Origin of the sequence: Mesorhizobium sp. M0761 (assembly GCF_040320205.1) — a bacterium.
In the GTDB taxonomy this organism is placed as follows: Bacteria; Pseudomonadota; Alphaproteobacteria; order Rhizobiales; family Rhizobiaceae; genus Mesorhizobium.
Genome location: NZ_JAMYPF010000001.1, coordinates 223235 through 449008 on the forward strand (window position 1 = coordinate 223235; position 225774 = coordinate 449008).

Annotated in this window: 214 protein-coding genes, 1 tRNA gene and 2 pseudogenes (2 of these 217 only partly in view); 102 read left to right on the top strand and 115 right to left on the bottom strand. The window is 62.9% G+C overall.

Annotated features, from left to right (window positions below; translation table 11 throughout):
• The 3 genes in view from NKI32_RS01130 to NKI32_RS01140 are tightly spaced (at most 13 nt apart) and all read left to right on the top strand, a layout consistent with a single transcriptional unit that may run on beyond the window.
• Positions 1-903, top strand: the 3' portion of a protein-coding gene (locus tag NKI32_RS01130) for a flagellar motor switch protein FliG (protein WP_023683476.1). It extends 114 nt beyond the left edge of the window; 903 of the gene's 1017 nt are visible here — the last part of the coding sequence; its start codon lies off the left edge, out of view; the stop codon is at positions 901-903.
• Positions 904-916: 13 nt separating this feature from the next.
• Positions 917-1999 carry a flagellar biosynthesis protein FlhB gene (gene flhB, locus NKI32_RS01135; RefSeq protein ID WP_023683475.1) on the top strand — a complete coding sequence of 361 codons (1083 nt, stop codon included), beginning with the start codon at positions 917-919 and terminating at the stop codon, positions 1997-1999.
• Complete coding sequence (locus NKI32_RS01140) at positions 1996-2433, top strand: BspJ family T4SS effector nucleomodulin (protein WP_023671756.1); 438 nt, start codon at positions 1996-1998, stop codon at positions 2431-2433. The genes flhB and NKI32_RS01140 overlap by 4 nt, the downstream gene beginning before the upstream one ends.
• Before the next feature lie 31 nt (positions 2434-2464).
• On the opposite strand, the gene NKI32_RS01145 is transcribed toward NKI32_RS01140, so the two are convergent.
• On the bottom strand, positions 2465-3235 hold the full coding sequence (locus tag NKI32_RS01145) for a helix-turn-helix transcriptional regulator (protein ID WP_023683474.1): 771 nt from the start codon (positions 3233-3235) through the stop codon (positions 2465-2467).
• Positions 3232-3942: a helix-turn-helix transcriptional regulator gene (locus tag NKI32_RS01150; protein WP_023683473.1), complete on the bottom strand. Its 711-nt coding sequence runs from the start codon at positions 3940-3942 to the stop codon at positions 3232-3234. Before NKI32_RS01150 ends, NKI32_RS01145 begins: the two co-directional genes overlap by 4 nt.
• 507 nt (positions 3943-4449) lie before the next feature.
• Here NKI32_RS01150 and NKI32_RS01155 point away from each other — a divergent pair.
• The gene (locus NKI32_RS01155; protein WP_353001564.1) at positions 4450-7356 is read left to right on the top strand and encodes a M16 family metallopeptidase; all 2907 of its coding nucleotides are present in this window, start codon (positions 4450-4452) and stop codon (positions 7354-7356) included.
• A gap of 385 nt (positions 7357-7741) precedes the next feature.
• Positions 7742-8613, top strand: a pseudogene (locus NKI32_RS01160) (TMEM43 family protein).
• Positions 8614-8700: 87 nt separating this feature from the next.
• Here the strand turns inward: NKI32_RS01160 and NKI32_RS01165 are convergent.
• A complete protein-coding gene (locus tag NKI32_RS01165) occupies positions 8701-9732 on the bottom strand; it encodes a histone deacetylase family protein (RefSeq protein ID WP_023754997.1) in 1032 nt (343 codons plus the stop codon).
• A 24-nt stretch (positions 9733-9756) separates the two neighbouring features.
• Complete coding sequence (locus NKI32_RS01170) at positions 9757-10410, bottom strand: TetR/AcrR family transcriptional regulator (RefSeq protein ID WP_023686329.1); 654 nt, start codon at positions 10408-10410, stop codon at positions 9757-9759.
• A gap of 277 nt (positions 10411-10687) precedes the next feature.
• Here NKI32_RS01170 and NKI32_RS01175 point away from each other — a divergent pair, with 277 nt between their 5' ends.
• The 9 genes from NKI32_RS01175 (at position 10688) to NKI32_RS01215 (ending at position 21556) form a co-directional block, all read left to right on the top strand.
• On the top strand, positions 10688-12367 hold the full coding sequence (locus tag NKI32_RS01175; RefSeq protein ID WP_353001567.1) for an amidohydrolase: 1680 nt from the start codon (positions 10688-10690) through the stop codon (positions 12365-12367).
• 156 nt (positions 12368-12523) lie between these two features.
• Positions 12524-13624, top strand: coding sequence for an ABC transporter ATP-binding protein (locus tag NKI32_RS01180; RefSeq protein WP_031215226.1), 1101 nt, complete (start codon positions 12524-12526; stop codon positions 13622-13624).
• A gap of 2 nt (positions 13625-13626) precedes the next feature.
• Positions 13627-14547: an ABC transporter permease gene (locus tag NKI32_RS01185; protein WP_023691712.1), complete on the top strand. Its 921-nt coding sequence runs from the start codon at positions 13627-13629 to the stop codon at positions 14545-14547.
• Positions 14540-15340: an ABC transporter permease gene (locus tag NKI32_RS01190; protein ID WP_023671766.1), complete on the top strand. Its 801-nt coding sequence runs from the start codon at positions 14540-14542 to the stop codon at positions 15338-15340. The genes NKI32_RS01185 and NKI32_RS01190 overlap by 8 nt, the downstream gene beginning before the upstream one ends.
• Positions 15341-15363: 23 nt before the next feature.
• Positions 15364-16398, top strand: a complete 1035-nt coding sequence (locus tag NKI32_RS01195; RefSeq protein ID WP_023671767.1) for an ABC transporter substrate-binding protein — start codon at positions 15364-15366, stop codon at positions 16396-16398.
• 62 nt (positions 16399-16460) lie between these two features.
• Positions 16461-17657 (top strand): serine hydrolase domain-containing protein, encoded by a 1197-nt coding sequence (locus NKI32_RS01200; protein ID WP_352802893.1) that lies wholly within the window; start codon positions 16461-16463, stop codon positions 17655-17657.
• A 33-nt stretch (positions 17658-17690) separates the two neighbouring features.
• A complete protein-coding gene (locus tag NKI32_RS01205; RefSeq protein ID WP_353001571.1) occupies positions 17691-18872 on the top strand; it encodes a serine hydrolase domain-containing protein in 1182 nt (393 codons plus the stop codon).
• Positions 18873-18986: 114 nt separating this feature from the next.
• Positions 18987-21308, top strand: coding sequence for a Tex family protein (locus tag NKI32_RS01210; RefSeq protein WP_353001573.1), 2322 nt, complete (start codon positions 18987-18989; stop codon positions 21306-21308).
• Positions 21309-21373: 65 nt separating this feature from the next.
• Positions 21374-21556 carry a hypothetical protein gene (locus NKI32_RS01215; protein ID WP_023820690.1) on the top strand — a complete coding sequence of 61 codons (183 nt, stop codon included), beginning with the start codon at positions 21374-21376 and terminating at the stop codon, positions 21554-21556.
• 11 nt (positions 21557-21567) lie between these two features.
• Here NKI32_RS01215 and NKI32_RS01220 read toward each other — a convergent pair whose 3' ends face one another.
• Entirely contained in the window at positions 21568-22479 is a 912-nt protein-coding gene (locus NKI32_RS01220) for a LysR family transcriptional regulator (RefSeq protein WP_023686321.1), read from the bottom strand.
• A gap of 106 nt (positions 22480-22585) precedes the next feature.
• Here NKI32_RS01220 and NKI32_RS01225 point away from each other — a divergent pair, with 106 nt between their 5' ends.
• From NKI32_RS01225 to amaB, 11 genes are all read left to right on the top strand, one after another.
• Positions 22586-23782, top strand: coding sequence for an acyl-CoA dehydrogenase (locus NKI32_RS01225; protein ID WP_353001574.1), 1197 nt, complete (start codon positions 22586-22588; stop codon positions 23780-23782).
• 248 nt (positions 23783-24030) lie between these two features.
• On the top strand, positions 24031-27390 hold the full coding sequence (locus NKI32_RS01230; RefSeq protein ID WP_353001577.1) for a transglutaminase family protein: 3360 nt from the start codon (positions 24031-24033) through the stop codon (positions 27388-27390).
• A gap of 6 nt (positions 27391-27396) precedes the next feature.
• Positions 27397-29808 (top strand): circularly permuted type 2 ATP-grasp protein, encoded by a 2412-nt coding sequence (locus NKI32_RS01235; protein ID WP_353001578.1) that lies wholly within the window; start codon positions 27397-27399, stop codon positions 29806-29808.
• Between the two features lies 1 nt (position 29809).
• Complete coding sequence (locus tag NKI32_RS01240) at positions 29810-30694, top strand: transglutaminase family protein (RefSeq protein ID WP_023683456.1); 885 nt, start codon at positions 29810-29812, stop codon at positions 30692-30694.
• A gap of 101 nt (positions 30695-30795) precedes the next feature.
• Entirely contained in the window at positions 30796-31731 is a 936-nt protein-coding gene (locus tag NKI32_RS01245; RefSeq protein ID WP_023686317.1) for a glycosyltransferase family 2 protein, read from the top strand.
• Entirely contained in the window at positions 31724-32602 is an 879-nt protein-coding gene (locus NKI32_RS01250) for a glycosyltransferase family 2 protein (protein ID WP_023707661.1), read from the top strand. Before NKI32_RS01245 ends, NKI32_RS01250 begins: the two co-directional genes overlap by 8 nt.
• Positions 32599-33360, top strand: coding sequence for a hypothetical protein (locus tag NKI32_RS01255; RefSeq protein WP_023686315.1), 762 nt, complete (start codon positions 32599-32601; stop codon positions 33358-33360). The genes NKI32_RS01250 and NKI32_RS01255 overlap by 4 nt, the downstream gene beginning before the upstream one ends.
• Before the next feature lie 63 nt (positions 33361-33423).
• Positions 33424-34524 carry a DNA topoisomerase IB gene (locus NKI32_RS01260; RefSeq protein WP_023703952.1) on the top strand — a complete coding sequence of 367 codons (1101 nt, stop codon included), beginning with the start codon at positions 33424-33426 and terminating at the stop codon, positions 34522-34524.
• A gap of 82 nt (positions 34525-34606) precedes the next feature.
• Positions 34607-34981, top strand: a complete 375-nt coding sequence (locus NKI32_RS01265) for a YciI family protein (protein ID WP_023671781.1) — start codon at positions 34607-34609, stop codon at positions 34979-34981.
• Entirely contained in the window at positions 34978-36252 is a 1275-nt protein-coding gene (locus NKI32_RS01270) for an RNA polymerase sigma factor (protein ID WP_023683451.1), read from the top strand. Before NKI32_RS01265 ends, NKI32_RS01270 begins: the two co-directional genes overlap by 4 nt.
• A 174-nt stretch (positions 36253-36426) precedes the next feature.
• A complete protein-coding gene (amaB, locus tag NKI32_RS01275) occupies positions 36427-37941 on the top strand; it encodes an L-piperidine-6-carboxylate dehydrogenase (protein ID WP_353001580.1) in 1515 nt (504 codons plus the stop codon).
• A 207-nt stretch (positions 37942-38148) separates the two neighbouring features.
• On the opposite strand, the gene NKI32_RS01280 is transcribed toward amaB, so the two are convergent.
• A complete protein-coding gene (locus tag NKI32_RS01280) occupies positions 38149-39018 on the bottom strand; it encodes a hypothetical protein (protein WP_352650618.1) in 870 nt (289 codons plus the stop codon).
• 584 nt (positions 39019-39602) lie between these two features.
• On the opposite strand from NKI32_RS01280, the gene asnB (NKI32_RS01285) reads away from it, so the two are divergent.
• From asnB (NKI32_RS01285) to nadE, 4 genes are read left to right on the top strand one after another with little or no spacing between them, the layout of a single operon-like run.
• The gene (gene asnB, locus NKI32_RS01285) at positions 39603-41540 is read left to right on the top strand and encodes an asparagine synthase (glutamine-hydrolyzing) (protein WP_353001582.1); all 1938 of its coding nucleotides are present in this window, start codon (positions 39603-39605) and stop codon (positions 41538-41540) included.
• 25 nt (positions 41541-41565) lie between these two features.
• Complete coding sequence (locus NKI32_RS01290) at positions 41566-41826, top strand: acyl carrier protein (RefSeq protein WP_023686311.1); 261 nt, start codon at positions 41566-41568, stop codon at positions 41824-41826.
• A gap of 23 nt (positions 41827-41849) precedes the next feature.
• Positions 41850-43397: a class I adenylate-forming enzyme family protein gene (locus tag NKI32_RS01295; protein WP_023686310.1), complete on the top strand. Its 1548-nt coding sequence runs from the start codon at positions 41850-41852 to the stop codon at positions 43395-43397.
• Complete coding sequence (gene nadE, locus NKI32_RS01300; protein WP_353001584.1) at positions 43394-44398, top strand: NAD(+) synthase; 1005 nt, start codon at positions 43394-43396, stop codon at positions 44396-44398. Before NKI32_RS01295 ends, nadE begins: the two co-directional genes overlap by 4 nt.
• A gap of 175 nt (positions 44399-44573) precedes the next feature.
• On the opposite strand, the gene NKI32_RS01305 is transcribed toward nadE, so the two are convergent.
• The 5 genes from NKI32_RS01305 to NKI32_RS01325 all read right to left on the bottom strand — a co-directional run bounded on the left by NKI32_RS01305 (position 44574) and on the right by NKI32_RS01325 (position 50772).
• Positions 44574-45689 carry a hypothetical protein gene (locus NKI32_RS01305; RefSeq protein WP_353001586.1) on the bottom strand — a complete coding sequence of 372 codons (1116 nt, stop codon included), beginning with the start codon at positions 45687-45689 and terminating at the stop codon, positions 44574-44576.
• Positions 45686-46414, bottom strand: a complete 729-nt coding sequence (locus tag NKI32_RS01310) for a N5-glutamine methyltransferase family protein (protein ID WP_502897892.1) — start codon at positions 46412-46414, stop codon at positions 45686-45688. Before NKI32_RS01310 ends, NKI32_RS01305 begins: the two co-directional genes overlap by 4 nt.
• Positions 46415-46584: 170 nt before the next feature.
• A complete protein-coding gene (locus NKI32_RS01315; protein ID WP_353001591.1) occupies positions 46585-47715 on the bottom strand; it encodes a glycosyltransferase in 1131 nt (376 codons plus the stop codon).
• Positions 47693-49291 (bottom strand): GumC family protein, encoded by a 1599-nt coding sequence (locus NKI32_RS01320; RefSeq protein ID WP_353001593.1) that lies wholly within the window; start codon positions 49289-49291, stop codon positions 47693-47695. Before NKI32_RS01320 ends, NKI32_RS01315 begins: the two co-directional genes overlap by 23 nt.
• A 218-nt stretch (positions 49292-49509) precedes the next feature.
• Complete coding sequence (locus NKI32_RS01325; protein WP_023671794.1) at positions 49510-50772, bottom strand: VpsF family polysaccharide biosynthesis protein; 1263 nt, start codon at positions 50770-50772, stop codon at positions 49510-49512.
• Between the two features lie 378 nt (positions 50773-51150).
• Here NKI32_RS01325 and NKI32_RS01330 point away from each other — a divergent pair, with 378 nt between their 5' ends.
• A complete protein-coding gene (locus tag NKI32_RS01330) occupies positions 51151-52254 on the top strand; it encodes an acyltransferase family protein (RefSeq protein ID WP_196814062.1) in 1104 nt (367 codons plus the stop codon).
• Between the two features lie 42 nt (positions 52255-52296).
• On the opposite strand, the gene NKI32_RS01335 is transcribed toward NKI32_RS01330, so the two are convergent.
• On the bottom strand, positions 52297-53337 hold the full coding sequence (locus tag NKI32_RS01335) for a glucosamine inositolphosphorylceramide transferase family protein (protein ID WP_023691692.1): 1041 nt from the start codon (positions 53335-53337) through the stop codon (positions 52297-52299).
• 607 nt (positions 53338-53944) lie between these two features.
• On the opposite strand from NKI32_RS01335, the gene wecB reads away from it, so the two are divergent.
• The 3 genes from wecB to NKI32_RS01350 are packed head-to-tail and all read left to right on the top strand — an operon-like array spanning position 53945 to position 57229.
• Positions 53945-55099, top strand: coding sequence for a non-hydrolyzing UDP-N-acetylglucosamine 2-epimerase (gene wecB / locus NKI32_RS01340; protein WP_353001596.1), 1155 nt, complete (start codon positions 53945-53947; stop codon positions 55097-55099).
• Positions 55092-56429, top strand: a complete 1338-nt coding sequence (wecC, locus tag NKI32_RS01345) for a UDP-N-acetyl-D-mannosamine dehydrogenase (RefSeq protein ID WP_353001597.1) — start codon at positions 55092-55094, stop codon at positions 56427-56429. Before wecB ends, wecC begins: the two co-directional genes overlap by 8 nt.
• On the top strand, positions 56426-57229 hold the full coding sequence (locus NKI32_RS01350) for a WecB/TagA/CpsF family glycosyltransferase (protein WP_023725122.1): 804 nt from the start codon (positions 56426-56428) through the stop codon (positions 57227-57229). The genes wecC and NKI32_RS01350 overlap by 4 nt, the downstream gene beginning before the upstream one ends.
• A gap of 40 nt (positions 57230-57269) precedes the next feature.
• Here the strand turns inward: NKI32_RS01350 and NKI32_RS01355 are convergent, their stop codons facing one another.
• On the bottom strand, positions 57270-58709 hold the full coding sequence (locus NKI32_RS01355; RefSeq protein ID WP_352536594.1) for a lipopolysaccharide biosynthesis protein: 1440 nt from the start codon (positions 58707-58709) through the stop codon (positions 57270-57272).
• Positions 58710-58877: 168 nt separating this feature from the next.
• On the opposite strand from NKI32_RS01355, the gene NKI32_RS01360 reads away from it, so the two are divergent.
• Complete coding sequence (locus NKI32_RS01360; protein WP_023671802.1) at positions 58878-59996, top strand: glycosyltransferase family 4 protein; 1119 nt, start codon at positions 58878-58880, stop codon at positions 59994-59996.
• An 18-nt stretch (positions 59997-60014) separates the two neighbouring features.
• Here NKI32_RS01360 and asnB (NKI32_RS01365) read toward each other — a convergent pair whose 3' ends face one another.
• Together asnB (NKI32_RS01365) and NKI32_RS01370 are read right to left on the bottom strand one after the other, a co-directional pair.
• The gene (asnB, locus tag NKI32_RS01365) at positions 60015-61904 is read right to left on the bottom strand and encodes an asparagine synthase (glutamine-hydrolyzing) (RefSeq protein WP_353001598.1); all 1890 of its coding nucleotides are present in this window, start codon (positions 61902-61904) and stop codon (positions 60015-60017) included.
• Between the two features lie 222 nt (positions 61905-62126).
• On the bottom strand, positions 62127-63368 hold the full coding sequence (locus tag NKI32_RS01370; protein WP_031195904.1) for a glycoside hydrolase family 5 protein: 1242 nt from the start codon (positions 63366-63368) through the stop codon (positions 62127-62129).
• 16 nt (positions 63369-63384) lie between these two features.
• Between NKI32_RS01370 and NKI32_RS01375 the strand changes: the two genes are divergently transcribed.
• The 3 genes from NKI32_RS01375 to NKI32_RS01385 all read left to right on the top strand — a co-directional run bounded on the left by NKI32_RS01375 (position 63385) and on the right by NKI32_RS01385 (position 67738).
• A complete protein-coding gene (locus tag NKI32_RS01375) occupies positions 63385-65391 on the top strand; it encodes a heparinase II/III family protein (protein WP_353001599.1) in 2007 nt (668 codons plus the stop codon).
• A 203-nt stretch (positions 65392-65594) separates the two neighbouring features.
• Positions 65595-66587 carry a sterol desaturase family protein gene (locus NKI32_RS01380; RefSeq protein WP_023686296.1) on the top strand — a complete coding sequence of 331 codons (993 nt, stop codon included), beginning with the start codon at positions 65595-65597 and terminating at the stop codon, positions 66585-66587.
• The gene (locus NKI32_RS01385; RefSeq protein WP_353001601.1) at positions 66584-67738 is read left to right on the top strand and encodes a GNAT family N-acetyltransferase; all 1155 of its coding nucleotides are present in this window, start codon (positions 66584-66586) and stop codon (positions 67736-67738) included. The genes NKI32_RS01380 and NKI32_RS01385 overlap by 4 nt, the downstream gene beginning before the upstream one ends.
• A gap of 305 nt (positions 67739-68043) precedes the next feature.
• Here NKI32_RS01385 and NKI32_RS01390 read toward each other — a convergent pair.
• Positions 68044-68120, bottom strand: a tRNA-Met gene (locus tag NKI32_RS01390).
• Between the two features lie 236 nt (positions 68121-68356).
• Here NKI32_RS01390 and NKI32_RS01395 point away from each other — a divergent pair.
• Positions 68357-69316 carry a Gfo/Idh/MocA family protein gene (locus NKI32_RS01395; RefSeq protein ID WP_023669941.1) on the top strand — a complete coding sequence of 320 codons (960 nt, stop codon included), beginning with the start codon at positions 68357-68359 and terminating at the stop codon, positions 69314-69316.
• 64 nt (positions 69317-69380) lie between these two features.
• Here the strand turns inward: NKI32_RS01395 and mnmA are convergent, their stop codons facing one another.
• Positions 69381-70571, bottom strand: a complete 1191-nt coding sequence (gene mnmA, locus NKI32_RS01400) for a tRNA 2-thiouridine(34) synthase MnmA (protein ID WP_353001603.1) — start codon at positions 70569-70571, stop codon at positions 69381-69383.
• A gap of 257 nt (positions 70572-70828) precedes the next feature.
• Here mnmA and sciP point away from each other — a divergent pair, with 257 nt between their 5' ends.
• On the top strand, positions 70829-71104 hold the full coding sequence (gene sciP / locus NKI32_RS01405; protein ID WP_013529904.1) for a CtrA inhibitor SciP: 276 nt from the start codon (positions 70829-70831) through the stop codon (positions 71102-71104).
• Positions 71105-71168: 64 nt separating this feature from the next.
• On the opposite strand, the gene NKI32_RS01410 is transcribed toward sciP, so the two are convergent.
• Positions 71169-72098, bottom strand: coding sequence for an NADP-dependent oxidoreductase (locus tag NKI32_RS01410; RefSeq protein ID WP_353001606.1), 930 nt, complete (start codon positions 72096-72098; stop codon positions 71169-71171).
• Between the two features lie 91 nt (positions 72099-72189).
• On the opposite strand from NKI32_RS01410, the gene NKI32_RS01415 reads away from it, so the two are divergent.
• The gene (locus tag NKI32_RS01415; protein ID WP_353001607.1) at positions 72190-72591 is read left to right on the top strand and encodes a winged helix-turn-helix transcriptional regulator; all 402 of its coding nucleotides are present in this window, start codon (positions 72190-72192) and stop codon (positions 72589-72591) included.
• A gap of 109 nt (positions 72592-72700) precedes the next feature.
• Here NKI32_RS01415 and NKI32_RS01420 read toward each other — a convergent pair whose 3' ends face one another.
• Positions 72701-73078 (bottom strand): flagellar export protein FliJ, encoded by a 378-nt coding sequence (locus NKI32_RS01420; protein WP_023669945.1) that lies wholly within the window; start codon positions 73076-73078, stop codon positions 72701-72703.
• Between the two features lie 449 nt (positions 73079-73527).
• On the opposite strand from NKI32_RS01420, the gene ctrA reads away from it, so the two are divergent.
• Complete coding sequence (gene ctrA / locus NKI32_RS01425; RefSeq protein WP_006203583.1) at positions 73528-74223, top strand: response regulator transcription factor CtrA; 696 nt, start codon at positions 73528-73530, stop codon at positions 74221-74223.
• A gap of 85 nt (positions 74224-74308) precedes the next feature.
• On the opposite strand, the gene NKI32_RS01430 is transcribed toward ctrA, so the two are convergent.
• Positions 74309-74677 carry a response regulator transcription factor gene (locus NKI32_RS01430; protein ID WP_023669946.1) on the bottom strand — a complete coding sequence of 123 codons (369 nt, stop codon included), beginning with the start codon at positions 74675-74677 and terminating at the stop codon, positions 74309-74311.
• 243 nt (positions 74678-74920) lie between these two features.
• Positions 74921-75550, bottom strand: a complete 630-nt coding sequence (chpT, locus tag NKI32_RS01435; RefSeq protein ID WP_023669947.1) for a histidine phosphotransferase ChpT — start codon at positions 75548-75550, stop codon at positions 74921-74923.
• 389 nt (positions 75551-75939) lie between these two features.
• On the opposite strand from chpT, the gene NKI32_RS01440 reads away from it, so the two are divergent.
• Positions 75940-76476: a DUF1134 domain-containing protein gene (locus tag NKI32_RS01440; protein WP_245259859.1), complete on the top strand. Its 537-nt coding sequence runs from the start codon at positions 75940-75942 to the stop codon at positions 76474-76476.
• Between the two features lie 155 nt (positions 76477-76631).
• Positions 76632-77792 (top strand): coiled-coil domain-containing protein, encoded by a 1161-nt coding sequence (locus tag NKI32_RS01445; RefSeq protein WP_353001610.1) that lies wholly within the window; start codon positions 76632-76634, stop codon positions 77790-77792.
• A 38-nt stretch (positions 77793-77830) separates the two neighbouring features.
• Here NKI32_RS01445 and NKI32_RS01450 read toward each other — a convergent pair whose 3' ends face one another.
• The 6 genes from NKI32_RS01450 to NKI32_RS01475 form a co-directional block, all read right to left on the bottom strand.
• Complete coding sequence (locus NKI32_RS01450) at positions 77831-78625, bottom strand: TrmH family RNA methyltransferase (RefSeq protein WP_023728294.1); 795 nt, start codon at positions 78623-78625, stop codon at positions 77831-77833.
• Between the two features lie 71 nt (positions 78626-78696).
• Complete coding sequence (locus tag NKI32_RS01455) at positions 78697-79035, bottom strand: ArsR/SmtB family transcription factor (RefSeq protein WP_023669951.1); 339 nt, start codon at positions 79033-79035, stop codon at positions 78697-78699.
• A 153-nt stretch (positions 79036-79188) separates the two neighbouring features.
• Positions 79189-79959, bottom strand: coding sequence for a HugZ family pyridoxamine 5'-phosphate oxidase (locus NKI32_RS01460; protein WP_352789682.1), 771 nt, complete (start codon positions 79957-79959; stop codon positions 79189-79191).
• Between the two features lie 35 nt (positions 79960-79994).
• A complete protein-coding gene (locus NKI32_RS01465) occupies positions 79995-81047 on the bottom strand; it encodes a CaiB/BaiF CoA transferase family protein (protein ID WP_245271336.1) in 1053 nt (350 codons plus the stop codon).
• 121 nt (positions 81048-81168) lie between these two features.
• Positions 81169-81930: a 3-hydroxyacyl-CoA dehydrogenase gene (locus NKI32_RS01470; RefSeq protein ID WP_023683632.1), complete on the bottom strand. Its 762-nt coding sequence runs from the start codon at positions 81928-81930 to the stop codon at positions 81169-81171.
• A 106-nt stretch (positions 81931-82036) separates the two neighbouring features.
• Entirely contained in the window at positions 82037-82573 is a 537-nt protein-coding gene (locus NKI32_RS01475; protein WP_023686191.1) for a GNAT family N-acetyltransferase, read from the bottom strand.
• Between the two features lie 271 nt (positions 82574-82844).
• On the opposite strand from NKI32_RS01475, the gene NKI32_RS01480 reads away from it, so the two are divergent.
• Positions 82845-83831, top strand: a complete 987-nt coding sequence (locus tag NKI32_RS01480; protein WP_023699707.1) for a glutathione S-transferase family protein — start codon at positions 82845-82847, stop codon at positions 83829-83831.
• 16 nt (positions 83832-83847) lie between these two features.
• Here the strand turns inward: NKI32_RS01480 and NKI32_RS01485 are convergent, their stop codons facing one another.
• Entirely contained in the window at positions 83848-84348 is a 501-nt protein-coding gene (locus tag NKI32_RS01485) for an NUDIX domain-containing protein (protein ID WP_352510445.1), read from the bottom strand.
• Between the two features lie 71 nt (positions 84349-84419).
• On the opposite strand from NKI32_RS01485, the gene NKI32_RS01490 reads away from it, so the two are divergent.
• On the top strand, positions 84420-85346 hold the full coding sequence (locus NKI32_RS01490) for a metallophosphoesterase family protein (protein WP_023683636.1): 927 nt from the start codon (positions 84420-84422) through the stop codon (positions 85344-85346).
• Here the strand turns inward: NKI32_RS01490 and NKI32_RS01495 are convergent, their stop codons facing one another.
• The 4 genes from NKI32_RS01495 to leuA form a co-directional block, all read right to left on the bottom strand.
• Complete coding sequence (locus tag NKI32_RS01495) at positions 85347-85964, bottom strand: hypothetical protein (protein WP_023711104.1); 618 nt, start codon at positions 85962-85964, stop codon at positions 85347-85349.
• Between the two features lie 84 nt (positions 85965-86048).
• Positions 86049-86852 (bottom strand): alpha/beta fold hydrolase, encoded by an 804-nt coding sequence (locus NKI32_RS01500; protein WP_023711105.1) that lies wholly within the window; start codon positions 86850-86852, stop codon positions 86049-86051.
• Between the two features lie 121 nt (positions 86853-86973).
• Positions 86974-88743: a tetratricopeptide repeat protein gene (locus NKI32_RS01505; RefSeq protein WP_023711106.1), complete on the bottom strand. Its 1770-nt coding sequence runs from the start codon at positions 88741-88743 to the stop codon at positions 86974-86976.
• A gap of 193 nt (positions 88744-88936) precedes the next feature.
• Entirely contained in the window at positions 88937-90676 is a 1740-nt protein-coding gene (gene leuA / locus NKI32_RS01510) for a 2-isopropylmalate synthase (RefSeq protein ID WP_488377108.1), read from the bottom strand.
• A gap of 419 nt (positions 90677-91095) precedes the next feature.
• On the opposite strand from leuA, the gene NKI32_RS01515 reads away from it, so the two are divergent.
• Genes NKI32_RS01515 through NKI32_RS01525 form a run of 3 tightly spaced genes read left to right on the top strand, consistent with a single transcriptional unit; the run spans position 91096 to position 93358 of the window.
• A complete protein-coding gene (locus tag NKI32_RS01515) occupies positions 91096-92262 on the top strand; it encodes an ATP-grasp domain-containing protein (RefSeq protein ID WP_352510447.1) in 1167 nt (388 codons plus the stop codon).
• Positions 92263-92267: 5 nt separating this feature from the next.
• Complete coding sequence (locus tag NKI32_RS01520) at positions 92268-93044, top strand: esterase family protein (protein ID WP_353001615.1); 777 nt, start codon at positions 92268-92270, stop codon at positions 93042-93044.
• Positions 93044-93358: a nuclear transport factor 2 family protein gene (locus NKI32_RS01525; RefSeq protein ID WP_031192978.1), complete on the top strand. Its 315-nt coding sequence runs from the start codon at positions 93044-93046 to the stop codon at positions 93356-93358. The genes NKI32_RS01520 and NKI32_RS01525 overlap by 1 nt, the downstream gene beginning before the upstream one ends.
• Positions 93359-93368: 10 nt before the next feature.
• Here NKI32_RS01525 and NKI32_RS01530 read toward each other — a convergent pair whose 3' ends face one another.
• The gene (locus NKI32_RS01530) at positions 93369-94904 is read right to left on the bottom strand and encodes an MFS transporter (RefSeq protein ID WP_023737775.1); all 1536 of its coding nucleotides are present in this window, start codon (positions 94902-94904) and stop codon (positions 93369-93371) included.
• Positions 94905-95050: 146 nt separating this feature from the next.
• Here NKI32_RS01530 and NKI32_RS01535 point away from each other — a divergent pair, with 146 nt between their 5' ends.
• A complete protein-coding gene (locus NKI32_RS01535; protein WP_352804028.1) occupies positions 95051-95947 on the top strand; it encodes a LysR family transcriptional regulator in 897 nt (298 codons plus the stop codon).
• A 53-nt stretch (positions 95948-96000) separates the two neighbouring features.
• Here NKI32_RS01535 and NKI32_RS01540 read toward each other — a convergent pair whose 3' ends face one another.
• From NKI32_RS01540 to NKI32_RS01560, 5 genes are all read right to left on the bottom strand, one after another.
• A complete protein-coding gene (locus tag NKI32_RS01540; protein WP_023669968.1) occupies positions 96001-96753 on the bottom strand; it encodes an SDR family NAD(P)-dependent oxidoreductase in 753 nt (250 codons plus the stop codon).
• 45 nt (positions 96754-96798) lie between these two features.
• The gene (locus NKI32_RS01545) at positions 96799-97887 is read right to left on the bottom strand and encodes an AbrB family transcriptional regulator (RefSeq protein ID WP_023669969.1); all 1089 of its coding nucleotides are present in this window, start codon (positions 97885-97887) and stop codon (positions 96799-96801) included.
• Between the two features lie 80 nt (positions 97888-97967).
• Positions 97968-98276: a putative quinol monooxygenase gene (locus NKI32_RS01550; protein ID WP_023669970.1), complete on the bottom strand. Its 309-nt coding sequence runs from the start codon at positions 98274-98276 to the stop codon at positions 97968-97970.
• Positions 98277-98355: 79 nt separating this feature from the next.
• Positions 98356-99135: an SDR family NAD(P)-dependent oxidoreductase gene (locus tag NKI32_RS01555; protein WP_023669971.1), complete on the bottom strand. Its 780-nt coding sequence runs from the start codon at positions 99133-99135 to the stop codon at positions 98356-98358.
• A 73-nt stretch (positions 99136-99208) separates the two neighbouring features.
• On the bottom strand, positions 99209-99637 hold the full coding sequence (locus NKI32_RS01560; RefSeq protein WP_023669972.1) for a DsrE family protein: 429 nt from the start codon (positions 99635-99637) through the stop codon (positions 99209-99211).
• Positions 99638-99735: 98 nt separating this feature from the next.
• Between NKI32_RS01560 and NKI32_RS01565 the strand changes: the two genes are divergently transcribed.
• From NKI32_RS01565 to NKI32_RS01575, 3 genes are all read left to right on the top strand, one after another.
• On the top strand, positions 99736-100824 hold the full coding sequence (locus tag NKI32_RS01565; RefSeq protein WP_023669973.1) for a hypothetical protein: 1089 nt from the start codon (positions 99736-99738) through the stop codon (positions 100822-100824).
• Positions 100825-100889: 65 nt separating this feature from the next.
• Entirely contained in the window at positions 100890-101135 is a 246-nt protein-coding gene (locus tag NKI32_RS01570; RefSeq protein ID WP_023669974.1) for an antitoxin, read from the top strand.
• On the top strand, positions 101132-101518 hold the full coding sequence (locus NKI32_RS01575; protein ID WP_023669975.1) for a type II toxin-antitoxin system VapC family toxin: 387 nt from the start codon (positions 101132-101134) through the stop codon (positions 101516-101518). Before NKI32_RS01570 ends, NKI32_RS01575 begins: the two co-directional genes overlap by 4 nt.
• Positions 101519-101524: 6 nt before the next feature.
• On the opposite strand, the gene NKI32_RS01580 is transcribed toward NKI32_RS01575, so the two are convergent.
• Together NKI32_RS01580 and NKI32_RS01585 are read right to left on the bottom strand one after the other, a co-directional pair.
• A complete protein-coding gene (locus tag NKI32_RS01580; protein ID WP_023683651.1) occupies positions 101525-102472 on the bottom strand; it encodes a cation diffusion facilitator family transporter in 948 nt (315 codons plus the stop codon).
• 5 nt (positions 102473-102477) lie between these two features.
• Positions 102478-104667: an anthranilate synthase gene (locus tag NKI32_RS01585; RefSeq protein WP_023686176.1), complete on the bottom strand. Its 2190-nt coding sequence runs from the start codon at positions 104665-104667 to the stop codon at positions 102478-102480.
• Between the two features lie 321 nt (positions 104668-104988).
• Here NKI32_RS01585 and NKI32_RS01590 point away from each other — a divergent pair, with 321 nt between their 5' ends.
• Positions 104989-105759, top strand: coding sequence for an isocitrate lyase/PEP mutase family protein (locus NKI32_RS01590; RefSeq protein WP_023751268.1), 771 nt, complete (start codon positions 104989-104991; stop codon positions 105757-105759).
• A 1-nt stretch (position 105760) separates the two neighbouring features.
• On the opposite strand, the gene NKI32_RS01595 is transcribed toward NKI32_RS01590, so the two are convergent.
• The 4 genes from NKI32_RS01595 to NKI32_RS01610 all read right to left on the bottom strand — a co-directional run bounded on the left by NKI32_RS01595 (position 105761) and on the right by NKI32_RS01610 (position 110051).
• The gene (locus tag NKI32_RS01595) at positions 105761-106816 is read right to left on the bottom strand and encodes a succinylglutamate desuccinylase/aspartoacylase family protein (protein ID WP_023695830.1); all 1056 of its coding nucleotides are present in this window, start codon (positions 106814-106816) and stop codon (positions 105761-105763) included.
• Between the two features lie 91 nt (positions 106817-106907).
• Positions 106908-108086, bottom strand: a complete 1179-nt coding sequence (locus tag NKI32_RS01600) for an MFS transporter (protein ID WP_353001620.1) — start codon at positions 108084-108086, stop codon at positions 106908-106910.
• Between the two features lie 115 nt (positions 108087-108201).
• Entirely contained in the window at positions 108202-109593 is a 1392-nt protein-coding gene (locus tag NKI32_RS01605) for an FAD-containing oxidoreductase (protein ID WP_353001621.1), read from the bottom strand.
• Entirely contained in the window at positions 109590-110051 is a 462-nt protein-coding gene (locus tag NKI32_RS01610) for a membrane protein (RefSeq protein ID WP_023695827.1), read from the bottom strand. The genes NKI32_RS01605 and NKI32_RS01610 overlap by 4 nt, the downstream gene beginning before the upstream one ends.
• A gap of 154 nt (positions 110052-110205) precedes the next feature.
• Between NKI32_RS01610 and NKI32_RS01615 the strand changes: the two are divergent.
• Positions 110206-110762: pseudogene (locus NKI32_RS01615) on the top strand (sugar O-acetyltransferase).
• 15 nt (positions 110763-110777) lie between these two features.
• On the opposite strand, the gene NKI32_RS01620 reads toward NKI32_RS01615, so the two are convergent.
• Entirely contained in the window at positions 110778-111773 is a 996-nt protein-coding gene (locus NKI32_RS01620; protein WP_023825376.1) for a GlxA family transcriptional regulator, read from the bottom strand.
• Between the two features lie 128 nt (positions 111774-111901).
• Between NKI32_RS01620 and NKI32_RS01625 the strand changes: the two genes are divergently transcribed.
• Entirely contained in the window at positions 111902-112537 is a 636-nt protein-coding gene (locus tag NKI32_RS01625) for an isochorismatase family protein (RefSeq protein ID WP_353001623.1), read from the top strand.
• 73 nt (positions 112538-112610) lie between these two features.
• Here the strand turns inward: NKI32_RS01625 and NKI32_RS01630 are convergent, their stop codons facing one another.
• From NKI32_RS01630 to NKI32_RS01640, 3 genes are all read right to left on the bottom strand, one after another.
• A complete protein-coding gene (locus NKI32_RS01630; protein ID WP_023683662.1) occupies positions 112611-114290 on the bottom strand; it encodes a formate--tetrahydrofolate ligase in 1680 nt (559 codons plus the stop codon).
• 312 nt (positions 114291-114602) lie between these two features.
• A complete protein-coding gene (locus tag NKI32_RS01635) occupies positions 114603-115727 on the bottom strand; it encodes a DUF2333 family protein (protein WP_023686165.1) in 1125 nt (374 codons plus the stop codon).
• 16 nt (positions 115728-115743) lie between these two features.
• Positions 115744-117048 (bottom strand): DUF6638 family protein, encoded by a 1305-nt coding sequence (locus tag NKI32_RS01640; protein ID WP_023825374.1) that lies wholly within the window; start codon positions 117046-117048, stop codon positions 115744-115746.
• Between the two features lie 127 nt (positions 117049-117175).
• On the opposite strand from NKI32_RS01640, the gene NKI32_RS01645 reads away from it, so the two are divergent.
• Positions 117176-117313: a hypothetical protein gene (locus tag NKI32_RS01645; protein WP_023749803.1), complete on the top strand. Its 138-nt coding sequence runs from the start codon at positions 117176-117178 to the stop codon at positions 117311-117313.
• Between the two features lie 68 nt (positions 117314-117381).
• Here the strand turns inward: NKI32_RS01645 and NKI32_RS01650 are convergent, their stop codons facing one another.
• The 7 genes from NKI32_RS01650 to NKI32_RS01680 all read right to left on the bottom strand — a co-directional run bounded on the left by NKI32_RS01650 (position 117382) and on the right by NKI32_RS01680 (position 124978).
• On the bottom strand, positions 117382-119292 hold the full coding sequence (locus NKI32_RS01650) for an AAA family ATPase (protein WP_353001625.1): 1911 nt from the start codon (positions 119290-119292) through the stop codon (positions 117382-117384).
• 2 nt (positions 119293-119294) lie between these two features.
• On the bottom strand, positions 119295-120074 hold the full coding sequence (locus NKI32_RS01655) for a Fic family protein (protein ID WP_352459836.1): 780 nt from the start codon (positions 120072-120074) through the stop codon (positions 119295-119297).
• A 48-nt stretch (positions 120075-120122) separates the two neighbouring features.
• On the bottom strand, positions 120123-121268 hold the full coding sequence (locus NKI32_RS01660) for a hypothetical protein (RefSeq protein ID WP_023669989.1): 1146 nt from the start codon (positions 121266-121268) through the stop codon (positions 120123-120125).
• Positions 121269-121295: 27 nt separating this feature from the next.
• The gene (locus tag NKI32_RS01665) at positions 121296-122384 is read right to left on the bottom strand and encodes a hypothetical protein (protein ID WP_023669990.1); all 1089 of its coding nucleotides are present in this window, start codon (positions 122382-122384) and stop codon (positions 121296-121298) included.
• 321 nt (positions 122385-122705) lie between these two features.
• Positions 122706-123089, bottom strand: coding sequence for a c-type cytochrome (locus tag NKI32_RS01670; protein WP_023737794.1), 384 nt, complete (start codon positions 123087-123089; stop codon positions 122706-122708).
• Between the two features lie 84 nt (positions 123090-123173).
• Entirely contained in the window at positions 123174-124352 is a 1179-nt protein-coding gene (locus tag NKI32_RS01675; RefSeq protein WP_352510461.1) for a glycosyltransferase, read from the bottom strand.
• A gap of 14 nt (positions 124353-124366) precedes the next feature.
• A complete protein-coding gene (locus NKI32_RS01680; protein WP_023683669.1) occupies positions 124367-124978 on the bottom strand; it encodes a thymidine kinase in 612 nt (203 codons plus the stop codon).
• A gap of 237 nt (positions 124979-125215) precedes the next feature.
• Here NKI32_RS01680 and NKI32_RS01685 point away from each other — a divergent pair, with 237 nt between their 5' ends.
• The 3 genes from NKI32_RS01685 to choV all read left to right on the top strand — a co-directional run bounded on the left by NKI32_RS01685 (position 125216) and on the right by choV (position 128321).
• Positions 125216-126151 carry a choline ABC transporter substrate-binding protein gene (locus tag NKI32_RS01685; RefSeq protein WP_023686157.1) on the top strand — a complete coding sequence of 312 codons (936 nt, stop codon included), beginning with the start codon at positions 125216-125218 and terminating at the stop codon, positions 126149-126151.
• 137 nt (positions 126152-126288) lie between these two features.
• A complete protein-coding gene (gene choW / locus NKI32_RS01690; protein WP_353001627.1) occupies positions 126289-127143 on the top strand; it encodes a choline ABC transporter permease subunit in 855 nt (284 codons plus the stop codon).
• On the top strand, positions 127140-128321 hold the full coding sequence (choV, locus tag NKI32_RS01695) for a choline ABC transporter ATP-binding protein (protein WP_023669996.1): 1182 nt from the start codon (positions 127140-127142) through the stop codon (positions 128319-128321). The genes choW and choV overlap by 4 nt, the downstream gene beginning before the upstream one ends.
• A gap of 96 nt (positions 128322-128417) precedes the next feature.
• Here choV and NKI32_RS01700 read toward each other — a convergent pair whose 3' ends face one another.
• Positions 128418-130448: a transcriptional regulator gene (locus tag NKI32_RS01700; RefSeq protein WP_353001629.1), complete on the bottom strand. Its 2031-nt coding sequence runs from the start codon at positions 130446-130448 to the stop codon at positions 128418-128420.
• 202 nt (positions 130449-130650) lie between these two features.
• Between NKI32_RS01700 and NKI32_RS01705 the strand changes: the two genes are divergently transcribed.
• Both NKI32_RS01705 and NKI32_RS01710 read left to right on the top strand, forming a co-directional pair.
• On the top strand, positions 130651-131736 hold the full coding sequence (locus NKI32_RS01705) for a PLP-dependent cysteine synthase family protein (RefSeq protein ID WP_023754941.1): 1086 nt from the start codon (positions 130651-130653) through the stop codon (positions 131734-131736).
• 19 nt (positions 131737-131755) lie between these two features.
• Positions 131756-133231, top strand: coding sequence for a pyridoxal phosphate-dependent decarboxylase family protein (locus tag NKI32_RS01710; protein WP_027049893.1), 1476 nt, complete (start codon positions 131756-131758; stop codon positions 133229-133231).
• A gap of 27 nt (positions 133232-133258) precedes the next feature.
• On the opposite strand, the gene NKI32_RS01715 is transcribed toward NKI32_RS01710, so the two are convergent.
• The 3 genes from NKI32_RS01715 to NKI32_RS01725 all read right to left on the bottom strand — a co-directional run bounded on the left by NKI32_RS01715 (position 133259) and on the right by NKI32_RS01725 (position 135879).
• Positions 133259-133663, bottom strand: a complete 405-nt coding sequence (locus NKI32_RS01715; protein WP_023686152.1) for a YciI family protein — start codon at positions 133661-133663, stop codon at positions 133259-133261.
• Between the two features lie 93 nt (positions 133664-133756).
• Positions 133757-135166, bottom strand: a complete 1410-nt coding sequence (locus NKI32_RS01720; protein ID WP_027049894.1) for an ATP-binding protein — start codon at positions 135164-135166, stop codon at positions 133757-133759.
• A complete protein-coding gene (locus tag NKI32_RS01725) occupies positions 135163-135879 on the bottom strand; it encodes a response regulator (protein ID WP_023670002.1) in 717 nt (238 codons plus the stop codon). Before NKI32_RS01725 ends, NKI32_RS01720 begins: the two co-directional genes overlap by 4 nt.
• 258 nt (positions 135880-136137) lie before the next feature.
• Between NKI32_RS01725 and NKI32_RS01730 the strand changes: the two genes are divergently transcribed.
• From NKI32_RS01730 to clpS, 4 genes are all read left to right on the top strand, one after another.
• The gene (locus tag NKI32_RS01730; RefSeq protein ID WP_353001631.1) at positions 136138-136440 is read left to right on the top strand and encodes a hypothetical protein; all 303 of its coding nucleotides are present in this window, start codon (positions 136138-136140) and stop codon (positions 136438-136440) included.
• A gap of 39 nt (positions 136441-136479) precedes the next feature.
• Positions 136480-136710 carry a hypothetical protein gene (locus tag NKI32_RS01735; protein ID WP_023670004.1) on the top strand — a complete coding sequence of 77 codons (231 nt, stop codon included), beginning with the start codon at positions 136480-136482 and terminating at the stop codon, positions 136708-136710.
• Between the two features lie 155 nt (positions 136711-136865).
• A complete protein-coding gene (locus tag NKI32_RS01740) occupies positions 136866-137213 on the top strand; it encodes a hypothetical protein (protein ID WP_023705924.1) in 348 nt (115 codons plus the stop codon).
• A gap of 133 nt (positions 137214-137346) precedes the next feature.
• A complete protein-coding gene (gene clpS, locus NKI32_RS01745; protein ID WP_023683679.1) occupies positions 137347-137652 on the top strand; it encodes an ATP-dependent Clp protease adapter ClpS in 306 nt (101 codons plus the stop codon).
• A 188-nt stretch (positions 137653-137840) separates the two neighbouring features.
• Here the strand turns inward: clpS and NKI32_RS01750 are convergent, their stop codons facing one another.
• The 4 genes from NKI32_RS01750 to NKI32_RS01765 are packed head-to-tail and all read right to left on the bottom strand — an operon-like array spanning position 137841 to position 144670.
• Positions 137841-139925, bottom strand: coding sequence for a hypothetical protein (locus NKI32_RS01750; protein WP_353001634.1), 2085 nt, complete (start codon positions 139923-139925; stop codon positions 137841-137843).
• 4 nt (positions 139926-139929) lie between these two features.
• Positions 139930-142755 (bottom strand): DUF4159 domain-containing protein, encoded by a 2826-nt coding sequence (locus NKI32_RS01755; RefSeq protein WP_353001636.1) that lies wholly within the window; start codon positions 142753-142755, stop codon positions 139930-139932.
• Positions 142752-143666 carry a DUF58 domain-containing protein gene (locus NKI32_RS01760; protein WP_023701554.1) on the bottom strand — a complete coding sequence of 305 codons (915 nt, stop codon included), beginning with the start codon at positions 143664-143666 and terminating at the stop codon, positions 142752-142754. The genes NKI32_RS01755 and NKI32_RS01760 overlap by 4 nt, the downstream gene beginning before the upstream one ends.
• Entirely contained in the window at positions 143666-144670 is a 1005-nt protein-coding gene (locus NKI32_RS01765; RefSeq protein ID WP_023670009.1) for an AAA family ATPase, read from the bottom strand. The genes NKI32_RS01760 and NKI32_RS01765 overlap by 1 nt, the downstream gene beginning before the upstream one ends.
• A gap of 146 nt (positions 144671-144816) precedes the next feature.
• Here NKI32_RS01765 and NKI32_RS01770 point away from each other — a divergent pair, with 146 nt between their 5' ends.
• From NKI32_RS01770 to NKI32_RS01780, 3 genes are read left to right on the top strand one after another with little or no spacing between them, the layout of a single operon-like run.
• Entirely contained in the window at positions 144817-145446 is a 630-nt protein-coding gene (locus NKI32_RS01770) for a DUF1285 domain-containing protein (protein WP_023670010.1), read from the top strand.
• Positions 145446-146078 carry a CoA pyrophosphatase gene (locus NKI32_RS01775; RefSeq protein WP_023724971.1) on the top strand — a complete coding sequence of 211 codons (633 nt, stop codon included), beginning with the start codon at positions 145446-145448 and terminating at the stop codon, positions 146076-146078. Before NKI32_RS01770 ends, NKI32_RS01775 begins: the two co-directional genes overlap by 1 nt.
• Positions 146075-147346, top strand: a complete 1272-nt coding sequence (locus tag NKI32_RS01780) for a CCA tRNA nucleotidyltransferase (RefSeq protein ID WP_353001637.1) — start codon at positions 146075-146077, stop codon at positions 147344-147346. Before NKI32_RS01775 ends, NKI32_RS01780 begins: the two co-directional genes overlap by 4 nt.
• Positions 147347-147352: 6 nt before the next feature.
• Here NKI32_RS01780 and NKI32_RS01785 read toward each other — a convergent pair whose 3' ends face one another.
• From NKI32_RS01785 to hemF, 3 genes are all read right to left on the bottom strand, one after another.
• Positions 147353-147538, bottom strand: a complete 186-nt coding sequence (locus tag NKI32_RS01785; RefSeq protein WP_023670013.1) for a DUF1059 domain-containing protein — start codon at positions 147536-147538, stop codon at positions 147353-147355.
• A gap of 232 nt (positions 147539-147770) precedes the next feature.
• On the bottom strand, positions 147771-148031 hold the full coding sequence (locus NKI32_RS01790) for a DUF1344 domain-containing protein (RefSeq protein WP_023686144.1): 261 nt from the start codon (positions 148029-148031) through the stop codon (positions 147771-147773).
• Between the two features lie 238 nt (positions 148032-148269).
• Positions 148270-149184 carry an oxygen-dependent coproporphyrinogen oxidase gene (hemF, locus tag NKI32_RS01795; protein ID WP_353001641.1) on the bottom strand — a complete coding sequence of 305 codons (915 nt, stop codon included), beginning with the start codon at positions 149182-149184 and terminating at the stop codon, positions 148270-148272.
• Positions 149185-149459: 275 nt separating this feature from the next.
• Between hemF and NKI32_RS01800 the strand changes: the two genes are divergently transcribed.
• The gene (locus tag NKI32_RS01800) at positions 149460-149717 is read left to right on the top strand and encodes a hypothetical protein (protein WP_023683688.1); all 258 of its coding nucleotides are present in this window, start codon (positions 149460-149462) and stop codon (positions 149715-149717) included.
• Here NKI32_RS01800 and soxR read toward each other — a convergent pair.
• Together soxR and NKI32_RS01810 are read right to left on the bottom strand one after the other, a co-directional pair.
• Positions 149714-150160 (bottom strand): redox-sensitive transcriptional activator SoxR, encoded by a 447-nt coding sequence (soxR, locus tag NKI32_RS01805; RefSeq protein WP_023691595.1) that lies wholly within the window; start codon positions 150158-150160, stop codon positions 149714-149716. The genes NKI32_RS01800 and soxR overlap by 4 nt on opposite strands.
• A gap of 146 nt (positions 150161-150306) precedes the next feature.
• Positions 150307-150765: a tRNA (cytidine(34)-2'-O)-methyltransferase gene (locus NKI32_RS01810; RefSeq protein ID WP_353001644.1), complete on the bottom strand. Its 459-nt coding sequence runs from the start codon at positions 150763-150765 to the stop codon at positions 150307-150309.
• A 445-nt stretch (positions 150766-151210) separates the two neighbouring features.
• Here NKI32_RS01810 and NKI32_RS01815 point away from each other — a divergent pair, with 445 nt between their 5' ends.
• The 5 genes from NKI32_RS01815 to NKI32_RS01835 are packed head-to-tail and all read left to right on the top strand — an operon-like array spanning position 151211 to position 156224.
• Positions 151211-151636, top strand: a complete 426-nt coding sequence (locus tag NKI32_RS01815; protein ID WP_353001646.1) for a hypothetical protein — start codon at positions 151211-151213, stop codon at positions 151634-151636.
• Positions 151637-151644: 8 nt separating this feature from the next.
• On the top strand, positions 151645-153540 hold the full coding sequence (locus NKI32_RS01820) for an ABC transporter ATP-binding protein (RefSeq protein WP_353001648.1): 1896 nt from the start codon (positions 151645-151647) through the stop codon (positions 153538-153540).
• Between the two features lie 10 nt (positions 153541-153550).
• Positions 153551-155434: an ABC transporter ATP-binding protein gene (locus NKI32_RS01825; RefSeq protein ID WP_353001650.1), complete on the top strand. Its 1884-nt coding sequence runs from the start codon at positions 153551-153553 to the stop codon at positions 155432-155434.
• A 3-nt stretch (positions 155435-155437) separates the two neighbouring features.
• Positions 155438-155914: a GNAT family N-acetyltransferase gene (locus NKI32_RS01830; protein ID WP_352594779.1), complete on the top strand. Its 477-nt coding sequence runs from the start codon at positions 155438-155440 to the stop codon at positions 155912-155914.
• A 1-nt stretch (position 155915) separates the two neighbouring features.
• The gene (locus NKI32_RS01835; RefSeq protein WP_023701563.1) at positions 155916-156224 is read left to right on the top strand and encodes a DUF6665 family protein; all 309 of its coding nucleotides are present in this window, start codon (positions 155916-155918) and stop codon (positions 156222-156224) included.
• Positions 156225-156244: 20 nt separating this feature from the next.
• Here NKI32_RS01835 and NKI32_RS01840 read toward each other — a convergent pair whose 3' ends face one another.
• Genes NKI32_RS01840 through NKI32_RS01850 form a run of 3 tightly spaced genes read right to left on the bottom strand, consistent with a single transcriptional unit; the run spans position 156245 to position 157292 of the window.
• Positions 156245-156589 (bottom strand): cupin domain-containing protein, encoded by a 345-nt coding sequence (locus NKI32_RS01840; protein ID WP_023701564.1) that lies wholly within the window; start codon positions 156587-156589, stop codon positions 156245-156247.
• A 5-nt stretch (positions 156590-156594) separates the two neighbouring features.
• The gene (locus NKI32_RS01845) at positions 156595-157017 is read right to left on the bottom strand and encodes a type II toxin-antitoxin system VapC family toxin (RefSeq protein WP_353001651.1); all 423 of its coding nucleotides are present in this window, start codon (positions 157015-157017) and stop codon (positions 156595-156597) included.
• On the bottom strand, positions 157017-157292 hold the full coding sequence (locus NKI32_RS01850) for a type II toxin-antitoxin system Phd/YefM family antitoxin (RefSeq protein WP_023701566.1): 276 nt from the start codon (positions 157290-157292) through the stop codon (positions 157017-157019). Before NKI32_RS01850 ends, NKI32_RS01845 begins: the two co-directional genes overlap by 1 nt.
• A 259-nt stretch (positions 157293-157551) precedes the next feature.
• On the opposite strand from NKI32_RS01850, the gene petA reads away from it, so the two are divergent.
• From petA to NKI32_RS01875, 5 genes are all read left to right on the top strand, one after another.
• Positions 157552-158112: a ubiquinol-cytochrome c reductase iron-sulfur subunit gene (gene petA, locus NKI32_RS01855; protein WP_023670027.1), complete on the top strand. Its 561-nt coding sequence runs from the start codon at positions 157552-157554 to the stop codon at positions 158110-158112.
• A gap of 16 nt (positions 158113-158128) precedes the next feature.
• Positions 158129-159472, top strand: a complete 1344-nt coding sequence (locus tag NKI32_RS01860) for a cytochrome b (protein ID WP_023683697.1) — start codon at positions 158129-158131, stop codon at positions 159470-159472.
• A gap of 23 nt (positions 159473-159495) precedes the next feature.
• Positions 159496-160368, top strand: coding sequence for a cytochrome c1 (locus tag NKI32_RS01865; protein WP_023670029.1), 873 nt, complete (start codon positions 159496-159498; stop codon positions 160366-160368).
• Between the two features lie 196 nt (positions 160369-160564).
• A complete protein-coding gene (locus tag NKI32_RS01870; RefSeq protein WP_353001652.1) occupies positions 160565-161710 on the top strand; it encodes an alpha-hydroxy acid oxidase in 1146 nt (381 codons plus the stop codon).
• A 9-nt stretch (positions 161711-161719) separates the two neighbouring features.
• Positions 161720-162265 carry an adenine phosphoribosyltransferase gene (locus NKI32_RS01875; RefSeq protein ID WP_013529989.1) on the top strand — a complete coding sequence of 182 codons (546 nt, stop codon included), beginning with the start codon at positions 161720-161722 and terminating at the stop codon, positions 162263-162265.
• Between the two features lie 132 nt (positions 162266-162397).
• Here the strand turns inward: NKI32_RS01875 and NKI32_RS01880 are convergent, their stop codons facing one another.
• The 7 genes from NKI32_RS01880 to NKI32_RS01910 all read right to left on the bottom strand — a co-directional run bounded on the left by NKI32_RS01880 (position 162398) and on the right by NKI32_RS01910 (position 168685).
• The gene (locus NKI32_RS01880) at positions 162398-162862 is read right to left on the bottom strand and encodes a MaoC family dehydratase (protein ID WP_023683698.1); all 465 of its coding nucleotides are present in this window, start codon (positions 162860-162862) and stop codon (positions 162398-162400) included.
• The gene (locus NKI32_RS01885; RefSeq protein ID WP_023683699.1) at positions 162859-163320 is read right to left on the bottom strand and encodes a MaoC family dehydratase; all 462 of its coding nucleotides are present in this window, start codon (positions 163318-163320) and stop codon (positions 162859-162861) included. The genes NKI32_RS01880 and NKI32_RS01885 overlap by 4 nt, the downstream gene beginning before the upstream one ends.
• Before the next feature lie 78 nt (positions 163321-163398).
• Positions 163399-164373: a magnesium/cobalt transporter CorA gene (gene corA, locus NKI32_RS01890; protein WP_353001655.1), complete on the bottom strand. Its 975-nt coding sequence runs from the start codon at positions 164371-164373 to the stop codon at positions 163399-163401.
• Between the two features lie 210 nt (positions 164374-164583).
• The gene (gene ychF / locus NKI32_RS01895) at positions 164584-165687 is read right to left on the bottom strand and encodes a redox-regulated ATPase YchF (RefSeq protein ID WP_023754576.1); all 1104 of its coding nucleotides are present in this window, start codon (positions 165685-165687) and stop codon (positions 164584-164586) included.
• A 95-nt stretch (positions 165688-165782) separates the two neighbouring features.
• The gene (gene pth, locus NKI32_RS01900; protein ID WP_023683703.1) at positions 165783-166523 is read right to left on the bottom strand and encodes an aminoacyl-tRNA hydrolase; all 741 of its coding nucleotides are present in this window, start codon (positions 166521-166523) and stop codon (positions 165783-165785) included.
• Positions 166524-166544: 21 nt separating this feature from the next.
• Entirely contained in the window at positions 166545-167189 is a 645-nt protein-coding gene (locus tag NKI32_RS01905) for a 50S ribosomal protein L25/general stress protein Ctc (RefSeq protein WP_023686131.1), read from the bottom strand.
• 263 nt (positions 167190-167452) lie between these two features.
• Entirely contained in the window at positions 167453-168685 is a 1233-nt protein-coding gene (locus NKI32_RS01910) for an ROK family transcriptional regulator (protein ID WP_353001657.1), read from the bottom strand.
• A gap of 240 nt (positions 168686-168925) precedes the next feature.
• On the opposite strand from NKI32_RS01910, the gene NKI32_RS01915 reads away from it, so the two are divergent.
• The 4 genes from NKI32_RS01915 to NKI32_RS01930 all read left to right on the top strand — a co-directional run bounded on the left by NKI32_RS01915 (position 168926) and on the right by NKI32_RS01930 (position 174351).
• A complete protein-coding gene (locus NKI32_RS01915; protein ID WP_353001659.1) occupies positions 168926-171487 on the top strand; it encodes an ATP-binding cassette domain-containing protein in 2562 nt (853 codons plus the stop codon).
• Positions 171484-172473 carry an ABC transporter permease gene (locus tag NKI32_RS01920; protein ID WP_023724955.1) on the top strand — a complete coding sequence of 330 codons (990 nt, stop codon included), beginning with the start codon at positions 171484-171486 and terminating at the stop codon, positions 172471-172473. The genes NKI32_RS01915 and NKI32_RS01920 overlap by 4 nt, the downstream gene beginning before the upstream one ends.
• A gap of 46 nt (positions 172474-172519) precedes the next feature.
• Positions 172520-173521 carry a rhamnose ABC transporter substrate-binding protein gene (locus tag NKI32_RS01925; protein WP_023737811.1) on the top strand — a complete coding sequence of 334 codons (1002 nt, stop codon included), beginning with the start codon at positions 172520-172522 and terminating at the stop codon, positions 173519-173521.
• A gap of 68 nt (positions 173522-173589) precedes the next feature.
• Positions 173590-174351, top strand: a complete 762-nt coding sequence (locus tag NKI32_RS01930; protein ID WP_353001661.1) for a glutamine amidotransferase — start codon at positions 173590-173592, stop codon at positions 174349-174351.
• A gap of 22 nt (positions 174352-174373) precedes the next feature.
• On the opposite strand, the gene NKI32_RS01935 is transcribed toward NKI32_RS01930, so the two are convergent.
• Positions 174374-174805 carry a MarR family winged helix-turn-helix transcriptional regulator gene (locus NKI32_RS01935; protein ID WP_353001662.1) on the bottom strand — a complete coding sequence of 144 codons (432 nt, stop codon included), beginning with the start codon at positions 174803-174805 and terminating at the stop codon, positions 174374-174376.
• A 150-nt stretch (positions 174806-174955) separates the two neighbouring features.
• Here NKI32_RS01935 and NKI32_RS01940 point away from each other — a divergent pair, with 150 nt between their 5' ends.
• On the top strand, positions 174956-175798 hold the full coding sequence (locus NKI32_RS01940; RefSeq protein ID WP_156929740.1) for an alpha/beta fold hydrolase: 843 nt from the start codon (positions 174956-174958) through the stop codon (positions 175796-175798).
• Positions 175799-175897: 99 nt separating this feature from the next.
• On the opposite strand, the gene NKI32_RS01945 is transcribed toward NKI32_RS01940, so the two are convergent.
• Both NKI32_RS01945 and NKI32_RS01950 read right to left on the bottom strand, forming a co-directional pair.
• Positions 175898-176812 carry an alpha/beta fold hydrolase gene (locus NKI32_RS01945; RefSeq protein WP_352510481.1) on the bottom strand — a complete coding sequence of 305 codons (915 nt, stop codon included), beginning with the start codon at positions 176810-176812 and terminating at the stop codon, positions 175898-175900.
• 141 nt (positions 176813-176953) lie between these two features.
• A complete protein-coding gene (locus NKI32_RS01950; protein ID WP_023737816.1) occupies positions 176954-178198 on the bottom strand; it encodes an MFS transporter in 1245 nt (414 codons plus the stop codon).
• A gap of 204 nt (positions 178199-178402) precedes the next feature.
• On the opposite strand from NKI32_RS01950, the gene NKI32_RS01955 reads away from it, so the two are divergent.
• Positions 178403-179275: an AraC family transcriptional regulator gene (locus NKI32_RS01955; protein ID WP_353001665.1), complete on the top strand. Its 873-nt coding sequence runs from the start codon at positions 178403-178405 to the stop codon at positions 179273-179275.
• Between the two features lie 36 nt (positions 179276-179311).
• On the opposite strand, the gene NKI32_RS01960 is transcribed toward NKI32_RS01955, so the two are convergent.
• From NKI32_RS01960 to NKI32_RS02000, 9 genes are all read right to left on the bottom strand, one after another.
• Positions 179312-180283: a Bug family tripartite tricarboxylate transporter substrate binding protein gene (locus NKI32_RS01960; RefSeq protein ID WP_353001667.1), complete on the bottom strand. Its 972-nt coding sequence runs from the start codon at positions 180281-180283 to the stop codon at positions 179312-179314.
• Between the two features lie 146 nt (positions 180284-180429).
• Positions 180430-180945, bottom strand: coding sequence for a hypothetical protein (locus tag NKI32_RS01965; RefSeq protein ID WP_352459853.1), 516 nt, complete (start codon positions 180943-180945; stop codon positions 180430-180432).
• Positions 180946-181037: 92 nt separating this feature from the next.
• The gene (locus tag NKI32_RS01970; protein WP_023686119.1) at positions 181038-181973 is read right to left on the bottom strand and encodes a ribose-phosphate pyrophosphokinase; all 936 of its coding nucleotides are present in this window, start codon (positions 181971-181973) and stop codon (positions 181038-181040) included.
• Positions 181974-182114: 141 nt separating this feature from the next.
• Positions 182115-182702 (bottom strand): hypothetical protein, encoded by a 588-nt coding sequence (locus NKI32_RS01975; protein ID WP_023695795.1) that lies wholly within the window; start codon positions 182700-182702, stop codon positions 182115-182117.
• Between the two features lie 55 nt (positions 182703-182757).
• Positions 182758-183909: a M24 family metallopeptidase gene (locus tag NKI32_RS01980; protein WP_023695794.1), complete on the bottom strand. Its 1152-nt coding sequence runs from the start codon at positions 183907-183909 to the stop codon at positions 182758-182760.
• Complete coding sequence (gene pgeF / locus NKI32_RS01985) at positions 183909-184703, bottom strand: peptidoglycan editing factor PgeF (RefSeq protein WP_023695793.1); 795 nt, start codon at positions 184701-184703, stop codon at positions 183909-183911. Before pgeF ends, NKI32_RS01980 begins: the two co-directional genes overlap by 1 nt.
• A 151-nt stretch (positions 184704-184854) precedes the next feature.
• A complete protein-coding gene (locus NKI32_RS01990; protein ID WP_031201313.1) occupies positions 184855-185919 on the bottom strand; it encodes a class I SAM-dependent methyltransferase in 1065 nt (354 codons plus the stop codon).
• Entirely contained in the window at positions 185916-186800 is an 885-nt protein-coding gene (lgt, locus tag NKI32_RS01995; RefSeq protein WP_353001669.1) for a prolipoprotein diacylglyceryl transferase, read from the bottom strand. Before lgt ends, NKI32_RS01990 begins: the two co-directional genes overlap by 4 nt.
• Positions 186801-186903: 103 nt before the next feature.
• Positions 186904-187143 carry a BrnA antitoxin family protein gene (locus NKI32_RS02000; RefSeq protein ID WP_023821596.1) on the bottom strand — a complete coding sequence of 80 codons (240 nt, stop codon included), beginning with the start codon at positions 187141-187143 and terminating at the stop codon, positions 186904-186906.
• A gap of 397 nt (positions 187144-187540) precedes the next feature.
• Between NKI32_RS02000 and NKI32_RS02005 the strand changes: the two genes are divergently transcribed.
• From NKI32_RS02005 to NKI32_RS02015, 3 genes are all read left to right on the top strand, one after another.
• A complete protein-coding gene (locus NKI32_RS02005) occupies positions 187541-187843 on the top strand; it encodes an accessory factor UbiK family protein (RefSeq protein WP_353001671.1) in 303 nt (100 codons plus the stop codon).
• Positions 187844-188159: 316 nt separating this feature from the next.
• On the top strand, positions 188160-188660 hold the full coding sequence (locus NKI32_RS02010; protein WP_006202532.1) for a type III secretion system chaperone family protein: 501 nt from the start codon (positions 188160-188162) through the stop codon (positions 188658-188660).
• 6 nt (positions 188661-188666) lie between these two features.
• Positions 188667-189026: a tRNA-binding protein gene (locus tag NKI32_RS02015; protein ID WP_023672028.1), complete on the top strand. Its 360-nt coding sequence runs from the start codon at positions 188667-188669 to the stop codon at positions 189024-189026.
• A gap of 10 nt (positions 189027-189036) precedes the next feature.
• On the opposite strand, the gene NKI32_RS02020 is transcribed toward NKI32_RS02015, so the two are convergent.
• The 4 genes from NKI32_RS02020 to NKI32_RS02035 form a co-directional block, all read right to left on the bottom strand.
• Positions 189037-190059, bottom strand: a complete 1023-nt coding sequence (locus tag NKI32_RS02020) for a glycosyltransferase family 4 protein (protein ID WP_023683722.1) — start codon at positions 190057-190059, stop codon at positions 189037-189039.
• A 222-nt stretch (positions 190060-190281) separates the two neighbouring features.
• Positions 190282-191697, bottom strand: coding sequence for an ATP-binding protein (locus NKI32_RS02025; protein WP_023672026.1), 1416 nt, complete (start codon positions 191695-191697; stop codon positions 190282-190284).
• Between the two features lie 76 nt (positions 191698-191773).
• Positions 191774-192493 carry a response regulator gene (locus NKI32_RS02030; RefSeq protein ID WP_023672025.1) on the bottom strand — a complete coding sequence of 240 codons (720 nt, stop codon included), beginning with the start codon at positions 192491-192493 and terminating at the stop codon, positions 191774-191776.
• The gene (locus NKI32_RS02035; RefSeq protein ID WP_023683723.1) at positions 192480-193013 is read right to left on the bottom strand and encodes a MarR family winged helix-turn-helix transcriptional regulator; all 534 of its coding nucleotides are present in this window, start codon (positions 193011-193013) and stop codon (positions 192480-192482) included. Before NKI32_RS02035 ends, NKI32_RS02030 begins: the two co-directional genes overlap by 14 nt.
• A gap of 243 nt (positions 193014-193256) precedes the next feature.
• On the opposite strand from NKI32_RS02035, the gene NKI32_RS02040 reads away from it, so the two are divergent.
• The 3 genes from NKI32_RS02040 (at position 193257) to NKI32_RS02050 (ending at position 195479) form a co-directional block, all read left to right on the top strand.
• The gene (locus NKI32_RS02040; RefSeq protein ID WP_023672023.1) at positions 193257-194150 is read left to right on the top strand and encodes a branched-chain amino acid aminotransferase; all 894 of its coding nucleotides are present in this window, start codon (positions 193257-193259) and stop codon (positions 194148-194150) included.
• A gap of 145 nt (positions 194151-194295) precedes the next feature.
• Complete coding sequence (locus tag NKI32_RS02045; RefSeq protein ID WP_023672022.1) at positions 194296-194610, top strand: hypothetical protein; 315 nt, start codon at positions 194296-194298, stop codon at positions 194608-194610.
• 230 nt (positions 194611-194840) lie between these two features.
• The gene (locus tag NKI32_RS02050) at positions 194841-195479 is read left to right on the top strand and encodes an MBL fold metallo-hydrolase (protein WP_353001672.1); all 639 of its coding nucleotides are present in this window, start codon (positions 194841-194843) and stop codon (positions 195477-195479) included.
• Positions 195480-195546: 67 nt separating this feature from the next.
• Here the strand turns inward: NKI32_RS02050 and NKI32_RS02055 are convergent, their stop codons facing one another.
• The 3 genes from NKI32_RS02055 to NKI32_RS02065 form a co-directional block, all read right to left on the bottom strand.
• A complete protein-coding gene (locus NKI32_RS02055; protein ID WP_023672020.1) occupies positions 195547-195972 on the bottom strand; it encodes a BA14K family protein in 426 nt (141 codons plus the stop codon).
• A gap of 192 nt (positions 195973-196164) precedes the next feature.
• Positions 196165-196377, bottom strand: a complete 213-nt coding sequence (locus NKI32_RS02060) for a cold-shock protein (RefSeq protein WP_023672019.1) — start codon at positions 196375-196377, stop codon at positions 196165-196167.
• Positions 196378-196729: 352 nt separating this feature from the next.
• Positions 196730-196942, bottom strand: a complete 213-nt coding sequence (locus NKI32_RS02065) for a cold-shock protein (RefSeq protein WP_006202520.1) — start codon at positions 196940-196942, stop codon at positions 196730-196732.
• 484 nt (positions 196943-197426) lie between these two features.
• Between NKI32_RS02065 and NKI32_RS02070 the strand changes: the two genes are divergently transcribed.
• Positions 197427-197840: a Kazal-type serine protease inhibitor domain-containing protein gene (locus NKI32_RS02070; RefSeq protein ID WP_023672018.1), complete on the top strand. Its 414-nt coding sequence runs from the start codon at positions 197427-197429 to the stop codon at positions 197838-197840.
• A gap of 363 nt (positions 197841-198203) precedes the next feature.
• On the opposite strand, the gene NKI32_RS02075 is transcribed toward NKI32_RS02070, so the two are convergent.
• Genes NKI32_RS02075 through NKI32_RS02085 form a run of 3 tightly spaced genes read right to left on the bottom strand, consistent with a single transcriptional unit; the run spans position 198204 to position 198911 of the window.
• Positions 198204-198341 (bottom strand): hypothetical protein, encoded by a 138-nt coding sequence (locus tag NKI32_RS02075; RefSeq protein ID WP_023683725.1) that lies wholly within the window; start codon positions 198339-198341, stop codon positions 198204-198206.
• Positions 198342-198378: 37 nt separating this feature from the next.
• Entirely contained in the window at positions 198379-198645 is a 267-nt protein-coding gene (locus NKI32_RS02080) for a hypothetical protein (RefSeq protein ID WP_023683726.1), read from the bottom strand.
• Positions 198642-198911 (bottom strand): hypothetical protein, encoded by a 270-nt coding sequence (locus NKI32_RS02085; RefSeq protein ID WP_023672014.1) that lies wholly within the window; start codon positions 198909-198911, stop codon positions 198642-198644. Before NKI32_RS02085 ends, NKI32_RS02080 begins: the two co-directional genes overlap by 4 nt.
• 322 nt (positions 198912-199233) lie before the next feature.
• Here NKI32_RS02085 and NKI32_RS02090 point away from each other — a divergent pair, with 322 nt between their 5' ends.
• Together NKI32_RS02090 and NKI32_RS02095 are read left to right on the top strand one after the other, a co-directional pair.
• Complete coding sequence (locus NKI32_RS02090) at positions 199234-199416, top strand: hypothetical protein (RefSeq protein WP_023683727.1); 183 nt, start codon at positions 199234-199236, stop codon at positions 199414-199416.
• A 203-nt stretch (positions 199417-199619) separates the two neighbouring features.
• Complete coding sequence (locus NKI32_RS02095) at positions 199620-201254, top strand: tetratricopeptide repeat-containing sulfotransferase family protein (protein WP_353001674.1); 1635 nt, start codon at positions 199620-199622, stop codon at positions 201252-201254.
• Positions 201255-201261: 7 nt separating this feature from the next.
• Here the strand turns inward: NKI32_RS02095 and NKI32_RS02100 are convergent, their stop codons facing one another.
• Together NKI32_RS02100 and NKI32_RS02105 are read right to left on the bottom strand one after the other, a co-directional pair.
• Positions 201262-201615, bottom strand: coding sequence for a DUF1428 domain-containing protein (locus NKI32_RS02100; RefSeq protein ID WP_023734971.1), 354 nt, complete (start codon positions 201613-201615; stop codon positions 201262-201264).
• A 71-nt stretch (positions 201616-201686) separates the two neighbouring features.
• Positions 201687-202115 carry a VOC family protein gene (locus NKI32_RS02105; protein WP_023691563.1) on the bottom strand — a complete coding sequence of 143 codons (429 nt, stop codon included), beginning with the start codon at positions 202113-202115 and terminating at the stop codon, positions 201687-201689.
• A 217-nt stretch (positions 202116-202332) separates the two neighbouring features.
• Here NKI32_RS02105 and NKI32_RS02110 point away from each other — a divergent pair, with 217 nt between their 5' ends.
• Positions 202333-202947 (top strand): glutathione S-transferase, encoded by a 615-nt coding sequence (locus tag NKI32_RS02110; RefSeq protein ID WP_353001676.1) that lies wholly within the window; start codon positions 202333-202335, stop codon positions 202945-202947.
• Between the two features lie 49 nt (positions 202948-202996).
• Here NKI32_RS02110 and NKI32_RS02115 read toward each other — a convergent pair whose 3' ends face one another.
• The 4 genes from NKI32_RS02115 to NKI32_RS02130 form a co-directional block, all read right to left on the bottom strand.
• Entirely contained in the window at positions 202997-203170 is a 174-nt protein-coding gene (locus NKI32_RS02115; protein WP_023672009.1) for a hypothetical protein, read from the bottom strand.
• Positions 203171-203318: 148 nt separating this feature from the next.
• Entirely contained in the window at positions 203319-204845 is a 1527-nt protein-coding gene (locus tag NKI32_RS02120) for an ABC-F family ATP-binding cassette domain-containing protein (RefSeq protein ID WP_353001678.1), read from the bottom strand.
• Between the two features lie 340 nt (positions 204846-205185).
• A complete protein-coding gene (uvrB, locus tag NKI32_RS02125; protein ID WP_353001680.1) occupies positions 205186-208350 on the bottom strand; it encodes an excinuclease ABC subunit UvrB in 3165 nt (1054 codons plus the stop codon).
• A 122-nt stretch (positions 208351-208472) separates the two neighbouring features.
• Positions 208473-209738, bottom strand: coding sequence for a hypothetical protein (locus tag NKI32_RS02130; RefSeq protein ID WP_353001682.1), 1266 nt, complete (start codon positions 209736-209738; stop codon positions 208473-208475).
• A 146-nt stretch (positions 209739-209884) separates the two neighbouring features.
• Between NKI32_RS02130 and NKI32_RS02135 the strand changes: the two genes are divergently transcribed.
• Together NKI32_RS02135 and NKI32_RS02140 are read left to right on the top strand one after the other, a co-directional pair.
• Positions 209885-210931: a CapA family protein gene (locus NKI32_RS02135; RefSeq protein ID WP_353001683.1), complete on the top strand. Its 1047-nt coding sequence runs from the start codon at positions 209885-209887 to the stop codon at positions 210929-210931.
• 46 nt (positions 210932-210977) lie between these two features.
• Positions 210978-211946 carry a hypothetical protein gene (locus tag NKI32_RS02140; protein ID WP_353001684.1) on the top strand — a complete coding sequence of 323 codons (969 nt, stop codon included), beginning with the start codon at positions 210978-210980 and terminating at the stop codon, positions 211944-211946.
• Positions 211947-212062: 116 nt separating this feature from the next.
• Here the strand turns inward: NKI32_RS02140 and NKI32_RS02145 are convergent, their stop codons facing one another.
• Positions 212063-212557 (bottom strand): YegJ family protein, encoded by a 495-nt coding sequence (locus tag NKI32_RS02145; protein ID WP_023748171.1) that lies wholly within the window; start codon positions 212555-212557, stop codon positions 212063-212065.
• Between the two features lie 101 nt (positions 212558-212658).
• The gene (locus tag NKI32_RS02150) at positions 212659-213174 is read right to left on the bottom strand and encodes a hypothetical protein (RefSeq protein ID WP_023672002.1); all 516 of its coding nucleotides are present in this window, start codon (positions 213172-213174) and stop codon (positions 212659-212661) included.
• A gap of 284 nt (positions 213175-213458) precedes the next feature.
• Between NKI32_RS02150 and NKI32_RS02155 the strand changes: the two genes are divergently transcribed.
• Complete coding sequence (locus tag NKI32_RS02155) at positions 213459-214091, top strand: hypothetical protein (protein WP_156941312.1); 633 nt, start codon at positions 213459-213461, stop codon at positions 214089-214091.
• Between the two features lie 38 nt (positions 214092-214129).
• Here the strand turns inward: NKI32_RS02155 and NKI32_RS02160 are convergent, their stop codons facing one another.
• A complete protein-coding gene (locus NKI32_RS02160) occupies positions 214130-214447 on the bottom strand; it encodes a hypothetical protein (protein WP_353001686.1) in 318 nt (105 codons plus the stop codon).
• Positions 214448-215106: 659 nt separating this feature from the next.
• Between NKI32_RS02160 and NKI32_RS02165 the strand changes: the two genes are divergently transcribed.
• Positions 215107-216045, top strand: a complete 939-nt coding sequence (locus tag NKI32_RS02165; protein WP_353001688.1) for a diacylglycerol/lipid kinase family protein — start codon at positions 215107-215109, stop codon at positions 216043-216045.
• A 92-nt stretch (positions 216046-216137) separates the two neighbouring features.
• Here the strand turns inward: NKI32_RS02165 and NKI32_RS02170 are convergent, their stop codons facing one another.
• From NKI32_RS02170 to NKI32_RS02180, 3 genes are read right to left on the bottom strand one after another with little or no spacing between them, the layout of a single operon-like run.
• Entirely contained in the window at positions 216138-217055 is a 918-nt protein-coding gene (locus NKI32_RS02170; RefSeq protein WP_023683741.1) for an NAD(P)-dependent oxidoreductase, read from the bottom strand.
• Positions 217052-218266, bottom strand: coding sequence for a mandelate racemase/muconate lactonizing enzyme family protein (locus NKI32_RS02175; RefSeq protein ID WP_352712033.1), 1215 nt, complete (start codon positions 218264-218266; stop codon positions 217052-217054). The genes NKI32_RS02170 and NKI32_RS02175 overlap by 4 nt, the downstream gene beginning before the upstream one ends.
• Positions 218263-219879, bottom strand: coding sequence for a GMC family oxidoreductase (locus NKI32_RS02180; RefSeq protein WP_352712035.1), 1617 nt, complete (start codon positions 219877-219879; stop codon positions 218263-218265). The genes NKI32_RS02175 and NKI32_RS02180 overlap by 4 nt, the downstream gene beginning before the upstream one ends.
• Before the next feature lie 223 nt (positions 219880-220102).
• Here NKI32_RS02180 and NKI32_RS02185 point away from each other — a divergent pair, with 223 nt between their 5' ends.
• Positions 220103-220498 carry an acyl-CoA thioesterase gene (locus NKI32_RS02185; RefSeq protein WP_353001691.1) on the top strand — a complete coding sequence of 132 codons (396 nt, stop codon included), beginning with the start codon at positions 220103-220105 and terminating at the stop codon, positions 220496-220498.
• A 500-nt stretch (positions 220499-220998) separates the two neighbouring features.
• Here NKI32_RS02185 and NKI32_RS02190 read toward each other — a convergent pair whose 3' ends face one another.
• Positions 220999-221367, bottom strand: coding sequence for a winged helix-turn-helix transcriptional regulator (locus NKI32_RS02190; protein WP_023683744.1), 369 nt, complete (start codon positions 221365-221367; stop codon positions 220999-221001).
• A gap of 89 nt (positions 221368-221456) precedes the next feature.
• Between NKI32_RS02190 and NKI32_RS02195 the strand changes: the two genes are divergently transcribed.
• Positions 221457-222062, top strand: a complete 606-nt coding sequence (locus NKI32_RS02195) for an NADPH-dependent FMN reductase (RefSeq protein WP_023671992.1) — start codon at positions 221457-221459, stop codon at positions 222060-222062.
• A gap of 165 nt (positions 222063-222227) precedes the next feature.
• Here the strand turns inward: NKI32_RS02195 and NKI32_RS02200 are convergent, their stop codons facing one another.
• Complete coding sequence (locus NKI32_RS02200; RefSeq protein WP_023683745.1) at positions 222228-223523, bottom strand: glucoamylase family protein; 1296 nt, start codon at positions 223521-223523, stop codon at positions 222228-222230.
• 258 nt (positions 223524-223781) lie between these two features.
• Here NKI32_RS02200 and NKI32_RS02205 point away from each other — a divergent pair, with 258 nt between their 5' ends.
• Positions 223782-224660 (top strand): DMT family transporter, encoded by an 879-nt coding sequence (locus NKI32_RS02205; protein WP_023701605.1) that lies wholly within the window; start codon positions 223782-223784, stop codon positions 224658-224660.
• A gap of 28 nt (positions 224661-224688) precedes the next feature.
• Here NKI32_RS02205 and NKI32_RS02210 read toward each other — a convergent pair whose 3' ends face one another.
• On the bottom strand, positions 224689-225774 hold the 3' portion of the coding sequence (locus NKI32_RS02210; RefSeq protein WP_353001693.1) for a hemolysin family protein. 225 nt of this gene lie beyond the right edge of the window; the window shows 1086 of its 1311 coding nt (coding positions 226-1311); the start codon falls outside the window, past its right edge — the gene reads right to left on this strand; the stop codon is at positions 224689-224691.

The window sequence follows — 225774 nt, forward strand, 5'->3', positions numbered from 1 at the left end:
GCACTGATCGAAGGGGCGCGGCTGCTGCGCACCATTCCGCAAAGCGACCTCGAACGCATCGTTGCCGAATTCGAGGCCGAGTTCACCGAAGGTGCGGGCCTGCTCGATTCCGCCGACCGGATGGACACGATCCTCAATGAATCGCTGTCGCCCGAAGAGATGAGCGCCATCATGGGCGACAAGCGCTTCGAGGTTGCGCCGGAAGGGCCACCGCCGATCTGGCCGGAGCTGGAAAAGCTCGAACCGACGCGTCTGGGCACATTCCTTGCCGCCGAGCATCCCCAGACCGCGGCCATGGTGCTGTCGAAGCTTGCGCCGCAAGCCGCCGCCAACATTTTGCTGACCATGGAAAAGCCGATGCGCAGCGAGATCATCAAGCGCATGGTGACGATGGCGACCATTCCGGACGCGGCCACCAGGATCATCGAGAACCAGCTGCGCGCCAGCGTGCTGGCGCAGACCGCGACCAAGGATATCTCGGCGGGACAGGCGCGCGTCGCCAGTATGCTCAACGAGATGGACAAGCCTCAGTTGGAAGAGGTCATGCAGGATCTGGAAGAGGCCGGCACGCCGGACCTCGGCGGTGTTCGCTCCAGGTTGTTTGCCTTCGACGATCTGCCGCTTTTGACGCAGAAGGCGCGGGTGCTTCTGTTCGACGGGCTGTCGACCGAACTGATTACGCTGGCGCTGCGCGGTGCGGCGCCCGCATTGACGGAATCGGTGCTGTCGGCGATCGGCGCACGGTCGCGGCGCATGATCGAGTCCGAGCTCGGCCAGGGCTCGGAAGGCATTCAGCTTGCCGACATCATGACGGCGCGCAAGAACATCGCGGTGGCGACAATCCGGCTTTCGCGCGAGGGGGCTTTCGAACTGCCCTCATCGCAGCAGAGCGAAGCGGCTTAACGCCGAGCGCTGAATGGCTGAAGCGGCGGACAAAGACTCCAAAACCGAAGACGCGACCGAAAAGAAGATCCGCGACACCGTCGAACAGGGCAAGCTGCCCCATTCGCGAGAGGCCGCACTTCTGGCGTCCTTCATCGCCATACTGGTGTTCACCGTCTTCTACGCCAAGGACGCGGTCGTTGATCTCGGCATGTTCCTGTCGATGTTCCTGGAAAAGCCCGAGGCGTGGCCGATGGACACCGAGACCGACGTCATCGCGCTCTACAAGACCGTGATGATGGAAATAGGCAACGCCGTCGTCAGCCTGCTGGTGCTGCTGGTGGTGGCCGGCATCGGCGCCTCGGTGCTGCAGAACATGCCGCAAGTCGTCGGCGAGCGGATCCGGCCGCAACTGTCGCGCATCTCGATAGCCAAAGGCTGGACCAGGATGTTCGGCATTCAGGGCTGGGTCGAGTTCCTGAAATCGCTGGGCAAGCTCGGCTTCGCCAGCATCGTGCTCTACTTCACGCTATCGCAGGACTACCGCCAGCTCCTGGCCGGCATGATCACCAACCCCGTCGCTTTCGGCCTCGTCATCAAAAGCATCACCGTCGACATATTGGTGGCGATCGTCTTCGTCATGGGGCTGATCGCGGCGGTCGACGTCGTCTGGTCGCGCTTCCACTGGAAGCAGGATCTGCGGATGACCAAGCAGGAGGTCAAGGACGAGTTCAAGCAGTCCGAGGGCGACCCGATCATCAAGTCGCGGCTGCGCTCGCTGGCGCGCGACCGGGCGCGCAAGCGGATGATGACGGCGGTGCCGCGCGCGACGCTGATCATCGCCAATCCGACGCACTTTTCCATCGCGCTCAGATATGTCCGCGACGAGGATTCAGCACCCATGGTGCTGGCCAAGGGCCAGGACCTTGTGGCGCTCAAGATTCGCGAGATTGCCAAGGAGCACAACATCCCGATCTTCGAGGACGTGGCGCTCGCCCGCTCCATGTACAAGCAAGTTTCGGTTGATAGCGTGATCCCGTCGCAATTCTACCAGGCCGTCGCCGAACTGGTGCGGATCGTCTACTCCAAAAAGGCTGAGCGGAGACAAATTTCATGAACCGCCAACCGCACGCAAAATCCCGCGAACTCATCGTCGCCAAGGCCATCGAGCAGGTGGTCGACGAGTTGCGGCTGATCGACGTCGCCGACTACATCGCCTTCATCCGGCTCGAGCATTTCGCTTGCCTGTCGGATCTGGTGGATTCGGCTGTGGAGCTTTTTTTCCTCCCAGGCACGCTCAGGCTCGGCCATGGCGGAGAGGCACATGTCGACTGGAGCGGCAGCCCGCGCATCGTGCTCGATCTCGAGCTTCGGCCGCCGGGCGTCACCGTCTATTTCCAGCTGACGCTGAGCGAGGAGAGGTCTTCGGTCGCGGTCAACTATGTGTCGTTCGAAAAGCCCGGGGAAGACCCCGAGCACAACACCGCTTTGCTGGAGACGGTGATCGAAGAGGCGCGAATCCGCAGGACCGAGCCGCTCGCCTATCGCTGATCTTTTGTCTTACTCCAACTGCCAGACGCGATCACTCGATCAGCCCCAGCCGCAGCGCCTTGGCCACCGCCTGGTTGCGGTTGACCGCGTTGAGCTTCTGCGTCGACTGGGTGAGATACTGGTTGGCGGTGTGGACCGACAGCTTCAACAGCCTGGCGATCTCTTCGCTGGTGTTGCCGTTGGCGGTCAGCTTCAGGCACTCCAGTTCACGCTTGGAGATCGACCGCATCCGGCCGGCATCGTTCGGACGAATGCGGGCGACGGCGGCGAACAGCGAAAAACAGCGGGCGTGGATTTCGTAGAGCGTGTCCTCCGGCAAAGCGATCGTCGAGCCGAGGAACACCACCAGCCCGCAATGGCCGCGATCGGCATGGACGGGAAAGCCAATGCCGTTGGTGCCCGGCGCCAGCGGCTCCGTCCGCTCCGCCCAGGCGAGGTTCTTGAAGACGGCGTCCGAGCCGGCGATGCCGTCATCGGCCCACCAGCGCGGCGCTGTCGAGGCGCCGCTGTGGCGAACCATCTCCTCACCGTTGGCGCCGGCAATGAATTTGGTTGTCACCGCGGTGGCGGGATAGTCGGAATCGAAGCTCGGCACCAGGCGCGCCCGTTCCGGCGAGGGGCTGACGAAGTAGAGGCCAAACGCCGACGCGTTGATGTCGACGGCGATCCAGCGGCAGCGGCGCACCGCGTCCGGGATGGTAACGGCATGGTGCGTCTCGGAACCGATGGAGAAGGCGCCGAACGGATTGCGCTGCTCGTTGAAAAGGGCTTCGGCCGCCGCCTTGATGTCAGCATGTTTCAAATGATGCCGCTCCTGATCGCCGTGGCGATGGCCATCGCGCGGTTCGACGCCGCGAATTTCTGGATGGCGTGGGTGATGTAGCTGTTGACGGTGTTGGACGAGACCCCGAGGATCACTGCGACCTCATCGGTGGTTTTGCCTTCAGACACCCAGAACAGGCATTCGCGCTCGCGGTCGGACAGCGGGTCCTGCATGGCGACGGCGGCGATCAATTGCGGGATGGCGGACAGCGCGTAACAGCACTTCAACTGAGCCTTCATCAGCGCCGGCTGGTCGATACTGCCGGCCTCGGCCGCCGAGAAAAGCGCAAACAGCCGCTGGCGGCCGACATTGAGCCGCAGTGAATAGACTTCGGCATGTCCAAGCACGTCGAGCAGGCGCGCCTCTTCGCCTGTGAGCAGTCCGCCGGCGTCGGGTGCCGCGGCGGCGACCAGGGGCCTCGGGCGGATGCCAGGTGCAACGGTCAGCGGTCCCTGGGCAAGGCCGGCGATCAGCCGCTTGCCGATCAGTTCAATGGCGTCGAAGATCCAGTTGGATGAGACGATGCGGGCGTCGTTGCGGTCCTGGTCGTGGACGATGGCGACGAGCATGTAGCTGTCGGCGCCGATCTCGGCGGCAAGCTGCATGAAAAAGGAGGTGAGATCGCCGCGCGATTCGAGGCGCGAGCCTAACGTATCGGATTGGAGAAGCGCGGCGGAACTGCTCATTGGATGCTTTGGTTGTATGTCATGGCCGGAGTCTTTTCTTGAGCCCGGACGCTGGGGTTAGCAGCGGCCGAACTTGAAGACGCATCACGTTTACGAAGCACTCACACGGCGCGGCGGTCGCGCTGATCGCCGAATCCATTCAGGGAACGCGAAGCCGTCCGCGTCTGGTGCCGGTCATTGGCCGGAACTTGAGACTTTGGGTGGTCGCCGCGCCCCCCAAGGACCGGCTGATTCGGGTCTAATCTACCCGCAGATGAATCCGACATCAAACGCGATTTGACAAAATCAATATTATTGGACTCAAGCGACTCAGGGGCGGCTTTCGCGGCCTTTTCCGCTGCAAAAGGCCTGAAACGCCGACACGAAAAAGCCAGAGGGTGTTGCGATACTGCCGTATCGAGGGCCGATCGATTCCGATAGGGTCTCGGCAGCCGGCAGGGGTGGGCATCCCTTCGGTCATACGGCGGATTTGGCGGCGCTTGCTCGCGGCCATCAGCATCGGGGGTCATGATGAAGCAGGTTTTCCTGGCGTTCACGGTGGTGCTTGCGGTTCTTGCCGGCATGGCAGCGCCCGCCAAGGCTGAGCCGACCGTTACCTATGCGCTCGACAACGGGCTGCAGGTGGTGCTGGTGCCCGACCATCGCGTGCCGAAGGTGGTGATGAACCTGCGCTACCGCGTCGGGTCGATGAATGAACCCGCGGGACGCTCGGGCTTTGCGCATCTGTTCGAACATCTGATGTTTTCCGGCACGCCGGCCTGGCCGAACGTGTTCGGCGCGCACGCCGCGCTCGGCAACGAGATCAATGCCTGGACCACCGAGGACGGCACGGTTTATTATGTCGACGGGCTGTCGTCGTCACTGCCGATGATCTTGTCGCTTGAGGCAGACCGCATGGCCAATCTCGGCCGCTCGGTGACTCAGGCCAAGCTCGATCTGCAGCGCTCGGTGGTCAAGAACGAGATGCGCCAGAACGTGCTCGACAAGGCCGGCGCATCCGGCTGGGAAGCTTTCTGGTCCGGGCTGTTCCCGAAGCCGCATCCCTATAGCCGCATGGTCATCGGCTCGGTCGCCGATCTCGATGCGGCGACGCTCGACGATGTCAGGGGTTTCTTCAACAGCTACTATCTGCCCAACAATGCGGTGCTGGTGCTGGTCGGCGACTTGGAGATCGACGACACCAAGGCGCTGATTGCCGACACGTTCGGCCGCGTGGCGCGCGGCGCCGATGTGGTGCGGCCCGCCGTGCCGGCACCGACGCAGGCCCGGCTCAAGCTGGTGCTCGAGGATCGTGTGCCAAGCCCCATCGTCGTGGTCGGCTTCAGTGGCCCGGTGGCGCAGTCGCCCGACAATGGTGCGCTCAGCATTGCCGCCGAACTGCTCGGCAACGGCGAATATGGGTTTTTGCGCAACCGGCTGGTTTCGCAGTTGGGCATTGCCACCTATGCCAGCGCGAGCTGGACCGGCGGTCTGCTCGGTGGCCGCTTTACCTTCGAGGCGGGTGCCGCCGAAGGTGTGGCGCCGGAAGCGCTGGAAAGCGCGATGAAAACGGCGTTCGCGAATTTCCTGAAGACCCCGCTCGATCCGGTCGATGTCGAGCGTGCGCGCACCGGCATCTTGCAGGCAGCGCGGCTCGGCAGCGAAGCACTGAAGGATCGCGCCGGCGTCGTCTCCTACAATGCCGACGTGCTCGGCGATGCGCAGAGCGCGCTGGTCGACGCCCCGCGGGTGAAGGACGCCAGCGTGGCGGATGTCGAGGCAACGATGAAGCGGCTGTTGAAACCGGAAGATGCCAGCGTACTGATGCTGAAGCCCGGCCCGCGGGGCAGCTATCCCGATGCACTGATCGGCTCGTCCGGCACACCGCAGCCGTTCACCGCACCGGAGCGAGCGGCGATCGACATTCCGAAGCATGCGGCCGGGCAAGCGCCTTCGGCAACACTGCCCGCCATGGAAACGGCGACGCTCTCGAATGGCATCAAACTCGTCCACTACACAATGCCGGAAGCGCCGATGGTCTATGTCGCGGCCAGTGCCGCCGGCGGCTGGAACAGCGTGCCGGAAGGCAAGGAGGGATTGCTGGAGCTTGCAGCAAGCATGGCGACACGCGGGGCCGCCGATCGCGGCTCGGCTGATTTCGCCAAGGCGGCCAGCGACATCGGCGCCGGCGTCAGCCACCAGGCCGGAACGCTGACCACGATGATGACGCTTGGCGTGCCGCCGGAAAAGCTCGACCAGGGTATTGGCCTGCTCGCCGACGCGGTACTGAAGCCTCGTTTCGACAAGACCGAATGGACGGTGCTGATGGCGCAGACGGTCGACTGGCTAAACGCCCGCGAGGCGGATCTGCCCGGCGTTGCCGGCCGCATGGCAAAGGCGACGCTGATCCCGCAGGTGCCGGGCAAGGCAGCGGTGGACTGGTCGGCAAAGGCGCTGACCTCGATCTCGCTCGACGAGGCGAGGGACGCATTCAAGGCGGAGTTCACGCCGAAGGCGGTGACCTTCTACAGCGTCGGCCCGATGCCGGTCGCGACCGTCGCCGCCAGCCTTGAAAAAGCATTCGGCGCGTGGACAAGCGACACCGCCGGCTATGCCGTCGAGCCGTCGCCGGCGGCGCATTTCAACGGGGGACAGAAAGTGCTGCTGGTGCCCGAACCCGGCGCCAGCCAGTCGGCGCTGTTCGTGGCGCGGCCGGCGCCCGGCACCGACGAGAGCGAGCGCGCTGAATCGACCGCGGTCTCCAACCTGCTTGGCGCCGATTTCTCCAGCCGGCTGAATTCGGTGATCCGCGAGGAGAAGGGCTACTCCTATGGCGTGTCGAGCTATCTGATGAGCCCGATGAAGGTCGGCTCGGGATTGGTCGTGGCAACCACCGTCGAGCGCGCCAACACCGGGCCGGCGATTACCGAAATCCTGAAAGGATTTGCCGGCCTGACCACCTTGCCGGTGGCGCACGACGAAGTCGACCGCACGGTGACTGTCTATCGCCGGGCGCTGGCTGGATCGGCCGAGACGTCGGCTGGTCTGTTCTCCTCGCTGATTGGCGCGGTCGGCAGCGGATCGACGCTGGAGGACCAGCAAACCCGCATGGCGGCGCGCACAAAGCTGACGCTCGATGCGGTTCAGAAACAGGCGCTGGCCCTGGCGTCGCTCGATCCGTCGCTGATCGTGGTGGCGGGCGACCCCGATGTGGTGATGCCGCAGCTTGCCGCGATCGGCCTCAAGGATGTCGAGATCGTCAAGCGTGACGAGGCTGGTGAAGAGACGGCGATGCGGGCGCTCGATCTTCTCGGGGGCAATCGCCAGGCGCCGCTGTCTGCCTCGCCGTGGCGGGTTGGCGATGGCGGCACGACACGGGCGGTGCACGCCTGCGCCGGCGACAGGGATTGCGGCGCGCAGATCCACGCCGATTGACGGGTTAAACACGCGGCCGCCGGCCGCGTTGTAATTTTGGGATAACTTTGTTTCGGGGGAAACGATGAGCGATTCATTTCGGGAAGTCACATCCGTCTCGTGGTTCGGGCGGATCAAGCGCGCGGTCGGCGGGGTCATCTTCGGCCTTATCCTGATCGTGCTGATGGTGATCGGGCTGTTCTGGAACGAAGGCCGCGCCGTGCAGACGGCGCGCTCGCTGGCCGAAGGTTCTGGAGCGGTGGTTTCGGTCGGCGCCGACAGCGTCGATACCGCCAATGACGGCAAGCTGGTTCATGTCAGCGGACTGGTGACGGCGGACAGCGGCCTGGCGGATCCGGATTTCGGCATTGCGGCGCAAGGGCTGCGGCTGTCGCGCAGCGTCGAGATGTATCAGTGGAAGGAAGAGTCCAAGTCGGAGACGACCAAGAAGCTCGGCGGTGGCGAAGAGACGGTGACCACCTACAGCTATTCCAAGGTGTGGGACGACAGCCAGATCGACTCGTCGGACTTCAGAAGCCGGACGGCCACCAGAATCCGCCGATGGAAATCCACGGCCGGACCTTCCAGATTCCCGAGGGCAAGCTTGTCGCCTTCGATCTCGATACGCCGGTGCTGGACCGTATCGAGGGTGACAAGGACTATTCGCTCTCAGCCGACCAGTCGGCGGCGATAAAGGCTGCCTATACCGGAACGAAACCGCTCAGCATCGTCGATGGCAAGATTTTTCTCGGCAATGACAACACGACGCCCGCTTTGGGTGACTATCGCATCGGCTACGAACTGGCGCCGCTGGGCGTGATCAGCATCGTCGCGCGCCAGGCCGGCAGCCGCTTCGAGCCCTACCAGACGCAAGCCGGCGATGCGCTGCTGATGGTCGATACCGGCAACGTCCCGGCCGAAAAGATGTTCGCCGACGCCGTCAGCGCCAACACGCTGATCACCTGGCTGCTGCGCGGCGCCGGCTTGCTGTTGCTGACCATAGGCTTTGCGCTGTTCCTCAGCCCGATCGGGGTGATCCTCGACGTCATACCCTTCCTCGGCAGCATGGCGCGGATGGGCACCGGCATCATCGCCTTCGTTCTGGCGATCCTGGTCGGCACGGTGACGATCGCGATTGCCTGGTTCTGGTACCGGCCGTTGCTGGCGCTCGCCATCCTGGCGGCAGGCGTGATTGCGGCGGTGATTGTCTACCGCATCGGCCGGTCGCGAAGGCCAGCCGTTCCGGTGGTTGCACCCAACCCGGCTGCGGCCGCCTAGATGGTCGGGGCGGCCGGAGCCGCCCCATATCTCCTTGGCGCAATTCCGGCCGGAAAACCGCCTCACACTTATCCTGGAATTGCTTTCCTATTTGTCCTCGAAGCCGGTGAGCACGCCGACGGCGTTGATGCCGATCTCCTCGACGGCGTAGCCGCCTTCCATCACGAACAGCGTCGGCAGGCCGAGCTTGGCGATGCGATGGCCGATCTTCGGATAGTCCGGGCTTTTCAGCTTGAACTGGCTGATCGGGTCCTTCTCGAAGGTGTCGACGCCGAGCGACACGATGACGATATCGGGGGCGTAGGCGGCGAGCTTGGCGCAAGCGTCCTCCAGCGAGGCGTTCCAGGCGTCCCAATTGGTGCCGAAGGGCATGGGATAATTGACGTTGAAACCTTCGCCGGCGCTGGCGCCGCGTTCATCGGCATGGCCGAGGAAGAACGGATACTCCACCATGGGATCGCCATGCAGGTTGAGAACCTGCACGTCGGCGCGTTCATAGAAGATCTCCTGCGTGCCATTGCCGTGGTGATAGTCGACGTCGAGGATCGAGACGCGTTTTGCGCCCTGATCGAGGAACCACTGCGCGGCGACCGCGGCATTGTTGATGTAGCAGTAGCCGCCCATGAACCCGGCACCGGCGTGATGGCCGGGCGGGCGGCAGAGCGCGAAGGCCGACCGCTCGCCACCCTTGACCAAGGCCGCCGCCGTCAGCGCCACGTCATAGGACGATTTGATCGCGGTCCATGTGCCTTCGACGAAGGTGGCGCCGGCGTCGAAGGAATAGTAGCCGAGCAAGGCGTCGACGCGCTTGGGTGGCACGTCGCCGCGCAGGCCGCGCGTCGGCCAGGTGAAGGGCATCGCCGTGCCCTCGAAGCCGGCGGCCTTCCACGCCGGCCAGACGGTGGGCAGGAAGTCGATATAGTCGGCCTTGTGGATGCGCTTGGCCGCGGTGAGATCATGCTCGACCGGTCCGAGGATCGGCCCCAGCTTCTCGCTCTCGACCCGCGCCCTGATGAACTCGGCCCGCGACGGCTTTTCGAAACCCGGCACGATTGCCGACGTGACCAGTTCCATCTGGCCGGCATGGCCGGCATGAAGCGGCGAATAGACAGTCTTCATGAATTTCCTCTCGAAATAGCGAAATCAGTCAAGGTTGAGATAGGGGGTGACCAAAGCGAGCCACATTCTTTCCACATCGTCCTCGATGAGGTCGTATGTCTTGCGATCCCGCTTCAACCCCACAAGCCGGCAGGCGTGCCCGACATCCATCATCAGCACGCCGAGCCGGCTGGCGATCTTGTCTTCAAGGGCCGGGTTCACATGCTGCAGCCACGCGGCGTAAAGCGCGATGATCTGCTCGTCATATTCGTCCTGGATCGGCCTGAGGTCGGCATTGCCGGATATCGCCTCGATCACCGGCATCAGGGTGGCGTTTTCGAGATATATTCTGGAGGTATCGATGAAGAGCTTGCGCACCTCCTGCCGAAACTCGTCGCGGTTGGTGGGTGGGGTGACCTCGATGCGCCTGGCGATCACCTCGGGAAACGACGACAGCCAGCGCCGGGCGAGGTCGAGGAGAATGGCTTCCTTGTTGGGAAAGTACTGGTAGACCGAACCGACCGACAGGCCCGCGCGCCGGGCAATGGCGAGCGTCGTCGGCGTCTTGGTTCCCTGCTCCCGCGTCAGGATCAAAGCCGCATCGAGTATCCGGTCGACCACCTTGCTCGACCGTTCCTGCCGCGGCTGCTTGCGCGGTTCGAGCGCCATCCTGGTTTCGCGGCTGAGACTGCGCTTCACGGATTGATGCCTTCGTTCCCTGCCGGTTTCAACACAGGTCCCGGTCTCAACATTGGCGTGGTGTGTTGTCCACAATACATTCGAAATTCGGCACGTTGACAAACGCGAATAATTAGTCGCATTCTTTTATCCACGCTGTTTTGAGAGATCACAAGGGGAATTTCGAAGCAGCGCACTGGCATCAGTCTTCGTCCGATAACGCCGCTCCAGCGGAGTGGCAGCTTGTCGGACAAGAGGGTTGTCGGTCTCAGCCAGTCGTCAAAAGCGCGGAGTCGCGATGTCTGTCACGGGTGCGGGTCAAAATGCTGATCTGATCGTCATCAATGGTCGCGTGCGGACCATGGACGATGACAATCCCGCCGCCGAGGCGATTGCCGTCAAGGACGGCGCCATCATCGCCATCGGCAACCACGCCGCCATCGAAAAACTCAAGGGAACGACCACAGAGGTGATCGACGCCAAGGGCGGTTCGGTCCTGCCCGGTTTCATCGAAGCCCACATGCATCTGTTCTCGGGAGGGGCCGAGCTCGCGCATCTTCAACTCGGCGGTATCCATGGCTTCGAGGCGCTTCAAAGCGCCATCCGCGACTACGCAACGACGCGGCCCGAGGCGAAAATGCTTGTGGGCCAGGGCGTCGACTACACCGTGCTCGGCGACGAGCGGGTGACACGCCATCATCTCGACGCCATCCTGCCCGACCGCCCCTTCTGCATGGCAGCGCCCGACCACCATACGATGTGGGCCAACACCAAGGCGTTGGAGATAGCCGGCATCCTGAAGGGACGCACGCTCGGTCCGGGCAACGAGATCGTGATGGGTGGCGACGGCCTGGCCGCGGGCGAATTGCGCGAGGGCGAGGCCTTCGGTCCGGTGCTCGACCTTGCCGGCGAAAGCCGGGTGCGGCTGGGGCTGTCGACCGGCGGTGAGCCCGACCCAATGCCGTCGGCCGCCGAGCGGGCCGCTGACCGTGACATCATGCGGCGCGGGCTTGCATGGTGCGCGCGCCACGGCATCACCTCGATCCAGAACATGGACGGCAATCTCTACCAGCTCGAACTGCTTTCCGAGATCGAGGGCGAGGAGGGATTGCCCTGCCGCGTCAAGATCCCGTTCCACTACAAGAATTTCATGACGCTCGACATGCTCGAGAAGGCGTCCGTCATGGCCGAGCGCTACCACAGTGAGTGGCTGTCATCGGGCATGGTCAAGGTGTTCTATGACGGCGTGCTCGATTCCTGGACCGCTGTTATGGTCGAACCCTATGCGGATCGTCCCGACTGGGTGGGCGAGCCGCTGTTCACGCCGCAGCAATTTATCGATCTCGCCGTGGCTATCGACAAACGCGGGCTGCAGATCGCGGTGCACTCGATCGGTGACGGCGCGGTGCGCGCAGTGCTCGACGGTTACGAGGCGGCGCAGAAGCTCAATGGCAAGCGCGACAGCCGGCACAGGGTTGAGCACATCGAGGTCACCACAGCAGCCGACGTGCCGCGTTTTGCCGAACTCGGCGTCATCGCCTCGATGCAGCCGTCGCATCCGCCCGGCGCCATGGATTTTCCACTGGAGCCGACGGTGTCACGCATCGGACCGGCCCGCTGGCCGCTGAGCTATGCCTGGCGCACCCTGAAAAGCGCCGGCGCCCATGTCGTGTTCGCCTCGGACTGGCCGGTGGCAGCGATCGACCCGATCCTGAGCATTCAGGCGGCAGTGCAGCGCAAACCATGGGCAGAAGGCGATCCTGACCAGAGTTTCTCGCTGCAGGAAGCGATTGCCGCCTACACGGTCGAGGGCGCCTATGCCGAATTCGCCGAGCATCGCAAAGGCGTTCTGAAACCCGGCTACATGGCGGATCTGGTGGTTTTGTCGGCCGATATCGAGAAGACGGCGCCGGCCGATCTGCACAAGCTGCGACCGGTGACGACGGTCTGCGGTGGCAAGGTCACCTACCAGGCCTGACAATGGCATGCGGCTTGCACAGCTTGCCGCTTGCAAGACGAAATGACTGACTGAACTGTGATTCAATGCCGGACTTGCCAACCTACCGGCCGTGTGGTCACATCGAACAGGGGAAAAACTCCGCCAGCAAGAGCGGGGTCAACAGTGAGGCGTATCGTGCCGGAAAAACCGGATCGGAATGCAATTGAAGTCGTAAACGTCAGTAAAATTTTCGGATCGGGTGAGGGGCAGGTCGCTGCCCTCGATACGGTCTCGGTATCCATCCGCGAGAATGAGTTTTTTACACTGCTGGGACCATCCGGCTGCGGCAAGACCACGTTGCTGCGGCTGATTGCCGGCTTCGACTTTCCAACCGCCGGCGAAATCCTCCTCTACGGCCAGGACATCGCGCCGTTGCCGCCCTTCAAGCGACCGGTCAACACCGTCTTCCAATCCTACGCGCTGTTCCCGCATATGACGGTCGCCGACAATATCGGCTTTGGCCTGGAAATGCTGGGCAAGCCGAAGGCCGAGACCAAGGCGCGCGTCGCCGAGATGCTGAAACTGGTGAAGATGGAGGCGCTGGCGGGCCGCCGCACCAGCCAGATCTCCGGCGGCCAGCAGCAGCGCGTGGCGCTCGCCCGGGCGCTGGCGCCGCAGCCCAAGGTGCTCCTGCTCGACGAACCGCTCTCGGCCCTGGACTACAAGCTGCGCAAGGAAATGCAGATCGAATTGAAGCGGCTGCAGCACGAGACGGGCATCACCTTCATTTTCGTCACCCACGACCAGGAGGAAGCGCTGACCATGTCGGATCGCATCGCGGTGATGTCGTCGGGCAAAATCCTGCAGGTCGGCTCGCCGCGCGACATCTACGACCGGCCGGCCGAGCGTTTCGTCGCCGACTTCATCGGCGAGTCGAACTTCCTCAAGGCGGATGTGGTTAGCGCGACTGGTGGCCGGGCGACGGTGAAGCTGCCGTCTGGTGTGGAAATCCCAGCCTCGCTGCCGGAAGGCTTCAGCCCCAGCGGCAAGGTCACCATCGTCGTGCGTCCAGAGCATGCGCAGTTGGGCACGGCCAGCCCGAGCGCTTCGCTGTCCGGTACCGTCGAAAACATCGTCTATCTCGGCACCGACACGCACTTCCATCTGCGCCTTGCCGGTGGCGAGCCGTTCATCGTGCGGCGTCAGAACAGCCGCGGCGCCGGTGACGGCTTCGTGCAGGGCGGCCAGATCGGCATCACGATCGGCAACGACGCCGCGCAAGTGCTGAAGGACTGATCATGGCGACCGCGGAACAAGTCGCCAAGGCAGCGGAGCGACGCGATGTGCGCGACCGGTGGCTGCTGTCAGCGCCAGCCTTGCTGGTGATCTTCCTCGCCGCGACCGGCCCCTTGCTGATCGTGCTGATCTACTCGTTCCTGACGCCTGGCCCCTATGGCGATGTGAAGTGGCAGTTTTCGCCCGATGCCTGGCTGTCGGTGTTCATGGAACGCGACATTTTCGACGATACGCTTTCGCTTGCGGCAGCGCATGTCACCATCTTCTGGCGCTCGATCAAGCTGGCGGTGATAACGACGATCGCCACTTTGGCATTGGGGTTTCCAACCGCCTATTTCATGGCGACGCGGAGCGAGAAAACCAGGGATCTCTGGCTGTTCCTGATCACCATTCCGTTCTGGACCAACCTTCTGATCCGCACCTTCGCCGTGCTGCAGATCATCCGCAACGAAGGCATCATCAACACCATCCTTATCAAGCTTGGTATCGTCTCAGCGCCGGTGCAGATCCTCTTCACCGACACGGCGATCCTGATCGGCATGGCGTATGTCTACCTGCCGCTGATGGTGCTGCCGATCTATGCCAGCATGGAGAAGCTTGATTTTCGCCTCGTCGAGGCGGGCTACGACCTCTACGCGACCCGTTTCAAGGTATTGCGGAAGATCATTTTCCCGCTGGTCAAACCCGGCGTCATTGCCGGCTCCATCCTGGTCTTCATTCCAGCCCTTGGCGCCTATGTGACGCCGAGCGTGCTTGGCGGCGGCAAGAATATGATGCTGTCCAACCTGATCGAATTGCAGTTCGGCCAAGGCCGCAACTGGCCGCTCGGCTCGGCGCTGTCGATCACGGTGATGATCATCGTCATGGTGGCGCTGCTTGCCTATGTGCGCAATGCCGGCAAGTCGGGGGCGCGGCATGGCTAAGAACTTTTCCATCAAGCACCAGACCGGCTTCACGGTGATCGCTGCGACTTGTTTTATCGTGCTCTATCTGCCGATCATCGTGCTGGTCGCCTATGCCTTCAACGCGGCGAACTCGACGTCGGAATGGGGCGGCTTTTCGATGCGCTGGTTCCAGTCGGCTTGGCAGAACGTGCAAGTTATCGACGCGACGCTACGCTCGTTCCAGATCGGCGCCGTCGCTGCGGTGCTGTCGACAATCTTTGCCACCATGGCCGCGCTCGCCACCACGCGCACCGCGTCCTATCCGGGCCTCACCTTCAAATATGCGGCGATCAACCAGCCGCTGATGGTGCCCGAGATCGTCACCGGCGTGGCGCTGCTGATCTTCTTCTCGCGCATCAAGATCTTCACCGGCTATTCCGGCATTGGCTATCTGATCGCCGCGCACACGGCGTTCTGCATCCCGTTCGCCTATCTGCCGATCCGGGCGCGGCTGGAAAACATGGACCTGACGCTGGAGCGCGCGGCCGCCGATCTGTACGCGACGCCTTGGAAGACCTTCCGCCGCATCACGCTGCCGCTTTTGTGGCCCGGCATACTGGCCGGACTGATGCTGGCCTTCGTCATCTCGCTCGATGACGTCGTCATCACCGAGTTTGTCAAATCGGGCGGCCAGGATACGCTGCCCACCTACATGCTCGGCCAGATCCGCCGCGGCATCACGCCTGAGATCAACGCGATATCGACCGCCTTCCTGCTGCTTTCGGTCGCGATCGTCACGTTGTTTTTCTTCGTCAGCAGGAAAAGAGACTGAACCGACAAATGGGAGCTAAAACCATGAACTGGAAAACAACGACAGCCGCCATCGGGTTGGCGCTGCTCGCAACGACGAGCCTGGCCCGCGCCGATGGCGAGCTGAACATTTACAATTGGGGCAACTATACCAGCCCCGATGTGATCAAAAAGTTCGAAGCCAAATACAACGTCAAGGTGACGATCACCGATTACGATTCCAACGATACGGCGCTCGCCAAGGTACGCCAGGGCGGCACCGGCTTCGACATCGCCGTTCCGTCGCAAACCTACGTGCCGATCTGGATCAAGGAGGGCCTCGTGCAGGAGACCGATCCGGGCAAGATGGAGAACTTCAAGAACGTGGCGCCGGAATGGGCCAATCCAGACTTCGACCCCGGCCGCAAATATTCCGTGCCGTGGGCGCTGGGCACCGTCGGCGTCGTCGTCAACACCGATGCCTACAAGGGACCAGCCGACAGCTGGGGCATCATCTTCAACACGCCGGACGAGCTGAAGGGCAAGACCAATGTCGTTCCCGAGATGAATGACGTTATCTTCGCGGCGATCAAATATGTCGGCGGCCAGCAGTGCACCGACGACAAGACGGTGCTGAAGAAGGTGCGCGACACGCTTGTCGCGGCCAAGCCAAACTGGATCGCCATGGAATACAACACCATCGAAAAGATGGGCGCCGGCGACTTCAAGGCGACCAGCGACTGGAACGGCTCGGCGCTACGCCAGCGGTTGGCCAATCCGGCCATCCACTACAATTATCCGAAGGAAGGCTACGGCCTGTGGAGCGATAACGTCGTCGTTCTCAAGGAAGCCAAGAATGTCGAGAACGCCAAGCTGTTCCAGAACTTCATCATGGATCCGGAAAACGCGGCCGGCCTCTCGGCCTTCCACCGTTACGCAAACGCCATTACCGGCTCGGACAAATACATGCCGGCCGATATGAAGGATGCGCCGGAAGTCGTCATTCCGGAGGCTGCGAAGGCACAGGGCGAATTCCAGAAGATGTGCGCGCCTGAGATTCAGGACATCTACACCAAGATCTGGACCGAACTGCAGAAATAACCGCAGTCTGACAGACCCGGCGGCATGCGCCGCCGGGTCTTTTCTTTTCCGGAATGGCTTTCATGGACTCCTATCGCAACAGCGATCCTCGGCCGCCGATCATGCAGGGCTCGCCGCCTCAAATGGTGCTGCCGAAGCTCGACTGGGACCGGCCGCCATGGAATCGCTGGGCCTTCCAACACATCCGCGAATTCCTGCCGACCATCGAGGTCTGGCGCGGTAATGGCCATCGCCATCGTCTTGAGCGCGCAGAGACCGATCTCGACGCGCTGCCGGTGGAAGACAGCAAGGGCCGTCCGACGACGCTCGTTGGCCTGCTCGACGAGACCTACACGGACGGCTTCCTGGTGCTCAAAGACGGCAAGGTCGCCTATGAGCGCTATTTCAACGGCATGGCCGAGCGCACGCTGCATCTGTCGCAGTCGATGGCGAAGTCGGTAACAGGCACCGTGTTCGGTATTCTGGTTGGGCGCGGCTTGATCGACCCGGCCAAACCGGTGACCGCCTATCTGCAGGAGCTCGGCGCGACCGGCTGGGACGGCGCCAGCGTGCAGCATGTGCTTGACATGACGACGGGTGTTCGCTTTTCCGAGGAATACACCGATCGCTATTCCGATATCGGCCAGGTCGATGTCGCCACCGGCTGGAAGCCGGTGCCGCCGGACAGCGATCCGGATTTCCAATGGCCGCCGCATCTGTTCGAGTTGATCCTGCAGCTGAAGGACAAGGTGCGGCCGCATGGCGCCGCGTTCGAGTACCGCTCGATCGAGACCGACGTGCTTGCCTTCATCATGGAGCGGGTCACCGGTAAACGGCTGGCGCAGTTGGTGTCCGAGGAGCTGTGGCAAAAGCTCGGCGCCGACGAGAGCGCCTGCTTCACGGTTGACAGCGCCGGCTATGCGCTGGCCGATGGCGGCTTCAACGCGACGCTGCGAGACTACGCCCGCTTCGGCCAGTTGATCCTCGACAATGGCCGCGGCATCGTGCCGGCCGACTGGATCGAGGCGACGCGCAACGGCAGGCATGCGCCGGATTTCAATCCGAGCCTGCCGGAGGGCAGCTACCGCAACCAGTTCTGGATCGAAAACCCGCGCTCACGCGCACTGATGTGCCGGGGCGTGTTCGGGCAGATGATCCATATCGACTGGGACACCGGCATGGTCGTGGTCAAGCTTTCAAGCTATCCGGATTTCAGCAATGTCGCCTATTCGGTGGCAACGCTGAAGGCGGTGCACGCCATCGCCAAGAAGCTTGGTTGACCCACAACAAATCATCCCTCCGAGGAAACGTTCATGACTGGCAAGACTGCGTTCGAGATCCGCTACGGCTTTGCCCGTAATGAGGTGCTGCTCTCCAACTGGCGCGAAAACCCCTTCAACCGCTGGTCATTCCAGAACCTTGGCGAACTGGTGCCGACCGCTCCCGTGGGGGCGACGCCGGGAAGCGTCGAAGCGCCGGTGCGGGACCTGAGCGGCCTGCTCGGCGAAAAGGTTTCGATCGCCAGCGCCCCGGAAACGGTGGCCGAATTCCTCACACGTTCGAGCAGCGACGCGCTGACGGTGCTGAAGGCTGGCAAGGTCATCGGCGACTGGTTTGCGCCCATTATGGATTTCGGCGCCCGTCACATCGTCTTTTCGATCAGCAAATCGGTCACCGCCATCATCGCCGGCATATTGGAAGGCGAGGGCGTGTTCGACCCGGAAGCGCCAGTGACGGCCTACATTCCGGAAGCCGCCGGCTCGGCCTATGCCGATGCAAGCTGCCGGCATGTGCTCGACATGAGCGTCAGCCTCGATTTCGAGGAGGCCTATCTCGATCCCGAAAGCGCCTTTGCCCGTTACCGCCGCGCGACGCTGTGGAATCCGGGCGGCGGCACTGAAAGCTTGCGCGAATTCATTCTGACCTTGCAGCGGCTCGAAGAACCGCATGGCAAAACCTTCCGCTACCGTTCGCCCAATTCCGATCTGCTCGGCCTGCTGCTCGAACGAGCTTCCGGCCAGCGCTTCCCCGACCTGATGCGCGAGAAACTGTGGCTGCCGCTGGGTGCTGTCAGCGAGGCTTCGATCGGCGTCGACATGGAAGGTACGGCGCGCACCGCCGGCGGCATTTCGGTGACGCCGCGCGACCTGGCGCGTATCGGCGAGATGATGCGGCAGGGCGGCACGGCCAATGGCCGGCGCATCGTGCCGGAAGGCTGGGTGCGCGATACGACCGTTGCCGGCGGCAGCGCGGAGGCCTGGCAGCGCGGCACGATGGTGCATCTGTTCCCGAAGGGCCGCTATCGCAACAAGTGGTACCAAACGGGTGCGGCAAACGGTGCTTTCTGCGGCATCGGCATCCATGGCCAATGGCTCTACGTCGATCCGAAGACGGAAGTGGTGATTGCAAAAATGGGGTCGCAGCCGGTGCCTGAAGATTATCCGCTCGAACGCGAGATCGTTGCCTTTTTCGAGGCGCTGAGCGGGATGGTCTGAGGACGAGCCAAGGCAAGGCGCTTTCCTGTGGACCTCTTTGACGCTTGAGAACACTGCGGTTGGCGTGACGGACATCAGCGCCTATGGTCGCCGCTCTTTGCGACAGGGACCAGCATGGCAGCAGACAGCAAACGCATCGCATCCATCATCGCGGCAGAGATCGGGGCGCGGCCGGAGCAAGCATCAGCAGCTATAGGGTTGCTCGATGAGGGCGCGACGGTGCCGTTTGTGGCGCGCTACCGCAAGGAGGTCACCGGCGGGCTCGACGACACCCAATTGCGCGACCTTGCCGAGCGATTGGCCTATCTGCGCGAACTCGATGCGCGCCGCGATACCATTCTCGGTTCGATCCGCGAGCAGGGCAAGCTGACCGAGGAACTTGAGGCCAAAATTGTGGCTGCCGCCACCAAGGCTGAACTGGAAGACATCTACCTGCCCTACAAGCCCAAGCGCCGCACCAAGGCCGAGATCGCCCGGGAGCGCGGGCTGGGGCCATTGGCGGAGGCTATTTTGGCCAACCGGTCGTTGGTGCCCGCCGAGGCGGCGCTGGCTTATGTGACCGAGGATTTGACCGACGCCAAGGCCGCACTGGAAGGCGCACGCGACATCCTGTCGGAACAGTTCGCGGAAAATGCCGATCTGGTCGGCAAGCTTCGCACCTACATGAAGGAGCGCGCTTTCATGCGTGCCCGTGTCGTCGACGGTAAGCAGGAGGCCGGGGCGAAATTCTCCGACTATTTCGAGCATGTCGAGCGCTGGGCCAATGTTCCGAGCCACCGTGCGCAGGCCATGCTGCGCGGCCGCAACGAAGAGGTGTTGTCGCTCGACATAGAGGTCGATGCCGACGATGCCTCGCCGGTGAAGCCGGTCGAGCGGATGATCGCCAATGCCTACGCCATCGGCGGCAGCCTGCCGGGCGACCGCTGGCTGATGGAAGTCGTCGGCTGGACCTGGCGGATCAAGCTTTCGCTGCACCTGACGCTCGATTTGATGCGTGACCTGCGCGAGCGGGCGGAGGAAGAGGCGATCCATGTCTTTGCACGCAACCTCAAGGATTTGCTGCTGGCAGCGCCCGCCGGATCGCGGCCGACCATGGGGCTCGATCCCGGCATCCGCACCGGCGTCAAGGTCGCGGTGGTAGATGGCACCGGCAAGGTGCTGGCGACGACGACGGTCTATCCATTTCCGCCGCGGAACGATGTGCGCGGCACGCAGGCGGAACTCGCCAAGCTCATCCGCCTGCACAAGGTCGAGCTGATCTCGATCGGCAACGGCACCGGCAGCCGCGAGACTGAAAAGCTGGTCGCCCACATGCTGTCCGACATGCCTTCGGATGGTGGGCCAAAGCCGCTCAAGGTGATCGTCAGCGAAGCCGGCGCCTCGGTCTATTCGGCCTCCGCGACAGCGGCGGCTGAGTTTCCCGGGCTCGACGTGTCGCTGCGCGGTGCGGTGTCGATCGCCAGGCGCCTGCAGGACCCGCTCGCCGAACTGGTCAAGATCGAGCCGAAATCGATCGGCGTTGGCCAGTACCAGCATGATGTCGACCAGTACCGGCTTGGCCGCTCGCTGGAGGCGGTGGTGGAGGACGCGGTGAATGCTGTCGGCGTCGATCTCAACACCGCCTCGGCGCCGCTTTTGGCCCGCGTGTCAGGCCTAGGCGCGTCGCTTGCCGATGCCATTGTCGCGCATCGCGATGCGACCGGGCCGTTCGCCAGCCGCAAGGGACTGCTCAAGGTGGCGCGGCTTGGACCGCGCGCGTTCGAACAATCCGCAGGCTTCCTGCGCATTGCCAATGGCAGCGAGCCGCTCGACGCCTCGTCGGTCCATCCGGAAGCCTATGGCGTGGCCAAGAAGATCGTCGCTGCCTGCGGCCGCGATGTGCGCTCGCTGATGGGCGACAGCGCAGCGCTCAAGGCGCTCGATCCGCGCGTCTTCGTTGACGAACGGTTCGGCCTGCCGACGGTGCGCGACATCATTGCCGAGCTGGAAAAGCCCGGCCGCGACCCGCGCCCCGGCTTCAAGACCGCAACCTTTGCCGATGGCATCGACGACATCAAGGATCTGAAGCCCGGCATGCTTCTGGAAGGCACCGTCACCAATGTCGCTGCCTTCGGCGCCTTCGTCGATATCGGCGTGCACCAGGACGGGCTGGTGCATGTCTCGCAACTGGCCGATCGTTTCATCAAGGACGCGCATGAGGTGGTGAAGGCCGGCGACGTGGTGAAGGTGCGGGTCGTCGATGTCGACATCAAGCGCAAGCGCATCGCGCTGTCCATGCGCAAGGACGGCGGCGAGGGCGGGACGCCGAAGGGGCCGCGCGACAATGGCGGCGGCAAGCCGGCGCAACCTTCGCCGATGCCGCGGCGTCAGCCGGAACGACCGGCACAGCAAGGCGCGTTTGGCGCAGCACTGGCCGATGCCTTGAAGCGGAAGTAGCCTCGAATGGTTCCTTGCAATCGCTAGAGCGTTATCTACCATCCTTGTGTGGAGATACGCGCGATATGGCAAGTTTCGAGAAAGTGAGTGTCCAAGAGTTGGGGCGTCTTTGGGACGAGGGCATGGCGAGTGGCAGTTCGGTCGATGGAGACCAGGCTTTCGCCCGGATCAAAAGCAAGCTCGATGCGAAAGTTGCCGAACGCAAGTCGCAAAAACGCTGCGCTTCCAGCCGGAAACCGTGCCGATGAAGCGGAAGTAGCTACCAGGCCAGAACGGCCGGTTCCTTCTCAACCTGGCCCAGCAGCCAGTCGCGAAAGCTGACGACGGGCGGGTGGCCGCGCTTGTCGTTCGGGACGACGAGGTAGTAGGCGCTGCGGCTTTGCATCGGCTGTCCCGGCGCCGGAACGAGCTGACCGCGCTGCAATTCGCCGGCGATAAGAACTTGCGGCAGGAGCGCGACGCCAAGCCCCGCCATGCAGGCTTGGGCAACGGTGCCGAATTGCTCGAACTGCATGCCGGGTCCGATCGGTGCGCTCAAGCCCTGTTCCTCGAACCATTCGCCCCAGGCCCCGGGACGCGTCGCCATGTGCAGCAGCGGCAGGCGGCTGATGTCGGCCGCCGTGGTGATATCGCGGCTGGCAAGGAAGTCGGGCGAAACCACCGGCATCACGGTTTCGCGCATCAACAATGTGGAATCGGCGTCCGGCCAGTCGGGCTGGCCATGATGGATGGCGGCGTCGAGCCGCTCGCGGGCGAAGTCGAAGCGGCCGATGCGGGTGACAAAGTTGATGGTGATGTCAGGGTTTTCTGCGACGAAATCCGGGATCAGAGGCATCAGCCAGCGCGTGCCGAAGGTCGGCAGTATGGCGAGGTTCAGCATGCCGCTATGCCGATTGCTCATCAATCCGAGCGCGGCGTCGCGCAATTGCCCGAGTGCCGCCCGCACGGCTTCGGCATAGATTTCGCCCGCCGTGGACAGCCGAACATTGCGGCTGTCGCGCTCGAACAGCCGGCGGCCGAACTGTTCCTCCAGAAGGGCTATCTGGCGGCTGACGGCCCCTTGGGTCAAATCGAGTTCCTGGGCGGCAGCGGTGAAGGAGCCAAGGCGGGCCACGGCCTCGAAGGCGGCAAGGGCGCTGGTGCTGGGCAAAAGCCGGCGTTGGACGTTCATGATCCATTACTAAACCTCATTGATCGGTGATGCAATTTTGTTTGATTTTTCCGAAGCGAAGGCGGATAAGCCCGAGCACTTCAAGATTTTGGGAGAGAGCGAAGCCATGGCCGCCGACAAGAACGCGTTCGTTTGGGAAGACCCCTTCCTGATCGAGAACCAGCTTTCCGAGGATGAGCGCATGGTGCGCGATGGCGCGGCCGCCTTTGCCGCCGACAAGCTCGCGCCGCGCATCGAGGAGGCCTATCTCGAGGAAAAGACCGATGCCGGCATCTTTCGCGAGATGGGCGAGGCCGGCCTGCTCGGCATCACCATCCCTGAGGAATATGGCGGGCTCGGCGCCAATTACGTCACCTACGGGTTGGTGGCGCGCGAGGTCGAGCGGGTCGATTCCGGCTACCGCTCGATGATGTCGGTGCAATCGTCGCTGGTGATGTACCCCATCCATGCCTATGGCACGGAAGAGCAGCGCAAGAGATACCTGCCGAAGCTGGCTTCGGGCGAATGGATCGGCTGTTTTGGCCTGACCGAGCCGGATGCCGGTTCCGATCCGGGCGGCATGAAGACGCGGGCCGAGAAGACGGCGAACGGCTACAAGATTTCCGGCTCGAAAATGTGGATATCCAACGCGCCGATCGCCGACGTGTTCGTGGTCTGGGCGAAGCTGAAGGGCGACAACGGCAAGGACGAAATCCGCGGTTTCGTGCTGGAGAAGGGCATGAAGGGGCTGTCGGCGCCGAGGATCGGCGGCAAGCTCAGCCTTAGGGCCTCGATCACCGGCGAGGTGGTGATGGAAGGCGTCGAGGTTGGCGAAGACGCGCTGCTGCCCAACGCCAGGGGCCTCGGCGGCCCATTCGGCTGCCTCAACCGGGCCCGCTACGGCATTTCCTGGGGCGCGATGGGCGCCGCCGAGGATTGCTGGCACCGGGCCCGGCAGTATGGACTCGACCGCAAGCAGTTCGGCAAGCCGCTCGCCGGCACGCAGCTGTTCCAGAAAAAGCTCGCCGACATGCAGACCGAGATCGCGCTGGGCCTGCAGGGCTCGCTGCGCGTCGGGCGGCTGATGGATGAAGGCAAGATGGCCCCGGAAATGATCTCGATCGTCAAGCGCAACAATTGCGGCAAGGCGCTCGACATCGCCCGCCAGGCCCGCGACATGCATGGCGGCAACGGCATCCAGATCGGCTACCACGTCATGCGCCACGCGCAGAACCTGGAGACGGTCAACACCTATGAAGGCACGCATGACGTGCATGCGCTGATCCTTGGCAGGGCTCAGACGGGGATACAGGCGTTTTTCTAAGCTGTGCCGAATTCAAGTGAGGCCGGCCTGCAAATGGCCGATACCTGCGCTTCCGGTGCTCGCGTACCAAAAGTACGCTCTGCTCCGGTTCTCGGTATCAGCCATTTTCGACTCGGCCTGACCTGAATCTCGACACAGCGTAGCCGGCTTCGGCTGCTTAATTTAGGTGCAGCGCAACATCTCTGCTTGGAGAATGGCCAATAGATGTGTCAGGGTTCGGCTGAAGAAACGCCGATCTCCGGGGCCCCATGGCAATACTGGCAGCCGTCTACCACCTGACCCATTACAAATATGACCGGCCGGTGGTTCTCGGGCCCCAGGTCATCAGGCTGCAGCCGGCACCGCATTCCCGCACCAAGGTGCTCAGCCATTCGCTGAAGGTCGGGCCGGCGAACCACTTCGTCAATCTGCAGCAGGACCCCTACGGCAATTTCCTGGCCCGCTTCGTCTTCCCGGAACCAGTGACGGAATTGAAGATCGAGGTCGACCTCGTCGCCGACATGACGGTCTACAATCCGTTCGATTTCTTCGTCGAGCCATCGGCCGAGACCTTCCCGTTCGAGTACCCCGAAGACATCAGGGACGATCTCGCCATCTACCGCACGCCGGAGCCGGCGGGGCCGCTGCTGTCTGCTTTCCTCGCAACCATCGACCGTAGCGCCACCAACACCGTCAATTTCGTCGTCGACCTCAATGCGCGGCTGCAGCGGGAGATCGCTTATATCGTGCGGATGGAAACCGGCGTGTTCTCGCCGGAGGAAACGCTGGCCGCGAAAAAGGGATCGTGCCGGGATTCGAGCTGGCTGCTGGTGCAAATCCTCAGGAATCTCGGCCTCGCCGCGCGTTTCGTCTCCGGCTATCTGATCCAGCTGAAGCCCGATCTGGTCGCGCTCGATGGCCCAGCCGGAACCGCTGTCGATTTCACCGACCTGCACGCCTGGTGCGAGGTCTATCTGCCGGGCGCCGGCTGGATCGGCTTCGATCCGACGTCCGGCCTGCTCACCGGCGAAAGCCATGTGCCGCTGGCGGCCACGCCGCATTTCCGCAACGCCGCGCCCATTTCCGGCATGGCGAGCTTTGCCAATGTCGAGTTCGGCTTCGACATGCGTGTCGACCGCATTGCCGAACATCCGCGAATCACCAAGCCATTCTCGGACGAAAGCTGGCAGGCGCTGGATGCGCTGGGCAACAAGGTCGACGCCGCACTTCAAGCGGGTGATGTCAGGCTGACCATGGGCGGCGAGCCGACCTTTGTGTCGATCGACGATTTCGAGTCCGCCGAGTGGAACACCGCCGCCGTCGGCCCGACCAAGCGCGAAAAGGCCGATGCGCTGATCCGTAAATTGCGCGAACGCTTCGCGCCGGGCGGCTTCCTCCATTACGGCCAGGGCAAGTGGTATCCGGGCGAAAGCCTGCCGCGTTGGACCTTTTCGCTCTATTGGCGCACCGATGGCCAGCCGGTATGGAGCGATCCGTCGCTGATCGCGCGCGAAAAGAGCGATGCGAAGGTCGGGCCGCAGCAGGCGGAAAACCTGCTGACGGCAATCGCCGGCGAACTCGGCATCGACAAGGCGATGGTCAGCGAGGCCTATGAGGACCCGGCCGAATGGCTGCTGAAGGAAGGTAAGCTGCCCGACAATGTCGATCCGTCCAACTCCAAACTGGAAGACCCCGAAGAGCGCAGCCGCATGGCGAAAGTGTTCGAGCGCGGGCTGACCAAGCCATCCGGCTATGTGCTGCCGGTCCAGCGCTGGAACAGCCAGGCATCGGACCCGCGCTGGCGCTCGGAGAAATGGAAGACGCGGCGCGGGCGGCTGTTCCTGGTGCCGGGCGATTCCCCCGTCGGCTACCGCCTGCCGCTGGGCACGCTGCCTTATGTGCCGCCGGCACAGTTCCCCTATATCGTGCCGGTCGATCCGTCGCTGCCGCGTGGACCGCTGCCGGCGCGGGAAGCCATACTGCCAGAACCGGCTCCGGCCGAACTGGAAGGCGCCGACGAGATGGCGCGGCGCCAGCAGGCGGTATCGTTCACTGCGACGACCGGCCAGCAAGACCGGGTGGAGCAGGAGATCACCGAGATCGGCGGCGCGGTGCGTACAGCACTTTCGGTCGAGCCGCGCGACGGGCGGCTTTGCGTGTTCATGCCGCCGGTCGAGGCGCTGGAAGATTATCTCGAACTGGTCGCAGCCGCAGAAAACGCGGCCAAGTCGATCCGCCTTCCCGTGCATATCGAAGGCTATGGACCGCCGCACGATCCGCGCCTCAACGTTATCAGGGTGGCACCCGATCCCGGCGTCATCGAGGTCAACATCCATCCGGCTGCCAACTGGCAGGACTGCGTGGCGACGACGACGGCGATCTACGAGGAAGCACGGCAGACGCGGCTTGGCGCCGACAAGTTCATGATCGACGGCCGCCACACCGGTACCGGCGGGGGCAACCATGTCGTCGTCGGCGGCGCGACGCCCAATGACAGCCCGTTCCTGCGCCGGCCTGATCTGTTGAAGAGCCTGGTGCTGCAATGGCAGCGGCGCCCGTCGCTGTCCTATCTATTCTCCGGCCTGTTCATCGGCCCGACCAGCCAGGCGCCGCGCTTCGACGAGGCGCGGCACGATTCGCTTTACGAACTCGAGATCGCGATGGCGCAGGTGCCGCATCCGGGCCAGGGCAACCCACCGCTGCCTTGGCTGGTCGACCGACTGTTCCGAAATCTGTTGACTGACGTCACCGGTAATACGCACCGCTCGGAAATCTGCATCGACAAGCTGTTTTCACCCGATGGCCCAACCGGCCGGCTTGGGCTTGTTGAGTTCCGCGGTTTCGAGATGCCGCCCAATGCGCGCATGTCGCTGGCGCAGCAATTGCTGGTACGCGCCATCATCGCCCGTGCGTGGAACAACCCGCTTGATGGCCGCTTCGTGCGCTGGGGCACCTCCCTCCATGACCGTTTCATGCTGCCGCATTATGTCTGGGCGGATTTCCTCGACATGCTCGACGACCTCAAGCTCAACGGTTTCGAATTCCGGCCGGAATGGTTCGATGCCCAGCTGGAGTTCCGCTTTCCGTTCTGCGGCGAAGTCCAGCATGCCGGCATCAAGCTGGAACTGCGGCAGGCGCTGGAGCCGTGGCATGTGATGGGTGAGCAAGGCGCCATCGGCGGCACCGTGCGCTTCGTCGATTCCTCGGTCGAACGGCTGCAGGTCAGGACCGAAGGCCTCAACCCGGAACGTCATGCCATTGTCTGCAATGGCCGAATCGTGCCGATGAAGGTCACCGACAATCGCGAGGTCGCGGTGGCCGGTGTGCGCTTCAAGGCCTGGCAGCCTTCGTCGGGCCTGCATCCGGCGCTGCCGGTCAACACGCCTTTGGTCTTCGACATTTACGACCGTTGGTCGGGGCGGGCGGTGGGCGGCTGCGTCTACCATGTCGCGCATCCAGGTGGGCGCAGCTACGACACGTTCCCGGTCAACGGCAATGAGGCCGAGGCGAGGCGTCTCGCCCGCTTCGAGCCGCGCGGCCATACGCCGTCGGCCTATGTGCTGCGCAATGAAGAAGCCTCTGAAGACTTCCCCATGACCCTTGACCTCAGGCGGCCAGCAAGACTCTGATCAGCGATGGCAAAGGGGAATCAGAAAAAGATACGCGGCAAGCCGCTGAGGCACAGTCTGCTGGAGCACTACCAGCCGATTGACGGCGTCGTCGACGAGATGGTCGATGCTTCGGGCCGTCCGCGTCCGGCCTGGGCACCCTTCATCGAGGCGTTGGAGGAACTAGGCCCGGAAAAGCTCGGCCAGCGCTTTGCCCGCGCCGACCAGTATCTGCGCGACGCCGGGGTTTATTACCGCGTCTATGACAAGGCCGGCGCCAATGAGCGCGAATGGCCGCTGGCGCATATCCCGCTGCTGATCGAAGACAAGGAATGGGCCGGGATCAGCGCCGGTCTCGTCCAGCGCGCCGACCTTTTCGAGGAGATAGTCGCTGATATCTATGGCCCGAACCGGCTGATCGAGAAGGGAATCCTGCCGGCAGGCCTGATTGCGGCGAGCCCCGAATATTTGCGCCCCGTCGTCGGCACCATGCCGGCCAGCGGTCATTTCCTGCATTTTTGCGCCTTCGAGCTCGGCCGTGGACCGGATGGAAGCTGGTGGGTGCTGGGCGACCGCACGCAGGCACCGTCGGGCGCCGGCTTTGCGCTGGAAAACCGCGTCGCCACGACGCGGGCTTTGTCCGACATCTATGGCGAGATGCATGTGCATCGCCTGGCCGGTTTCTTCCGTCGCTTTCGCGATGCTCTGATCGGCATGGCGAAGGAGAATGACGGCCGCGTCGCCATTCTGACGCCGGGGCCGCTCAACGAGACCTATTATGAGCACGCCTATATCGCCCGCTATCTCGGCATCATGCTGCTCGAGGGCGAGGATCTGACCGTCGCCGGCGGCAAGCTGATGGTGCGCACGGTTTCGGGGCTGATGCCGATCAGCGTGCTGTGGCGGCGGCTCGATGCCGCCTTCGCCGATCCGCTGGAACTGCGGCCAGACTCGCATATCGGCACCCCGGGGCTGGTCGAGGCGATCCGCCGCGGCACGGTTTCGACGGTCAATGCGCTGGGTTCGGGCTTGATGGAAACCCGGGCGCTGCTCGCTTTCCTGCCGAAGATTTCGCGCGCATTGCGCGGCGAAGAACTTCTGTTGCCAAGCGTGGCGACCTGGTGGTGCGGGCAAGCAACCGAACGGGCCCATGTGCTTGCCAATATCGATCGCATGGTGATCGGTCCGGCGCTGTCGACGCGGCTGGCCTTTGAGGATGACGGCCAGACCAGGCTCGGTTCGGCACTGACGCCGGAGGAACGCATCGCGCTGATCGCGCGCATCGAGAGCGATGGCAGCGGTTTCGTCGGCCAGGAAGCGGTGACGCTGTCGACGACGCCGGTCTATGTCGGCGGCTGGCTGGAGCCACGGCCGGCAAGCCTGCGCGTTTATCTCGCGCGCACGCCCGATGGCTGGACGGTAATGCCCGGCGGTTTCGCCCGTGTCGGCCTTTCGCTCGACCCGACGGCCATCGCCATGCAGCGCGGCGGCCAGGCGGCCGACGTCTGGGTGGTCAGCGACCGGTCGGTCGAGCGCGAGACGCTGCTGCCGCAGGAGCATGACAGCTTCGTCCGCACCATGCCGGGCAGCCTGCCCAGCCGCGCGGCGGAAAACCTGACCTGGCTCGGCCGCTATATCGAGCGTTCGGAAGATACGGTGCGTATCCTGCGCGCCTATCATGTGCGGCTGGCCGAGACGTCCGATCCTGACATGCTGCTGCTCGCCGATATCAGGGACTATCTCGAACCCTTCGGCATCGATCTCGAAGCGGCCATTCCGCCCGGATTGATCGGCACGCTGGACAGCGCCGTCTACAGCGCCGGACAGATCCGCGACCGCTTTTCGCCCGATGGCTGGCTGGCGCTGAAGGACCTGTCGAAGACCATTCATCAGTTCGCCACCACGGTGGCGCCGGGTGACGACGCGACACGGGCGATGACGGTCATGCTGCGCAAGCTCGCCGGTTTCTCTGGCCTGTTGCACGAGAATATGTACCGTTTCACCGGCTGGCGTTTCCTCGAGATCGGCCGGCGGATCGAGCGCGGCATCCAGATCGCCCGTACGCTAGCCCGACTGACAAGGTCCGGTGCGCCGGACGGCTCGCTCGACATGATGCTGGAGATCGGCGACAGCGTCATGACCCACCGCCGGCAATATCCGGTGCGGGCCGGACGGCGCACGGTGATCGACCTCTTGGCGCTCGACCCACTCAACCCGCGCTCGATCCTGTTCCAGCTCGAACGGCTGAAGGCGGAGATCGGCCTGTTGCCATCGGTTGGGCCGGAGGGGCATATGTCGGTCGCGGCCAAGGAAATCCTGCAGCTCAACACGGCAATTGCCGTCATGGAGCCATCGGAGATGTCGGCGGAGGTGCTGGACGATCTCGCAACTGAGATCGGCAACCTCTATAGCAGCCTGGCTAAAGCGTATTTCGGTTAACATGCTGTACGATATCAGGCTTCATCTCAGCTACGATTATGACGCCGCGGCCGGTGGCAGCCGGCATCAGGTGCGTGTATTGCCGCCGACCATTGCCGGCGTGCAGCGCGTGATCGCGGCCTCGCTTTCGTTTGTGCCGACCCCATCGGAGCGCACGGATTTTGCCGATTTCTTCGGCAACAATGTCACCGCGATCGCCTTTCGCGACGTCCATGACGGGCTCGACATCAGAATGAGCGCGCGCGTGTCGGTGTCACGGCCGGAGCCTGGGCTCGACGTGTCGCCCGATCTGCAGCGCCTGCGGGAAGAACTCGGCGCCGTACGGTCACTGGCGCCGGATGCACCGCATCACTTTCTCGCCGCCAGCGATCATGCCGGCATCGATGCGGCGATCACCGCCTATGCCCGCGACAGCGCCGGCGGCTCGACGGTCGGCATGGCCATCGATCTGTGCAACCGCATCCACCGCGACTTCACCTATGACGGGGAAGCGACCACGGTGCGTACCGGGGCCAGCGATGCCTTCCGTTTGAAGCGGGGCGTGTGCCAGGACTTCTCCCACATCATGATCGCCGGCCTGCGCGGGCTAGGTATTCCTGCGGGTTATGTCAGCGGCTTCCTGCGCACCATTCCCCCGAAAGGGAAGCCGCGGCTCGAAGGCGCCGATGCCATGCATGCCTGGGTCAAGGTGTGGTGTGGGCGCGATGCCGGCTGGCAGGAATTCGACCCGACCAATGGCATGCGGGCCAGCAACGACCACATCACCGTTGGCTATGGCCGCGACTATTCCGACGTGGCTCCGATCGTCGGCGTGCTGAAAACCACCGGCGGCCAGGTCGGCGACCAGGCCGTCGACGTCATCCCGGTCGCGCTCGAGAAGGCCTGACAGCCTCGAAGCACAGCTTCTCAACAACGGCCATGCCCGTTATGCTCGGTCGAAACTTCGGGGAGGATCGGTCGGCAGGCATGCTGATGCGGAGTTCGGTATTGACGGCAATCAGTGTCATCATCCCGGCGCACAATGCGGCGGCAACCATTGCGGCCACGCTGGCCTCGCTTCGTTCCGAAGCCGAGGTTATCGGCGAGGTGCTGCTGGTCGACGATTCCTCCTCGGACGGGACGGCAGAAGCCGCGCTGAATGCCGCCACGCAATTCTCGTTGCCGTTGCGCGTGCTCAAGAGCAGCTGCCGGGACGCGGGCGGCTCCCGCAATGTGGCGCTGGCGCAGGCGCAATGCTCCTGGATCTACCTGATCGACGCCGACGACTTGCATCTGGAGGGCGGGCTGCGGTCGATGCTGGTCCGGGCGGGGGAGCAACCGGCCGCCGACATGGTGATCGGCGCCTACCGTCGGCGCACCGATGGCGAGAACCGGAACCTCAAGCTTCCAGCCGGCTACATAGAAGACGGTATAGCCAATGCCTCGGCCTATCTGGAAGGTCACATTCGCTCGATCGCCGTGGGCAGTGCGCTGGTTTCCCGGCGGGTCGTCGGCGACACGCGCTTCCCGACCGGGCTTGCCTATGACGAGGACACGCTGTTCTGGTCCAGGCTGATGGGCAGGGCGTCGCTTGCCCTGATCGTGCATCCCGTCATGATCTACCACGTTTCGGCAGTGCGTTCTGATGATCGCTTCATCACCAGGCCGGTGCGCCGCTTTCTCGACTGGCGGCTGGCGCTGCGCGAGCTGACTGACTGTGGCATCCCACTGTCGTCGCTAAAGACCAGGGAGGGGCTGGTCGCCCTCAAGATCGCCCGGGTTCACTATGCGCGCGGTGATCTGGAGACGGCGGCGCGGTTCCTGAGGATCGCGGCGGCGGCGCCGAAGGTGCGGTCGAACACCTGGCGCTGCAGGCGCTACCAGCTGAAGCTGGCGCTGCGGCGCTGGTTTTCCTCTCCGCGCGTCCAGTTGCAACGTGCCTGAATCAGCCCCGCCGCAGCTTGCCGTCATTGTCATCGGCTATCGCGCGCCGGCTCAAATCGTCGAGGCGGTGACATCCCTGCTGGATCAGGATGAGCCGCTCGAGATCATGGTGGTCAACTCGGGCGGAGGCGAGGTCATGGCGCTGCTGACCGGCGCCGGGGTCAAGGTGCCAGTGATCGAGGTCGGTCGAAGGCTGTTTGTAGGCGCAGCCCGCAATCTCGGCATTGCGGCCACCAAAGCGCCTTTCGTTGCCTTTCTTGCCGATGATTGCCTCGCCTGTTCGGGCTGGGCCGAGGCACGGATGCAGCGGCATCTGGCTGGCGACCGCGCCGTGGCGAGCGCGATGGTGAATAGCCATCCGCGCAATCTGATCGCCTGTGCGGCTCATCTGATCATGTTCATGCGACGGCTTCCCGGTCTGCCGTCGGATCGTGCGCTGCGTTACGGCGTGTCGTTCGATCGGCGGCTGTTCGATGAATATGGCTTGTTCGATGAAACCATGCCTGCTGCCGAAGACACCGAATTCCTGGGGCGCCTGCCGCAGGAACTGCAGCCGGTCTGGGAGCCTAAGGTACAAACCGTTCATCGCAACGAAACCCGGCTGTCCAGATTGCTTGCCGATCAGTACAGGCGCGGCTGTCGCCGCGGCGATTACCTCGCAGCGTTCGCCCTGAACACTCCGTTTCGGTGTTTTCGCGACACGTTTCGCGATCGGCGGAATGCCCGCAAGCTGGCGAAGATCGGGCTTTCCGAGCGGGATCGAACTTTCGCGATGATGTCGATGCCAATTGTCTGGCTTGCCCTGCTGGTCAAATCCGTGGGTGTCTATATTGGCGTGCGAAATCGCGTGAAAGCGGCAACAAGAAAATGATAACGAGCCAAATCAAGCCTCGACGCTGGCGACGGAGCCGACTGTTCTGGACGCGCCAGAGAACGGTCGCAGTTTTCAGCTATCGTTATGACGCGCATCTGGTTGCCGATCTGATCACCAATATCGATCCGGTCGTTGACGGCTGGATTGCCTATGACGATCGCGGGGCGACCGGCGTGTTCAGCAGCGAGCCGCAGCGGCGGCGGATCTTGCTCGACGCAGCGCATGAAGCTGCCGCCGACTGGATCCTGGCTATTGATCCCGATGAGCGGCTGGAACGCGGTACCGCGGAGCGGATCGGACAGCTGACGGGGGATTACAGGCGCATGGCCTGGGGGTTCCGGCTCCGCGAATTGTATTCGCCGACCGAGTACCGGGTCGACGGGCTGTGGGCCGAAAAGTTCCAGTATCGTCTGTTCAGAGCCTACGATCCGGCGAAGTACCGACCAGAGGACCTGCACGGGCTCTGGTATCCTCCCGATCTTGGTTTCAAGGCCCGCAACAGCGGGCTCAACCTCTATCATTTAAAGATGATGGAGCCGAAGCGGCGGATCGCCCGCCGCAATCTCTACCACCACCTTGATCCAAAGGGGCTCCTGCAGGATGTGGGCTATGACTACCTTGCCGATGAGGCAGGGGCCGTGTTCGAACAGATTCCGCCCGGGCGCGACTACCATCCGCCTCACGTCGACGATGGCGGCCTCTGGATGGCCGTGCCGGCTGGTGCCACCATTGGTGGACCCGACCACATTCCATAGCAACGGGGTGGAACCAGCAGTCCGCTTGGCGCTTATCTACGAGAAAAATTTCGTGGAGCGGGCATGCTTGACAAATCTGGGACGCCATCCGGCCGGTCGGCTGCCGGACAGGGGGACGATGGAGCGCCGAAGAACGGCGCGCAGACCGCTGCCGAACAGGCCTCGCTCACCTATATCAGCGACAGCGAGCCGGGGATCCGGCGCCTGAAGGCGGGCGAAGGCTTTTCCTACAAGGGCGCGAAAGGACAGGCCGTCGGCGCGGCAGCCATTGCCCGCATCAAGGCGCTGGCCATTCCGCCGGCATGGACGGATGTGTGGATCTCGCCCGATCCCGCCGGCCACATCCAGGCGACCGGCCGCGACCAGCGCGGGCGCAAACAGTACCGCTACCATCCGCTGTGGGCCGCCGAGCGCGACGGCGCCAAATACTCCAGCCTTGTCGCCTTTGCCGAAAGCCTGCCGGAGCTGCGCCGCCGGATCGATGCCGATCTGCGCCGCCGTGGCCTGCCGGCCGAGCGCGTCGTGGCGGCAATTGTCTGGCTGCTCGACAACACGATGATCCGGGTCGGCAATGCCGCCTATGCCCGCGACAACAAGAGCTTTGGGCTGACGACGCTGCGCGACCGCCACGTCGACATCAAGGGATCCAGCCTGCGCTTTGCCTTCAAGGGCAAGTCCGGCAAGGAATGGAAGTTGAAGCTGGTCGACCGCCGCATCGCCCGGGTCGTGCGCGGCGCGCAGGATATTCCGGGGCAGCAACTGTTCCAATATCTCGACGAGGACGGCGAGAGGCATGGAGTGCGTTCCGACGATGTCAACCGCTATATCCGCGACGCGATCGGCGCCAATTTCAGCTCCAAGCATTTCCGCACCTGGGGCGGCACCATCCATGCCGCGTCGCTGTTTGCGCGGACGGAGCTTCCCGAAAGCCAGGCGCAGACCAAGCGTGTGATGAACGCGGTCATCGACAAGGTGGCCGAGCGGCTCGGCAACACACGCGCCGTCTGCCGCAAATGCTACATCCATCCACAGGTTTTCGAAGCCTGGGTGGAAGGGCGGCTGCTTAGCGAAATGACCGAGGCCAACAAGCGCAAGCGATCGATAGACGGTCTCGATGATGAAGAGGCTCTTGTGCTGAGATGGTTGAAGGCAAGCGAAGGCTGACAAAAATGGCGTAACTTTTTTGTCGACGCCATGTCGGCACAGGCCCTACTGTTTCGTCCTTTGAGACAGAAAAGGACGTCCCATGCTCTACGCTATCCTCTGCTATGCCTCCGAAGATGTCGTCTCCTCCTGGAGCAAGGCACAGGATGACGAGGTCATGGCAAAGCTCATGCATGTGCAGGAAAAATACGCTCAAGCCGGCCGGCTTGGGCCGGTGGCGCGGCTTTTGCCCACCACCGCCGCGACGACGCTGCGCAAGGTCAAGGGCGAATCGGTCGTCATCGACGGCCCGTTTGCCGAGACCAAGGAACAGTTCCTCGGCTTCTACACGCTGGAATGCGCCGATCTCGACGAAGCCGTCGACTTCGCGCGCGAGCTTTCCGAGGTCAATCCCAGCGGCGGATCCTATGAGATCCGACCGGTTTCCGTCTTCAACCCAACCAGAGTAGCCACATGACAGACCTCGCCTGGATAAGCTCGGCGATCAGCGCTGCCCGCCCGCAGGCTATGGGTGCGCTGCTGCGCTATTTCCGCAATCTCGATACGGCGGAGGAAGCTTTCCAGGACGCGTGCCTGAGGGCACTCAAGAACTGGCCGCAGAACGGGCCGCCGCGCGATCCTGCGGCCTGGCTGATCTTTGTCGGCCGCAACACCGGCATCGACGCGGTGCGCAAGCGCGCCAAGCAGGCGCCGATGCCGGAAGAGGACCAGATCTCGGACCTGGAAGATGCCGAGAGCGATATCGCCGAACGGCTGGACGGCGCGCACTACCGCGATGACATATTGCGGCTCTTGTTCATCTGCTGCCATCCGGATCTGCCGCCTACGCAGCAGATCGCGGTGGCGCTGCGCATCGTCTCCGGTCTCACCGTCAAGCAGATCGCGCGTGCGTTCCTGGTCGGCGAAAGCGCCATGGAACAGCGCATCACGCGCGCCAAGGCGCGCATTGCCGATGCCGGCGTGCCGTTCGAGACGCCCGGCGCGGTCGAGCGCTCGGAGCGGCTCGGCGCCGTTGCCGCCATGGTCTATCTGATCTTCAACGAAGGTTATTCCACCAACAGCGGCGAGGCGCCGGCGCGTGCGCCGCTTTGCGAGGAGGCGATCCGGCTGGCGCGCCTGTTGCTGCGGCTGTTCCAGACCGAGCCGGAGATCATGGGCCTGACGGCATTGCTTTTGCTGCAGCATGCGCGCGCGCCGGCCCGCTTCGACGAGAATGGCGAGATCGTGCTGCTCGACGACCAGGACCGCTCGCTGTGGAGCCGCAAGATGATCGACGAAGGCCTGGCGCTGGTCGACAAGGCCCTGCGCCACCAGAAGCCCGGACCCTACCAGGTGCAGGCGGCGATCGCCGCCCTTCATGCGCGGGCGGCAACCCCCGAGGAGACCGACTGGACAGAGATCGACCTGCTCTACAGCCTGCTGGAGGCGATGCAACCTTCGCCGGTGGTGACGCTGAACCGTGCGGTTGCGGTCGCCAAGGTGCGCGGGCCGGAAGCTGCCCTTGCCATGATCGAGCCGCTTGGCGAGAGGCTGTCCGGCTATTTCCACTTCTTCGGCCTCAAGGGCGGTCTGTTGATGCAGCTCGGCCGTGGCGAAGAGGCGCGTGTCGCCTTCGATCGCGCCATTGCGTTGGCCAACACGGCAGCGGAAGCCGCCCATATCCGCATGCATATCGACCGGCTGATGCGAGACGGAGCCGTGAAGGCGCCGGCGAAGACAGCGCACTAAGCTGTTCCTCCTGTGGCTCAATCGTGCAATCCCGGCTTGGACCATGCCGGGGTGGCGATTTTCCCCTGAAACGAGTAATGGCACGCCATGACAGCGCCCGCGGCATGCGGGCGATAATGGCGCCAAGGCTCGACCGCCGCCCTATGATGGCGAGCGGATCTGAAAGGGATGAAAATGACGATAGCGAAGGAAACGGCCGAACTTCTGGCGAAACTGGGTGTGGCCAAGGACGCGCTGACCGGCGGCGACCTCGTCGTGCGCAGCCCGGTGACGGGTGAACAGATCGCGGCGCTGAAGACGATTTCGCCGGCCGATGCGGCCAAGACCATCGATGCCGCGCACACGGCGTTCCAGGCCTGGCGGATGGTGCCGGGTCCCCGGCGCGGCGAACTGGTGCGGCTGCTCGGCGAGGAGTTGCGCGCGCACAAAACCGAGCTTGGCCGGCTGGTGTCGATCGAGGTCGGCAAGATCCCGTCGGAAGGCCTCGGCGAAGTCCAGGAAATGATCGACATCTGCGATTTCGCCGTCGGCCTTTCCCGCCAGCTCTACGGTCTGACCATCGCCACCGAGCGTCCGGGACATCGCATGATGGAGACCTGGCATCCGCTCGGCGTCGTCGGCGTCATTTCGGCCTTCAATTTCCCGGTCGCGGTGTGGTCGTGGAACGCGGCGCTGGCGCTGGTCTGCGGCGACGCCGTGGTGTGGAAGCCTTCGGAAAAGACGCCGCTGACGGCGCTCGCCTGCGAGGCGATTTTTGCCGGCGCGGTCAAGCGCTTCGGCGCGGATGCGCCGCAGGGCCTGGCACCGGTGCTGATTGGCGACCGCTCCGTCGGCGAGATCCTGGTCGACCACCCGAAGGTGGCGCTGGTTTCGGCCACCGGCTCGACCCGCATGGGCCGGGATGTCGGCCCGCGTCTGGCCAAGCGCTTTGCCCGCGCCGTGCTCGAACTCGGCGGCAACAATGCCGGCATCGTCTGCCCGACCGCCGATCTCGACATGGCGCTGCGCGCCATCGCCTTTGGCGCCATGGGCACCGCCGGCCAGCGCTGCACGACGCTGCGGCGCCTGTTCGTGCATGACAGAGTCTATGACGCGCTGCTGCCGCGGCTGAAGAAGGCCTATGAGAGCGTCTCGGTCGGCAATCCGCTGGAGACGTCTTCGCTCGTCGGGCCGCTGATCGACAAGGCGGCCTTCGACGCCATGCAGAAGGCGCTCAAGGAAGCCACCGCTCACGGCGGCAAGCTGACCGGCGGTTCGCGGGTCGAGAATGGCCATCCCGATGCCTATTACGTGCATCCGGCGCTGGTCGAAATGCCGAAGCAGGTGGCTCCCGTCACCGAAGAAACCTTCGCGCCGATCCTCTACGTGATGAAATATTCCGATTTCGATGCCGTGCTCGACGAGCACAATGCGGTCGGCGCCGGACTGTCGTCGTCGATCTTCACCCGCGACCTGCAGGAATCCGAGCGCTTCCTCGGCGTCGATGGTTCGGATTGCGGCATCGCCAACGTCAACATCGGCACGTCGGGCGCCGAGATCGGCGGCGCCTTCGGCGGCGAGAAGGAAACCGGCGGCGGCCGCGAGAGCGGCTCCGATGCCTGGAAGGCCTATATGCGCCGCGCCACCAACACGGTGAACTATTCCAAGGCGCTGCCGCTGGCGCAGGGCGTGTCATTCGACATCGATTGAGATGCTGCGCCCGGCTTTTGACCAGTTGATCCACCCGAACCCGTCGGGCGGATCGCTGCCGCTCGCGCGGATCGTTCCGCTTTCAGGCTTCGCCCCCGCTGTCCAGATGTCCGTATCCCGACGGCGGAAAGGCCACCTCGGCCATGCGCCCGGACGGGTCCTCGCGGTCGGCACGATCGGCTGCGCAACAGCGTCTGCGCCGAACGTTCAGCCAGCGTGCGGCGACGCCGGTCGGCAGGCTTCGAACGCGGCATCGATAACGGCAAGCTTGGCGGCCTGGACGGTCATGTATTCCTGGTAGAAGCTGTTCGACACCCACATCACCGAATGCCCGCGCCGGCCCAGCCAGCCGACGCTGCCGAGCTTTTCGGCGTCGCGCAATTTGCGCGCAAGATGGGTGCGCGAGAGTTTTAGCCAACTGGCGAATTCGCCGATCGAAACCACGCTGGTCGGGATCCGGTCGAGGCCGGCATTGTCGGGATCGATGCCAGACATCAGCCAATCCATGACGATGCCGCCATTGTTGAGCCAGATGAACAGCGAAAACGTCTGCTTGGGCTCACGCACAGGGTTGGAGGAGAGCAGGCCCTCCGCCACCAGCGGCTGCAGCCTGGCAATCATGCCGTGCTGCTTGAGAAACGCGGCGAGGCGGTCGCCGCCGTCGAGACCGTCGAGCGTGCGCAGATGCGCAACCACCCAGCCATCGAATTCCTTCAGCGTCGCTGCCGTCACCTGAAAGGGATGGGCTCGTCCATCACCGGTGTGCGGCAGGTATTCGATGATGTGATAGTACAGCATCTCCTTGATGAAGGCTTCGGCCGTGTTGCGGCTGGCGACGGAATAGTGAAGCACGGCATCGATGAAGCGGGCCAGTGTCAGTTCCGTGCGGGGATCGCGCGGGTCGCGGGCGAAATGCAGGGCTAGGCCGGTGTGAGCCAGCAGCCAGCGCTGTTGCGTGGCGAACACGGCAGCCAGGCGTGGGCTCGTTTCATAGATATGCAGCAGCGCCTTCGACTGCGCCTCGACATGACGGTGCAGCGCCGGATGGCCGGCAATATATTCGAAATTCAGCGCCATCCTCCTCGTCCTCCGGCCAGCCCCCCGGCAGCGAAGACGTGCAATCACATTTCCAGCCTTAGCCGCCCGTGTCCAGCCATGCCAACCCGGACAAAAGGCCTAGAGCGATCAACCGTTCCACAGACAGGTTGAAACCCCCGTCATCTCTTGATTTCGAGGCAAATTGCTGCAGAAGCGCCGCGCGCTTCTGCAGAGAAAACCGTGTCACACTTTTTTGGAAATGCTCTGGTCCGTTCGCGCCCGGCGCGTGTCGGAAAACACTAAGCCGTTGCAAGCGTTGAAAAAACCTACCCCGATAATAGTCAGCCCAGCAGCCTGCGGTTGAATTTGCCTCAAGGTCGCCAGCACGTTGCGCGCGGCCCGTTTGTATCCAGGCGGTTCGCCACGTCGGAGCGCCTGGGCTATCGTTCCGGCTATTACGGCCGCAACCGCGAGGTGATGGAGAGCCATCGCGTCCTAGCCACGAAGACCACATCGTGGCAAACTCCTTGTTAACCACATGCTCGGTGAAAATATCGGATTAACCTCAGATGCCACTATCGAGGTTATGTTCCGTACCTTAGCGTTCAATATGAGTTCAAGGGATGTGTGGATTCGGGGGTTATTTCGGGTCAATCCGGGATGCGGAAGCTTTGCTCACGCACATGGTAGCCGCAATTGCCCATCGTGGGCCGGATGAGCAAGGGAAATTCGTAGCACCCGATGCCGGGCTCGGGCATGCGCGGCTGTCGGTGATCGGCATCGGCGATGGCCAGCAACCGATGTCCGACGAGGCCGGCAATTTGACGATTGCGTTCAACGGCGAGATTTTCAACTACATAGAACTGCGCGAAGGGCTGATCGCCAAGGGCCGGCACTTTCGGACCTCGAGCGACACAGAGGTCATCCTTCAGCTCTATGAGGAGATGGGCGAAGACTGCTTGTCTCTCCTGAACGGTGATTTCGCCTTGGCGATATGGGACAATCGGCAGCGACGAATGGTGCTTGCACGAGACCGGATGGGTGTCCGGCCGCTGTTCTACACAAGTAAGGACGGGGTGCTTTACTTTGCCTCGGAGATCAAAGCCCTGCTAAAGGTCCCGGGCGTCTCCGCTGAAATTGATCCGATTGCGCTGGATCAGATCTTTACGCTGTGGGCGCCGATCGCTCCGCGCACGGCGTTCCGCAATATCCACGAGTTGGAACCGGCAAGTGTGATGATCGCGACGCAGGGGCAGGTCACGGTCAAACGGTACTGGCACTTGGACTATCCGCATCGTGATGAGCCGTCGAAGATCACGAACGAGGACCACGCGGCAGAGGAATTGCAAGCCCTTCTGACCGATGCGGTGAGGCTTCGCATGCGGGCCGACGTGCCGGTCGGCTCCTATCTTTCCGGAGGGCTCGATTCCTCGCTTGTTTCGGCGCTTGCCGCCGGCATGACTCCTCGGAGACTGGAGACATTTTCCGTAACCTTCGACAGCGCCGAGCATGACGAAAGCGCCTTTCAGATCGAAATGGCCTCGGCGCTCGGCACGCGCCACCACGCCATAGAATGCGGCGCCCGCGATATCGCCAGCGTCTTTCCTGAGGTCATCCGCTTTGCCGAGCGGCCGATCATCCGCACGGCGCCAGCGCCACTCTACAAATTGTCCGCCCTGGTTCGCCAGGCCGGCCTGAAGGTGGTGCTGACGGGTGAAGGCGCCGACGAGGTCTTCGCCGGTTACGACGTCTTCAAGGAGGCGCGTGTCCGCCGGTTTTGCGGGCGGCAGCCCACATCGCGCATAAGGCCGCAGCTGTTCCGCCGGCTTTACCCGTATCTGCCGGGCCTGCAACAGCAATCGGTGGAGTATCTGGCTGCCTTCTTCGGCACCAGCAACGCTGCCCTCGACGATCCGCTGTTCTCGCATCGGCCACGCTTCAAGACCACGGCGGCGGCGAAAATCTTCTTTTCCGGCGACCTGCGCGCGACGTTGAAGGGTTATGACGCAGCTGAAGAGCTGACCAGCCGCCTACCCGAGGCGTTTTCCCTATGGCATCCGCTGCATCAGGCGCAATATCTCGAAACCCGCTTCCTCCTGCCCGGCTACATCCTCTCCAGCCAAGGCGATCGGATGGCCATGGCGCACGGCATCGAAGGGCGGTTTCCTTTCCTGGATCATCGCGTGGTAGAGTTCGCGGCAAGACTTCCGCCGGAGATGAAACTGAAAGGCTTGATGGAGAAGCACATATTGCGCAAGGTGGCCAGGCACCACCTTCCGGCGGCGATCGGTAAACGCACCAAGCAACCTTACCGCGCCCCGGAGGCCCGCTCCTTCGTCGGGGCGGAGGAACAAGACTATGTTCGTGACTGCCTGGGCGAGGCGAGCATTACCGCCGGCGGCCTGTTCAACGCCAAGGCGGTGGCCAAGCTCCACGAGAAATGCCGCATGGAGACCGCGACCGGATTTCGCGACAACGCCGCCTTCGTCGGCATTCTGTCGACGCAGCTGTGGCAGAAGAATTTCGCCGGCCAAGCGGTCGGCGCGGCAAGAGCGGCCTGAGACGGCGAGGAAAAGGAAAGACACGATGACGGCAATCAAGGACAGGGTCAGAAGCTTTATCGTCGACAACTTCCTGTTCGGCGACACCTCCTACAAACTGTCGGATTCAGCCTCGCTGATCGAGAACGACATTATCGACTCGACTGCGGTGCTTGAGCTGGTGGCCTTCATCGAGGACAATTTCGGCATCGCGATGGTGGATGCCGACATCGTTCCGACCAACCTGGACTCGCTTGACCGCATCTCGTCCTTCATCGAGGCGAGAGCACAAACGCTGGCAGCGTAAGCGCCAACGGCGAGGAACGTCCCGTGCGGATCGAGCATTTTCTGGTGGCGAAGGCTGCTGCCCACCCGGCCAAGACGGCATTGGTCACCAGGGGCAAAAGGCTGAGCTACGAAGAACTCGACGACCTTTCGAGCCGGCTGGCCACCGCTCTCTTCATGAATGGGATCAGGCGCGACGACCGCGTTCTGATCTTCATGGACAATTGCTGGGAGGCCGCCGTATCGATCTTTGCCGCACTCAAGGCAGGTGCGACCTTCAGTCCGATCAACCCCTCCACAAAGGCCGACAAGCTCGGTTACGTCATCGCCGATTGCGACGCCAGGGCGGTCCTGACGCAGGCGAAGCTGGTGCCCGTGGTCACCGAAGCCTGCGCATCGCAAGGCAAGACCGGCATCTTCGTGGCTTCCACCCCTGGGGCCGATGGGCAATGCCCGGCAGGGGCCGCGTCCCTGACTGACTGCCTGACGTTCGATGGCGCGGAGGTGAACCATCGCGGCATCGACGTCGACCTTGCGATGCTGATCTACACGTCAGGTTCGACCGGCCGGCCCAAGGGTGTGATGATGACGCATCGCAATTGCGACGCTGCCGCGGGGTCGATCGCCACCTATCTGCGCAACGCGCCGGACGACATCATCCTGAACGTCCTCCCGCTTGCCTTCGACTATGGCCTCTATCAGTTGCTGATGGCAGTCAGGCTCGGGGCCACGCTGGTGCTCGAGAAGTCCTTCGCCTTCCCGCACGAGATCTTCGAACGCATCCGCAAAGAGGGCGTCACCGGCCTTCCGCTGGTGCCTACCATGGCGGCGATGATCCTGCAGATGCGTGATCTGGCGCCGGGTTTCCTGCCCAGCCTCCGCTATATTTCCAACACCGCGGCCGCCTTGCCGCCAGCCCACATAGAACGCCTGCGCTCGCTGCTGCCCGGCGTCCGGATCTATTCGATGTATGGGCTGACCGAATGCAAGCGCTGCACCTATTTGCCACCCGAGGAACTTGACCGCCGGCCAGGGTCGGTCGGCATAGCCATCCCCAACACGGAAGCCTTTGTCGTCGACGACCTTGGACAACGCGTGCCGGCGGGCGTGGCAGGTGAGCTCGTTATCCGCGGTCCGCACGTCATGCAGGGCTATTGGCGCAACCAGGCCGCGACGGAACGAGCGCTCCGGCCGGGGCCTAACCCTTGGGAAAAGGTGCTCTATACGGGCGACCTGTTCCAGACCGACGAGGACGGCTTTCTCTATTTTGTCGGGCGTAAGGACGATATCATCAAGACGCGTGGCGAGAAGGTCGCCCCCAAGGAAGTGGAGGCAGTGCTCCACGCCCATCCAGGTATCGCGGAAGCGGTGGTCGTCGGCGTGCCGGATCCGGTGCTGGGGCATGCGATTGGCGCGCTCGTCGTGCGGTCCGATCCGGCGCTTGGCGGAAAGGACATCATTCGTCACTGCGCGCGGCACCTGGAGGATTTCATGGTCCCCAAAATCATAGAGTTCCGCAGCGAATTACCGAAGACGGAGTCGGGCAAGGTCAGCCGCCGGCTCGCGGCTGAGATGATGGAGGCCGAGCAATGAACATCGGCTCAACCCAGGATGCGCCGGCCTTCACGCAAGCCCTGGTCATCGATCCCGCCGCCGAAACGGACAGGATCGTGGCGGCCCTGCGCGAGCAGTTGCGCGGCATTCGCAAGCGCGGCCTCGTGCTCGGTCTTTCGGGCGGTATAGATTCCAGCGTTTCGGCTGCATTGGCCGCGCGGGCCGTCGGCCACCAGAATGTGCTGTGCGTCCTCATGCCGGAAAGCGATTCCGACCCCGAAAGCCTGCGGCTCGGCCATCTGGTCGCCGACACTTTCGGCGTCGAGGCCGTTGTGGAGGATATCGGGCCGACCCTGCGGGCAATGGGCTGCTATGAACGCCGCGACGCCTTCATCCGCGAATTGGTCCCGGACTATGGCAAGGGCTGGGCCTCGAAGATCGTGATCGCGAACGTGCTCGAAGGCGAGGGCTACAACATCTCGTCGCTGGTGGTGCAGGACCCGCAAGGCAAGCAGACGAAACTGCGGATGCCGGTGGCGGTCTATCTCGGCATCGTTGCCGCCACCAACATGAAGCAGCGCACCCGCAAGCAGCTCGAATATTATCATGCCGACCGGCTGAACTTCGCCGTGCTCGGCACACCGAACCGGCTGGAATACGACCAGGGGTTCTTCGTCAAGAACGGCGACGGCGCCGCCGACGTCAAGCCGATCGCGCATCTCTACAAGACGCAGGTCTATGCGCTAGCCGCCTATCTCGGCATTCCGGAAGAGGTCCGCAACCGGCCGCCGACCACCGACACCTACTCGCTGGCGCAGACGCAGGAAGAATTCTACTTCTCCCTGCCTTACGATCGGATGGATCTGTGTCTCTACGGCCTCAACAACGGCGTGTCCGCCGAGGTGGTAGGGCAAGCGGCGGGATTGACCGCCTCACAGATCGAACGCGTCTGGGCCGACATCGCCGCCAAGCGAAAGGCAACGCGCTATCTGCACCTGCGCCCGCAGCTCGTTGACGGCGTGGACGAAGTCGGCTCCTGACCTGATGCATATCGAGCAAAAGTGATCCGGTTTTGCGATACGACATGCATCAAAGAAAACCTTAGAGCGCCTCGCATGAACCCGATTTCATGCGAGGCGCTCTAAGCTCTTGTTTTTACGCGATTCGGGCGGAAAACCGCGCACCCTTTCCTGGAATTGCTCTGGGCGGAACGCTTCAGGTGAAGCGGCCGCCGATCAACTGGCTCCACTGCTCGCCCGCAAGCCCGTTCAGAAAGACCTGCGCGTTCTTCATGGCATCCAGAAGCTCGGGATCGCGTGAATGCACGACGGTCGAGGCGACCGGTATGAAGGCTATGCGTCTTACAAGCATGGCCTCCAGAAGTGCGGGCTGGACGCGGCCGCGCAAGCCGGAGACACCGCGCCGGGCGGCATGCTCGACCAGGCAATCGATCACCGGCCCGGCCTGGCCGGGAAGAGCGAGGACCTGCAGCACGCGGCCGATCCCGTCCGGTCGCGCGTAATAGGCGAAAGCGCCGACATTGGCGCCGTTCGGCGATGCCACCGACACGTAGACAAGCTCTCCGAAATCCGGCTTTTGCGCCGCATCGCCCAGAATATGGTCGAGCTGACCTTCCGCCCACTGCGGACGTAGCGGAGATTGGGCGCAAAGCGGCTCCAGCAGCCCCGCAAAGCTGCCGCTGTCGATCTCGGAGGTCCGAAATGCCCCCCGGCTCGATGCGTTGGCGACGACGCCGGTCCAGCGTCGTTGACTGCCCTTCATTTTGCGAAGGTAGAGCCTGTCGACGATCCGGGCGAGCGGGTTGAACATCCAGGCGAGCTTCATGTGATTGCCAAAAAGGCTGAGCATGAAGGTCGCCGGCCGCATCACGCGAACCCAGTCAAGGCTGTATTGCGGCAGCACCACGCCGCGAAGCCGCGTCCACAGTTTCACGGACGTATCATTGGCGGTTTCGCTGAAGGAGATGTCCTGCGGACCATCGAGGAAGGCCTTCAACAGGCGGGCACCGGCCATCGGATCGGTCTCGTGATCCTCGACCATCAGCGAGCTGCAGATGGCAGCGTAGAGCTGCCGGCCGTTGAATTTCATCGGCAGCGCATGAACGCCGACGAACCCGGAAACCTGGCCGGCGTCATTGACATGGACAAGCGAACGGAGCCCGCTGCCCCAGTCGGGTGCGTCCAGATAAAACCGCCTCATGTAATCGACGAGGGAGGCCGGCGCTGGCCCCCGCTTCTTGCGCAGCATGCGTTGAAACATGCCCGCGACGGCCGCAAGGTCGGCCTGATCGAGGGCGCGGACGACGCTCACGCCGGGCTCCCGGTTCCGGGAACCCGGCCACCATGTTTGCGCGCCATGGCGACACGGGGCTGGCCGTCGGCCTTCACGGCAAAGGTTGGGGTTTCGTAGGATTTCGTTCTCGATAAAAGGGTTGCTATCTGCCGATCTTGACCTTCGCCGAACTCAAACAGCAGCCATCCGCCTGGCATGAGGAAAGCTGCGGCATCCCGGACCAGCCTTTGGAGGATCGAAATACCGTAAGGGCCGCCGTCGAAAGCTTCCCGAGGTTCGTTCTCCAACAGATGCGCGCTTTGGCTATCGAGACGGGACGACGAAATATAGGGCGGGTTGCACACGACCATGTCGGCAGCGCCGTGGAGGCCGTCACCCTCGATCGCGGCAAATAGGTCGCCTTGCCGGACCTTGATCCTGTCCTGCAGGGCGAGGCGCACAACATTGCGGCGGGCAAGCGAAACCGTGCTGTCGGTCAGGTCCGCCGCCCATGCCCGAGCCCGAGGACATTCGCTGACGATGCCCACGGCAAGATTGCCGCTGCCGCAGCACATGTCGATCAGGATGGTTTCGTGCGCCTGTTCGCCAAGAATGGCCGCGGCCGTCCGGCCAAGCAGTTCCGTTTCGGCTCGCGGCACCAGAACGTCAGGCGCGAGTTCCAGCTCAACCCGCATGAAGCGGTGCAATCGCGGCCAATTGCGATCGTTTGCACGGCCGGCAGGAGGGCTGTGATGCTGCGGCAACGAAATTCCCTATGCTGAGGGGATGACACGCGGGTTCCCTGTTGTTACCAACTCTGGGTAAACTGATATTAAATATCATGATTGGATTGGGAGTAACCGGCCTATGTTGGCGGCGTCCTGTCCATCAATGGCGAATTCCTGTGCCGCCGCAAGCCGATCCATGCGCTAATTCAGAGCAACGCCTCGTACCGGTCTCCGATCTTTTCAATTTCGAAATCCGCCGCCCTGCTTTTCAGGATCGCGGCGGTTGTCGGCTGGTCGAGCATTCCGGCCATCGCCACTGCCAGGGCCGCGGCATCGCCGACCGGCACCAGGGCGCCGAAGCGGCCGTCATCAAGTATTTCGCGCGGGCCGTGCGGCGCGTCCGTGGAGACCACCGGAATCCCCGCTGCCATGGCCTCGACGAGAACATTGCCGAAGCCCTCGCTGGTCGATGATAGGACGAACAAGTCAGCTACGGCGTAGCAGGCCGCCGGATCATTGACATAGCCCGCAAACAGAACGTCTGCGCCGATACCGGATTCTTCGGCATAGGCGCGCAACTCGTCGCCCAGCGGACCCTCGCCGAAGATGACAAGCCGGGCCCGGCGGCCGGCGCGCAGCACAGCGAAGGCCCGCAGCAACGTCCAATGATCCTTAACGGGCACTAGGCGTCCGGCGGTGATGATGATGGGGCCGTCGCCCATCGCCGCGAGCTCTGCCTGCCAGGCGTAGGAGCGTTGCTGGGATGCCGCAGCCGGCGGCAGCGGGTTGTTGATGACCACGACCTTGGATTTCGGGAAGCCTCGGGCCACAAGATCGCCGCCGACACCCTCAGAAACCGCGATGGCCCTGGTGGCGCGGGCTGCAACCAGGGCCGAAAGCCAGACCGCCATTTTCGCGCCAAGGCTGCCGGAAGGCAGTGAGGCGGCGGCGTGGAAACTCGGGAAGAACCGCGCCCTGCTTCGCGCGAGGGAAAGCGCCAGCGCCACGACCAGATTGGCGAATTCCGGGGCGCTGTAGATCGCGTCGGGAGAAAGGCGGCCAAGCAGGCCCGCGCTTCGCACGATGCCTTTCAATGTCGCCCACTTGCCATAACCCTCGCCGCGAATGGGAAGGCCGAAATCGACCAGATGCACGGCAGGCGAAAGCAGGGCGGCATTGGGCCCCTGCGCGTTCCAGGTAAAAAGCGTGACGTTGTGGCCGCGCGATGCCAGCTCGTTCGCTATCAGGACGAACACACGCTCGGCGCCGCCGCCCCTGAGGCTGGCAATGTGAAAGACAATCCGCTTCGCCATTTCAGGCGCGGCTGGCAACGACATCCGGGCGGTTCGGCGGAAGCCGCATGTCGCGCACGATACCCAGGGTAATGGCGAGCAACATGCCGAGGATGATGCCGCCAATGGCCCCCAGGCCGATCATCACGACGGTGCGCGGGGGCCATGAACGGCCCTTTGGCGGCACTGCGGTGGAAATCACCTGCACATTGGTGCTGTCGATCTGTTCGCGCTCGGTTATCTGGCGTGCCCGCGACAGGAAGCTCTCATAGATAGCCGTCTTCGATGCGGCGTCACGTTCAAGCTCACGCAAGGCGACCTCGGAATCGCTATCCGAGAACACGTTGCCCTTCAAGTCATTCATCTTGGCATTGAGGGAGGCCGACGAGGTTTTGGCGGCATCGAGATTGACCTTCGCCAGGCGCAGGGTGCGCGCGTATTCGGCGCTGAGTTGCGCGCTGACCGTGTTGTACTCCGTCTTAAGCCTGACGATCGACGGATGACGGGGGCCAAAGGTCATCGACTGCGAATCGATCTGCTGGCGCAGGCCGTTGGCCGTTGCGCGCAGCGCCACAAGCGCCTCCGACGTGGCGGGACCGGAATTGGTGCCGCTTGCGCCGGCGGCAAGCAGGGCGTCGTAACTTGCCTGCGCGGCGATAACGCGCGATTGCGTCTCCACGATCTGGCCGTTGAGCTGGGTCATGGTTTGCGAGGAAACAAGCTGCCCATTGCTGGTGGCCAGATTGTGGCTGCGCCTATAGGCCTCGACCTTCTCTTCGGCCGCCTGCACATCGCTCTTGAGCTGGCCCAGCCGCCCGTCCAGCGCGGCCGCGGCACGGCTGGCGCCGGAAGCCTCGGCGCTGGCCAGCTCTTCCTGGAAAGTCTTGACGATATCCTGCGAAATCAGGATCGCCTTAGCGGGGGTTTCCGCCGATACCATCAAGGTCGTGACAAACGACTTTTCATCCGCGATGCTGCTAACCCGTTCCGCCAGGTTCTTCAGGGCGGTAAGCTTTGGATCGGGTTTGGCGCCGTCCGTCCCTGTGCGGCTACGGTCCGCGTCGAAGAACTCCGGGTCACTGGCCAGGGCAAGATCGTCTACAACACGTGAAAGCACGCTGCCCGAGGTCAAGATGCGCTCTTTGCTGCGCGCGCTGAGCAGCTGTCCATCGACCTGGGCCGATTGCGGGTAAAGATCATTCGGAACAACCTGAAGATTGGCGGGATTGATGAGGATGTCCGTGGTCACGGTGTAGCGCTGCTTGCTCAGCAGAGCGTAGGCACCGCCGATGATCCCGCCGACGATTGCCAGCAGGCATACCAGAGCGAGGCCGGCGCGCAGCCAGACAAACAGACGCCCGAAATCGAGTTCGAGAAAGGTTCCGATCTTGTTGAGCGTCACCGTCGTGACGGGCTCGGCTACAGGCGGCGCCACGGGTGCAGGCGACACAGGGGCCGACGTTACAGGGGCCGACGTTACAGCGGGTGCCGCCGCATGTGCCATGATCGGCGCGGTTTGTTGCGGCTTTGGCCTGCTGGCGCGCCGCGCATTTTCGATCCGTTCATAGGGGCTAATGCCGGCGGCGGCCGCGGTTGGAGGAGGACCGGAAGCGGCGGACATCATGCTAACCCTTTAATATTCAATACGCACAGCCTGCTTTACGGAAACATCGTTAATATTTCATTTTCCAGGCGTGTCAGGCGCGTTCTGGAACAGCGATCTATCCACCCTTGGTCGGTATTCTGCCACGCCCGTCGTAGCCTGGCAAAGCGTGCAGGCGTTTCAAATGGAAATGCAAGAGGTCGTCGCGAGGGCACCCACAAGGACGGGCTTTGGCGTCATGTCGCTGTTGATGCTGGTTGGCCTTGAAGGGGCGTGCCGGTTTGGCGCCCATCCGGCTTTCGATAAGCGAGCAACAAGATGACGAGCAGCATGATATCCGGCGCCTTCGAAGAGAGGGCATTGTTTGACAATGCCGCGAGAATGGACGCGGCCGCTGCGATATGGGCGGCCCGAGGCGTATTGCGCAGGAGCTTGAAAAGGAACCGGAAGAAAGCAAACGCGAAGAGCAAGGCGATCGGCAGGCCAAACAAAAGCGTAAGAACGACCGGCGTGCTTTCGATGAAGGGGAGGTTGAGCTTTTCGTTGACGATCTTCAACAACTCGTTGGGATTCATGCCAAGCAGGATGTCCCTCCATTCAACGAACTTGAATACATCGTAGATCTTGACGCGCGCGTCGTAATTTTGATCAAAGAGCGTGTTGCTGAAGCGGTTCAGCAGCCCCGCCGAAAAGAGTATCGCAATCAGTATGGCGCCACCGGCCAGCGTCAGCATCAGCACCAGGAGTTTGGCCTGGCGTTGATGTCTGGGTGACAAGTCCGGCCAAGGCAGGAACACGAGCAGGAACAGGATCTCGCCGCAAGCGAGCAGCAGGGCGGTGCGCGCGCCCGAAGCGGCCGTGCCGATGAAGAGAATGAAGATGCAAAGCGCGCACACCCAGATACGCCACCGCGTCAATGCAACGAAACCTATGGCGGTGGTGCAAAGCGCGCCCAGCGCCAGCGGATGGGCCGACAGTCCGATCGGCCGAAAGTCCAGCTCAACGAGGGGATAGGGCAGGAATCGATGCTGGGTGACGGCCTCGATCGTTCCGATGATGGCGCTGAGGACGATCATGCCGACGATGACATTGCCAAGCGCCCTGCGCACATGGTCACCCAAGGCAAGCATGATCATCGCCGCGGCACAAGAGACCAGATAGGAATCGATTATGAAGCCGGCCGAGCCGGCACGGCCTATCACGAAGAGATAAGGCACCAGCCACAACAGCAGCAGCGAATATAACAATGTCGCCTTGAACAGCCTGACTTCATCGCCTTCGAGCCGAATTGGCCGGGTCGTGGCGATGACGACAAGCAGCAGAAAGATGGCATAGGTCCCGATATGCAGCTTTTCGGGAAACGACCCCCCCTCCGTCGAATAGGACATCACCATATTCATCAACTGCGGAGAGATGGTCGAGCGGAGCAGGAAAGCGAAGGCCGCGAGGAGAAAGAACAGGAGTGTGAGGGCGTCTTGGCGGCTGGCCTGCGCGGTCACGAACTGTTGCTCTGTGGGGGTGACACTCACGATTATCCGACCAGCGTTGCGGCTTGCGATTGAGATGGCAGGGGACGAACGCGCCCCCGGGTACATTTTCCTGCACGAACGTAAAGGAATATGGATAACCCGATCTTAACAGTGGCGATGCCGGGCATGGGCCGCCACATGTCAGCTTTGCCGAAAAGCCGGACACCGCTCATTGAAATCTCACCAAAGTGCGCCGCGTGGGAACGAATGCACGCAATGCACTTGCGCGACATGCATCGGCAGCCGGATTTACGCTATTCGTGAACTCGGTAACCCACACTTAATTGGCCGGTCGTATTGATGGCGATGCATTGCACGGCGCCCGACGCGCTGCCTGTGGACGGCACAATGGCATCAGGCACCGGCAAAGCGCAGGAGATCAAGGTGAAGAAGTTCTATTCGATTCAGTATCTTCGCGCCTGCGCCGCCTTGCTGGTTCTGTTCGCACACGCCTTTTCCTATCAGATTGGCGTGGACAATCTGATTATTGTGACGGCGGGCCGCCTGGGCGTCGTTCTGTTCTTTGTCATCAGCGGTTTCATAATGGTCCATATTACGGGAGATGGTCCGTTTTCCGCTGCCACCTTCCTGAAACGCCGAGCAATCCGGATCATCCCCCTTTACTGGCTTTTCACCAGCCTCGCCGCGGTTCTGGCGGCGCTCGCGCCAAGTCTCTTCCAGAAGACCGTCTTTACGTGGCCCCACTATCTTCAGTCGCTCCTCTTCATTGTTCACGAAGCGCCTGGACGGGATAGCGCCAGTCCAATCCTCTCACTCGGCTGGACGCTCAATTACGAGGTATTTTTCTATATCGCTTTTGCGGTGTTCGCATTCCTGTCCGTGACCTCGCGCGTATTTGTGCTGACGGTCTTTTTCATTGCGATGTGGATAGCCGGGCTGTGGCTGGCTCCCACCAACCCTGTTATCCAGTTCTATCTCAACCCTTCTCCGGTGGCATTCGTCATCGGTATGTGGATAGGGCGGCGCTATTTGGACGGTGATTTCACTTCCGACATACGCCATGCTTGGATATTCGGCGTAATGACCGCTGCGGGCGGGGTGCTTTCATTCGTCGATGACGGTACGCCGCTCTTGGGTCAGATCAGCTTCGCGGGACAAGCAATGTGGGCGGCGGGCCTACTTCATCTCAGCCTCATTCTGGAGCCGAAACTCAAGCACTGGAGCCTTCTCGAGCAGTTGGGCGACGCTTCCTACGCGCTTTATCTGTCGCATATCTTCGTGATCGGCGCTGTGGCGTACCTGGCCAGACGCACCGTCGGATACGAGCATCCGACAACGGTATTGTTGGTGTCGGTGGTCAGCATCGTGGCAGCCTGCCTCGTCAGTCTGGTGATTTACCAGATGATCGAGAAGCCGATTCTTCAGACCCTGAACGGCAAAAGGAAGACGAGAAACACACCGCTTCCTCATATTGCCACGGAGAACAAATAAGCAGGCCAAGCAACGGGACGGTCACGGCTTTCAGCGCTTCAGTCAGCCCGCGCTGTCCACGACCTCGACATTGCCGGCGCGGTTAAGCGTATGAATGCCCGTGCGTGCCCATGCCGGACCCGCGCCGATCGGCCGGGGCGAGGCGAAGCGGACATCGGACGCGTCGAGTCGCTCAAGCTGCATCAGCCCCAGACCACCGCCATAGGCCCTCGATCCGTTCTGCACCGGCAGCACCAGGGCATCGTCCTGGCGGATAAAGGCGCCGCCCGGCCGGGTGGCCGAATGATCGACGGCAATGGGATTGAGCGGATGGGCGACCCATGGCCCGCGCAGCGAGGGCGCGCAATAGACCGCCATCGTGTCCGACGCGCTGCCGTAGCCGAACCGCTCCGTTCCAACCAGCCAGAAGCGACCGTCGGATTCGAGCAGCGTCGCGTCGTTGAAATCCCTGTCCGCCATCAGCACCGTGTCGCGGACCCAGCGGTCGGGAAACTGCGCGGCGCGATAGAGCACAAGTTCGCGAGCCGAACCACTTTCGGGGATCATGAAAATCTCGCCATCGTGTGCGAACACCTGCGGATACGACAGGTGGTGCGCTTCCTCCAATACAACCCTTGGAACACCGAAAGTGCCATCGTCACCGAGCTCGGCGACGGAAATCACGCCGCGACTCGTCGCGTAGGGGAATTCCTCGACAAACAGATGATGGCGGCGGTCGGCCTCGAAGACGAACGGGTCGGCATAGAAGCGTTGGCCATCGTCCGGCAGGACTGTGAACGGTTTGCCGTCGAGTTGCCCGGTTTCGGCGATGCCTGGTCCGTCGATCACCCGATAGGCAACCTGCCAATAGAAGGGGCGTCGTCCCCGCCTGATTTTTTGCACGGCGCGATCGATCAAAGCCCTGCCAAAAAAGGGCACATAGTGTCGAACAAAACTGTCGTTCTTCAGGATCGGCACCGGGTTGTCGCTTACCGGCACAAGCTTGCCCGCAAAGAAGCGGGCGACGGTTTGCATGATCAGCGACATGGCGCCGGCGAGCAGGTCGTTGCAGCTTCGGGATAGCCAGAGCCTGTCTGCCAGCATCGGTCTAGCCTGGGCCACGACAACGCCATCGAGGCGAGCGCCAAGTTCAGGCAATTGTCCGCTCGCCAACATTGCGGCAACGCCGGCTGGAAAGCTGTTGCGACCGCAAAATTCGAGCCTCAGGACTGGCGCGTCTTGCCCCGTTGCGCTGGCAGTGAGATCTATGACGAGGTCCGGAGGGCCGCGATCGATGGGCGGCAACGGCTCGGACCGGCCCGCCAGCGAGGGACCGAAACGCCGGCTCTCGATCGCCAAGACAGTGTCCAGCCCCCGAGCGGTTGGCGCCGGCGCCGGCGCGTGGCAACTCGAGACCACGTAACCTGCCGCATCCAACCGCATAAAAAGCTCATTTTCCCAGCGCCGGGATCCGACGGCGTGGCCGATGATTAAAATATTAGTCAACCCAAGTTATTCTCGTTAAAGCAAAAATGGCTTGCTCTGGTATCTTTCCCCACAGTTCCTGGCAAGGGTTGCCCAAGGGGGGCTGCGGACTCTAGCGTTAATCATACGTTAATTTTTTTGAACACGAAGGCGGTTCAGGGCGCTATTGTTAGGCTGAAAGCACATGTCAGCCGGGCGCCCACGCTTTCGGTGACCAGGGTCAACCATGAACGCCGTTTCACATCCGAGATTGCCCTCAAGGCGAAAACTGCTGATCGTGTTCGGCACGAGGCCGGAGGCGCTCAAATGTTTTCCGGTGGCGCGCGCCGCGCTCGCCCATCCAGGCTTTACCACGGAAATATGTGTGACGGGCCAGCATCGCGAGATGGTCGATCAGGTCATTGAATTGACGGGCCTGCCGGTGCACTACGATCTCAACATCATGCAGCCAGGTCAGACGTTGTTCGACGTGACCTCGCGCGTGCTCCTCGGAATGGCGGGGGTGCTGGAGAAGGCGAAGCCGGACATCGTCATCGTCCAGGGCGACACAACCACCGCGATGACCGCGGCTCTAGCTGCCTTCTACAAGCGGATTCCGGTTGCCCATATCGAGGCGGGATTGCGCAGCCACAACATCAACTCTCCCTTTCCGGAGGAACTGAACCGCAAGATTGCCGGCAACATCGCCACTTGGCATTTTGCGCCGACCACCGTGGCGCGCGACAATCTCATCGCCGAAGGAAAGGCTGCGAACACCATCTTCGTAACCGGCAATACCGTGATCGACACGCTGCTGCATTTCTCCAGCGAGATCGATGCCGACAAGCTGATGAACGCCAAGCTCGCCGCTCGTTTCCCCTTCATCGATCCGACCAAGAAAATGATCCTCGTCACCGGTCATCGCCGTGAGAATTTCGATGGCGGCATCCAGAGGATCTGCACCGCGCTGAAGGCATTGTCGGCGCGCAGGGATGTGCAGATCATCTACCCGGTCCATCCCAACCCGAATGTGCGCTCCGTGGTCGACGCCGAAATCGGGACGGTGCCGAACATCCACCTGATCGACCCGCAGGACTATTTGCCGTTCCTGTACCTGCAGAAACAGAGCTACCTGGTGTTGACCGACAGCGGCGGCGTGCAGGAAGAGGCGCCTTCACTCGGCAAGCCGGTGCTGGTGATGCGGGAAAACACGGAGCGACCCGAAGGGATCGCCGCTGGTACTGCCCGGCTGGTCGGTACCGATATCGAAAAAATTCTGGCCAATGCCAATAGCCTGCTCGATGATGAGAGCGTCTATCGCGGCATGGCGGAGAGGCACAACCCATACGGCGATGGCCAAGCTGCGACCCGGATCGTTGAGGAATTGCTGAATCATGGCTGAAATCAAAACCGTTTCCGTTATCGGCATGGGCTATATCGGCCTGCCGACCTGCGCCATTTTTGCCAGCCGCGGACTCGAAGTCATCGGTGTCGATATCAATGCGGCGGTGGTCGCGAAGGTCAACCGCGGCGAAATCCACATCATCGAACCGGACCTGGATGGTTTGATCCAGAAAGTCGTCGCCAATGGCAAGCTCAAGGCATTCAGCACGCCTCAGCCGGCCGATGCCTATATTATTGCCGTTCCAACTCCGATCACCCCGGACCGCAAGCCGGATGTCAGCTACGTGCTTGCGGCAGCGCGAAGCATCGCTCCGGTGCTAAAACGGGACGACCTGGTGGTGCTGGAATCAACATCGCCGGTCGGCACGACGCGCGTCATGACAGCGCTGCTCGCGGAACTGCGACCCGATCTCAAATTTCCCGTTGCGCATGGCGAGGAAGCTGACGTCCTGGTCGCCTACTCTCCCGAGCGCGTGCTGCCGGGAAAGGTGCTGACCGAGCTGATCAACAATGATCGCTCGATCGGCGGACTGTCCCGAAAGTCTTCGGAGCGGACAGCGGCACTCTATTCAAGCTTCGTCGCCGGCGACCTGTTCATAACCCAGGCCGAAAGCGCGGAACTGGTTAAGCTGACTGAAAATGCGTTCCGCGATGTCAATATCGCCTTCGCCAATGAGCTTGCGGCGGTGTGCCAGGATCTGTCGCTCAACGTCTGGGAGGTAATCGATCTCGCCAACCGGCATCCTCGCGTGAACATCCTGCAGCCGAGCCCGGGCGTGGGCGGCCACTGCATTGCGATCGATCCGTATTTTATCATCGACGCCGCACCGAACAATACGCGGCTGATCAGTTCGGCACGGCGCATCAATTCCGAGCGACCCTTGTCGGTGGTCAGGGACATCGAGGCATTGCTCGACCCGACCCGCAAGCAGACGATCGCCTGTCTTGGCCTCAGCTTCAAACCCAATATCGACGATATGCGCGAGAGCCCGGCTGTCGAGGTTGTTAAGCTTCTGTCCAAGATTCCCAATATCAAGATCGTCGCTGCCGAGCCCAATGCGCGTCAGTTGCCACACGAGCTCGAGGGCAGCGGCGTCATGTTCACCGATGCACTTTCCGCTATTGACCAATCCGATATCGTCGTCCTGCTGGTCGACCATCGACAATTCAATCTGATCGATCCCGAAGCGCTCAAGGACAAGAAGCTCGTCGACACACGGGGCCTGTGGACCTGGCGCAAGGCGCGCAAGCCCGACGCCCGCATCGAAGGCAAGAAATCCGAAATGGAACGCTCGCAGTCTCTCGCTCGCACCGGAGAAGCGGCATGAACTCGCATGACCCGGCATGGGCGCAACACTCTCTATTGGCATCACGCCGCCGCGAGTTTCTCGGTGCGACCATCCATGCGCTGACCATGGCCGAGACGCTGGCCATCGCAGACGAGGCGATGGCGACGCGGCGACCGCTTCATCATGTTGTCGTGAACGTCGCCAAGCTTGTGAACATGCGCAAGAATGCCGAACTGCGCGAGGATGTCGTCGGGGCGGATATGGTCAATGTCGACGGCAAAGGCGTGCTTTGGGGCGCGCGGCTCTGCGGCGTCGAGTTGCCGGAGCGTGTGACCGGCGTCGACGTCATGATCAACCTGCTTGCGCTGTGCGCCAAGCGTGGCTATCGCCCCTACCTTTTGGGCGCTGAACAGCACATTCTCGACGCTGTTGAAAGCCGACTTGCCAGAGATCATCCGAGCCTGGCCATTGCCGGCCGGCGCAATGGGTATTTCAAGGCGGAGGAAGAGGCCGCGATCGTCGAGGCCATCAACGCTTCAGGTGCCGACTGCCTGTTTGTGGCGATGCCGACGCCGAGCAAGGAGCGCTTTCTCAAGCGCTATCGCGACGTACTCGCTCCGAGTTTCGTCATGGGCGTGGGCGGCAGCTTCGACGTCTATGGTGGAAAGGTCGCCCGGGCACCGAAACTGGTTCAGGCGGCCGGCCTGGAGTGGCTGTTCCGCGTGGCGCAGGAGCCGCGACGCTTGTGGCGCCGCTACTACGATACCAACACCGCCTATGCACTGCTGCTGTGGCGTGAGTTCTGGTCTCGCCGGGGACGCCGAAACGTCAATCCGTAAGCTCGCGACTTTCAGACAAGCATGCCTCATAGCGCGGGATTTATGCGATCCGGAGCCGTGCCCTTAGCTTGCCGATGAACTGCGTCACGGCCGCGGGGTGAAACAACCAGGTCAGTCCCAGGAAAGCCGCAGCGCCGGCGACGCCGCCCGCCGCGAGCGGAAAGATCGCCGGCATATAGCCCAGCGCAGTGCTGGCGAGGCTGGCGGCCAATCCGGTGCAGATAGAAATTATGATTGAGACAGCGATGTCGCGCCAGGGCACCGGCACCGGCGTGAGCCTCTCGGCGATGACGATGCAGGCTGCAAGACCTGCCAGCGATCCGCCCGCCAACGCCAACGCCGCGCCAACCTCCGCCATGGTGGGAATCAATAGAAAAGACAGTGAAATCGTTGCCACCGAGCCGAAGGAATTGGCGATGATCAGCAACCACGGCCGCTTATGTGCGTGCACCACGACGCCATAAACGAAGCTTGTGAGATTGGCACAAAGAACGCTGAAGGCGATGATCGGGAACAGCAGGCCGAAGCGACCATGATATTCCGCGGGCAGCAGGAGTCGCGTGATGTCGCCGCTGAGCGCGATAAGCATTGCTGCGACCGGCAGGCAAAGGCGTATCATCAAGGCCATGAGTTGCGACAACAACCGCCCGGACGCCTCGGATCCCTCTTCGTCGAAGCGGCTGACCACTTCTGGAAATGCGCCCATGTTGATTGCGTTGGCGACCATATCGATCGGCTGCCGAGCCAATGCGTAGGCGGCTGCGAAGACGGCCACCGCGCCGGCATCGTAGTAGAGCTTGAGGAAGACGCGTTCAGCGCTGTTGAGACCGAAACCGACCAGCGCCATGATGACCAGGGGCACGCCGAGGGCAAAAAACTCCTTGTGGGTGAAGCGCGGCGGGCCGCCAATAACGCGCCCGGATGCCACCACGCACGCCACGATGCCGGCAATCAGCACGGCGAGGCTCGAGCCGAGCGATACCGTCAGAAACGAGCGTTGGAAGATAAGGATGGCGGCGATCGGCAAGGCGAGTTGCAGCAGGCCGCGCAGATATTCAAGCATCGAATAGAGGGAATGACGCTGCTGCATTTGCAGCACCGTCAACGCGAACCGGCTGATGGAGCCGGCAATCAGATAGCTGCAGACGGCGATTGCAAATTCGATCCAGCGCTCCGGCACGATCACCGCCGAGGCGATCACGGATATGATCAGGGCCAGCACCGTGGTGACAAGCAATACCTGTCCGGCAAGCATCAGGCTGCCACGGCTGACGTCGCCTTTTCCGCCAAGCCGCAACAAGGCAATGCGCAGCCAGTTGGTAACGGCAACATCCGTCATTTCGCCCACGGTGACCACCAGGGTCAGCAGGCCATACTCCGTCTGGTCGATCAGCCGCGTCATGACGACCAGCAGGAGCAGAGCGGAAACCCGCGTCAGCAGAATAGCTGGGCCATAGATGAGTGTGGAACGGAGCAGCAAAGGGTTGTTCCCGGAAAATTTGCCGTCGATTAATCGTTGACCGACGGGAATTCCAGCATGATGACGGCAAAGGGTGAACGGATACAGTTTGAACCAAAAGATTTGTCGTAAACCTTTTTTGGAACGTTTGCTTTAGGGTCACCCGGCATCCGCAATCCAAATGGTGTCATGTTGCAGCGTCTCGCCCACAATAGAAAAATACATGTCTTGGTCGCAACGCCCTCGGGCGTTTCGGGACAAGGCGGCATCGACCGGATCATGGGGGCGCTGAAGCAGGAGTTCGAACGGCAAGAGATCGCCGACATCGATCTGCGCTTTCTTTCCAGCCGTGGCCCGGGACATGTCGGGCTTTCGATCTTCTACATGCTTGGTTTTTGCGCGCGGATGCTTGCGGCCCGCCTCGACAGACGCGCCGACGTCATTCACATCAATATATCGGTCTCCGGCAGCACCTATCGCAAGATGATGATCGCCGCCTGCGCCAGGCTGTTGTCGATACCATATGTCCTTCATCTGCATGGGGCGCAGTATCAGACATTCTGGAAAGATGATCATAGTTTCATGAGCCGCCGTATCAGGGCTCTGTTCGAGCATGCCGGCCGGGTGATTGTCCTGGGGGGGCTTTGGCGCGATTTCGTCGCCAGCCGGGCACCGGCGAACGGCGGCAATATTGTCATCGTTCCCAACGCCACGGCAGTTCCTTCCCTGGCGCATGTCGGCGGAGGCGATCACGTGCACATCCTGTTCCTCGGCCGCATCGGCGAGCGAAAGGGCGTGCCGCAGTTGGGCGAGGCGCTGGAGCGGATGAAACATCTCAGGGGTTGGCGTGCCACGATCGCCGGCGATGGTGAGGTCGAGCCGGCACGAGCGAGGTCGGTCGCTCTAGGGATTGCCGACCGTATTGCTTTTCCGGGCTGGGTGGGACCTGACGAGGTCGCATCACTGATCGCTTCGGCCGATATTCTGGTGCTCCCCTCGTTCGCCGAAAATCTGCCAATGTCGGTGATCGAAGGCATGGCGGCCGGCCTGGCTGTCGTGGCCACCCCGGTTGGCGCGGTCGAGGACATCATCACCCACGAACAATCCGGTCTGTTGGTGCCGCCCGGCGATGTGGCGGCGTTGACCGAGGCGTTAACTCGGCTGGTCGAGGATACGGCGCTGCGCGCGCGGCTTGGCGCCGCCGCCATGGCGGTGCACCGGGAAAGGCTTGAGCTTGCACCGTTTGTCGACGCGATCTGCGATGTCTGGAGATCGGTCGCGTCCGAGGCGCGATCGGTCAAGCGCTGACGCTGTCCTTCATTGTCGTCACTGCGGCGGGCCAAGCGCGAATTCGCGGTGGAATATCTCCAGGTTCAAAAGCGCCCATATCAGTTTTTCGTGGTCCGCGGCGCGCTCGGCGTGCTCCGTGACAATCTGGTCCAGCTTCTTGGCGCCCAAATAGCTACGGATGACCGAATGGGACGAACACAGATGGTCTCGTACATAATCGCTCATCGACCCGCGGAACCATTCGGCGACGGGCACCTTGAAGCCGATCTTTGGCCGGTTGAGGGCCTCGTCGGGAACCATGCCGGCCATGCAGTCGCGCAGGATCTGTTTGCTGCCCAGGAGACCGAGCCTGTAACGATCGGGCAGCTGGCTGACGAAGGAAACCAGATCGCGATCAAGGAATGGCATTCGCCCCTCGATTGAACCGGCCATCATCATCCGGTCGCCCCGTTCCAAGAGGTTGTCGGGCAACCACGATGTCTGATCAAAAAACAACACACGGCGCAGATGGGATTCCGTCACACTCGAAGAGAACGGGAAATCGTTGCGGTCATGGCCGCAAGTGGCCAACCCACCGAGGAGCGAATCGCGTTCCCGCGCCGTCATGGCTCCAAACCAGGAGATCATCCGGGTTGCAAAGTCCCGTTCACCCGCGCTTCGGGCAAATATGTCGAACTTGGCCGATGCGCCGGGCAATGCGCGCATCAAAGGGGCGAGGAGATTGTTGTGAAGCGACGCTGGAACAAGTGACCGGTAGACACCCGCCAGAGACTCTGCGCGATGTTTGGGGTAGCCGCCGAGAATCTCGTCCGCCCCTTCGCCCGTAAGCACCATCTTGACGTCCCGCGAGGCTCGAACCGACATCAGGTAAATTGGAATGTCCGTACTTTGTGAAACAGGTGCCCCCCGATGGCGGACCATCTTGGGCAGATGATTCATCAGGTCATCCGCCTGGATGACGATTTCGCAATGATCGGTCTTGAAATGATCGGCGACGCGCCGGGCGAATGGAAGCTCGCTGTAAGCCTGTTCGCTGAAACCGACCGAAAACGTACGAATCGGGTTGTCGCTGTGCCTGGTCATCAGGGCAACGATTGCCGACGAGTCGAGCCCCCCGGACAGAAAGGCGCCAAACGGCGCATCACTGCGCATCCTGATCTCGACAGAACGGTCGAGCAATTCCAGAAATCGTCGCTCGGCGGTTCCTGGATCGATATCCGCTGTCAGATCGGTCTGATCCGGGGGCGCATAATAGCGCGTTTCCGTTACTTCCCCTTGCGACCACACAGCGTAGCTTCCCGGGTTGAGCTTGCGGATCTGTTTAAAAAGCGTCCGCGGTCCAGGCACGTAACGCCAGGTCAGATACTCGCGCACTCCATCCAGATCGAGCTGCTGGCCATCTGGCTGCGCAGACAACAACGCGCTGATCTCCGAGGCAAACGACAGCAAATTTCTGCCTTGCATGAGGTAAAGGGGTTTTTTTCCAAAGGGGTCGCGAGCGAGGATCAATTCGCGCCGTTGAGCGTCCCACAGCGCAAAAGCGAACATCCCGCTCAATCGGTCGAACATGGCCAGGCGCCACTGGTCATAAGCCCTGAGCAGCACTTCCGTGTCGGAGCGTGTGCGAAAACGGTGACCGAGACCGATCAACTCCTCACGCAGCTCGATGTAGTTGTATATTTCGCCGTTGAAAATAATCCGGAGCCGTCCGTCCTCGGTCTGCATCGGCTGATTTGAATCGGCGTTTAAGTCAATAATCGCCAGGCGGCGATGCACCAATGCCAACTGGTCCTCGCCTGTATTCAGGTCCAGGAGTTCGATGCCTTCGGCATCGGGACCACGATGCTGCAAGGCATTCGACATCCCGGCGACCCGATCTTGTGGCTTCTCGACCCTGCGCCCAATCCAGCCGGCAATTCCGCACATTCTTTCCCTTGGCCCTCTTTCCCTTGTTTGCGTATGATTGAGGACACCAATCTACAGCGAATATATTAAATAGCTGCTCGGTGGAGTGATTTTAAAACTGAGCCTGATTTGGTTCGATCAGGCTCTCTCGGCTGCAACTGGAGACGACAGTCCTTGGGTTTCACGCGATTGATCGCCAGCAACCACGCAGACCGCTCGAGCCGATCCTGACGCGATGACGAGTTATGGCAGGCCCAGTGCCCGCAACATCTCCCGGTCCGGGATCGCAGGCCCCTTGGGTTGGATAACACTCATTCCGTAAGGATTGGAGAATTCCCAGGCCGACCACGGCATCGCGAAGCGTTCCGCCTCTCTGCGCACTGCCATGAGATAGCGCAGGCGATCAGCATCGAAAGCTCCCATGCGGCCATCCGCAGACATCAAGATAACGCCGAATTCGCCCACGAACAGGCGTCGGCTCGCTATGCCATGGGCTTCAGCCCAGTCGACCGCCTGACGGAAACCCGCTTCGAGCTGGCTCTGCCCCCAATTCTGCTCAAAGTATCGGGCGATCGTTTCACGCGCCGAGGCCATGTTCATCACCTCTTCGATCTGGCTCAAGCCGGCGGCGTCCATCTGCGCCTTGAGGGTTTCGGCGACCACTTCGGGCGTGCTGGCGTCGGCAGGCCAGGGAAGGCCGGAGGAGAAAGCGTTCTTGTCATCGGCCCGCTGGTGCGTGAAGCTGTGCGGATCATACATGTGGAAGCTGTAATAGACGTTGGGGTCGTCGAAGTTGGGGTCCAGGTTGACCAGTCCCGCGATGCTCCCGCCGCAGGCGCCGGTCGCGACGATGGTGAGTTCGCTGCTGACGGCGCGAATATCGCGAACCGTGCCTGCCATGATCCGCTGCCAGTCATCGCTGCCGCTTGAATCGCACGGGTAGTAGGCGGGCTCGTTATAGGGCTCGAGGGCGACCTTGTCGGCGCCAATTTTGATCAGCATGGCAGCCACCGCCACTACCATTTTGCGATAGCGGGCAACACCCTCGCTGTCGGCCCCGCCATAGATCATTTCCATGCTGTAGGCCGGAACCTGGCTGACGCCATGCAGATCGAAAACCACCTTGAGCCCGCTTGAAACGACCCGCTGCACCGCAGCGGCAAGCATGTCCAGCGCCTGTTGTCGTTTGGCGCCCTCGCTGGCAAGCAGAGGGCCAGGGTCGACACTCAGCCGGACAAAGTCGAAGCCCATGGATCGAATGCGATCAAACTGGTCGCCGTCCGGCCAATCGGTGAGCGGCCTGCCGCCCGCAAGCCATTCCTTCTCGCTGCGATAGGGCGGCCATTTGTAGGAACCATCTTTCTCCACCGGCGACCAGTTGAGCCATTCATGGACGCCGACGCCGCGCTCAAGCGGGATCGGCGCCGCCTCGGCTGACATAGCCATGCCAAGCGCGCACGCTATGACGTAGACAACTTTTCTCATCGCAAAACTCCGCGTCATGGCCGAAGATATTAACCGCGGGAACGGAAAAGAGGATGCCGCCACACGCTTTTTCGACGGGATGGTGTATGAGGATCAAAATCTTGGCGGAGCGCGGATGAGGGTCGGGTGGTATTTCAACCGATTGCGCAGCATGGAGTTGGCCGAGATATTGCATCGGTTGGACGAGCAGCGCCGGAGGACCGTTTCGCGCCGCCGCGACAACGGCTGGCAGCGCTATGCGTCGCCGCAGTTGCACCCGGTGCTGCACGGATTGCGGAATGCTGTGCCGGCCGCTGCGACACCAGCCCAGCGGCAAGCTATCGAGGCGGCTGCGCAAAACACTCTTCGAGGCCAGTTTTCAGCACTTGGGCAGACCTGGCCACAGCGAGACCCCTATACTCTCTTTCCACCCGAGCTCTGGCGCCTTGATCCGGTGACCGGCCGGCTTTGGCCAGGCCCCAAGACCCATACTTTCGATATCGATTTTCGCCATGCCACCGGCCGTGGCGATGTAAAATATGTTTGGGAAATCAACCGGCTGCAGCAACTGCCGCCACTGGCTGCCCATCTGCTTCTCACCGGCGATGATCAATCCCGTGCGGCCATCGAGGCGGCGATCGAGAGCTGGCATTTCGCCAACCCACCATTTCGGGGCGTTGGCTGGGCCTCGGGCATCGAGGTCGCGCTACGAGCCATCAGCCTGATTGTCACGCTCGACCTCGTCGGCGAGCGGCTTGGCGCGGCGACGCGAGAAAAAGTCGGTGAAATACTGGCGGCAAGCGCCTATTGGCTGCCGCGGTTTCCCTCCCGTTTTTCGTCCGCCAACAACCATCTCGTCGCGGAACTGGCTGGCGAATATCTGATCGGTCTGGCTTTCGGGGCCGAGGTGGCTCGCGAGTCGCTCCTGGCTGAGGTGCTCAAACAGATCCTGGCCGATGGCGCCGGGGCCGAGCAGACCCCGACCTACGCCGCCTTCAGTGCCGAACTTTTCCTGCTGTGCGCTGCGGCGGCGCGCCAGGCCGGACTGCCTTTTCCCCAGCCCGTCGAAGCGCGTTTGGCCGCTTTCGCCAATTTCGCAGGCTGGCTCCCGCCGAAAGCCAGCGGCTTCGGCGACAATGATGAAGGCTGCGTGATCACGCTGGGGGGCGAAACCGATTATGTCGGATCGGTCGCGGCCGCCATCCATGGTTTTCTACGGATGCCGGGCAGGGCACCGGAGCCCGGCGATTTTCGCGCGCTTTTCTTCGGCGCGCCACCGCGGCCGGCGCCGGTGCCGGATGGATTGCATACGTTCACGCAAGGCGGGCTCTCCGTCTGGCGCGGCGAGATGAATGGTCGCAACGTCCATCTGACATACGACCACGGCCCGCTGGGCTACCTTTCGATAGCGGCGCACGGTCATGCCGACGCGCTGTCGCTCACCCTGTGCATTGACGGCGATCCGGTGCTGGTCGACCCCGGCACATGGCTCTATGGTTCGGGGGGAGGCTGGCGCGACTGGTTCCGCTCGACGCCGGCGCACAACACGCTGAACCTAGAGGGTAAAAGCCAAAGCATCATCTCCGGGGCGTTCAACTGGTCGCACAAGGCGGTTGCGACATTGGTGGAGAGCGAGCCGGGGCCGCACTGGAGGCTGTGTGCCCGACATGACGGGTACAAAGGCCGCTTCGGCGTTGTGCATCAACGCGCCGTGACACGCGATGGCGACGGCATCCTCGTGACCGACCAACTGCTCGGCGGCAGCCGCGTCGCTGAGATCGTCTTCCAACTCGCCGCCGACCTCCACGCCAACAGGGATGGAAACATTGTCACGATATTGCGCGGCGCTGAACCTTTGATGACTATCCACTTTCCAGACGCAGCGATCCACATCCGTTCCGGCGGCGACACACCGGGCCAGGGCGGCTGGGTTTCGCCGCGTTTTGGTGCAAGGCAGCCAGCCGAACGCCTCGCATGGCGTGGCCAAGTAGGCGAAAAGGGAGTAGTCATCCGGCTCGCGCCAAGTCCGCCGCAGACCCGATAACGGGCAGGTTGCAGGCGCAGCGTTCGACATTAATTACGTTCAGATATTTAGCGGTTTTGACACCGTTGATCTGCTAATTTGGCCATGATTGTTCTGCCAGTCGCATCCCGATACACAGTTGCGGGCAGCATATGATGGGCCTGGCAATATGTGCTTCGCGACGAGCCGGATCACCATTTCACCACCTAGGAGCCACTGCATCGATGTTTTCGGAATTCGCCAGAGTGATCGTGGAAAAACTCTCACACATCGATCTGCTGACACTCGGTCTCCTGTTGCTCACGGCGCTGGGGAGCGCGGTGGTCGCCTACTGGCGAACGGTCGAACAGAAATCCTTCCGGGACTTTTTCGACTTCGCCTTTCCCGCGGAAGTCATCATGCACCCATCGGCGCGAGCGGACGCATTGTTCTGGATCACGAAAAGGCTTGTGATGCCCTTCCTGCTCATTCCCGCCGGTGTCACCTTCGTTGCCGCCACGGGATATGCAACAAACCAGGCAGTCGGCTGGCTCTTCAGCATCTCGCAACCGCTGATACCCGGCCCCGCCGGCCCAGTGACGATCATCCTCTTCACCGCAACCATGCTCGTTGCTTACGATATCTCCTACTACCTATATCACGTTGCCCAGCACCGTTTCCCGTTCCTGTGGGAATTGCACAAGGTGCATCATTCGGCCGAAGTGATGGTTGGGATCACCAAGGACCGGGTTCACCCCCTGGACGATCTGATGAACCGGATCTGGGACGGCGTCATACCGGGGATCAGTTTCGGCTTGTGGAGCCTGATTGCGCTTGATCCGGTCGAGATCGCCATATTTGGCATCAACGTCTATGTCATTCGCAACATTCTCATGATGGACTTTGTTCGCCACACGCATCTGAAGATTTCCTTCGGCCGGTTGAACGGCGTCATCTTGTGTCCGCACTGGCACCAGGTGCATCACAGTGTCGACCCTCGCCACTACGACAAGAATTTCGGGCTGCTTTTTTCATTCTGGGATCGCATATTCGGAACGCAGTTCATCCCGGATCCGGACGAAGACCTCAAGTTTGGACTGATAGATCGCGACGTACGCGACTATCAGTCGCTTTTTGGACTTTACGTGCTGCCGCTCAAGAAAATGGCAAACCATATCATGCGACTTTTTCAAAAGCGCATCGATGTCGCGCAGCCGCAGGACCGTCTCCAACCATGAACAAAATGGCTTCGATTGACGCTGTTGGTGCGGAGCGACTGGAAATCGTCAGTTCGACGGATCGCCTGGCCGCCATCGAAGCCGAATGGGTAGACCTATGGCATCGTACCCATGCACTGATCTTTCAGAGCCATGCCTGGGTTTCGGCATGGTGGAGCACCGTGCGTGACCGCGACCGGCGCTCGCTGCGGATCGGCCTGGTATGGAGCGATGACAGGCTGGTCGCTGTCATTCCCCTGGCGATCGGCAGACGAAAAGGACTTCGGCTCCTCGAATGGGCCGCCAATAGCTATACGGACTATGGTGATATTCTTGTCGCGCCGGAATGCTCCCTATCGGCCCTCCAGAACCTCTGGAACCGGATCTGTTCGGCGGGTGGCTTCGATCTTGCTTTTATCAATCGTCTGTCGCCGGATGCGGCAGCCCGCAGGATTTTTACACCGGGCTCTTCCAGCGGCGTCAAGCTTCGCGCCAATCACCGGGAGGAAGTCAGTTATCGCGTCGCCGGACAGTGGGCCAGCGGAGCAGCGTGGCTGGCGGACCAGCCGAAAAAGATGCGCCAGAACTATCGGCGCGGCATCAAGATACTGGATGAAACAGGCGAAGTGAAATTCCGCCTCCTGTCGGCTGACGAGCCGCTGCAGCCATTGCTGGAGCGACTGTCGGCGCTGAAGCGCAGATGGCTGGAAAAGCACACGCGTGAATCCGACCTTTTCGAAGAGGGCGAGCCGGTTCTTGCCGCCCTGGTGGACGCGCTGTCACGCGCCGGTGTGCTGCGCATTTTCGTACTTGAATGCAATGGTGCGATGGTCGCGGTTTCCATCAACATCGTCCAGCACAACGTCATGATGGCATTCGTTACCACCTACGACCCTGATTTTAGCCGAGCGTCGCCGGGTGCGGTCCTGATTACGGAGTATATACAGTGGTCGTTTGATCACGGCTTGGGACTGGTCGATTTCCTCTGTGGCGGAGAGGCCTTCAAACATAGGTTTGCAACACAGGCCGTTACCCTCCAATCCGTTCTTGGGGCACGCACTGTGCAGGGCGCGCTCGCTTCTCTCGCTGATCGTATCTGTCAGACGATCCGCGTACGCTCACGCGGATTGGCGTCGGCGAATCCAGAGCGCCCGCCCGATGAGACTGCTTAATTTAGCTGGATAACTTGGGCATAAGCCGCCGAGCGTTGAGGGCTGGCGTGCGACATGGGCGCGCCATTCGAAAATCCGCGTCGATTGCGCCTCGGAATCGGGACCGAATGGGTCCGCAGGTGCAGACTTCAATTCCCGCAAATCACGTCTCTCGAGGCGCAGTTTGTCGTCTGCGAAGCGTTGCAACACGTTCGTTGGCGTCACAACGGTAGCAGGCTAGGTCCTGAGAATCATTGAAGATTTTTTCGGACAGGGCGCTACCATAGGTCGGCGTTTTTACTATGATTTCAGTAGCTTAGGTAGGCTGGTAGCGGGAGAGGGACTTGAACCCCCGACCCCAGGATTATGATTCCCGTGCTCTAACCAACTGAGCTACCCCGCCAGGGCGGCGAAAGGCCCGAAATCCGCCTTAAATCGAAAGGCATTTCGAGGCGTTCGCCAAGGTCGCGCGGATATAAGGTTGGGAGGGCGAGCCTGTCAAGCATCGATGCGCGAGGGGCGCCGGCATATTGTCGCCGGTAAAAGCTTTGCCGGGCTGGCATCTCCGGTAAGCCACCGGGGTTGAGTTCGACGGGGCACGCCGCTATGTCTCGGCCAAGAAATTAGAGTTTGAAGCTGATGAAGCCGCGCATTGCAGTCCTCGGTTGCGGATACTGGGGCAGCAACCACATCCGCACCCTCAAGGCGCTCGGCGCGCTGCATGCGGTTTCCGATGCCAATCGGGCGCGGGCCGAAGGCTTTGCCAGCGAGCAGGACTGCCTGGCGATCGAGCCCGACCAGCTGTTCGTGCGTGATGATATCGACGCCATCGTCATGGCGCTGCCGCCGCAGTTCCATGCCGATCTTGCCGTGCGCGCCGCTGAGGCCGGCAAGGACGTGCTGGTGGAAAAGCCGATTGCGTTGACCGTGCCCGACGCCGAGCGCGCCGTGCAGGCGGCCAGGGACAATGGCCGCGTGTTCATGGTCGGCCATGTCTTGCGCTTCCATCCCGCCTTCGAGACGCTGAAGGCGCTGATCGACAATGGCGAGCTCGGCGAGGTCCGCTACATCCACTCGCACCGGCTCGGCCTCGGCAAATTCCACACCGAGAACGACGCACTGTGGGATCTGGCGCCGCACGATCTGTCGATGATCCTGGCCATCACCGGCACCGAGCCGATCGAGGTCAGGGGCGAGGGGGCGGCACTCCTCGACAATCTCAGCGATTTCGCGCATCTGCACATGCGTTTTCCCAACGGGCTGCGCAGCCATCTCTTCACCTCGCGGCTCAATCCCTATCGCGAGCGGCGGCTGACCGTGGTCGGCACCAAGGCAATGGCGGTGTTCGACGATGTCGAGCCCTGGGAGCGCAAGCTGGCCGTCTACCGCCACGCGGTGTGGCAGGACAGCGGCCAGTGGGCCTTCACCACCAACGAGCCATCCTATGTCGCGGTCGGCCAGGGCATGCCGCTGACGCGCGAGCTCGAGCACTTTATCCAGTGTATCGAGACGCGGGCCGAGCCGCGCACCAGCGGCGAGGAAGCCATCAGGGTGCTGCGCATCCTGACGGCGGGTACAGTCACGCACACTAAGTCCTGAGACCGTTTCGAAACTCTGCTCTTAAGGCAGATCGAAACTAAAACTGTCTCCGAGAGGGTAGTGTTTACTCTGCGGGAATCTGCGCCGGCCTGGCTGCGAGCCGGCTGAGCATGGCTTCGGCCTCGGCGCCGCGCTCGGAGCGCTCGATGAAGCCGCCGCCGAGAACGCGGGCTTCGTTGCCGTCGTCAGAATAGAGCACGCAGGCCTGTCCCGGCGCGATGCCGGACTCGCCGTCGACCAGTTCGACAAAGGTGCTGCCGGCGCGGTGATGCAGCACGGCCGGGCGCGGCGGCCGCGTCGAGCGGACCTTGGCGAACAGCTCCATGCCGGCGGCCGGAATGTCGGACAGCGCGCGATCGCCCAGCCAGTTCATGTTGCGCAGATAGATCTTGTGGGTCTCCAGCGCCTCGCGCGGGCCGACGATGACACGGGCCCGGTCGGCGTCGAGATGGACGACGTAAAGCGGCTCGCCCGAGGCGATGCCGATGCCGCGGCGCTGGCCGATCGTATAGCGCAGGATGCCGTCATGGCGACCGAGCACGCGGCCGTCGATATGGACGATGTCGCCTGGGTTGGCGGCAGCTGGCTTCAGCTTGGCGATGATGTCGGAATATTTGCCCTGCGGCACGAAGCAGATGTCCTGACTGTCCTGCTTGGCGGCAACGGTCAGCCCCATTTCTTCGGCGATGGCCCGCACCGCAGGCTTGGACAGCCCACCCAGCGGAAAGCGCAGATAGTCGATCTGCGCCTGCGTGGTGGCAAACAGGAAATAGCTCTGGTCGCGGTCGGCATCGACGGGCCGGAATAGCGCGCGGTGGGCGCCATTGGCCCCGGAGCGGATATAATGGCCGGTGGCGAGCGCATCGGCGCCAAGGTCCTTGGCGGTGGCCAAAAGGTCGGCGAACTTCACCGTCTGATTGCAAGAGACGCACGGAATGGGCGTTTCGCCGGCAACGTAGCTCTCGGCAAACGGGTCGATGACCGCCTTGCGGAAGCGCTCCTCATAGTCGAGCACGTAATGCGGAATGCCCAATGTCTCGGAAACGCGGCGGGCATCGTCAATGTCCTGGCCGGCGCAGCACGACCCGGCCCGGTGCGTTGCGGCGCCATGATCGTAGAGCTGCAGCGTGACGCCGACGACATCGTAGCCTTCGCGCTTCAGCAGACCGGCGACGACGGACGAGTCGACACCGCCCGACATGGCGACGACGACGCGGGTGTTTTGCGGGCTGGAGGGAAGGTCGAGGCTGTTCATGGTTCTTTCGTTCTGCGCGGCGCTTCAATGGCAGTGGCGCGAATATAGGTCAACCACACCAGCGGCGCCAGCTTTGCGGCGGTGCCGATTTTGCGGGAAAATTGCGCGCCTGCCCGCCGTTGCCTCAAATGCCGATAAAAAGACTAACGCGGCGTTCATGATCCTTACCTACTCATTAGGGTTCGCTTAGGCAATTTTTAAAGCTGTGGCGGTAATGTGGTGGGGATTGGGTCTTTGAGTTTTTAGTAGAGAGTACGATGACCGATCTTGTTAGACCGCGAGTCAAATATGTTATTGGGCCTGACGGCAGCCCTCTTACGATTGCCGATCTTCCGCCGACGAATACACGTCGCTGGGTTATCCGGCGCAAGGCGGAAGTGGTTGCTGCGGTCCGCGGCGGGCTTTTGAGCCTCGACGAGGCATGCCAGCGCTACAAGCTGACCACCGAGGAATTCCTGTCCTGGCAAGCGTCGATCGACGAATACGGCCTTGCCGGGCTGCGCACGACGCGCATCCAGCAATACCGGCACTAGAGCCAGGACCACAACAGAAAAGGGCGCGGTAACCGCGCCCTTTTGCCTGTCGGTAATGCCTGCTTCAGACCGTCAGCACCACCTTGCCGATCGGCCTAGTGGCGAGAAAAGCGTGCGCGGCGCCCGCCTGTTCGAGCGGAAACGCCTTTGCCACATGGACCGCAAGCTTTCCCGCATCGACCAGTTTGCCAAGTTCGACGAGGCCTTCACGGTCGGGCACGACGGACATGCGCTCGACGCGGATCCCACGCGCAGCAGCCTTGGCTCGGGTGGTGTCGTGGACATTGAGCAGCGACACCAGGACCCCACCGTCCTTCAGGACTGTCAGCGATTGGTCGGCATGGTCGCCGCCCACCGGCTCCAGCACCAGGTCGACGTCGCTGACCTCGGCGGTGAAATCTCCCTTGGTGTAGTCGATCACTTCATCGGCGCCGAGCGAGCGGACGAAATCGAGTTTCTTCGGGCTGGCGGTGGCGATGACATAAGCGCCGCGCGCCTTGGCTATCTGCACCGCCAGATGCCCGACGCCGCCGGCCGCGGCATGGATCAGCACGCGCTGGCCGCGCTTCAGGCCGCCATGGCGGACAAGGCCTTGCCAGGCGGTCAGGCCGGCCAGCGGCAGCGCGCCTGCATGAAAGTGATCGATGCCTTGCGGCTTCGGTGCGATTTCATCGGCCGGGGCCACAGCGAGCTCCGCATAGGCCGCGGCCTGCTTGGGAAAACGCGGCATGCCGAACACGGCGTCACCGACCCTGAGGCCGCCATCGACGCCTGGGCCTACCGCCTCGACCGTACCTGAAATATCCCAGCCCAAAGTGAAGGGCGGTTCGCCCAGCAATGGATAGTAGCCGGCGCGCACCGAGCCATCGACCGGATTGATGCCGGCAGCATGCACGCGCACGAGCACTTCGCCGGACTTGGGCGAGGGCGCGGGGCGATCGGCGATGACGAGGACGTCGGGTCCGCCGACTGAATTCTGGACAACGGCACGCATGGGAGGCTCCTGCTGGGGTTTCTGTGCCACTATCATTTGGATAGTAATATTCCCTTGTCCAGTATGTACCTTTTCCATATATAGGCACCTCATGGATAGTGATAATGATTGCGGCTCCGGCTATGACGCCTTCCAGCGGACGTGTCCTTCGCAAGCCGTGCTCGAGATGCTGGCCAGCAAATGGGTCTATCTGACGGTTTGTGCGCTGCGCCGTGGCCAGATGCGCAACGGCGAACTGGCGCGTAAGCTCGAAGGCATCACGCCTAAAATGCTGACGCAGACGCTGCGCGTCCTCGAGCGCGACGGGCTTGTGCGGCGCGAAATCTTTCCGGTGATCCCGCCGCGGGTCGAATATGAATTGACCGAACTTGGCCAGAACCTGGCGGGGCTGCTCACCCAGATACGCTCCTGGTCGGAAGAGCATGTGCCTGACATCAAGCAAGCGCGGGCGAGGGCGGCGGCGAACCTGGAAAGGGATTTGGCACGGGCCTGAAGCTGCGGCCGCCTTACGGGCCGGATCAGCAGCGCCGGAGCCTTTTGGCGCGCTACACGCAAAGCAAAGCGCGGCGTCAGGCGGCGCCGGTCGGGTTAAAACCCTGCCGTCAGCCGATCATGGCGCTGCGACCGCCGAGTTCCGCGTCGCGGATCTTGGTGTCGCGCGATTCCAGCATCTCGGCCTTGGAAAGCTCCGCTTCAGCTTCGCCGAGTAATGATTCGGCAGCACTTCGCTGCTGGGCGAGGTCGCTTTGAGAGTTTCTGAGGTTATCACGGCGCAGACGCGCCGCCTTGGCGAAGGTCGGATAGGCAAAATGATTGATGTCGGTGATGCCGGCCTTCTTCTCCTCGGCGGTGATCTGAAGCTCCAGTTCAACGGCCATGCGCTCGAACTCGGCGATCATCATGTCGAGCTGCAGCAGCTGCCGCCGCTTCTCATTCACCTGAAATTGCTTCAGCCGAACGAGGTTTTCACGTGACTTCATGATTCGGTACTCCCGGAAACGCACACCTGCACATATCGTCCAATCCGTCCGCAAGGGCCTGGCGTCGCCCGTATCCACCGGCATTCCCCGAACTATGGGAAACAAATCCCTAAAGTTTTTTGCCGGCGGTAACCATTCGTTTACGCGCATTGTTAATCATAAGGGCGAGGACTTAAGGCCGGGTAAAAATTCCGGCTCCCGATACGGAAGCCGGCCAGCGAGTCCCTTGAGTCACTTAGTCCGACTTATTAATGTGTTGCATTAGCGATTTGGTTCTGTGATTCATCATTAGATTCAAGAGGGTGTAGAAAGGGGTTAAAAAATCTGGTACCGTCCTTGGTGCGGAATTAGGTTTTGTTAACCATTCGATGGCAGCCTCTGTTCAGGCAATCACTGCTCCGGTCCCGGATGGGTCGTGACATGGTCCGGCGGCAGAAAAGGGGAATGAAATGCGCGTTCTGCTGATAGAAGACGACAGTGCAACCGCTCAGAGCATCGAGCTGATGCTCAAATCTGAAAGTTTTAATGTTTACACGACCGACCTCGGCGAAGAAGGTGTCGATCTCGGTAAACTTTATGATTACGATATCATTCTTCTCGACCTCAACCTTCCCGATATGTCCGGCTACGAAGTCTTGCGGACACTTCGCCTGTCCAAGGTGAAGACGCCGATCCTGATCCTGTCCGGCATGGCCGGTATAGAGGACAAGGTGCGCGGCCTGGGCTTCGGCGCCGACGACTATATGACCAAGCCGTTCCACAAGGACGAACTGGTCGCCCGCATTCATGCCATCGTGCGCCGTTCCAAGGGCCATGCCCAGTCGGTCATCACCACCGGCGACCTGGTGGTCAATCTCGACGCCAAGACCGTCGAAGTCGGCGGCCAGCGCGTGCATCTGACCGGCAAGGAATACCAGATGCTGGAGTTGCTCTCGCTGCGCAAGGGCACCACGCTGACCAAGGAAATGTTCCTCAACCACCTTTATGGTGGCATGGACGAACCGGAACTGAAGATCATCGACGTCTTCATTTGCAAGCTGCGCAAGAAGCTCGACGCAGCATCCGGTGGCCAGAACTACATCGAGACGGTCTGGGGTCGCGGCTATGTGCTGCGCGAGCCGGAAGACATCCGCGTCAGCGCCTGAGCGAACACCATCCGATTGAACCAATGCAAAAAACCCGGCTCAGGCCGGGTTTTTTGCTGTCCTTTTTGGCCGAAAACGAGCCGAATCAGGCGGCAACCTTCAAGGTACGAAAACGTTCGAGCAGTTGCGGCCGGTTGAACGGCTTCAACAGATAACCCTGGGCGCCGGCGCGCTTTGCCTTCATGATCGAGGCAACGTCGACCTCGACCAGTGAGATCAGAATCTGTGGTTTGATCGTGCTCTCCATGGCGCGAACCTGGCGAATGACGTCGACCGCTTGCATGTCCGGCAGGGCGCCGTCGACGACAATCACATCAGGCATCTCGGCAGCGCACATCTCGACAGCATCAAGTCCAGTTGCCGCTTCGATCACCACCATGTCGGAGCCGCCAAGAATCCGTTTTGCAACTTTTCTGATGACGCTCGAATCGTCGACAAACATGCAGCGCTTCATTTCCGGGTCCTCTTTGCCATGGGGCGAACCGGCGGCATCCGGGTATCGGGATGCACACTAGGCCGATCTGGTAAAGAAGCAGAAAAGCCGTTAGGTAAAGTTTTTACAAACATGTCGTTTGCAGCCCCATTCTGCAGGGGCGTTGCCGGCAATGAAACTTGCCTGTTCTGAATTGCCGCAAATACCAGCGGGAAAAGATACTTGATTGTTCTTAATGCTCGGCGTCCTGCCGAACGGCTTCGCTCAAGCCGCGGACAGCACGATCTCTTCGGCGGTCGCGTGAATCGAGATCGTCATGTTGGCCTCACGCGCCAGCAGCAGCGTGTAGTAGGGCTGGACGGTATGGGCGTCGATAGGCTCCTCGGGCTTGTTGCCGGAATGGAGCTCGAGGAATTTCGGCGGCACGCGCAGCATCGGGCCGCTTGCGGCAAGCGCAAAGCGCGGCTCGGTGTCGAGGTTTTCCAGCGTGACCACCAATCTGCCACCGCGCGGGATGGCGGCATTGGCGACGAGCAGCAAATTGAGCAGCAGCTTGACCTTGTTCTTGGGCAGCAGGGCGCGAACCCCGTTCCAGATCAATTCCGGCTTCTCGTTCTTCAGGAAGGCGATGGCGACGGACTCGGCATCGCCGGTGTCGATCATCATGCCCGCCGAACCGGCGGCGCCGAAGGCGATGCGGGCGAATTGCAGGCGGGCCGAAGCGTTTCTGGCGCTCTGCCGGATCAGTTTCATGGCGTCTTCGTCGGCGCCGCCCTCGTCCAGGAGTTCAAGGCCGTTGTTGATGGCGCCGACCGGCGAAATGATGTCGTGGCAGACTCGGCTGCACAACAAGGCTGCGAGATCGGGTGCGGAGAGAGAGAAAAGCTCAGCCATCGGCGAAAAATCCCTGCTAAAATTCACATCCTGGTGGCCGCGCGGCCGACAGCCACGCTCACCACCCGAATCACGCTCTCTCCCCAGGCATTCTGAATACACAGCGCCCGAGCGTGCAGCAACAATCCACAATTCTTGTGAGAAAAACGGCATCTTTGCACAGGATGGGAGCCCGTGCAGACAGTCAGAAACAGCCTTCGAACCGCCATGTTCATGTGGGAGGTTAATGGTTGAAAAAGGATTACGGCATAGTTTGCCCGTAACAGCCATCCTTAACGGCCGCCTAAAGAGCCGGACGGGGTGCGAGGCGTCGGCGAAAGTGCTCCCTGACGGAGATTGGAAGCATGGTTTCCCGATTCTACGACCGGACGTTTGTCCGCGTCTTCTTCATGGCGATTGCCCTCATGGGCGCTCTCGCTTTCTCAACCTCTGCGTCGCGGGCACAGGAATACACCGCTCAGGAGATCGTCGATTCCGGTCACAAGTTCTTCGGCGCGACGTCGGGCGGTCTCGCCACCGTCGTCGAGAAGATTTTTGCCTCCTACGGCCTGCCCAATGGCTATCTGCTCGGCGAAGAGGGCTCCGGCGCGCTGATCGGCGGCCTGACCTATGGCGAAGGCACGCTCTACACCAAGAATGCCGGCGACCATAAGGTGTTCTGGCAAGGGCCTTCGCTCGGCTGGGATTTCGGCGGCGAGGGATCGCGGGTGATGATGCTCGTCTATAACCTCGACGACGTCAGCAATCTCTACAATCGGTTCGGCGGCGTTGCCGGTTCGGCCTATGTCGTGGCCGGCGTCGGCTTCAACGTGCTGCAGAACAACAGGGTGCTGCTGGTGCCGATCCGCACCGGCGTTGGCGCGCGGCTTGGCGTCAATCTCGGCTATCTGAAGCTGACGCAGAGGCCGACCTGGAATCCCTTCTGAGCGATTCCGACCACACTTCGACCCGATCAACAGATTCTGACCCGCTGCAGCTGCGGCAAACCCTTGCCGCAGCGCTGGATTTGCGTCATGCGAACATGGCAAAGTCCAGACTTGGCGGTTGCCGGATAGCGGCCCGCCCGTAACGGGTAGTCACCTTGGTTCAGTCGATCCTGTTCTTCGCCCTCGGCTTTCTGTGCGCAGGCTTTCTGGCGCTGCTGGTCGCGCCGGCCATCTGGCGGCGGGCGGTCGCGCTGACACGCAAGCGTGTCGAGGCGTCGGTGCCGCGAACGCTGGCCGAGATCCAGGCCGACAAGGACAGCTTGCGGGCCGAGTTCGCCATGACGACGCGCCGGCTCGAAATCAGCATCAAGACGCTGCGTGAGCAGGCGAATGAGCAACTCGTCGAAATCAATCGCGGCCGCGAGGCGCTGAAGGGCCTGGCGGTCGTGCGCAAGGACAAGAAGCAGGCGCTTTCGGAGCTCGGGGAAAAAAACGAATTGCTGCTGCATCGCGAGCAGCAGATACAACAGCTGTCGGACAGGCTTGCACAAACAGAGCGCATGATGGAAAAGCGCGCGCTCGAGCTGGAAAAGCTCGAACATATGTACGACGACGCGTCCTTCTCCTCCAGCAATCGTCAGATCGAACTGGTGGCTCGCGAATCCGAGCTGGAAAAACTTGCCAACGACATTTCAGTGCTGCGCGGCCAGCGGAAGGAGGCCGACAAGCGCCATCAGGAAGTCGTCGCCGAAGGCAAGGCCACGCGCGATGCCTTGAAGGCCGAAAAGAAAAGAACCGCCGACCTCGACAGAAAGCTCGAGCGCCTGCTCGCCACGCTTGCCGATCGCGAGGACAAGCTCGATCGCCGCGAAAAGGAACTGGCCCGGCTTCGCGAGCGGGTGAAGGGCGAGGCTACAGGAGGCGCCGTGGCTGCTGGCCTGGTTGGTGCGCAAGACAGTGCCCGCGCCAGGAACGAGGACATCGACAAGACGCTCGCCAAGCTCGAAGGCGACCGAGAGCGGCTCGAAGCCAGGCTGACGACGCTGGCCCGCGAAAACAAGCGGATGAAGGCGGAGCTTGGCGGTTCTGGATCCGCGAAGCCCGGGAATGGCCCCGGCAATGGCAATGATGCCGGTTCTGCCTTGCGCGAACAGATGAACAATCTGGCGGCTGAGGTCGTCCATTTGACGGCCAAGCTCGAAGGACCTGATTCACCGATCGCCAAGGCGCTGGCGGCGCCGCAGGAAACGCGGTCAGGAACCACCAGCCTGGCCGATCGCGTGCGGGCGTTGCAGAAGGCAGATTTGCCGAGCTGAGTTTCAAGCCCCGGCTTGGAATTGCCTGACTACGCCTATCAGGGCGAAAAATGGTGCAGCGCAATGGCTGACGCGGCAGCAACATTCAGGCTGTCGAACCCTCCCGACATCGCGATCCGCACCGTCCGCAGGCGGGCAAGCAGCCTCTCCGGGAGGCCCTCGCCTTCGGTGCCGAGATAGAGCGCCAGTCGTTTCGGTCGCGTGGCATCGCGAATGTCAGCCTCACCACGCGGCGACAAAGCGACCTGGCCGAAGCCCAACTCGCCGAGCTTCGCGATGAAAGCTTCAGTGTCGCCGAAGGACGCAAAGGGCACCTTCAACGCGGCGCCGACGGAGACGCGGATCGCCTTGCGATACAGTGGGTCGCAACAGGTGGCGTCGACGAAGACGGCATCGGCGCCGAAGGCGGCGGCATTGCGGAAGATCGATCCGATATTGTCATGGTTGGCGATGCCGATGAGAACGACGATCAACGCTTCGGCAGGCAAGGTGTCGAGCAAGGCCTCGGCGGGCTGTGGCGTGCCCTTGCTGCCGATCGCCAATATACCGCGATGCATGTGGAAGCCGGCGATCCTGTCCATGACGGCGCTTGCCGCAACGTAGACCGGCAGGTCGGCAGGGGCCTTGCGCAGGATGTCGTCGAGCCCGGCCAGCCGGTTTTCGAGGACCAGGACCGACTCCGCAGCAAAGCGTCCGGCTGACAGCAGGACGTCCAGCACCACCTTGCCTTCGGCAACGAACCGGCCATGGCGGCCGGTGAGATCGCGCTCGCGGATGTCGAGATAGGCGGCGACCCGCGGATCGCGCGCGTCGTCGATCTGGATCGGATCCATCAATACCTCGGCCGGCGAAAAATCGTCACCGACGTAAGGAGCGATCGGAGCCGCCAGTCAAGCCCTGCAGGTCAAGTCCCGGCGCGGCGCAGACGCGTTGCCATTTGGGACAAGTCGCCTATCCCGAAAATGCCGTCCAGCATGCGCAACAGTTCGCGCACGGCTTCGGACTTGCAGGAATAGTAGATCATCTGCCGGTCGCGGCGGGTCTCGACAAGATCGAGCGCCCTGAGCTTGGCCAGATGTTGCGACAAAGCAGACTGGCTGAGCATCACCTTTTCGGCGATGGCGCCGACCGACATTTCACCGTCGGCCAGATAGCTCATGATCAAGAGCCGCTTTTCGTTGCCCATAAGGGTCAGAAATGTCGCCGCCGATTCGGCATTGGCGATTAGTTTGGTCGAGACCATCGATGCCCCATGTTTTCCTGCTCATCCAAACGCTATGGGGGCAAATAGCGTTGGCTGCTATAATTCAGCTATGGATCACGCTGCTGATTCAGCGTCACCTGAATCGTAGATCATTTCGCCCAAATCTCAAGACGTGCTTTTGATTCATGACGATTATCCTTGCGTAGCTGGCGCACGACCGGCTTTGGCCATGTCGACCAGAACCGGCCGCAGGTCGCGCGCGGTCTTCAATGGCTGCGGAAAATAGACCCTGCAAACGGTGTCGCCCGATGCCAGGTCCATGCCATCGGCATCGAAGCCGGTCATGGTCCAACCATCACCTTCAACCCTGGCGAAATGATGGGCATAGACGGCGATGGCGTCGAGATGGTCGGCATTCATGTGGTCGAGAGCGGATTGTTCGCTGGCGGCCAGCTCGTCGACGATCAACCCCTCGGTGATGAGATCGGCACGGTCGAGCAGGTAGGCCTTGCCGAAGCCGCCATTCAGGCTGGCGCGCTCCGGCTCGAGGCGAAAGATCGAGAAATCGCCGAGCTCGGCATAGAGCTTTGCCTTGGGATTGCGGTTGAGATAGCGCCGCTCGGCGCGGGCATGCGCGCTCGACCCGCGTTCCAGCGGCTGCGCCCGGCAGACCAGCGTTATCCTGGGATGCGCCAGCGGATCGCCCTTGCCGGGTTCGCCGACAAGCAGCGAGCAGCGCGGCTCGGCAAGGATGGCGCCGGTATGGGCTGACAGCGCCGAGACAAGGATCAGAGGCGTGCCATCGATGTCGGTGGCGACTCCGACCCTGGAGGCCAGCGGTGCGCCGGTCGACGGCTCGATCACCGCGAGGGCGCCGAAACGGGCGCTGCGGATCAGCGTTGCGGCCAGCCTGATCGCCTCGGCGTCCGTCGCGCGAATGACGTCCTTCTTCGGCTGGTCCAAAATGCCCACCAGGTAAGTTGATTTTCTAAATCCAGTTATTGGCCAATCATGCCGGCTTTGACAAGCGCTTTGATCTCGGCTGTCGAAAAGCCGAAGCGCGCCAGCACAGTCTGGGGCAGCTGATCGTCATCTTCAGACATGCCGGCAAGCGCCGGCTGCGAGGCCGAGAAGCGTGGCGCGGGCGCGGGGCGCTCGAGCGCACCGGCCTTCACAAATGCGTGACGCGCCCGGTTGTGCGGATGATCCCTGGCTTCGGCCAGCGACAGAACCGGCGCCACGCAGGCATCGCTTGCGGCAAACAGCGCGTCCCAGTCGTCGCGTGTCTTCTGCCGGAACCGGTCGGCAATGGCCGCGCGCATGTCCGGCCACAACGCCTTGTCGTATTGGCCGCGGACAAAATCCTCGCCGAGCGGCAGCAGCTTTGCGAATGCGGCGAAGAAGCACGGCTCAAGGCAGCCGACCGCAACGTGGCGTGCGTCCGCCGTCTCATAGGTGTCGTAGAAGGGCGCACCGGAATCGAGCAGGTTGGCGCCGCGCCGGTCGCTCCACAGACCTGCCGACATGAAGGCGTGTATGGGGGCCGCCAGCATCGAAGCGCCCTCGACCATCGCCGCGTCGATCACCTGGCCTTTGCCGGAGCGCGAGCGCTCGAACAGCGCTGCAAGCACCCCGGCGATCAGCATCATGGCGCCGCCGCCATTGTCGGCGATCAGATTCAGCGGCGGCACCGGCCGACCTTCCTCCCGGCCGATGGCATGCAACACACCCGAATAGGCGAGGTAGGTGATGTCGTGGCCGGCACGACCTGCGAGCGGCCCGTCCTGGCCGAAGCCGGTCATGCGGCCGTAAATCAGCGCCGGATTGCGCGCCAATGCAGCATCCGGGCCGAGACCAAGCCGCTCCATCACACCGGGGCGAAAGCCTTCGACAAACAGATCGGCCTTTTCGGCAAGGCGCAGCAGCAGTTCCGTTCCTTTGGCCTGCTTGAGGTCGACGCGCAGGATGGAGCGGCCGTGACGGTCGAGATTGTACGCATCGGAGAGCGGCAGCAGGGGTTGGTCCGAACCGGTGCGCTCGATGCGCAGCACCTCGGCGCCCCATCTCCGACAGCATCAGCCCGGCCAGAGGCACCGGGCCGAGCCCAGCCATCTCGATGACTTTCAGGCCGGCCAGCGGACCGGTCTTCACTGCGCCGGCCGCCATGGCCGTCTATTTCGGCGCCATGCGGATTGCCCCATCGAGGCGGATGGTTTCGCCGTTCAGCATCTGGTTTTCGACGATATGCAGGGCGAGCGCGGCATATTCGGACGGCTCGCCGAGGCGGGACGGGAAGGGCACGGCCGCGCCGAGCGAATCCTGCACCTCCTGCGGCATGCCGGCCATCATTGGCGTCTTGAAGATGCCGGGCGCGATGGTGCAGACGCGAATGCCGGAGCGCGCCAGGTCGCGGGCAACCGGCAGCGTCATGCCGACGACGCCGCCCTTGGATGCGGCATAGGCGGCCTGGCCGATCTGGCCATCATAGGCGGCCACCGACGCGGTGTTGACGATGACGCCGCGCTCGCCGCCCTGCAGCGGTTCGAGTTTGGCGGCACGGTCGGCGACGAGGCGGATCATGTTGAAGGTGCCGATCAAATTGATCTCGATCACCTTGCGGTACTGGTCGAGCGGATGTGGACCATCCTTGCCGATCGTCTTCACGCCGATGGCAATGCCCGCGCAATTGACCAGGATGCGCGCTGGCCCAAGTCTCTTTTCCACCTCGGCGACCGCGGCCGCACCGCTGTCGGCGCTGCTCACATCGCACTGGATGGCGGCGCCGCCAATGTCGCCCGCCACCTTCGATGCCCGGTCGATGCCGATATCGAAAATGGCGACGCGCGCGCCCTTGTCGGCCAGCGCGCGGGCGGTTGCCTCGCCGAGGCCGGAGCCGCCGCCGGTTACGATCGCAATCTGGCCGTTCGGGTTCATGCTGCATGCTCCGTGCTGTTCCAGGTCATGCTACGGAGGTCGCCGCCATGGTGCAACCTGACCAATGGGGATCCATCGCGACCGGTGCCGCGACCGATCCTGGAGCTCAGGCCATCACTGGTGCCTGCTCCGCGATCCTGGCAAGGCTGGCATGGCCGACCTCGCCGGAGAGCCGCGCCACGGCACCGGGCACGATCTCGTGCGACAGCAGCCGGTCGAGGTCGACCGGGCGCGGCATGGAGATCTGGCCGCGGGGGATCTTTCTGAAGCCGAGCGGGCCGTAATAAGGCTCGTCGCCGACAAGGATCACCGCCGGCGCGCCGGCCTTGGCGGCCGCCTCCAGCGCGATCGCCACGAGCCGGCGGCCGATACCGAGATTCTTGAAGGCGGGCCGCACGGCGAGCGGCCCGAGCATCAGCGCGCGTCCGGCGCCGGCGGCGATGCGGGTCATGCGCACCGAAGCAACGACGATGTCGCCATCCATGGCGACAAAGGATAGCGAGCGCTCGTGGCCGCCGGTCTCGCGAATCTTGTAGGCGGCCAGCACGAAACGGCCGGGGCCAAAGGCTTCGTCGTTGATGGCTTCGATTTCGGGATCATGCGCCGGAGTTTCCGGCAGGTATTTCACGTCGGCAAGGCTCATGGTCTTCGCGGTCCGATAAAGAGGAAAGGTTGCTGCAAGCGGCAGCGTTCGCCAGTCAGCGCTTTCTAAGCGCGGGCGCCCTTTCGTCGTCGGTCAAACCGGATCAAGCCAAGATCGAACATGCGGAGTGTCCGCTAGCATCAATTTCCGGCGGCTGCAATCGGCTGTTTTCATCCGGCGTTTCATACGAGTGACGCTCTGTTCAGCAGATGACGGCTTCGGCATTGCCGCCTTGCGACTACATTGGCCAAGGCACGCAAGGAGATTTCGTATGGGATTGCTGGTCGAAGGCAAATGGCAGGACCGTCCGGCCAATGTCGATAGCAGCGGCAGGTTCATCCGCGCCGAGACGCAGTGGCGTGACTGGATCACGCGCGACGGCGCGCCGGCGCAAGGTCGTACGCGCGGCTTCAAGGCCGAGCCCGGACGCTACCATCTTTATGTCTCGCTCGCCTGTCCGTGGGCGCACCGCACGCTGATCTTTCGCGCGCTGAAGAAGCTAGAAGACATCATCCCGGTTTCAGTCGTGCATCATTTCCTCGGTGCTGAGGGCTGGACGTTTTTGGCCGAGGATGGCGCCACCGGCGACACGCTCTACGGCCTCGACTTCCTGCACCAAATCTACACCAAGGCCGATCCAGCCTATTCGGGCCGGGTTTCGGTGCCGGTGCTGTGGGACAAGAAGGAAGAGACCATCGTCTCCAACGAATCCGCCGAAATCATCCGCATGCTCAATTCGGCCTTCGACGAGTGGGGCGATGCCGCTCTCGATTCCTATCCGCCAGGCCTGCGCGGCGAGATCGACAAGGTCAATGCGCTGGTCTTTCCCGCCGTAAACAACGGCGTCTACCGCGCCGGCTTTGCCACCACGCAAGCGGCCTATGAAGAGGCGTTCGGCGAGCTGTTCGCGGCGCTCGACACGCTGGAGGGCCGACTGTCAAAACAGCGCTATCTCACTGGCGAGCGTGTCACCGAGGCCGATTGGCGGCTGTTCACCACGCTGGTGCGTTTCGACCCGGTCTATGTCGGCCATTTCAAATGCAATCTGCGCCGCATCGCCGACTATCCGAACCTTTCGAACTATCTGCGCGACCTCTACCAGGTGCCCGGTATCGCCGGCACGGTGAACCTGCACCACATCAAAATGCACTATTACGGCAGCCACGAGAGCATCAACCCGACGCGCATCGTGCCGGTCGGGCCTGGGCTCGACTATGGCGCGCCGCACGACCGGGCGCGGTTCAGGCAGGCGGCGTGAGCATCGGATTGACAGCCTACCAGTACGGCGATACCGGCTCGCCTTCAAAAACCTCGGCAAGCCGCCGCAGCGTCGCCGGCGTCGTGCCATGCGGCAAGCGGTCGAGCGGAAAGAAGCCTGCTTCGGCGATCTCGTGGTCCGGCAGTTTCGGCGCGGTCTGGTTGAAGGTTTCGATGAGATAGAGGCCGACATGGTCGCGGCGGCTGGAGCGGCGGTTGAAATGCATCGACTTCAGCACCGGCGGGGCGGTGAGCGCGATATTGCCTTCCTCGGCCAGTTCCCGCGCCAGCGCTTCGCCAAGCGTTTCGCCGACCTCGACGCCGCCGCCCGGCAATTGCCAGCCGGGGACATAGGTGTGGCGGATGAGGAAGACGGTGTTCGAGGCGCGATCGTGGATCAGGCCGCGCACGCCCAGCGTCATCGGCCGCCGCAGCAGGAAATAGAGATGGAACAGCCTTGCCCTGAGGCCTGCCCAGCCGGTCTGGCGAAACGCCTGCTCCGGGTCCGATATAGCCATGACTAGCGAAACCGTGGATGGGCAGGAAACAGTGAGTGGAAAGCGGGGAGCGCGTCGCCTATGAAGGAAGGATGTTCAGGCTCGCGCATATTTCCGATGTCCATCTGGGGCCGCTTCCCGGTGTAACCTATCGCGAACTCGCGTCCAAGCGCGTCGTCGGCTACGTCAACTGGCAGCGCAACCGCCGCCGCCATATGCACGATGCCGTCATCGACACCATCGTCGCCGACATGAAGGCGAGCACACCCGACCACCTCACCGTTACCGGCGATCTGGTCAATCTGGCGCTCGACGGCGAGATCGAGATGGCCAAGCACTGGCTTGAGACGCTGGGTTCGCCGGAGGATGTCTCGGTGGTGCCGGGCAACCACGACGCCTATGTGCCGGGCGCCTTCGACAAGGTCTGCCGCTCCTGGGCGGCGTGGATGAGCGGCGACGGCGTGACTGCGCCGATCGACCGCAACGCTTTTCCCTATCTGCGCGTACGCGGCAATGTCGCGCTGATCGGCGTTTCGACGGCGCGCGCCACGGCGCCGTTCATGGCCAACGGCTTCTTCCTCGAAGGTCAGGCGCAAAGGCTGGCGACAGTGCTCGACGCAACGAACAAACGCGGCCTGTTGCGGGTGATCATGATCCATCATCCGCCGGTGCGCGGCGCCGTCGCCCAGCAAAAGCGCCTGTTCGGCATCTCCCGCTTCCACAAGACCGTTCATAGGCATGGCGCCGAACTCGTGCTGCACGGCCATTCGCATCTGCCGTCGCTGTTCTTCATTGGCGGGCGCGGCGCCAGGATTCCGGTCGTCGGCGTCGCCGCCGCCGGGCAGTCGCCAGGCAGCAAGAACCCGGCGGCACAGTACAATCTGCTCGATATTGACGGGGAGAAGGGCAATTGGCTGATTCGCCTGACGCGGCGCGGCCTGACCGGGCCGGCCTTGCCGCCATCGGACCTGCAGGTCATTGAACTCGGCGCGCAGACACCGAGGCCTCCAGATCGTTGATCAGAAGCTGATCTTCATCGCCATCAGGCGATCCCAAAACAGCGCGGCCGCCACCGCCAGGCCAACAAGCGCGCCGGCGGCGACCAAGCCGAGACCGGAAAGGAACGTCGACCAGCCCTTGCGGGGCACGGCTGCTTGCAAGGGCGGCTCAGCTTCCGGCACGGCGGCGCGTTTCAGGTCGGCGACGGCCGGCTCGACACCGCCCTCCATCATGCGCTGGCGCTCGACGATACGCTCCGCCACATAGCGCGTGACCTGATCGGCGACCGGTTTCATATCGGTCGATTCGGCGAGCACGACGCGGCCGATGCGGGTATCCCTGAGAAAGCGGTAGGTGCGGCGGTCGCGCCCCATGGCGACATGGCTGACGGCGTCGATCCACAGGCGGGGCTGCAGGCCGGAGGAGACGACGAAGTCGAAATTGTCCATGTCGGCGGGCACGTCGGCAAAGACCGGGGCGAGCTCGGCGGCGAGCAGATCAAGCCGCATCCGGTGCGCCTCGCGCATGTCGACCACGACATCGTCGCGATCGGCGAAGGCATTTTTCACATCGCGAACGACGTCGGACAGTTTGCGGGAGGTGTCGATGGGGGTGATGTTTTCGCCAGTGTCCTTCATCGGCGTCGCCTCGCTGATATGGTTAATTGCGAGTTAACACAGGCGGCGGCAAAATGCACTGGCGAGATGCGGGGCGCAAGTAAGTTAGCTCGCCGCGGCCTCGAATGTCGGACGCAGGCGCCTGCCGCGGCGTGCCATGTTTCGGCGCACGGCCTGGGCGACCACATCAGGCACTTCCTCGACCAGCATATGGCCGGCATCGAGCACGTGATGAATATGAAAATGCGCCGGCAGACAATCAGCCTGGGTAAAGGGCAGCACCGGATCGTCCGTTCCCCAAACCACCATCACCGGCATGTCGAGGGTGTCCAGCTGTTCGCGGGGTATGACCCCCTGCCGCTCGTTCCTGGTCATGACGGCCGATATCTCAATCAGCTTGCGCAACTGGCCGGGGCGACGGCGTAGGTCCGCCAGGACGCCAACGATGCGTTCGGGCGGCGGGCTTCGCGGTCCCGACATGGCGGCAAGGCAGGCGCGGATTTCCCGTCTGTCGGCGGCCGCGGCGTAGCGGCGCAACAGCGGTCCGTTGATCTCTGACCCAGCACCGCCCGGCGCCAGAAGCGTCAGCGAGCCTATCCTGTCAGGCTCGGCAAGCGCCATCAGGGAGGCGACCGCACCGCCCATCGAATGACCGGCGACATGCACCCTTGCTATCCCGCGTGCGGCGATATCCGCGAGAACCGCTCGCGCCGCTGTTTTGGCCGGGCCGCTGCCAGGGAATTCGAGAGACAGTCCGTGTCCCGGAAGATCGTAGGCCAAAGTCCTGATATCGGGCCCTAGCGACGCGGTCACCTCGCGCCAGATATCATGGCAACCACCGAAGCCATGCAGCAGGACGACCGTCTTCGGCCCGGCGCCCCGCTCGGCAACATAGAGGGATGAGACCATGAAAATGTGCGATTATTGCAAGACTTGCGATTATTGCAAGACTGGAGAGGAAATTCGAATCGAGGCTGGATTGCTCCCAGTCCAGACCGATGGCCAGTAAAGTTTTCGCGATCCGGAAAGACTAGCTGGCGTTGCCGAGGCCCGCGGCGCGCAGCGCCTCAACCAGCCGGTCGGTCAGATCGGCGGGATATTTGCGCTCGGCGAAGGCCGCGCGCGGATCGGCGGCGAATTTCGGGAATTTGGTGGTCAGCTCATCCAGAAGCTTGGCTGCCAGCTGTTCGCGGCCGGCAGCCTTGGCGCCGATCAGCCGCGCCGCCAGATAATGCGATTTCATCGCCGTCGTGCGCAGCGACTCGCTGGCTATCGCGGCCTTGTTCATGTCGCCCAGCATGAACTGTCCGGCGAAAAGCCCAAAATCCCACCATGTCGGATGGCCGCTGAACGTCTCGACGGCATGGGTCAGGATCGGTGTTCCCTCGGCATATTTGCCGGCAAAGATCAGGCCATAGCCGTAAGCGGCAGCCATGCCGAGGTCGTAGGGGTTGAGCTCATAGGCCTTGCGCATCCAGCGGATCGATTCCTCGGTGTTGCCGAGGCGCGAGTTGAGGTAGCCATAGGCGCGGTGCGCATAGGGGCTGGTCGGTCCCATCTGGATGGCGCGATGGGCGAAAGACATTGCCTGTTCGACCGTCGCGCCAGGCGGATAGGCGTAATGATCGGTGGCTGCCTCAAGGGTCAGGGAGGCCAGTTCCGAATAGACCAACGACGATTTCGCACCCTGGCCGGCGAGGTTGTCCAGGCAGCGATAGGCGGCCTCGTGCGTCCTGGTGCTCTGGTCGAGATAGTATCTGTCGTTGAGGATCAGGCAGCTCGTCAGCCCGGTCTGAATGCCGTTCTGTTCGATGTAGCTGTAGAGCGGGCCGGAGGCGGGAATGGTCGAGCTGAGGATGGCGGCGATACGATCCTCGACGGTGCCAGGTGCGCTGTCGGCGGCCGTCAGACTGCGGGACAAAAGCACGCGGCCGGTCGCCACGCTCTGCAGTTCGAGCGTCACGTCACCTGCCATTGGTCCCGGCAGGACATCGAAAACGAAGCTGGTCGGGTCGGTGCTCGGATCGCGCTTGCTGTCGGCGTCGCGGCCGATGAAGTCGATCGTGTCGAAACCGGCAAGGCCGGCGCGCAGCGAAGCGGCGACGCGGCCGGCCTCGGGGCCGGTGGCCTTCACCGCGATGTAGACGAGGGGCAGGGCCTCCATCGACGGCGATGCGATGCTGCTCGTTACGCCCGCGGTCTCGACCACCGCGGTAGGATCGCTGCTGGCAAGCAATGCGCCGCTGCCCTGGCGCAGGATGAGCACGCCCAGCATGAGAATGACCAGCGTCATGGCGACCCAGAAGAACTGGAGATGGCGCGCCAGCGAAGGCCCAGGTTCTGTAACCCCCGAAGCTGTCGCGGCAGCGGGAACGGCGTCAAGAGCCGCCTGGTCGGGCGATCCGGGCAAGGCGGCTACCGCCGCCGCAAGCGGCTCCTGCCCAACCGGCAGGCGTATGGCGTTGAGCTCATAGGACGGCACGTAGCCGCCGCGCGGAATGGCAATGCGAACCGGTTCGGCTATGCCTTCATTGGCGAAATAATGCTGGAGAAGTTCGCGCAGCCGGCCTGCCTGCACCCGGACAACGGCGTCGGTCGACGAATCGAAATCGCCGTCCTTGCCGAAGACGTCCATGGCGATGGAGAAACCCTTGAGCCTGTCGGCTTCGCCGGCCTGCTCGCGCTCAACAAGATAGCGCAGCAACTTGCGCGCGCGCTCGGAACGTCCGAACGTTTCGCTGGCGAGCAGTCGCTCCAGTGTCTCGCGCACTGCGGGGGCGGCAGGCGTGGCATGCTGCAAGTGTCGATCCTCTCGAAGTCGGCACAGGTTGAGGCGCAATCATATAGAGCCTGCACTTCCATACAAGCATGCTTATGTTATGCGATCGCGTAACACACCGGATAGTTGCCGGTGGTTGACACAAAAGACCGGAATTTCCCTCGGCAAATGGGGGATTTCCGGGCGCCGCGGACATTCGGCGCCCGGGAAAATATCAGCCGGCCTTGCGGCCGATTATCCGGTTGGCGGCCGAAACAACGGCTTCCAGCGAGGCGGCGACGATGTTGGTGTTGATGCCGGCGCCGAACAGCTTGCCGCCGGGATATTCCATCTCGACATAGGAAATCGCCGAGGCGTTCGAGCCGCGCTGGAGCGAATGTTCGGAATAATCAAGCACCGACATGTCGACGCCAACATGACGCGACAGCGCATCGACGAAGCCGTCGATCGGGCCGGTGCCGGAGCCGGCGATTGTCGTCTCCTTGCCGTTGTCGAGGATCACCGCCTCGACCACGCGCCGGCCCTTTTTCTCGGTATCGGGATAGGTGTGATGGTCGAGGAACTTCAGTCGTGCGCCGGGCTGGTCGACATAGGTTTCAATAAAGCGGTCATGGATGCGTTTTGCCGGCACTTCCTTGCCTTCGGCGTCGGTGATCGCCTGGATCTCCTGGCTGAACTCGATCTGCAGGTTGCGCGGCAGATTGAGGCCGTAATCGGCCTGCAGTACATAGGCGATGCCGCCTTTGCCCGACTGCGAGTTGATGCGGATGATCGCCTCGTAGCTGCGCCCGACATCGGCCGGATCGATCGGCAGATAGGGCACTTCCCAGACCGGCGTGTTGGCCTTCTTCAAGGCCTTCATGCCCTTGTTGATGGCGTCCTGGTGCGAGCCGGAAAAGGCGGTGTAGACCAGTTCACCGACATAAGGATGGCGTTCGGATATCTTCAGCTGGTTGGAATATTCGTAGACGTCCTTCATCCGGTTGATGTCCGAGCAATCCAGATGGGGATCGACGCCTTGCGTGTACATGTTGAGCGCCAGCGTCACGATGTCGACATTGCCGGTGCGCTCGCCATTGCCGAACAGCGTGCCTTCGACGCGGTCCGCACCCGCCATCAGGCCGAGCTCGGTGGTGGCGATGCCGGTGCCGCGGTCATTGTGGGGATGCAGCGAGATCAACAAGTTTTCACGGTTGTCGAGGTTACGGCACATCCACTCGATACGGTCGGCGTAGATGTTGGGCGTCGACATCTCGACCGTCGAGGGCAGGTTGATGATCAGCTTGTTGTCGGGCGTCGGCCTGACGATCTCGGTGACGGCGTTGCAGATCTCCAACGCCACGTCGAGTTCGGTGCCGGTAAAGCTCTCCGGCGAATATTCGAAGCGGTAACCGCCACCGGCCTTGGCGGCCATGTCGGTGATCATCTTGGCGGCATCGGTGGCGATGCGCTTGATGCCGCCGACGTCCTTCTCGAAGACGACGCGGCGCTGCAGCTCGCTGGTCGAATTGTAGAAATGCACGATCGGATTGGTAGCGCCCTTCAGCGCCTCGAAGGTGCGGGTGATCAGTTCGGGACGGCACTGCACCAGCACCTGCAGCGAGACATCGGCCGGCACATTGCCTTCCTCGATGCACCAGCGGGCGAAATCGAAATCGGTCTGCGAGGCCGAGGGGAAACCGATCTCGATCTCCTTGAAGCCCATGTCGAGCAACAGGGCGAACATGCGCGCCTTGCGCTCATGGCCCATCGGATCGATCAGCGCCTGGTTGCCGTCACGCAAATCGACCGAACACCAGATCGGCGCCTTGTCGATGACCTTGTTGGGCCAGGTGCGGTCGGTGAGGCCGACGGTCGGATAGGGCTGGTACTTGCGGGCTGCGTCCGGCATGTGGCCGGCCGCGTGTTTTACGCTTTCGGCTTCGCCGGATCGGATCTCTTCTCGTGCGTTCATCGTCTTGTTCTCCCGGCGGCTCGCGGATCGGTCTTCGGACGGATTCCAGGGCGAGCAGCGCCTTATCAGATTTTCGTTCGCTTGATGTGAATTGCCAATTTCTGAACTGGCCAAGGAGCGTACGCGTAAGCGGCGGTTCGACCGCCGGGCGCTCCTTCAGCGAACCCGGCGATCGCCGATAAGGCCGAGAAGAAGCAGGGTCGATGCCAGCGCGCGCACCGTCTCGCCGGCAAAGCCGGTCGGACGGGAAGCGACGGAGGAGACGCGCGTGTTCATGGCGGGTTTCATACAGGAGCCGCCATGGACAGGCAAGTGGGCTGCCATTCCACCACTCGCGAGCACTCTTCCCCATGCGCGGCAAATGCGCCAGACTTGCGTGTAGCCGGGGCCGCAATGCTTCGCCGTCGGAGGGGTCATCCGTGAATTTCGTTTTCTTCTCGCCGCATTTTCCCGCCAACGGCGCCGATTTCTGCGACCGGCTGAAAAAGGCCGGCGCCACGGTGCTGGGCATTGGCGATGCGCCTTATGAGGCGCTGGACGGCAAGCTGAAGGCGGCCCTGTCGGAATATTACCGCATCGCCGACATGGAGGACTACGATCCGGTGTTCCGGGCCATGGGTCATTTCATCCACAAATGGGGTCGGATCGAGCGCTTCGAGTCACTCAACGAGCATTGGCTGGAGCTGGAAGCCAACATCCGCACCGACTTCAACATCTACGGCACCAAGCTCGATTTCGTGAAGAATTTGAAGCGCAAGAGCCGCATGCGTGCATTCTTTCGCAAGAGCGGCGTCGACACCATCGCCCAGCGCAAATGCTCCGACCGCGCCGGCGCCATGACCTTCATCCGCCGCGTCGGCTATCCCGTGGTGGTGAAGCCCGATTCCGGGTCCGGCGCCTCGAACACCTTCAAGATTTCCAACGCCAGGGAACTTGACCAGTTTTTCAGGGACAAGCCCGAGGACGTGACCTTCGTCATGGAGCAGTTCATCGAGGGGCTGGTGGTGACCTTCGATGGGCTGGTCAACCGTGACGGCGAGGTGGTGCTGGCGGCCAGCCACCGCTACGACCAGAGCATCATGGAAGTGGTCAACAAGGACCGCCACATGAGCTACACCTGCTTTCCCAACGTCCGACCGGCGATCGAAGAGGCCGGCCGCAAAATCCTCAAGGCGTTCGACGTGCGCGAGCGCTTCTTCCACATCGAGCTGTTCGAAACCAAGGACGACCGCGTCATCGCGCTTGAGGTCAACATGCGGCCGCCCGGCGCCTGGATGACCGATGCGATCAACTACACGTTCGACATCGACGTCTACGCGGCCTGGGCCGACATGGTGGTGAAGGATGCCGCCGGTGGTCCTTATGAGGGCAAGTATTTCACCGCTTATGCCAGCCGCAAGCAGCACCTCCACTATTTGCACAGCCATGAGGACGTGCTAGCCGCGCATCGCGACAAGATCGTCCATCATCAGCCGATAGAAAAGGTTTTCAGCCGCGCTATGGGAAATTACGCCTACCAGATGCGCTCGAAGGACGAGAGAGAGCTGCGCGCGGCCGTCGCCTACATCCACGCGGAAAAGGCTTAGACGCGATGGACATCTCCTATCACAAGGGTTTCTCCGGCAATCTCGGCCGCGACATGGAATACAAGCGCTACGGCCATGCCGGCCGGCCGGTGGTGGTGTTCCCGACCTCGCAGGGGCGGTTCTACCAGTTCGAGGATTCCGGCGGGGTAGGAGCGCTGGCCGAATTCATCGACACCGGCTGCATCCAGCTGTTCGCGGTCGACGGCGTGGATTCGGAATCGTTCTTCAACAAGCATGCCGGCGCCGCCCACCGCATCGGTCGCCACGAGGCTTATTTCCGATATGTGCGCGAGGAGGCGCTGCCGGAGTTTCTGGCGACCGCCGAGCAAGCCAATGGCGGGCGCAAATTAAAGCCGCTGTTCACCGGCTGTTCGATGGGCGGTTATCATTCCACGAACTTCGTCTTTCGCTTTCCCGAACTCGCCAGCGGCGTCATCGCGCTGTCGGGCGTCTATTCGGCGGGCGATTTCTTCGGCAAGGCGCTGGAAGGTGATATCTTCTACAATTCACCGCTCGACTATCTGCCCGGCACCGTAGACCCAAAGCTGCTTGCCCGGCTGAAGTCGCTGAGGATGATCTTCTGCTGCGGGCAGGGCGCCTGGGAAGAGCGGATGCTGGTCGAGACCCGCAGGCTGGAACAGATCCTGCGCGACAAATCCATTCCCGCCTGGGTCGACTATTGGGGCGGCGATGTCAGTCATGACTGGCCATGGTGGCACAAGCAGCTGGTCTATTTCTTCGGCCGCTGGCTGGATGATGATCTGATGCACCGGCTCGATTGATGACCACACCCGAACCTATCCGCCGCTTTATCGAGGCCACCAATGCGGGTGATAGCGAAGCCGTTCTCCACACGTTCACAGCCGACGCGTCCCTGACCGACTGGGGGCGGTCCTTCCAAGGCCGCCAGCAGATCGCGCGCTGGAACCAGTCGGACAATATCGGCGTGAAGTCCAATCTTCGCATTGTCCGCATCGCCGAGGTCGAGGGCAGCTACCGCGTCCGCATTGCCGTGAAAGGCAATGGCTTCAACGGCGAGGGTGACATGACCTTCGTGCTGGACGGCCACCGCATAGCGAGCCTCGTCATCTCCTGACGCGGCTCAGCTACCCTTCCTGGCAAACAGGCAGAGCAATGGTCTCGTGTTCCACCGCCGATCCACGGCGCAAGCCGAGAAAGACGACAAGGGCGGTGACGATGGTGATTGCCGCCAGCACGATCAGCAGCCTGTCGAACGCGATCTCATAGGCCTGGACCAGGACCGTGGCTCCGGCACCCGGCAAGCGGGCTGCCGCTTCGCCGATGTTGCCGGTCACCAGCAGCTGCGCGGCGGCGGTTGCATCCAGGGAAGACGCCGTTCCCTGAGCCGCCAGTTGGGCTGCCGTGAAACCCGACAGGACTGCCATGACGATCGCCAGAGCCACGCCTTCGCAAGCGACGCGGGTGGTGTTGAAGATGCCGACCGCCATGCCGGCACGCTCTTTCGGCACGACGCCGACGGCAAGTCCGTCCATCAGCCCCCAGGGCAAGGCGATGCCGACGCCGATGAGGATCAGCGGCGCCACCAGCGCTGCGACGACAGGCGGTGTCAGGCTCAGCCAGACAAGGCCGCCGGCGGCCACAAGCAGGCCGACACCGCAGATCGTTGCCGGAGCGATCCAGCGCGCTACCTGGCCGGCGAGCAGTGGCAGGATCAACAGCGGTCCCGACAGGCAGATCATCAACTGCCCCGCCTTGATCTCGCTCATCCCCTCGATGCCGATGAAGCGGATAGGCAACAGCACCAGCAGGACGACGAAGCCATAGGCGGGAGCGGCCGCCAGGAACTGGACGCCGACGAAGCGGGGAAAGCGGAACAGCGAGAGATCAAGCATCGGCCGGCGCACGCGCCGCTCGACGACGACGAAAGCGGCAAAGCAAAGGGCGGCCGCCACGAGAAGCGCGATCACCAGGGGATCGGTCCAGCCGCTCTGCGGCGCTTGCAGCACGCCGTAGGTCAGCGATGCCAGCGCGATCGTAAAGGTGCCGGCTCCCGCCCAGTCGAGGCCGGTCGCATCCGGATCGCGCGATTCCCTGATGGTGCGCAGGCCGAGCAAAGCGGCTGCAATCGCGAGCACTGCCACCAAGACGAAGATCGATCGCCAGCCGAAAGCATCTATGAGCAGGCCCGACGCGATCGGCCCAAAAGCGAGGCCGATGCCGAAACTGGTGCCGAGGAAGGAGAAGGCGCGCAGCCGCAATGGCCCATCGAATTCCTGGGCAAGAGCGGAGGCGCCGCCGGCAAAGGCGGCGGCACTGCCGAGCCCTTGCGCAGCCCTGAGCACATCGAACCAGACGATATCAGGGGCAAACATCGATCCCAGCGATGCCAGCACATAGGTGGCGAGGCCAACAAGGAAGAGCCGCTTGCGGCCATGATTGTCGGCCAGCGCGCCTGATGCCATCAAGGTGGCGGCGAAGGTCAGCATGAAGGCGTTGGTCACCCAGTTGAGCGCGATCGGGCTGCCGCCGAGGTCGGCCGCAATGCGGGAAAGCGCGACGGCCGGGCCGGTGAAGGTCAAGGGCATTGTCATGGCGGCAAGGCATACCGACAACAGGACAAGCCATGGCGCGACCGCGCCGTTTGTGGTCTTCGAGGTCATGGATTTCCTATCTGAACCAGGATCCGCCGGCCTGCCGCAAGCTTGCTGCGCCGGTCGTAACGGGAAGATAGGCTCGCGACCCTTCGAGAAAAATAGTGTTAGATCTCCAGATATACCGGACTGAAACGCTCGAATGGAGAGATGCGGTGGAACGCCTCAATGGGCTCCTGGCCTTTGCCCGCACGGCTGAGTTCGGCAGCTTCATCGCTGCGGGCCGCACGCTCGGCATCTCGGCATCGGCCGTCGGCAAGAGCATCGCCAGGCTCGAGCAGGATCTCGGCGTAAGGTTGCTTCAGCGCAGCACGCGCCGCATCGGCCTGACCGAAGAGGGCAAGCTGTTCAACGAGCGGGTGCGGCGCATCCTCGACGACATCGACGATGCCGAGGCGATGCTGTCGCGGAGCCGCGAAACACCGCATGGGCGGCTGCGCGTTTCGACGCCGATCGTGACCTATCATTTGCTGTTCCCGGTGCTGTCCGAGTTCATGGCGCGCTATCCCGAAATCGAACTCGACATCGACTTTAACGACCGCATCGTCGACCTCATCGACGAAGGCGTCGACATCGCGATCCGCAGCGGCGACCTGCCGGATTCGCGCCTGGTGGCGCGGCCGCTTGCACCCTTCCGGCTGCTGTTGTGTGCGGCACCCTCCTATATCGAGCAGCACGGCAACCCGAGCCGCCCGGACGATCTCGTGAACCATTACGGCATCCGCTTCCGCTTTCCCAACAGCGGCAAGCTGCAAGGCTGGCCGTTCATCGGCGGCAGCGCCGAGCCGCAGGTCCGCTCGATGCTGACCTGCAACAACACGGAGGCGCTGAAGGGCGCCACGATGGCCGGGCTCGGCATCAGCTCGATGCCCGATTTCCTGGTCCGCGAGGCGCTGCGTGACGGCCTGCTGCGCACGGTGCTGGACGACCATGTCGACGGCCGCGGCCAGTTCCGGTTGCTTTGGCCGTCCAATCGCCATTTGTCGCCAAAGGTTCGCGCCTTCGTCGACTTTCTTCCCGACCGGCTTGCCGCGACGCTGAGCGGCTCTTGAATTAGTCCTTCGCGGCCGACAGCGACGGCGACAGCAAGGAACAGCGGCGCTTCTCAGTAGGTGGCGCGGCCGCCGGAGAGATCGAACGTTGCGCCGGTGGTGAAGGAATTTTCGTCCGATAGCATGAAGGCGATCATCGCAGCCGCCTCTTCGACTTCGACGAACCGGCCTCGCGGCACCTTGCCCAGCATGTAGGCGACCTGGGCCTCAGTGAGCTGTTCGAGGATGCGGGTGCGGGCGGGCGATGGGGTCAGCGCATTGACGGCGATGTCGTGGCCAGCCAACTCCTTACCGAGCGATTTTGTCAGCGCGAGCACGCCGGCCTTGGCGGCGGAATAGGCGGCGGCATTCGGATTGCCTTCCTTGCCTGCGACCGAGGCGATGTTGACGATGCGGCCGTAGCTGCGCGCGATCATGCCGGGCACCAGGCGCTTGCAGCAGTAGAAGACGCCGTTGAGGTCGATGTCAATTATCTGGCGCCAGGCGGCAGGATCATAATCCGCCACCGTCGCTGCCGGTCCGGCGATGCCGGCATTGTTTACCAGCAGATCGACCGGACCAAGCGAGCGCTCGGTTTCGGTCGCGGCGCTGTCGACGGCCTCCATCAGCGATTGATCGCACAGCAAACCCTCGACCCGGCCGAGCGGGGCGAGTTCGGAAACGGCCTTCGCCATGGCGGTCTCGTCCACATCCCAGATGGCGACGCTGGCGCCCGATGACAGCAGTCGCCGGGCGACAGCAAGGCCGATGCCTTGCGCGCCGCCGGTCACCACGGCGACCCGGCCTGAGAGATCGACGGCATTCACACGACGTTTCATGGGCACTTTTCCTCTTCCCTGGATATTTGAATCTCAGTCCCTGACGGCTCTCGCCACCAGCCGCGCTATGCTCGGCCCGGCGATGAGCACGACCAGGAAGCGGGTCGACTGCAAGGCCATGACGAAGGATATGTCGACGTTCTGCGCGGCGGCGGCAATGATGGCGACGCTGTCCATGCCGCCGGGGCTGGTCGCGAGATAGGCGGTCAGCGGATCGATACCAAGGACGTGGCTGATCAGCCAGGCTAGCCCGCCGCAAAAGGCGATCAGCACGACGATAGAGCCGACGATCTGCGGCAGCGCCCGTGTCGCATGACGCAGGATCGCCCGGGTAAAATTCAGCCCTATCGACCAGCCGACCATCGCATAGGAGAGCGCCAGCAGCCATGGCGGCAATTGCATCGCCACGCCGAAGCCGAGATGGACGATGGTGCCGATGATGAAGGTGCCGAGGAAGAAGGGTGACGGCAGCCGGCACAACCGGCCGAGCAGGCCGCCGACCAGCGCCACGCCGAGCGTGGCGGCAAAGGCTGCCGGTTCGATCGGCGGGAACCAGACGATGGCTGGTACCTCGATGCCCGAAGTGTCGACCCACATCTTGGCGACGAGTGCTGCCGTCATCGAGACGAAGATGACGCGCAGATACTGCATGAAGGCGACGAGGCGCTGATCGGCGCCGAAGGCACCGGCCATCAGCACCATGGCAGTGGCAGCACCCGGCGACGAGCCCCAGACCGCGGTGGTGCCGGGCAGGATGCGCCAGCGGCTGATCAACCAGCCAAGCAGGCTGGACGCCGCAAGGGTCGCCAGCACCACGACAAGGACCAGCGGCCATTCCTTGTAGAACACCGAAAAAATGTCGGTGGAGATCGACGCCGCGACCAGACAGCCGACCAAGGCCTGGGCGGCGGCGAACAGCGGCCGCGGCACGCGCACCGTGGCGCCATTGGTGCCGGCAAGGATCGCCGCCAGCATCGGGCCGATCAGCAGCGCCGCCGGCAGTGCGGCGTATTCCAGCGCGCCGGCGAACAGCAGCGAGACGATCAGCAGCACCAGCCATTGTCGGACCGGACGCATGCCCGCCATGCGTTCGACGGCCGGTTGGTCTGGCGAAGAGTCCATGTTTGGGTCTTAGACCTGGAAGAGAAAAATGCGAACGCTGTCTCGGAAGAAATTCACGACCCCGACCCCGCGTTGGGATGTCACTCGTTTTTGGTGGCGGGCAGGCCGAAACCGCCGGCCGGATGGGTCTCGACCTGGAATTCGAAGCCGGCGATGATCGGCCGGGCCTTGGCGATCGCTGCCTGGACCTCCGGCAGCTGCAGCGAAGCCTTGTGGCTTGCGGCGTCGGTCCACACTTCGGTCACCCAGATCGCGTCGGCATCGGCCGGGTCGCGGGCGATGACATAACTCAGGCAACCCGGCATGGCGCCGGTCGAGGCGAGCAGCACATCCATGATCGCGTCCCGCTGGCCGCGCGCCGCCCGCATCTTTCCGATCAATCCGTACATTGCCTCTCCCCTTTCTTCCAACCTCAGCAAACGTGCGCACGACATGCATGGTTGCGAGACGCAGTATGCAATTGCCGGCTCACGGCATCAACTGGCCACCGTTCACCTCGATGACCTGACCGGTGATGTAGCCGCTCAAAAGATCGGAGGACAAGAACAGATAGGCGCCGACGCAGTCTTCGGCCGTGCCGGCACGCCCTTGAGGAATGGTGGCGACCATGCCCTTCATCTGCTCGTCGGTGGAATAGCGCTCATGGAAGGGTGTCGCGATGGTGCCCGGCGCCACCGCATTGACGCGGATGCCGAAGCCGATCAGTTCCTTGGCCATGCCGCGCGTCACATTGGAGACAAAGGCCTTGGCCGAACCGTACAGCCCGGCGCCGCCGCCAGCGCCATTGCGCGCCGCGATCGACGAGGTGTTGACGATGAAGCCGCCCTGCTTCTTCAGCCATGGCATCGCCTTGCGCGAGGCCGTCAGCACCGAGCGGGCGTTGAGGTCCATCACCGCGTCGTAGTGCGCCTCGGTCTGCTCCGCATAGGGCACGCGGCCGAGCATGCCGCCGGCATTGTTGACCAGCCCGTCGAGCCGGCCGAATTTTTCGGCGCTCTCCTCGACTACCCGCTCGACATCGGCTGCCTGTGAGAAGTCGCCCTGTGTCAGGAACACCTCACCGCCGCTGTCGCGGATGGTTTTGGCCAGCGTTTCTGCGGCCTTCCGGCTCGAATTGTAGTGCAGCGCGACCCGGCATTTCTGGGCGGCGTAGGCCAGTGCAAGGGCGGCACCGATGCCGGTCGAAGCGCCGGTGACCAGCACCGCCTTGCCGGCAAGATCGGGGATGACGAGGGTGGTCGCGGTCATGAGCACTTTCCTTCGGGCTGTTTGGCCACCCTTCGTAGGCTCTCATGGCCTTCACGTTCAAGCCCGTGGCGGCTCAGGGCCGGAGATAGGCGTAGCCCTGGCGCTGCAGTTCGGCGAGCTTGACAACGCCGCCCTTGTCGGCGGCGTGGAAGCCCTCGAGCAGGTCGGCAAGCGTGATCTCCATGCCTTGCATGGTGTTGCCGCAGGCATGCGGCTCAAGGCCCTGCTGGACGAGGCCGGCAAAGCGTCCCGAGATCGCCGCCGATATGCCTTTCGACTTGAAGCCGGCAAGGGCCGGACCATGCACGACCAGCACGATGTCGACATTGCCGCCGGTGCCTTCATAGTGGTTGTTGATGTTGCCGAGCACGAAGTTGACCTTATCGAGGTCGCTGAGGTGATAGGCGACCTTCGGTCTGTCTTCAGCGGCGGCCGCCCGGCTCAGCCCGAACAGGCCGGCGGCGCCGGCAAGGCTGGCCCGGAACATGTCGCGTCGACGCATGGCATCCTCTCGGCTTGCGCTCACCGCAAATTGCGTGGCTGCGGCCATGATACTAGCATAAATTGACGTTACGTCCTGTCGATGCGAGGAGGGGTCACATGGCGTTCAGGAAGTGGAAGGTTGTTGCCAGCGCTGGATTTGGCTGCGTGCTGCTCGGCGCGCTTGCAAGTTCGGCCCTTGCCGGCGATGCGCTTAAATTACCCGAACTCAGCCCGAATGGCGCTGATGCGTGTTTCGGCCGCGTCTATGATGCGGCGCACCTCAAGGCGCATCCAAAGCAGAAGGTGGCGCGGATCTTCTTCCTCTATGGCCATGATCCGGTGAGCCATCCGAACGAAGAGCCGATGGCAAACGCCGACACCTCCTACAACGGTTTTCTCACCACCACGGTGCGCGGCGCCAAGGCGCCGCAATGGGCCGGCGGCTGGTGCAATCACGAGTCCGAGGACGGCAAGTCAGGTCCGATCCGCTGCGGCATGGACTGCGACCGCACCATGGCGTCGCTGAAGCTCGATGACAAAGGCCGCCTGATCCTCACCGACGTCTCGTCCGATCTCTATCTCGACGCCGGATCGGAAGACGAACTGGGCGAAGCCGAATATGACCGGCAGGCTCTGGGCTCGGCGGACGATAATTTCCGCCTCGAGCCGATGCCGGCCGCAACCTGCCAGGCTGAATTCGCCAAGATCGATCCGATCGATCCGGCGCTGGGTGCGCCGTTGCGCGAGCGGCTGAAGCCGGACCAGCCTTTCTGCTTCGGACGCAATTACGATGCCGCGCATCTCTCCTCGCATCCCGACCAGATGACGCAGTCGATCCGGGTCTTCCGCGGGCCGGTCGAACTCGCCTCCTTTGCCTCAGGCGATGTCGCCAACTGGCCCGACGGCTCCGATGTCGCCGTTTCGGTGACCACCAGGAAGAACGGGACGAAGGTCACGCAGACCTATTCCTGCCAGGGTGAAGCGGATCAATGGCGCTGCGCGGCCAGTTCGAAGATGAGCAACTTTTCCTGCGATATCGCGCAAAAGGAAATCTTCCTCAAGCGCGGCGCCAACGGCACCCTGATGCTGGCCAACCCCAATAGCAGCCTGGCGATTGTCGATCTGTGCTCGGCGGATGGCAAGACCAAGTCCGATGACAAGGTCTACCGGTTGGAGGCTATGCCGCAGTCGGCCTGCACTCGTTGAGTTCGATCTTGTCTATGACGCTACCATGGTATATATCTTTGCTATATCTCATTTGAGGATAGCACATGGACAAGGCAAAGGTGTTCTGGTCAGGCCGGTCACAAGCTGTGCGCTTGCCTAAGGAGTTTCGGTTCGAGGCAGACGAGGTTTCGATCCGTCGTCATGGGCGAACTGTCATCTTGGAGCCGCTTGCGCAGGATTGGGCATGGCTCGACCAGGTCATCGCACCGGTTGACGACGATTTCGTCCAGGGAGCGCTGGAGCGTCAGGATGGTCAGGATCGACCTGCTTTGGATGACCTCTTTAAGTGACCTACCTGCTCGACACCAATGCCGTCATAGCGATCATCTCGGGCGACGAGGGTCTGCTGGCTTTGCTTAAACGGCATGCACCACAAGACTTTGCTCTCTCGGCGGTCGTTTTGCATGAGCTGTACTACGGCGCTGAAAAGAGCCAGCGAAAGGTCCAAAATCTGGCGCGCATCGAAGCTTTGCAGTTCCCGGTACTTGAATTCGACCGAGACGACGCGAGACATGCCGGTGAGATTCGTGCTGGGCTTGCGGCACTGGGAACCCCGATTGGTCCCTACGATGCGCTGATTGGCGGGCAGGCACGTGCTCGGGACCTCGCGCTGATAACCCGCAATATCCGCGAATTCGAGCGGATCAAAGATCTCACTATCGAAACGTGGTAACTCGCCTCACGCGAACGGCACCGCCGTCGTGCCTTTCGGCAGCTTCGCCTCGTCGTCCGGTTCGACATGGATGGTGACGCGCACCGAGGGGATTTCGGCCTTCAGCGCGTCCTCGATGCGGTCGCAAATGACGTGGCTGGCGCCGACCGTCATGTCGGCGTCGACGACCAGGTGGAACTCGATGAAGGTGGCGCGGCCGGCGATGCGGGTCTTGAGGTCATGAACCTCCAGCGCGCCCTTGCAATTGGCCGAGATGATGTCGCGAATGTGCATGTGTTCGGTCGTGTCCACTGCGCGGTCCATCAGCCCGTTCATCGACGAGCCGATGACGTGCCAGCCCTGCCACAGGATGTTGAGCGCGACGATGACGGCAAGCGCCGGATCAAGGATCTGCCAACCGGTCAGGATAGCGCCGACGAGGCCGCCGAAGACGCCGACCGAGGTCACGACGTCGGTCATGATGTGCCGGCCGTCGGCGACCAGCGCCGGTGATTTTGCGCTGCGCCCGGCGCGGATCAGCGTCCAGGCCCAGAAGGCGTTGATGACGGTGGCGACACCGTTGATCGCCAGGCCCTCCCAGGGTTGTTCGAGCGGGGTCGGCGTCTGCCAGGAGCGCCAGACCTCGTTGAGGATCAAAAGCGCGGCGAGCACGATCAGCACGCCTTCCAGCACCGCCGAAAAATACTCGGCCTTGTGGTGGCCGAACGGATGGTCCTGGTCGGCCGGCTTGTAGCTGACCAGGACCGCCCAATAGGCGGCGGCCGAGGCTATGACGTTGACGATCGACTCCAGCGCATCCGAATAGAGCGCAACGGAGCCGGTGACGTACCATGCGGCAAGCTTGAGCGCGAGCACCACGCAGGCGATGACAATCGACCAGAAGGCAAGGCTGGCGATCCTTTGCCTGGCCGCTGCCTTCGCTGCGATCGCCGCCATGTTGTCGGTTGCCGCCATCGTTTCTAGGCGGCCTTTTCCTTGGCCTTGCGCGGCAGATGCGCAACGATGTTTTCGATGATGCGCATGCCGGCATTGTGGCCGAGCGTCATGATCGATTCCGGATGGAACTGGACGGCGGCGATCGGCTCCTTGCGGTGTTCGAAGGCCATGATGATGCCATCCTCGGTCTCGGCGGTGACGATGAAATCGTCGGGCAGCCGCACCGGATCGGCAAAGATCGAGTGGTAGCGGCCGACGGTCACTTCCTTGGGCAGGCCGGAGAAGATGATTCCGGGCTTGGAGACGCGGATGCGCGACGGCTTGCCGTGCATCGGCACGTGCAACTGCCTGAGTTCGCCGCCATAGGCCTCGGCCAGCGCCTGCAGGCCAAGGCAGACGCCGAAGATCGGCAGGTCGCGGGCGCGGGCGTTCTTGATGGTCGCGGCGCAGTCGAAATCCTTCGGCGTGCCCGGTCCGGGCGACAGCACGACGAGATCGGGCTTCAGCCGTTCGAAGACTTCTTCCGGCACCGGCGAACGCACGGTCGAGACATTGGCACCGGTCTGGCGGAAATAGTTGGCCAGTGTGTGGACAAAGGAGTCCTCGTGGTCGACGAGCAGGATGTTGACGCCGTCGCCGACGCGCGCGGTGGTGCGTTCGGCGCCTGCGGCATTGCCCAATTTGGCGTCGCGAATGGCGGAGAGCATGGCGGATGCCTTCAGTTCGGTTTCGGCTTCTTCTTCCTCGGGGATGCTGTCGAAGAGCAATGTGGCGCCGGCTCGCACCTCGGCAATGCCGTCCTTGATGCGGATGGTGCGGAGCGTCAGGCCGGTGTTCATGTCGCCGTTGAAATTGACCATGCCGATGGCGCCGCCATACCAGGCACGCGGGCTCTTTTCGTTCTGCTCGATGAAGCGCATCGCCCACAGTTTCGGCGCGCCGGTGACGGTGACCGCCCAGGCATGCGACAGGAAGGCGTCGAAGGCATCCATGCCTTCGCGCAGGCGCCCTTCGATGTGATCGACGGTGTGGATCAGGCGTGAATACATCTCGATCTGGCGGCGGCCGATGACGCGCACCGAGCCCGGATCGCAGACCCTGGACTTGTCGTTGCGGTCGACGTCCGAGCACATGGTCAGCTCGGATTCATCCTTCTTGGAATTGAGCAGCTTCAGGATCTGCTCGCTGTCGGAAATGGCGTCGTCGCCGCGCTTGATGGTGCCGGAGATCGGGCAGGTCTCTACGCGGCGGCCGTTGACGCGCACGAACATTTCGGGCGAGGCGCCGATCAGATACTCGTTTTCGCCGAGATTGATGAAGAAGGAATAGGGCGACGGGTTGATCGACTTCAGCTTGCGCGAGATTTCGGAAGGCTGCGTCTCGCAGCGTTCGTAGAACATCTGCCCGGGCACGACCTCGAACAGGTCGCCGCGCTTGAAACTGTCCATCGCCTTGCGCACCAGATTGGCATATTCGCCCGGCTCATGGTCGCCGCGCGGCGGGATGCGGTCGGCGGTCTTGAACGGTTCGGCAATTTCGTCCCGCGGCAGCCCCTCGGTTGAAAAACCGTCGCCGGAATAGTCGTAGCGGTCGGTCCAGGCCTTGGTCGAATAATGGTCGACGACCAGGATCTCGTCAGGCAGGAACAGCACGAGATCGCGCTGGCTCTGTTTGCGCTCGAGCTTGTAGTCGACTGGATCGAACTGGAAGGCGAGGTCGTAACCGAAGGCGCCGTAAAGGCCGAGATTGGCGTCTTCATCGGTCTTGAACAAAGCGGTGATGGCGCGCAGCACAGTAAACACAGAGGGGACGCGGCTGCGCTCTTCCTCGGTGAAGACGCGGCCGGGCTTGGCGACATCGAGGCGAATCAGCTTTTTCGAGGTTTCAGCAATCGTCACCTCGGTAATGCCGGCCAGCGTCTTGCCGATCACCGGCAGCAGCACTTCGCCACGGCCGTTCAGCGCCTCGATGCGCATGGCGCGGCCACGCGCGGAAATCACCAGCGGCGGATCGATGATGGCCGTATCCCAGCGTGTGTAGCGGCCCGGATATTCGTAATTCGAGGAAAACACCGCACCACGGCGCGAGTTCAAGCCATCGACATAAGCGTCGATCGCACCGGCGTAAGGCTTGTCGTGGCGTTCGCGGGTGATGGTGACACCACCTGCGGTAACGAAGCTTTCCGCGCCGTTTTCCAGAGCCTTCATCGTCATTGCCGTCTCCATATGGCTTGTTGGGGCAACGGACCCGGGAATGGCTTTGAAAAAACAAATGGCCGCCCGGACATTCCGTTGCGGCCACCCTCTATTTTCACGCGCACGCGTTCGAACAGGCCGCTGTCAGCGAGCCCACCACCAAATGGTCTTGATCGAGCGCATGTTCATGGGCGAAATCCATAGCGGCGAATAGCCGGATGCGCAACAGGTTTGAAAGGCCTGTTTGTGGCCGCCGCTTCTGCAGCCCATGGCACATCGCCAAGGCTTGGGGTCCTGCCTAGACTGTTCGTCCAACATTGGAAAGACGGGAAGACAGCAATGACCGAGCAGATCGAGCGCGCACGCACGTTCCATGCCCTTCATGTCAAGGGCAACCCGATCGTTCTCTACAATGCCTGGGATCCGGGCTCGGCCAAGATCGTCGAGAGGGCGGGCGCCAAGGCGATCGCCACCGGAAGCTGGCCGGTCGCGGCTGCTTTTGGTTATGCCGATGGCGAGAAAATTCCGCTGGAGCTAGCGCTGGACAACATCAGGCGCATCGTGGCGGCAGTCGACCTGCCGGTGACCATGGACCTCGAAGGCGGCTACGGCGTCGAGCCGGAGACTGTCGCCCAGACGGTGACACGTGCCCTGCAGGCCGGCGCCATCGGTTTCAATTTCGAGGACCAGATCGTCGGCGGCGCTGGTCTGCACGACATCGCGGTACAGGTGAAGCGGATCGAGGCGGCAGCGGCGGCGGTGAAGGCTTCCGGCATTCCCGCCTACATCAACGCCCGTACCGACATTTTCCTCAAGGCCAAGCCGGATGCGCATGACAGCGTGCTGCTCGACCAGGCCATCGAGCGGGCGCACGCTTATGAAAAGTCAGGAGCTAGCGGCTTCTTTGCGCCGGGGCTCGGCGACGAGGGTCTGATCGAGGCGCTGTGCAAGGCGACGGCATTGCCGGTCAACATCATCGCGCTGGCGCATGTGCCGCCGCGCCAGCGCCTGGCCGAGCTTGGTGTCGCCCGTGTCAGCCACGGCCCGGTGCCGTACCGGCAGATGGCCGAATGGCTGGAGGCCAAGGCGCGGCTGGCGATTTCGGGTTAGCTCAGTCCTCCAGCGTGCCTGACCTCGCGTCGGCGCTCTTCTTGTCGCCGACCAGCTTCAAGAGATCCTCGCCGGCGCGGATGATGCGGCGCGAGCGGCGGGTCAGGATGACGCCGTCCTGCGGCGCCAGCACTTCGGTGCGGCCGCCGGCCTCGCCCGGTGTGTGGACGATGGTGGCGAGGCGCGCGCCCTTGGCGACGCGGTCGCCGGGCTTGACGTCGTAGAGGATGGCGCCGGCCCGGGGCGCCGGCATCATGTCGATGTTCTCCAGCGGCGCGACGAGGCCCTTGAACGCGCCGGGTGCGGGAAGGGCGGTATCGGCGATGACGCCGCGCGCCGCCAGCAGCCGGTAAAGGCCTTCGGCATCGGAACTTGCCAGCGCGCCGTCGACATCCAGCATGCCACGGTATTCTACCGTGGTGGCAACGCGGCGGTCGAGCTTCGCCACGTTGGCGGGGACGTTCTGGTAGGGCATGATCGTGGCGCCCTCGAAGGTGCCGTCGGTGTCCTCGCTCCACAACACCACGGCGTCGATACCCATGGCGGCGGCGCAATCGGCCATCGCCGGCCACAGGCTGGCGTGCACGTAGAGATAGGCAAGGCCCTCGTCGTCGCAATGCAGGTCGAGCACGATGTCGTGGCCGAGCGACAGCTGCACCAGACGGGTCTTCAATCGCTGGTCGGGGGTGCCAAGCGTGGTGTCGGGCAAAAGCTTGGCGTCCGGTGCTGCGAGCAACGGAAAGCCGCGGTTGAAATTGTTGCGGGTGCCGAGATGAAAGCGGCCCTGGTGCTCGCCGAAATGATATTGCGCGCGGCCGATCGGATTGGCCCAGGGCACGACCGTGATGCTGCCCTTGATGCGGCCTTCGGCTTCGGCCTTGTTCAGCGCCGGCATCAGCGCGTCGATGGCGACGACACCAGGCAGTTCACCGGCGTGGAGTGCTGCCTGGAGATAGGCCGAAGGTGCTGCCTTGTCGGCGCCGGCGAAGCGGAACACCGGGAATTCGTAGGAAACGCCTTCGGTATCGCCGGCGATGCGTTCGATCGATTTCTGCATGGGATGCCTCCAGGATAAGAGGCAGAACACATGCACTTTTGCCGAAGGGCTGTCGATTGGTCCAGTTCGCGCCGCCATGGGCGCAATGGAATTATTCGGCGGCGGCCGGAACCGTCGTTATCGGCGCCGATCCTTCGAGCGCCTGCGAGACAACGGCTACGCTGACCGCCAGCAGGGCCAGCACCGCGCCGACCAGCGGCAAATGAGCATAGGAAACGCCGGCCGACAGAGCCACGCCGCCGATCCAGGCGCCGCTGGCATTGCCGATATTGAATGCGCCCTGGTTGAGCGTGGCGGCGAGGTTCGGCCCTTCCGAAGCCGCTTCGACGACGCGGATCTGCAGCGGCGGCACGACGACGAAGATCAGCAGTCCCCACAAGAAGACGACGCCGATGGCGACGCTGGCGATAGCGCCGAACTGCGTGAAGCCGACAAACAGAACTGCCATCAAAAGCAGCGTGCCGATGACCGTCGGCATCAATTTCCAGTCGGCCAGCCGGCCGCCGATGATGTTGCCTATGGTCATGCCGGCGCCGAACAGCAGCAGGACCCAGGTGACCGCGGAGGTCGACAGGCCGGAGACACCGGTAAGGTAGGGCTTGATGTAGGTGAAGACGGCAAACAGGCTGGCCGAGGCCAGCGAGGCGATCAGCATGGCGAGCCAGACTTGCAGCTTGCCCAGCACGCGCAGTTCACTGCGCAGGCCGCCGCCGCTCGGTTCGGCGACATTGGATGGCACCAGCCAGGCGATGGCCGCAACAGAGATCAGGCCGATGCTAACGACGGCAAAGAAGGTGGAGCGCCAGCCGAAGGCTTCGCCAAGCGCCGTGCCGGCGGGAACGCCGAGAATGTTGGAGAGCGTCAATCCCGCGAACATCATCGCCATGGCGCTGGCGCGCTTGTTGCGCGGCACCAGGCTGGCGGCAACGACCGAGCCGATGCCGAAGAAGGCGCCATGGCCGAAGGCGGTGAAAACGCGAGCGGCCATCAGGAGCCAGTAATTGGGCGCGATGGCGCAGAGCAGATTGCCGACGACGAACATCGCCGTCAGCGCGACCAGGACCGGCTTGCGCGGCAAATGCGCGGTGGCCATGGCGACGATGGGTGCGCCGAAGACGACGCCCAGCGCATAGCCGGTGACCAGCAGGCCGGCCGAGGGGATCGACACGCCGAGATCGGCCGCAACCTCCGGCAACAGGCCCATGATGACGAATTCGGTGGTGCCGATGCAGAAGGACGCAATGGCAAGCGCAAGGATCGGCAAAGGCATGGAAAATCCAGACTGAATCGGTTCAATTCAGACTGAACGAGAAGCCTTGCCGCGCGCAATGCACATTGCTGCAACGCACCAATGCAGAAAGCGCTGAGCTTGACGCGGGGCTATGTCAGGCGAGCGGCTTCAGCTCCTGGGCGATGGTTGGCAACAGCTCCGAGACGTTGGGGTGGATATGCACGGCGCGCGCCAGCGTATCGGCCGGCGCCTTGGCGTACATCAGGTCGAGCACGCAGTGCACCGCCTCGTCGCCGCCGGGGCCGAGCACGGAGCAGCCGAGGATTTGCCTGGTGTCGGCATCGACCAGGATTTTCATGAAACCTTGCGTCTCGCCCTTTTCGATGGCGCGGCCGACGCGGGTCATTGGCCGCTGGCCGACCAGCGCCTTGCGCCCGGATTTCTTCACCGCCGCCTCGGTCATGCCGCAGCGGCCGAGCGGCGGATCGATGTAGAGCGCGTAGGCCTCGATGCGGTCGCTGACCTTGCGCGGATCGTCGTCGAGCAGATTGGCGGCGACGATCTCATAATCGTTGTAGGAGGTGTGGGTGAAGGCGCCCTTGCCGTTGCAGTCGCCCATTGCCCAGATGCCGGGCACGCTGGTGCGCAGCTGGTCGTCGACGGTGACGAAGCCGCGCAGATCGACCGCGACGCCGGCCTTATCGAGGCCGAGATCGTCGGTGTTGGGGGTGCGGCCGAGTGCCAGAAGCACATGCGAGCCGACCGCCGGCGGCTTGCCGGATGAGAAGGTCACGGCGATGTCCTTGCCCTGTTGGGCAAAGCCGATGTTGTCGGCGCCGACATGGACCGCTACGCCTTCATTCTCGAGGATCGATAGGATGGCCGCCGACACGTCCTCGTCCTCGCGGCCGGTCAGGCGCGAACTCTTCTCGATGACGGTGACTTCAGAGCCGAAGCGGCGAAACATCTGCGCGAATTCAAGAGAGATGTAGCTGCCGCCGACGACGATAAGATGGCGCGGCAAAACATCGAGATCCATCATCGAGGAGTTGGTGAGGTAGTCGACGTCGTTGACGCCCGGCAGGTCGGGCACCGAGGCGCGGCCGCCGGTGTTGAGGAAGATCTTTTCGGCGGTCAGAAGGTCGCCGCCGACACGCACGGTGTTGGCGGATTCGAAGCGGGCGTGGCCGCGATAAAGCGTGCAGCCCTTCATGCCGGCGATCCACGTCTCCAGATTGCTGCGGGAGTCGTTTGTGACCTTGTCCTTGCGCGCCTTGATCCTCTTGTAGTCCACGCCGACAGGGCCTGAGAACGTCACGCCGTAGTCCGCGGCACGCCGCGCCAGATGCGCGGCATAGGCGCTGGCGACCATGGTCTTGGTCGGCATGCAGCCGGTGTTGACGCAGGTGCCGCCGACCAGCTTGCGCTCGATCAACGCCACGCTCATGCCGGCTGACGTCAGCCGGCCGGCGAGAGGAGGGCCGGCCTGTCCGGCGCCGATGATGATGGCGTCGTATGTCTTGGCGTCTGAGGCTTGGGCAGTCATACCACCGCCGCCACGATCAGCAGTCCGCCGATGATCGCCACCGCGTCCTCGATGAGGGCGGCTGGCAAATCCTTGCCGAAGGCGGCGGCCAACCGGCCGCGCGCTTCGGCGCCGCCATAGGTGCCGATGACGGCGCCGATGGCGCCGGCAATCAGGCCGCCAATGGTGGAACCGGCGGTGGCGCCGATCACCGCGCCGCTGAAGGCGCCAAGCAGGATGCGGGCGCCGAATTGCTGCGGCACCTTGCGGCTCGGCGTCGAGGGCAGCTGGTCGGTGACCAGTTCGACGATGGCGAGGATGGTGAAGATACCGACGGCGGCCCAATGGCCCATGAAACTTGCCCAGGTGCCGGCCACCGGCAGCCAGCCGAGATACGCGCCCCAGGCGATCGCGGCCGGCGCGGTCATGGCGCGAAGACCGGCAATGACGCCGATCAGAAGTGCAAGCAAATAGAGCATGTAGATCCCCTCGAAAGCAGGCCCGGGACTGGCCCACGAGGGCAAGCTAGCATAGGTCCTGCGTTTGACGAGAGTAGGCGATGGTGCTTCTTCCATCAGTGAGCATTGTACTTTGGCAAACAGTCGAACACGACGAAGGGACGGAGTCGCTGTGATGGCCGATAGCGAACGCACAAGGATGATTGCAGGCGAATGGTACACCTGCATCGACGACGAACTGGAGGCGCTGCGGGTGATCGCGCGCGATGCGGTGTTCGAGCATAATACGATACCGCCCCAGCAACGCGGCAATATCGGTCCAGCGCTATCGGTGCTGCTCGGCAGCACGGGCGAGGGCGGCCGCATCGAGGCGCCGTTCCACTGCGCCTACGGTTTCAACATCCATCTCGGCGACGGCGCCTTCCTCAATGCCGGCTGCACCATCCTCGACACCGCGCCGGTGCGTATCGGAAGCCGGACGCTTCTCGGCCCCATGTGCAGATCTACTGCGCCGAGCACCACAAGGAGGCCGCGGGCCGTCAGTCGGGACTGGAGATTGCCCGGCCGGTCACCATCGGCAATGACGCCTGGATCGGCGGCAGCGCCATCATCCTCGGCGGCATCAGCATCGGCAATGGCGTCATAGTCGGCGCCGGCGCGGTGGTGACGCGCGACGTCCCTGACAACACCACGGTGGTCGGCAATCCGGCGCGGGCGGTCAAGCGGGGCTGAACTCGTCGTGGGCGGTCAGTATGAAGCCGTGCGTGCCATGCGCTCGTCCGGACCGGCTCGCCGCGAGAATTCACGCCGGTATTGGGCCGGTGACGTCTTGAGCCGTGCGGCGAAATGCTGGCGCAGCGAGGTGGCGCTGCCGAAGCCGGCTTCGAAGGCCACCATGTCCATCGATTTTTCCGTCGCCTCCAGCAGCCGTTGCGCCAGTTCGATGCGTTGGCCGGCCAACCATTCGCCAAAGCTGGTGCCGATCGATTTCTGGAAACGGCGGGTGAAAGTGCGCCGGGTCAGGCCCGCGGCCTCCGCGACGCGGTCGAGGTTGTGCGTTTGTCCGAGCGTTGCCCGCACCGTGTCGAGCGCCAGGGTGAAGCGGTCGGTGGCCGGGGTTTTCGCCAGCGGGCGCTCGATGAACTGCGCTTGCCCACCCTGCCGGTGCGGCGACAGCACGATGTGCCTGGCCAGCCGCAGCGCTACCTCTGCGCCATAGCGGGCGCGCACAATGTGCAGGCAGCAATCGAGCCCGGCGGCGACGCCGGCCGAGGTGACGATGTCGCCGTCGTCGACATAGAGCACGTCGGCGTCGACTTCGATGTCCGGGTATAATGTTTGCAGCCGGTCGGTGGAGGCCCAATGTGTCGTCGCACGCCGGCCCGCAAGCAGCCCGGCGGCGGCAATGGCGAAGGTGCCGAGACAGAGGCCGACGATCAGCGCACCGCGCCGGTGCGCGTGGGTGAGCGCTGCCAGGAGCGGCGGCGGAAGTGGGGCCTCGAGATCCTTCCAGCTCGGAATGATGACGATGTCGGCATCGTCGAATGCGGAAAGGCCATACGGCACCGCGATGGTCAGCCCGGCATCGGTGTGGATCGCTCCATCGTCGAGTGCGCAGACGCGAAAGTCGAAACGCGGCAGGCCAAGCTTGGTGCGGTCGGTGCCGAACACCACGCACGGCACGGAGAGGTGGAACGGGCTGATGCCGTCAAAGGCGAGAACGGCAATGATCGGATCGGTCATGAGAAGTATCCAGCAAGGAAGGGACAATTGTCCCAATTCTTTCGAATGATGTCAATCGGGACACTTTTGGCAACAGGGCGATCCGGCTAGTTTCGGCCCGTCCCATTCAAGCCTGAGAGGAAAACACCATGTCCGCCAACACCCCGCGCCGCGCGCTCATCGTCATCGATGTCCAGAACGACTATGACGGCGGCAACCTCGCCATCCAGTATCCGCCGTTCCGCGACAGCGTCGTCAATGTCGCGCGCGCCATGGATGCCGCCGCTGCGGCCGGCGTGAAGGTGGTGGTCGTCAAGCAGATGGCGCCCGAGACCTCGCCAGTCTTCGCCAAGGGCAGCCATGGCGGCGAACTGCATCCCGAGATCGCCCGGCGAAGCCGCGACCACTATGTCGAGAAGTCACTGCCTAGCGCCTTTGCCGGCACCGACCTCGAGGCGTGGCTGCGCGCCAATACCATCGATACAATAACGGTGATCGGCTACATGACGCATAATTGCGACCTGTCGAGCATCATCCACGCCGCGCATGTCGGCTTTGCGGTCGAGTTCCTGTCCGACGCCACCGGTTCGCTGCCTTACGCCAACGGCGCCGGCTACGCCTCGGCCGAGGAGATCCACCGCGTGGTGTCCATCATCCTGCAGTCGCGCTTTGCGGCCGTGCTCAAGACCGCCGAATGGATCGATTGCCTGAAGACCGGTGCTTTGCCCGAACGCGACACGCCTTATGCGTCAAACCAGCGCGCGCTGGCGCGCAACGCTGCATAGGCAATCTGCGCCCGAAAAGCAAAAGGGCGGCCAGTGGCCGCCCTTCTTGGATCTCGCAACGATCTCGAAATTTTCAGAACAGGCCTTCGATCTGGCCGGCCTCGTTGAGGAAGATCTTTTCCGAGGACGGCGCCTTGGGCAGGCCGGGCATGGTCATGACCTCACCGCAGATGACGACGACGAAGCCGGCGCCCGCCGAAAGCCTGACCTCGCGTACCGGCACGGTGTGCCCGGTCGGCGCGCCGCGCAGGTTCGGGTCGGTCGAGAAGGAATATTGGGTCTTGGCCATGCAGACCGGCAGGTGCCCGTAGCCGGCCTGCTCCCAGGCATGCAGCTGGTCGCGCACCGACTTGTCGGCGATCGCCTCGTCGCCGCGATAGATGCGCTGGACGATGGTGTTGATCTTCTCGAACAGCGGCATTGCGTCGGGATAGAGCGGCGCGAACTGCGAGGCGCCGGATTCGGCGATCTCGACGACCTTGCGCGCCAACTCCTCAATGCCGGCAGAGCCATTGGCCCAATGCTTGCACAGGATCGCCTCGGCGCCGAGCGAGGCGACGAAATCCTTCATCGCCTGGATTTCCACCTCGGTATCGGTGGTGAAATGATTGATCGCCACGATCGCAGGCACGCCGAACTGTTTCACATTCTCGATGTGGCGGCCCAGATTGAGGCAGCCCTTCTTGACTGCCTCGATGTTTTCCTTGCCGAGGTCTTCCTTCTTGACGCCGCCATTCATCTTCATGGCGCGCACGGTGGCGACGATGACGGCAGCCGCCGGCTTCAAACCCGCCTTGCGGCACTTGATGTCGAAGAATTTTTCGGCTCCGAGGTCGGCGCCGAAGCCGGCTTCGGTGACGACGTAGTCGGCGAGCTTCAGCGCCGTGGTGGTGGCGACCACCGAGTTGCAGCCATGGGCGATGTTGGCGAACGGACCGCCATGGACGAAGGCCGGGTTGTTTTCCAGCGTCTGCACCAGGTTTGGCTGCATGGCGTCCTTCAGCAGCACCGCCATGGCGCCGTCGGCCTTGAGGTCGCGGGCATAGACCGGCGTCTTGTCGCGGCGGTAGGCGACGATGATGTCGCCAAGGCGCTTTTCCAGATCCTTGAGGTCGGTGGAAAGGCACAGGATAGCCATGACTTCCGAGGCGACGGTGATGTCGAAGCCGGCCTCGCGCGGATAACCGTTGGCGACGCCGCCGAGCGAGCAGATGATTTCGCGCAGCGCCCGGTCGTTCATGTCCATGACGCGGCGCCAGGCGACGCGGCGGGTGTCGATGCCGAGCTCATTGCCCCAGTAGATGTGGTTGTCGATCAGCGCTGACAGAAGGTTGTGCGCCGTGGTGATGGCGTGGAAGTCGCCGGTGAAGTGGAGGTTCATGTCCTCCATCGGCACGACCTGCGCGTAGCCGCCGCCGGCAGCACCGCCCTTGACGCCGAAATTCGGGCCGAGCGAAGCCTCGCGGATGCAGACGATCGCCTTCTTGCCGATGCGGTTCAGACCGTCACCAAGGCCGACGGTGGTGGTCGTCTTGCCTTCGCCGGCCGGCGTCGGGTTGATGGCGGTGACGAGGATCAGCTTGCCGTCCTTGTTGCCCTTCACCGATTTGATGAATTCGGCCGAAATCTTCGCCTTGTCGTGGCCGTAGGGCAAAAGGTGCTCGGTCGGGATGCCGATCTTGGCGCCGATCTCCTGGATCTGCTTTTTCTTGGCGCCGCGCGCGATCTCGATGTCGGACTTCACTTCGGCCATGACGGCTTTCCTTCGGATTGGACGGTGGAGGGGACGGGTTTGATCTCACTCGCAGGCATGTTGAACCCGGGCGTGGGCATATTCTAGCCCTGTCGCTCCCGCGGCGTCAACTTGCATGCAACTATGTTTCCTATGAAGAAAGTGTCTCCGCGGCCGGCCGACGTGTCGCCGGTTCTTCCTGGCTCCGTTGCCGCGCCGTATAGAAGCCAGAGGACGCGACGTTCCGCCGTCTCAAAACAGCCGCCCAATGCACGGAATGCGACAGAGGCGACGGCGCAAATTCGCCATCGCTCGCCGGGAAAGCTGTGAACGCTACTGAGTCAGGACGTTGCTGATCTCGACCATGTTGGAGCGCACGCGAAGCACGTAGAAACCCATCGTCGTCAGGTGCGTCGGCATGATCCAACCATCCTCGCGGCCATTGGCGATGATGAAGGGCTGGATGCGCAGCGCCGAGACGAATTGCGCATCCATCGTGTCCCACAGATTGCCGAGATGCTTTTCCTTGATGACGTCCTCGAAGTCGGCCTGGGCGCCCTTCATCAGGCCGTAATAGGCATAGAGCTGGCCATAGGCGAACCAGAAGCGGTCATCGGCGCGGAAGTCGAACCAGCCATTGTTATGGTTTTCGGCGCGCTCCTTGAGGATCGCCGAGGTCGAACCGATGTCGGAGGAGATGCGGTCGATATACTGCTTCAGATTGTCGGCGCGGGCATCGAACGTCGCCTGGCAGCTGCCGAGGCGGGCGTTGAAGGAGCGCAGCTTGGTGACGGCATCGCGATAATAGCTCGGCGTCGGCGTCTTGGGGCCGAACGGGTTGAGGCCGAAATACCAGGTCTCCTCGTCGAACTGCAGATTGCCGCGCGCATCCTGCAGGTCGCCGTCGATCTGCGATGTGGTGCGAACACGCCCGAGATTGTCGGCAAGCTCGGTGGCGGTGCGCCGCACCGCCTGGTTGATGCCGCGCTGGAACGAGGCCTTGTTGTCCATGAACGGCGTGTTGTCCCAGTCGATGCCGAACAGGCCGAGTTTGTAGAGGATCATGGACGAGATCCAGGCATTCTGGTTGACGTTGAAGTCCGTCAGGTCGGCCGCCACCTGGGCGATGCCCGAATTGCCGCAGGTCTTGGCGGTGTCGGTGCCGGCGCCGGCGGCGACCTGTTCGCCGGCGGAAATGTTGCGGTTCTCGAAGGTGTATTTGTCGACGTAGTTGGGATCGAACTTGTTCCACCACTGGGTGGCGTAGAAGAAATTGGCGTAGAGGCCGATCAACACCAGAAGCGCGAGGCCGACCACAGCCTTCAGGATCCAGCCGCGCTGCGTATACCAGCGCCCAGCCCAGAGGAACGGCCACAGGATCGCGCCGATGACGAGGCCGATGCCGCGGCCTATCCATTGGAAGATGCGGGTGAAGAAATTCACGATCGGATCAAGCATGGCTCTCGTTCACCCCTCAGTCAGTCAGGCCGTAAAGGCGCGTGCGAAACGCCACTTTGTCTTTCAAATATGTGGTTTTCAGAACGTCCACAACATGCGACCGCCAGGCGTCGCTGTAGCCGTCATAGTCCTTGTAGAAGCCCGGCTTGTTGAAGACGTAACGCGAGACGAAGTCCTGCGGCACGAAATCCGAGATCAGCTGGTTGGTCAGCCAGGCGTCGGGATGGTCGGGCTTGCCACGCACGACCAGGAAGCGCTGTTGCGGAAACACATCCTCGATCTTGAGATGGCCGAGCTGGGCGATCTCACGCTTGGCGGCGTTGAGAAAGGGGAAATTGCCGTCCTTGGTGATCAGATCGGCATGGCCATGGATCCAGGTCTGCAGCCAGACCTTGTCGACCTCGGTCAAATTGCGGTTCGGCTCTGTGTCGCGGATGAGAGCGCGCACCACCATCTCGGCGCGATGCTCGAGATAGCCCGAGCTTTCGACCCATGACGCACGGGGCAGTTCGATGCGGCCGGTGCTGGCCAGGAACTTGAACACCTTGTCGGCATCGTTGATCGAGAGATAGCTGACCTGCCAGGGCCGCGAACGGCGAAAGCCGGGGGCGGCCGGGTCGCCGATGACGGTGGTCATATCAGGATCGACGAAGACGTAGACGCCGCCGAAATGGCTGGTCCAGTAGGCGTTGTGGCGGAAGATCACCTGGTCGGGCACCAGCGCATTCTCACGGATATCGCCGCACACCTTCGCCAGTTCCACCATACGGCTCAGCATGGTGTTGTCGCGCCAGGCATCGGGCTCCTGCTTCAGCCGGTCGACCAGCTTGCCGAGTTCGGCGGCCTTGCCCAGCACGTCCTCGGCCGAAAGCACCCTGAACTCGACCTGGCTGATCGACAGCAGATCCTCGATGTCGTTGACCAGGGGAACGGAATCCTCGATCTCGCCGTAGATGACATCCTTGATGGTCAGCGCATCGATGGCGCGCTGGTTCTTGGACATGAACTCGAACATCAGCTGCGAGGTGTTGGAAAAGGCGGTGTGCACCACCGGCAGATCGATCTGCGACGGCGTCAGGATGATGAAGCGGCGGTTGACTTCATTGGGGTCGAGATAATCGTAATCGCCGCATTCCTCGGCCACTTCGGGCGAGAAGCCGGTGCGGTCGATCTGGAAGCTCTTCAGCTTGGTGGGCTTGAGGCCAAAGGCAACAAGCGCCTTGTTGTAGCGCTGGATGAGGTGCGTCTCGTCGACGGTGAGCAAGCGACCGTAGATCAGCTCATTGTCGCGGAGAAGGTCGGGCTTTTTGGCGTGGCTCATGCAGAACGTTCCGAGTGGCGTTGCCTGTTGTGGCGAAGCGCCAACGCTGACGCCTCCCTCTCCCCGTTCTTCACGGGGAGAGGGTAAGGGTGAGGGGCAGCGCTAGCATTCAAGGACATGTCTCCCCATGGCCTTTGGCGTCAATAAATCGAAGATCATTGGTCCGGATGTGCCGATCGAGGCGCTGTTCGATAGCTGCCAGTATGGTCGTAGCGATCTCTGGTCCACGCATGCGCCGCCCCTCACCCTTACCCTCTCCCCGTGAAGGACGGGGAGAGGGGGGCGTCAGCGTTAGCGCCAAGCCTTTCAGCACCCGCGGGCAGCGAAGGAAGCTCACGCATTCCAGAGCCCCTTCTTCTTCATCTCCTCCATCTCGCGTCCCGCCCGTTCGCGCAGGCGTGCTTCGCGCAGCAGCTTCTCCACCGCGGCGTCGTCGGATTTGTCGGAATAGCGGAACTCCGAGTCGGCGTAGCGGTTGATCTCCTGCATGACCATGTCCATCGAGAACGGCCCACGCAGTTCCTCGATCATGGCTTTCTTTTCGTTGTAACCCTTGTGCATGAAGGCTTCCGGCTTCTCGAACCAGTCGTCGGGCAGCTCGATGTCCATGGCGCGCATCTTGATGGCGTCGGTGACGTTCTTGATGGCTCGGCCGGTGAAGCGCGGCTCGGCATCCTTGATCAGGTGCAGATAAGTGCCGATGTCGGCCATCGATTTCGGCGCGCCATTCTCCTTCATGTAGCGCTCATAGACCTTCATCAGCCCGTCTTCCTGAGGCTTCTCGTGCTCCTCATAGGCTTCGGTCACCGCGCGCTGGATCTCCTGCGCGGCGTAGAGCTTGTGGTCGCCGAGTGGGATCTTGTGGTTCTTGCCGGCAAGCAGGACGAAGATGTCGATATAGTCGTCGCGGCTCTGTGGGCCGTCGACCAGCCAGCGGGCGCCGGCGCGCTGGCGCAGCGCATCGTCGACATTTTCGGGATAGTTGGAAAACATGCCGAACGAGCAATTGCCGCGCACCACCGTGCCGGCGCCGGCAAAGGCGTCCATCAAGACGCCGGTGATTTCCTGTTGGCCGGCCGAGGCGCGGTCGTCGGAGCGGCGGGCCGCCACCTGGTCGATGTCGTCGACGGTGCCGAAGCCGATGACGCGTGGGTTCAAGACATTGTTGATGAACTGGCGGCAGTTCTGGCCGGATTTGCCCTGGTAGGACGAGATCTGGTCGACGCCGAAATTCTCATAGGCGAAGGGATAGCCGGCAACCTGGCAATAATTGTTGACGAGGCCGGCGATCATCTGGATCAGCGTCGTCTTGCCGGTGCCCGGCGCGCCATCGCCGATGAAGGTGAAGAGGAAGCCGCCGAGCTCGACGAACGGGTTCAGCTCGCGCTCGAAATCATAGGCCATCAGCATCTTGGCGAGCTTGACCGACTGGTATTTGGCGATGTGGTTGCCGACGACCTCTTCGGGCTTCTTGAAGGTCATCACCAGCGGCTTGGAGCGCTTGCCGGGCGCGACGTCGAAGCCGTCGAGGGTGAAATCGTCGGCGTCGATGCGGATGTGGGCGTTCTCGAACGGACCGATGCCGTCGAAGCGGCCTTTGCGGGCCAGCAGCCCATCAATGGCGACCCGTGCAAAAGCTCGCGCGCGCGTCGTCAGGTCGCCATCGTCCTTGGAGCCTGCAATCGCCTTGTCCAACCCGGCGACGATCGACTTCACCGCGTCCTGCGGCGTGTCGAACAGGAAGTCCGGTTCGGGGATATCGTTGGGCGCCTCGCCGTCGCTGTCGATCAGCTGGAACAGGTAAGAGGCGAGGCTGAAGGCTGCAACGTAAGCCGAGGCTGACAGAAGCTTCTTGAAGGTCGCCGCCTCATCGCCCTCAAGAGGCGCGCGGGTGTTCTTGGCCTGGAGGCTTTCGAGGTCGGAGCCCTCGGCGAAGACGTCGGAGATGGCGAGCGCAATCGCCAGGCCGCGGCGGGCGCGGAACAACAGCGTGTGCTGCGGGATGCTCATCAGCTGGTCGTCGGGATGGATTGCGGCGACGGTCTTGACCAGCTCGACCTCGCGTGTGCGCCGCACCGAGCCGACCGAGACGGTGGAGACGAAGCGGCGGTTGGTGCCGGCCAGCGCTGTGCCGGATTCGCGCGAGGGGTCTTCCAATACGACGACGCGGGTGATGAAGCTTTGCGCGGTTGCGCGGTGCTTTTCGATAGCCGCTTCCGGGATGGTGGTCAGGCCCGTGTCCATGGTCAGCTCCTCATAGGAATACTTTTGCTGGCCGACGAATCGCGCGCCTGGCGAGCGGCGTCGAGATACATATCCAACGTCTGGTCCAGCCTGTCGAAAAGCAACTTGTCAAAGGCGGCATGGCCGCCGCCGCGTTGATCGATCTCAAGGGCGGCAATGTAGGCCGGACGATCCTCGGGACGAATCGCTACCGGCGGATAGCCGGCCCGCGCCAGAATGAGGTTCATCAACAGACGTGCCGTACGACCATTCCCGTCGTTGAAAGGATGAATGCCGACGAACCGTCTATGCGCTTCGAAGGCGGTCTTCGGCGTGTTGCGTGCCACGCCCAGCCAATGGGAAAAAGCTTCCATGAGGGCCGGGACTTCCGTCGGCGTCGGAAAATTGTGAACACCGGCATCGGTATTCACATAGCGGGCGGTATCGGCATAGCTGCCTGCAATCTCGGGCCTGGAATTCGCGACAACCAGGTGGTGGAGGTTACGGATATCGGCCTCGATTATCGGCATGTCGCGTTGCGAGGCGATTTCCAGCACCCAATTCAGTGCTCGCGCATGATCGACTGCCTCCAGATGGTCCTTAAGGGGCTTGCCGCTGATTGTGATGCCCTTCTCGAGCACCAGGGCTGTTTCGCCGGCAGTCAGCGTGTTGCCTTCGATCGCATTGGACGTGTAGGTGATGTCGATGCGCTGGCTGTGCTCCAGACCTTCCAGCGCGCCGGCCCGGACAGTCTTCCTCAGAGCATCAAGCTGTTTCTTCTTTGCGAAGACCGCTGGCATCATCGGCCACGCCTCGGCTCAGCTTGGCGATTGGCGTCACAAGCGAGACTCTTACACATCTGAAATCACCTGCCCATTTGACAGGATGTGAACCTTGTAGCCGGAAAAGATCTTTTGAGCTTCGCCGGCGGCGTAGAGTGCTTGATAGGCTTCGTGCGGGATCAGGGCGTGGTTCTCGTAGCTCGACACACCCTGGCGCGCGGCTTCGAGATCGTCGGTGTTGATAAAGAATTCCTGCGTGGTCTTCTCGCTCGAAAACAGGCCCTTGCGGCCGGGTTTCTCGCCCTTGGAGTAGACCTCCTGGATGGTCCAGGTGAGCAGCCAGGCATTTTCCGGTTTGCGCACCTTGGCCAGCACCTCGGTCACGGTCGAATTGTTGTCCGTAATGCCTGCGGAATAAAAGGGGCCGAGCACGACGCGGCGCAGCTGCTTAGGGTGCAGCGGCTCGAAATCCTTGTCGAGATTGACCGCAATCGTTGCGGGCGAAAGCGTGTAGGCGGAATTCTTCTCGGTGAAATCGTCGAAGCGATGGGCGAGTTCGGGGTTGAGCAGGCCGTCCACCGGCAGCGGGATGTCGACCCGTTCATTGAGCTTGCCGCTGCTGTCAACGAGCTGCCGGATCATGCTTTCGGAGGAATCCTCCACCGTCACCATGTAGACCAGCGGCAGGTTGGCGCTGCCGTCGAAGCTCGCCCAGTGCACGAGGTAATAGGGGCGCCCGGTCTTTGGATTGACCGAGACCTTGGCCGTCTGCGCCAGCGAGAACGGGCCAAAAGTCTGTTCGCTCTTGACGTCCTCGAGATAGAGCCGCTCGGCCATCGACTTCTGCAGCGCTTCGGGGAATTCCTTGTGGCGCAGGATGAAGTCGGCCATTTCCTCGCGCAATTCGCCGGCCAGCGGAATGTTGGCCAGCCGCGCCTCGGCCTGGCGGCGGTCGTTTTCCAGTTCGAGCAGGTTCTGGAAGACGGGATAGCCGCTGTCGGCGCGCGAAATGCGGAACGTGTCCATGAAGCCGAGCCGGTTGCGCCAGCAGGAAAACGATTTGTCCAGCCGGGCAATGTATTCGGCGACAATCTTGGCGACGATGCCGTGCCGGTAAAGCGGCGAGCGGTCGTCGCGCATGAACACTTCGAGGCCGCTGAGTGCCGCCGTGATGGCGGAAAAATAGCGCGCCGCCGCTTCGTTTTCGGGAGTCATGCCGGTGTGCCCGCGTGCAGCCGCTCCTTACGACTGCACGTAGTTGGCCGAATTGTGCTTCTTCATCACGTCGTCGAAACGGCGGGCGAAGGCGTCGTCGGCGAGCTTCTTGCGGCGCTGGATGTCGGAGCTGGCGACCATGTTCTTCTCGTGCATTTCGAGGAGATCGCCGATGTGCTTTTGCGAGGCGGCGCCAATGCCGGCCATGGTCTCTTCGGCGGTGTTGTCAACCTGGCTGCCCAGCGTGTTGATCTTGTGGGCGACATCCTGCTGGGCGGCGGTCTTCAAGGAATCTTCCAGTGCCTTGTAGAGCACGATGCGCTGCTCGGTATCGATGGTCAGCTTGTTGATCAGCGTCGACTGCGCTGCGATCTGATTGTTGAGCGAATCGACGAAGGTCTGGAACATCGAGGTGTAGCGTTCCAGCGTCTGGCTTTCGGCCAGAAGCTCCTGCTCCTTGGCCTGCTTTTCATTGTATTCGGTCGCCAGTTTCGAGCGCTCGCCCTCAAGCTGCGTGCGCTCCTTCTGACTGGTAGAAGCGGCGATCTTGTTTTCGATGTCGAGCAGCAGCGGATTGACCTCCTCGATGCGCTTCTGCACCGCCTCGAGGTTGGTCATGGTGACCTTGCGGCGCTCGATCACCTGCGACAGGCTGTTTTCCGAGGTCTTGTAGCGCTGGTCGAGGACCTCTTTCTGCGCTTTCAGGATGCCGACGATGGTGTCGGACTTGACCAGAAGCTCCTGCAGATTGCCGGCCAGCGACATGTTGCGGACGCGGTCGGTGCGCATGCGCTGCTTGCGTTGCGCCGAGAAGACGCCGACGAAGCTTTCCCAGCCGGTGTAGTTCTTCATGCTCTCGAATTCGGTGCCGAAGACGTTGGTGGCGTCTTCCAGCCCGATGATCAGGTCGGCAATGTTGCCTTCCATCACCTTCTGCTGCTTCAGCACGTCCTCGATGCGGGCATTCTCGATGTCGAAATTGGCGTCGCCGATCTTCTTGTCGGCGGTGGCCAGCGTATCAAGCACCGTGCCCGACTGCTCGATCTTGGAGCGCATGTCCTGCACGACCTGCCTGGTCTTGGCAATTTCGGCATCGAAATTCTGCAATGTCGCCATAGGGGCCTCCCGCTTCGGCTTCCGGTCGCTGGCTGCGAACAGCGGCGAATATATGTGGGGTATCAGGGGATTGAAAGACGCAAGACAAGACCCGCCCCGAAAACAAAAAAATGCCTGGTCGTCTTGAAAGGCAATGAAGGCGGGGTCATGGCGTGATTAACCAGCCGGCCAAGTATTGTTCAATTGTCATTGAACTTTGACGGCTGCGAAGAAGTCGATCTCGGACAGTGTGGGTGTGCTGAATTCGACAGAGGGCTCAATGAGTTGCAAGCGCGAGACAGCTGGCGGAAGCCGTCGCCATCACGCTACGCATCGCGCCGTTCAAGGCTTCGGATCGGCCTTCAGATAGGCGATGACGTTGGCGATGTCCTCGTCGCTGCTCAGGCCGGAGAAGCCCATCCTGTTGCCGGGTACTTTCAGCTTGGGAGCGCCGAGATAGGCTTTGAGGTTGGCTTCGTCCCAGACCAGGCCGGCCGCGCCGGCGTCCTTCATGGCCTGCGAATAGTTGAAATTCTGGGCGGTGCCGGCGGTGCGGCCGACGATACCGAGGAGATGCGGGCCGACCTTGTCGCGGTCGCTTGCCGCCTCGTGACAGGCCATGCAGCGGTAGAATACTTTCTTGCCAAGTGCTGCATCGCCGTCGGCCTGCGCGGCGAGGATACCGGCCAAGTAAATGACAAGGGCTGATGAAATGGCTCGAAGCATGGCGGTTCCCGGCTGGCTCTTGCTGAGGGCAAAATAGGCAGCAGGCCTTAACAAACGCCGTATGCCGGTGGATAGCAGCCGGGCTCAGTCCGTGCGCGGGATCGCCGCGACCGCCTGCTTGACCTGCTTTTCAATCGCCGCCGACGAATGATTGTCGCGCACGAAAGCGCGGCCGATCTCCGCCATCTCGGCGGCCGCTTGCGGGCGTGTCGCGAGATCGATGATTTTCAATGCCAACTTGCCGGCATCGTCGCTGGACAGGAAATGCCTGCCCGCCTGCAGGCCAAGCCCTTCGACGGCCTTTTCGGTGGCGGCGACGACAAGGCCCGCCGCCATCGCCTCCAGCACCTTGATGCGGGTTCCGCCGCCGAAGCGCAGCGGGATCGGCGCATAGCCGGCACGCCCAAGCAATTCCGGCAGATGCGGTGGGTTCTCGATCAACCGCAGACCATGCCTGGTGCATAGACCGCGCACGACATCGCGCGGGTTTCTGCCGGCGACGGTGATCGACCAGGGCCGGCCGGAGGCGGCGAGGCACGGCGCCATCGCGCGGCCGATCTGCTTGACGGCGTCGATGTTGGGGAAATAGCCGAGATGCCCGATGAAGCACAGGCTGAGCTCACTGAAGCGCTCGGCAGCAATCGGCAGGGAAAGCACGCTCTCGTCTGGAATGGGGTTGGCGACGAACCTGACGTCGTTGACGGGGCCGAGAGCGGACAGAAGCGCTTCGTCGGCCCGCGAACAAACCCAGACCTGGTCGGCCAGGGCAGCCGCACACCTGTCGGCTTCGCGCGCCTCTGCCTTCCTTCGCCTGTTTTGGCGCCAGTCTCGAATTTGCTGCCACAGCGTCAGGCCGGCGATCCGGTCGGACACCGTCCGGGAATCAATGTTGTGCTGGTCAAGGACGGTGCGCGCGCGATGCTTCGGCGCCAGCGTCAGCAGCTGCGAAAGCACGATCTCCTCGATCACCACGAGATCGGGCGCGAACTCCCTCCAGATGGCGTCGGCTTCGGCCAGCTCGTCGTCCGGCATCATATGCACGGTCGGGTGCGGGCTGCGCCTGCCCCAGGGCGCCCTGCCGCGCGCTGCCTCGATGATCCGGTGACGGATGTTCGGCGGTGTGGAGGGTGCCGGGGCGCCAGTCAGGCTTACCGTCAGGACCTCGCCCATCGATGCCAGGGCGCGTGCATTGGCGGCGTTCCGGATCTCTCCGCCGGAGACCGGCGGAAACGGGCAATCAACTGTGAACTGCAGAATTTTCATGTTGTCCCGGCCGTTCAGCCTCTGGTGAAGCCAATGAAATCGTCGGGCGCGGCGCGGCCCATTTCCTCTTCCCAGTGGCGGCGGCAGAGCGAGATATAGACGTCCTTGCCGATCGCCACCTGTTCGCCTTGTCTGGCCACCTTGCCGTCAGCGCCGAGACGCACGACCATCGTCGCCTTGCGGCCGCAGCGGCAGATGGTGCGCACTTCGCGCAGATCGTCTGCGATGGCCAGAAGCGCTCGCGAACCGGAAAACAGATTGCCCTGGAAATCGGTGCGCAGGCCGTAGCACATCACAGGGATGTTCAGCCGGTCGGCGATACGGGCGAGCTGCCAGACCTGCTCTTCCTCGAGAAATTGCGCCTCGTCGACAAAGATGCAATGCACCGTCGTATGTTCGTGATGCTCGGCGACGCGAGCGTAGAGATCGTCGCCGTCGCGGAACATCTCGGCCTCCGTCTCCAGGCCGATGCGCGACGAGATCAGCCCGGTGTCGCCCTTTCTGTAGTGGCCGGCGACGAACAGCATCGTCGTCATACCGCGTTCGCGATAATTGTAGGACGCCTGCAGCAGCATTGTCGTTTTGCCGGCATTCATCGTCGCATAGTGGAAGTAGAGCTTGGCCATGCCGTCCTTTTAAGCCGAGTTGGCGCGGCGCGGGGAGAGGGCACCGCTGCATTTCATGGGAAAAGCCGTCTGCAATCCAAAAAGCGGCGGGCGTGTCGCTGTTTGGCCAGTCCGCGCCGTTGATCGTGATTGTCTTAGCGCTTGAAACCACACCAGAATGGTGTTTGGCTGACGAAACAAGGCGGGCAGAGAAACCGTAACTACGCTTCGCCAAAGAATCACAATGGGAGACTGCCAATGTCGCGTATGAACACCTTCGTCGCCGGTCTCGGCCTGGCGACTTTTCTGTCCACGAGCGCTGCACTTGCCGGCGATCCGGAGAGCTGCAAGGCGGTGCGCCTTTCCGATGTCGGCTGGACCGACATCCAGGCAACCACCGGCGTCGCTTCGGTGCTGCTCACCGCGCTCGGCTACGAGCCGCAGACGATCCAGCTATCGGTACCGGTGACCATGGCGTCGCTGAAAAACAAGGATCTCGACGTCTTCCTCGGCAACTGGATGCCGTCGATGACTAACGACATCAAGGACTACACCGCCGATGGTTCGGTCGAGACGATCGGCACCAACCTGACCGGCGCCGGCTACGGCATCGTCGTACCGACCTATGTCGCGGAGGCCGGCGTCAAGTCGCTGACCGACATCGGCAAGTTCAAGGACAAGTTCAACGGCAAGATTTACGGCATCGAGGCGGGCAATGACGGCAACCGCATCATCCTCGACATGATCAAGAACCCGAAGGACAATCTCGAAGGCTTCGAGCTGGTCGAGTCCTCGGAAGCCGGCATGCTGACGCAGGCCGAGCAGTCGATCAAGAACAATGAGTGGATTGCCTTCCTCGGCTGGACGCCGCATCCGGTGATGGGCGCCATGAAGCTCACCTATCTCGACGGCATGGGCGACAGCGGCTTCGGCGCCGCCACCGTCTACACCAATGTGCGCAAGGGCTACACCACCGAATGCCCGAATGCCGGCAAGTTCATCGCCAACCTGAAGTTCAACCTGGATATGGAAGGCGAGATGATGGACGCGATCCTGAAGGGCGGCGACGCCAACACGGTCGCTGCCGACTGGCTGAAGAAGCACCCTGACGCGGTTGCGCCGTGGATTGCCGGCGTCACCACCTTCGATGGCGGTGATGCGGCAGCGGCGGTCAAGACCGCGCTCGGAAGCTGAGCCGACTGAATTCGGCAAAGCCGAACCAGGAAGGGCAGCCAATCTAGAAAAGGCTGCCCTTTTTCATATCCTGTGAGAAGATGACCTAACGACAGCGGAGGCCGGAAGCAGGCGGTCTCTCGCATGAGAGGGGCGATATGGATCCGATTTCGAAATTCATGGTCGATCACAAGATACCGATCGGCGCCTGGGGAAAGGCGTTCTTCGGTTTCCTCACCGACAATTTCGACACCGTGTTCAGGGCCTTCTCGAATGGCCTCAATTTCTTGCTCGACGGGCTGGTTGGCATCCTTTTGATGGTGCCGCCGGTGCTGCTGGCGCTGATCATCGCCATCATCGCCTGGCTGCTGCAGCGCTCGCGCCCGCTGGCCATAGGCGTCTTTCTCGGCCTGATCTTCATCATCAACCAGAACCTCTGGAAGCAGACGGTGCAGACGCTGGTGCTGGTCGTGGCCGCCGCCGCCATGGCGATGGCCATCGGCGTGCCGCTCGGCATCTGGGCCGCGCACAATCCGAAGGTCTACCGCATCATGCTGCCGGTGCTCGACCTGATGCAGACGCTGCCGACCTTCGTCTACCTGATCCCGGTCCTGACCCTGTTCGGTCTCGGCAACGCGCCCGGCCTCATCGTCACCATCATCTTCGTCATCCCGACCGCGGTCCGGCTCACCCATCTCGGCGTCGTCTCGGTGCCGAAGTCGATCATCGAGGCCGGCGAGGCGTTTGGCGCCACCAAGCAGCAGCTGCTGTGGAAGGTCGAATTGCCCTCAGCGCTGCCGACCATCATGGCCGGGCTGACGCAATCGATCATGCTGTCGCTGTCGATGGTGGTGTTTGCAGCACTCATCGGCGCCGGCGGCCTCGGCACTGAAATCAACCGCGCGCTCGGCTCGCGCCGCATCGATCTCGGGCTCGAGGCGGGCCTGGCGATTGTCGTACTCGCCATCGTGCTCGACCGGATGACGCGTATCGGCGTTGGAGGCAAGAAATGACCGTCGCCGTCGATTTCAAAAATGTCGATATCGTCTTCGGGTCCGACCAGGCCGGTTCGCTGGCGCTGATCGATGGCGGCGCCACGCGCGCCGAAATCCTTGAAAAGACCGGCAATGTGCTGGGTTGCGCCGGCGCCAGCCTGACCGTGCATGAGGGCGAAATCTCGGTGCTGATGGGCCTGTCCGGCTCGGGCAAGTCGACGCTGCTGCGGGCGGTCAACCGGCTCAACGTGGTGTCGCGCGGCCAGGTGCTGGTCAAGGACGGCGACAATATCGTCGATGTCGTGACCTGCGATCAGGCGACGCTGCGGCGGCTGCGCCAGAAGCAGGTGGCGATGGTGTTCCAGCAGTTCGGCCTGCTGCCCTGGCGTACGGTGGAGGAGAATGTCGGCCTCGGCCTCGAACTCGCCGGCGTGCCGGAGCAAGAGCGCAAGGAGCGCGTGCAACGCCAGCTGAAACTGGTCAATCTCGACCAGTGGTCGAAGAAATACGCGCATGAGCTGTCCGGCGGCATGCAGCAGCGCGTCGGCCTGGCCCGTGCCTTCGCCACCGAGGCGCCGATCCTGCTGATGGACGAGCCGTTCTCGGCGCTCGATCCGCTGATCCGCACCAAGCTGCAGGACGAATTGCTGCAGCTGCAGGCGGAGCTGAAGAAGACCATCATCTTCGTCAGCCATGATCTGGAAGAGGCGCTGAAGATCGGCACCCACATCACCATCATGGAGGGCGGTCGCATCGTGCAGACCGGGGCGCCGGAAGACATCGTGCTCAAGCCCGCCAATGACTATGTCCGCGACTTCATCGCCAATGTGAATCCGTTGTCCGTGCTGACCGCCTGGAACGTCATGCGCGACAGCCGCGACCTCGAGCACGGCGATAATGGCTGGGTGTGGCTCGACCGGCGCAAGACGACGCGCTTTAAGATCGACGAGCACGGGCTGGTGGCGGCGGCGGAACGCGACGGCAAACCGGCGGTATGGGTTTCATGCGCCGATGTCGAGGCGCAGCCGGAGGAGACGGCGCAGGTGTTCTGGGCCAACCCCGGCACGTCGCTGAAGACGGTGATGCTGGCCATGCACCGCTCGCAGACGGCACCCGTGGCGCTGTTCGACGACCAGTCGCGCTTTGTCGGCGCGATCGGGATACGCGATGTGCTGAGCGCGGTGTTGCGGCGCTAGATCATGATGAGATTTGGTTGAAATCTCATCATGATCTAACCCTTTGTTGGAGCATGATCTTTTCCAAAAACGGTACCCACTTTTTGGGATCATGCTCTAAGCCAGCCCGATGCGCGTGGCGCCGAGCTTGAACAGGGCTGTGGCATCCCGGTCGAAGCGGAAGGTGTCGATGAAGTCGTCGGCTCGGTAATCCGGAAGCGTCTTGCGGATGGCGGCGGCGAAGTTTTTCGCCTCGTCCAGCCGCCCAGCCAACGCCAGGCAGTGGGCGGCGATCGACAGGATGATGACATGTGCGTTGGGGCGGGCGGCCGCCTTCAGCGCCCATTCGGCCGCCTCGTCGAACTGGCCGAGGCGGACATGCGCCATGGCGCGTGCGCCCAGCATGCCGAACAGCATCGGGTCGAACGGCGACAGATGGCGCGAATGATCCGACGATCCGATCGCCGCGTGCGGGTCGCCCGACTGCGAATGCACGAAGGACAGCGCATAGTGGCCAAGCGCGAAGTTCGGGCTGAGGTCGACGGCTCTTTGCAGTTCTAGCACGGACGCATCACCCTCGCCGCGCAGCCACAGCGCCCGGCCCATCGCCCAGTGCGCGGCGGGATTATGATCGTCGACCAAAACGCTCTGGCCGGCCGCCTCAAAGGCAAGCACGCTGTCCTGGTCGCGGTCGCCCCAGCGCTGGAAGGCGCTCTGCCAATGGGTGAAGGACAGGCCGGCATAGGCGCGGGTAAAGGTCGGATCCTGCCTGACAGCAATGTCGAAGAAATGCCGTGCGAGGTCGTTCTCGCTGCGGGTGAAGCGATACATGTGCCAGAGGCCGCGATGGTAGGCCTCCCAGGCGTTAAGTGAATTGGGCGCTTTCAGCATGGCGCGGTTGCGCTCGACCATCTCTATCTCGGATGAGACAGAGGCCACGATGCTGTTGCCGATATCGTCGAGGACAATGAAGATGTCCTCGGCCTTGCGCTCGAAGGTCTCGGCCCAGACGATCCTGGCCGTGCGAACCTCGACAAGCTCGACAGTGACGATCAGGCGACCCGTCGCGCTGCGCACCGTGCCGGTGGCGACATAGTCGACATTCAGCCTTCGGCCGGCATCTTCCGGCGCGATGTTCCTTTCCGCCAGCGCAAAGACCGAGCCCCGGGCGATGACAAAGAAGTCCCTGAGCTTGGCGAGGCGGGTAATGATGTCGTGGGTCAAGCCATCGGCCAGCCCGCCACGAACGCCGCTACCGGCGTCTTCGGCAAATGGCATCACGGCCAGCGAAGCCTTGTGCGGCGTCGCGGCTTCTGAACCGGCAAGCATGACTGACGCCTGGTTCGGCCCGGGCGGAGCTGCCGGTTGTGCCGGCAAAATCGCGCAGGGCCGTTCGCTGCGGATGGACAGCCACGCCTCGCGCACCGGGCCGAAATCCAGCTCTTCCGACTGGAACAACTGCGCCGCAGCGGCAAGATGGTCTTCGCAGGCGCCGAACTGGCCGCGCCGCGCCAGCCTCACCAGGAGTGCGACATGGGCGCTGCTGTCGAACGGGGTCAGTTCCAGCCATTTTTCGAGATGGGCGGAGACGGCTTCGGAATCGGCCGGCAGCGTCTTGACCAAATGTTCCAGTATAGCAGCTTGGCAGGAACCGAAACGGCGGCGCTGCGCGGTCAGCCAGCTGTTGAAGAGAGGGCTGCGGTCGATCTCCAGCCCTTCGAGGAAGTCGCCGACGAACAGGTCGGAGAGCAACTGCAGTCGCGTCGGCTCGAGCGTTTCGATGCCTGCGGCAGCCGCCGCCGCGACATCCAGAACGTCGACTGAGATGCCGTCGAGATCGAGCGCGATCGTATCGCCCGATGTTTCGATCCTGCGGCGGCCCGGTTCGTCGAGCGCGGCCCGCAGCTTGCTCAGGCACCAGCGCAGCTCACCCCTGGGATCATTTGGAACATCCCACAGCAACTCGCAGAGCTTGCCACGTCCGACCGGATGGGGCGCCAGCGCCAGATAGGCCAGCAGCGCGCGCAGCTTGCGCGATGCCGGCAAGACCACCGGGACGCCGTCGCGCGCAATTGTCGGCGGCCCAAACAGGCGCACGACAACACCTTGATGGCTGCTCGCCAGGCTCGATTCCACGCCAGATACCACGCCTGCTCCCACGCTGACCTGCCGGCCCCTGCTTTACCACCGAGCACGACAAAGTGCACCCGGCTGGCAAAATTTGTGCGCCGAATGTGGTGTTTACCACACTGCCGCACGTCAAGGACCTGTAGTGCGGCAAGGTGTCGAAATCTCGCCGCTCAAACCGCCGGTGTGTAACCGGCCCGTGAGCAAGAACCAGGAGTCTACCATGTTGCATCAGCAGAAAATCAGAACCACGGCCGGCCGCGGCCGCCTGTTCGACAGCATTCTCGACACCATCGGCGACACGCCGGTCATCCGCGTCAATAATCTCGGACCGGCGCACGCCACCATCTACGTCAAGGCCGAGTTCTTCAATCCGGCTGCGTCGGTGAAGGACCGGCTGGCGCTCAACATCATCGAGGAAGGTGAACGCACCGGCGCGCTCAAGCCGGGACAGACCATCGTCGAGGCGACCAGCGGCAACACCGGCATCGGTCTTGCCATGGTCTGTGCGCAGAAGGGCTACAAGCTGGTGGTGACGATGGCCGACAGTTTCTCGGTCGAGCGCCGCAAGCTGATGCGGATGCTGGGCGCCAAGGTGGTGCTGACGCCGCGCGCCGAGAAAGGCTTCGGCATGTACAAGAAGGCGGTGGAACTGGCCGAAGCCAATGGCTGGTTCCTGGCCCGCCAGTTCGAGACCGAGGCCAACGCCGACATCCATGAAGCAACCACGGGACGCGAGATCGTCAACGATTTCGCCGGCTCGCGGCTCGACTATTTCGTCACTGGCTACGGCACCGGCGGCACCGTCGCCGGCGTGGCGCGGGTGCTGCGCCGCGAGCGGCCTGAGACTCGGATCGTGCTCACCGAACCGGTTAATGCGCAGCTTGTCGGCAGCGGCAAGCCGCAGATGCGTGGCGCCGGCGGAGCGCCGGCCGCCAGCCATCCGGCTTTCGAACCGCACCCGATCCAGGGCTGGACGCCGGATTTCATCCCGCACGTCCTGCAGGAGGCCATCGATGGCAACTTCTATGACGAGGTGATGCCGATCGCCGGGCCGGAGGGCATGAAATGGGCCAAGGCGCTGGCGCAGCAGGAAGGCATCTTCACCGGCATTTCCGGCGGTTCGGCTTTTGCCGTGGCGCGCCAGATCGCCGGCACGGCACCGGCCGGATCGGTGATCCTGTGCATGCTTCCCGATACCGGTGAACGCTACATGACCACGCCTTTGTTCGACGGCATCGAGGCCGAGATGAATGCGGAAGAGCTTGCTCTCTCGCGCTCGACGCCCGGTTGCCAGTTCCCGGCATGATGACGCGGGAGCAAATTGCATGGACGCGATGCCTGGACACTCGGCTACCAGTACCGAGGAAACGCTTGACCCCTCGGACTGGGCCGATGTGCAAAGCCTGTCGCATCGGATCGTTGACGATGCTGTCGCTTACCTGCGCGATGTCAGGCAACGGCCGGTGTGGCAGGAGATGCCTGGAGATGTGAGGCATTTCTTCACCGCCTCGCTGCCGCAATCGCCGACCCCGCTTGCCGACATCTATGGCGATGTCGTGGACAAGGTGATGCCCTATCCGATGGGCAACATCCATCCGCGCTTCTGGTCCTGGTATATGGGGTCGAGCAATTTTACCGGCGCGATCGGCGATTTCCTGGCGGCAATCCAGGGCTCCAATCTAGGCGGCGGCAACCATGCCGCCGCCCTGATGGACGGCCAGGTGGTCGACTGGTGCAAGCAGATGATGGGCATGCCGGCTTCGGCCAGCGGTACGCTGGTCAGCGGCGGCTCGATGGCCAACATCATCGGGCTCACCGTGGCGCGCAACACCAAGGCCGGCATCGACGTGCGCGAGCACGGCGTTGGAGCAATCGAAAAGCCTTTGCGCTTCTATGGCTCGGACCAGGTCCATTCCTGTCACCGCAAGGGGATGGAAGCGCTCGGTCTCGGCAACAAGGCGCTGCGCCGCATTGCCAGCGACGCCGGCCTGCGCATCGACATTGAAGGTTTGAGGACTGCGATATCGGAAGATCGCGCGGCCGGGTTCAAGCCGGCCTGCATCATCGGCAACGCCGGCACTGTCAACACCGGCGCCATCGACGATCTGCAGGCGCTGGCCAAGCTGGCGCATGAGGAGGACCTCTGGTTCCATGTCGACGGCTGCATCGGCGCGCTGATCGCGATCGCGCCTGAGAATGCACATCGCGTCGCCGGCATCGAATGGGCCGATTCCATCGCGCTCGATCCGCACAAATGGCTGCATGCGCCTTTCGAGGCAGGCTGCGCGCTGGTGCGGGATGCCTCGGCGCATCGCAAGACCTTCGCGGTGACGCCGGAATATCTGGAGTCGACACCGCGCGGCCTCGCCTCCGGGCAATGGCTGCACGATTACGGCCTGCAGACGTCACGCGGCTTCAAGGCACTCAAAGTGTGGATGGCGTTGCGAGAACACGGCGTCGAAAAATTCGGCCGCCTGATCGACCAGAACATTGCGCAGGGGCACTATCTCTCGGGCCTGATCGCGGCCGAGCCAGCGCTCGAACTGACGGCGCCGACCAGCATCAACATCGTCTGCTTACGCTATCGCGCGGATGGTCTCGATGGCGAGCGTGCGAAAGCGCTCAACACCGAGATCATGCTGAGGCTGCAGGAAGACGGAACCGCCGCCATTTCCGACACGACGGTGCACGGTCGGCATTGCCTCAGGGTGGCGATCAACAATCACCGGACCCGGCGCGAGGATCTCGACCTTCTCGTCGCCGAAACGGTCCGCTTGGGCAACGAGATCGCTTCTGCCTGACCGGCCATGGGGTAGGGCAAGCGGCTCTCAGCCGCTGGCGGCCTCCTGGAAATCGCCCTTCGTCACGGGGAACGCCAGGCCGGGAAGGTAAAATGTGATCGGCCGGATTTCGTAGACTGCCGAGGGATTCACGCGGCGCAAGTCGCGCGCGGCCGCAATCGCCGCCTCCTGCGTGGCGCAGTCGAGGACATAAAGACCCAGCAATTGTTCCTTGGTCTCGGCAAACGGCCCGTCGATGACGATGCCTTCGCCCGGACCGCGCAGCGTCACGGCGTCGGCGGTCGCGCCCAGTCTTGCCGCCGGCCCGAGCTTGCCTTCGCGGGTCAGCCTAGCGTTGACTTCGAGCAGGTCGTGCATCAGCGCCGCATCCTGCTGCGGCGTCAGGGACTGGATGGTCTGTTCGACGTGATAGGCCAGGATGGCGTAAAACATGCGGCGATCTCCTCCTGTTCGAGCGGCTGCACTATTGCAAGGTTGGGTTGGCTGATCCACCCCCGGTGCCCATTGAGACGCTAGTCTGCTGCCTTATGCCGCCAGCGGCAGGCTGAGCTCCGTCAGCAGGCCGCCGCGGGGATGGTTGGACAGGTTGACATCGCCGCCAGCGGCACGCGCAATGTTGCGGGCAATGGTCAGGCCGAGGCCGAGGCCGCCGGTCTGGCGGTTGCGCGATTGCTCCAGCCGCACGAAGGAACCGAACACCTGATCGAGCTGCGCCTGCGGTATGCCCGGCCCCTCGTCGCGGATAACCAGCGTGACCGTGCCGTCCGACTGCCGCAGGCTGACATGGGCTTTCTTGCCGTAGGTCACGGCATTCTGGACCAGATTGTTGACGCAGCGCTTGAGCGCCACCGGCCGCGCCATGCAGATCATGCCGCGGGGCCTTGCACCGTCATGGTCGAACGAGACGTCCTCGAAACTGTCCGCGATCGATTCAACCAGCGACCAGAAATCGATCCGCTCGCTCTTCTCCTCGGTGACTTCGAAGGTGGCGAAGTCGATGACGGAGCTGGCGATGCTCTCGATGTCGGCGAGGTCGTGGGCCAGCGCCTCGCGCGCCGTCGATCTGCGCAGCAGTTCGAGGCGCAGCCGCATGCGGGTCAGCGGCGTGCGCAGATCGTGGGCGAGGGCGGCGGCCAAATGTTCGCGATCCTCGACATAGTCGCGCAGCCGGACCTGCATGGCGTTGACGGCCTTGGCAGCGGCGCGGATTTCGCGGCTGCCGGTCTCGGCGATCGGGGGGCTCTTCAGGTCCGTGCCGATCCGGTTGACCGCCGTTTCCATCATCCGGTAGGGCGCCGTCAGCCGGCGCAGCGACCAGATCGACATGATCACCACCAAGGCCGCGATCAGCGAATAGAGCGGCAGGCTGTCGAAGCTCAATATCGGTCCGACCGGCGTGTTGGGCTCGGTGAAATTCAGCCATTGGCCGTCGGCGAAGCGGACAGATGCCGTCAGCTTGTCGCTCTGGGCGAAGCTGGCCGCCAGCGATAACAGGTCACGCTCCACCGCGCCGACATCCTTGGTCACGGCCACACCGCCAGGCGCGTTGGCTGCCTCGGTTGCCGGATCGCGCCGGACGCGGGCGTCGGTGATGCCGAATTTCGACAGCCGCCCGACCAGAATGTCCTCGAGCTCGGCCAGTTCGTCGTCGCCGGCGATCGACGAGGTGACCGCGGGCGTGTCCGAAACGGTGAGCGCATAGGTGGCGTTGAACAGACCGGAGGCCGTCAGCTTGCGCTGCTCCGGCGTGTCGTCATGCATCAGCTGCACCAGCGAATAGGCGCGGTCGTTAAGCCGGTAGAGATCGACCTCGTCATTGGCGACGGCGCGATCGCGCGAGACGATATAGAGCGTAGCGACCTGGCTGATCAGCAGGCCGGCAATGACGATGAGCAAAACCCAGACCGGCAGGGTTTGCGGCAGGAACCGTCTCATTCGGAGGTGGTCTCGGGCAGGAACTGGTAGCCGCCGCTGCGCACGGTCAGGATCAGTTTCGGCGTCTTGGGGTCGTCTTCCATCTTGCGCCTGAGACGGCTGACCAGGATGTCGATGCTGCGGTCGAAGGAATAGTCGCTGTCACCGCCGGAAAGCTCGATGAGCTGGTCACGGGTGAGGACGCGCTGCGCGCTTTTGACGAAGGTCTGCAACAGGTTGAACTCCGCCATCGTCAGTTCGACCCTGACGTCGCCCGGCGCCATCAGCCGGCGGCGCGAGCAGTCCATCGTCCAGCCGGCGAAATGATAGATCTGCTTGGTGGTGGCCCGCTTCGGCTCGGCAGCACCATTGCGCCTCAAAACGGCGCGGATACGGGCCAGCAGCTCGCGCGGATCGAAGGGTTTGGGCACATAGTCGTCGGCGCCCATTTCCAGGCCGACGACGCGGTCGGTGGTCTCGGTCACCGCCGTCAGCATGATGATCGGCGTCGAGTAGCTGGCGCGCAGGTCGCGGCAGAGCTCCAGCCCGCTCTTTCCTGGCAGCATCACATCAAGCACGATCAGGTCTACCTGCGTGCGGCGCAGTATGTCTTCCATCTCGACGCCGTCGGCGGCAACCGTGGTGCGCAGGCCGCGCTTCTGGAAGAATTCCTGAAGCAGGTCGCGAATGCCCTTGTCGTCGTCGACGATCAGTATGTGCGCATCGGATTTCACGGCGATCCTGTCATTGCTGGCGGCCGGTCGGCGGCTGCCTTCTGAGTCTGCTTCTGTGGCGTCACCCACACGATAGAATTCTGGCCACATGTTGGCCAGCGGCGATGATCGCCCGCAAAGCCGATTTGCCAGAAACAATCCAGAAACAAAATTCTATAGTCCGGAAAAACTCCCGAAAAAAATCAAGGGCATAAAGGGTGCCGTGGCGGTCAGGACATCGGCTGCGACGCGAAGTCTCCGGAGTAACGGACATTACCGATGCACAGGTTCACGATCAGCTTGATGGGTGCGCTGCTCAGCATTCCGCTCGTCACAGCCGCGATCGGAGCCACAACCGCAAAGGTGACGCCGATCACAAGGAGCGAGCGCTGCATCGATCTCAATCGCCAGGTAGACGAAGCCCTCGAAACCCATGCCGCGGCAACGCAGGTCACCGCGGTGAAAGCACTGCAAAGAAAGGGAAACCGGTTCTGCGCCAACAAGAAACAGGCACAGGGTATCCGGATGCTCGCGAACGCTTTGAAGCTGCTTGGAGTGACACCGATCGACCCGGTTCAGTGACACTCGAAACTCGACCCGCACAAAGAAGGAAATGAAGCCATGAAAAAGTCCATCCTCTCCGCCACCGGTCTCGCCGTCGCTCTCGCTTTCGCAATGCCGGCTCTGGGCAATGCCGCTGCCACCACGACCGCTGCTCCGGCTGCTTCCACGACCACCGCTCCGGCGACCACGACCGCCAAGCCCCCGGTGAAGAAGGTCGTCGCCAAGAAGCCCGTCAAGAAGCACAAGAAGGCGAAGAAGGTCGTCAAGACGGACGCCCCGAAGGCCTGATCCAGACAGCCAACAGGCTTGTCTGTAACAAGGCCGCTCCAGCACCCCCCCGGCTGGAGCGGCCTTGTCGTGTGAGAGCATGATTACCCGTTGATGGGTGCCGGCCACCCAGGACTTTAACCCGTTTGCAATGCCGGTCCGGTAGGACAGCCCGCATGAAGAAGCGGCTTTCATCCATTCTGCGCTCGATGGCCATCGGCGGCCTTGTGGCCTCGGCCATGGTCAGGGTGCTGATCCAGTTCACCGCCAGCCCGGTGCCCGATCCGGTGAGCGGGCGCACGGAGCCGTCGCTGTTTGCACCGGCAATCTCCAGCAGCTGGCAATACATCACACCATGGCAAAGCCTGCTGCTGACCGTGATCACCGGCGCGGCGCTGGCCTGCTTCTTCGGCTGGCTCGCGGTCGCCTGGGTCGAATACAAGGCGGCCGGATCAAGGCCCGATGCGGCATCCAGCGCACGGCAATTCCAGGCTCGTCGCGTCGCCGACCGCCAGGGCCGTTGAACCGCAGCGCACAGTTCCTAAATTTGTGAACGGCAGCACTTCCGGGAAGCCGGTTTGGCGCGCCGATCAAAATGGACGACGGCTTTCCCCCATGACAAAGTGAGAGCGACCCCTCGCGCGATACCGGTTCCCGATGCCTGAAATCAGCTCCAAACCCCGGACCAAGACCAAGCCGCAGACCGAGCGACCGAAGCTCTACAAGGTCATCCTCATCAATGACGATTTTACGCCGCGCGAATTCGTGGTGACGGTGCTGAAGGGCGAGTTCAAGCTCAGCGAAGACCAGGCGAACCGGGTGATGATCACCGCGCACCGGCTCGGCGTTTGCGTCGTTGCCGTCTTCACCAGGGATGTCGCCGAGACCAAGGCGACACGGGCCATCGACGCGGCCAAGGCCAAGGGGTACCCGCTGCTGTTTACGACGGAGCCGGAGGAGTAGGTTGAGCGTCTTTCTCCCCGTCACTATACGGGGAGAAATGTCCGGCAGGATAATGAGGGGCAGCGCCGAGGTCGATGACAGTTCGCTTGCGCGGGCCGAGGAGATTGCCAACAACCTCAGGCTCGCGCTGCCCCTCATCCGCCCTTCGGGCACCTTCTCCCCGTGAACCGGGAGAAGGATAAGCGGTGCTACCGTCCCTCTCTGTACCACATCGCGCCCATGGCCAGCAGCAGCAGGCAAAGGCCGAGGAAGCCGCCGAACAGGGGTACGCGCGAGACGGCTTTGAGCACGCTGTCGTCGGTGCTGCGCAGGCCGATCCAGTCTGCGCCCGAGGCCGCACCGGAGGCGCGGACCGGGACGATGGAGGGCAGGGCGACACTGCCGGTGATCTGGCCAAGGGTGGAGGAGGCCGCCAGCCGGCGCACGCTGCCGCCGGTGGCCTCAGTCGGAGCCTTCAACCGGTCCTCGGTGGAGACGACGTCGGAGAATTCCGGCGCGTTGACCGGGCCGACATGGGCGAGTGCGGTCAGGTCACCATTGCCGATCTGGTAGAGGCCGATCTCCTTGGTCTCGATGCTGCCCAGGAAAACGCCGGGTTCGGACTTCTCCAGCTTGACGATCAGCGCCTTGCCCGAAGGGGTGATCACCTGCGCCGGGCCGGGATCGTCGCTCATCGTCTGGCGGCGGATTTCCAGCATCATGCCGCGGCCGTCGGCGGTCAGCCGCTCTTCCTCGAGTTCAGGTTCCTTCATCAGCCAGTGGGCGATGCGGCGGTAAAGCTGGACATGCGGCCCGCCACCCTCGAAGCCGCGCGCCCATAGCCAGCCCTGATCGGACAGAAGCATGCCGACGCGGCCTTCGCCCTTATGATCGAGCAGAAGCAGCGGGCGGTTGTCGGCGCCCTTCATCACCACTTCGCCTTCGGGGTTCTGCACGCCGATGGTGCGGAACCAGCGGCTCCAGCGCGGCGGCTCGGTCGCCGAGCCGTCGAGGCCGCGCGTCACCGGATGGCGCTGGCCGAGATCGGTGAGGCGCGGATAGAAGGCCTTGTCGATGACTTCGCCGGTCGGCATTGCCGGCAGCGACGACATTAGCGGGGTGCGGGCGATCGAGGCGTCGCCGGCATATTCCGGCCCGGCGGCAATCAGCAGCGCGCCGCCCTTTTCGACATATTCGGAGATGTAGTCGTAATAGAGGATCGGCAGCACGTCGCGGTGCTGGTAGCGGTCGAAGATGATGAGATCGAAATCCTTGATCTTCTCGACGAACAGCTCGCGGGTCGGGAAGGCGATCAGCGACAGTTCGTTGATCGGCGTGCCGTCCTGCTTTTCCGGCGGCCGCAAAATAGTGAAATGGACGAGATCGACCGAGGCGTCGGATTTCAGCAGGTTGCGCCACGTGCGCTCGCCGGCATGCGGTTCGCCGGAAACCAAAAGCACGCGCAAATTCTCGCGGATGCCGTCGATCAGCGCGATGGCGCGGTTGTTGGCGTCGGTCAGTTCGCCCGGCTCGCGGTCAATGGAGAGTTCGACGATGTTGCGGCCGGCGCCGGGGATGGTCACCTGCAGCGGCATCGCCTGGCCGATGGTCGCCTCTTCGACCGCGACCTGCTCGCCATTGACCGAGACGCGGACATCGACCGGGCCGGTTTCGCCGTCGGTGGCGATGACCCGGTAGGTCATGTCGAGCGGCTTGCCGACCAAGCCGAAGCGCGGCGCATTCTCGAAGCGGATGCGGCGGTCCTTCTCGTGCTCGTTGCCGGTGATCAGCGCGTGCAGCGGCGCATTGAAGTCGGGGGCGGCCGGCGCGTCATGCACCTCGCCATCGGTGATCATGATGGCGCCACCGATGCGCGAGGGCGGCACGTCGCGGAACGCGCCTTCAAGCGCTGCAAAAAGCTTGGTCTCGGTGCGCTCGTCGGCGGCTTCCGACTTGCCGGCCTCGATGACGCGGACGTCGAACTGCTTGAAGCGGTCAAGGCGCTGCTGCAAACCGGCAAGCGCTTCGTCGGTCTGTTTGGTCCGGTCGCCGATATCCTGGCTCTGGCTGCGGTCGACGATGACGGCAACGACGCTCTTCAGCGCCTCGCGCTCCTCATCGAGGAAGACCGGATTGAGGAGTGCTGCGCCCAGCGCAATCAGCGCCGCGAAGCGGAAGATCGCGCCGCGCTGGCGAAACCACAAGCCGACAGCCGCCAGCACCAGCAGCGGTGCGAGCACCAAAGCCAGCAAGGGCCAGGACAGCAGCGGTTCGAAGGAAATCGACCAGTTCATAGGCTTACTGCCCCAACCGTTCGAGCAGGATGGGCACGTGCACCTGGTCGGATTTGTAGTTGCCGGTCAGCATGTACATCATGATGTTGACGCCGGCGCGCAGCGCATAGATGCGCTGCATCGGATCCGATGGCACGGTCGGCAAAAGCGGGTCACCATTCCCGTCGACGGCCCAGGCGCCGGCAAAATCATTGGCGGTGATCAGGATCGGCGAGACGCCGTCGCCGACGCGTACCGGCCGATTCTCGGCATTGCTGGCCTCGAGCGAGGCTTCCACCCAGAGCGGGCTGCCGGAGAAGCGGCCGGGAAATTCGGGCAGGATGAAGAAGGATTTGGTCAGCACATGGTCGGCGGGCACCGGCTCCAGCGGCGGCACGTTGAGATTGCCGAGAATGTCGCGCAACCGTTCCGTCGCCGGGCTCGCCGAATCCGCACCGATGCCGTTGGCGAACTGGTCGCGCGTGTCGAACAGCACCGTGCCGCCCTGCTGCATATAGGCGTCGATGCGGGCGATCGCGGCTTGGCTCGGCATCGGCGCGGAAGGATCGATCGGCCAGTAGATCAGCGGATAGAAGGAAAGCTCGTCCTTCGAGATATCGACGCCCGCCGGCGCGCCCGGCTCGAGCGCGGTCTTCTCGATCAGGAAGCGGGTCAGGCCTTCGAGCCCGGCGCGGCTGATCGAATCGTCACCGGGCACACCGGTCAGCACATAGGCGATGCGGGTCTTGGCAATATCCTCGATTGCCGCGGCATCGCCGGGCTTGGCGTCGTCGGCGCGGGCGAGGTCGGCATGGCCAAACAGCATGCCGAGGCCAAGCAGCAGCGCAGCCGTCGTTGCCGCGGCCGATCGGGCGCGGCGCGGTCGGCGCGACATCAGCCCGCCCATCCAGAACACCGCCAGCGTGTCGAGCAGCATAAGCACAAGGGCCCCTGTGACCAGCGATCCCTTGAGGTCGCGCGATTCATCGAAAGCGTACTGGATATTGGTCACCGGCACTGTGAATTGCGGGCGCACCAGCGGCGCGAAGGCGGTGGCCGGGTCGAGCAGATTGTGGGCGAAAACGCCGGTTTCCGAGCCATAGAGGCCGGGCGGGTTCTCGAACGTCACCGGCAGCGAGCCGGCGCCAGGGACCAGCGGTCGTGCGTCCGGCGTCGGCGGCACCAAAGTGCCGTCGGCGGCTATCATGCGATAAGGCGCCAGCGACGTAGCAGCGGCTTCGGCGTTGGCAACCGCCGCACCCTGGTTGCGCGACAGCTGCACGATGCGCCGCAGCATCTCGACGAAGCTGCCGGAGATCGGCAGCGTCGACCATGTCGCTTCCGGGGTGATATGGAACAGCACCAGCGTGCCCTTGCCCTTCTTCAACCCGGTCACCAGCGGGGTGCCATCGGCAAGGGTTGCCCAGGTGCGCTCGACGATGTCCGGCGTCGGTTCGGCCAACACCTGCCGGCTCACCGTGACCTCGGCCGGCGGTGCGAGGTCGGCGAACGGGCCGTTCTTCGGGAATTCGGTCACCGCTTGCGGCGTCGTCCATGACAGCGCGCCGCCAAGCGAGCGCTCGCCGGTGCGCAGCCTGACCGGCAGAAGGTCGTCGTCATTGCCGGCGGCGGCCAGCCGCGAACCGGCGAAGCGCACCAGCGTGCCGCCATTGTCGACCCAGTCGACCAGCCGCTGATGGACCTGCGGCGGAATGGTACCGATATCGGCCATGACGATCATCGCCGGCTTCTGGTCGAGAAGCTGCGGGATGGCGTCGGCGAGATCGACGCTCGACGGTTCGACCAGATCGGCGAAAGGCTGCAGCGCGCGCCTGATGTAATAGAGCGGCGACAGAAGCGGCTGCGCCTGGTCGGCCTCGGCCTGCGATAAAAGTCCGACGCGGCGGCGCTTGGAGCTTTCGTCGAGCACGCGCACCGCACCTGCCTGGCGTTCGCCGTCGAGCGCGATCGAGGCGAAGTCGTTGCGCAGTTCGAACGGCACCGCCATCGTGCCGGTGGCAGTAGTCTCACCCGGCGCGAAGGTCAGCGTCGCGTCGGCGATGCGGCGGCCCTTATCGTCGAAGGCGCCGGCGGTGACTTGTGCCGGCGCCGGATCGCCGGGCGCGCGGATGGCGGTCAGGGCGAAGCCGTCGACCTGATTTTCGGCGCCAGTGAGCCCAGTCAGCGCCAGCCGGTCGGAATTGGCCCAGACGACACGGGCGGCGTTTTTCGACAGCAGTGTGTTGAAGGCGGCCTCGTCGCCCTTTGCCGCAAGGCCGTCGGCGAGAACGGCAACGCTGGCGCCGGGCAAGGTTTCCAGCACGCCGGCGACGCGGGCATAGACAGCGGGTCGGTCGGTCGGGATCGGCCTCGGCTTGGCGGCGCGCAGCCGGTCGAGGGCAGCCGCCGCATCGAAGGGGCCGATCTCGGCGTTCGGCTTTTCGGCGGTGAAGGCGATGACGACCGGTACGCCGTTCGAACCGGCATCGGCGATCAGCCGCTGGGCGGTGGCGACGCGCTTGCCCCAGTCGGCGGCACTCGCCCAGTCATTGTCGATGACGAGCGCCAGGGCGGCGCCCTCGGCCGGCAATTTTTCGCGCGGATTGAAAACGGGTTCGGCTAATGCCGCGACGACAAGGGCTGCCATCAACAGCCGCAGCAGCGTCAGCCACCACGGGCTCTGCTGCGGCGTTTCCTCGCGCTTCAGCACGCGAGCGAGGATCTTCAGCGGCGGAAACATTTCGGACTGCGGCTTGGGCGGTGTGAGCCTGAGCAGCCACCAGATCACCGGCAGCGCCAGCAGGCCCCACAACACCATGGGAGCGCCAAAGGAGAGCGGCAGCCAGCTCATGCGCCGGCCCTTCCCACGAATGCGCCATCGGCGGTCATCGCCATGTGGATGCGCACCAGCGCCTCGGAAGCGAGGCGGTCGGTGTGGTTGACGGTATAGCTCCAGCCGAGGCGCTTGCACCAGCTGGCCAGCTCCTGGCGGCGGGCGGTGTAGAGCAGGCGATATTCGTCGCCGAGCATTTCGGCGCGGCCGGCGGTCAGCTTGTCGCCGGTCTCGGGATCGGTGAATTCGGTGCGGCCGGCATAGGGAAAGGTCTCCTCCGCCGGATCGGCAACCTCGATCAGATGCGCACGCACGCCATGCCGCGCCAGCACATCGAGCCATTCCATGGTCTCCTCGACCGGGTCGAGGAAATCGCTGACGACGACGATGTCGCAGAAGCGGCGGATGGCGGACAGGTCAGGCTTTGCCGGCGGGTCGGCGGCGTGCATCAATTGCGCCGCGATGCGCTCGGCGCCGTTGCGGGCGGTGAACGGATCGGTCAGGCCGGGCCAGGCGATGCGCTCGCCGCTGCGAGATAGTAATTCGGCCATGGCCAGTGCCAGCACCAGCGCGCGCGATTCCTTGGAAACGCTGGCGCCAGTCGATTTGTAGAGCATGGAGGGCGATGGGTCGGCCCAAAGCCACACCGTGTGGGCTGCTTCCCATTCGCGGTCGCGCACATAGGTGTGGTCGTCCCGGGCCGAACGGCGCCAGTCGATGCGCGAGGAATCGCCTTCGACATAGGGGCGGAACTGCCAGAAATTCTCGCCGATGCCGCGCTTGCGGCGGCCATGCCAGCCGGCAATTACCGTATTGACGATACGGCGTGCCTCGACCAGCAGGTCCGGCACCAGCGAAGCCCGCAACCGGCCCCTGGCGAGCGCGTCGCGCGTCGCTGCCGGTGCCTGGACTTCGCCGATACGCGCCATCAGATTCCTTTGGCCAGTTTCGCTACCACGTCGCGCACGGTCGTGCCCTCGGCGCGGGCGGCAAAGGTCAGCGCCATGCGGTGCTGCAGCACCGGTTCGGCCAGCGCGCGGATGTCGTCCACCGACGGCGCCAGCCGCCCGTCATAAAGCGCGCGCGCACGGGCGCACAGCGTCAGCGCCTGGCTGGCGCGCGGGCCGGGACCCCAGGCGACATGCTTGTCGGTCTCGGCATTGCCCTGGCCGGGACGCGCCGAACGCACCAGTTTGAGGATGGCGTCGACGACGCTTTCGGGCACCGGCATACGGCGGATCAGCGTCTGGATTTCCCTCAGCCGCGCCGGCTGCAGGACGTTTTGCGCCTTGGCGTCCTCGATGCCGGTGGTTTCGAGCAGGATGCGCCGCTCGGCCTCGATTTCGGGATAAAGGATGTCGACCTGCATCAGGAAGCGGTCGAGCTGTGCTTCGGGCAGGGGATAGGTGCCTTCCTGCTCCAGCGGGTTTTGCGTCGCCAGTACATGGAAGGGCGCGGGCAGGTCGTGGCGAATGCCGGCGATGGTGACGTGATATTCCTGCATCGCCTGCAGCAGCGCCGACTGGGTGCGCGGCGAGGCGCGGTTGATCTCGTCGGCCATCAGCAATTGCGCGAAGATCGGGCCGGAGATGAAGCGGAAGGAGCGCTTGCCGGCCTCGTCCTGTTCCATCACCTCTGAGCCGAGAATGTCCGACGGCATCAGGTCGGGTGTGAACTGGATGCGGCGCGAATCGAGGCCGAGCACGACACCGAGCGTTTCGACCAGCTTGGTCTTGGCAAGGCCGGGCACGCCGACCAGCAGCGCATGGCCGCCGGCAAGCAGCGCCACCAGCGTGCGCTCGACCACCACTTCCTGGCCGAAAATGACGCGGCCGACGCCGTCGCGCACCCTGGAAATATCGGCCAGCGCAGTCTCGGCCTGGGCGATCATGTCCTTTTCGCTGATTGGGCTTTCCTTGACCATTACGCTCATGCCGCATCGATCCTTGTGCTGGAAGTACCGGCTTGCACTGCAGTGTGCCTTAGAATGCCGCGATTCGGCTTCGCCTGGCGCCTACGAATGAATTTAAATCACAGACTTAGGCTGACAAGCGGAACAACAGTGACTATTTCGTGACCATGACGGAACGCTCCGAACATCGCGAACACAGCCTTGCTGCCGCAACCGAGGCGCGCGGTCTCGAAGCGTTGATCTCGCGTGCGGCTCGCGCCGGCAAGGGCGCGGCGCCGGTGGAGCGCTGGAATCCCGACTTCTGCGGCGATCTCGACATGGAGATCAAACAAGACGGAACGTGGTTCTATCTCGGCACGCCGATCGGCCGCATGCCGCTGGTGCAGCTGTTTTCCAGCGTGCTGCGCAAGGACGAGGATGGCAGGACCTATCTGGTGACGCCGGTCGAACGGGTCGGCATCCGCGTCGTGGACGCGCCTTTCATCGCGGTTGAAATGGATGTTTCCGGCGCCGGCGCCGAGCAGACCATCACCTTCCGCACCAATGTCGGCGATGTCGTCGAGGCCGGGCCTGGCCATCCGCTGCGCTTCGTCGACGAGAACGAGACCGGCGGCCTGAAACCCTATGTGCTGGTGCGCGGGCGGCTGGAAGCGCTGGTGGCGCGGCCGGTGATGTACGAACTGGTCGAGCATGGCGAGGAGATCGATATCGGCGGCAAGACGATGTTTGCCGTGCGCTCGAAAGGCGAAATCTATCCGATCATGCCGGCGGAAAAACTGAAGCGGCTGAGCGCATGATGGATCAGGTGAGGCCGCCGCCGTTTTCCACAGCGGATTTTCGCGCGCGGGTCGCGGCGCAAGCTGAAGCCCATGCCGGCGACGATTATGGCGATCATCGCTTCAACCCCGGCCATCCACGGTTGACGCAGCTCAAAGCGCTGCGCGACGCCGCGGTGCTGATCCCGGTCGTCGATCATGGACGCGATGCGACCGTGCTTTTGACCAAGCGGGCGGAAAAACTGCGCAGCCATTCCGGGCAGGTGGCTTTTCCCGGCGGCACCATTGATCCCACCGATGCGACCCCGGAAGCAGCGGCCTTGCGCGAAACCTTCGAGGAGATCGGGCTCGGCCAGGACCGCATTGAGATCATCGGCCGCATGCCCGATTATGTCGCCGGCAGCGGCTATCGCATCGCCCCGGTGCTGGCGATCGTCGAGCCCGGTTTTACGCTGTCGCTCAATTCCGACGAGGTCGACGCCGCCTTCGAAGTGCCGCTTTCGTTCCTGATGGATCCGGCCAACCACACCAGGGACAGCCGCATGTGGAACGACCTGGAATGGTTCTTCTACGATATGCCCTATGGCGGCCAGCGCATCTGGGGCGTCACTGCCGGCATCATCCGCACGCTCTATGAAAGGCTCTATGCTTGAGTGATCCGATATCGCTGGCGGGCAAGGCCGACTGGCTGGGTGAAAAGCATCTGCAGCGGCTGCTTGCCGTGCTGGCGCAAGGCGGCGAGGAAGCTCGCATCGCGGGCGGCGCGGTGCGCAATGCACTGATTGGGCAGCCGGTCGCCGATATCGACGTTGCTACCACTTGCCTGCCCGAGGAAACCGTTCGCCGCGCCGAGGCGGCGGGCTTCAAGGCGGTGCCGACCGGCATTGAGCACGGCACGATCACGGTGATTGCCGGCGGCGCGCCCTATGAGGTCACAACGCTGCGCGCCGACATCGAGACCGATGGCCGCCGCGCCAAAGTGTCGTTCGGCCGCGACTGGAAGGCCGACGCCGAACGGCGCGATTTCACCATCAACGCGCTCTATGCGGAGGCTGACGGGACGGTGGTCGACCTGGTTGGCGGCGTCGGCGATATCGAGGCACGAAGGCTGCGCTTCATTGGCGATGCCGAGCAGCGGATCCGCGAAGACTATCTGCGCATCCTGCGTTTCTTCCGCTTTTTCGCCTGGTATGGCGAGGGTCGGCCCGATGCCGAGGGATTGAAGGCCTGCGCCCGGCTCAAGGACGGTCTCGCCCATCTCTCGGCCGAACGCATCTGGTCCGAGCTGAAGAAGTTGTTATCGGCCCCAGATCCGTCGCGCGCCTTGCTGTGGATGCGCCAGGCCGGCGTGCTCACCAGCGCCCTGCCGGAAAGCGACAAATGGGGCATCGATGCCATTCATGGGCTGACCAAGACAGAAAAGGATCTGGGCTGGGCGCCGGACCCGCTGCTCAGGCTGGAGGCGATCGTGCCGCCCGATGCGGCGAGGATGAAGACACTGGCCGAGCGGCTGAAACTTTCGACCACTGAGGCGGAGCGCCTGCGCCACTGGGCGCTGACGGCTGCCGTCGAGCCCAAGACAAGCGAAGCGGAACTGGCCAAGAAACTCTATCCCGGCGAGCGCCAGGGTTTTCTCGATCGCCTGCGGCTGTCGCTGGCGTCGGCGCGAGCGCGGGCTCTCGAGGACAATGACGCGCTGGTTCAGGCCGGCGGGTTTTCGCGCCTGCTCGCTTTTGCGCTGAAATGGGAAAAACCGGTGTTCCCAGTCAAGGGCGGCGATCTGACGGCGCTTGGCGCGTCGCCGGGGCCAATACTCGGTGCGATCCTGAAAAACCTGGAAAAGGAATGGATCGGGTCCGGCTTTGCGCTCGATCGCGACGCGCTGCTGGAGCGCGCCGCGGAAGCCTTGAAGGCCAGATAGGACTGCTCAGGCCGCGTCGCGAACTTTCTCGATGCGCGAGCGGATCGCCTCGATCATCGTCTCGCGAATGACCGTTTCGCCATGTGTCTCGCGCATATGGTCGACGGCGCGGCGCATGACCTCGGCTTCCTCACCGGCACGGGTGTGCCACTCACAGCCGGGAACCAGCGAGCCGCAATGGAATTCCTTCATGGATTTTCTCCTTTTCCTCCTTGGAGCCTGTGCCTCTCATGGGCACACGAAGCTCCGCCATCTCTGTTCCGCGCCCTGTCACAGCAGTCGGGTTTCGGGGGCGCGCACGGGGGAGTTAGCATAACACGGTTCCACGAGTTTGGTTGCCGTGGGGGCGAAAAAGGCGGAGCAGCGCTGCTCCGCCCCCTCTTGCCAGGCTAAGCCAAGGCGAGAACGTTCGGTCTTGTCCCGATCACTTCTCGATCTTGACGGACTCGGCAACCTTGTTCTTGCCGCTCATGTCCCAGGAAACGCGGACCTTTTCGCCGGCCTTCAGGCCAGGATCCTTGAAGGTCTTGGGCAGCGTAAAGGTCGATCCATCGTCCAGAACGAGGCTCATGGCCGTGCCATCATAGGTCTTGACCGTGCCCGTGGTGTGCTTGACCGCGGCAAAGGCAATCGAGCCGGAAGCGAGAAGGGCAGCGGCGGCTGCCGAAACAATGAGCTTTCGCATGTAATACTCCTGGAAATGCGGGCATCCGTTTGGAAAATGCTCCGCCTTGTTCAGGGCCGTCCGGTAGCGTCGTGTCGCGGTTCGGGACTGAACCGCCGGCGCTTCCCGGCCCGAAACGACAAATAGTCGTTTTATTTCAATCGCCTATTAGACGAAAAAGATAATGGCGATGCCACATTGGCTGCCCAGATTCGGCGAATGGGACGTCAATGCGGCTCACGTTTCGCTCACCGATTTTTTACGGCCACCGGACCTCCGGCGGCAGGCTGGACAGGATCGAAGCGACATTGCCGCCGGTCTTCAGGCCGAAGATGGTGCCGCGATCGTGAAGAAGGTTGAATTCGACGTAACGGCCGCGGCGAATGAGCTGCTCGTCGCGGTCGTCGTCGGTCCAGTTCTCGTTGAAATGGGCGCGAACCAGGTGTCCGTAGACGACAAGGAAAGAACGCCCGACATCCTGGACGAAGTTCAAATCGGCATTCCAACCGCCTTTCTCCTCCCCCGAATGCAGCCAGTCGAAAAAGATGCCGCCGACGCCGCGCGGCTCGTTGCGGTGCGGCAGATAGAAATACTCGTCGCACCAGGCCTTGAACTTCGGGTGGTCGGCGACCGCGGCATTCTTCTCGCAGGCGAACTGCATGGCTCGATGGAAGGCGACCGTGTCGGGGTGATCTTCCGTGCGGTTGCGGTCGAGCACCGGCGTCAGATCGGCGCCGCCGCCAAACCAGTGGCGCGACGTCACGACCATGCGGGTGTTCATGTGCACGGCCGGCACGTTGGGGTTCCAGGGATGCGCGATCAACGAAATGCCTGATGCCCAGAAGCTCGGGTCTTCCTCGGCGCCGGGCATCTGCTTCCTGAATTCGGGCGAGAATTCGCCATAGACGGTCGAAGTATGGACGCCGACCTTCTCGAAGACGCGGCCGCGCATCATCGACATGGCGCCGCCGCCGCCCTTTCCATTGTCGCGTTCCCACGGCGTCTTCTCGAAGCTGCCGGGCGACCATTCGGCCAGTGGTCCCTGCAGTTCCTGTTCGATCTGCTCGAAGGTTGTGCAAATGCGCTCGCGCAGCGTCTCGAACCAGAGCCTAGCCTTCATTTTCTTCTGTTCGATGTCGGGTGGCAGGCCTGTCGGTATTTCTGGTCGTTCCAAAATGCTGTCTCCGGTCGCGGCCGACAAAGGACCTAGTGGAGTGAATTTGACATTTGCACACAGCGTGGCGCAGGGCACGATGCAAATGTCAAATTCGAAAACTCCACCAGAAACATAAACTTGCTAGCGGTCCTTGTGATTCCAACATTCGCAACGGCGCCTGGGGATTAGGGAGGCGAATGTTGGAATCGGACCACTAGCCTTTTCCGGGCGCGATCCCTAATCTCTTAGGGGCAAGGGTCAAGTGTCATCTGGTTCGGCCCAGGAGTTCTTTCATGCGCACGCCGGCAAGACCGCCGCTGCATGGCCTGAAGAAAAGGCTCGATCGTTCACGCGCCGAGCGCGAGCGCATGCCGCGTGACGGGTTTTTGCGCGAGACCTTCGTCCTGCCGCGCCCGGATGCGCGGCTCAAGGCCAAGGAATGGTTCGAGCGTTTTCCCAAGCAGGCCTACTGGACCGAGATCGAAAGCTGGTTCGAGCGGCCGGGCGACGTAATCGAATTCACCATACGGCGGCTGCCCGCGGCGGATTAGGATTCCACAAGCAGTCGCCTTGCGCCCGGCCCTTGCGCACTCAAGCGATCTTCCCTGTTTCGCAGCGGGCATTTGTCGATCGACATGCAGCCGCAGCCGATGCAGTCGGTAAGGCCGTCGCGCAGCTTCTTTAGCTGAGTGATCTTGCGATCGAGGTCGTCGCGCCAGCCGGTCGACAACAGGTTCCAGTCCTCGCGCGTCGGGGTACGGCCTTCTGGCAGCGATTCAAGTGCGGCGCCGATCTCGGCCAGCGAGATGCCGACCTCCTGGGCGATCCGGATGATCGCCACCCGCCGCAGCACGTCGCGGCCATAGCGCCGCTGGTTGCCCGACGTGCGGTGGCTGCGGATCAGCCCGCGCGCCTCGTAGAAATGCAGCGCCGACACCGCCACGCCGCTGCGCATGGCCAACTGGCCGACCGTCAATTCCTTTACCGGAGCCATCTCGATTTTCCGCTTGACCTCAACTTAAGTTGAGCTTGTAGCCAGGAAATGTCGATAGGGCAATTGAGGAGAAGGCGATGTGCGCCTGGGTGAGAATGATGCAAGACGCAAGGGCCGTTGGCGATGACGACAACGCGTTGAAGGTTCTAGCCGAGTTGCCGGATGGCTTCACCGGCGACCATGGCGACGGACAGCGCGACGTTGATGCTGCGCGTGCCCGGCTGCATCGGGATCGTCAGCCGCGCATCCGCCGCCTGATGGACAGGATCCGGCACGCCGGCGGATTCGCGGCCGAACAGCAGGATGTCGCCTTGGGCGAAGCTGGAGCCCGTATAGGGGGTCGCGGCTTTGGTGGTGAGCAGCACCAGCCGGCAGGCTTGGCCCTTGCGCCAATCCTCGAAGGCGTTCCAGTCGACATGCCGGGTCAGGGCAGCCATTTCGAGGTAGTCCATCCCGGCGCGCTTGAGCGCTTTGTCGGAGAGCGGAAAGCCGGCTGGTTCGATGATGTCGACGCCAAGGCCGAGGCAGGCGGCGAAGCGCAGGATTGTTCCGGTGTTGCCGGCGATGTCAGGCTGGTAGAGGGCGATGCGGAGACGGTGGTTCATTTCCGCGTCTTTCTAATAAGTGGCAGATCGGCCACAGCGGGTGGCTGGTTTTGGAAATTGCTGGACCTGCGGGTGGCCATTTTCTGCGAAGTCGATTATACCGCAGGCATTGTCAACCCGAACCGATGGAGGGGTATTTCATGCTGACCATGCACATCCTGCGCCCCTCCCGTGGGCTTACCTGCCTGCCGGCGGTTTCGGTACGACGATTTACCTGATTTCTTAGATCTGATCGCACCGATTCCCGCCGAACCCAATTTTCGGCTCTTGAAGGAATCCTGCGATGTTTTTCAACCGGTTAAAGGGGCCTAGAGCCCCAGCTGAGCATGTCGCGACCGAGGCCTATCCTCGTGTCCCGACGGATGCAATCCGTGCCTCCGGCCGAAGGCCGGCGCACGACATTGCTTCGCCTTTTTATGTCTATTTTCACACGGAGGACGGACCGATGTTCGATCCCTATAAGATACCTGGTTCAAGAAGCCTGCACGAACGCAAGACGGCGACCTGGGCGTTGCTGGTCGGCGAGACCTATTCGTCGGCGGTTCATGCCGAGACGCGCCGGCGTCCGCATCGCGGCATGTTGCCGGATGTCGATTTCTCGCGTGCGGTTCCCGACCACAGCCGGCCGTCGCTGGTGCGCCGGATCATCCGGCTGATCCGGCCGGGCGCGAAAAACCGGACTGGCGGCGGCGTGCCGTCAGCTCAGTCGAAGGCTTCTGTCGGTGAAAAGCCCGCAAGTCCCTATATTGCGCGAAGCAGGACCGATGGCCCGGGTGATTCCGGGCGTCAGTCCCCGCCGACGTACGGTCTGGGGAAGCGGAGCGCCCCGGGGATTTTTCCCGCGCCGCATGAGCGGACAACAGTTTTGTGAGCATCACTATGTTTAGCTGGTTTGAAAGAAGGCTCGATCCGTTCCCCGCAGCGGAACCGGTCGAGCCGCCGAAGACGCTGGTTGCCTTCTGCGTGCATTATACGCGCGGCGCCTGGCCATACATCATCGTCGACGCGGTGCTGGTGACGGCGATTGCCATCGCGGAAGTGTGGATGTTCGGCTTCATGGGCCACATCGTCGACTGGCTGTCCAGGCAGAACCGCGAAACCTTCCTGCAGACCGAGAGCTGGAAGCTTGCCGGCATGGCCTTCGTCGTGCTGTTCGCGCTGCCGGGTACGGTATGGCTGCATTCTTTGCTCAACCAGCAGACGCTGATGGGCAACTACCCCATGCGCATCCGATGGCAGGTGCATCGTTATCTCTTGAAGCAGTCGATGAGCTTCTACCAGGACGAATTTGCCGGCCGCATCGCCACCAAGCTGATGCAGACGGCACTCGCCGTGCGCGAATGCGTCATCAAGGTGATCGAGGTGCTCAATTACGTCATCGTCTATTTCCTCGGCATGCTGTTCATCGTCGGCTCGGCCGACTTGCGGCTGGCGGCACCTCTCGGCGTCTGGCTGCTCGGCTATATCGGGTTGTTGCGCTATATCATCCCGAAGCTGGGCAAGGTCGGCGAGGCGCAGGCCAATGCGCGCTCGACTATGACCGGCCGCGTCGTCGACAGCTACACCAATATCCAGACGGTAAAGTTGTTTTCCCATGCACGGCGCGAAGCAACGTTCGCGAGAGAAGGCATGGCAGGCTTCCTCGACACGGTCTACCGGTCGATGCGGCTGGTGACGGTGCTTTACGGCCTGCTCTATATCCTCAACGCGCTGCTCCTGTTTTCGGTGACGGCGACGGCGCTGTGGCTGTGGCTCGGCCAGGCGGTGACGATCGGCGCCGTCGCCGTGGTCATCGGCCTCGTGCTCCGTATGTGGGGCATGTCGCAGTGGATCATGTGGGAAATGTCGAGCCTGTTCGAGAACATCGGCACGGTGCAAGACGGCATCGCCTCGATCTCGCTGCCGCGCCTGGTCGAAGACCGGCCGGGGGCGAAGGACATTGCCGTCACCAAGGGCGAGATCCGCTTCGACGACATTCGTTTCCACTATGGCAAGCAGAAGGGCGTCATCGAGAACCTGTCGCTGACGGTGAAGCCCGGCGAGAAAGTCGGCATTGTCGGGCGCTCGGGCGCGGGCAAGTCGACGCTGGTCAATCTCCTGTTGCGGTTCTACGACCTCGAGAACGGCCGGATCCTGATCGACGGCCAGGAGATCGCTTCGGTGACGCAGGATTCGCTGCGCGCGCAGATCGGCATGGTGACGCAGGACACTTCGCTGCTGCATCGTTCCGTGCGCGACAACATCCTTTACGGGCGGCCCGATGCGACCGAGGAAATGGTTGTCGAGGCAGCCGGGCGGGCCGAGGCGCTGGAGTTTATCGACAGGCTTTCGGATCACACCGGACGTAAAGGGCTCGACGCTCATGTCGGCGACCGCGGCGTCAAATTGTCCGGCGGCCAGCGGCAACGCATCGCCATTGCTCGCGTTATGTTGAAGGACGCACCGATACTTATCCTTGACGAAGCGACGTCGGCGCTGGATTCCGAAGCCGAGGCCGCCATCCAGGAGAATCTCTACAAGCTCATGCAAGGCAAGACCGTTATCGCCATTGCGCACCGGCTGTCGACCATCGCGGCGATGGACAGGCTCGTCGTCCTCGACAAGGGCCGTGTCATAGAGGAAGGGTCGCACGAGGAACTCGTCGCCAGCGGCGGGCTCTACGCGCAGCTCTGGCAGCGCCAGTCGGGCGGGTTCCTGCTCGATGACGGTCCGGTCGATGCCGCCAATGACGCTGTTGCCAACGACATCGGCTTGAAGGGTGAAGCCGCAGAGTGATGACGTCAGCATGATGACAGCCGTCTATCGCTGGTTCGAGGACTGGGTCTATCCGTTCAGGGAGCCGGCGGACCTTCGGCCACCGCCAAGCGTCGGCGGCTTCCTCTGGCACTATGTCGGCCAGGCGAAGTTCGCCTTCTTCGCCATGCTGGTCATCGGCGGCATCGCGCCGCTGATCGAGGCCGGGCTGTTCTACTTCGTCGGGCGGCTGGTCGATATTCTCGACCAGCTTCCTGGCGAGCGCAGCTGGCACGCGCTGTGGACCGCCGCCGGGCCTGAGCTTGTTTTCATGATCGCAGTGGTGCTGGTCATCCGGACCGTCGTCGTCGGCCTGTCGGCGCTGGTCAACGAACAGACGATCACGCCGGGCTTCTACAATCTGGTGCGGTGGCAGGCGCACCGGCATGTGTCGCGGCAGTCCTACACTTTCTTCCAGAACGATTTCGCCGGCCGTATCGCGACAAAGGTCTGGCAGGCGGGGCAGGCGACCGGCGACCTGATGGAGAGCTTCATCGAGGTCATCTGGTTCATGCTCATCTATACGGTGACGACCTTGGCGCTGGTCGCCGGGCTGGATCTGCGCCTGGCCGTGCTGGTGGTGATCTGGATCCTCGCTTTCGCCTGGCTGGCCAAGCTCTATCTGCCCTCGATCCGCAGGCATGCCGAGGCCACGGCCGAAGCGGGCTCGATGATCAATGGGCGCATCATCGATTCCTATTCCAACGTGCAGACGCTGAAGCTGTTCTCGGCCGATGGCGACGACCGCTACATCAAGAACGGCTTCGACATCTATCTCGATGCACTACGGCCCTTCACCCGCCGACTGACCGGCGTGCGCATGGCGCTGACGACGCTGTCGGGCATCATGATCACCGCGATTGGCTGCTTTGCCGTCTATCTCTGGGTCGAAGGGTCGATCACCGTCGGCGCCGTCGCGTTCACGCTGTCGCTGGTCTTGCGGCTCAACATGCTGCTCGGGCGCGTGATGATGCAGCTCAACGGCATATTGCGAAATCTCGGCGTCCTGGAAAACTCCAAGGCGCTGATCTCGCAGCAGCTTGGCCTTGTCGATGCGCCGGATGCGAAAGAGCTTGTCGTCGCCGGCGGCCGCATCGAGGTGAAGAATGTCGAGTTCCACTACGGCAAGGGTTTTGGCGTGCTGAATGGCATCGACCTTGTGGTCAAGCCTGGCGAGAAGGTCGGGCTGGTCGGGCCGTCGGGCGCGGGCAAGACGACGCTCGCCAACCTCATCTTGCGCCTCTACGACCTCGAGAGCGGCAAAATCCTGATCGACGGGCAAGACGTCGCCGAGGTGACGCAGAACTCGCTGCGCGCCAATATCGGCGTGGTCAGCCAGGAGACGGCGCTGTTCCACCGCTCGCTACGCGACAACATCAAGCTCGGCATGCCGGATGCAACTGACGCCGAGGTGATCGCGGCGGCGAAGAAGGCCGAGGCGCACGAGTTCATATTGGGCCTGCGCGATAACCGGGACCGTACCGGCTACGAGGCTTTTGTCGGCGAGCGCGGCGTGAAACTGTCGGGCGGCCAGCGCCAGCGCGTCGCGATCGCCCGCGTCTTCCTCAAGGATGCGCCGATCCTGATCCTCGACGAGGCGACCTCGGCGCTCGATTCCGACATCGAGGCGGCGATCCAGGAGAATCTGGCCAGGCTGATGGAGAACAAGACGGTCATCGCCATAGCGCACCGGCTGTCGACCATCGCCGCGCTCGACCGTCTTGTGGTGCTGGACGGAGGCCGCATCGTCGAACAGGGCACGCATGACGAGCTGGTGGCGCTCGACGGGCTCTATGCGCGGCTGTGGAAGCGGCAGTCCGGCGGCTTCCTCTACCACGAGGAAAGCGTGCTGGAAGAGACACGGCCGGCGGAGTAGGGCATGGCAGGGTCGCCTGATGTCGGCTACGTCCTCAAGCGGCTGCGGCCAACCGCGCCGGCCTTCGACGCGCTGAAGGAGGAGAGCCGGCTGGAGGGCTACTGGATGCTGGTGCGGCTGGCGGATGGCTGGGCGGGCGGCCGCGACAAGTTCCTGAAACGAGGCGAGGCGCTGTTTGGCGCATGGCATGGCCGAGAACTCGCTGGTGTGTGCGGGTTGAACATCGATCCTTATTTCGAAGGCAGGGACCACGGCCGGGTCAGGCACCTGTTCGTCAGCGCGCGTCATCGCCGCAGCGGCATTGGCCGCATGCTGGTCGAGACCGTCATTGACAGGGCACGTCAGCATTTTGCCGTGCTGAATACCCGCGCGCCACAAGAAGCCTTTGGGTTCTATGAACGGCTTGGTTTCCAGCCGGTGGTGAGCGAAGAATTCGTCACGCACCGCATGATGCTCTCTCAAGACAGAAAAGGAGGCTGAGATGTCACTGCATCCGCCATCCCTAGGCGCCTCGGCTGCCGAAGCCGCGTTCGACGCCCTCGGCCATGAGATACTGGCTGAAAAGGCCGCAGCGCTCGGCCGTGCCGGCCAACGGGTCGAGGAAACGCTGGCCAAGCTCCGTCAGAACAACGACGACGAGGAGCAGCGACCGCGGCTGCTCAAGGAGGCTGCCGCAGCGGTGCACGCCTATTTCATCCAGCGTGAACTCTGCGGCCTGCGCCGGCATGAGTCGGTCATCCGCGAATACGATATCCCAAGGGCCGTGCTGGTCAGGCTCGGTGCAAGCTAGAGGTCATCAGCCGGCAAAATTCATTCCAGCCATTCGGTGATGAAGCTGCCGTTTTCGTGGATGTCGGTCGTTTCGAACGGGCCTGGGCCAAGATTGGTGAATTTGTGCGGCGTATCGGGCGGCACGATCAGGATCTGGCCGGCCGTGGCCTCGATCTGCTGGTCGCCGATCGTGAACAGGCCGGTGCCTTGCCGGATGATGAATATCTCACAATAGGGATGCGTGTGCAGGCGCGGGCCGCCGCCAATCTCTTCCTGATAGTTGAAAATCAGGCAGGAGTTGGAGCCGTAGGCGCCGCATTGCAGTTCGCCCTGCCAGCGGCCGGGCGTCCTGGTCCAGGTCTCGCGGTCGATGATGTGTGCCATAGCCTCTAACCCTTCGTCGGTATCCAAGGGTTGAAAAGCTTCACGCCGGTGCCTTCAAAATCCTTGGTGTTGCGAGTCACGACTGTCAAGTTTTTGACGAGCGCGGTAGCGGCTATGAGGGCGTCGCGCTCCGGCTTTGGATCGGGAACGTGGAGGTTTGCGCAACGCACGACAACAGCCGTGTCTATGCTCAATATCCGGTCGTCAAACTGTGGAATGAGTGTCTGATCCAACCACTCACGGTACGTGGTGGCCTGGCGAGTATCCTTCCTCGACAAGAGCAATGTTCCGATTTCGAGTTCCAGGATCGAAATGACCGACATGAAAAAGCTGGCGATGTCGTGGGTCTCTGACCAGGCCAAAACGTTGCGATCGGCCTTGTCCCGACGACGCAGATTCGAAACGACATTGGTGTCAAGAATGAACATCAGTCGAGTTCGGGAATCTTGAAAAACGGTCCTTCCAGGCGAGGTGGTTCCCAGTCGAAATCTGCTTCGGGGCGATCATCGGCAATCGCGTCCGCGAGGCTTCTCGGCTTCTTCTCTAAACGCTGATATTCCTCCATCGACATCAGCACATGGGAGGGCTTGCCGCGGTCGGTAATGATGACCGGCCCGTTCTTGGCTGCCCGTTTGGCATGCGCCGTGTCCTGGTTGAATTCACGGCTCGACATGATGGTTATCGTCTTCGTCGAGATATTCATATCAACACCTCCATCCGGAAGATGTAGACATATTGCTACATTCGGCCAAGCTCGTCAAATTTCTCTTCGTGCGGAACGCCCGCGACAATCTGCCCTTGTGGCCTCAGCCCGCTGGACAAAAACGGGCTTCACGCATAAACCGAAATCCAAATGCCGGAGGAATTCGCTAGCTTGTTCGCCATGCGCTGTCGGGCCGGCGCGATGGAGCGGGGACAAAGCTCGGCCGCCGGCTCGGAAGAGGCGAAAGGATCAGGCACCCGTGAGCGCAACCGACACCCAGGATCCCAACCGTCGTGATTTTCTCTACGTCGCCACCGGCATGGCCGCAGTGGTTGGCGCAGGCGCCGTTGCCTGGCCCTTCATCGACCAGATGCGCCCCGATGCCTCGACGCTGGCGCTGGCCTCGGTCGAGGTCGACGTCGCCTCGCTGACGCCTGGCATGTCGCTGATCGTCAAATGGCGCGGCAAGCCGGTCGTGGTGCGCAACCGCACCGAGCAGGAGATGAAGGACGGCGAGGCCGTGAACCTTGCCGACCTCAAGGATCCTATTGCCCGCAACGCCAATCTGCCCGCCGATGCGCCGGCGACCGACGCCAACCGCACCACGCCCGGCAAGGAAGCCTGGATGGTGATGGTGCAGGTTTGCACGCATCTGGGCTGCATTCCGCTTGGCCAGGAAGGCGATTTCGGCGGCTGGTTCTGCCCGTGCCACGGTTCGGTGTACGATACCGCCGGCCGCATCCGTAAAGGCCCGGCGCCGGAAAACATGGCCGTGCCGGTATTCAAGTTCATTTCCGATACCAAAATCCTTATCGGTTGAGGCAGGGGATATTTCGATGAGCGAGGGACACTCGACCTATACGCCCAAGACCGGTATCGAACGCTGGTTCGACGCCCGCATGCCGCTGCCGCGCATGATCTATGACAGCTTCATCGCTTATCCGGTGCCGCGCAACCTCAACTATGCGTGGACCTTCGGCGGCATCCTCACGATCATGCTGGTGGCGCAGATCCTGACCGGTATCGTGCTCGCCATGCACTATACCGCCGACACCAATCTCGCCTTCAATTCGGTCGAGAAGATCATGCGCGACGTCAATTCCGGTTGGCTGTTGCGCTACATGCATTCCAACGGCGCCTCGTTCTTCTTCGTCGCCGTCTACATCCACATCTTCCGCGGGCTTTATTACGGCTCCTACAAGGCGCCGCGCGAGCTGCTGTGGATCCTCGGCTGCATCATCTATCTGCTGATGATGGCGACCGGCTTCATGGGCTATGTGCTGCCCTGGGGTCAGATGAGCTTCTGGGGCGCCACCGTCATCACCGGCTTCTTCAGCGCCATTCCGCTGGTCGGAAACTGGATCCAGGAACTGCTGCTCGGCGGTTTCGCCGTCGACAACCCGACGCTCAACCGCTTCTTTGCGCTGCACTATTTGCTGCCGTTCATGATTGCCGGCGTCGTCGTGCTGCACGTCTGGGCGCTGCATGTGGTCGGCCAGTCGAACCCGACCGGCATCGAGGTGAAATCGAAAACCGACACCGTTGCCTTTACGCCCTATGCGACCATCAAGGATGCATTCGGTATGATCGTGTTCCTGTTCTTCTTCGCCTATTTCGTCTTCTACCTGCCGAACTTTCTCGGCCATCCGGACAATTACACGATCGCCAACCCGCTGAAGACGCCGGCCCACATCGTGCCGGAATGGTACTTCCTGCCGTTCTACGCGATCCTGCGCGCGATCACCTTCAACATCGGGCCGATCAACTCCAAGCTCGGTGGCGTGCTGTGCATGTTCGGCGCCATCGTCATGCTGTTCCTGGTGCCGTGGCTCGACACCTCCAAGGTGCGCTCGGCGGTCTACCGGCCCTGGTACAAGCTGTTCTTCTGGCTGTTCGTCGCCGACGCTGTCCTGCTTGGCTGGCTTGGCTCGCAGCCGGCGGAAGGTGGCGGTCTGTTGACCCTCCTGATAGGTGAGGTCTCGGGCAACTACGTTGGCTACGCTCAAGCGGCGACACTGTTCTACTTCGCCTTCTTCCTCGTCATCCTGCCGGTGCTTGGCCTGATCGAGACGCCACGCAGACTGCCGAATTCGATCACCGAGGCGGTGCTGGAGAAGAACAAGGGTGCCGGAGGGGGACATCCGGCCGGTGCGACCGCGGCGCCGGAAACCAAAGGCTGAGTGAGAATCTAAGGGGATTTGGCATGAAAAAGATTCTCACCTCGCTCGCCCTGCTAGGCGTGTTTGCCGCTGGCATCGGAGCCGTCGGCAGTGTGGCGATCGCCGCTGAAGAGGCGCACAACGCGGCGGCACCGACGCATTTCCCGATCCACGAGCCGAAGGAGATGGACTGGACTTTTGCCGGTCCGTTCGGCACCTACGACAAGGCGCAGCTGCAGCGTGGCTTGAAGGTCTACAAGGAAGTCTGCTCGGCCTGCCACTCGATGAATTTGGTGGCGTTCCGCACGCTAGAGGACCTCGGCTATTCGGAAGCGCAGATCAAGTCGCTGTCGGCTGAGTACACCATCCATGATGGACCCAACGATGCCGGCGACATGTTCGACCGCCCGGGCAAGCCGTCCGACCATTTCCCGGCGCCGTTCGCCAATGAGGAGGCGGCTGCCGCTTCCAACGGCGGCGCTGCCCCACCGGATATGTCGCTGCTGGCCAAGGCCCGCGGCGTCGAGCGCGGCTTCCCGCGCTTCGTCTTCGACATATTCACGCAATATGCGCAGGGCGGCCCGGACTACATCCATTCGCTGCTGACCGGCTACGACGAGACGCCACCTGCCGGCATGGTGATCCCCGAAGGCACCCACTATAATCCATACTTCATGTCCGGCGTGTCGCTGAAGATGCCCAAGCCGCTCTCCGACGGCCAGGTCACCTACGATGACGGTTCGCCGCAGACGATCGACCAGTATTCGCGCGACGTCTCGGCGTTCCTGATGTGGGCGGCCGAGCCGCATATGGAAGACCGCAAGAAGACCGGCTTCCGCGTGCTGGTGTTTCTGCTTCTGTTTGGGGCGCTGATGTATCTGACCAAGCGCAAGGTATGGGAAGGCGTGGCCCACTAACCGCCGCTACCCCTGTGAAATCGGAAAGGGCGTCTTCGGGCGCCCTTTTTGCTTGCCGAAGCGGGCAGGGGGCTGTCGCCTTGGGTGCAACCACCCGCCTGGTCGAACAAGTCCGTTGGCAGGGCGCCATGTGATTGGTATGCACGCGCGACCGGTGATGAAGGATTGCCGGCGATAAGACACCTGGGAATCGATGATGCGGCTACGCGACTGTCACAACTTTTCCGATTTCCGGCGCATGGCCCAGCAGCGGTTGCCTGGGCCAATCTTCAACTACATCGATGGCGCGGCCGACGACGAGGTCACCTATCGCCGCAACACCGAGAGCTTCGAGCGCTGCGACCTCGTTCCCAACGTGCTGCGCGGGGTAAGCGAGATCGACATGTCGGTGACGGTGATGGGCCAGAAGCTGGCCATGCCCGTCTATTGCTCGCCGACCGCCTTGCAGCGGCTGTTCCATCATCAAGGCGAGCGCGCGGTGGCCAAGGCTTCGGCCAAATTCCGCACGATGTTCGGCGTGTCCTCGCTCGGCACTGTTAGTCTTGAGGAAGCGCGCAAGATCAGCAGCAGCCCGCAGGTCTACCAGTTCTATTTCCACCGGGATCGCGGCCTCAACCGGGCGATGATGCAGCGGGCGAAAGCGGTTGGAGTCGAAGTGATGATGCTGACCGTCGACAGCATCACCGGAGGCAACCGCGAGCGCGACAAGCGCACCGGCTTTGCCATCCCCTTCAAGCTCAACCTTGCCGGCATGCTGCAGTTCGCGCTGAAGCCGGGCTGGGCGATCAACTATTTCACCCATGAGGGGTTCAAGCTGCCGCAGCTCGACGAGCATGTCGACATGGGCGGCGGCACGATGTCGATCAGCCGCTACTTCACCGAGATGCTCGATCCGTCGATGACCTGGGACGATGTTGCCGAGATGGTCAGACTGTGGAGAGGTCCGTTCTGTCTCAAGGGCGTCATGTCGGTGGAGGATGCTGAGCGCGCCGTCGAGATCGGCTGCAGCGGCATTGTGCTGTCCAACCATGGCGGCCGGCAGCTGGACGGCTCGCGGGCGGCGTTCGACCAACTGGCCGAGATCGTCGATGCCGTCGGGGACAGAATAGACGTCATCATGGATGGCGGCGTGCAGCGCGGCACCCATGTGCTGAAGGCGCTGTCGCTCGGCGCCAAGGCTGTTGGCGTCGGCCGCTATTATCTGTTCCCGCTGGCGGCGGCCGGCCAGCCGGGCGTAGAGCGGGCGCTGGAGCAGATGCGGGTCGAGATCGAGCGCGGCATGAAGCTGATGGGCTGCAGTTCGATCGAACAATTGTCGCGCAACAACCTCCGTTTCAGGTAATCTCGACCCATGAAATCCTCGCTCGAAGACACGCTGCTCGCCGCGATCCGCACCATTCCGGACTACCCCAAGCCCGGTATCCTGTTTCGCGACATCACCACTTTGCTCGGCAATGCGCGCGCCTTCCGCCGCGCCATAGACGAGCTGGTGCATCCCTATGCCGGCCAGAAGATCGACAAGATCGCCGGCATCGAGGCGCGTGGCTTCATCCTCGGCGGTGCGGTCGCGCACCAGCTTTCGGCCGGCTTCGTGCCGATCCGCAAGAAGGGCAAGCTGCCTTACGAGACGGTACGCGTCGCCTACAGCCTGGAATACGGGCTGGACGAGATGGAGATGCACAAGGACGGCGTTGCGCCGGGCGAGAAGGTGATCCTGGTCGACGACCTGATCGCGACCGGCGGCACGGCGGAGGCGGCGGTCAAGTTGCTGAGGCAGATCGGCGCCGATATTCTTGCCGCGTGCTTCGTCATCGACCTGCCGGATCTCGGCGGACGGGCGAAGCTCGAAGCGCTGGGCGTGCCGGTGCGGACGTTGATCGGGTTTGAGGGGCATTAGTGAATAGTGAATAGTGAATAGTGAATAGTGAATAGTGAATGTCAGCGTTCAATGACAGGCGCTAGGCTTACTCACACACTCTGATATTGAATACTCACTACTCACTACTCACTACTCACTACTCACCATTCACTACCCAGCCTTCACCAGCACCGCGCTGTCGAACTCCAGCACCTTGTCGCCCGTAGAATCGAGTCCTTCCGAGCGCAGCGCGAGCAGCCGCCAGCCGGGGCGATTGGCGAGCGGGCGGTGGGACAGGGCCGTGCGCATGAAGGTGACGGTTTCTCCGGCATAGACCGGCTTTGGCCATTTCAGGTTCCTGAAGCCGGGGGAGGGGCCGAATTCTGGTACCGGGCCGGGTCCGGTCCATTGAGAAGCGTCCATAGGATTTTTGAGATTGAGCTTCATCCAGGTGGCCGCGGTGTGCCAGCCTGAGGCGCAGAGGCGGCCGAACACGCTTTTCTTCGCCGCCTCCTCGTCGACATGAAAGACCTGTGGATCGTATTTGCAGGCGAACGCCTTGATCGCCTCGGCTTCGAATGTGTGCGAACCGAGGTTGATGGTATCGCCGATGCGGAAGAACGCGTCGAGGCTCATGCGCCGGCCTCGCGGGTCAAGAACATGACAGTGTTCTCAAGTTCGAAGACGCTTTCACCGCGCTGGTTGAACAGTTCGCTGCGCAAGGTGACGAGGCCGAGTGTTGGGCGTGACTTCGACAGGCGCCTGGCGAGCACACTGGTGCTGCCGGCCAGCGTGTCGCCGGCCAGCACCGGCTTCTTCCATTTGACCTGGTCGATGCCGGGCGCGCCTTGCGCGGTCGAGTCGAGCAGGAAGGCGTCGCACAGCATGCGCATGAAGATCGCGCAGGTGTGCCAGCCGGAGGCGGCCAAGCCGCCAAGGATGCTGGCCTTGCCGGCGGCTTCGTCGAGATGCATCGGCTGCGGGTCGAATTCGGTGGCGAATTCGATGATTTCGGCCGCACTCACCTGCTTGGCGCCGAGGTCGATCGATGCGCCCTCGGTGAAATCCTCGTAGGCCCAGCTTTTTGCGGTCATGATCCCAATCCGGTTGTACGATCACCGGGCATCCGGATGCCGTCCGGGCGGCGTTTGGTCAAGCGAATTCTATTGGGCCTACAACCAGCCGCGGCGGCGGAAATACCAGAAGGGGAGGATCGCCGACAGGATCATCAGGCCGATGGCGAAGGGATAGCCGAGCTCCCATTTCAGCTCCGGGATGAGGTCGAAATTCATGCCGTAGATCGAAGCTACCAGCGTCGGCGGCAGGAAGATGACGGCGGCGACCGAGAAGATCTTGATTATGGCGTTCTGCTCGATCGAGATCATGCCGAGCGTCGCGTCGAGCAGGAACGAGATCTTCTGCGACAGGAAGGTGGCGTGGTCGGCGAGCGACAGCACGTCGCGCGATACTGTCTTGATGCGGGCGCGGACGTCCTTGCTCATCTTGATCTGGGTCGCGACATGGGCAAGGAAGCCGGTGAGGCGCTGCAGCGAGATCAGGCTGTCGCGGATCGAGGAGGCAATGTCTTCCTTGCGGCCTATGGCCTTGAGCAGTTCCTGGAAATCGCGATTGCGCTTGTTCACCTTGGTCGACCGCGCCTCGAAGATGTCGCGCGAGATCGTCTCGATGTCACGGCCGGCGCGTTCGAGAATATCGGCTAGGCGATCGACGATCGCCTCCAGCAGGCCGATCAGGATGGTGTTGCCGGTGGTGCAGCCTGTCGCCACCTTCTCGGCGCGCAGCGGAAAGGTCTTGAACGCCTTCGGCTCATGATAGCGGATGGTGACCAGTCTCGGGCCGGCAAGCACAAAGGTAACCGGTGACATCAAGGGATCATCGATTTCGGTCTGCGCCGGCAAGGTGGCGGTCATGAAGTAGGCGCCGTCCTCGATGTAGAGGCGGCTCGAAATCTCGATCTCCTCCATCTCCTCGCGCGTCGGGATGGCAACACCGAGCCAAGTCTCGATCGTTGTTTCTTCTTCCTTGGTCGGGTTGAGAAGGTCGGCCCAGACGACCTGATCGCCATTGGCCACGAGATCGTCGGCGAGGCGCAGACGATCATTGTCGACGACGAAGGCCTTGATCATCGCCGGTCTCCGTTGGTTGAGCCCAAGGTTTCGTTTAATAGCGATGGGTCTTGCACGCGCCGCCGTTCCCACGGGGACGGCCAAGTCGCATGCAAACGGCCATAGACCCGGTGCCAAGGGCAGTCAAGCGAAGCGGCATGCCGGCTCCTCCACTTGACGAAGCCGTGATCGGCCGCCGTCAGCGCGCGAGCCGCGAGATGCCTCGGCGTCTCAGGTGTTGAACTTGAACAGCAGGACGTCGCCGTCCTGGACGACATATTCCTTGCCTTCGTCGCGCGCCTTGCCGGCTTCCTTGGCCGCCACTTCGCCGCCTAGCGTGATGTAGTCGTTGTAGGCGATGGTCTGCGCGCGGATGAAGCCGCGCTCGAAATCGGTGTGGATGACGCCGGCCGCCTGCGGGGCCTTGTCGCCCTTGTGGATCGTCCAGGCGCGCGTCTCCTTCGGCCCGGCGGTGAAATAGGTGATGAGATGCAACAGATCGTAGCCGGCGCGGATGACCTTGTTGAGGCCAGGTTCGTCGAGGCCGAGCGAGGACAGGAACTCCATCTCTTCCTCGTCGGAGAGCTGGGCGACTTCGGCTTCGATCGCGGCTGAGATCACCACGGTGCCGGCGCCCTGCGCGGTCGCCATCTTTTCCACGGCCCTGGTGTGCTCGTTGCCGGTGGCGGCGTCGGCTTCGGCGACGTTGCATACATAGAGCACGGGGTGCGAGGTCAAGAGGTTCAGTCCCTGCAGGATGCGCAGGTCTTCCGCTGAAATGCCGTTGAGCAGGATGCGGGTCGGCTTGCCGGCCTGGAGGAGCTCGAGTGCGGCCTCCATCATCGGCAGCACGGTGGTTGCTTCCTTGTCCTTGCTGCCGGCGCGCTTGCGGATCTGCACGATGCGGCGCTCGAGGCTGTCGAGGTCGGCGAGCATCAGCTCGGTCTCGACCGTATCGGCGTCGGCGACAGGGTCGATCTTGCCCTCGACATGGGTGATGTCGTCATCCTCGAAACAGCGCAGCACATGCACGATGGCGTCGACCTCACGGATGTTGGCGAGGAACTGGTTGCCCAGCCCTTCGCCCTTGGAGGCGCCGCGCACCAGGCCGGCGATGTCGACGAAGGAGATGCGGGTCGGGATGATCTCCTTAGACTTGGCGATTGCGGCGATCTTCTGCAGCCGCGGATCAGGCACCGCCACCTCGCCGGTGTTCGGTTCGATGGTGCAGAACGGATAGTTGGCGGCCTGCGCCGCCGCCGTCCTGGTCAACGCGTTGAAAAGCGTTGACTTGCCGACGTTGGGCAAGCCAACGATGCCGCATTTGAAACCCATGTGTCCGGTCCTATCGGGAAACTAGAAATTTGATGAGGGCTATGGGCGATAGGGGTGAGCAACGTCAAGCCCCGCGGTCCCGATCCTATCGACGCTCAGTCCTTCTTGCCGAACAGTTTCTTCAGCATGGCGGCCATAGGGCCGCTTTCCGGCAGCTTGGCCGCCGCCTGCTGTGGCCGTGCCTGGCGGATGTGGCTTTGAGCCTTTGGACCTTCAGCCTTCGGCGCCTTGGGCGGCGGCCGGTCGTCGTCGCTGGTCGGCACCAGCTTGTCACGCAGGGCCAGAGTAATGCGGTTCATGAAGGAACTGTCGTCGCCCTTGGCCAGCAGCCCGGCATCGTCGGCGATGGTGTCGAGCAGCACGTCCAGCCACTCGCGATCGGCCTTGGCGAAGTCGCCGAGAACATGGCCATGCACCATTTCCCGGACGCCGGGGTGTCCGACGCCGATGCGCACGCGGCGAAAATTCTTGCCGACATGCTGGTCGAGCGAGCGGATGCCGTTGTGGCCGCCGGCGCCGCCGCCGACTTTGACCCGCAATTTGCCGGCCGGCAGGTCGATCTCGTCGTAGAAGACGGTCAGCGCCTCGGGGCCGAGCTTGTAGAAGCGCAAGGCTTCGCCGATCGGCTGTCCCGACAGGTTCATGAAGGTCTGCGGTTTGATCAGGAGAATCTTTTCGCCGGCAATCGTGCCTTCGGCGATCAGGCCCTGGAACTTCTTCGACCAGGGCGAAAACGAATGGCGGCGGGCAATTGCGTCCGCCGCCATGAAGCCGACATTGTGCCGGTTATCAGCGTATTTCGCGCCCGGATTGCCGAGGCCTGCAAAGACAAGCATCGTGAACTCCGGGCCCGAAAATTACTTCTCTTCGGCAGCAGGAGCCGCCGCTTCGGGGGCTGCCGCTTCCGCCGTCTCTTCCGTCTCCGGCTTCATCGCCGAGGAGCCGGCAATGGTCGCGATGGTGAAGTCGCGATCGGAGATCACCGGCTTGACGCCGGCCGGCAAGGTAACCGCCGAGATGTGGATCGAATCGCCAATGTCGGCGCCGGTGAGATCGACGGTGATGAATTCCGGGATCGCATTGGCCGGGCAGTGGAACTCGACTTCATGACGCACGATGTTGAGCACGCCGCCGCGTTTGATGCCGGGCGACTTGTCTTCATTGATGAAGTGGACAGGCACGTCGACGTTGACCTCGGTGTCCTTGCCGATGCGCAGGAAGTCGACATGGACCGGGAAATCCTTGACCGGGTCAAGCTGGAAATCCTTGGGCAGAACCTGGATTTTCTTGCCGTCGACATCGATCGTGGCGATCGTGGTCAAAAACCCGCCGCCATGGATTTTGTAGAAGACGTCCTTATAGTTCAGCGCAATCGCCAGGGGAGGCTGTCTGTCGCCGTAGATAACTGCAGGCACTTTACCGTTGCGGCGAACTGCACGGGCGGACCCCTTACCGACCTGTTCGCGCGCTTCGGCCTTGAGCTCGTAAGTATCGTGGCTCATGGCATTTCCTTTCGCGTTTTATGGAGCGTTTGCGGTGGCAGTGTGCCTGGACCGTAAACGTCGAAAGCCGCCAGGCCTGGATGTCCGAATGCCAGAAACCGCATACGCGGAGCTTTGTTCGGGATCACAAGGGAAGGCAGCCTTCCGCCGCGTTGCCTCCAAGGGTGTCTACGCGGGTGGCGGCTCTATAGCGGAAGGCGGGCAGGCGTGCAAGCCATGGCGGGCAAGGGCGGCCGATGCCTGCGTTGGGCGCCGCATTGCGCTCAGGCCGGCAGGTCGGTGGGCGGATTTGATCCGTTTCCCTTGGCGCCACCGAGCGTGGACAGAGCGCTCAGCAGTTTCGTCCGGTCCTTGCCGATCATGAGCACGCCGCTGTCGGGCGCCAGCAGCGCCGAGAACGGCAGCATGGCGGCGCCGATCGAGGAGGCTTCGGGGCCGAATTGCCCCGGCACGATCTCTGGCGCCACGATGCCGATGGCGCTGGCCTGGTTGAACTGGGTCTGCACCCTTGCCAGCAGTTCGAGATGGATCGGCCTGGGCAGGATCGAGTCGAGAACGACGGCCTCGATGTCGATGATGGAGGTGATGGCGATGATCGCCTCGACCAGCGCGCTCGCACAATCGTCGATCCATTCGAACAGCGGCACGCGCGCTTCGGGTGGCAACGGATCGAGTTCCCGCACACGATTGATCACCACGCCGCGCGACCTCAGGTGATTGACCAGCACATAGATCGAGGCGCGATGCAGCAGGCTCTGGTAGCGCGCCGGCTTCGCCGCCACCGAATCGAGGCTTGAGGGCGAGACCGGCAAGGGTCCGAGGGCAGCGCTGTTGCCATGCGGCCCGGTATGGACCCTGCCGCCTTGCACCAGGCCGCCGCCGACAAAAGTGTCGATCGAGATGTGCATGAAATCGCGAAAGCGGGCGCCGGCGCCCTGGACAAGTTCGGCCAGCGCCGCCGACGTGGCGTCGTTTTCCACGAACACCGGCGTCTTTGCCGGCGTGGCAAAGCATGTCGTTAGGTCGATCGCTTCCCAGCGGCTGCCGAGATCGTCGGGAAAGCCGAGTTCCTCGCTCCAGCCGCCGAGGAAATAGGGGGAGGCAATGCCGACGCCGACGATGCTTGCATCGCCAAGTCCGTCGACGAGTTTCTCGAACGTGGCCAGCGCCATGTTGCCGGCCTTCAGCACCAGATCAGGATCGGGGAAGCGGTATTCGTGCGACTCTCTTGCGCGGATTTCACCGGCGAAGTCGACCAGAACGGCTTCCAGCGCACGCCGGCCGATCTTGATGCCGACGCTGTAGATGCGTTCTGGTGTCAGCCGGTAAAGCGTGGAGGGCGATCCGCGTTGCCCGAACCTTTTCCCCACTTGCTTTACGAAACCGGAGGATTCCAGGCCGTCGACGATGGCAGCGACCGCCGCCGGCGTCAGGCTTGCCGCGCGCGCCAGATCGGACTTGGACGCTTCCTTGAGGCGGCGGATGGCGTCGAGCACGAAACGCTCATTATAGTGCCGAACTTTGACAGAATTGCTGCCTCTCCCTGACAAAACCCGCACTCCCCAAATGTCCCGTTCCCGGCGCGAAGCCCGCAAACCACCTGCGGCCGAGCGCACCCTGCGGTGCCTATGTTGGCGGCGACAGTGCGCGTCGGAACCATGGAAGTCAATTTTGCCGTTGCGCCTTTGCGCTATTTAATATAGCAAATTGAAAAAATAACTAGTCAGGGAGGAGACGTGCTGCACTCGGGCACACAAAGCGAAGCCGACGCTGCGGTGGTGCGGGCTGTTCCCGTTGCCCTGGTTCAGGCGACGAAGGCTTTCGGCGGCACGATTGCGCTCAAGGACGCCTCCTTCGAATTGCGCTCCGGCGAGGTGCTGGCGCTGCTTGGCGAAAACGGCGCCGGCAAGAGCACCTGCGTGAAGCTTCTGGCCGGCGTGCATTCCCCCACCAGCGGTCACGTCGAGGTCGACGGCAAGCCAGCAGCTTTCCATTCGCCGCACGACGCGCAGGCGGCCGGCATTGCGGTCATGCACCAGCATCCTGGCCTGTTTCCCGATCTTTCGGTGGCGGAAAACATCTATCTCGGCCACATGCCGCGCGACCGCTTCGGCGGCATCGACAATGCCGCCATGCTGGCCGGCGCGCGCAAGGTGCTGGCGACCGTCGGCCTCGACGTGCCGGCGGTAACGCGGCTGGGAACACTGCGCACCTCAGAACAGCAACTGGTCGAGATTGCCCGCGCGCTATCGCTGGATGCGCGCGTGCTGATCATGGACGAGCCCACGGCCGCATTGTCGCAACGCGAGGTCGAGCGGCTGTTTTCCGTCGTTGCCGATCTCAGGCTGCACGGCGTGGCGATGATGTTCGTCGGCCACCGCATGGATGAAATCTTCCGCATCGCCGACCGCATCGCCGTGCTGCGTGACGGGCGCCTGATCGGCGTCAAGCCGAAGGCCGAGCTTGGCCGCGCTGCCGCCATCAGCATGATGGTCGGGCGTGAAGTCACCGACCTCTATCCCGAACGGCGCCATGCCTCAGGCGCGCTGGTGCTGGAGGCGAAGGGACTTTCGCGCGCCGGCGGGTTTGCCGGTATCGACCTCAAGCTTCACGCCGGCGAGGTGCTGGGGCTTGGCGGCCTGGTCGGCAGCGGGCGGACCGAGATTGCACGCGTCCTGTTTGGCATCGACCGGCCCGACACCGGCGAAATCCTGATCGACGGCAAGCCCGTGCATTTCGCCTCTGCGCGCGACGCCATGGACGCGCGCATTGCCTATGTCTCGGAAGACCGCATGGGCCAGAGCCTGGTGATGGATTTCTCCATCCTCGACAATGCGGTGCTGCCGGTCCTCGACAAGGCCGCGCCTCGCGGTCTCTACGGCACCGACCGCGCCATCGGTCTGGTGGCGGACTGGCTAAAGCGCATGAAGCTGCGCTTTTCCGGTTACGGACAGCCGGTCAAGGAATTGTCGGGTGGGAACCAGCAGAAGGTGGTGCTGGCCAAGTGGCTGCGCACCGAGCCGCGCGTGCTCATCCTCGACGAGCCGACGCAAGGCATCGATGTCGGCACCAAGGCGGAAGTGCATGCAATGATCGCGGACCTTGCCGCGCAAGGCATGGCGATCCTTTTGATCTCGTCAGAGATGCCCGAGCTGATCGGCATGTGCGACCGCATTGTCGTGCTGCGCGAAGGCCGCCAGACTGCCGAGTTTTCGCGCGGGCAAGCCACGCAGGAAAAAGTACTGGAAGCGGCGACCAGGACCGATGAACGCGCCGGCCAGGCAGCGCAGATAGAACGCGCCGCCCGGGAGGAAAAGGCAAAAGGACCGTTCGATTTTCTGAAGCGGCGGGAGTTCGGGCTGCTCGCCGCGATGCTCGCCGTCGCCATCCCGGTTACCATCATCAACCCGCGCATGGTGAGCGCGGCGAACCTCACCGCTGTGTCGATGGACGCGGCCTTGCTGATTGTCGCCGCACTGGCGCAGATGCTGGTGCTGATCACCCGCAACATCGACCTGTCGATCGCAGCTGTGATCGGCCTCTCCGCCTATATGGCGGCCAGCATGGTTCAGGCCTATCCCGGATTGGACATCGGCATCGGCCTGATCACCGCCTGCGCGGTCGGCGGCTTTGCCGGACTGCTCAACGGCCTTGTCGTTACCAGGGGAAAGATCCCGGCCATCGTCGTTACGCTGGCTTCGATGTCGATCTTCCGCGGTTTCAACTCGATCTGGGCGGCGGGCGACCAGGTCAGCGCCGACGAAGTCACGCAAGCCTGGCTCGACATGACCGGGCTGAAGATCGCAGGCGTGCCGCTGATCGTCATCATCGCTATTGTCATCCTGTGCGCCGGCTATGTGCTGCTCTATCGCACCGCAACCGGGCGCGAGCTGTTTGCCACCGGCTCCAATCCCGACGGCGCACGGCTGATCGGCATTCCGGTCGACCGGCGCATTCTGCTGGCCTTCGGCATGGCCGGCCTGCTCGGCGGTCTGTGCGGGGCGCTGTGGGCATCGCGCTATGCCACCATCGATGCCCGCGTCGCGCTCGGCTTCGAACTCACGGTGATCGCCTCTGCAGTGGTCGGCGGCGTCGCCATCCGCGGCGGCTCGGGCACGCTGCTCGGCATCATCCTTGGCGCGCTCACTCTCTTGGTCATCAAGAATGGGCTGACGCTGGTGCGTGTCGACCCGCTCTGGCTGCAGGGCGTCTATGGCCTGGTGATCCTGGTTGCCATCTGCATCGACACCTTCATCGTGCGGCGTGCCGAACAGGCAAGACAGGCGAGGGCGAGATGAGAAAGTTTATCCGCTCGATCGACTTCTGGGATCTGCTGCTGGCGACCGCCTGCCTCGCCGTCTTCATCTATGCGGCGGTCTTCGTGCCGAATTTCGTTTCCGGCTTTAACCTTTCTCAGCTGGCGGCGAGCGCCTCGGAAAAGGCGTTGCTGATCCTGCCGATGACGCTGCTCATCATCACCCGCGAGATCGACCTGTCGATCGCCTCGGTGCTGGCGTTGACATCCGTGATTTTTGGCCTGCTTGTCCAGGCTGGCGTGCCGACGCTGGCCGCCATTCCGCTGACGCTCGTCTTCGGCGGCCTGCTCGGCGCCTTCAACGGCTATCTGGTGTCGGGCCTCGGGTTGCAGTCGCTGGTGGTGACGCTCGGCACCATGGCGCTGTATCGGGGCATTGGCTACATCCTGCTCGGCACCGGTTCGGTCAACATATTGCCGCCGGCGGTTGTCGATTTCGGCATCAGCAATCTGCCGGGCACACAAATCCCGTGGACCATCGTGCCGTTCCTGCTGCTGGCGCCGATCTTCGCGGTGGTGCTGCAGAAGACGCCGACCGGCAAGCGCATCTACGCGCTCGGCGGCAGTCCGGAAGTGGCGCGCTATTCCGGCATCGACACGCGCAAGATGGTGCTGAGGCTATTCGTCGTCTCCGGTGTCGTCGCGGCCATCGCCGGCATCGTCTACACCGCGCGCCTTTCCAATGCCCGCGCCAACAATGCGCTCGGCATGGAGCTCGACGTCATCACCATCGTGCTGCTCGGCGGCGTCAGTGTCTTTGGCGGCAAGGGGCGGCTCACCGGCGTCATGCTGGCGCTGCTCTTGATTGCCATCATCCGCAACGTGCTGGCGCTCAACCAGATCGGCGGCGACGCCCAAGGCATGATCATCGGCCTGCTCCTGATCGGCTCGCTGCTGGTCTCCAACTACTGGCGCTCCCTGGAGGAGCGGCTGTCAAGATCGCGCGTCCTGCGCGAAACCAAGGGGTGATCTCGGGCCCCTTTCTTCAAGCCCGAATTCTGACGGAGGAGACACAATGAAAGCGTTTAGAATAGCCCTGCTCGCATCCGCGGTTCTGCTTGCGCCGGCCTCGCTGGCATACAGCCAGGAATGCGCCAAGGAACCTGTAACGGTCGGCTTCCTGCCCAAGCTCGACACCGATCCCTACTTCAAGGTGGCTTTCGGCGGCGCCGAGGAGGCTGCGAAGGAAATTGGCGGCACCGCCACCCAGGTCGCCCCGTCGCAGGCGACGGCCGAGGCACAGATCGAATTCATCAACAGCCTGGTGTCGCAGAAGGTCGGGGTCATCGCTATCGCCGGCAACGACGCCAATGCGGTTGCGCCTGCGCTGAAGCGCGCCGTTCAGCAAGGCGTCCGGGTGATCTCGTACGATTCCGACGTCGCGGCCGATGCGCGCGCGGTGTTCGTGAACCAGGTGAAGGGCGACAGTCTGGCCGAAATGATGCTGGAAAGCGCATTCAACCTCAGCGGCGGCGAAGGCGAGTTCGCCATCCTGTCGTCGACGCCGACGGCGACCAACCAGAACGCCTGGATCGACTTCATGAAGGCGAAGATGGCGGCAGAGCCGAAATACGCCAAGATGAAACTGATGCAGGTCGCCTATGGCGAGGAGAGCGAGCAGGTCAACCAGCAGCAGGCCTTGGCGCTGGTGCAGGCGTTTCCGGATCTCAAGGTGATCATCGTGCCGGCAGGCATTGGCCTTCCGGCGGCCGCGCGCGCACTCGAGGAAGCCGGCATGATCGGCAAGGTCAAGCTGACCGGCCTTGCGCCGGCCACTTTGATTTCGAAATACATCAAGGATGGCGCTGCCCAGGATATCTGGTGGAATGTCACCGATCTCGGCTACCTGACCTATCAGGCGGCCCAGGCGCTGGCGCAGTGCAAGATCACCGGCAAGGAAGGTGAGAAGTTCACGGCAGGGAGGCTCGGCGAGTACACTATTGGGGCCAGCGGCGAACTGATCCTCGGCCCGGCCAAGATCGTGACGCCGGAAAACCTGGCCGAGTTCAAGTTCTAAGCCTCCCAAGGACCGGCGGGCGCCGGTTCAAGCCGGCGCCCGCTCAGTCGAAAAGCGTGAGGGCGACGATGAAACTCTTGCTGGCAGGCGAGACCTTCGCGGCGACGACGTCGGTCGCTGTCGGCGGCGACGTTCTGACAAGTGCGACATGGGTGAATGGCGCGACGGCCTTCAATGCCGCACTTGCCGCAGAGGGCATAGCGGTGACGCAGATCGGTGGCGATCGCTGCGCGGCCGAATTTCCGTATGACCTCGACGCGCTGGCCGAATACCAGGCGGTGGTGATCTCCGATATCGGCGCGCTGACCTTGCTGGTCACGCCGGAGGCCCGCGCCGGGCGCATCGGCGTCAACCGCCTCGACGTCCTCAAGGCCTATGTCGAAGGCGGCGGCGGGCTGATGCTGGCCGGCGGCTATATGGGGTTCCAAGGCATGTTCGGCACGGCGCGTTTCCACGACACCCCGGTCGAGGACGTGCTGCCCGTGCGCTGCCTGCCATTCTCGGACGGGCTGGAAGTGCCGCAAGGCCTGCAGCCGTCGATCCTTCAGGCGTCGCATCCGATCCTTGCCGGTGTCGCGGGTCCGTTGCCACCGATCCTCGGCATGAACAAACTCGATTTCAGGCGCGACGGCTCGTCCCAGCTTCTGGCGACCTGCCATTATCGTGGCACGGACTGGCCGCTGCTTGCGGTTCGTGAGCATGGCCGTGGCCGCACCGTCGCGTGGGCGACCGACATCGGCCCGCACTGGCTGTCGCAGGACTTTTTGGGATGGCCGCTCTACGGCAAGCTGATGGGCAACGTCGTGCGCTGGCTGGCCGGCAAGGATTAAGCCTGGCGTGTTTGTAGGGCAGCTAGTCCGGCTTGCTGCTCAACGCTTCGCGCAGCGCCTGGATCCGCCGATTCAAGGCATCGAGATCAGCCATCGTCATGCCCGAGCGTTCGATCAGGGTTTCGTTGAGGCAGTTGCACTGGACGAGCAGCGAGCGGCCGGCAGGCGTCAGGTCGACCTGCACTTGGCGCTCGTCCGTCTGGCTGCGCTGGCGGGTGACGAGACCGGCCTGTTCCATGCGCTTCACCAGCGGCGTGATGGTGCTCGATTCCAAAGCGAGCCTGTGCGCAATCGAGCCGACCGACATCCCGCCGGCTTCGGCAAGTGCGTTCAGCCCGAGGTATTGCGGATAGGTGATGCCCATCTCGTCCAGCATGGGCTTGTAGGTGCGGTTGATTGCCATGCTGGTGGCGTAAAGCGTGAAACAGAGCTGGTTGTCCAACGGGAGAGGCACGAGGCATTCCTTTGCCGACTGAGCACACCAATATGTACCACGAAAAATGATATCGCGGTACATATTTTCTGTAGACAAGGATTTGGACCTGCGCTAGTCATATGGTTATCGCGATATTGATTATCGCGGAAGCAATCAATGGAGAGCGAGATGACCAAGCCCGGCAGCAGCACGATCACCACCAAGGACGGCACCGAAATTTTCTACAAGGATTGGGGAACGGGACAACCCATCGTCTTCCATCACGGCTGGCCGCTGAGCAGCGACGACTGGGACGCCCAGATGCTGTTCTTCCTGTCCAAGGGGTACCGCGTCATTGCCCATGACCGGCGCGGCCATGGCCGCTCGACCCAGACCGATACCGGCAACGAGATGGATACTTATGCCGCCGATGTCGCGGAACTTGCGGCGCATCTCGACCTCAAGGACGCCATCCATGTCGGCCATTCTACCGGTGGCGGCGAAGTGGCCCGCTATGTCGCGAAGTACGGCTCCGGCGGCCGTGTCGCCAAGGCCGCGCTGCTCGGCGCGGTGCCGCCGATCATGCTGAAGACGGCGGCCAATCCCGGCGGCCTGCCGATCGAGGTTTTCGACGGTTTCCGCTCCGCCCAGGCAGCCAACCGCGCCCAGTTTTTCCACGATGTTGCGGCCGGCCCGTTCTACGGCTTCAACCGCCCCGGCGCCCAGGTGTCGCAGGCTGTCGTCGAGAATTGGTGGCGCCAGGGCATGATGGGCGGCACCAAGGCGCATTACGATTGCATCAAGGCGTTCTCGGAAACCGACTTCACCGACGATCTGAAGGCCATCGACGTGCCGGTGCTGGTGATGCATGGCGACGACGACCAGATCGTTCCGATCGCCGACTCCGCGCTGCTGGCTGTCAAGCTGCTCAAAAAGGGCGAGCTCAAGGTCTACAAGGGCTTCCCGCACGGCATGGCGACGACCCATGCCGATGTCATCAATGCCGACCTCCTGGCCTTCTTCAAGGCGTAGAACCGTTCAGTTGAATAGACATCGTCCAGTCGGATAAGCAAGGCACCCGCCGCCGGGCGGGTGCCTTTGCTTTCATCGAAATGTCAGCGAGGCGGTGCCTTATTTATCGAGAAAACCAGTGATCACTTTGACGGTCGCGTCGGGGTTTTCCTCCATGATCCAGTGACCGGAGTCGGGCACGATGCCGCTCGTGACATCGGTCGCAACAAGCCGCAGGAGATCGGCCTGCGTGGTGCCGGCGGATTTTTCACCGCCGACAGCCAGCACCGGCATGGTCAGTTTGCCGCCGGCGGCAAGCATCGCCTGGTTGTCGATCGCGTCCTGGTCAAACGCCTTGAACTGCTCGAAAGCGTCATGCATCGCATGCGGGCGGGCATAGAGTCTGGCGTAGTGCTTGCGCGTGGCCTCGTCGATCTTCTTGGGGTCTGCCGACAGTTCGTTGTAGAAGCGATCGAGATAGATGCGCTCGCGCCCTGCGACCAGCCGCTCCATATCCGGGCCGCGGAAGTTGAAGTGCCAAAGCAGCGGGCTTTGCTTGATCTTTTCCCAATCGCCGATGCCGGGCAGCGGCGCATCGATGATGACCCATTTGGTGATGCGCTTGGGATATTGCGCGGCAAGCGCATAGCCGACCATGTTGCCGATGTCGTGGGTGACGAGATCTGCCTTGTCGATCTTCAGGGCATCCAACACGCCGGCGATGTCGACGGCCTGGTTCTTCTTGGCGTAGCCCGCTTCCGGGTGGGCCGACAGACCCATGCCGCGCAGGTCCGGCACGATGACGGTGTGGTCCTTTGCGAGGGCGATGGCCGCGGCGCCCCACATGTCTCCGGTATCGGCAAAGCCGTGCAGCAGCACGACGGCGGGACCCTTGCCGCCAACGCGCACATAGAGTTTGGTGCCGTTGGTTTCGACGGACTGCGTCTTGAAACCCGGCGGAAAAGGAACGATGCGTGCCGTCGCCGGCAAGGTAACAAGAAGCACACCCAATACGGCCAATACGATCTTGCGCATGTCATCCCCCAGAGACGTCGAAGGCCCCAAGCCTTCGTTGATGACTATCTCTAGCAGGCTTTTCAACCAGCGCATGGTGAAAGAATCACAGAGGGCGCAGCAATGCCGCGCCCTGCGTCAAATCCGCAAAATCGACCGGTTTTATCTGGCCGCCGCCTGCGCCTTCCTGGCTTCCTTCATGTTGGGCAGGAACACCGTCAGCAGGCCGAGCAGCGGCAGATACGAGCAGATCTGGAAGACGAAATCGATGCCTTTCATGTCGGCGACGACGCCGAGCACGGCTGCGGCGATGCCGCCCATGCCGAAGGCGAAGCCGAAGAAGATCCCGGCGATCGTGCCAACACGTCCCGGCACCAACTCCTGGGCAAACACCACGATGTTGGAGAAGGCCGAGGACAGGATCAGCCCGATCAGCACCGTCAGCACCATCGTCCATTCGAAATTGGCGTAGGGCAAAGCGAGCGTGAACGGCAGCACGCCGACGATCGAGAACCAGATCATCGCCTTCTGGCCATAGCGGTCGCCGAACGGGCCGCCGAGCAGGATGCCCAGCGCCGAGGCGCCAAGGAACAGGAACAGCATGACCTGGCTCATCTGCACCGAAACGCCGAATTTATGGATGGAATAGAAGGTGTAGTAGCTGGAGAGCGAGGCGATGTAAGCGTTCTTGGTCAGCACCAGCAGCGTCAGCACCGCCAGCGCTCCCATCACCTTCTTGCGCGGGAAGGGCGAGACGAAGCTTGCTGCCTTGCGATTACCTTGCGCGGCGCGCATCCGGCTGTACCAGCCGCCGACTCGCGACAAAACGATGATGCCGATCAGCGAACCGATGGCGAACCAGGAAATGCTGGTCTGGCCGAAGGGCACGACGATGAAGGCGGCGAGCAGCGGTCCCATCGACTGGCCGAAATTGCCGCCGACCTGGAACAGCGATTGCGCCAGGCCAAAGCGGCCGCCCGAGGCAAAGCGGGCAATGCGCGAGGATTCCGGATGGAAGATCGCCGAGCCGATGCCGATCAGCGAGGCGCCGACCAGAAGCAGCGCATAATGACCGGCATAGGCCAGCACGACCAGGCCGATCAGCGAGGACGCCATGCCATAGGGCAGGGAATAGGGCATTGGCCGCTTGTCGGTGATCATGCCGATGATCGGCTGCAGCAGCGACGCCGTGACCTGGAAGGTGAAGGTCAAAAGACCAATCTGCCAGAAATCGAGACCGTAATTCTCTTTCAGCAACGGATAGATCGCCGGCAGCAGCGACTGCATGATGTCGTTGATGCCATGGCAAAAGCTTACGGCCAGGATGACGGTGAAGGCGGTTGCCTGGACTGAGGGGAGGCTAGCGCTTGGCTGCGGCGCAATGCTGGTGGCTGTCGTATCGGTCAAGGCAGGCTCCGAGGTCTTTTTGGCGGGGCATTACCCGCAGGCAGGCTTGGGCGGCCGCTCCCGCGGACCGCCGTAAGGACGCTCGTCTGAAGCGCCTTGAAGGACGCCCCTACGGAGCGCCTTGGGGATGGTTCCTTATAAGCTGCTTGCGAGGCGACTTCTTTCGTGGTTTGGTCCAATAGTTTCGCAAGTGGGCCATAGCCGATGCCACATGGCAGGGACATCTTCCGCGTCGGCAATGCCGATCTCGGCCGATTGCATGAAAGCCGCTGGCAGTGGCTGGAAGAAGTTTCCGGGCCGGCGGTGGCTTTGCCGACCGAATACCCCGATGGTTACCACGTGCCGCAACACCGCCACAGCCGCAGCCAGTTGCTGCATGCGCTGGTCGGTGTCGTGCTGGTGACGACCAGGTACGGGCGCTGGATGGTGCCGCCCGACCACGCAATGTGGATACCGGCCGGCACCGAGCATTCCGTCGAAATGCTGGGCGATGTCTCGATGCGCTCGGTCTATGTCATGCCGGGCGCGATCCCCGGCCTGCCGGAAGGCTTGCGCGTCGTCGGCGTCACCGAGCTGATGCACAGCCTGATCGTAGAATCGGAAAAGCTGCCGCAAGGCGGCGAACTGGAAGGCCGCGGCGGGCTGATCATGAACCTGTTGCTGCACGAGATCCCGACCTTGCCGGAACGGCCGCTCGGGCTGCCGTTCCCGTCCGACCCGAAGCTGGCGGCGCTCTGCCGACGCTTTGTCGCGGCACCTTCGCCGCACGCCACGATCGACGAGTGGGCGGATGCCGCAGGCATGAGCCGCCGTTCGTTCACCCGCGCCTTCCAGCGCCAGACCGGACTGTCCTTGTCGACTTGGCGCCAGCAGGCCTGCCTGTTTGCGGCACTTCCCAGGCTCGCCGATGGCGAGCCGATCACCAGGGTGGCGCTCGACCTCGGTTATGACAGCGTGCCGGCATTCATAACCATGTTCAAGCGCATGCTCGGGGCCTCGCCGCGCGGCTATATGCGCGGCGCCCGCGACGAAGGCATGCGGCGGGCTCAGCCTCGACTTGAGGCCCCGGCGCCGTAGCGCCAGGAAAAAGCCCGCAGCACTTTGTCGTAGGCCCTAGTCCAGCTGAACGCCGCTGGCCTTGACGATCGGTTCCCATTTGGCGAGTTCGGCCTTCACATGCGCTCCAAGCTCTTCCGGGGTGGAGGCCACGATCGAGGCGCTGAACTGGGCCATGCGGGCGATCACATCAGGGTCTTTCAGGGCTTCAACTGCCGCCTTCTGAAGAACGGCGACGAACTCCGGCGGCGTGCCTGCGGGCGCGAACAGAGCGTTCCAGCTGTAGGTTTCATAGCCGGGAATGGTTTCGGCAATGGCCGGTATGTCGGGGAAGGAGGGAACGCGCTCCTTGGTGGTGACGCCAAGCGCTCTCAGCGTCCCGCTCTTGATATGGCCCGATGAAGAGGGGAGGTTGTCGAACATCATCGGCACCTGATTGCCGATAACGTCGTTCAAGGCCGGTCCGGCGCCCTTGTAGGGAATGTGCTGCATACTGACGCCGGCCATCGTCTTGAAAAGCTCGCCGGAGAGATGGAGCGGGGTGCCATTGCCTGATGAGGCGTAGGCATATTTGTCCGGATCCTTCTTCAGCATCTCGATCAGTTCCTTGACGTCCTTGGCAGGGAATTCAGGGTTCACGACCAGGACGTTTGGCACCAGCACGAGCAACGATATCGGCGCAAAATCCTTCTCCGCATCGTAGGGCTTTGTCTTCAGGATCAGCGGGTTGAGCGCGTGGGTTGCGACCGTGCCCATCAGGATCGTGTAGCCGTCCGGTTCGGCTCGGGCGACCTGGGCAGCGCCGATGCTGCCCCCGGCGCCGCCGACATTTTCGACGACAATCTGCTGGCCCAGCTTTTCGGACATCTTGTTGGCGACTAGGCGCGCGACCAGATCCGTCGAGCCACCGGCGGAAAAGGGGACAACCATGGTGATGGTCCGGTCTGGAAAATCGGCGGCCCAGGCCGCCGGTGCTGAAAGGGTGGCTGCGATGGAAACCGCGAGCCCGAGCAAAGTCCTACGCCGCATCTGCTACTCCTCCGTTGATTGGAGGGGCAGTATGGCCATGGTGAACTCCTCGCACAATGCAACCATGGACTGACTGCCCGCCTCAGGAGATCGGGCTTGACACCGATGCTTCGGTTGGCGTGCGCGAGAACGCCTCACCCCTCAGTTCAATCAGCCTTGGTCCAGCTGAAAACAAGCCATTTGTATCGTGACGTCTCTTCAGGCTCGGCCGTGTAGGTCATCTGCATGTCGCCGCCCTCGGCGTAGATGTCGAGCCTGGGCGCCGTGTCCAGTTCGAGCCACAGGGAATCGTTCTTGAACGACCATGTCCCGCACCAGACGCAAGGCCCCGATGCCGGGTCACCCGGTTGGTGAAAATTGTAGCGGCCGTCCGCCGTGATCTCCAGATAGTCGAAGGCGCCATAAAAGGCGGTCACAGTCTGCTGAAATTCGGTCGCAGCCGCTTCCTGGTCGGGCTTCGCCGGCTCCTTCAGATCACGCGGTGGCCGGATTGCGGACCCTGCGATGCTCCATTTGCCGATGAAATCCTTTTCGGTGGGAAGATATTCCGTTTGCGCCTGCGCGGTCGAAACCGGAGCGATTGTCGGCGCATAGGCCGCGCTCGCGATGCCGATTGCGAGAAGCATTCCTGCGATGCCTGCAGCCTTGATTCGATTGCGCATCAGTTGCGCTCCTTTCACGACGGTTTGGGGCAGATTCCAAAACGAGATTACCCCCGAGCTAGGCCCGTGGGCACGCTTTTGGGCAACATGGATTAATCGAACAGGCTCGACACGGACTCTTCGGTCGCTGTGCGCGAAATCGCCTCGCCCATCAGGTCGGCGATGGAGATGACGCGGATATTCGGGGCGTCGAGCACGCCTTGCGTCGGCTGGATGGAATCGGTGATCACCAGTTCCTGCAGCTTCGAGCCGCTGATCCGGGCGACCGCACCGCCCGACAGCACGCCGTGGGTGATATAGGCGGTGACGCTGGTAGCGCCGTTGGCGAGCAGCGCATCGGCGGCGTTGCACAGCGTGCCGCCGGAATCGACGATGTCGTCGATCAGCAGGCAATCCTTGCCGGCGACCGCGCCGATGATGTTCATCACTTCGGATTCACCGGGACGTTCGCGGCGCTTGTCGACGATGGCCAGTTGTGCGTCGAAGCGTTTGGCGAGCGCGCGGGCGCGCACCACGCCGCCAATATCGGGCGAGACGACGACGACATTGGCAAGCTGTTTGTATTTTGCCTTCACGTCGCGGGCCATCACCGGCACCGAGAACAGATTGTCGGTCGGAATGTCGAAAAAACCTTGGATCTGGCCGGCATGGAGGTCGAGCGTCAAGACGCGGTCGACGCCGGCGCGGGTGATCATGTTGGCGACCAGCTTCGCCGAGATCGGTGTGCGGCCCGAGGCCCGGCGATCCTGCCTGGCGTAACCGAAATAGGGGATGACCGCGGTGATGCGCTTGGCCGAGGAGCGCATGAAGGCATCGATCATGATGAGCAGTTCCATCAGATGATCGTTGGTCGGGAACGAGGTCGACTGCAGGATGAAGACATCCTCGCCGCGCACGTTTTCCTGGATTTCGACGAAGATTTCCTGATCGGCGAAGCGTCTGACGCTGGCCTTGCCCAGCGGGACATTGAGATAGCGGGCGACCGCTTCGGCCAGCACCCGGTTGGAATTGCCCGCGAAAAGCTTCATGCACCGTTCCTGGCGAAGGATGGGGAGGTCCTCTTAATCGGGCTTGTAGCGAGCCGTGCCGGTATTGCAAGCCTCGTTGACGGGAATCCGCCGGCTAATCTCAAAAACGTCAACAGTGAACGGAAGCCGGTAACAGGCGGATCAGCCGGCGCTGCCGCCGAGCCAGGCCGCGAACTGGTCGATCGTCTGGTCGGCGACCGCCTGCATGGTAGCGGGTGCAACCGCGGGCCAGCCTTCGGCGGCATTGACCGAGGGCGCCTTCTGCTGGCCATTGATGCGGTGTAGCCGGTTGCCGGCGGGGTCATAGACGTCCCAGACATAGATAACGGTGGTGTCCTTGCCTTCCGTCATCGTCGAGAAGTAGCCCTTCAGCACATGGGTGGCGGCTTGGTCGGCGCTGCCGGCAAGGGTGATGCCGCGCTGCTTGGCGCGTGTCTGCAGTTCGGCCGTCAGCGGCGTTGCCGCTTCCACCGAGGCGCCGACGATCGGCGCGATCTGCAGCCGGGTCTTCGACAAAGCGGCGGCGCTCTGCGCGGGGTTGGCGGGTGTCGTGGCGCCGACGGCCGGCGCTGGTGTGGCGGCGGGCGCAATGCCCGGGGCAGCCAAGGGCTGAGCCGAGGCTGCCGGCGGCGTGATGGCGGACGGCTCAAGGACGTCCTTGGCGTTGGTGCAAGCGGCCAGCACAAGCGCTGCGAGCAATGACACGGTCGTCACATGCGATCGTCTCATCTGCCCGAAAACTCCTTAGTCGTGAACGCCCCCGCGTGGACCAACCATTATGGATTCACTGTACGATCAAGTCGAGATCATGGCGTGAAAGCGGCTTCGGCTGGGATTCGGTGGTCAGGTAGGTGCGGCCAAGCGTCATCGCCGTCTCGGTTTCGGAGTCCATGATGATCATGTGCGCGAACAATGTCATGTTGGGCGCGATCGGCTCGGGATTGCCCTGGTAGAACATCGGCATGTCCATCCAGGACGGGGTGAAGCGGGCGCCGACGGAATAGCCGCAGGCATTCAACCGATGCTTGGTCAGGCTGTGCGCCTCCAGCGTGCGGGCATGCGCGTCGAAGACGTCGCCGAAGGTGTTGCCGGGCGTCATCGCCTTCTCGACCGCCAGAAGAGCCGCGCGGGCGGCGTCGAACAGCTCCTGATGACGCTTCGACGCCTTGCCGGTCAGCACGGTGCGCATCATCGGCGCGTGATAGTGATGGAACACGCCGGCCCATTCGAGCGTCAGCTGATCGTTCTTGGTCAGCTTGCGGCGCCCGGCCTTGTAGCGGCAGAGCAGCGCGTCGATGCCCGAGCCGATGATGAATTCATTGGCCGGATAGTCGCCGCCGCCGGCAAACACCGCGCCCTGCATGGCGGCAAGGATCAGCGCTTCGTCGCCGCCCTGCTTGATCAGCGGCAGGGCCGCTTCGAGCGCGTCGTCGGAAAGGTTGGCGGCCTTTTCGGCCTTGGCGATTTCAGCCGGGCTCTTGAACAGGCGCAGACGGCCGACAATACCGGAGGCGTCGGCGATCTGGCCGAAGGTCTGCAGCTGCTCGTCGACGCGGCGGCCATTGAAGGCGGTCAGGCCATGGGTGTCGTATTCGACGCCGATGCGAGCGCCGAGGAGATTGAGGTCGTTGAGCAGGTTGCGCAGGTCGACCGCCGGGTTGGCGCCGTCGCGGTCGGTCCACAGCACGATGTTGTCGATGATCGATGTGTGGCGCGCCTGGCGCAAATCGGCCGAGCGGGTGAGCAGCACCATAGAGCCGTCAGCCTTCATAACCAGGCACTGGAAGAAACAGAAGCCGAACGTGTCGTAGCCGGTTAGCCAGTACATGCTCTCCTGGGCGAAAAGCAGTACAGCATCGAGCTTCTTTTCCGTCATCTCGATCATCAACCGGTCACGCCGGGCGTCAAATTCCGACCGTTCGAAATGCAGCGCCATTATCCGTTCTCCAAAACAATTGCCGAAACCTGCCGACCGTAGTCCGGTTCCTTGCGATGCGTCGCGCGCCGGTAGGAAAAGAAGAGATCCTCCTCAGCATAGGTGCAGCGGCCAAGCCCCTGCGCGGTCACGCCAGCCTTCTTCAGCCGGTCGACCGTATACAGGTTGAGATCGAACATTGCATGCGCCGGATTGGCCGAAGGCGCGAAATAGCCGATGTTTTCGGCATCGGCTTCGACGAAACGGGCGACGAATTCCGGCCCGACCTCGTAATTGTCGGGGCCGATCGAAGGACCGAGAACCGCAATGATGCGCTCACGGCGGGCGCCAAGGCTTTCCATCGCGGCAATGGTGTTTTCAAGCACGCCGGTAAAAGCGCCCTTCCAGCCGGCATGCGCTGCGCCAATGATGCGCGCTTGAGCATCGGCGAACAGCACGGGGCCGCAATCGGCCGTCGAGGCGCCGATGGCGATGCCCGGCCGGTCGGTGACGATGGCGTCGGCCTTGGGCCGCGGGCCGGGAAAGGGTTCCCTGGCAATAACGACATCGGGCGAGTGGACCTGATGCGCGGTCAGGAGATGGCTGGCCGGCACACCCATCCAGGCAGCGACGCGGCGGCGGTTCTCGGCGACCAGCATCTGATCGTCATCCGAGCCGGTGCCGATGTTAAGTCCCTGATAGATGCCGCCGGAGACGCCGCCGATACGGGTGAAATAGCCATGGCGGATACCTCGCGGCTTGGCCGCTTCCAGCAGCGGCGAGCGAACAGGATCCGGTTTGGTCTGATTCAGCATGGATGGGTTTGTTGTCCGCGCCGGCGTTTTCGTCAAGGCGAAGTTCGGCCGAGTGATTGCGACAGTGCTGCCGCGTCGACTTTGCATTGGCCAAAAGCAGGCATGCGACCATAGGCGGCGTCGCGGGACGGCTTGTAACGATCTCTGAGGGTCAGACTGGCTGATGCGGCAGGATTTTCAGGATTTTGAACAGCGTGCCCATGCCGTCGGATCCGGCCAGGCGCTCGACGGCATCGGCAATGGTTTGTCGTGCCTCTTGGCTTGCCTGGCTGCCCAACTGGCCAGCTCGCTCAAGCAATCCCATGCCAAGCAGAAAGTCGCCCTGCGTCGCCAATTCCACATCGAGGCCATGTGCCCGCACGACGGCGGCCAGTGCAGCGAAGTCGACATGGGCGGTGAGATCGGCTTCGCCGGGATTGGCCAGCACATCTTCGGGGGCGTGCCTGCGCACGGCCTGCAATGTGTCGCCGAAACCGGGCTGGAGATGGCCGTAATCGGGGAACAGCCCGGCGCCGCCGTGGTCGGCTATGCGTTCGGCAATGGTCGCCATCAGTGCCGCGCGGGCCGGTGCTATTTCGAAAATAGAGCCTTGTGGCGCCTCGGCGGCGTCTTCCGGCAGCAGCGTCGCCTCGACCGAGCCGGCGCCGGCGAAGAAGCTCAACTCGTCTGAGACGTCAAGGCCGATCACCCGTTCGCGCCAGCCGGCGCCGGCGCGGATGAACTGGCGGATCGGCACAGCGTCGAACAATTCGTTGCCGACAATCAGCAACGGCGCCTGCGGTAGTGTGGCGATGGTTTCGTGCCAGCCGAGCTCAACCGAAGTTTCGGCAAGCGTCTGCTTCTGGATTTCAGTCAGCCGCGGACTGGTCTCGACCAGGGCGAAGGAGGCTCCGGCGGCGATAGCCGGATCGAGCCGCGTCAGGGTGCGAAGCATGTCCTTCATCAGCGTGCCGCGGCCAGGCCCGATCTCCGCGATGGTGACCGGCAGCGGTCGGCCGATCGCCAGCCAGGCCTGATAGAGCCAGACGGCGACGAGTTCGCCGAACATCTGGCTGATCTCGGGTGCGGTGACGAAGTCGCCGGCGGCGCCGAACGGCTCGCGCGTGGTGTAGTAGCCGTCGCTGGGATCGAACAGGCAGAGCGCCATGTACTCGTTGACGGGGAGGGGCCCGAGCGCGCCGATCAGGTCGACGATGCGGGTCTTCAGCCGTGTCATGCCGGCTGTGGTTGCGGCGCCGGTTTGGCGGTGGCCATCGCCCAGATGCCGGCCAGCACCATCGGCAGCGACAGCACCATGCCCATGGTGAGCCAGCCGCCGAGGAGGTAGCCGAGCTGCTGGTCGGGCTCGCGGAAGAACTCGACGAAGATGCGTGACAGGCCGTAGCCGCAAATGAAGGCGCCGCCGACAAAGCGCGACGTCTTCAGCTTCAGCCGCGAATGGGTGAGGAAGCGCAGGACCAGGAACAGCACCGCGCCCTCGAGCAGCGCTTCGTAGAGCTGGCTCGGATGGCGAGGCTCCAGGCCCGCGACACAACCCGCCACGGTCTGCTGGAGACGCTCGTTGCAGAAGACGACGCCCCACGACACGTCGGTCACGCGACCCCAGAGTTCGGCATTGACGAAGTTCGCGATGCGGACGAGGCCGAGCCCGACCGGCACGCCGGCTGCCACCACGTCGAACAGCGTCCAGGTGCGGATGCCGCGCTTGAGGGAAAACAGCGTCATGGCGAGGATGACGCCAAGCAGGCCGCCATGGAACGACATGCCGCCCTGCCAGACGGCGAAGATGTCGAGCGGGTGGTCGATATAGCGCTTTAAATCGTAGAACAGCACATAGCCGGTGCGGCCGCCAAGCACGACGCCGACGGCAGCCCAGACGATGAAATCGTCGAGGTCGATCGGCTTCATCGGCAAGACGCCATCAGGCCACAGCCTTGTGTTGGTGACGAGCCGCTTGGCGTACCACCAGGCGAACAGGATGCCGACGATATAGCCGATGCCGTACCAGTGCACCGCCAGCGGGCCGATCTGAACCAGGATCGGGTCGATGTTGGGGAAGGACAGCGACGCCATCGGCAGCAGGAAATAGTCGTTCAACAGGATCTCCCGGGAGGGCTCGCGTTAGGGCGCGGACCATGCGGCAGGGTTTTGGCGGGGTCAAGGCAAGGTGACGACAGCCTGATCGTCAGAGATAACGGGCTCAACCCTGCGGCTTGCCGGCGACCAATTGCCTGAGCGCATCGTTGATCCTGTCTTGCCAGCCGGGGCCATCTTCCTGGAAATGGTCGAGCACGGCGCGATCGATCCTGATCGAGACAAGCTCGCGAACGTTTGGTGCGGCGGAGGGTTCGCGAACGGGAGGCGCGGGTCTCTTGACCGGCTTGAAGGCCGCTTCAGCGGCTTCCATCGGATTGGTCGGTCGGCGCGGGGGCGTTGCCATTGGTTGATCCTGAATGAGAGTGACTCTTGCCTGGAGCAAGTCGTGAGGAAAACTAGGCCGCTGGTCTGTGAAGACCAGTAACTTCACTTGGTTCTCTCTGCCATTGCCCTGTATTTGGCTTCAAGCCTGTCCAGCACCTCGTCGCCAGGCTAGACCCGGCCCGCACTGGCATCCGAAATGCCCTTTGCGAGTGCTGCATCGAGTGCTGCAAAGCGCTTCTCCAAGTCCGCACTGTCCGTCACGGCAACCGTCGTTCCAAGAATCCATTTGCGATAATAGCAATCTGTCGGCCGGACCGTGAGCCAAATCGCGTCCGACATGAAGCCGCACCAGCTTCAACGTTCTTGCATTCCGCAGGCAGTGCCACTACGTCAATTCCAGCAAGCGAGGATTTGCCATGTCGACCGGACCGAACCGCATTCTCGATGAATTCGCCAAGCTGATGACCGATGCCGCGGGTGCCGCACAAGGCGTGCGCCGCGAGGTGGAGACTGCCTTCAAGGGGCAGGCCGAGCGCATCCTCAACACCATGGATGTGGTGCAGCGCGAGGAGTTCGAGGCTGCCCGCGACATGGCTGCCAAGGCCCGCGATGAAAACACCAGGCTGGCCGCCCGCATCGACGCGCTCGAGGCCAGGCTTGCCGAATTGACCGGACAGGCCGCACCTGCGGCTGCGGCAAAGCCCAAAGCAAAAAAATAAAATTTGAACTTTTCCACAAAGCACAATCCGAAAAAATGCTTTGCCGTGAATCGTTTACCGGCAATGCATGAATCTTTGTGACAGCGCCTTTCCACATGCTGATGACGCAGTACGAAAAATTAGGCTGTTCACGCGACTCCCGATCAATAGACTGAATTTGTTGCATGATTCGGAGCAGGGTCATGCGGCCGGGCGGTGGGGTCCGGTCCGGGGTCTTTGTGTCGTGAAGTCCTGGCCGTCCGAGTTCAAGACAAGATTGTTCGTCGTGTGTGCCCCGCGGAGCGTGTGGCGCTCCCCTGAACACAGGAAGCATTCCATGGAACTTCTCGAACTCGAATTCTCCCGCGAAATCCATCCGGTGGATGTCATCGAGCAGGTCGCCCATAACAATGACTGGTCCTTCGAACGGGCCGGCGATGACGAAATCTCGATCTCGGTTGCCGGCAGCTGGACCGATTATCACGTCTCCTTCTCGTGGATGGAGGACTTCGAGGCGCTGCATCTGGCCTGTGCTTTCGACATCAAGGTGCCGGAAGCCCGCGCGCTGGAAGTGATGCGGCTTTTGTCGCTGATCAACGAGCAGATGCTGTTTGGCCATTTCGATCTCTGGGAGCAGGAGGGCGCGATCATGTTTCGCCAGTCGCTGCTGCTCGCCGGCGGGGTCGAACCGTCGAGCCAGCAGGTCGAGGTGCTTTTGTCGTCGGCGCTTGAAGCCTGCGAGTGCTATTTCCAGGCCTTCCAGTTCGTTGTCTGGTCGGGAACCTCGGCCAAGGATGCGCTGGCCGGCGTCCTGTTCGAGACCTATGGCAACGCTTGAGCTTCCATGAGTTCGAGCAGCGCGCGCAAGCCCGAGATCAGCTTTGCCGATTTTGATCGTGTCGACATCCGTGCCGGCACGATCGTCGAGGCCGAGCCTTTCCCCGAGGCGCGCAAACCCGCCTTCAAGCTGAAGATCGATTTCGGCCCTGAGATCGGCGTGAAGAAATCCTCGGCACAGATCACGAAATACTATGCGCCGGAAACGCTGGTGGGACGGCAGGTGTTTGCGGTGGTGAATTTCCCGCCGCGCCAGATCGGTCCGTTCATGTCGGAAGTGCTCACGCTCGGCTTCCCTGATGAGGAAGGCGCCGTGGTCCTTGGCGCCATCGAGCGCAAGGTGCCGGACGGCGGCAGGTTGTTTTAGGAAGATTGCGTCAGGCGGCCAGCTTGCGCCTTGTGCTCAGCGCCTCTTCGACCGTGTCCATGAACATTTCGGCGCAGGCTTTCCAGCTGTAGCGCATGGCGCGTTCGCGCGCCTCGGCGCGGTCGACATTGAGCGCGGCGAGCGAGGCCTCGCGCAGATCGGTCGACACCGCGCCGCCGATGCCGTCGCCGACAATGTCGATCGGTCCGGTGACCGGATAGGCGGCCACCGGCGTGCCGCTGGCCAGCGCCTCGATGATGACGTTGCCGAACGTGTCGGTGCGGCTGGGGAAAACGAAAACATCAGCCGAGGCGTAGATCTCGGCCAGCTCATCGTTCGGGCGATGGCCGAGGAAGTGCGCCTGCGGGTACTTCGCCCTGAGCCTAGCCAGTTCCGGTCCTTCGCCGACGATCACCTTGCTGCCGGGCAGGTCGAGATCGAGGAAGGCGCTCAGGTTCTTCTCGATGGCGACGCGGCCGACGCACAGGAATACCGGGCCGGGAAAGCCGAGGTCCTTCTTCTTGTCCGGGCGGAAGTGATCGGTGTCGACGCCCCGCGTCCACGGCCTGAGCTTGGTGAAGCCTCGCGACGCAAGGTCCTCCGCCAGCGACTGGGTGGCGACCAGCGTGCCTTGTCCCGAATTGTGGAAATCACGCAGCCAGCGATAGGCCCAGCTCTCCGGCACCGGCAGGCGGGCGCTGAGATATTCGGGAAAGCGGGTGTGATAGCTGGTGGTAAAGGGACGGCCAGCATTGCGGCAATAGCGCCGCGCCATGATGCCGAGCGGGCCTTCGGTGACGATATGGATATGGTCGGCCTTGCGAGCCTCGATCAGCCGCGCGACATGACCGGGCGTGGTCAGCGCCAGCCTGATGTCGGGGTAGGTCGGCAACGGCAAGGTGCGAAAGATGTTCGGGGTCAGGAAGTCGACCGCAACGTCGAAGGTTTTCAGCGTTTCGGTGAGCCGCTCCAGCGTGTGGACGACGCCGTTGACTTGCGGCCGCCAGGCGTCGGTGACCATCAGGATGCGCATGGCGGTCCTTTGCTCGGGTCGACGGTTGCCTTGATGCGATAGCGGTACGGGCCGGCTGCCCTCGCTTCGCTCCACCGCACCCGGGCATGCACGAGGTCGAAGTAAGGCGGCTGAGCCGAATCAACTGAGGTCGCGCGCTTCATGCGCGCTCTTGACCATGGTTTCATGACGGGCGGATGAAGGTGGTTTTTGGCCGAGCCCGCCTTCCAGATCATGCTTTGGTCAGGCGGGCACCTTGATCACCGCCCGCAGGCCGCCGAGCGGGCTGTCTTCCAGCATGATGTCGCCGCCATGGCTGCGGGCAATATCGCGGGCGATAGAGAGACCAAGGCCGGTGCCGCTGGCGTCGAGGTTGCGCGCCTCGTCGAGCCGCACGAACGGTTTGAACACGTCCTCGCGCTTTTCCGGCGGGATGCCCGGACCGTCATCGTCGATGGTGACGACGAGTGAGCCGCGGCCGTGATCGGCGCTGATCTCCACCGTCTTGGCATAGCGCAAGGCATTGCCGGCGACATTGGACAACAGCCGGGCGAAAGCGTGCGGGCGCACATGCACGTCCGGATCACCGGCAAGCACGGTCGATAGCTTGCGCTTGTGCAGCGACGCCTCCTCGCCGAGCTTTTGGAAATAGGCCTCGAGATCGAAATGGCCGGCATCTTCCGACGCTTCGCCGCGGGCAAAGGCGATATAGCCTTCCAGCATCGACTGCATGTCGTCGATGTCCTGGTTGAGCGCGGCCTTGGTCTCGGGCTTGCCGCCAGCCAGCGCCAGCTGCAGCTTGAAGCGGGTGAGGATGGTTCTGAGATCGTGGCTGACGCCGGTCAGCATGGCGGTGCGCTGTTCCAGCTGGCGTTCGATGCGCTCGCGCATCTGGATGAAGGCAAAGCCGGCCCGTCGAACCTCCTCGGCGCCGCGTGGGCGGAAATCGCGCGGCATCGGCCGGCCCTTGCCGAAGCTTTCGGCGGCCTCGGCCAGAGACAGGATCGGCCGGATCTGGTTGCGAAGGAAGGGGATGGCGATCGTCAGCAGCACCAGCGACGTCCCGACCATCCAGATCAGGAAGATGTGGGTGTTGGAGGCATAGGCCTGGCTGCGGCGCACGAAGACGCGCAGCACCTTGCCCTCGAGCTGGATGCGGACCTCGACGATGTTGGAATTGCCGACCGTGTCGATCCAGAACGGGCGGTTGATCTGGCGGGTGATCTCGGTGGAAAGGACGTCGTCAAGGATCGAGAAGAAGGGCTTGGGTCCAGGCGCCGGCAACGGGTCGGGCGGCAAGAGGTCGACCTTCAACTGCATGCGGTCCTGGGCGATGCGGATGATGTTGGCGTAGTCGCCATCATGCGGATAGGTCTCGATCATGTCGATGATCGCGGCGATGTCGCGCACGGTGGCCTGCGACAGGCGCTGCGTCACGGTTGCCCAGTGGCGTTCCATGAAGTCGAAGGCGACGACCGACTGCAGAAGGATCATCGGCGCGATGACGATGATCAGCGAGCGGGCATAAAGCCGCTTGGGCATATAGAACGCAACCAGCCGCCAGAACCGCTTCCAGGCACGCGGCATTGCTTTCAGCGCGCGTGATACGCGCGCGCCAAAGCCGCCTTGTTCCGGCCGTTCCAGTTGCGTGGTCGCCATTTATCCTTCCGCTGGGTCAATGGCCGCTGGTCTATGGCCACATATCTATGGCCAAAGGGCGGCCGTCAGCGGCATTCTATTCCACGCTGAGCCGATACCCAATACCGCGCACCGTCTGCAGCCAGACCGGATTGGACGGATCGCGCTCGATCTTGCGGCGCAGCCGGTTGATCTGAACGTCGATGGTGCGCTCGCCGACTTCCGAATCGTCGCCGACAAGCTCATGGCGCGGGATGGTTTCGCCGGCCCGCGCGGCAAAGATCGCCAGGATCTCCTGCTCGCGGTCGGTCAGCTTCAGAGCCTCGCCGCCCCGCTTCAGCTCGCGCCTGGCGATCTGGAAGGTGTAGGGGCCGAAGACCAGCTGCTCGACCTTGGGCGTCGTCGCCGGGCCGCCGCGGCGCAGGATGTTGTTGATGCGCAGGATCAGTTCGCGCGGGTCGAAGGGCTTGGGCAGATAGTCGTCGGCGCCGGCCTCGAGCCCGGTGATGCGGCTGTCGGTTTCCGATAGCGCGGTGAGCATCAGGATCGGCACGTTCTTCTCCGCCCGCAGCGCCTTGGTGAGGTCGACGCCGGTCTCTCCGGGCATCATGACGTCGAGGACAAGGAGGTCGAAGTCGAGCCCGGCGAGCTTGCGCCTGGCCTCGCCGGCATTTCCGGCGACAGTGACGCGAAAACCGTTTTCGGTCAGATATTGCTTGAGCAAATTGCGGATGCGGGTGTCGTCGTCGACCACAAGCAGATGCGGCGCATCATCGTCCGGCGCTGTCGGCTGGTCCACCCTCTCAATGGTCTCCATGGCTTTTCCCTGACATGTTTGCAGGCACAATGTCGATCTGCGCCCTTAGTTCCGGATTGACCATGGCTTCCAGGAATCGTTCGATCAAGGGGCGCTCGCTGGCTCCGGAATCTTCCAATGCAGCACGGATGCGGCGTGACTGTGGCCGCGCCAGGGCCAGCGCCAAGGCGCGGCCCTTGGCTGTCGGATAGAGCTCCCGCTGGCGGCGGTCGCGCGGACCCTGCAATTGCACGATATGGTCGGTGTCGATCAGTTGCTTGAGCACCCGCGCCAGGCTCTGCTTGGTGATCTTGAGCACGTCGAGCAGTTCAGCGACCGTCAGTCCCGGCCGGCGGTTGACGAAATGCAGCACCCGGTGATGGGCGCGGCCAAAGCCGTAATCGGCCAGGATCTGGTCCGGATCGGAAGTGAAATCGCGATACGCAAAGAAGAACAGTTCGATGATGGCGAAGTCGATGCCGTCCTCGTCGGTGATCGGCGTCTTGATCGGTTTTCCGGCAGCTGGGCTTCGATCCGTCATCATTTCTCCGTCCATAGAGGGAAATATGTCAGTACTATTGACGTAATTCCCCTGCAATGGTAATTTTTGGCAAGCTTTTGGGCGGATTGCGAACGAAAAGGGAAGGGAGTGCGGTTTTTCCGGAACTTCCTGAGTTTGCCAGAGTTCGATTCTCCGCTTACGCTTCAAGGGCCGCCCGACGCGGCTGTCGCGCAACAAAAACAACACCAATGATATGCGGGTCGCCGCCCGCGGGAGGTTTCCATGGCATCCGTTCCCTTCGACCAACTGGACGGCTTCATCTGGATCAACGGCGAGTTCGTCAAATGGGCCGACGCCAAGATCCACGTGCTGACCCACGGCCTGCACTATGCCAGCGCCGTCTTCGAGGGCGAGCGCGCCTATGGCGGTGCCATCTTCAAGCTCAATGAGCACACCGAGCGTCTGCATGAATCGGCGCGCCTGCTCGGCTTCAATATTCCCTATTCCGTGGCCGAGCTCAATGACGCCTCGACCACGCTTCTGAAGAAGCAGGGTTTCCAGGACGCCTATGTCAGGCCGATCGCCTGGCGCGGCAGCGAACAGATGGGGGTGTCGGCGCAGAACAGCCGCATCAACTGCGCCATCGCCATCTGGCAATGGCCGAGCTATTTCGACCCGGCGCAGAAGCTCAAGGGCATCCGTCTCGATCTGGCGGAATGGCGCCGGCCCGATCCGCGCACCGCGCCGTCGAAGTCGAAGGCCGCCGGCCTCTACATGATCTGCACCATGTCCAAGCATGCCGCCGAGGCCAAGGGCTATGCCGATGCCATGATGCTCGACTGGCGCGGCCAGGTCGCCGAAGCAACGGGCGCCAACATCTTCTTCGTCAAGGATGGCAAGATCCACACGCCGAAGCCCGATTGCTTCCTCGACGGCATCACCCGCCGCACCGTCATCGGCCTCGCCAAGGACCGCGGCCTTGAAGTCGTCGAGCGCGCCATCATGCCTGAGGAACTCGAAGGCTTCGAACAGTGCTTCCTCACCGGAACGGCAGCGGAAGTGACGCCGGTCTCCGAGATCGGTCCGTACCGATTCGAGGTCGGCGAGATCGCCAAGACTTTGATGAACGACTATTCTGCTGCGGTGCAACCTAAGCATGCGATAGCCGCAGAATAACGAAAGTCACAGCTTTTTTCGCAAGCAGGGGCGGTTTTGAGGCCGGCCCCTTTATTTCAGCATCTGTGCATTTGACTTTCGTACAATTCAGCGTCTCATGATGGTGTCGGCCCGGGAGGCTGGCAGCTATGGAGGGACTAGGTACATGGATACGAATACGCTCATTGCGCTCGTTGTACAGGTAATTGCAGGTGTTGTCGGTGGTCAGGCGGTCGGCGTCGCGCTGAAGAATGCGGCGATGGGCCAGTTGACCAAAATCCTCGGCGGCGCGGTTGGCGGCGTCGGCGGGGCGGCGATCCTCGGCAGCCTGCTCGGCGGCACGGCCGACCCGGCAGCGGCTGCAACGGCAGCGGGCGGATTGGGCGATACGCTGAACCTCAAAAACCTGCTCGGCGGCGCCGGCGGCGGCGCCATCCTGACCGGCATCATCGGTGCGGTCATGGGCGCGATGAAGAAGTAAGCCTCTAGATCATTCACCGTTTCACGGCGAATGATCTAGTTTGTTGTTTTACCCAATTCCGGACGGAAAACCGCTTTACACTTTTCCTGGAATTGCTCGAGACTCAGGCTTCGTCAAATGGGCGGCCGTTGGGCCGCCCATTTCTGTTTTGGGACGGACTGTTTGCCTTTCAGCAGTGGACGGCCTTCGCCCGCGCCTCTACATCACGCTGGAACAGCGAAAGGACAATCATGGGTCAGCTCAATGCCGGCATCGTGCCGGTCACGCCTTTCCAGCAGAACTGCACCATCCTGTTCGACATGGATGACAAGCATGGCGTCGTCGTCGATCCGGGCGGCGACATCGACAAGGTGCTGGCGGTGCTGAGGGACAATGCGATCACCGCCGCTGCGATCTGGATCACCCATGGCCACATCGATCACGCCGGGGGCGCCATGGAGCTGAAGGAAGCACTCGGCATCGAGATCATCGGCCCGCACGAAGCCGACAAGCTATTGCTCGACAATCTTGAGAACCAGGGCCAGCGCTACGGCATTGCCGGGGCGCGCAACTGCGTGCCCGACCGGTTTCTCGCAGAGGGCGAGACGGTTTCGTTCGGCTCACATATGTTCGAGGTGCTGCACTGCCCCGGCCATGCGCCCGGCCATGTCGTATACTACAATCGCGCGGCGAAGTTCGCTCATGTCGGCGACGTGCTGTTTCGCGGCTCGGTCGGGCGCACCGACCTGCCGGGCGGCGACCATGCGGCGCTGATCGCCTCGATCAAGGACAAGCTTTTGCCGCTCGGTGACGAGATCGGCTTCATCTGCGGCCACGGCCCGGGTGGCCGCTTTGGCGAGGAAAGGCGGACCAATCCCTTCCTGACTTAGCGATGTCTTTCTGCCAAGAAAAAAAGCGCTGGCCTTGCGGTCAGCGCTTTTTGTGGGACAGGGAAGCTCAATTCGCGACGCAGAAATGCTGCTCACCGTCATTGCCGGTGAACGTGCCGCTGCGGGCATTGAAGCTCCGGTAGCGGTCCGAGCAGTATTCGTACCAGTCGCGGGTCCACGGCTCGGCATAGCGGTCGGCATAGACGACCCGCGGTTCGGCATAGTAACGGCGCACCGGCGCCGGCCGCACTTCGCGGTAGTCGTAATCGTCGTCATAGCTGCTGTAGCGCGGCTGCGGGTTGCTCAGCGCACCGGCGATCAGAGCGCCGGCCGCAAGGCCGACGACACCGGCCGCAAGCGCGTCGCCATTATGATGACGACCATGGCCATGATGCCAGCGGTTCCAGTCCTTGGCATTGGCGGCAGGCAAGGTGGCGAGGGTGGTCGCGGCGAGAGCGGCGCCCAGGATGGCGGTCTTGAAAATGCGATTCATTTTGGTCTCCTTCGTGCCGGCCCGGATAGTTTTCGGGGATGCGGTCCAGCCTAGGGGACGATTAATAGAAGACCGTGGCTGAACGGGGGCTGAACGGAATTGGCTGATACGATCCAGTTCTTGCGGCAAAACCAAGCGCGTACGCAAGGCGCTCCGCCTCGTCAATCTCCGTCCGGACTGTCTTGAGCCGGCTTAGCCGACCGACAGGTTGACGGCCTTCGGACCCTTGCCGCGCTTGTCCGGCTCGGTGTCGAATGTCACTTTCTGTCCATCCTCCAGACCGGAAAGACCCGAAGCCTGCACGGCCGAAATATGAACGAAGACATCCTTCTGCCCGTCGTCGGGTGTAATGAAGCCGAAGCCTTTGGCATGATTGAAGAATTTGACGGTGCCGGTCTGCGGCATGGGAAGCTCCCTTTGATCCCATAAAGTCCAGTTTCGGGCCGGCAAATGCCCGAAGGGAAATTTGTCCTTTATTTTAGCGCTATCGGCAAGAGAAAGTTTTGGCCAGGGCGGCAACGCTGAAGGCTGGTCAAATAGATTGTTGCACCGAAGGCAATTCGCGCCAGACGATTGCTCCGGCGATCAGCCACGCCATGGACCGGTAGAGCGTCCTTTGCCTGCGGCGACGGCGGACATGAAAAAGGCGCGACCAGAAACGTCGCGCCTTCGAAACTCTGGACGGCTGACAAAGCCGGTTCAAACACGCTTGAGGTGCTTTTTCGAGCGCCCTGACGGGCGCGCGGGCACCGCCGGTTCAGGCCGCGCGGAGGTTGACCGCCTTCGGACCCTTGCCCATGCGGTCGGGTTCAACGTCGAAGGTGACCTTCTGGCCGTCGACGAGGGTACGCAGGCCCGAGGCCTCGATCGCGGAAATGTGGACGAACACATCCTTGGCGCCGCCGTCGGGCGTGATGAAGCCGAAGCCTTTGGTCGCGTTGAAGAATTTAACGGTGCCGGTCTGGGCCATTGGGGAAACTCCTTCACCCGTGTCAGTCTTATGGTTTGCCCGCCGCCTGGCATCGTGGGCAAGTCCCGGTGGTTGCTTCGGCAGTCCTGCATTTGCGCATGGTAAAACCCCCCGCCGAAAACGGGGCCGTCAGAGATTCACAGTATCGGGGAAAGGTCGTCCAAAACGTTCCGCTCTCCGGGTCGCAAATGCCCGAACACAAAATTTATCGCACGGAAACGTGATCGTTGCAAGATAGCGCCGCGGGCCGCGTCCATCGACGCATCCCAACGAAGGCGCTTCGATAAACCTGGGTTCTTAAGAGTTCATCAGCCAGAGCCCGGCCACGCATGGTCCAGCGGTTTGGTCCAGGGCCAAAGCAATGCGCGGGCCGGGCATCGCATGGCTCCCGCGCCGCAAACGGGGGTTGCATTTGGCAAGGGAATGGCGAGGATCGACAGGCGCGTTTTGCGCCGGGGACGGGGGTCTCGAGGGAGGCATATTCATGAGATTTCTTGCGACGATCTTCTCGCGCCAGGGTTTTACTATTCTCTTCCTGTCGGGTCTTCTTGCGGCCTGCACCGTCGTCGTCGATGACGGGCCGGGACCACGTCCGCGCCCGCCACGGCCGGAACCGGAATTCTGCACCAGGCAATACGAGCCGGTCTGCGCGCGGCGCGGCGGTGACCGCCAGACCTTCGCCAATGCCTGCCTTGCCGAACGGGAAGGCTACCGCATCGTGCGCGACGGCCCTTGCCGCGACGGCGGCGGTGGTGGCGGTGGTGGCGAAGAGCCGACATTCTGCACGCGCGAATACGCCCCGGTCTGCGCCCGCCGCCATGGCGAGCTGCGCACCTTTCCCAACGCCTGCGAGGCCCGTGCCGCCGACTACCGCGTCGTCGAGGACGGCCCCTGCTGATTTTTCCTTCTCCCCTGTCGGGTGAGTCCGCCGGAGGCGAATTCACCGTCCCACTGGCACGATAAAAAAGGCGGCGAATGCCGGGACCCTGCGAAGCAGCGGGGACCGGGCGGGTGGACCGGACCACCCTTGGTCCTTCGCAGGCTCAGGGCGTTCGAAACTCGAAAAGCCAACAATTGGCTTTTCGTCCGCTGCGCGGACCGCTTCTCACCTCCAAGGGAAGAAGGATACCTTGTCGAGCGTGGCTTCGTCGACGTCGCGCGAGCGGCTCGACGAAGAACGTCAAGCAAGCCTCCGTTGCAGAGTTTTGCGCGAGATCGTCAGTCCATTGCTGGCAGGTACGCCAGGCGCGCCCCTGCCTTGTCAGCCCTTCGACTTCGGCTTCAGGCTGCTCTCGGCTTGCTTGACCGAGGAACCGAACGGGGAGGCGGCCTTGGCCACCACCTTGTCTTTCTTGGGCTTGCGAGTTTCGCGATTGCTGCGCTGCTGACCCTTGGCCATCTGTCTGCTCCTTCGTACGTGCTGGGTGGGTGCGGTGTCAGACGGCCGGGCTGTCGGGGACAGCCGGGGCGTCCGCCACTTCGAGGTTGTCTTCCGTGGTGACCCGCTCATAGGTCTCCTGCTCGCTGCGGATGCGATATTGCGGCGAGCCATCCTTGACCGGCAATCTGCTCTTGATCTGAAACAGCTCGGCGGTCTTCTGGGCGAGCCCGCTGCGGCTCTTCATGCGCACGGTCTGGCCGACGGCGAAGAGGTGCGAGGGCGTGTCGGTGCGCGGACGCGCATTCTGCTGGAAGCGGATCATGCTGCGTTCTCCTGGTCGCGCCTCAGCGCTGTTTCGAGTTCGAGGTAGTCGATTGCGACAAGCTGGCTGGTGGCCGGGTTCTTCACCGCCCTTGCCGGCAAATGGATGAAGGTGGCGACGCGACGCCAGGCAAGCCGCGACATGCCCTCGATCAGCTCTTCGTCGTGATCGATGTCATAGTCGCCGGCCGGCAGTTGCCCTTCCAGCCCGCCAAGCACGAAGGGTGCCGCGAAATGGGCGATGGAACGGGTGGTGCGATCCGGCATTGGCTTGGCTCTGGTTCGTCGATGCTTTCCGGCATCAACCGGGAACTCAACCATCGGCGATTGGAATGAGTTTGGCGGGTCGAGTATCTCCGACGCCGCTATATGCCAAGCTTGACCCAAAAAACGATCTCAGATCAATAATCCGAAATTGTTGGCTATTCAAGCTGATTTCCGTCACGGCTCGACCGGTATAAAAAATTTCTCGTATAAACCCCTAATAAATCTGCTATCGTGGAACAATATCAGCCAATTTCTTATTTAGAGAGCATCGGAATAATTATTCCGGTGCCCCTAAGATTATTTTTGCGAAAGGCAAAAATATATGAGATTCATGAAAACGCCGGATCGTCCGACCGCAACAATCGAGCCAATCGTCCTCTTCCCCAAGGCAATATCAGTGCGCCTGACGATAAGAAGCGACGAAGCGGCACGGCGCAAGATTGCCGACACCGACGGCACGCAACGGCGGGAGCGCCGGCTCGCCGAGAGCAACCGGCTGATTTGAACGCTACATTTTCCTGGAATTCCTCTAGAGTTTCGAAGAGGTCCGCGCCCTTGGCGAGCCCACTCTTCCCTTGAACCTGCAGCGCCGATGGCCTAGATCGCGGCAAGCGGACAAAACACGGCAGGTTTCCCATCAACAGAGATCAGAGAAGAGCGGCGGGTGCTGGAGCTGGCGGACAGCCGCCGCTGGGCCTCGACCAATATGTGCAGCAGGCGCTGCAGCTGCATCAGGCCGGGCGCCGGCAGGAGGCCGAGACGCTGTACCGGCAGGTGCTGGCGCGCAAGGCCAATCACCCGGCAGCGGCGCATTTCCTGGGCCTGTTGCTGCACCAGACCGGGCGCAACCCCGAAGGGCTGGAGCTGATCGAGCAGTCTGTGCGTCTGCAGCCGAAGAATCCCGATTTCCTCAACAATCTCGGCACGGTGATGCGCGATCTCGGCCGCATCGCAGCGGCCGCCGATTTCTTCCGCGGCGCGGTAGATCTCAAGCCCGACCAACTCGCGGCACGCGACAATCTGGGTTCGGCGTTGAAACAGCTCGGCCAGTTCGAGGCTGCGGAGGACATCTATCGCGGCACAATCGGGCGCAATCCCTTCCATGTCCGCGCCCGCATCGGGCTTGCCGAAACGTTGCAGGAAGCCGGTCGTCTGGACGAGGCGCTGGCGACCTTTCGCGAGGCGCTGACGATCCGGCCCAGGGATGCCGACCTGTTGCACGGGCTCGGCGTCGGGCTGATGGAAAAAGGCAAGCTCGATGAGGCGGCCGACCTGTTCCGGCAGGCGCTGGCGATCACGCCAGGCATGGCAAAAGCCTGGCTGATGCTGACGCAGGTCAAGCGCCAGAAGGAGCGCGACGCCGAACTCGCCGGCATGGAGGCCCAGCATGCCAAGGCGCCGGCCGACAGCCTGGCACGCATGCAGCTGTCCTTCGGTCTCGGCAAGGCCAATGACGATTTGAAGGACTATAACAGGGCCTTCGACTATTTCGCTGAAGGCAATGCGATCCGCCGCAAGGGCATCGATTATGATCCGGTCAGGACGCGGGCCGAATTCGAGGCGATGAAGACGGTGTTCAACGCCGGCTTTTTCGAAAAGCACAAGCCAAGTGCAATCTCCGACGACACGCCGATTTTCGTCGTCGGCATGCCGCGCTCCGGCACCACGCTGGTCGAACAGATCATCGCCAGCCATCCACAAGTCTATGGCGCGGGCGAGCTCAGCATGTTGAAAACCGCGGTCGGCAAGCAATTTCCGCTGACCATGCCGGGAGGTTTCCCCTGGGGACTGGTCGATGTATCCGACGCGGAGTTTGCGGAGGCGGGCCAAGCCTATCTCGACATGCTGCATGAGCGCTATCCCAACTTCAGGCATGTCACCGACAAGATGCCCGGCAACTTCCTGCTCATCGGCTTCATCCATATGATGCTGCCGAAAGCCAAGATCATCCATTGCGCGCGCGATGCGGCGGCGACCTGCCTTTCGATCTACAAGGTGCATTTCCGCGGCGACAACCACCGCTACGGCTATGATCTGGGCGAGCTCGCCGACTTCCACAATATCTACACCGACATCATGGCGCATTGGCACGATGTTCTGCCGGGCGTCGTCCATGACGTGCGTTACGAGGATTTCGTGGCCGACCAAGAGGGACAGACGCGGGCGCTGATCGGGCATCTCGGCCTGTCCTGGGACGACAAGGCGCTGTCGTTCCACGAGACCGACCGTCCGGTGCGCACGGCCTCGGCCGCGCAGGTGCGCCAGCCGATGTATCAGGGCTCGGTCGATCTCTGGAAGCGCTATGGCAACAGGTTGAAGCCGCTGCTGGACAAGCTGGCCTGAGCAGCGGCTAAAGCTCGATGAAGGGCTGGAAACCGCCGAAGATCATGCGCTTCATATCGAAGGGCATAGGCCCCAAATCGGGTGTCAAACGCGGATCGGCCATCACCTTGGCCATTACCGCGTCGCGGCTTTGCCTGGATGAATAGACGGCCCATGCGAAGACCACGATCTCGTCGTCTTTTGCCTGAACGGCACGCGGAAACGAGGTCAACTCACCATAGGGCACGTCGTCGGCGATACATTCGACATAGGCGAGCGCTCCGTGTTCCTTCCATATCGGGCCTGCGAGGTTGGCCAGCTTCTTGTAGTCATCAATGTTTGCCTTCCGCACGGCGAGCACGAAACCATCGACATAGGACATTGGGTTTTCCTTGGAGTATCTCACAAAGCTCCTTACCGGCGTCAGCCGGTGAGGAGCTTTGTCAGCGGTGGTCAGTCTTTCTTCGCCGGCGCGTTCATCGCCCATTCGACCCCGAAGGGGTCGCGCATGTTGCCCCACTGGTCGCCCCAGAACATCAGCTGCAGCGGCACTGCGACTTCGCAGCCGGCACCGACCGCGCGCTTCCACCAGCCATCGATCTCGTCGGCGCCGAGATGGAGCTGCATGGTATAGCCCTGCGGCTTGACGGCAGGCATGCCGTTTTCGGGGTAGAAATCGGAAATCATCAGCGTCGAGCCGTTGATGTGGAGATGAATGTGCATCGTGCGGCCCTGCTCATCGGGCGGATAGAAGAACACCTGTTCGGCGCCGAAAGCCTTCTTGTAGAATTCGGCGGCCTTGAAGGCGCCGTCCAGCTGCAGATAGGGGGTCAATCCACCGAGAACTTTCGCGGCCGGCTGAATGGGGGTCTGGTCGGTCATGTCTTGTTCCTCTTTGGGTTTGGTCTGGGCATTTGGTTTGGCCTTGCGAACCCTAGGACGAACGAGCCGGCGGCGATCCTACATGTCTGATGCGATTTTCTGGGCCGATGCGATTTTCTGGCGAAACGAACTTGCGTCGGCGGCGCCCAATCAGAGCGCAATCCTCGCTGTCAGCAGGCTAGAAAGGGGACCGCTTCTTCAACCCGCTGAGACGACAATGATCCTCAATTACCAGACCCATTCGCCCTTTGCGCGCAAGGCGCTCGTCTTCGCCCATGAGGTCGGGCTTGCCGACCGGCTCGAGGTCATTCATCACGAGACCAGCCCGACCTTGCGCAATGCCCGTGTCTACGCCGAAAACCCGCTCGGCAAGGTGCCAGTGCTGCTGCGGCCGGATGCGTCGCCGCTCTTCGATTCCGATGTCATCTGCGCCTATCTGGATACGTTGCATGACGGCCGCAAGTTGGTGCCGCCGGAGGGCGAGGCGCGCTGGCAGGCGTTGCGGCTGCAGGCGGTCGCCCAAGGCCTGGCGCAGACGGGCATAGGCCTGCGCTGGGAGACGGAAAGGCGGCCCGAACAGTTGCGCTATGCAGCGCTTGCCGAAGGCTACCGGGAAAAAATCGAGGCCAGCTATGACTGGATCGAAAGCGCGCTGGACGACGAGACACCGCTCCATGTCGGCCATATAGCGCTTGCCACCACGCTGTCCTGGATGGCGTTCCGCCAGCTGCCGTCCTTTCGCGCGCGGGCGCGGCTGACGCGCTGGTTCGAGGCATTCGAAAAGCGTCGATCGATGCAGGCGACGCCGCTGTCGGGCGATACGCATGACTGAGCAACGGTCGCCCCGCGGCGGCCTGCATCGATCTTTCCCGACCGCATGGTCAGGGCGCCCTGCAGATCCGCGGGCCGTTTTGCGCGTCGATGAGGATTTCCGGCCAGCCGATATCCTTGCGCAGTTCGATCGGCAGGGCCAGAAGCTCGCGCTCGCTGCGATAGCGGGCGCGGTTCTGTGCGTAACGGGCGGCGACGCGGCCTATGGATGACAGGATGGACATGATGCGTTCTCCTCAGATGAAGCCGGCATCATCGTGTCGGCATCCCAAGGACGCAGCAGGTTCAGCCGATCCGACAGAACGCTGAAAATATTTACGGGAGATGCGAAAGCATGGACCGCAACACGGTGCGGCCCATGGTGGTAGTTCCTCAGCCCGCCGTTTCAGCCACCGAGCGGAAGAAATCCTCGGGGTCTTCGACTTCGGTCAGCTTCCGCTTGTCGACCAGCCAGAAGCGGTTGCCGACGGCGCGGATGAAGGAGCGGTCATGCGAGGCGAGCACACAGCTCGCCTGGTGCTTGAGCAGTTCCTCCTCCAGCGCTTCCTGGCCGTCGATGTCGAGATGGTTGGTCGGCTCGTCGAGCAGGTAGAAGTTGGGGTTGGCGAGTCTCAGCGCCAGCATCATCAGCCGCGCCTTCTGGCCGCCGGACAGCACGCCGATCTTCTTCTCCTGCATCTCAATGACAACGCCGGCGCCGGCAAGCAGCGAGCGGGCGCGTTGCTCGCCGACATCGTAGCGGCGCGAGACCATGGCCAGCGGCGTGTCGTCGCCGCTGATGCCGGCCAACGCCTGGTCGCTGTAACCGAGCACCGTCGACGGCGTCACTTTGACGTTCGGCACCGTGTCCGGCTCGGCGATGGCGTTGCGGATCAGGTTGACGAAACGCGACTTGCCGACGCCGTTGCGGCCGAGCAGCACGATGCGATCGCCCTGGCAGATGTGGCGCTTGCCGGTCTTGAACAGCAGCATGCCGTCCGGCGTTTCCACCGTGGCGTCGTCCAGCGTAATCAGCACCTTGGCATGGGTGCCGCGGTTGGCCAGCCGGATCGCGCCGGCTGATTTCTCGCGATGCGCCGATACCGCGGCGTCTTCCAGCTTCTCCGCCCGTTCCCTGAGTTGCTTGGTCTTCACCGTCAAAAGGTCGCTGCCGGAATTGATGCCGATGTTGTTGAGCTTGGCGGCCTGCTTGCGCAGTTGCTGCGCCACCTTCATGTCGCGCTCGAACCGGCGCGCCGTCGAAGCGTCCAGGTCGTCGAGCGCTTGCCTCGCCCTGGAATAGGGCAGTGCAAACACCGGCGAGTCCTCCGGGCGCAAGAACAGCGTGCGGTTGGTGACGGCCTCGAGAAAGGCGCGGTCGTGACTGGCGATGACCACCGGCACCTCGCGAGGCAGGGCGTTCAGCCAGCTTTCCAGCTGGCTGATCTTGGCGAGGTCGAGATGGTTGGTGGGCTCGTCGAGCAAAAGCACATCGGGGTCGGTGACCCAGACGCGGGCAATCAGCGCCAGCCGCTGCCATCCGCCGCTCAGCGCCTGCATCGGCCGTTCGCGCATCGGCTCGGGCACGTCGAGCGAATCCAGCGCCACGTCGACCCGCCACATCTCGCTGTCGGCCTGCCCCGCCGGCAAGGCTTCGGCCACCACCTGGTGGAAGCTGCGGCCGAGAAGGGCAGGAGGAACGGATTGTTCGACATGGCCGACGCGCAGGCCGCGCGTGCGGGAAATGTCGCCGGAGGTCGGCTCCATTGCGCCGGTCAGGCACTTCAGCAAGGTCGACTTGCCACGGCCATTGGCGGCAACGATGCCGAGCCGGTCGCCGGTGCCGATGGTGAGGTCGAGGTTGGAAAACAGCGGCGCACTCATGGTGACGCCGAGGGATTTGAGGCTGATCAGGGCCATTGTGATTTCTCTGGTCTTGCCGGTGTCCGGCTCAATGCACTTTGACGGTGCGCGTGCCGGCCATCAGGCTCAGCTTTGCGCACCACGAAGGGCAGACCAAAAAAATCGAAGCGGGAAAAAACCCGTAATGTCCCTGGTCAGCCCTGCAAGCGAACTCGCAGGGCAGAAATCGGGCCACGCTGACGATGGTGATCGATAGACACGCAGCCCTCCTTTCAAGACAAAACTTTGAGTGTGTGGAGCGATTACACCAAAGGCGGGGGTGGAGGCAAGTGGGCGACGGATGCGGCGGTGGTGGAGCGCTCTTCCCTTCTCCCACAAGGGGAGAAGGGAAGAGGTGCTATTTCCCCGGCCGTCCCGTCTTGCCCGGCCGGCGCTTTTCGCGGCGGGCGTCGGCGGGGTCTTCGTAGGAGCCGATGCCGGCGCGCTGGCGAATGATTGGCTTGGCGTCGCGTTCCTTCGCGCCCCCCTCTGCCCTGCCGGGCATCTCCCCCACTCGGGGGGAGATTGGCTGGGGCTTGGCCGGCACTTTTCCTTCGACCGGCTTTTCCGTGCGCCGCACGGTCATCTCGTCGAGCGAATTCTTCTTGAACAGTGGCTTGGTGGCGCCGCCCGGAATGCCGAAGTCGGAGCCGTGCGCTTCCTGCGCCGACTGTTTCTTGAACAGCGAGCGCGACACCGCGCCTGACGGTGTCGGCATGTCGGTACCAGGCCCCATATCGTCGATCGACGGCTTGGCAAATAGCGGTTTCTTCACCGGCACGGCGCCCTCGGCACCCATTTCGTCGAGCGCCGGTTTGCGGAAGAGGTTGGACCGGGCAGCCCTGGCCGCCTCTTCGGCGGCACGTGCGTCGTCGAACTTGCGGAAACGCTCCTGTTCCTCAGCCGTACGGTGCTTGGCCACGCCCTTGTTGTGCTTGCCCTTCTCGCGGCCGGAGACCGGGCTTTCCATGTCGGCGTATTTGGCCAGAGGGTCTTCCGAGATGGACAGTTCCATCTCGCGCAGCCGCTTGATCTCGTCGCGGATGCGGGCGGCCTTTTCGAAGTCGAGATTGGCGGCGGCGTCGCGCATCTGCTTTTCCATGGCGTCGAGATGAGCCTTGAGATTGTTGCCCATCATCGCACCGGCGCCGTCGGTGAACTGCGAGATATCGGCGCGGACATGGTCCTTCTCGTAGACCGAATCCAGAATGTCGGAGATGCGCGACTTCACCGATTCCGGGGTGATGCCGTTGGCCGCGTTCCATTCCATCTGCTTTTCGCGGCGGCGGTTGGTCTCGGCCATCGCCCGCTCCATCGAGCCGGTGACCTGGTCGGCATAGAGGATGACCTTGCCGTCGACGTTGCGGGCGGCGCGACCGATGGTCTGGATCAGCGACGTCTCGGAGCGCAGGAAACCCTCCTTGTCGGCGTCGAGGATGGCGACGAAACCGCATTCGGGAATGTCGAGGCCTTCGCGCAGCAGGTTGATGCCGACCAGCACGTCGAAAGCGCCGAGGCGGAGATCGCGCAGAATCTCGATGCGCTCCAGCGTGTCGATGTCGGAGTGCATGTAGCGAACGCGCACGCCTTGCTCATGCAAATATTCGGTCAGGTCTTCGGCCATGCGCTTGGTCAAAACGGTGACCAGCGTGCGGTAGCCGGCGGCCGTGGTGTCGCGGATTTCGCCGACGACATCGTCGACCTGGCTTTTCGCCGGGCGGACTTCGACCGGCGGATCGATCAGGCCGGTCGGGCGGATGACCTGCTCGGCGAACACGCCGCCGGCCTGTTCCATCTCCCAGGCGCCGGGAGTCGCAGAAACCGCGACGGAGAGCGGACGCATGGCGTCCCATTCCTCGAAGCGCAACGGGCGATTGTCCATGCAGGAGGGCAGGCGAAAACCATACTCCGCCAGTGTCGCCTTGCGCCGAAAGTCGCCACGATACATGCCGCCGATCTGCGGCACGGTGACGTGGCTTTCGTCGATGAAGACCAGCGCATTGTCGGGGATATATTCGAACAAAGTCGGCGGCGGATCCCCCGGCTGGCGTCCCGTGAGATAGCGCGAATAGTTCTCGATGCCGGCGCAGGAGCCGGTGGCTTCCAGCATCTCAAGATCGAAGCGGCAGCGCTGTTCGAGCCGCTGTGCCTCCAGCAGGCGGCCGGCGCGCTCGAGCTCGACGAGCCGGTGCTTGAGCTCCTCCTTGATCGACTTGATCGCCTGGTTGAGCGTTGGACGCGGCGTCACATAGTGCGAGTTGGCGTAGATCTTGACGCTCTTCAGCTCGCCGGTCTTCTGGCCGGTGAGCGGATCGAATTCGGTGATCGCCTCGATCTCGTCGCCGAACATCGAGATGCGCCACGCCCGGTCTTCAAGGTGAGCCGGGAAGATTTCGATCGTGTCGCCGCGCACGCGGAACGAGCCGCGGACGAAATTGATGTCCTGGCGTTTGTATTGCTGGGCGACGAGATCCGCGAGCAGAGCCCGCTGGTCGAGCCGGTCGCCGATCTGCATCTGGAAGGTCATCGCCGTGTAGGTCTCGACCGAGCCGATACCGTAGATGCAGGACACCGAGGCGACGATGATGACGTCGTCGCGCTCGAGCAGCGAGCGGGTCGCCGAATGCCGCATGCGGTCGATCTGCTCGTTGATCGAGGATTCCTTCTCGATGAAGGTGTCGGTACGCGGGACGTAGGCTTCGGGCTGGTAGTAGTCGTAATAGGAGACGAAATACTCGACCGCATTGTCGGGGAAGAATTTCTTGAACTCGGAATAGAGCTGCGCGGCCAGCGTTTTGTTGGGCGCCAGGATCAAAGCAGGGCGCTGCGTCTGCTCGATCACCTTGGCCATGGTGAAGGTTTTGCCGGAGCCGGTGACGCCGAGCAGCACCTGCGTGCGGTCATTGTTATCGACGCCCTCGACAAGATCCTTGATGGCGGTCGGCTGGTCGCCGGCCGGCTCGAAATCCGACACCATCTTGATGGCGATGCCGCCTTCGGATTTTTCCGGGCGGGCAGGGCGGTGCGGCGTCCACAGCACGCCGTCCTTGTGCAAGGGGTTGCCGGATTCGATCAGCGCCGACAGCGCCGCGACCGTGGCGGTGACGCTGCCCGAGGCCATGGTCTCGGCGTCTTCCAGCGAGATGTCGAGGCCGGCGACCGGATTGAGGCCGGCTGCGGTGCGTTCGCGGGCCGTGGCCGCGCCGCCCATCGAGGTGCCGCGCGAACTGCGGCCGGGGGCGGTTGAGCGTTCCGGAATCTTCTTCGCCACCTTCGGCGGCTTGGCGCCGCCGGAACTACGCCCTTCCTTCTCGGCCTCCTGCTCTATCTGCTCTGCCCAGTCGGCAATCGAGCCGCTCAGCGGCGTGCCGGTGAAATCGGCTTGCGGCGCTTCGGCGAAGCCGCCCTTGTGCAGGGGCTCCGAGGCATCGAGGAAATCGGTCAGCGGGCTGCGCCGATTGGGCGGCGAAGCGCTGTTGTCACCCGCCGGAGACGGTGTCTTTTTCTCGGGAAGTTTGGCCATGCCCCAAATATGGGCAGAGTCCGCCAAAATGGAAAGAGTGCAGTGGCAAGGGACACTAAGCGGGTCGAAGCTCCTGACACAAGGGTGTCAGGAGCTGTGTCACGCAAAGCCGGGCCACCTGCTCAATTGAACCACAGCGCGAAGGTCAAAAACCCACCGCCACCGAACTGACGCTGGATCTGGTCGAACTCGCCGCTGGTCACGATCTCACCGCTCTCGAGGTAGGGCGCGATGGCCGGGCCGGTAATCGACAGCACGAGGTCGAAAGGCTTCGGTTCTTCGAAGAAACGCTTCATGTTGATGCCCTGGCCGGTGCTGGCCGTGATGCGGAAATGCGGCAGCAGCTTGCGGCCTTCCAAAAGGTCTTCGGCCATGGTCAGAGTGGCGAGCCAGGCCTCGACCTGCTCCTCGCCGACTTCGAGCCCGGTGAGCGGGTTCTCGCCCTTCTGCTGCGGTCCCGGCAACCATTCGCGGTCATTGTCGGTCTCGGCGCGGATCGCCTTCCAGTCCTGGCGCGACAGCCGGATCATTTCGAGCAGATGGCGGCGCGCCGCTTGACGTCGCTCGGGCTCGACCACCGGCCAGTTGACGAGGTGAACCATGGAGATGAAATCCGCGATGCGCCATTCCGATGAGAAGATGCTGCTGCCCATGTCCCCGGCGGGAGGCACGAGAATGTCCTGCAGCGGCAGTTTGGCGCGCGGAAACAGCATGTGGAACGAGCCGTCGAACATGGTCCTGAAATCATGCGCCAGCCAGAAATCGGCCTGCGCCATCAGGAATTCGGCATAGCCCTGCAGCCAGAAACCGTCGGCCCGATCGAAGCGGAATGTGAGCGAGGGAGCGGCGCCGTCCGACGAGATACCGCCGCGCGACAGCGCGGCCATGACCGCCGCGATGCTTTCATCCGGCGTGATACTGCCGTCCTCGTTGAGATCGATGCCGGCATGGGTGAGGTCGACGACCATGCCGATATCGGCTCCCGCGGGCACCGAACCCAGTGTCGCCGCCGACCGTTCCAACCGGTCGCGAAAGGCGACCAGGATGGCGCGGAACTGCTCATAGGTCAGCGGTTCGGGATTGGGATTGTCCGGAACCGGCAGCCGCATCAGCGGCAGCATGAAGGATTGCGGGCTTTCGAACCCGTGGCGGTGCAGGCCGCCGGCCAGGATTTCCAGGGCGGTGAAGAATTCGCCGGCGCCGGCGGCGTAGGCTGACGCCGGATCGCCTTTCGCTGCAGACTCAAGCGTTGTGAGCGCACGGTTGCGCTCAGCCACCGTTTTGGCCTCGAACAGCCCGGTCGCTGCTTCGGGCGCGGCGGCGCGGGCCGAAGATACCGGCAGCAACAGGAGGAAGGCGGACGCCAGCAGGCCTGCAAAACGTGTCATCTCATCCCTCCACTATGCGATGCGCAGACATTACACGCATTTGGCGCCGTGTCTGCCGGCGGCAGTGTTTCAAGGACTGACGGTCGACACTCCCCGGGCAGACCGTCTACACAAGCTAACCGATTGGGCAAACGATTGGGCGTCGCGTGTCGAACTATCCGCTTTCCTACAAACTGTCATGGCTGCCGCGCTTCCTGAAGCCGTCGCTTGGCGGCGATGTCAGGGATTTTGCGCCCATCGCGGCGACGACACTCATCGATCCACCGCCAGGGCGGAAGGTGCGGCTGGCCTTTGTCGGCGATATTTCGGCGGTGGCCAACCGTAGTGCGCCGGAGTGCGATCCGGAAATCGCAAAACTCTTGGGCTCAGCCGATCTGGTGATCGGCAATTGCGAAAGTCCGGTCGTCGAGCGGCCGAGCGTGGCGCTCGGCACGCGGCTTGGCACGCACCATGCGATGAGCGAGCGGTTTCTTGCCGCGGCGCTTGCCGCCGTAGGCATCGCGCGTGAAAAGCTCGTGCTGTCGCTGGCCAACAACCATGTGCTCGACCAGGGCGTCGCCGGTTTCGACGAGACGGCTGCGGCGCTGAAGCGGCTTGGCATCCGCACCATCGGCACCGCGAAAAAAGGACCGGTCGAGCAGGTCAAGGCCGGGCCGCTGACGATCGGCTTTGCCGCCTTCACACTGTGGCGCAATGGTGACGCCGGGCCATTCACCGAGCTTGTCTCGATGCAAGGCGATCCGGCGGCATGGCCGAGCGGCGCGGCCGACAAGAACATCGATCTCACCTGTGCGGTGCCGCACTGGGACTGGGAGTTCCGGCATTTTCCGCAGCCGCAAACGCAAATGCGGGCGAGGGTGCTGGCCGGTCACGGCGTCGGGCTGATTGCCGGGCACCACGCCCATGTCGTGCAGCCGGTGCAATGGGTCGGCAAGACGCTCGTGGCTTACGGGCTTGGCGACTTCCTCGGCACGGCGCTGGCGCGACAGCCCTGGCCCGGCCGCATCGGCGGCATTTTCGTCGTCGATGTCAGCGCCGATCTCGGCAAGCGCGGCGCGATCGCCGGCTACCGGATGCATCCCTTCATGCGGCTGCGCTCAGGCGGGCATGAGCGGTTGGTTCCGGTCGAGGCGCTGACTGGCCGGATGAAGGGCAAGGTCGAAGCCAGGCTGAAGGCGATCTTTGGCGACTGACGACTTTCCCGCTATTATAGGTATAAACGGACTTTGCGAGGGGGCGATGGAAGCAGCTGAGTTCATGCCTGATGAAGCGGTGGTCGCCGGCATCAGGAAGAATATCGAGATCTATGAGGCTGGACGGGCTTCGGCCTACCGCCAGGTGCGCTGGCGGGTGCCGGTGTTTCTGGGGCTGCTGCTGGTTTTTGTCGTGCTGGTGGCCTGGCTGTTCAACAAGGTCGCTGACTTGAACGAGCAATGGTTCTCGACGCCGCATGTGTTCCTCTATGCCGGCGGTTTCTTCGCGGCGCTGCTGCTGTACTTCCTGGCGATCAGGCCGGCGACGCGGCTGCAGCAATCGTTCCGTGACACGCTGCTGCCGATCATCTTCGGCTTCATCAGGGATGTGCGCTATCAGCACAGCGTGACGCCGAATTCCTTCGACCGGCTGCCGCGCGCCGTGGTCGGCGCCTTCAACCGGCAGAGCTTCGACGACATCGTGTCAGGCCGCTACGAGGATTTTCCGTTCGAGCTCTACGAGGCGGAGTTGCGCCAAGGTTCGGGCAAAGGCTCGTCGACGGTCTTCAAGGGCGTCATCGTTGCGTTCGAGACGATCGCGCCGTTCCCCGGCATATTGGTCGCGACGCGCCGCAGCAACGCGGTGGTCGGTTTCTTCCGCGGCATCTTCGCCGGCAAGATGCAGGAACTGTCCAGCGGCGATTCGCTGCTCGACGGCGACTACGAATTTCGCACCGACAATGTCGCCGCCGCCCAGCCGTTGGTGAGCGGCCGGCTGGCGCAGGCGCTGAAATGGCTGCACGAGACATGGCGCGATGATCCGGCGCGGGTGGCGCTTAATGGCAGCGATGGTTTCCTGCTCTTGCCGCAGCCGAAGAATTTCTTCGAACTGCCCGCCATTTCCGTGCCACTCGATTACACCAAGCACATCGCGCCGATGATCGCCGATATGGGCGCGATCTTGGCGACGGCGGCGCTGGTGCGCAAGACCGGCGCGACGGATGGCGAGGCCTAAAGCGCCGCGCGTCGAAACGAATTCATGCGACGCGCTTCAGGTCTTGTTTTGATGCATATCGTTGCCCCAAAACGGAGGTCCTGTTTAGGCGCATGCATTAGCCAGGCTGCCGCGCGTCAGCAGGCGAAGCCGTAGTTCTGGCGGTAATATTCGACGTCTTCTTGCGCCATCGTCTTGAACATCACGCAGACGGTGAAGCTCCCGACCTGGCGACCGTTTCTGGTGTAGCCCCAGTCGGAAATATCGTCCCGCTTGAATTCGAGTTCCTGGCCGGCCACGACATTGTGCACCGCTTGCGGCTCATTGGCCAATGTTCCTGCAAATCCGGTCGCGGTCTTGTGGAAGGGGATGATCCAGAAATGCTCCGAGGCGTCTCCGTCCCTGACCTCGACTTTCAACTTGTAGCTGGTTGTCCCGGCTGGCGGCGCATCCGACAAGGACAGGAATTCATCGAGGCTGGCGCGCGCCTGCGCAATGGCCGCCGCCATGTCCGGATCGTCCCTGGCGACGCCTACAACCTTGTCGCCGCCCTGGCCGGAATCCTGCGCACCGGCCGGAACCGGCGCCAACGCCAGCACCAGGGACAGCACGGTTCGAACTGCATGCTTCATGAAATGGCGCTCCTGCGTGTCGATGCCTGACACCATCATGCATCTATCTGGAGTTTTCAACGGCAGTGCGACAGCGTGGTATGGTCCGAACGGCAGGCCGCTCACAACCCGCTCGGCACCAGCCCTGCCAGCCAGTTCGCGGACCGCTTGGCAATGCCGACCGTTGCCGACGCGACGCGGCCGAGATCTGTCTTGACCACGGCGTAGCCGTTCCTGGTGCGGTAGAGCACGCCTGTTCCGCCATCGACCACTTGCTCGTAGGCGACGGGCCGTACCGCTGCTGCCTCCATGGCCGTCGTCGGGGAGCCGACGGGAACGCTCGGCCGATGGCTCAGTTCCGGCGGCAACGGGGTTTGGACATTCCGGCTGGCCGGCTTCAGTTCCGGGCGGGATGCGGCCGCCGCCAGTTGCGAAGAAGACGCCGACCCCTTGCTGCGGCAGATGCCAGAGACCAGCGGATAGTCGAAGTTCTTCTGGTGCAGCATCTGGCTTTTCATCGCCGCTTCGCAGTCGGCGATGGTCGCCCACTTCGCCGGCGTCTCGCCGATATATTCGCAAAGCTTGGCGTCGCAGTCGCAGCCGACAATGGTCATGGCGACAAGGGCGGTCTTGATCACGGTCTTGTCCTTCGGATTGCCCCCCGGCAGCCAGTCCTTCCATCGCGCGCGAACAAGGCGGGATTTTGGCCGCAATCACGCGATGAGCCGGGGGATGCGTTTTTCGGGTACGGCTCACTTAGGTGGATTTCGAGACACCCGGTAGCAGATGGGGCGGGGGCGTGATGCATTTGCAGGAAGAAGCCCGAATAAATCTTGTCGGCTATGGCCGCGACAACTGTATCTTGGCCCAGTTTTCTACTACGATACTCACGGGCGATACAACAATATAGGAGGGGTTAGTCATGGGAAGAATTGTCCGGTCCGCCGAGCCTGTGCCAAAAAGGGATTCAACGCTCGAGGGCATTCCAGGCGATGCTCCGCTCGGCGTCGACGATGACAACCAAGAAGATCAAGGATCGAAAGGCGGCGACGGCTATCTCGACCGGGTTGCGAAGTACGTGCCTGCCGAAGTCGTGGCATTTTTCATCTTCGTCAATTCCATCCTGGTCAATGCCACCGAGCAGCCGGTTGCCAAGGCGTTGACCGATGCGGTGGCGGAAGAGACCAAAGGCAATCCAGGGGACATTCCGGGTAAGGTGCAGGCAGCCATCTATAAGATTGAAATGGCCGGTATCAGCGTCTGGACCATTTCATGGATCATGTTGATCGTCGCGCTGGCGATGACGCCGGTGTATCTGAAATCGGTCAGCGATTCAGCCGACAATGCGGAGGCTCCGGGAGCCAACATCGTCATGTCGATGCTCGCCTTCCCATTCTGGGCCTATGCCGTCAACGCGCTGGCCCTCAGGCCATGGCATGACGGTGCGCTGGCCAGCATCATGCTCGCCACCTTCACGCTCATCAGCGGCGCCATACGGCCGGAATATATAAACGCTGGCCTCAATTTGATCCCGGGCATCGGCCCGAAGAAGTAGCTTGGCCCGCCGGGCAGGCCGCGGTGCAGGGCGCGGCTTCAGTCGTAGACGCGCTCCAGCCTCGCGCCTGCTTCGAACAGCGCCGGCAGCACGATGTGCAGCTTGCGCACGGCGACGATCAGCCCGGTGCGACGGGTGGCCGGATCGATCGGAAACGGTTGGCTGAACAGCGCCCGGGCGCCTTCGGGCGGAGCGAAGTCCGCCGCCGAAAGCACGGTGAGCATGATCGCGTCGTTGCCACCGATCTCGACGAAGGACACGCCTCTGTCGATCAGGCGCGGGATCATGTCGGTGAATTGCTGACCGCGCCTGGTGATGAAGATGGTGCCGTCAGCGCCGAAATCGCGTTCCAGCAAAGTATCGGCTTCTTACGCGTCGCTTCGCCGACCGGACCCTTGGCCCAAAAGACAGTCGGCGCCGGGATTTCTCCCAGCGCCTCCCTGTCAGATCAGGACACGGTCGCGGCAGCAACTTCCGCAAAGTCGTCGCGCCATGCCGGCCTTGATTTTGACGGTCCTGCCAGTCACCGCCCGAGGGCAGTGCCCGTTCCAGACCACGCCGTTCTCCACCCTTGCGAGCTTCGTTCGGCGCGCCATCGAAGGTTTTCGCCGTCCTTCATGGCAGCATCGGTCCGCCGTTGGCGTTCGCACGCTTTCCGCGGCCCCGTAGGTCTCGGCATCCGTCCCTCGAACAAGCAAGCCTGCTCTCGCTTCGGGCCGTACGGGCCTCAGGAAATCCGCCTTTTCGCTTTGCCTTTCGGCGTGGCGATCGGTAGCCGCCTGAGATGGTTAAACTTACGCGGGGTAAGGGTTTTGGGGAATGGGCGTGAGCCTGTGGATAACGGGATTATCGGGGATCGTTTGCCACAAAGCTCGGAATTTCGACTCCAGCTGCATTAGACGGCCCGCCCGCTTTTTGGCGCCTGATCGGCTGTGCCCCTTGCTCCGCCGGCTGGCGCGGGCTTCAATGCCGGCAAAGCATCGAGCCTATCGGCTCGGTGCGGGGAGGGTGCGCATTGAAAGTCGGGGTGGTGCTCAATCCGATTGCCGGCGGCGGCCGGCTGAAACGGCATTGGCCGGAGGTGGCTGCTTCGCTGAAAAAGCATTTCGGCGAATTCGAGCTGCGCGAGACGCAGGCCGAGGGCGACGCCGAAAGGCTGGCGCTCGACCTCGCGGCAAGCGGCTTCGAGCTGGTGATCGCGGCCGGCGGCGACGGCACCGCCAGCGAGGTGGCCGACGGATTGCTGCAGGCATTCGATGAGAGCGGCCGGACAACCGAACTTGGCTTGCTGCCTTGCGGCACCGGCATCGATTTCGCGCGCGGGCTCGGGCTGCCGAAAGAGGTGGATGCGGTGCTGAAGCGGATCGCCGAAGCCAAGGCGCGCAAGGTCGATGCCGGGCGCATCTGCTACATCGACGACCATGGCGCGCTGGCCAGCCGGCACTTCATCAATATCGCCAGCCTCGGCCTATCCGGCGCCACGGACCGTGCGGTCAATGCCGACAAGCGCAAGGGCAGGATGTCGGCCAAGGCGCTGTTTTTCTGGCGCACCGTGGTCGAGTTCATCCGCTACCGCTTCCAGGATGTCCGGATCACCGTCGACGATGGCACCCCGGTCGAGGCGCGCATGGCGCTGGTGGCGGTCGCCAACGGAAAGTTCTTCGGCGGCGGCATGATGATCGCCCCGGACGCCGAACTCGCCGACGGCCAGTTCGACATCGTCATCCTGCGCGCGGCCGGCAAGCTGAAGCTGATCTGGGATATTCGGCTGCTCTATGGCGGCCGGCACCGCAACCATCCGGCCATCACCATATTGCGTGGCCGGAAAGTGGTGGTCGAACCTATCGGCGATGTCCAGAAGAACGGCGCGCTGGTCGACATAGATGGCGAGTCGCCGGGGCGTATACCCGCGACGTTTGAGATCCTGCCCGGAGCGCTGACGCTGAGATATTGAATCAAGGCGTTGAGGGATTGATTCAGGTGGTTTGAGCGGCGATTCCGGCGAACCGGCCAAGGGCCTGAAATCGCAGGACATATTTACCCGGCTTAGCTTTCCAGCTTGGCTGGGAAACCGGGCGCGCGCAGATCCATGTCGACGGCATCCTCGAGCAGTTTGACGATCTGGGTCGACCAGGCGCCGCCGCCATATTCCTGTTTGCCCATCAGGAAAATCTCACTCACAAGCGGCGCCAGTTGGAGTGGCAGTCTGAACTCTCTGCCCATCGCAAGCGCAAAGCCGAGGTCCTTCAGTGCCAGGTCCATGGTGAAGCCAATGTCGTAGGAGCCGTTGAGGATGAGCTGGCTTTCGGTCTCATGGACGAAGCTGTTGCCGGAGGAGGCGACGATGGCGTGGTAGGATTGCGCGAGGTCGAGGCCGCCTTGCTTGGCCAACATCAGTGCCTCGCCGGCGGCGACGAGATGGATGAAGGCCAGCATGTTGGTGATCACCTTGATCACCGCCGCGGAGCCGACCGGACCCATCAGGAACGACTTTGCGCACATCGCTTCGATGGCCGGACGATGGCGCTCGTAAAGCGCAGCATCGCCGCCGACAAGCGCGGTGATCTTTCCGACCGCGGCCAGATGCACGCCGCCGGTGACCGGGCACTCCAGCGTCTCGATGCCTTTGGCCGCGGCGAGGGCGGCGAGGCGCAGGATCTCGTCGCGGCCGTTGGTCGACATCTCGATCCAGGAGCCGCCCCTGGGCAGACCCTCGAGCAGGCCGCCGGCATTCGCCAGCACCGCTTCGCTGACCTTGGGCGAGGGCAGGCAAGTAATGGCATTGCCGGCCTGTGCCGCCGCTTCGGCCGGGCTGGTCGCGGCCGTGGCGCCGAGCGCCACGAGGCGCTCGACGGCGGCGGGGTCGCGGTCGAAGACGATGACGACAAAACCGTTGCGCAACAGGCTGGCGGCAAGGTTGCCGCCGAGATGGCCAAGGCCGATGAAGGCGTAGCGTTCGCTCACGGCATCAGCGGCGTTTGCATCATCTGCAAATGCAGGTCCTTGCCGGTGTAGGGATGCGCCTCGCAGACCGCTTCGTCCAGCTCGACGCCGAGGCCCGGCTCCTTCGATGGAATGACATTGCCGTCCTGCCATTCGATCTTCTTCTTGAGCAGTGTCGCGTGGAAGCCGTCCCACTGCTTCAGCGATTCCAGGATGAGGAAATTGGGCAGCGTCACCGCCAGCTGGATGTTGGCGGCGCCAACGATCGGCCCACAATAGCAGTGCGGCGCGATTTGGATGTGGTATGCCTCGGCCATGGCGGCGATCTTCTTGGTTTCGAGAATGCCGCCGGAACGGCCAAGGTCCGGTTGCAGGATGGTGGCGGCGCGGTTCTCGATGATTCGGGCGAATTCGAACTTGGTCGTCAACCGCTCGCCGGTGGCGATCGGGATCGACGTGCCTCGCGCCACCTGAGCCATCACTTCGGGCATGTCCGGCGGCACCGGCTCTTCGAACCACAAGGGATCGTAGGGCTCGATGGCGCGTGCCATGCGCAGCGCACCCGACGCGGTGAACTGGCCATGCGTGCCGAACAGAATATCGGCGCGGGTGCCGACGGCTTCGCGGATCGCCTTGACCATGCGGGTGGAGACATCGATGTCGATCAGGCGCGGCTGGTGGCCGTCGAAGGCGGTGTAGGGGCCTGCCGGGTCGAGCTTGACGGCGTTGAACCCCTGCTCGACATATTCGAGCGCGCAGGCGGCCGCCAATTCGGGGTCATTGTAGACGTTCCGGCCGTCCGGCGCGTCCTCCGAATGGACGCTGCCGGTGTGCGGATAGAGATAGGTGTAGGAGCGCAGCGTCTCGTGCACCTGGCCGCCGAGCAGTTTGTAGACCGGCTTGTCGGCTTCCTTGCCGACAATGTCCCAGCAGGCCATTTCCAGCGCCGAGAAACAGCCCATGCCGGTAACGTCGGGGCGCTGGGTAAATCCTGAGGAATAGGCGCGGCGGAAGAAGGTCTCGATGTCATGCGGATCGTGGCCGATCAGGTAACGCTCGGCCATGTCCTCGACCAGCTTCGCTGTTATGTGAGCCGAGAAGGTGGCGTTGTAGGCCTCGCCGTAACCGACGACGCCGCCATCGGTGGTCAGCTTGACGAAGATGAAATACTTGCCGCCGATGCCCGGCGGCGGATTGCCGACTACCCAGGTCTTGACGTCGGTGATCTTCATTTTTGGTCCTCCAGAACCAGTTCGGCGCCCTTCCATCCGGTCATGACCGAGGCGGCGTTGGTGTTGCCGGTGATGTTGGCGGGAAATATCGAGGCGTCTATGACGCGCAGACCTTCGAGCCCGTGCACTTTCAGGCGCGGGTCGACGACGGCGGCCCCGGCGTCCGGCCCCATGCGGCAGGTCGAGACCGGGTGATAGACGGTGCCTGAGCGCTTCCTGAAATCCTGGATCAGGTCAGCATCCGACTGGATCGATGGGCCCGGCAAAACCTCCTCAGTGATGATCTCGGCCATGGCGGGCATCGAGGCTATCTTGCGCACGAACTTCACCGCCGCCAGCATCTCGTCGACATCGGCGTTGGTGGAATAGGCGTTGGCGAAGATCCTGGGATAATCACGCGGATTGCTGGAGCGGATCATGATCTCGCCGCGGCTGGACGGGCGGCAGTTGGAGAGGCCGATGGAAAAGCCCGGCCACGGATCTGGCGTCAGGATCGGGCGCTCGCCGCTCTTCGGGATGACGGTCGAGAAAGCCTGGAAATAAAGCTGCATGTTGGGGCGCGAAAACGCCGGGTCGGTGCGGAAGAAACCGCCGCCATGGTTCATCGACAGCGACAGCGGGCCGGAACGGGTCAGGATATACTGCATGCCGACCAGCAGCTTGCCCCACCAGGGCCGCAGGATTTGGTTGAGCGTCGGCACGTTTCCCTTGAAGGCATAGTTGATGCCGACATGGTCCTGCAGATGCGCGCCGACATTTTCGTTGGCGTGGACGACCGGGATGCCAAGCCCCTTGAGCAGTGACGAGGGGCCGACGCCGGACAGTTGCAAGAGCTGCGGCGAGTTGATCGAGCCGGCGGACAGGATGACTTCGCGGCCGGCCCGCGCCGTCTTGGTCTCGCCGTTCTGCAGATATTCGATGCCGACAGCTCGCTTGCCCTCGAACAGGATTCTGCTCGCCAGCGCATTGGCTTCGACGCGCACATTCGCGCGCTTCATCGCCGGGCGCAGGAAGGCGCGCGCGGCCGACATGCGGCGGCCATTCCTGGTCGAGATCTGGTAGACGCCGACGCCTTCCTGGGCGGCGCCGTTGAAGTCAGGGTTGAGCGGCAGCCCAGCCTGCTGGCCGGCTGCGAGGTAGCGCCTGGTCAGCGGATGGACGGCGTTCGTCGTGTCGGTGATATGCAGCGGCCCGCCGGTGCCGCGCCATCTGTCGGCGCCGGCCTCATTGTCCTCAAGCGCCTTGAAGCCCGGCAACAGATCGTCATAGCCCCAACCGGGATTTCCGGCATCGCGCCAGTCGTCAAAGTCCTCGCGCGCGCCACGGATCCAGACCATGGCGTTGATCGAGCTGGAGCCGCCAAGCAGCTTGCCGCGCGGCCAATGGTCGACATTGCCGGCAAGGCCGGGGTCCGGCTCGGGCTTGTAGTTCCAGTTGACCGCGGGGTCGAAGAAAGTCTTGCCGTAGCCAAGCGGCATCTGGACATAGAAGCGGCGGTCGCTGCCGCCGGCTTCCAGCACCAGCACGGAGTAACGGCCGGAAGCCGACAGCCTGTCGGCGAGAACCGAGCCGGCTGAGCCGGAGCCGACGATGATGAAGTCATAAGTCTGCATGATTGGTGTTGGCGGCTCCGCAAAACTGAGCGCAGCCTATCCGCGACGGCTTGGCCGCGCCCCTGCGGCTTCCGGCATGGCTTGTGAAAAAAGCGACCGTGAGACGCCTGGTCGGAAAAGCCACCATGGAACCGACATTGCGCCGGGAGCCTCGCCCGTCGCGTTGACCTCTTGGGTCCATGACGCTACGGGATCAAGGGCTATCGCTTCAGGGGAATCTCGGATGGTGCATTACGCGGACGGACGGCCGATCGGCGATCTGACCTTGCGTACGCTCGCCATGCCGGCCGATGCAAATGCGGCCGGCGACATCTTTGGCGGCTGGGTGATGGCGCAGATGGATCTTGCCTGCGGCATCCGTGCGGCCGAGCGGGCCAAGGGTCGCGTGGTGACGGCGGCTGTCAAGGAAATGTCCTTCGCCAAGGCGATGAAGATCGGCGACACGCTGTGCATCTACACCCATGTCGAGCGCGTCGGCCGCACCTCCATGACGCTCAAGGTCGAGGCCTGGGCGCAACGCTACCTCTCCGACCTGATGGAGAAGGTCACCCACGCCGATTTCATCATGGTGGCGCTGGATAGCGACGGCAAGCCGAAGCCGATTCCAACCGAAAGTTGACATCGTCGATTCTGCCAAGCTTGCGCTTATGTAACATCCCCCGCGCGGGCGATGCGCTGCGCGACATCCAATGGTTGCCTTCACATCCGATTCTGCGGGCGGCGGAGGGAAGACAATGCGTCAACACATGCTGAACGGCTGGCTCGTGGCGGCCCTCGTCGCGGTGATCTGCCTGCTTGGCACGACCGCTTATACCGAGATCAGGAAAGAGCTTCCAAGCGTTGCCTGCACGCACGACCGGACCGTTGGCAACGAGCGGACCGCCCAGCGGTCTGCAAGGGTAGAGACGTGCGGCGCAGTGTGTTGCAGCAACCCTGCGTCAAAGGCCTGAGGGCCCGTCAGCGGAAGACCTCGTCAGCCTCAAAATGATGATGCGCCGGCGAACGAAACGCTGCAGCTATGTCGCGATGGCGTGACCAACGATGCAAGGGCGGATCCAGTTAAACCCGGGTACGCGTCGTCGACGGCAAAATCCGTAAACTATTGCTGGGCAACGGTTTTCAGGCGTGCACGCCATCGAATCTTTCACGCGCCGCCTGGACCCGCGAGGTGTTCTTCCGCGCCCATTCGCCGAGCGCGCCGACCGGCACCAGCAGCTCATGGCCGAGCTCCGTCAGCTCATAGTCGACGCGTGGCGGGATGGTCGGGAACACGGTTCGGGTGACGAAGCCGTCGCGCTCAAGACCGCGCAAGGTGGTGGTCAGCATCTTCTGCGAAATGCCGCCGACAGCGGCGCGCAACTCATTGAAACGCAGCGGTCCGCCGCCCAGCTTGCCGACGACCAGAACGGTCCATTTGTCGCCGACGCGCTGCAGGATTTCCGAGACGGCGCGGCAGTCTTCGGTGTTGTGCGGGTGCCTCAGTAACATAACGGTGCCTCCTTGCGCTGCCATTTGTCAGTATCTCATATAGCGCCGGTATCCAAACGATACCAGCTTTTGCATATATGGAGAGCCCCATGTCCAAGCCCAAAATCGCCATCGTCGTCGGTTCGACACGCGCCGCGCGTTTCGCCGATGTGCCCGCCCAGTGGATCGCCAAGATCGCGAAATCTCATGCCGACATCGACGTCGAGACCGTCGACCTGCGCGACTGGCCGCTGCCCTTCTTCGACGAGGTCGCCTCGTCCGCCTGGGCGCCGTCGCAGAACGAAGTTGCCCAGCGCTGGCAAAAGAAGGTCGCCGAGTTCGACGGCTTCATCTTCACCGCCGCCGAATACAATCATGGCCCGACGGCCGTGCTGAAGAACGCCATCGATTACGCCGCCAATGAATGGAACAAGAAGCCGGCCGGTTTCGTCGGCTATGGCAGCGTCGGCGGCTCGCGCGCTGTCGAACATTTGCGTCTTGCCGCGGTCGAATTGCAGATGGCGCCGGTCAAATCCGCCGTTCACATTGCCTGGAGCGATTTCCTGGCGGTGCGCCAGGGCGAGAAGAAGCTCGAGGAGATCGAGCATCTGAACCAGGCTGCCACGGCGCTGGTCAACGACGTTGCCTGGTGGGCCCGCGTGCTCAAGGCAGCGCGTCAGGCCGACGCGATTGCCGGCGAAGCCCAGGCGGCCTGAGCCTTATCCTCCCAAGGATCGATGATTTTTCCAAAGGGCGGCGTTTGCGCCGCCCTTTTTCATTCACGTGAAGAGGCGCTCTCGGCTCCCTTGGCCGGATGGTGGAGTCGGACCGGCAAGGTCGCGCTGATGCCTTGACGATCCCGCGCGAAGGATCGCCGCCTGTCACAGCCACCCGCTGGAAAACCCGGCCCGGCGCAGTCCTGTGGTGATGGCCGGCACGCGGCGCATCAATCGCCACAGGAAGTCGGACCGGTAGTTCTCGATCATCAGGGCGATCGGCCCCTGGTTGATGCCGACATGGTCCGGCGATACCCAACCGCAGGCGCGGCCGTCGTCGGCAGCGATCGTCGGGTTGAAGCTCGCGGTGAAGCCGTAAGGGTTGCCGTCGCGCAGGTCCATCTCGTGGAAATGGCGCAGCGCCGGCAGCACGATTTCCGGCGCAAAAGGCAAGGAGGCGATTGCCGCCCATGGCGACAGCGTGCCGTCATCGGGGCCAAACGGTGCGCCGCGGGCGAGATAACCGAAGAAGCGGCGTCCATCGGCTCGCCGCGCGATCGGACCTGGGCCGTCGCTGGCGGTGACGCCCCAGCAATTCTCGCCATAGCCCGCGAACCCCCTCGGATTGCGGATTGCGTAATCGCGCTGCAGATACGTCGCCTGGCGGCTGTTTTCGAAATAGTCGCTGTCGTGACCCTGCATGAAAGCATCGCGGATGTCGCGAAAATCGATCCAGATATGCGAGAACTGGTGGATGAAAAGCGGGCCGGCATAGACCATCTCGCGGCCGTAGATTGTCTTCCACTTATAGGTGGACAGCCAGGCCGCGTAGCTCTCGGGCGGCAGCGAGTGGGTCGGCGAACCGAGACCCAGAACGTACAGGATCAGCGCCTCGTCAAATCCTTCCCAGCGGTAGCGCAGAAAGCCTTTTCCAGGCCGCCAGCCATGGGTGACGGTGGCGCCGCCGTTCTGCGCCCAGCGCCAGTCGGCACGGCGGTAGAGCGCATCGGCAAGCTTGCGGATTTCCAGTTCGAGCTCATCGTCCTCGTCGAAATAAGCGCCGGCAGCCAGAACACCGGCAAGCAGAAGTGCGGTATCGATCGTGGACAGTTCGCAATTCCAGACGCGGCGGCCGGTCTTCATGTCGAGGAAATGATAGTAGAAACCCTTGTAGCCGGTGGCATCGGGCTCCGGCCCGTGCGGGGCGTTCCAGAAGAAGCGAAGCGTGGCGAGCGTCCGCTCGATTGCGGCATCGCGCGTCATGAAACCGCGCTCGACACCGACGGGATAGGACGACAAAGCGAGCCCGACAGCGGCTATGCTGGCAGGCGACGTTGGCGTGTTGCGGTCGGCGACCAGGCCGTTGGCAGGGTTGGCCTCGTTGAGAAAATACTCGAAGGACAGGCGCTGGATATCTTGGAGAAGCTCGTCGTTTAGCGCGTGTTCGTTCGATGCATCCATGACAATCGATATAGAGGCTTTGGCTGCTTTTGCCATTCTTCCAGCGGATCAATCATGGGTGAGGGCAGGCTGGGGCCGATAGCGAAAGGCGCTGCCAACGCACCGAATTCAAATCGAGGGGCTGCGAAGATCGGTTGGACCGCCATATGCACGGCCCTGCCATCTGGCCTGTCCGTCCTCCCCTGATATATCCGGCTGCGATCCATCACATGAGCATGCCCCGTGAAGTCACCCAGCCTGTCAGGCGTCGTTTCCCCCATGACCCCGGTGCTGGTCTGTGCACTTGCGATCTTCCTTCTGTCCGCCATGGATGCGGCGATGAAAATCCTGGTCATCGCCGTCGGTGTCTACAACACGGTGCTGTGGCGAAGCATGCTTGCGAGCGTGGTCGCGGGCACGGCCTGGGCGGCGGGGCCGCGTTCCCTTCCCACGCCTTCCGTGCTGCGGCTACACGCGCTGCGCGCCGTGATCGTGGGCATCGTTCTGCTGTCGTTCTTCTGGGGCCTTGCCAGATTGCCGCTAGCGGATGGGATCGGGCTTAGTTTCGTCGCGCCGCTGTTCGCTCTCCTGCTGGCGGCGCTGCTTTTGGGCGAACGCATACAGCGCCAGGCGATCTGGGCGTCGCTGGCGGGCATCGCCGGCGTCGTCATCATCATGGCCGGACAGTTCGGGCAAGGGAACTATACCGGGGATGCCCTGCTTGGCACGGTGGCGGTGCTCGCATCGACGGTGTTCTACGCCTACAATCTGATCCTCTCACGGCGGCAGGCGCTGGTGGCCAAGCCAGTCGAGATCATGCTGTTCCAGAACCTCTGCGTTGCCGCCGTCCTTCTCCCCGCCGCTCCCTGGCTCGCGGTTGCCCTGCCGGGCAATCTCTGGCTTCCGCTGGCCGGGGTGACGGCGCTGTCGCTCTCCGGCCAGTTCCTGATGAGCTGGTCCTACGCGCGGGCCGAAGCGCAATATCTGATCCCGACGGAGTATTCCGCCTTCATCTGGGCGATCGTGTTTGGCTGGCTGTTCTTCGACGAGGCGGCGACCTGGACCACGCTGGCTGGAGCGGCCCTGATCGTGGCCAGTTGCCTGATCGCCTCGCGCTCCAATCCGAAGCTTGCCGAACCGATCGAAGCCGCGGTCTGAGCGCGCTATTCGCTTTGACGGCAGAGCGTCAACGCACCACTTCGCGATGGCCGCTGGGCAGCCGGGTGGCGATCAGCTTGTCGATGCGGCGGCCGTCGAGGTCGACGACCTCGAAACGCCAGCCTTGCGCGTCGACGCATTCGCCGGTCGCCGGCAGATGGTGCATGTGCGACAGCACATAACCGGCGACGGTCTCGTAATCCCGATTTTCCGGCAGGTCGATACCGAGAACGTCAGCCATCTCGTCGGCTTGCATGTATCCCGCGAGCAGCCATGAGCCGTCCTCGCGCTTGACGGCGTTTTCCTCGTCGCCGGCGTCGGTATCGGCCCGGAAGACGCCGGTGATGGCCTCGAGAATGTCGGCAGGTGTGACGATCCCTTCGAAATGGCCGTATTCGTCATGCACCAGCGCCATCGGCACGTCGGATTCCTTCAGCTTCTGCAGCACATCCAGCGCGTCGGCCTGGTCGTAGACGATGGGGGCGGCGCGCACATGCTTGCGCGGATCGAGTGCGCGGCCGGCGAGCAGGGCGGCCAGCACGTCGCGCGTCTGAACAACGCCAACCATGACGTCGACCCCGCCATCGCCGGCCGGGAGGCGCGAATGCTGGGTCTCCATCAAGAGCTTGCGGATGGCGCCCTCATCGGACTGCAAATTGATCCAGTCGACCTCGGTGCGCGGCGTCATCACGGCGCGCACGGCGCGATCGCCGAGCCGCATGACGCCGGCGATCATGCGCCGCTCGTCGGATTCGATGGTGCCGTGATGCTCGGCCTCGGCGACCAGCATCTTGATCTCTTCGTCGGTGACCTTCTCCTCGCTCTCGCCGCGCTGGCCAAGCAGCCACAATATGGCGCGGCCGGAAATGTCGAGCAGGAACACCAGCGGCGCGGAGACGGTGGCTAGGATGGTCATTGCAGGCGCCGCGCGGGCGGCAACGCGCTCGGGATCGCGCAGCGCGATCTGCTTGGGCACCAGCTCGCCGACGATCAGCGAGAAATAGGTGATGATGGCGACGACGATCCCGACGCCGAGCGGGTCGGCGATGTTTTCGCGCATGCCGGTCAAGGCCAGGTACACCGAAAGCCTGTCGCCCAGCGTGGCGCCGGAGAA

Excerpts from the sequence above, each read along its gene's own strand:
- flhB (WP_023683475.1), top strand. The coding sequence starts at position 917 with ATGGCTGAAGCGGCGGACAAAGACTCCAAAACCGAAGACGCGACCGAA.
- NKI32_RS01140 (WP_023671756.1), top strand. The coding sequence starts at position 1,996 with ATGAACCGCCAACCGCACGCAAAATCCCGCGAACTCATCGTCGCCAAG.
- NKI32_RS01150 (WP_023683473.1), bottom strand. The coding sequence starts at position 3,942 with ATGAGCAGTTCCGCCGCGCTTCTCCAATCCGATACGTTAGGCTCGCGC.
- NKI32_RS01155 (WP_353001564.1), top strand. The coding sequence starts at position 4,450 with ATGATGAAGCAGGTTTTCCTGGCGTTCACGGTGGTGCTTGCGGTTCTT.
- NKI32_RS01165 (WP_023754997.1), bottom strand. The coding sequence starts at position 9,732 with ATGAAGACTGTCTATTCGCCGCTTCATGCCGGCCATGCCGGCCAGATG.
- NKI32_RS01175 (WP_353001567.1), top strand. The coding sequence starts at position 10,688 with ATGTCTGTCACGGGTGCGGGTCAAAATGCTGATCTGATCGTCATCAAT.
- NKI32_RS01185 (WP_023691712.1), top strand. The coding sequence starts at position 13,627 with ATGGCGACCGCGGAACAAGTCGCCAAGGCAGCGGAGCGACGCGATGTG.
- NKI32_RS01190 (WP_023671766.1), top strand. The coding sequence starts at position 14,540 with ATGGCTAAGAACTTTTCCATCAAGCACCAGACCGGCTTCACGGTGATC.
- NKI32_RS01195 (WP_023671767.1), top strand. The coding sequence starts at position 15,364 with ATGAACTGGAAAACAACGACAGCCGCCATCGGGTTGGCGCTGCTCGCA.
- NKI32_RS01200 (WP_352802893.1), top strand. The coding sequence starts at position 16,461 with ATGGACTCCTATCGCAACAGCGATCCTCGGCCGCCGATCATGCAGGGC.
- NKI32_RS01205 (WP_353001571.1), top strand. The coding sequence starts at position 17,691 with ATGACTGGCAAGACTGCGTTCGAGATCCGCTACGGCTTTGCCCGTAAT.
- NKI32_RS01210 (WP_353001573.1), top strand. The coding sequence starts at position 18,987 with ATGGCAGCAGACAGCAAACGCATCGCATCCATCATCGCGGCAGAGATC.
- NKI32_RS01215 (WP_023820690.1), top strand. The coding sequence starts at position 21,374 with ATGGCAAGTTTCGAGAAAGTGAGTGTCCAAGAGTTGGGGCGTCTTTGG.
- NKI32_RS01220 (WP_023686321.1), bottom strand. The coding sequence starts at position 22,479 with ATGAACGTCCAACGCCGGCTTTTGCCCAGCACCAGCGCCCTTGCCGCC.
- NKI32_RS01225 (WP_353001574.1), top strand. The coding sequence starts at position 22,586 with ATGGCCGCCGACAAGAACGCGTTCGTTTGGGAAGACCCCTTCCTGATC.
- NKI32_RS01230 (WP_353001577.1), top strand. The coding sequence starts at position 24,031 with ATGGCAATACTGGCAGCCGTCTACCACCTGACCCATTACAAATATGAC.
- NKI32_RS01235 (WP_353001578.1), top strand. The coding sequence starts at position 27,397 with ATGGCAAAGGGGAATCAGAAAAAGATACGCGGCAAGCCGCTGAGGCAC.
- NKI32_RS01240 (WP_023683456.1), top strand. The coding sequence starts at position 29,810 with ATGCTGTACGATATCAGGCTTCATCTCAGCTACGATTATGACGCCGCG.
- NKI32_RS01255 (WP_023686315.1), top strand. The coding sequence starts at position 32,599 with ATGATAACGAGCCAAATCAAGCCTCGACGCTGGCGACGGAGCCGACTG.
- NKI32_RS01260 (WP_023703952.1), top strand. The coding sequence starts at position 33,424 with ATGCTTGACAAATCTGGGACGCCATCCGGCCGGTCGGCTGCCGGACAG.
- NKI32_RS01265 (WP_023671781.1), top strand. The coding sequence starts at position 34,607 with ATGCTCTACGCTATCCTCTGCTATGCCTCCGAAGATGTCGTCTCCTCC.
- NKI32_RS01270 (WP_023683451.1), top strand. The coding sequence starts at position 34,978 with ATGACAGACCTCGCCTGGATAAGCTCGGCGATCAGCGCTGCCCGCCCG.
- amaB (WP_353001580.1), top strand. The coding sequence starts at position 36,427 with ATGACGATAGCGAAGGAAACGGCCGAACTTCTGGCGAAACTGGGTGTG.
- NKI32_RS01280 (WP_352650618.1), bottom strand. The coding sequence starts at position 39,018 with ATGGCGCTGAATTTCGAATATATTGCCGGCCATCCGGCGCTGCACCGT.
- asnB (WP_353001582.1), top strand. The coding sequence starts at position 39,603 with ATGTGTGGATTCGGGGGTTATTTCGGGTCAATCCGGGATGCGGAAGCT.
- NKI32_RS01290 (WP_023686311.1), top strand. The coding sequence starts at position 41,566 with ATGACGGCAATCAAGGACAGGGTCAGAAGCTTTATCGTCGACAACTTC.
- nadE (WP_353001584.1), top strand. The coding sequence starts at position 43,394 with ATGAACATCGGCTCAACCCAGGATGCGCCGGCCTTCACGCAAGCCCTG.
- NKI32_RS01315 (WP_353001591.1), bottom strand. The coding sequence starts at position 47,715 with ATGTCGTTGCCAGCCGCGCCTGAAATGGCGAAGCGGATTGTCTTTCAC.
- NKI32_RS01320 (WP_353001593.1), bottom strand. The coding sequence starts at position 49,291 with ATGTCCGCCGCTTCCGGTCCTCCTCCAACCGCGGCCGCCGCCGGCATT.
- NKI32_RS01330 (WP_196814062.1), top strand. The coding sequence starts at position 51,151 with ATGGCATCAGGCACCGGCAAAGCGCAGGAGATCAAGGTGAAGAAGTTC.
- NKI32_RS01335 (WP_023691692.1), bottom strand. The coding sequence starts at position 53,337 with ATGCTGGCAGACAGGCTCTGGCTATCCCGAAGCTGCAACGACCTGCTC.
- wecB (WP_353001596.1), top strand. The coding sequence starts at position 53,945 with ATGAACGCCGTTTCACATCCGAGATTGCCCTCAAGGCGAAAACTGCTG.
- wecC (WP_353001597.1), top strand. The coding sequence starts at position 55,092 with ATGGCTGAAATCAAAACCGTTTCCGTTATCGGCATGGGCTATATCGGC.
- NKI32_RS01350 (WP_023725122.1), top strand. The coding sequence starts at position 56,426 with ATGAACTCGCATGACCCGGCATGGGCGCAACACTCTCTATTGGCATCA.
- NKI32_RS01360 (WP_023671802.1), top strand. The coding sequence starts at position 58,878 with ATGTTGCAGCGTCTCGCCCACAATAGAAAAATACATGTCTTGGTCGCA.
- asnB (WP_353001598.1), bottom strand. The coding sequence starts at position 61,904 with ATGTGCGGAATTGCCGGCTGGATTGGGCGCAGGGTCGAGAAGCCACAA.
- NKI32_RS01370 (WP_031195904.1), bottom strand. The coding sequence starts at position 63,368 with ATGAGAAAAGTTGTCTACGTCATAGCGTGCGCGCTTGGCATGGCTATG.
- NKI32_RS01375 (WP_353001599.1), top strand. The coding sequence starts at position 63,385 with ATGGCCGAAGATATTAACCGCGGGAACGGAAAAGAGGATGCCGCCACA.
- NKI32_RS01380 (WP_023686296.1), top strand. The coding sequence starts at position 65,595 with ATGTTTTCGGAATTCGCCAGAGTGATCGTGGAAAAACTCTCACACATC.
- NKI32_RS01385 (WP_353001601.1), top strand. The coding sequence starts at position 66,584 with ATGAACAAAATGGCTTCGATTGACGCTGTTGGTGCGGAGCGACTGGAA.
- NKI32_RS01395 (WP_023669941.1), top strand. The coding sequence starts at position 68,357 with ATGAAGCCGCGCATTGCAGTCCTCGGTTGCGGATACTGGGGCAGCAAC.
- mnmA (WP_353001603.1), bottom strand. The coding sequence starts at position 70,571 with ATGAACAGCCTCGACCTTCCCTCCAGCCCGCAAAACACCCGCGTCGTC.
- sciP (WP_013529904.1), top strand. The coding sequence starts at position 70,829 with ATGACCGATCTTGTTAGACCGCGAGTCAAATATGTTATTGGGCCTGAC.
- NKI32_RS01410 (WP_353001606.1), bottom strand. The coding sequence starts at position 72,098 with ATGCGTGCCGTTGTCCAGAATTCAGTCGGCGGACCCGACGTCCTCGTC.
- NKI32_RS01415 (WP_353001607.1), top strand. The coding sequence starts at position 72,190 with ATGGATAGTGATAATGATTGCGGCTCCGGCTATGACGCCTTCCAGCGG.
- NKI32_RS01420 (WP_023669945.1), bottom strand. The coding sequence starts at position 73,078 with ATGAAGTCACGTGAAAACCTCGTTCGGCTGAAGCAATTTCAGGTGAAT.
- ctrA (WP_006203583.1), top strand. The coding sequence starts at position 73,528 with ATGCGCGTTCTGCTGATAGAAGACGACAGTGCAACCGCTCAGAGCATC.
- NKI32_RS01430 (WP_023669946.1), bottom strand. The coding sequence starts at position 74,677 with ATGAAGCGCTGCATGTTTGTCGACGATTCGAGCGTCATCAGAAAAGTT.
- chpT (WP_023669947.1), bottom strand. The coding sequence starts at position 75,550 with ATGGCTGAGCTTTTCTCTCTCTCCGCACCCGATCTCGCAGCCTTGTTG.
- NKI32_RS01440 (WP_245259859.1), top strand. The coding sequence starts at position 75,940 with ATGGCGATTGCCCTCATGGGCGCTCTCGCTTTCTCAACCTCTGCGTCG.
- NKI32_RS01450 (WP_023728294.1), bottom strand. The coding sequence starts at position 78,625 with ATGGATCCGATCCAGATCGACGACGCGCGCGATCCGCGGGTCGCCGCC.
- NKI32_RS01455 (WP_023669951.1), bottom strand. The coding sequence starts at position 79,035 with ATGGTCTCGACCAAACTAATCGCCAATGCCGAATCGGCGGCGACATTT.
- NKI32_RS01470 (WP_023683632.1), bottom strand. The coding sequence starts at position 81,930 with ATGAACCCGAACGGCCAGATTGCGATCGTAACCGGCGGCGGCTCCGGC.
- NKI32_RS01475 (WP_023686191.1), bottom strand. The coding sequence starts at position 82,573 with ATGAGCCTTGCCGACGTGAAATACCTGCCGGAAACTCCGGCGCATGAT.
- NKI32_RS01480 (WP_023699707.1), top strand. The coding sequence starts at position 82,845 with ATGGGATTGCTGGTCGAAGGCAAATGGCAGGACCGTCCGGCCAATGTC.
- NKI32_RS01485 (WP_352510445.1), bottom strand. The coding sequence starts at position 84,348 with ATGGCTATATCGGACCCGGAGCAGGCGTTTCGCCAGACCGGCTGGGCA.
- NKI32_RS01490 (WP_023683636.1), top strand. The coding sequence starts at position 84,420 with ATGTTCAGGCTCGCGCATATTTCCGATGTCCATCTGGGGCCGCTTCCC.
- NKI32_RS01495 (WP_023711104.1), bottom strand. The coding sequence starts at position 85,964 with ATGAAGGACACTGGCGAAAACATCACCCCCATCGACACCTCCCGCAAA.
- NKI32_RS01500 (WP_023711105.1), bottom strand. The coding sequence starts at position 86,852 with ATGGTCTCATCCCTCTATGTTGCCGAGCGGGGCGCCGGGCCGAAGACG.
- leuA (WP_488377108.1), bottom strand. The coding sequence starts at position 90,676 with ATGAACGCACGAGAAGAGATCCGATCCGGCGAAGCCGAAAGCGTAAAA.
- NKI32_RS01520 (WP_353001615.1), top strand. The coding sequence starts at position 92,268 with ATGGACATCTCCTATCACAAGGGTTTCTCCGGCAATCTCGGCCGCGAC.
- NKI32_RS01525 (WP_031192978.1), top strand. The coding sequence starts at position 93,044 with ATGACCACACCCGAACCTATCCGCCGCTTTATCGAGGCCACCAATGCG.
- NKI32_RS01530 (WP_023737775.1), bottom strand. The coding sequence starts at position 94,904 with ATGACCTCGAAGACCACAAACGGCGCGGTCGCGCCATGGCTTGTCCTG.
- NKI32_RS01545 (WP_023669969.1), bottom strand. The coding sequence starts at position 97,887 with ATGGACTCTTCGCCAGACCAACCGGCCGTCGAACGCATGGCGGGCATG.
- NKI32_RS01550 (WP_023669970.1), bottom strand. The coding sequence starts at position 98,276 with ATGTACGGATTGATCGGAAAGATGCGGGCGGCGCGCGGCCAGCGGGAC.
- NKI32_RS01555 (WP_023669971.1), bottom strand. The coding sequence starts at position 99,135 with ATGACCGCGACCACCCTCGTCATCCCCGATCTTGCCGGCAAGGCGGTG.
- NKI32_RS01560 (WP_023669972.1), bottom strand. The coding sequence starts at position 99,637 with ATGCGTCGACGCGACATGTTCCGGGCCAGCCTTGCCGGCGCCGCCGGC.
- NKI32_RS01565 (WP_023669973.1), top strand. The coding sequence starts at position 99,736 with ATGGCGTTCAGGAAGTGGAAGGTTGTTGCCAGCGCTGGATTTGGCTGC.
- NKI32_RS01570 (WP_023669974.1), top strand. The coding sequence starts at position 100,890 with ATGGACAAGGCAAAGGTGTTCTGGTCAGGCCGGTCACAAGCTGTGCGC.
- NKI32_RS01580 (WP_023683651.1), bottom strand. The coding sequence starts at position 102,472 with ATGGCGGCAACCGACAACATGGCGGCGATCGCAGCGAAGGCAGCGGCC.
- NKI32_RS01585 (WP_023686176.1), bottom strand. The coding sequence starts at position 104,667 with ATGACGATGAAGGCTCTGGAAAACGGCGCGGAAAGCTTCGTTACCGCA.
- NKI32_RS01590 (WP_023751268.1), top strand. The coding sequence starts at position 104,989 with ATGACCGAGCAGATCGAGCGCGCACGCACGTTCCATGCCCTTCATGTC.
- NKI32_RS01595 (WP_023695830.1), bottom strand. The coding sequence starts at position 106,816 with ATGCAGAAATCGATCGAACGCATCGCCGGCGATACCGAAGGCGTTTCC.
- NKI32_RS01600 (WP_353001620.1), bottom strand. The coding sequence starts at position 108,086 with ATGCCTTTGCCGATCCTTGCGCTTGCCATTGCGTCCTTCTGCATCGGC.
- NKI32_RS01605 (WP_353001621.1), bottom strand. The coding sequence starts at position 109,593 with ATGACTGCCCAAGCCTCAGACGCCAAGACATACGACGCCATCATCATC.
- NKI32_RS01610 (WP_023695827.1), bottom strand. The coding sequence starts at position 110,051 with ATGCTCTATTTGCTTGCACTTCTGATCGGCGTCATTGCCGGTCTTCGC.
- NKI32_RS01620 (WP_023825376.1), bottom strand. The coding sequence starts at position 111,773 with ATGACCGATCCGATCATTGCCGTTCTCGCCTTTGACGGCATCAGCCCG.
- NKI32_RS01625 (WP_353001623.1), top strand. The coding sequence starts at position 111,902 with ATGTCCGCCAACACCCCGCGCCGCGCGCTCATCGTCATCGATGTCCAG.
- NKI32_RS01630 (WP_023683662.1), bottom strand. The coding sequence starts at position 114,290 with ATGGCCGAAGTGAAGTCCGACATCGAGATCGCGCGCGGCGCCAAGAAA.
- NKI32_RS01635 (WP_023686165.1), bottom strand. The coding sequence starts at position 115,727 with ATGCTTGATCCGATCGTGAATTTCTTCACCCGCATCTTCCAATGGATA.
- NKI32_RS01640 (WP_023825374.1), bottom strand. The coding sequence starts at position 117,048 with ATGAGCCACGCCAAAAAGCCCGACCTTCTCCGCGACAATGAGCTGATC.
- NKI32_RS01645 (WP_023749803.1), top strand. The coding sequence starts at position 117,176 with ATGGCCTTTGGCGTCAATAAATCGAAGATCATTGGTCCGGATGTGCCG.
- NKI32_RS01650 (WP_353001625.1), bottom strand. The coding sequence starts at position 119,292 with ATGGACACGGGCCTGACCACCATCCCGGAAGCGGCTATCGAAAAGCAC.
- NKI32_RS01655 (WP_352459836.1), bottom strand. The coding sequence starts at position 120,074 with ATGATGCCAGCGGTCTTCGCAAAGAAGAAACAGCTTGATGCTCTGAGG.
- NKI32_RS01660 (WP_023669989.1), bottom strand. The coding sequence starts at position 121,268 with ATGACTCCCGAAAACGAAGCGGCGGCGCGCTATTTTTCCGCCATCACG.
- NKI32_RS01665 (WP_023669990.1), bottom strand. The coding sequence starts at position 122,384 with ATGGCGACATTGCAGAATTTCGATGCCGAAATTGCCAAGACCAGGCAG.
- NKI32_RS01670 (WP_023737794.1), bottom strand. The coding sequence starts at position 123,089 with ATGCTTCGAGCCATTTCATCAGCCCTTGTCATTTACTTGGCCGGTATC.
- NKI32_RS01675 (WP_352510461.1), bottom strand. The coding sequence starts at position 124,352 with ATGAAAATTCTGCAGTTCACAGTTGATTGCCCGTTTCCGCCGGTCTCC.
- NKI32_RS01680 (WP_023683669.1), bottom strand. The coding sequence starts at position 124,978 with ATGGCCAAGCTCTACTTCCACTATGCGACGATGAATGCCGGCAAAACG.
- NKI32_RS01685 (WP_023686157.1), top strand. The coding sequence starts at position 125,216 with ATGTCGCGTATGAACACCTTCGTCGCCGGTCTCGGCCTGGCGACTTTT.
- choW (WP_353001627.1), top strand. The coding sequence starts at position 126,289 with ATGGATCCGATTTCGAAATTCATGGTCGATCACAAGATACCGATCGGC.
- choV (WP_023669996.1), top strand. The coding sequence starts at position 127,140 with ATGACCGTCGCCGTCGATTTCAAAAATGTCGATATCGTCTTCGGGTCC.
- NKI32_RS01705 (WP_023754941.1), top strand. The coding sequence starts at position 130,651 with ATGTTGCATCAGCAGAAAATCAGAACCACGGCCGGCCGCGGCCGCCTG.
- NKI32_RS01710 (WP_027049893.1), top strand. The coding sequence starts at position 131,756 with ATGGACGCGATGCCTGGACACTCGGCTACCAGTACCGAGGAAACGCTT.
- NKI32_RS01715 (WP_023686152.1), bottom strand. The coding sequence starts at position 133,663 with ATGTTTTACGCCATCCTGGCCTATCACGTCGAACAGACCATCCAGTCC.
- NKI32_RS01720 (WP_027049894.1), bottom strand. The coding sequence starts at position 135,166 with ATGAGACGGTTCCTGCCGCAAACCCTGCCGGTCTGGGTTTTGCTCATC.
- NKI32_RS01730 (WP_353001631.1), top strand. The coding sequence starts at position 136,138 with ATGCACAGGTTCACGATCAGCTTGATGGGTGCGCTGCTCAGCATTCCG.
- NKI32_RS01735 (WP_023670004.1), top strand. The coding sequence starts at position 136,480 with ATGAAAAAGTCCATCCTCTCCGCCACCGGTCTCGCCGTCGCTCTCGCT.
- NKI32_RS01740 (WP_023705924.1), top strand. The coding sequence starts at position 136,866 with ATGAAGAAGCGGCTTTCATCCATTCTGCGCTCGATGGCCATCGGCGGC.
- clpS (WP_023683679.1), top strand. The coding sequence starts at position 137,347 with ATGCCTGAAATCAGCTCCAAACCCCGGACCAAGACCAAGCCGCAGACC.
- NKI32_RS01750 (WP_353001634.1), bottom strand. The coding sequence starts at position 139,925 with ATGAACTGGTCGATTTCCTTCGAACCGCTGCTGTCCTGGCCCTTGCTG.
- NKI32_RS01755 (WP_353001636.1), bottom strand. The coding sequence starts at position 142,755 with ATGAGCTGGCTGCCGCTCTCCTTTGGCGCTCCCATGGTGTTGTGGGGC.
- NKI32_RS01760 (WP_023701554.1), bottom strand. The coding sequence starts at position 143,666 with ATGGCGCGTATCGGCGAAGTCCAGGCACCGGCAGCGACGCGCGACGCG.
- NKI32_RS01765 (WP_023670009.1), bottom strand. The coding sequence starts at position 144,670 with ATGAGCGTAATGGTCAAGGAAAGCCCAATCAGCGAAAAGGACATGATC.
- NKI32_RS01770 (WP_023670010.1), top strand. The coding sequence starts at position 144,817 with ATGACGGAACGCTCCGAACATCGCGAACACAGCCTTGCTGCCGCAACC.
- NKI32_RS01775 (WP_023724971.1), top strand. The coding sequence starts at position 145,446 with ATGGATCAGGTGAGGCCGCCGCCGTTTTCCACAGCGGATTTTCGCGCG.
- NKI32_RS01785 (WP_023670013.1), bottom strand. The coding sequence starts at position 147,538 with ATGAAGGAATTCCATTGCGGCTCGCTGGTTCCCGGCTGTGAGTGGCAC.
- NKI32_RS01790 (WP_023686144.1), bottom strand. The coding sequence starts at position 148,031 with ATGCGAAAGCTCATTGTTTCGGCAGCCGCCGCTGCCCTTCTCGCTTCC.
- NKI32_RS01800 (WP_023683688.1), top strand. The coding sequence starts at position 149,460 with ATGCGCACGCCGGCAAGACCGCCGCTGCATGGCCTGAAGAAAAGGCTC.
- soxR (WP_023691595.1), bottom strand. The coding sequence starts at position 150,160 with ATGGCTCCGGTAAAGGAATTGACGGTCGGCCAGTTGGCCATGCGCAGC.
- NKI32_RS01810 (WP_353001644.1), bottom strand. The coding sequence starts at position 150,765 with ATGAACCACCGTCTCCGCATCGCCCTCTACCAGCCTGACATCGCCGGC.
- NKI32_RS01815 (WP_353001646.1), top strand. The coding sequence starts at position 151,211 with ATGTTCGATCCCTATAAGATACCTGGTTCAAGAAGCCTGCACGAACGC.
- NKI32_RS01820 (WP_353001648.1), top strand. The coding sequence starts at position 151,645 with ATGTTTAGCTGGTTTGAAAGAAGGCTCGATCCGTTCCCCGCAGCGGAA.
- NKI32_RS01825 (WP_353001650.1), top strand. The coding sequence starts at position 153,551 with ATGATGACAGCCGTCTATCGCTGGTTCGAGGACTGGGTCTATCCGTTC.
- NKI32_RS01830 (WP_352594779.1), top strand. The coding sequence starts at position 155,438 with ATGGCAGGGTCGCCTGATGTCGGCTACGTCCTCAAGCGGCTGCGGCCA.
- NKI32_RS01835 (WP_023701563.1), top strand. The coding sequence starts at position 155,916 with ATGTCACTGCATCCGCCATCCCTAGGCGCCTCGGCTGCCGAAGCCGCG.
- NKI32_RS01840 (WP_023701564.1), bottom strand. The coding sequence starts at position 156,589 with ATGGCACACATCATCGACCGCGAGACCTGGACCAGGACGCCCGGCCGC.
- NKI32_RS01845 (WP_353001651.1), bottom strand. The coding sequence starts at position 157,017 with ATGTTCATTCTTGACACCAATGTCGTTTCGAATCTGCGTCGTCGGGAC.
- NKI32_RS01850 (WP_023701566.1), bottom strand. The coding sequence starts at position 157,292 with ATGAATATCTCGACGAAGACGATAACCATCATGTCGAGCCGTGAATTC.
- NKI32_RS01860 (WP_023683697.1), top strand. The coding sequence starts at position 158,129 with ATGAGCGAGGGACACTCGACCTATACGCCCAAGACCGGTATCGAACGC.
- NKI32_RS01865 (WP_023670029.1), top strand. The coding sequence starts at position 159,496 with ATGAAAAAGATTCTCACCTCGCTCGCCCTGCTAGGCGTGTTTGCCGCT.
- NKI32_RS01870 (WP_353001652.1), top strand. The coding sequence starts at position 160,565 with ATGCGGCTACGCGACTGTCACAACTTTTCCGATTTCCGGCGCATGGCC.
- NKI32_RS01875 (WP_013529989.1), top strand. The coding sequence starts at position 161,720 with ATGAAATCCTCGCTCGAAGACACGCTGCTCGCCGCGATCCGCACCATT.
- NKI32_RS01880 (WP_023683698.1), bottom strand. The coding sequence starts at position 162,862 with ATGAGCCTCGACGCGTTCTTCCGCATCGGCGATACCATCAACCTCGGT.
- NKI32_RS01885 (WP_023683699.1), bottom strand. The coding sequence starts at position 163,320 with ATGACCGCAAAAAGCTGGGCCTACGAGGATTTCACCGAGGGCGCATCG.
- corA (WP_353001655.1), bottom strand. The coding sequence starts at position 164,373 with ATGATCAAGGCCTTCGTCGTCGACAATGATCGTCTGCGCCTCGCCGAC.
- ychF (WP_023754576.1), bottom strand. The coding sequence starts at position 165,687 with ATGGGTTTCAAATGCGGCATCGTTGGCTTGCCCAACGTCGGCAAGTCA.
- pth (WP_023683703.1), bottom strand. The coding sequence starts at position 166,523 with ATGCTTGTCTTTGCAGGCCTCGGCAATCCGGGCGCGAAATACGCTGAT.
- NKI32_RS01905 (WP_023686131.1), bottom strand. The coding sequence starts at position 167,189 with ATGAGCCACGATACTTACGAGCTCAAGGCCGAAGCGCGCGAACAGGTC.
- NKI32_RS01920 (WP_023724955.1), top strand. The coding sequence starts at position 171,484 with ATGAGAAAGTTTATCCGCTCGATCGACTTCTGGGATCTGCTGCTGGCG.
- NKI32_RS01925 (WP_023737811.1), top strand. The coding sequence starts at position 172,520 with ATGAAAGCGTTTAGAATAGCCCTGCTCGCATCCGCGGTTCTGCTTGCG.
- NKI32_RS01930 (WP_353001661.1), top strand. The coding sequence starts at position 173,590 with ATGAAACTCTTGCTGGCAGGCGAGACCTTCGCGGCGACGACGTCGGTC.
- NKI32_RS01940 (WP_156929740.1), top strand. The coding sequence starts at position 174,956 with ATGACCAAGCCCGGCAGCAGCACGATCACCACCAAGGACGGCACCGAA.
- NKI32_RS01945 (WP_352510481.1), bottom strand. The coding sequence starts at position 176,812 with ATGCGCAAGATCGTATTGGCCGTATTGGGTGTGCTTCTTGTTACCTTG.
- NKI32_RS01955 (WP_353001665.1), top strand. The coding sequence starts at position 178,403 with ATGCCACATGGCAGGGACATCTTCCGCGTCGGCAATGCCGATCTCGGC.
- NKI32_RS01960 (WP_353001667.1), bottom strand. The coding sequence starts at position 180,283 with ATGCGGCGTAGGACTTTGCTCGGGCTCGCGGTTTCCATCGCAGCCACC.
- NKI32_RS01965 (WP_352459853.1), bottom strand. The coding sequence starts at position 180,945 with ATGCGCAATCGAATCAAGGCTGCAGGCATCGCAGGAATGCTTCTCGCA.
- NKI32_RS01970 (WP_023686119.1), bottom strand. The coding sequence starts at position 181,973 with ATGAAGCTTTTCGCGGGCAATTCCAACCGGGTGCTGGCCGAAGCGGTC.
- NKI32_RS01975 (WP_023695795.1), bottom strand. The coding sequence starts at position 182,702 with ATGAGACGATCGCATGTGACGACCGTGTCATTGCTCGCAGCGCTTGTG.
- NKI32_RS01980 (WP_023695794.1), bottom strand. The coding sequence starts at position 183,909 with ATGGCGCTGCATTTCGAACGGTCGGAATTTGACGCCCGGCGTGACCGG.
- pgeF (WP_023695793.1), bottom strand. The coding sequence starts at position 184,703 with ATGCTGAATCAGACCAAACCGGATCCTGTTCGCTCGCCGCTGCTGGAA.
- NKI32_RS01990 (WP_031201313.1), bottom strand. The coding sequence starts at position 185,919 with ATGACACGGCTGAAGACCCGCATCGTCGACCTGATCGGCGCGCTCGGG.
- NKI32_RS02000 (WP_023821596.1), bottom strand. The coding sequence starts at position 187,143 with ATGGCAACGCCCCCGCGCCGACCGACCAATCCGATGGAAGCCGCTGAA.
- NKI32_RS02005 (WP_353001671.1), top strand. The coding sequence starts at position 187,541 with ATGTCGACCGGACCGAACCGCATTCTCGATGAATTCGCCAAGCTGATG.
- NKI32_RS02010 (WP_006202532.1), top strand. The coding sequence starts at position 188,160 with ATGGAACTTCTCGAACTCGAATTCTCCCGCGAAATCCATCCGGTGGAT.
- NKI32_RS02015 (WP_023672028.1), top strand. The coding sequence starts at position 188,667 with ATGAGTTCGAGCAGCGCGCGCAAGCCCGAGATCAGCTTTGCCGATTTT.
- NKI32_RS02020 (WP_023683722.1), bottom strand. The coding sequence starts at position 190,059 with ATGCGCATCCTGATGGTCACCGACGCCTGGCGGCCGCAAGTCAACGGC.
- NKI32_RS02025 (WP_023672026.1), bottom strand. The coding sequence starts at position 191,697 with ATGGCGACCACGCAACTGGAACGGCCGGAACAAGGCGGCTTTGGCGCG.
- NKI32_RS02030 (WP_023672025.1), bottom strand. The coding sequence starts at position 192,493 with ATGGAGACCATTGAGAGGGTGGACCAGCCGACAGCGCCGGACGATGAT.
- NKI32_RS02035 (WP_023683723.1), bottom strand. The coding sequence starts at position 193,013 with ATGACGGATCGAAGCCCAGCTGCCGGAAAACCGATCAAGACGCCGATC.
- NKI32_RS02040 (WP_023672023.1), top strand. The coding sequence starts at position 193,257 with ATGGCATCCGTTCCCTTCGACCAACTGGACGGCTTCATCTGGATCAAC.
- NKI32_RS02045 (WP_023672022.1), top strand. The coding sequence starts at position 194,296 with ATGGATACGAATACGCTCATTGCGCTCGTTGTACAGGTAATTGCAGGT.
- NKI32_RS02050 (WP_353001672.1), top strand. The coding sequence starts at position 194,841 with ATGGGTCAGCTCAATGCCGGCATCGTGCCGGTCACGCCTTTCCAGCAG.
- NKI32_RS02055 (WP_023672020.1), bottom strand. The coding sequence starts at position 195,972 with ATGAATCGCATTTTCAAGACCGCCATCCTGGGCGCCGCTCTCGCCGCG.
- NKI32_RS02060 (WP_023672019.1), bottom strand. The coding sequence starts at position 196,377 with ATGCCGCAGACCGGCACCGTCAAATTCTTCAATCATGCCAAAGGCTTC.
- NKI32_RS02065 (WP_006202520.1), bottom strand. The coding sequence starts at position 196,942 with ATGGCCCAGACCGGCACCGTTAAATTCTTCAACGCGACCAAAGGCTTC.
- NKI32_RS02070 (WP_023672018.1), top strand. The coding sequence starts at position 197,427 with ATGAGATTTCTTGCGACGATCTTCTCGCGCCAGGGTTTTACTATTCTC.
- NKI32_RS02075 (WP_023683725.1), bottom strand. The coding sequence starts at position 198,341 with ATGGCCAAGGGTCAGCAGCGCAGCAATCGCGAAACTCGCAAGCCCAAG.
- NKI32_RS02080 (WP_023683726.1), bottom strand. The coding sequence starts at position 198,645 with ATGATCCGCTTCCAGCAGAATGCGCGTCCGCGCACCGACACGCCCTCG.
- NKI32_RS02085 (WP_023672014.1), bottom strand. The coding sequence starts at position 198,911 with ATGCCGGATCGCACCACCCGTTCCATCGCCCATTTCGCGGCACCCTTC.
- NKI32_RS02090 (WP_023683727.1), top strand. The coding sequence starts at position 199,234 with ATGAGATTCATGAAAACGCCGGATCGTCCGACCGCAACAATCGAGCCA.
- NKI32_RS02100 (WP_023734971.1), bottom strand. The coding sequence starts at position 201,615 with ATGTCCTATGTCGATGGTTTCGTGCTCGCCGTGCGGAAGGCAAACATT.
- NKI32_RS02105 (WP_023691563.1), bottom strand. The coding sequence starts at position 202,115 with ATGACCGACCAGACCCCCATTCAGCCGGCCGCGAAAGTTCTCGGTGGA.
- NKI32_RS02110 (WP_353001676.1), top strand. The coding sequence starts at position 202,333 with ATGATCCTCAATTACCAGACCCATTCGCCCTTTGCGCGCAAGGCGCTC.
- NKI32_RS02115 (WP_023672009.1), bottom strand. The coding sequence starts at position 203,170 with ATGTCCATCCTGTCATCCATAGGCCGCGTCGCCGCCCGTTACGCACAG.
- NKI32_RS02120 (WP_353001678.1), bottom strand. The coding sequence starts at position 204,845 with ATGGCCCTGATCAGCCTCAAATCCCTCGGCGTCACCATGAGTGCGCCG.
- uvrB (WP_353001680.1), bottom strand. The coding sequence starts at position 208,350 with ATGGCCAAACTTCCCGAGAAAAAGACACCGTCTCCGGCGGGTGACAAC.
- NKI32_RS02130 (WP_353001682.1), bottom strand. The coding sequence starts at position 209,738 with ATGACACGTTTTGCAGGCCTGCTGGCGTCCGCCTTCCTCCTGTTGCTG.
- NKI32_RS02140 (WP_353001684.1), top strand. The coding sequence starts at position 210,978 with ATGGAAGCAGCTGAGTTCATGCCTGATGAAGCGGTGGTCGCCGGCATC.
- NKI32_RS02145 (WP_023748171.1), bottom strand. The coding sequence starts at position 212,557 with ATGAAGCATGCAGTTCGAACCGTGCTGTCCCTGGTGCTGGCGTTGGCG.
- NKI32_RS02155 (WP_156941312.1), top strand. The coding sequence starts at position 213,459 with ATGGGAAGAATTGTCCGGTCCGCCGAGCCTGTGCCAAAAAGGGATTCA.
- NKI32_RS02175 (WP_352712033.1), bottom strand. The coding sequence starts at position 218,266 with ATGAAGATCACCGACGTCAAGACCTGGGTAGTCGGCAATCCGCCGCCG.
- NKI32_RS02180 (WP_352712035.1), bottom strand. The coding sequence starts at position 219,879 with ATGCAGACTTATGACTTCATCATCGTCGGCTCCGGCTCAGCCGGCTCG.
- NKI32_RS02185 (WP_353001691.1), top strand. The coding sequence starts at position 220,103 with ATGGTGCATTACGCGGACGGACGGCCGATCGGCGATCTGACCTTGCGT.
- NKI32_RS02190 (WP_023683744.1), bottom strand. The coding sequence starts at position 221,367 with ATGTTACTGAGGCACCCGCACAACACCGAAGACTGCCGCGCCGTCTCG.
- NKI32_RS02195 (WP_023671992.1), top strand. The coding sequence starts at position 221,457 with ATGTCCAAGCCCAAAATCGCCATCGTCGTCGGTTCGACACGCGCCGCG.
- NKI32_RS02200 (WP_023683745.1), bottom strand. The coding sequence starts at position 223,523 with ATGGATGCATCGAACGAACACGCGCTAAACGACGAGCTTCTCCAAGAT.
- NKI32_RS02205 (WP_023701605.1), top strand. The coding sequence starts at position 223,782 with ATGACCCCGGTGCTGGTCTGTGCACTTGCGATCTTCCTTCTGTCCGCC.